The sequence below is a fragment of the Pantoea sp. EKM10T genome (assembly GCF_011800685.1).
Lineage (GTDB): Bacteria > Pseudomonadota > Gammaproteobacteria > Enterobacterales > Enterobacteriaceae > Pantoea > Pantoea agglomerans.
On the sequence record NZ_JAALEU010000002.1, the window covers coordinates 170,432 to 399,076 of the forward strand.

Genomic DNA, 228,645 nt, shown 5'->3' on the forward strand with positions numbered 1-228,645 from the left:
CTCTGGTTCCTGTTGGTAACTTTTCATAACCATCGAAGTTCATGATGATAACAGTGAAGTTATCTGGGGTATTGATAATATGATATTTATTCTGAAGCGAATCTTTGTTTTCTAACCACCATTTTAGTTTTCCTTCTGTAGTCATCGGTAAATGTTCTACAAAAACTGCACCATTATCAACTCTGACTATTTTTGCTGGTCTTACAGCAATCCATATGCAATATACTGATATTAACAAAATCAGAACTGCTCCAATCCTTTTGTATTTAAACATTGGTTTCTCCTGTCAATGTTATAGTTGCTCCGAAATTTGTGAAAAATGGCTTTTGAGCTAAATGCTTAGCCCTCTGTAGAACGAACCATATTCTAAAGAAACTAATTGAGTTGAATTTAGCTTTTAAGATATCTTCTTTATCTAAGCCAAAATGGTCTTGTGCTCTGTATTTGATAGTCGCAGTATATTTATTGCCCTGGAAGGTCAGGCTTTCTATAGAAATTTCTGTGCTGTTTATGTCATGGACGGTAATGCCCATGCCATTGACAAAATCTTTCCATCTTGTGTATTTTGGTAAACGACTTTTAGATAATACATTTGAAAAATGTTCTTTCGTCAATTGTGACTTATTAAAATCAAATTGCTCGATAGTGTTTTTAATTATGGATAATGTGCTATCGATAGAGTTGTCACTCAAAATGAGATTTCTGTAGGCATTATCCATAAACGGATGCTGAAAATCATTTCCATTACTACGTTGCATGTGATTGAAAAGATTTATGATCAAGCCCTGGTATGGTCCTCGGAAAGAAAAGGCATAGGACTGAGAGCGTAGCTCATCATATAACAACGCAATGGCTTTTTCTCTACTAACTGGCTGTATAGAATTAGTAGCAGGATGCTGATAGGAGGGACCAAAAGTAGTCCAGTCGATGAAAGTTGATACTTGCCCGAGATGATAATGCTTTTTCAGTATATCAGCATCCATGTCGCCACTTTGCATGTCATCAGCATTTCTGTCATTGAATCTTTTTTTTGTAGTGAAGATGATAAGTTTTTTGTCGATTCCTTTCATTCAAAATCAATCCCTTTCAGTCAAATGATTAAGTATTATACATTTTCTATTTGTGAGGTAAATTAAGAATTTTATTAATATTTACTATGTTCAGAGTCATTTACGCCCACATAATCATGCAGTGATGAACCTTGAATATCAAGGCGTTCAGCCAGGTTAATTTATTCGGATGTCTATTAGCATCTATTGAAAGTCACACTCATCTGGTGTGCAATCCCGTTCTGATCTGCTCCCCTCTAACCGGCACCATAGGCCACCGCGGGTTCAGCCCCTTGAGGTACTTGTGGATACCGTCGATGAACAGCTTCTTGAATGTCGCTTCGTTATCGTTGGTTAGCTTTGCGATATAGCCAGACACCGATAAAGGCCAGCAGAGCAGAAAGCACCGCCTTAAGTGCAATCACTGTGAATTCGAAACTATCCATAGCGCCTTCACCATCACCGCTAATGTGGTCTTCTACCAGGGATCTGATGATGCTTTCAGGTTTGAGAAACCAGGTTGCGGAGAAGATTATAATAAATATCAGTATTTTCATCGCACTACACACTTTGTGAAATCAGGAACATCAATGCGGCCGTATGCTGGTAATCCTCCTTTCATAAAGCCACGTCCCATTCTTACGGCTCCTTGATAGCTGCCCTGATATCCCTTCCGACCAACGAGTCTATTGGTTATCCCTTCTGTACAGCGCCCACTCCTCAATGCGCTCTCCGCCTGGCAGAGTACAGTAACCTGATTCACCATCCGCGCCCTTCACTATGTCCAGCTTGCCGCCCATCTTTTCACAATACACAGAGGCTGGGTTAGCCATGCCCACAGCGTGTTGTCTGTCATTATGGGGTACACAGGCTGTGAGTAATAAAATGGTCGCTGCGATTGTAATTGTTTTCATTTTTAACCTTATCTGAAGAGATTGATGAGGGTTAATCGTTATATCCACGCTGCTTCATCTCGCGCTGGTTTTTCTGTTTAATTAAACGGCTATTGTGACCCTGTGTAGCCATTGAAATCAGATCATAACCTGGGCTTAATCCCGCCAGTTAGTGTGGATTTATACATACATCGTGTTCATTAGGTGCATCACCTCTATCCCTTACCTTTGGGATCGCATCTCATCAGGTTACAGCCAGAGCTGCGTTGGCCCCATCAACCGGCTTTCAGCAGCTGCATTGCTGGCCGCTTATTCGTCAGCTGTAACAGGCGCATTGATAGAGCACTTAAGGAGGGGCAGCCATCGCGGGATTAACGGGTTACACCACAGCAATGACAGCACCGCAGATAATATCATCGGGCGCTACCGGTGCCGCCCATGTAAAGAGGAGGGTTAGCATGGCTCAGGTACACTGTGCTATATTTTGCTCGTATCGCAACGGCATTCAGGATGAATCAGATGAGCGAATTTGAGCAAGAACTCTATAATAACGGCTTCTCCGATAAAGAGATCGGTAAACTCAAAAGTATTATAAAAAAAGACGAGTCAAAAAAAGATACACTTCAAAGCCTCGTGATTGATCTAAGTAAACGCTTCTGGGGCGGAGTCATTGCTCTTATTATTTTGATGCTTATTGGGCTGGGTGGCATTTTCAATGCAGATGCTTCAAATGCTATTCCATATATTGTTGTTCTGACGTTTGCATTTCTTGTGATCTATTTTGTTACACCTCTCAACCTAGCATGGAAATCATATAAATTTACCAGAGAATGTAAGCGCTAATTTTTATCCAAAGTTAGTTATCTGATTCCTGTTTCTGGCACTTATTTATAGTAGTACGATCCTTACAGGAACATAGTGTGTACATCGATAATCTGTATTTTTCGATAACAATCTGATAATAAACATTTAATAATTCTTCAGAAATCATTCCAATCTATAGATTATCTGTAATCTCATTATAAAAGGCGATTAAAACGGGGGAGCGCTACGCTGGCTTGGCAAAAGTTAATTTAAATTTAAAAACGCGGATAATTATTGCCAGCAATACTGATCTGCCGCTCCCCAACCAGAAGCGGCATCCTTTTACCTCAACGCCACTAACCCGCAACCACACCCGACAAAGCCAGAACCTGCTTCTGTTTCCTGGCGGGCAGCTTATTCAGCTGCGCTAACGCGTTAACCAGCTGCTCATCGACCGGCTCTGGTGGTTTGACCGTCAGCACAATACGGCCCGCCGTGACTTTTACTTCTACTTCGGTGCCAGTGGTAAATCCGGCGGCAGCCAGCCACTGGCCTTTCATGATAATCGACGGAATACGCGCGTAACTGGGATACCGGCTGGCGTAACTCACCGTTAATTTTCGCTGGGAAACGGAAGGGGCTTCTGAATTTAAACCAACTGCATTACACTCTGACTCAGTCATGATCTCTATTCTCACTTAATAGCGGTTGTGATTAGCGATACCGGGGTGCTCCAACACCTCTGTATCGCGCTAAATACCTGTACATATAATCAACTATTGCAGGAAAAGTCCAGCTGAAAATCGATGTAAACCAGTGGCTTTAATCATCTGATAAACAGCGAATTTTACGATAACGATCTCAAAAAAATGCAATTAACTGAAAGCAATCGCCGTTCGGAATATACGAAAGAAAATAGGTGATATCTCGTCATAAATATCTGCCATTAGCCGTATTCAGTAAGCCCGCTATTAGTAACAGGTGCTTAACCCGCAGTGTGCTTAAGCAGAAAGTCGATTAACGTTTTTACTCTTTTCGTTTTACCCGCGCTTTTAGGATAATAGAGATAAACCGGCGGATAAGTTTTCCAGTAACGCTCCATCACCGGAATAAATGCCTCTTTATCCGGCTGTAAATTATGAACCGGTTCAAACAGTCGCCCGATACCCAGCCCGTTGCGAATGCCATCAGCCATCACCTCAATATCATTACTCATCAACTGACCCGGCATCTCAACGGTCAGCTGTTCGCCATGATGATCCAGAATCAGCGGCAGAATACGATTATTGGTGATAAACCGGTAACCGATAAGCCGGTGCTGATGCAGGTCAGACGGAGACTCTGGAATACCGAACGCTGCCAGATAGGCAGAAGAGGCATACAAACCTTCGCGAAACGGCTTCATCAGCGGTCGCGCCACCACGCCACCTTCCAGAATGTCGCCAAACCGGATCCCCAAATCAAAGCGTTCATCAATGATGTTCACGGTGCCATCGTATACCGAAATTTCCAGCTGAATACCGGGATATTGCTGGCAGAAATCGGCCATCGCAGGTTTCAGCACCAGCAGATAGGCAAAGCGCGAAAGGGTGATTCTGACCAGTCCCGACGGTTCATGATTCTGGTCACGGATGCTTTCCAGCGATTTTTCCAGCGAGGCTACCGCTGCTGAAGTTTGTTCCAGCAGCTGCTGTCCGGCATCGGTCAGCTCAATCCGGCGCGTGGTTCGCACAAATAGCGGATGACCGATGTGCGCTTCAAGCAGCTTCAGCGCCTTACTGACAGAGGGGGGAGTAATCTCCAGTTTGCGCGCTGCCGATGAAATATTCCCTTCGCGGGCGATGCTCTGGAAGATGCGTATCTGGTTATAGATGGCGTTGTTCACGGGATAATCCTGACACAATCGGGCTGCTTATTATTAGCCGCAGGCTAAATATCTTTGAGTCAATAGTGGCCTAATCTTCACTAAATCGCGAGCATATACTCCTTATCAGTTCCCCCTGGCCGTGAATCTCAGGAGATTGATATGCGAATTTTGTGTCTGGATAAACCCGCCCCCGATGCCACGCTGGAAAAGTATCACCCTCATCTGGCTGCCGAAGCTTTCCATGCCTGGAGTCTGTATAAATCCGGTGCGCTACGCGATATTTACTACCGACAGGATCGACCCGGCGTTGCGATCTTCCTTGAATGCGACTCGGTGGAACAGGCCCAAAGCCTGCTGGCTGACTTTCCGCTGGCAAAAGCCGGTCTGCTGAGTTTTGACTGCATCCTGTTAGGTGCATTCACCAACTGGGAAAGCCTGTTCGCTGCAGAGTATAAGCCTCAGCAAGAGGGCGCCACCCAATGATCAGTCGCAAACCGCTACCGTGTGTTGTCACCAGTCATCCGACAGGTGTCAGGGAGGCGGCGCAGTAAAAACGCCGAGTGAAGCGCTGGCGGCAGGAAAGGCGGATGCCGTAGCGATTGCATTTGATTAAACGGTGCCGGACGGCAAAAAGTACCCAGCGCTTGATGGCATCGACAACGCCTGGTTATCTGTTAAAAAATAAATGATTAAAAACTGAAAATGAAAAATATATTAATTATTTCCGGTCATCCCGACCTGAGCCATTCGGTCGGTAATGCTACCATTCTCAATGAAGTCGCTTCTGCACTGCCTGATGCTGAAATCCGTCGTCTGGATGCTCTTTATCCGGACAACAACATCAATGTCAGCACCGAACAGGATGCACTGCTGAAGGCAGATATTATCGTCTGGCAATTTCCCTTCTCCTGGTATTCGCTGCCAGGGCTCATGAAGCTATGGCTGGATGACGTATTTGTTCATGGGTTTGCGCACGGATCAACGGCCAGACTCGGCGGTAAAAAACTGATCCTCTCCTTCACCACTGGCGCACCGCAGGCGTTATACGCGGCAGATGGCGTCTTTGGTCATCAGCTGGAGGATTATCTGATTCAGTTTGAAACCACCGCCCGGCTCTGCAATCTGGAGATGCAGAAACCGGTTTATACCTGCGGGATAAGCTATGCCAGTCGTAATGAAACTATTATCACGCAGCAAATTGCTGCAGCAAAGCAACACGCGTCGCGACTCATTGCTCAGCTCAATGCGGAACTCACAACGGCTTAATAGCCAGATGAAACAGAAATCGCGCCGGTTAATACACCGAATGAATCGCAAATCACCTCATCCGATAATTAAGGCAGACCGTGAACAATATTACCGCTCTGACTCTGACTCTGCTGATGGCCGGCCCGGCATCGGCAGCCGCTTTAACAGAACCCACAAATCGTGTCATTAATCTGCATGAAATGGAAATTAAGGCCGGGAAAAACGGACAGTACGATGAAGTTGCCAGAGATAATATTACCCGTTCGCTGGCAGAGCAACCAGGTACGCTGGCGATGTATTCACTGAAACATAAAGAAAATGCTCATCAGGCTTATATGATTGAAATTTATGCGAGTGAAGAGGCATACCAGCAACATCTCAGTTCTGAGCCGTACCGGTCTTTTATTACACGCGCACCTGATCTTATCGGCCAGAAAAAGAGCACCGTGCTGGAGCCGCAGTTTCTGGGTGATAGACCCTTCGTACAGAATAAAGAAACCATTAATAACCTGGTGATTGTTGACGTGAAACCGGCCGATCAGCAGGCATTCCGCGATATTGTGCTGCCTGAAATGGCGGAATCACTGAAGGTGGAACCGGGCGTACTGGCGATGTATGCCGCGACCGATGCAAAAAACAGATATCGCTGGTTCTTCTATGAAATCTACGCCAGTGACGCCGCCTATCAGCAACACCGCGAAACGCCCCATTTTCGCGACTATATCCGGCTGACAGCTGAGATGACCGACCGCAAAGAGGCGATCCCCGTGGTGCCTGCTCTGCTGAAAAACCGCGGCGCTCTTAACTCTTTTGTTAACTGACCTTTACCAGGGAGCTGATCAGAGGATGAAAAAAGTGATTGCCGCCGCCGCGATCTCCATGATGCTGGCCGACCTGGCCGCTGCTGAACCCAAAAGAGGTGAAACTATGTTGAACGTCAATCCATCCAGCCTTTCGGTTGCCGACATTGAGTCCGTCTCTCCCGCACTGGCTCGTTTCGGACGTGAAGCGATAACCGACGATCTCTGGAAACGCGATGCACTTTCGATCCGTGACCGCAGTATCGTCACGCTTGCCATTCTCATCGCCCGCAACCAGCCTGCTGAGTTACAACATTACGCCGGTGTGGCGCTCGATAGTGGAGTGACGCCTGCTGAAGTCTCCGAAATTATTACTCACCTGGCGTTCTATTCCGGCTGGCCCAATGCGATGTCCGCAATTGCGGTGACCAAAAATGTGTTTCAGGCGCGAGGTATTGGTGCCGATCAACTGGCCGAAGCCTCTCCGGCACTGCTGCCACTGAATCAGACAGCCGAACAGCAGCGTTCTGCAACGGTAGAGAAAAATGTGGGGCCGATCTCGCCCGGGCTGGTCAGATTCACCGCCGAGCCGCTGTTTCTCAATCTGTGGCAGCGGCCAGCGCTACAACCTCGAGACAGAAGTCTGGTGACGGTCAGCGCGCTGATTGCTTCGGGACAAAGTGCGCAAATTAGCTACCATCTCAACCGGGCGATGGACAACGGATTGACGGCTGAAGAAGCGGGCGAGATTATCACTCAGGCCGCGTTCTATGCTGGCTGGCCAAATGCCTTTTCAGCGGTTCCGGTGGTGGGGGAAGTACTGGGGGATCGCGCAGCAAAACAGGAATAACCCGCAGCGGGTGAGGGATTCAGGTTTTACTTCACCCGCCGTTTCTTATGCCCGCCGGATACCGACAGAGATCCGGAAAAGTGCTGCGCCATTCTGGTGGTTTTTTCCCTCCCGCCGCAATGCCATGATGACCGCTCCAAACCTTCCACTTACGACCACCCGCCACCGGGCATAAAAACAGGGAGCACCGCGTCATGGAAAGTAAAAATCTGACAGATATTGCTGAAGACGTTTCAGGCGGTGTGAAATATAAAGCAGTAATAAATTAAAGATGGGCAGGGCAGGAGGCGGAAATTACATTGCGGAATAAATAAAATAAGCCGTGGCGGGCGCCACGGCTAATGTTTTATGCAGACTGCCACTCACTTTCAACATCCGCTTTGGCTTTAGAAAGGATGACTTTATTATCATCAACTTCTTTCACCCAGCTGAATGGAATAATGTGGTGTTTGCCGCCCGCTTCAGGATCGCTTTTCGCCAGCTTAATTTTGTCGTCGCCTTCGAAGTGGTCGACAATCCCGACATGTTCGCCATTCACATCAACAACCTGCGCGTGATCTAAAATTTCTGATTTATCTACCATGGTGGCTTAATCCTTATATTTAATGAGTTCAGTTGCCCTCAGACAAAACAAGCCTGGTTGTTAAATGCTGTTTTCGCCAGGGGATTAACAAAATGAAATAGTTCAGTGAACTGGACCTGGTCGCAGTTATTTATTTCCGGCAGGAGAATAAAGGGCATATAAGCGAAACCGCAAACAGAGCCGGAGTCTCTGCAGCCACGGGTCTGCTGACCTCACTGCCTGCCACATCGACACCATCAGATTTGCCGCAATCGTCTGCCGCCTGTTCACCAATCAACGCTATGATAATCAGGTCAATCGCCACGCCGCAGATCGGCCAGCACGCGGGCGGTTTAACTTACCCAAAGGAGTGCCTATGACAGCAGTCAGTTCCATTACCACTGAAGGTGGCGTCTGGATTAATCAGCCGCCGGTACACAGCCTGGATGGCGATACGCTGAGGTTCGAAACCGCGCTGAACAGCGATTTCTGGCAGCGTACCTGGTACGGCTTCGAACGGCACAGCGGCCACGCTTTTGGCTTCTGGGTGGAAAACGACTTTACCGTTCAGGTGCAGGTGAGGGCGGATTTCAGTCAGCTCTACGATCAGGCCGGGCTGTTTATTCAGGATAACGAAACGCACTGGGTTAAGGCGGGCATTGAGTTTAACGATGACCAGCCCGCAATTGGCAGCGTGGTGACGCGCGAGTTTTCCGACTGGTCTACTGGTGTGTTTCCCGGCGATGCGCGCCAGTTCTGGCTGCGCGCCACCCTGGAAAATGCGGCCTTAAGAATTCAGTACTCTACCGACGGCGTGAGCTGGCCGTTGTTACGGCTCTGCCCGTGGCCCGGTCAGGGGCGGCGGTTTGTCGGAGTGATGGGCTGCTCGCCTGAACGTGAAGGGCTGGCGATGAGTTTTACGGACTTCGCTATTACTCCACCGCTCGGCAAAGCACTGCACGATCTCTCCTGAGCCAGGCGGCGCATTGCATATCGTTGCAGAATCGGCTTAATTGTCAGGTCAGAATTTGCGGTGACGCGTCGCCCGTGCAAGACGACGCCTTTACAGGGAAAGCTATGCGTTGCGCCACCTCGTTTATCCCGCTGCTGGTCATCAGTTGCTGCGCCGGATGGGCACAGCAGGCCACTGCCGATACCGTCTGGCTGAATAATGGCGATCGGCTGACCGGCACGATTCGTTATCTCAGCGACGGCAAGCTGGCGATAGAGACACACTACGCCGGTACCGTCACGCTGGACTGGAGTGCGGTCAGTACGCTCGCCAGCGAGAATCCGGTGAATGTCGAAAACAAAAAGACCGGCGAACATTATCAGGTGCGGCTCTCCTCATCCGATCCCGGCTATGTCTGGGTGGAACGCAACGAGCAGGAGCAGCAGGTTTCGCTGCGGCGCATTGATGAGTTTATGAAAGCCAAAGTCCGCAGCGATCAGCTTGCCTGGACCGGCAACATCGATGCGGGCGTGAAGGTCAAAAAAGCCTCGACCAAAACTGACGACTACAGCTTCGCGCTCAACACCAAACTGAACCAGGGAAAATGGCGTCACGATATCGGTGCGACCTACAATCGCGAGCAGGAAAACGAGAACATCAATACCGATAACTACAGCCTGCGCTACGCCTTTGACTATCTGGTCAGAGAGCAGTTCTTCTGGCAGACCCGCGCCACTTACAAGCGCGACTGGGTGGAGAATCTGTCACGTCAGGCGCTGATCGGCACCGGTCCGGGTTATCAGTTGTGGGACACCGAACTCAGCGCGTTCTCACTCTCGGTGCTGGGCGGTGCCTTTGAGTATGGCTACAGCGATGACCGGGAAGAGCGGCACTTTGGCGGCTCGCTGCGCTGGAACTATCAGCGCTATCTGCTGGGCAAGTCGGTCACGCTTTACAGCAATGGCGATGTTGGCCATTCGCTGGATGATGACGGCGTATTTATGCTGGATGCCGAAGTCGGCCTGCGCTACAGCCTGACTTCGTGGTCAACGCTGCACGTTGGCTATCACCGTAATCTGGTCAGCGGCATACCCGACACCCTGAACGAAGGCATTTTCTCCACCGGATTGGGGCTGAAGTGGTAAGCCGCTGATCGAACAGCGCCGCAGCAAATCCTTACGGTTTTTATCCGGTTACAGGCGCGGGATTGGCTAAGCTGCATGTATTGTCACAACGGGAAAGCAGAAGATGATCGTAAGCAGCAGGGTGTATCGTCCGGGATGCGCGGGCGAAGAGGTCGAAGTCGATGATATCAGTGAAGTGATCAAAGAGCCGGAGGCGTTTATCTGGCTCGGGTTGTGGCAGCCAGACGCTGAGTTTATGGCGAAGATTAAAGAGGAGTTCGGCCTTCATGAACTGGCGGTTGAGGATGCACTTAATGCCCATCAGCGACCTAAAATCGAACATTATGGCGAATCGCTGTTTATCGTGGTGAAAACGGTGTGCGCTAAGGATGACAGCTGCGAACTGGGCGAAACGCATCTTTTTGTCGGAAAAAACTTCCTGATCAGCATCCGTCACGGCGCCTCTGAAAGCTACACCCCGGTGCGGCAGCGGGCGGCTGAAAACCCGGCGCTGCTGAAGTTTGGTCCCGCTTATCCGCTCTACTGCCTGCTCGATTTTATTGTTGATCGCTATGCCGAACTGTCCACCTCGCTGAATGAACGGGTCGGACAGATGGAGAACGATCTCTTCACCAGTGAATTTGATCGTAAGTCGGTGCAGTCGGTCTACACCGTACGGCGTCATTTGCTTAAACTGCGTAATGCGGCGCTGCCCGTGGAGGAGATCTGCAATCAGCTGATCCACCTGCATGAAGATCTGATCCCGCGTCCGCTGCGCGCCTACATCCGCGACGTGCAGGATCACGCCCGGCATGTCGTCACCGACGCGGAAGATATGCGCGAGATGCTGACCAGCGCCATGCAGGTCAATCTGGCTCTGGTGACGGTGCAGCAGAATGAAGTGGTGAAAAAGCTGGCAGGCTGGGGTGCGATCCTGGTGATCCCGACCGTGGTCTTCAGTATGTATGGCATGAACTTCGAGCATATGCCGGAGCTGAAGTCGCTGTATGGCTATCCGCTGGCGGTTGGGCTGACCCTGCTGGCCTGCGGCGGGCTGTGGGCCAAACTGCGTCGCTCCGGCTGGCTGTAAACGGCAGGATGCGGTGCCAGATTGTCCCGCTGAAAAGGTCACGACCCGCCAGATAGTGAACCGATACTGTCTGGCTATGCTTAACGCAGCGTGCAGTTTTTGTTCCTGAGCCAACAGTGTGTGAGGTCACGGTGAAAAAAGAGGATAGCAGCGGCCAGGCAGTACCGATTCAGGAAAACCTCCGCTGGGTACGCCGTGAATGGCTGATTCAGCGTATCGGTGAATACGTCCTGATTGCGCTGGTGATTCTGGGTGCGTGCGGACTCTTTTCCAAAGGCGTGCTGAGTAACGGCAGCGCCCGCTCGCCGGACGGGACCATCCAGGTGGAGTATGAACGGTTTGGCCGGGTTGAGAGCAATATGGATATGCGCATTCGCTACAACGCACCGGTAACCGATCGCTTTACCGTTACGATTGGCGGTGGCGCCCTGGATAACCTGCAAATCCAGACGCTGCAGCCTCAACCGCTGGAGGCGGTGACGATTGGCAGTGATCTGCGGCTGACCTTTTCGGCCCGCAACACCGGACCGGATCACGCGATCTGGCTTGGCCTGCAGCCGCGCAATGCGGGCCGCATTCACGTCACTATTCATGGTGACGGCCATGCTCCGGCCCGTTTTACTCAATGGATTTATCCCTGACAGAGGCGCTTTATGGAAACGGTATTACGTGCCGCAGCGATCTACCTGGTGCTGATGGTCGTGTTCAAAATTGCCGGCAGACGCACTCTGTTGCAGATGACCTCTTTCGATCTGATTCTGCTATTGATCATCAGTGAAGCAACTCAGCAGGCGCTGCTGGGCGACGATTTTTCTGTTACCGGCGCGGCGCTGACTATTATCACGCTGGTAGCGATTGATATTGTGCTGGGCAAACTGAAAAGTCGCTTTCCGGTGGTGGAGCAGGTGATCGATGGCGGCCCGGTGATCCTGGTCGAGAATGGTAATCTGCTGACTGACCGCATGAAGATGACCGGCATCAGTCCTGATGATGTGCTGGAAGCGGCGCGATCCGGGCAGGGGCTTGAGCGGTTTGATCAGATTAAATATGCCGTGCTGGAGGTTAACGGCCATATCTCGATTATTCCCCGAGCCGATAAAGAGTCCTGAGGGGCGATCGCCCTGGCCTGACAGGAGAGCGCCCGTGCCGGAGCCGCGCAGGTTACACACGCCTGAGATATCCTCATCCCCTTGCTGCAGCAGGCCCTGAATGCATTATAGATCCTCATTGCGTCACGCTGCGCTTGTTATGCCGCTTCCCTTGTAATCCTGTCGATTTCGTTCAGACTGAGTATTCCACTCATGCTTTATCATCAGAGCTGGCCTGACTATCAATCAGCGTTATGCTTTTACAGTCAGGATTAAATGAATGAATTTACGCGATTTACCTTCTACCCGGTTACCGGCTGGCATATTGGTCCCCTGAACACTCATCAGGCACTGGTAGTGAAATTCGGTTATATCGATCCCAATGCCCCGCGTGAAAAGGGCCCGCAGGAGACCCTGTTTCTGGGTCTGACCCTCGAAATGGCGAAAAAGCTGGTCGCCAATCTTTCCGAACACATCGACTACGCTGAAAAAAAGAGCACCCAGCACTAGTTTCTCACCGCGATCGGTTACCACGCCCACCGTCGGGCTATTTTGCTGCGCTGTCGCCCGGTGCATAAACCCGCAGTGCACTGGCGATCAGGCGAAAATGCGCGGGTGTCTGACCGATAATCTCACCATCTGCATTGATGTAATGGGGACGGCGCGTCTCAATCGTCAGCTCCGTGGCGCTGAATGCCCGCACGTTACGCCAGCGACCGTGAGTGCCGCGCCGCAGAAAGGGCAGCAGCGCAATGAGCTGCCAGCTATGCTGCAGCTCCAGACTGTAGACATCCAGTAACCCATCGTCCGGTGCGGCACGCTGTTCCACTGTCATGCCGCCCCCATAAAACCGTCCATTGCCCACCGACACCTGAACCGTTTTGATCGGCGTCCGATAGCCCTGATGCACCAGCGTAGCGCTGAAGGGACGGCTCTGCCGCAGCACCCGCAAAGCCGCCAGGGCATAACCGCCCACTCCCCAGCGTTTTTTCGATTCCGCCGTGAGGTTGCGCGCCAGTTCCACCGAAAAGCCGATGCTGGAGACGTTCAGAAACAGGTGCTGATTCACCTCACCCAGGTCCACTGCGCGCAGCTGCCCGTCAGCGATAATCTTTATCGCGGACTCCAGGCTGGCAGGAATGCCCAGCGTGCGGGCAAAATCGTTGGCGGTGCCCAGCGGTAAAATGCCCAGCGGCAGGCCGGTCTGCATCAGTCCTGGCGCGGCCGCATTAAGCGTGCCGTCGCCACCGCCGACGATCACCGCATCAACGCGATGGGCATACGCCGCGATTAATTCGCTGTAGCTGCGGGTATCATCTCCGGCCAGTTGCAGCAGGGTGAACCCGGCCTGAGCCAGCAGCGACTGTGCGCGGCTGGCCTCGGCGCGTCCTTTGCGCGAGCGCTGATTAATCAGCAGCAGGGCAGTTTTCTCCTGTTGAGACATACTTTTGCGTTATCCCGATGTCAAAATGGCTGTAACGAGACGGCAAGTACAGCACTGGCCTGACCGGTGAACAACCCTGCTTGCGCTACTTTACGTAACCTGTTGAGTGCCATAAGCGGCGATAAAGATCGTCTACACTGCTAAGGGTCAGATCCACACTGAGGAGTTGCGATGACAGAACACGAATTCAGAAAATTGTTAGCCGAACAGGGTTTTGACGAGCCTCTGTTGATTGAGCGTGCAGCCGCCGCCCAGCTTGATAATCATGTACATCCCTTTGAAGCACTGGCACTGATTCTGAGTGGTGACATCACCATCAGTACCGAACAAGGCGATACCACCTATCATCCCGGTGAGACATTTCATCTGCAGCCAAATGAACTCCATCGTGAGGCGTTCGGGTCGCAGGGCGTACGCTATCTGGCGGGACGTAAATATGAGTGACTGGCAATCAGCATGAAGGTTTCTGACGATCTTTTTACCCGGCTGTCACGCTCGCCGTTCCGCCAGCGCTTTCTTCTGGGACGCGCGGAATATGATTATGCGAGCAGCAAAGGCGAGCCGGTATTGCGCCAGCACGCCGCTGAGTTTGTGGCACAGCGGCTGGCGCCTGCGCAGCCTGAAAAGGATGGCAAGCAGACGCCGATGCGCGGCCACCCGGTGTTTATCGCTCAGCACGCCACCGCAACCTGCTGTCGTGGCTGTCTGAGTAAGTGGCACAACATCGGACAGCACCAGCCGCTGAGCGCGGAGCAGCAGACCTATATAGTGACGGTGTTGCTGCAGTGGATCACTCATCAGATGCAGCAGCCTGCACTGCCTGCTCGCGTCAGCCGAAGCCAGCCGAAACCTGACGACGATCCGCAACTCGCACTTTGGTAATGGACGAAAAAGCTACAGCCGGCGGCTTTTTCTGGTGAAAACTGGCCCTTTTTCATTCCTGGTTTATTCTTAAATCTTTCCTGGGAACACTATGCCAGGATTAAAACCTACACGGCAACGATTCATACAGAGGGAATTATGAAGAAATCAATTATTGCACTGTCTGCTATTTTGCTGGCCTCGCCGGTATTTGCTGCTACCACCACAGACAACACCGTTGCGGAAGCGCATAAAGGCGCCGATACCGCGAAGGAAAAACTGCATCAGACCCAGAACGAAGGCAAAGAGCTGAAGCTGAAGTCTGAGCATGCCGCTGAAGGCAAAAGCGATACCACCGGCAGTAAAATCACCGAAGGTACGCAGAAAGGCTGGCACAAAACCAAAGAAGGCACTGAGAAAGGCTGGGATAAAACCAAGCAGGGTGCTGAAGATCTGAAAAACAAAGCGACTAACTAATTCGCGGCTGTTCTCAGGTTAAAAAAAGAACCCACCGAAAGGTGGGTTTTTTTATGGGTGATAAAGCCGACTCGTAATGCCCCTGTCAGCAACGCATAAGCTCAACGCGCTGGGAACACGGTCAGAAGAGGAAAGCGTCCCGCGCCTGGGACAAAAACGCCGGGAGCGTTTTTGAACAACGCAAAGCGTTAGCCCGTTTACGGGCGCACCTCAGGGATGAGGTGCGTAATCGCGCGGGCCGAGCATGCCATGGATGGCGGATTTTGCGCCTTTCCGATCTGACCGTGTTTCCTGAGCAGGTCTCGCTCTCACTGCGATACTAACCTGGGTTTGCCTGACTCGGATTACGCTTTCTTTTCCGCTGTTTCTTTCTCCGAGGCGGCTAACGCAGAGACTTTCCTTTCCGTCTCTGCAGCCGCATCGGCGGAGACCGCCGCCGCTTCAGCCGCAGCCTCTGCCGCGGTATCAGACTGTTTCTTGCCTTCTTCGATAAACTCTTCGTCGATGGCTTCGATGTTTTCGCGGTTATCGCGTCCGGAGAGCAGGTTCCAGCAGGCGATAAACAGAGCGGCAATCACCGGACCGATTACAAAACCGTTGATGCCGTAAATCTCCATGCCGCCCAGCGTGGCGATCAGAATCAGATAGTCAGGCATTTTGGTGTCTTTGCCGACCAGTAGCGGACGCAGGATGTTATCCACTAGTCCGACAATCACCACGAAGAAGCCCACCAGGAACAGCCCTTTCCACAGTGCACCGGTGGCGAAGAAGAAGATCGCCGCAGGCACCCAGATAATGGCGGAACCGACTGCCGGAATAAGGGAGAGGAAGGCCATCAGTGCGCCCCACAGCAGGCTACCGTCTATACCGGTAAACCAGAATGCCAGCCCGCCGAGAATACCCTGAACAATACCGACCACCACCGTGCCTTTCACCGTCGCGCGCGCCACGGCCGCAAACTTCACCATCAGGTGATGCTTCACGTAGGTTGAGAGCGGCAGCGCTTCCAGGATCAGATGCACCAGATAGGAGCCATCTTTCAGCAGGAAGAACAGCAGATAAAGCATCACGCCAAAGCCGACGGTGAAGCTGAACGTCCCTTTACCGATGATAAAGGCGCTGCCTGCCACATACTGACCGCCCTTGAGGGCAAACGAGGAGAGTTTCTGCTGAATCTGTTCGGCGTTATCCAGGTTATTTTCAGCCAGATAATGTTTTGCCCAGCGCGGCAGATGCTGCAACAGATCGGCGAAGACCGCCGGGAACTGCGCCGAGTTGGTCTGAAGTTTGTGATAGACCGCGTTGGTTTCGACCACCAGCGATGAGGCGATAATAGCCAGCGGCGTGAACACAATCAGACAGATACAGAGCAGGGTAATCAACGCGGCCAGGCCATTGCGTTCGCCCATTCGGACCCGCAGATACGTTTTCAGCGGATGGAAAATCACCGCCAGAATCGCCGCCCATAAAATCGGCGAGAAATAGGGCGAAAGCACCTCGAAAAAACCGAGGGTGGCAATAGCCAGAATCAAAATGAAAAACCCGATGTTCAATCCTTTAAAACGCATGGAAAAACCTCATCTCGAACAACTCTGATAAACCCGACGCGCGAATTTTCTGTGTCTGGCTTTGCTTATGCGGCTGCCTCGTCACTGATTATCGGTCAGGCTTTGCTTTTTAAACGCTGCTGATGACAGCATCATGCTGGCTAACTCTTTGAAAGGTCTGGCAGAAGTGATGAACGGGCAATGTGCGTTCGCTGCGTGACTTCCTACAGGTAACACGCTGCAACTGACAGCAGCGCGCTGAATCCTACATTAGCGTAGCGGTTTCGACCATTATTGGTAGGTCAGAGACTCATGATCCCGGGGGATGCTGCCGATAACAGTATTAACTGGATAAAAAACAGGCAATGAAAAATGAGTAAACAGAGCGTCTTAATCGTGCTGCTGACGCTGGTATTAAGCGGCTGCGCGACCAAGCAGTATCCGCAGGCGTCCGCGGTCACCCCGGAAGAGACGGCGGTGCTGAATTGCAGCGCGCTGGATCAGGAGCTGGTGAAAGCGCACAGCGTGCAGAGTGATATTGAGCAGACCGGCCAGTTCGATGCACTGACCGTGCTGGGCTTTGTCGGGGATTTCGGGCTGGGCAATGGCATTGCGAAATACAATGCCAGCCAGAAGGCGGAGCGGCGACTGACGCAGTTGCAGTCGCTGAAAGACGCGAAGTGCAGCCAGCGGCTTTCGTAGCGACTGCGCCGGGTCAGCCGAGCGTCCGTTCGCTGACATGCTGCAGCCGGACATTTTCGGCGGCGCGTTTACCGGCAAGGAAGGCGTGATCCGAGTTGTAATATTCCCACTCGCTGTAGCGGCCTGACAGATGAATGTCCTGGGTCAGCAGCCACTGGCGGATCAGCGCCACGTTAGTGCTGCGCGCATGGTCATAGACCACGTAGGCGTAGGGCATATCGACCTCTGAGGCACAGAGCAGCGGATCGTCCGCGGTGATCATGCCAACTCTGATGCAATCCTGACGGCAGCGCTCAATCAGCGCATCCCCCGCCAGCGGCAGCGGATTGGCCGTGTTATAGGTGATTTCGCAGGTTAAGCCGAAACCGCCCGGCGGGTTGCAGTGCGGACTCGCATTGCCCTGCACAAAGATGCGATGAAACAGCGTATCGCCAGGATAGTAAATCCAGTGCTTTTCGGTCAGGTCAGCGCGGCCAATTCCCAGATTAACGCAGCGCACCGAGACAAACTGCAACTGCTGCGCCGCCCGTTGCACACTATCCGGCACTTCATCGCCCATCAGTTTAATCAGCTCCGGCAGCGGCATAGTGCTGATCAATTGTTCATAACGGTAGTGGCGACCATCCGCCAGCAGCGCGACGTGCGCCTGCGGGTAGAGGCGGGTCAGGGTGGCGTCCGTTTCCAGCGTACATTTCAGGTGCGGCAAAAAGCCGGACATCAGCGCCTGGAAGCCACCGCGCAGCGGATAGCCGAAACGGGCATTGGGGCCAACCGGTTTCGCCAGCGGTTGCAGTGCGCCATCAATGATCTGCGCCAGATCGGGCAGCGGTACGCGTCCGCCCAGCCATGAAGTTTCCATGTCGGTCAGCGGCACCTTCCACAGTTTCTGGTTGTAGGGCAGGGCAAAGTGACGCGCGATGCCTTTGCCCCAGGTGCGCATAATGAAGTGCTGGAAATCCTCTTCGCCTTCCACCACGCCTGTGCTGCTGCCCTCATCGGGGATCGCGCCATCTGCGCAGCAGTCCCGCCGTGCCCGCGCCCGATCCAGTGGCACCGCGGCGGCGGCCGTTTCGCCATAACGCGCCTCAATAGCGCCCAGCACGCACTCTTTTACCACCTCGACCGGCAAGCCGTGCAGCGCGGACTGGAAGGGATAGCGGGTATAAACGCCATCGCTGTAGACCCAGGCTTCACGCGCCTGCCAGTGCAGGTTGTCGCCCAGCAACATCTCATACAGCTGCAAGACGTACGGGTCCTGCGAGAACATAATGTGACCGGCATAGTCGAAGGTAAAACCCTGATCGTCAATCGAGCGGCACCAGCCGCCAGGCGTGGCATTTTTCTCCAGCAACACTGCGCCTTCGCCATAGTGATAACCGGCGCTCAGCCCGGTTGGCCCGGCTCCGATAATCAGGCAGGGCACAGCTTCACTCTCCAGCATCAATGGGGTTAACGGCGTGATATTCGCCTGCGCGCTGCCCTGGCTGGCCGACCTTAGTGCGGGCTGACGCTGCGTCAGCGCCTGCTGGATCAGTCCATGAATCTGTTCAGCGGTGCGATCCCATGAGGTGGCATCGACCTTTGCCTGCATCCGTCCCGCCAGCGCCAGCCGTTCTGCGGCACCAATCGCCATTGCCTGTTCACAGGCGGCAATAAATTCAGCGGGGCTCTCTGCCACCGCCACTTCCTCTGCGTAATGCCGCGCTACGTCAATAATCGCGGTACTGACAATCGGCAGCTGCGCCGCCATATACTCCAGCACCTTGGTCGGTGAGATGTAGCGGGTCGAGGCATTGATGGCAAACGGCATCAGACAGACATCCCAGCCTGCCAGAAACTGCGGCAGCGCCTGATAGGGCTGCTGTCCGAGCCAGTGAATATTGTCGCGCTGCGGCAGGCTGGCGGGATCGATTTTTACCACCGGGCCGACCATAATGATCTGCCACTCGGGGTGGCTGTCCGCCAGCGCCGCAATCAGCGGCAGGTCTATGCGCTCATCCAGCACGCCGTAATAGCCAAGACGCTGTGCCGGAATCGCATCCTGCATCGGATGACGATTGCTGCGATCGCGCGCCTGCTCAAAGTGGATAGCATCAACGCTGCTGGGAAAGCAGTAAACCTGAGGATGTTTGTCACGTTTCGCTTCATAGAGGCTGGTGCCGCCGGTAAAGACCAGATCGGCGCGGGTCATCAGCGCGGATTCGCGCTGCTGCAGCTGGCGCGGTGCATTCTGAAAAGCGGAAAGCTCATCCATGCAGTCGTAAATCACCAGTGACGGATCAAAAGGGGTCAGCAGCGGCAGCGCCATCGGCGTATAGAACCAGATCAGCGGCTGTTCATCTTCCTCCAGCAGCGGCGTCAGCAGCAGCAGCAGCGAGGCGATCTGGCTGTCGTGGAAACCAGGCGCGTCGCTGTCGGTATGCGGCTGGATCACCGTGATGTTAGCGGCAGGCGAGCTCTGATGCAGGCCCTGTGGCCCCGCCTGCCAGACCGGCTCTTCGACAAACAGCACGCGATAGTGCTGTGCCAGTCGTGTCAGTAGCTGCTGCGGACGCTGAAAAACAAATCCCCAGCGTAAATGGCTGAAAACGATGAGAACAGGTGGTTTCATAGTGTGCTCCTGACAGGGGTGTTTTGAGGAGTGGATGTGCTGCAAAAAGCGCTGCGCCTGACGCAATGCGTCGGCATAAGGCTGCTGTAGCTGGCGGGCATAGGGATCGGCCCCCAGCAGATCGAGATCCCACAAACCGCTGCGGGTCCAGAAAGTCGTCTCCTCCCATAAGGGACGATCGAGGATCGGATAGAGGCAGATGCCGTGCAGCTCAACGCCTGCCAGTAGCGCCTGCGCAACCTGCGCGGCGATCTCAAGGATCCAGCTTCCGCGTCCGCTGCCGACGTGGCTGGTTTCCGCCAGCAGCAGTGGCCGCTGATAACGCTGCCAGACCTGCTGCAGCATCCGATGCAGCGGCAGGCGTCGGCTGTCGCCCAGATGCCAGTAAAGCCGCCGGTTTGATCCCTGCTCCCACTGATTGTCGTGGTAGTAATTCACGCCAATCAGATCGAGATAGCGTGGGGCGCCGCCCAGTTCCGGGTTGCGCCTGCCGCTCAGCATGTCCCACGCCTGATACTGGGTGTCACACATCTCACGTGCCAGCACGTCGCTGGCCGGATCGGCGGGATCGGGCACGATATGGATCAGTGGATCACAGTGCAGCAGACGCGCTCGCGGATCGGCCAGCCAGATGGCATCACAGGCTGCCAGCGTAGCGCGCACCAGCTGCTGCTTGGCGGCATCCGCCCGATCCGCTTCAGCGATCGCCTCACAGGTGAACAGCCCTACCGAGATACCCCAGCTGACAAAGGAGATCTCATTCATCGGAGAGTAGACTGGCGCCTGCTGATACCAGGGGGCCAGGAAGCGGGCCAGTGCGCCACAGAAGGCGGCGAAACGGCTGACAAAGTCGTGGTCAAACAGGCTGACGCCAGCGGGCCAGCCGTAGTGGCAGATTGTCCAGCTCAGCTGAATGCCCTGCTGCTCTGCGGCCTGCATCCGGGCCGCGACCGTCGAGAAGTCATAGCGGCCATCGTGCTCACATAACCGCCAGCCGACGCTTTCGCGCACTGTGCGAATGGAAAAGGGGGCCAGCGCGGCATAATCTTCTGCTGCACGCGCCTGATGCTGGTTAAGATCGTTCATCGACAGCGCAAGGCCGGCAGGATTGATATGATCGGCACCTTCGTAGCCGGCCTGCCAGAAACTGGAAAAGGGCGTCATGGCATCTCCCGAAAAAAAGCAACACGCTCCCCGCTGACGAGCCGTCGTGAAACGGGTCAGGGCGTCAGGGTATGCATTGCAGACTGATCGATCTGACCACTCTGAACGGACGGGCGATCCATGCCATAAGCCACAGACACTGAGTTGCAGGCATCAGGGCCTGTCGCGGTGTGGACGAGTGAGATAGCAGGTATAGGCCAGTGACGCTATCGGCAGAAAAAGGCTGGCTTCTCTGGATGTTGAAAGGTTTTGCGGAAGCCTTACTGGAAAGTATAGGCAGTAAGGTTTGGTTCGCAATTTATTGAAGTAAAAGAAAAAAGCGCAGCGGTAAAAATTATCCAGCCAGAAACAGGAAGTTTTAGCATGCGGTTTTGCGAACGGCCCGATAAGCGCAGCGTGAATAGTGTCAGCGCCATTTTCAGCTTTGTTAACCTTTTCCTCAACATGCAGAGAGGTCAGACTCGCCCACTTTCGCGTTACAGCTTCGCTTGCCTTTTGGCGGGCTGGCGACAAGATTTACTTATCACTGGCCTGAATCAGCGGGTCATCAACGGGTGATGCGACGATGCGCGCCCCCTAAAACAGGATGTTTTACAGACTATGTTCTCATTCGACTGGCACCGTTTCTTACTTAACGATCAACCGGCCACCTTTTTGTTTGAGGTGGTGGTACGGGTCATGATCGCTTATCTGGTGGTGTTCACCTTTCTGAAAGTCTCAGGACGACGCGGCGTGCGCCAGCTGTCGCTGTTCGAGCTGGTGGTGATCCTGACGCTGGGTTCCGCGTCCGGTGATGTGACATTTTACGATGATGTGCCGGTGCTGCCGGTCATTATGGTGTTTGTAGTCCTGCTGGCGCTCTACCGCTTCACGACCTGGCTGACGGCGCACAGCCCGCGCTTTTCACGGCTTATTCAGGGCGACGTGATTACCCTGATTAAAGAGGGATTGTATGTGCTGGAGAGTCTGGATCGTCTGAATATTTCTGAAGATGAGTTTTATATGGAGTTACGGCAGAGTGGTGTGGAGCATCTGGGGCAGATCCGGCTGGCGCTGGTGGAGGTTGATGGTCAGCTCAGCCTCTATTTCTACGATGACGATGAGATGCGCGCCGGGTTAAGCGTACTGCCTCCTGAGCACCGGCAGGATTACAGCACTGTGCCGGTCAGCGCGCTCTATGCCTGCACCCATTGCGGCCAGACGCAGATCATTGAGGCTGAGCAGCAGGCAGTCTGCCCGCGCTGTCAGCGACAGCGCTGGTCCGCGGCACTGACCGTGCGTCGGCTGCATTAATCGCCAGCATCCGCTCCGCGTTCAGGACTTGTCGCGTTTGCATCAGCCGGGTTAACGTCGGCGAAGCAGGCGCTGAGCGGGCGCTTTTGCTGTCCCCCGGCAGCGAAATTATCCGCACTTAGCCAGGCACTCAGGGCGCGCTGAACATCTGGCCATTCACGGTCAATAATTGATAGCCAGTCGGTATCGCGATTACGCTGTTTACGCGTCATAACCTGACGAAAACGGCCCTCAAAGCGGAACCCCAGCCGTTCTGCTGCGCGTCGTGATGCGATATTGGTTGAATCACAGCGCCACGCCACTCGCCGATAGCCGAGCGAGAAAGCCTGTTGCAGCAGCAGATAAATCGCCTCGCTGCCAATGACACTGCGCTGCATCAGCGGCGACCAGGTGACGTGACCGATTTCAACAGTGCCGTGTCCCGGCTCAATGCTGGCGAAGCAGACCACGCCGCAGGGCTGCTGATTTGGCGAGCAGACCGTGAAGGGCACGAGGGCTGCATCTGCCACTTTATCCGCAATCCAGCGCTGCATCTGCGGCAGAGAGGCGGGCCGCTCTGCGCTCAGCCAGGTCCAGTCGCGATCATCCGGTGCCAGCATAAATGCCTGCAATAGCGGTTCTGCATGATCGATGCTCAGCGGCAGGAGAAGGCAGTGCTGACCCGTGAGTGGCATACAGGGTGGCCTGGTAACCGGTTGCCAGTCGGGCAGAGCCTCACCGACCGGCTGATCAAACTGATTGAGGTTCAATAGCATTCTCCTGAAAGAAAACGGACGGTTAGCTGGGGAACTTATGATGCCGGGCTGACGGACTATCCTGAACCGCGGTTAAACCCGTCGCAGCTTGTTCCCGCTTACCACATAACTTTGCCTGTTACTGACAGAAAATGAAAACCCTTCGGGCAGCATAGCGGCACCGTTACCAAAGAGGTGTGCGTATGAAAGTGAGGCTGGCCAGTGCATTACTGTTTTTGCTGTTATCGTTTGGCGCGTTTTCACAACAGGTGATCAGCGAAAGTCATCCCCATTCACGCAGTGCGCGATGGCTGGAGCAGGGCAGTCAGGTTGATACGGCGGATTCGCCGGATGAACATCTGCTGGAGAGGCGGGAGTGGCGAAGCAGCCTGCAACGCAAGCCGTTCTGAGATGAGATCCCCGGCGAAGAACGGCCGGGGAGCCAGGGGGTAAGCGTTTCAGACCCGTTGTGAAATTATATTGTGGCCTGTGTCGCTGCCATGCCAGGCACCAGAATCACCTTGCGGCACTCCTCTTCGCGTTTGGCGAAAATATCGTAGCCACGCGCAGCATCTTCCAGCGGCAGATGGTGGGTCACAATCTCTTCCGGCGTCAGATGGCCCTGTTCGATCAGCTTCAGCAGGTCGGGCAGATAAGCGTGTACGTGGGTCTGTCCCATCTTAAAGGTCAGCCCTTTGTCAAAGGCGTCACCAAACAGGAAGCCGTGAATGAATCCGGCGTAAACGCCCGGCACGCTGACGATACCGCCACGCCTTACTGCGGCAATACACTGACGCAACGCTTTACCGCTGCTGCCTTCCAGTTTGAGATTGGTGAGCACGGTTTCGGTCATGCTGCCTTTTGCCTCGAATCCTACTGCATCAATCACCGCATCCACACCGCGATTGCCGGTGCTGTGTTCGATAATCCAGCCGGCCGGGTCATCGATCTCATCGAAGTTAATCGGGATAACACCGTAGCGCTCGCGGGCAAAGTTTAAGCGGTAGTTGTTGTGGTCGATCATGTAGATCTGTTCGGCACCCTGCTGTCGGGCGCAGGCGGCACTGAGCAGGCCAACCGGTCCGGCACCGAAAATCGCCAGGCTGGAGCCAGGTTTCACCTCGGCGTTTTTCACCGCCTGCCACGCGGTGGGCAGAATGTCTGACAGGAACAGCACTTTCTCATCCGACAGTACCGACGGCACTTTAAACGGGCCGGTATTGGCTTTTGGCACCCGGACATATTCCGCCTGTCCACCGGGCACACCGCCATAGAGTTTGCTGAAACCAAACAGGGCCGCGGGCGGCGTGATGTTTTTCCGGTTCAGGATGGCACCCCGTCCGCTGTTGGTATTTTCACAGGCAGCATACTGGCTCATCAGGCAGAAAAAACAGTCGCCACAGGCGATAACAAACGGGATCACCACCCGATCGCCTTTGGCCACGGCGGTCACTGCGCTGCCTGTCTCAACCACTTCGCCCATAAACTCATGACCAAAGATATCTCCGTGCCCGGTACCGGGAATTTTGCCGCGGTAAAGGTGCAGGTCTGAACCGCAAATGGCGGTAGCGGTCACACGCAGAATAATGTCATCTGCGGCTTCCAGACCGGGATCGGGAACGTTATCGACGCTGACTTTATGGGGGCCGTGATAAGTTAATGCTTTCATCTGTTCATCTCCTGATGATTAGGGGACGGCGGCCAGACCAGAAGGCGTGGCCACGCACGGGAAAGACTCAGGAAACCTGAAATCGAAACCTGCCTGAAGTGTAGTAATCCTTTAAGGAGTAAGCAGAGCGGTGCAGCCGGCTGGTCAGTTTCAGCCGGGCTGACAGGGCGGCTGCACCTGCGTTGTGGCGACCGTCACGGCTCGGGTGTCGGGTTGCCAGAGAGCGAGGTCGGCAAACGCACGACGATAAACCGTGTCGATTTGTGCCGGAACCTGTTCGATGTAGTGCCAGGCATGCTCACGCGTTTCACCGGTGAGTTGCTGCAGATAGTGCCGCGCGTCGTCCAGCGTCGGGATCTGGCCTTCGACACCCGCCATGCGGGCAGGCAGACCGGTCCAGATCAGACCTTCTATGCCTTTGGTCTTAGCCCACTCTGCCAGTGGACCTGCGGAGGTCGCTGTCACCGTCATCATCCCGATGCCATCGATGCGGCTGTCCGGAATGGCCTCACGCAGGCGCAATGCGCGGCAGGCGCTCTCAAGTGAGGCGGTATTCAGCCAGGCCCAGTACACCGGCACCGGGCTGGCGTTAAGGCAGATCGCGGTCGACAGCTCGCCGCCGTCAGCGATGCGCACAAACTCAATCGGGAGCTCAGGACCATCATGATGCCACTGACTGGCCACCGGCAGTGCGCCAGCTTTCCAGATTAACGATCCCCATCCGAGGCAGGCAATTTTCATTCTCTTCTCCTGTGCGCCTGTCGGCGTAATCGCGACAGAATCTGTTTAAGCGTAGCCCGTTGCGCTGAACCGTTACAGGGATCACCTTTTTAGGGGCGGTAAAACTGCCACAAAGATGGCATGATCGCCGCGCAGTCACTTTGCACAACCTGACGGTTTTTTCAGCAATCCATGCGTGTTTATCTGCACGGCTTGAACTTTTATCGTCAGGTAGTGTAAAAAGTGGCGCACGCAATCGATTACCTATGCACGGGCGGGTCAGCATCACGTTGACTGATCCGGTTGCAGCTGAGGCGCAGAGTGGGGCGGACATTTGCCTGCCTGACGGCTCAGGTTACTGGCGGCTTTTAAAACGGAAGATCTGATGAAAACCACGCAAACTGGCACGCTGGGCGCGCTTGAGAGTGACGTCGATACGGGATGGCGTAAAACCGACACCATGTGGATGCTGGGTTTATACGGCACGGCGATTGGGGCGGGTGTGCTGTTCCTGCCTATCAATGCTGGCGTCGGCGGGCTGATCCCGCTGATCATCATGGCGATACTGGCGTTTCCGCTGACCTTTTTTGCGCACCGCGCCCTGACCCGATTCGTTCTCTCCGGTAAAAATCCGGCCGGGGATATCACCGAGGTGGTCGAGGAGCATTTTGGCGTTGGTGCGGGCAAGCTGATTACGCTGCTCTATTTCTTCGCTATCTACCCGATTCTGCTGATGTACAGCGTAGCGATCACCAACACGGTTGAGAGCCTGATGGTGAATCAGCTCGGCCTGGTGCCGCCACCGCGTGTGCTGCTGTCGCTGCTGCTGATTGTCGGACTGATGACCATTGTGCGTTTCGGCGAGAAGATGATTGTCAAAGCGATGAGCGTGCTGGTTTATCCCTTTGTGGCGGTGCTGATGCTGATGGCCTGCTATCTGATCCCGCACTGGCATGGCGCTGTGCTTTCGACCCTGAACGTTCAGCCCGCGGGCAGCAGCCTGTGGATGACGCTGTGGCTGGCGATTCCGGTGATGGTCTTCTCCTTTAATCACTCGCCGATCATCTCTTCATTCGCGCTGGCAAAGCGGGAAGAGTATGGCGATGCCGCAGAGAAAAAGTGTTCGCGCATTCTGGCCTGCTCGCACCTGATGATGGTGGTGACGGTGATGTTCTTTGTCTTCAGCTGCGTGCTGAGCCTGTCGCCTGAAGATTTACACGCCGCCAAGGCGCAGAACATCACCATTCTTTCCTATCTGGCGAACCATTTTAAGGTGCCGATGATCGCCTGGCTGGGACCGCTGATTGCCATTGTGGCGATCACGAAATCGTTTCTCGGTCACTATCTTGGCGCGCGCGAAGGATTTAACGGCATGGTTAATAAGGCGCTGCGCAGTCGCGGCAAAACCATCGCGCCCGCCAGACTGAATCGCCTGACTGGACTCTTTATGCTGCTGACGACCTGGCTGGTGGCAACGCTGGATCCCAATATTCTCGGCATGATTGAGACGCTTGGCGGGCCGGTCATTGCGATGATTCTGTTCCTGATGCCGATGTACGCTATCCAGAAGGTACCCGCGATGCGGAAGTACAGCGGTCACATCAGCAATCTGTTTGTCGTGCTGATCGGACTTATTGCCATCTCCGCAATCTTCTATTCGCTGGTGAAGTAACACTTAGCGCAACAGGCGCATCTCAATCCCCCTGGGATGCGCCTGCCATTCTGCCCGCCCTTCGCCATTCTCTCCGTGCACCTCCACGTATTCAGCGATATCGCTCCCTGATTTAAGCCCGCTGCCGCGTTGTTAATGCCGCCTCTCAGACGCATCTGGTTAGCAATAGTTACATTTGGTACTTATCAGCATGGTAGAGTTAACGCGAATAATTATTATTCCCTAAAAGGACAGGAGAAAAATGAAAATCGGGATAGTTGCTGCCACCACACTTTTACTGTCAACCGCCTGTGCGGCTACCACCTATCCGGTCACGGTGACCGATATGGATGGTCAGAAAATTACGCTGCAAAAAGAGCCGCAGCATGTGATTTTACAGGATGGGCGTGACGTGATGGCGCTGGCATTACTGGATCGCCAGAACCCGTTTCAGCGTGTCGTTGCCTGGAACAACCTGCCGAAAAAGCAGGATACCCAGACCTGGGACCTGCTGAAGCAGCGCTGGCCGCAGGCGGCATCGATTGTTGATATGGGCTTTAACGATCAGGGGCAGGTCAATCTGGAGAGCGTGCTGGCGAAGCAGCCCGATCTGATGATTGCGCAACTGCGCGCCAAACCGGCCCTGACGCAGTCAGGCGTGCTCGCCACCCTGAAAAATCTCCATATCCCGGTGCTGTTCCTTGATGTTGAACTTCATCCGAAAGAGAACACCCTGAAGAGCGTGAAAGTGCTGGGCACCGTTCTGAATCGCGAAGCCGAGGCGAAAGCCTACGCCGATTTTTACCAGCAGCGCTGGCAGATGCTTCAGCAGAAGATTGCGCAGGTGTCCCACAAGCCAACCGTGTTTATTGAACCGATTGCCGGTAACAGCGACAACTGCTGCTTTACCCACGGTCATAACGGCTGGGGCGCGCTGGTGGAAGCGGTCGGTGGCAAGAATATCGGTTCTGCACTGCTGCCCGGCAGCTCAGGATTTGTGTCACTGGAGAAGATTATCGCCATGAAGCCGGACGTCTATATCATGACCGGCTCTAAACGCCCGAACAGTAACGTTCTGCCGTTTGGTTACGGTGCGAGTCAGACCGACGTGACCGCCACCTTTAACCGCCTGCAGAGCCGCACCGGTCTGGAGCAGATCGAACCGGTGAAACAGAAACGGGTGTATGGCGTTTATCACCATTTTTATAATCACCCTTACAACATTATCGGCATGGAAATTCTGGCAAAAGATCTCTATCCGGAAGTGTTCCGCGATCTGGACCCGACGGCTGATTACCACCACATCGTGACGCACTTTACCGGGTTACCGGATGCGCCAGTGATCCTCAGCACGCCATAACCGCAAAAATGTCAGGGTGCGTTTCAGCATCCTGACTTTTCATCGGCCATCATCCGTCAACCAGAGCGTGATTATCAGACAGCGCAGGTTGCCCGGTTAACCTCTGGATTGCGTCAGCAACGTTGTCATCGCATGTCCTGTGTTAAGAAAGCGATAAGCAAGCGTAATAGTGTGTAAGTTACCGGATTTTAAGACTTTTACAGATGTCTCCCGCCACAATTATTGCCATGATGCCGATCAACGGTGCCTGAACAGCCGTTATTTTCGGAGGCAGTATCATGAAAAAAACAACATTAACGCTTATCGCTTCACTTTTGACATGCAGCACACTCTTTTCTCAGGCCTCACGGGCAGACGATCGTGATGACGCGCACCGCAAGCCTGTGCCGCATCAGAACGGTGACCATCGTGCTGACAATCGCGGTTCTGACCAGAATCAGGAGCGTGGCAACAACCGTCATGACAGCGTCAATCATCGCCCGGATCAGGACAACAACGGTCGGGGCAGAGAGGCACGTAATGACCGCGACCATTTCGCCTGGCAGGGGCACGACTTCCGTCGCGGGCATCCTGTCCCGCAGGCGTACCGCGGCGACCATTACCGCGTAGCCGACTGGCATGAACGTGGTCTGCGTGAACCGCCACGCGGTTATCACTGGGCAAACATCGACGGCAACTATGTGCTGATTGCTGCCGCAACCGGGGTAATTACTGCGCTGGTGCTGAACAGCGCCCTGAACTGATCCCCAGGGGATGGCTGCGGCCATCCCTCTTTCTTTCCGTTTTGCTGCGCCAGCGGCTATCCTGACACTCCACGCTGAAAATTCCCTGTGTAAGGAGTCATGATGACGACGGTTAAGATGGTTGCGGTAGATATGGATGGCACCTTTCTGGACGATAACAAGCAGTACAATCGATCCCGCTTTCTCGACTGCTATCAGCAACTCACCGCCCGTGACATCAAATTTGTGGTGGCCAGCGGCAATCAGTATTACCAGCTCAAATCCTTCTTCCCGGAGAGCGCCAGCGATATCGCCTTTGTAGCCGAAAACGGCGCATGGATTATCGATCGTGATGAGGAACTGTTTTGCGGTGCCTTTGAACGCCGCGATGTTGAAGCGGTAATCGATACCCTGCAAAACGGCGACTATCCGGGTCTGCGTTACCTGCTGTGTGGCCGGGAGAGCGCATGGTACTTCGACGGCATGGAAGAAAACTGGCTGAAGAAGATGCGCCATTACTGTCACCGGCTGAAGCCGATTCATCATCTGGATGAGGTGCAGCATGACCGGCTGTTTAAGTTCGCGCTGAATCTCTCTGATGACTATATCGAGCCACTGATGGCGGATATTGAACGTCTGCATCAGGGGCGTGTGGCAGCGACCTCAAGCGGTCACGGCTCGGTGGATTTGATCGTGCCGGGGAATCATAAAGCGCACGGTCTGGATCTGCTGGCACAACGCTGGGGGATCTCGCATGACCAGGTGCTGGCCTTTGGTGATGGCGGTAACGATCTGGAGATGCTCAGACAGTCTGGCTTCAGTTTTGCCATGGACAACGCGCCACAGCGGGTGAAACAGGCGGCACGCTATGCCGCGCCTTCTAACAACGAGCAGGGCGTGCTGCAGGTGATTGAGCAGATGCTGGCAGGTGAGGGGCCTTTTAGCGCCATGCAGGCTTAGCCGTCTGGCGCTGCGATTAAGCCAGGGCGGTTAGCGCCGTGATTCAGCCAGCCGCCTGGCTCAGAGAGCGGGTGCAAGAGGATAGCGCTGAGGAGCAGCAAAGCCGGGCGAGGCTGGCAGGCCCGGTTGTGCCTGGTCAGCGAATGCGGGCAACGCGGCTCCTGATCACGCCGTGATTTCCCAGGCCTGCGCGATCATCATCTGCATCTGTTCGCGGCTGTAATTCACCAGCGAATTTTTGCTGTTGGCTCGCGCCAGAATCCACTCCACCTCGGCGCGGCTCAGTGAAGGGCCATCCTGCCAGAATGGGGTGATCGCCTGCTGCTGCAGCCACTGTTTCAGAAACTGCGCCGGTGAGTCCGTAGTTTCGCTGAAGAGCTGCGGGTGCAGTTCCGCCATCAGCTTACGCTGCAGTGGCTGTTCGCTTTCGGACAATAGATCCAGGAACGGAAACAGCAGACGTCCGCACACTTCACCGTGATGGAACGGCTTTATCGCGCCCAGTTCCCCTGCAATACCGTGGATCACCCCCAGACCCGCACTGCTGAGACTGACACCGCCCAGCCACGACGCCATCATCATCGCTTCCCGTGCCGCGTCGCCAGCAGCATCCTCACGATTAAGGGCAGGCCAGGCCTGAACAAACTGACGCAGGCCGGTCAGCGCCAGCTGTCGGGTAAAGAGGTTGCCTTTGCTGGAGAGATATGCTTCGAACAGGTGGGTAAACGCATCAATACCGCAGGTTGCCAGCACCCGGTCAGGCGCACCTTTCAGCAGATCGGCATCGAGAATTGCCACCTCCGGCACAAAGACCGGGTGGCGCAGTGACGCTTTTATCTGAATGTCACGCTGATCAGTCACCACCGCATTTTGCGTCACTTCACTGCCGGTACCGGCGGTAGTCGGGATAGCAATCAGCGGCAACGTGATGGGCTGAACCGCGGTGTCGCCCACTTTTTCCAGATAGCGGGCGGTTGGCAACGGATGTTGTACCATCGCACTAAACGCTTTCGCCGCATCCAGCACGCTCCCGCCGCCAATCGCGACGACCCGATCGACATGACCGCGCCAGCGCGCAACCCAGCCATCGATCTCGGCGGGTGAGGCTTCATGACTGACAATTTCATAGCCAATAATATGATCGTTGAGTCCGGCTTTTAGCCGGGCATATGCGGGGCCTTGCAGAAAAGATTGTCCACAAAACAGCAGAGTAGGCTGTGACCGGGCGGCCAGCAGCGGCACCAGTTTATCCAGGCTGCCCCGGCCAAAGAGGGTTCGTTGATTACTGTACAGCTCACTCAGGTTCTCACTCACCAGCGCATCCTTTTTACATTTCGCTAAAATCTGAGTGTAACGAAAAGCAAGGCGCCGGGACTGGCAAACTTTCTGATAACGCATTGGCAAAAAGTTGATCACCTTCGCAAAACAGAAATTCACCCCCGGCGGGGTGGTGCTTTCCTGCTGATGTTACCCTTAACATGTTATCGGTAACAGCGTTTGTCGGGATGTGTAAACATCTTACAGCGCACTGTTTTGTAGCCCTCAGGGGATCATGATAATAAACCGACACTGAATGATGTTCAGTGCACAAGGTGGAGAAAAGCTATGCCATTACTCTATGTGGCGATTGGCGTCGCGTTACTGCTGCTGCTGATGATTCGCTTTAAGCTTAATGGATTTATCGCGCTGATCCTGGTGGCGCTGGCGGTCGGTGTGATGCAGGGCATGCCGGTTAATAAAGTGATTACCTCAATCAAAGCGGGCGTGGGTGGCACACTGGGCAGCCTGGCGCTGATCATGGGCTTTGGTGCCATGCTCGGTAAATTGCTGGCCGACTGCGGCGGTGCGCAGCGTATTGCCACCACCCTGATTGAAAAATTCGGCACTAAGCATATTCAGTGGGCGCTGGTGCTGACCGGTTTTATCGTCGGATTTGCGCTGTTCTATGAAGTCGGCTTTGTACTGATGCTGCCGCTGGTGTTCAGCGTTGCGGCGTCGGCACGTGTGCCGCTGCTCTATGTCGGGGTGCCGATGGCGGCTGCCCTGTCAGTGACGCACGGCTTTCTTCCGCCGCATCCTGGCCCGACCGCAATCGCGACGCTGTTTAACGCTGACATGGGTAAAACGCTGCTGTTTGGTACGCTGCTGGGTATTCCTACGGTGATTCTGGCGGGTCCGGTCTACGCCCGCTTCCTGAAAGGCATCGACAAACCGATTCCTGAGGGTCTCTATAACCCGAAAACCTTTACCGAGGCGGAAATGCCTGGGTTTGGCGTCAGCGTCTGGACGGCACTGGTACCTGTGGTGCTGATGGCGCTGCGTGCGGTGGCAGAGATGCTGCTGCCTAAAGGCCATGTGCTGCTGCCCTATGCGGAGTTCTTTGGCGACCCGGTGATGGCGACACTGATTGCGGTGCTGATTGCAATCTTCACCTTTGGACTGAATCGCGGTCGCACGATGGAACAGGTCATGGATACCCTGACCGACTCGATCAAAATCATCGCCATGATGTTGTTGATCATCGGCGGTGGCGGTGCCTTCAAACAGGTGCTGGTGGACAGCGGCGTGGATAAATACATTGCCAGCATGATGCATTCTACTCAGCTGTCGCCAATCTTTATGGCCTGGTCGATTGCCGCGGTGCTGCGTATTGCTCTGGGTTCTGCCACGGTAGCGGCCATTACCGCCGGGGGAATTGTGGCACCGCTGATTGTTACCAGCGGCGCCAGCCCGGAACTGATGGTCATCGCCGTAGGGTCCGGCAGCGTGATCTTCTCGCACGTTAATGACCCGGGCTTCTGGCTGTTCAAAGAGTATTTCAACCTGACGATTGGCGAAACCATCCGCTCCTGGTCGGCGCTGGAAACCATTATTTCGGTCTGTGGTCTGGTGGGTTGCCTTCTGCTCTCCTGGGCGATTTAACTTCTGGCCGCTGGCAAGCCTGCCAGCGGCTCTCTGCTTTCGCGTCTCTCCCGCTGCCTCTTTGAGCTTTGAACATCCCGTCGCGCTTGCTGCCCCTGTTGCCGGTTAAACCGGGATGTGCGGGACAGACAGCATAAAAAAGGCCGCAAGGTGCGGCCTGACAGAGAAGATTCAGTCTGAATCTGCCACGTTAATGAGGCGGTTCAAAACCGGCTTTCACCATCTGTTCCCGCAGCGCATGTGCAATGTCACGGTTGCCACCGGTAACGGGGTAGATAACGTTATTCACCACATCATCAAGGTAGTGCTCGTCAAACTCCTGCAGAGAGAGCTGCGTGCCGCCTTCATCGTTGATGGCGAAAGTCCCTTTGATGTGGTTACCGCTGTTTTTTGCCTTGAGGCTGTAGCGGCCCATGCTGGTATTAATCGTGCTCATAAGATCTCCTCGCGACTCATTTTCAATCTCATCACTCTTGAGGCCTGCCTTGCCGCCTAAATTTTAGCCAGGAGTGTTCTGTAAAACGAAAAAAGAGAGCCGTTAAAAAGTGGTGTTGCGATCGTTATCTCAGAATTTAAATAAAGCTCAGGGTTGATGAACTTATGACCAGTTGAGCCGTAAGTGAAGCGGCAGGGCGCATTTTCCTGTCTATAATGCTTACAGGAAAAGTGTTTAATTGGTGAGGGGAAAGGAAATGAAAATTATTCTGTGGATTATTGCGATCATTTTTATCGTTGGCTTACTGACCCTGACAGGGGTGTTCAAACTGATTTTCTGATATCTGTTAACGCTTCAGCAACAGCGGGCACCTAATCAGGTGCCCGCAATGTTTTCTGGCTGGCCAACAGAGCGTCTGTAATGGGATCCATCGGCGTATTGGGCAGCAGATCCTGTGAGCCCAGAGGTTTCTTACAGTATGCGCAGCAGGCACCATGAAAGTTTCGCTGGCCCTCGCGGTAATCAGTAAAAACGAATCGGGCGCTTCCACATTGACCGCAACGTATCTTCATCACCATCCTGTGTCTCACCCTCCTTTTACTCAGCATTAACGGATGCCTGTGCCTGACAGGTTAAGCGGACTTTATCTATTGCGCGGCAATATTATTTCGCACTGCGATAAGAAAAGTAGTTTCTTATGCTTTTGATTGTTTGTTGCCAAATGCGCATTCGGCCACTAAAAAGCATTTCATTGATCCAGATCAGTGTTTATTAGTTGTTGGCTAAAATATCCGCGAATAGCCTGCCATGACTGATGATAATGGCACAGCCGACTCATTTTTTTTGGCGAGGGAGCGGGATCTGCGCCAGTGAATTTAAGATTTATCGTACAATAAATAGCCACTGGCAGGACGCAGGCCTGAAAAAGCAGAAAAACGGGTTTAAGGTCATGGGACTTACCGTCTGGATGATAGAAAAAAAATGTCCTTTTAGCGGCGTAAACGTCATTAAGAACAGGAATATATCTTAATCAGATTTTTCTTTTTAACGTCAGTAACGTAACCGCTTAAAATTAAAAAGGGTTTCGTTTCCAGCAGGTTAGCGACCGATACCCGCTCTGCGCCTGATACGCGTTGAGCGATGTTTCGCAAGTCGAAAAGCAGGAAAGTGTGATGGATGTACAGAATGTCGATATTTATCACTTTTTCATCAAATCATGCTGGACAAATCCCTCAGCAATTGCTGTACTAGACCCCGACACAGTTTAGTGTCCATTTTTCATGTAAAGGTAATATAGATGTCTAAGATCAAAGGTAACGTTAAGTGGTTTAATGAATCTAAAGGATTCGGTTTCATTACTCCTGAAGATGGCAGCAAAGATGTATTCGTACATTTCTCTGCAATCCAGAGCAACGGCTTCAAAACTCTGGCTGAAGGTCAGCGCGTAGAGTTTGAAATCACCGACGGCGCTAAAGGCCCATCTGCTGCTAACGTTATCAGTCTGTAAGTTAACAGTCAGAATTCTAAAAACCCGCCTTATGGCGGGTTTTTTTATGGCTGTAATCTGCGCTTCATCCCCCCTGTCGTACTCTCACTCTCGGCGTGTTGCCGCACAAACTGCGCGGCGGTTCACACTAAATAACCGTAACATATTTATAACAACCCGATATGCAGCTTTTTGGCTTGCGACGCTATATAACTGTGCGACAGAACCCGGTGAGTGAGGAGGCAGGATGAACATACGTCAGGCAGAGTTGAAAGACAGTTTTGCGTTGAGTGCATTACTGAGCGAGTTAGGCTACGGCGGCACTGAAAGCTTTATTGAACAGCGCCTGGCGCAGTTATGCAGCGATCCCAGTGAAGCGCTGTTGGTGGCTGAACATGGCAGTCAGGTGCTGGGGTTTCTCTCCTTACATTTTATTCCTCAGCTGGCGCTGGCCGGTGATTTCGCCCGCATCAGCTATTTCTGCATTGCAGAAGGTGAGCGCAGTAAAGGCGTCGGCCAGCAGCTGATTCAGCATGCCGAAATGCTGGCGGCTCGTCGTGGCTGCGATCGTATGGAAGTCCATTGCCATCAGTCACGTCTCAAGGCGAACCAGTTCTACGCCCGCGAAGGCTATGTTGAATCCCCCTGTTATCTCATCAAAGATCTGCAAGCGAGTTAAATTCCCGTCCGCTGGCGATGACCAGCGCCCCGGCAATCATCTCCCGCTGTTCATCCCTGAGGCTGGCGATACTGACGCGAATAAATTGGGTTGGGCCGAGCCGACAGCGCTCGCCTGGCACGACCGCAATACCGCGGGCAGCCAGCGTGATCATGGCAAACTGCTCTGAAGTCACCGGAATATAGAGGCTTAATCCGTCGCGAAGCGGCAGATCAAGTCCACGCTGTGCCAGCGCCGCGAGCAACGCTTCACGCCGTTGCCGGTAGGTCGCGCGTGCGGTGGCGATCTGCCGTTGCGTTTCCTCATCCTCCAGCAGCCACGCCACCGCATCCTGCAGAATGCGGCTGGTCCAGCTGACGCCAAAATTTCGCCATGACTGAATGCGCCTGACCATCTCCGAGGTGGCAGAGAGCACTGCCAGTCGCAGATCCGGTCCATAGGCTTTGGAAAACGAACGGATGTGCAGCGTGCGCTCAGGAAAGATTGAACCCAGGCTCCAGCTCGCCTCCGCGGAGAGATCGCCAATACCATCATCCTCAACGATCAGTGTGTTGCTCTGTTGCAGAACCTGCGCCATTGCCTGACGACGCGCCGGGCTGATGCTGTTCCCGGTGGCCGAGTGGGTGCGGGGCTGATAGATCAACATTACCGGTGCCTGCTCCAGCAGAAGAGAAAGAACCTCTGGCAGCGGGCCTTGATCATCACACGCCAGCGGCAGAATCTCTGCGCCGACGTTATCCAGTATATCGAGCAGCCGGGTCGCGGTCGGATCTTCAATAATCACGCGGTCTCCCGGCGAGACCAGGGTTTGCACCAGCAGATTCATCGCGTCAAAACCGCCATCTGTCGCCAGAAACGCCTCTGCAGCATAGGGCCAGCGCGGCACGATCGCCTGAAGCAGCGGCGCGGAAATCGCCTCACGGGTGTAGCTGTTGAGCTGCGGTGAGTGCAGGGCCGCCTGCAGCGCACGCTGCAGGTCAGGCAGCAGGGCGGGGTCGGGCGCGGCGAGGGTCAGATCGGCGCGGATGTTATCACCGTAGTTGCCGATCTTCTCAAAGCGAATCGGACGCGGCATCACCGTATTACTACTGACCCAGACACCACTGCGCCCCTTGCCCGCCAGCACTTTCTGCTTTCTTAGTTGCGCCCAGGCAGCAGAAACGGTTGCCGGGCTGACACCCAGCTGCTCCGCTATCTCCCGCACCGCAGGCATCTGCATACCTGTCGCGATCTGTCCGTCACGAATCAGCGCGGAGGCTGCCTGTGCAATGCCTTTCACTGAAGGCGATTTTATCTGGCTGCAAAACCAGTTGAGGTCGACGCTCTCTGTCATAAGAAAATACTTTGTTCAGTAACAAATTAATGATTGTTCAGGTAAGTATTCCGGATCTAGTATCAAATTCAAGCACTATTTTATGCCCCGTCCCGACGGTGCAGCGTAAACGGAGAGATCATGGCAAGGCTACTCATCAGACTGGCGGTACGCGACTGGGACTACTTTACCCCGCTGGCGCTGGGCGATATCAGACCAGAAGGTTTTGAACTGCAGATCGACCGCGTCGGCACACTTGTGAATGATCTGGCGACCAGCCCCGACTATGACGCGGGCGAAGTCTCCTTCAGCCGCTATGCTCAGGGCCGGGCCAGAGGAGACGAAACACTGCTTGGCCTGCCACACTTCCTGATGCGCGGCTTCCGCCAGCGCTGCATTATCACCACCAGCAGCAGCCCCATCACCACGCCTGCGCAGCTGAAAGGTAAGAGAATCGGCGTCACCGGCTGGCAGGATTCGGGCAATACCTGGACACGCACGGTGCTGCGTGAAGCAGGCGTCGAAATCGATGATGTGTTCTGGTATGCCGGTCGTCTTACTGCCGATCATCCGATTGTCGATCGGCTGGCGGGATTTGGCCGCCCGGGCCGCATTGAACCCGCGCCTGACGAGCGACCGCTGATAGAGATGCTGCAGGCGGGTGAGCTGGATGCCATCTTCACGCCATTTATGCCGGAGGGCTTTTTCCTGCCGGGTTCGGGATTACGTCAGCTGCAGACCGATTTTTATCAGGCGGAGCGGGACTACTTTAATCGTGTCGGCTATGTGCCGGGCATCCACATTCTGGCGCTGAAACCGGCACTGGCGGCGGCGCATCCGTGGCTGCCTGCGGCGTTAAGTGAGGTCATCGATCGCTCTTACCGGCTGTGGATGCAGAAAAGAGAGAAATATGCCGACACCACGCCGTGGCTGCTGGACGATTTGCGACGCACTGCGCAGGAATTGCCCGCTGACTGGAATCAGAATGGTTTTAGCGTTAACAGAAAGATGATTGCGGACTTTGGTCGCGAGCTCTATGAGCAAGGGCTGACTCACCAGGTACTGACGCCGGAAGCAATGTTTCCGGCCGCTGCGGGAGAAGAGAAATGATGAAAGTAGCACTGGGACAATTTGCGGTGAGCCGCGAATGGCAGGAGAACGCCCGTATCTGTCTGGACTTAATGCAGCGGGCGACAGAAGGTGGCGCCGATCTGCTGGTACTGCCGGAAGGGGTACTGGCACGTGATATAGCCGACCCCGATTTAGTGCTGAAGGCGGCGCAGCCGCTGGATGGCCCTTTTCTGAGCCAGCTGCTGGCCGCCAGCAAGCAGACTGCGCTGACCACCATGATGAGCATTCACGTTCCCACCGGGGAGCAGAAAGCGCTCAACGTGCTGGTAGCGATCCGCAACGGTGAGATCATCGCCGCCTATGAAAAGCTGCATCTGTACGATGCCTTTGCGATGCAGGAGTCGCAGCGGGTGAATCCCGGCCACGTCATTCCGCCGCTGATTGAGGTCGCGGGTATGAAAGTCGGATTAATGACCTGCTATGACGTGCGCTTCCCTGAGCTGGCGCGTCGGCTGGTGCTGGATGGTGCAGAGGTGCTGGTGCTGCCTGCCGCCTGGGTTAAAGGTCCGCTGAAAGAGATGCACTGGGAACTGCTGACCCGCGCCCGCGCGCTGGAAAACACCTGCTATATGGTGGCGGTGGGGGAGTGCGGCCCGCGCAATATCGGTAACAGTCTGGTGGTCGATCCGCTGGGCGTAGCGGTGGCGAATGCGGCGGAATCACCGGCGCTGCTGTTTGCCGATCTCGATCCTGAGCGCGTCGCCTATGCCCGCCGGGTGCTGCCGGTACTGGAAAACCGGCGCTTTGCCCGTCCCGAACTCAACTGATCCGCTGAACCAGGAATCCATTATGACGAAGAGAGCAACCGCCTTAATCGTGGCGCTGGGGCTGACTGCATCCCTGGCGCAGGCTGCCGACGCTATTCCGGTGCAAAAAGTTGATCAGGCCCTGCATGACAGGCTGCCGGATGAGATCAAAAAATCGGGCAAAATGATTTCAGTGAATAACGGTTCATTTCCGCCCTATGAAATTGTGAATGGCCCGCACTCAATGGAGGGCGCGTCGGCCGAATTAACGACTGCACTGGCACAACTGCTGGGTGTGAAGATCGAGCATGCGACGGTGAGTGGTTTATCGGGCGTACTCACCGGCATCAATGCGGGTCGTTATCAGCTGGCAATTGGGCCGATTGGTGATTATCCGGACCGTCAGCAGAAAGTGGATTTCATCGATTTTGTGCAGGAGTTCGTGGTGTTCGGCGTGCAGAAGGGCAATCCGGCCAGAATCAATCAGCTGGACGACACCTGCGGCAAGCGCATTGCTGTCATGGCCGCTGGCTCTGCGGAACAGGTTATCCGTAAGCAGTCAGCCCGGTGTGTGGCCGACGGGAAACCGGCCGTGACGGTGCAGGCCTTTACCGATCAGCCTTCATCAATTCTGGCGGTACGCTCTAAACGCTCCGATGCGTTCTTCTCATCACAGGCGCCGCTGACTTACTTTGTTAATCAGGCGAAAGGGCAACTTGAGCTGGCGGGCAAAGGGCAGAAAAACGGCTTTGGCGATATTTTCCAGGGCACGGTGGTGCCGAAAGGCTCGCCGCTGGGTCAGGTGGTGCTGGATGCCTACAAAGAGCTGTATCAGAACGGGACGTATGCGGCCATCATGAAAAAGTGGCAGCTTGAGGGCAACATGACCACCGCACCCGGACTGAATCTGGCGAAAGAGGCCAGCAAATGAGCCCGCCGCGCCATCTGCACAGCGGCGAGGCACAGCTGCGCGACGTGGCGTTCGCTCGCAGCGCCCCCACTTACGGACGCTGGATCAGCTGGATTTTAGTGCTGGTGATCGGCACCAATCTATTGTGGCTGGTGGCGACCAACCCTAATTTTGAATGGCAGGTGGTACTCAAGTGGTTTACCGAAGGATCCGTGCTCAAAGGGTTGCAGGTCACTCTGGGGCTGACAGTGGTGTCGATGGTGCTCGGCACGCTGCTCGGTCTGCTGCTGGGTGTCTGGCGGCTCTCTGAGAACCGGTTGCTGCGCGGCGTTGCCGGACTCTATATCTGGTTCTTTCGTGGCACGCCGCTGCTGGTACAGCTGATCTTCTGGTACAACCTTTCTACGCTGTTTCCGGCGCTGTCGCTGACGCTGCCGTGGACCGATATCACGCTGGCCAGCTGGAATACCAACGATCTGATTACGCCGCTGACAGCTGCTATTGCCGGGCTGGCGCTGAATGAAGCGGCCTATATGGCGGAAATTATTCGCGCCGGTCTGCTGTCGGTGGATAACGGTCAGGTAGAGACTACCCAGGCCTTTGGCATGAGTCGTTCACGGGCGCTGCGGCGCATCATTATTCCTCAGGCGATGCGGTCGATTATTCCGCCCACCGGCAACCAACTGATCAGCATGATCAAGGCGACGTCGCTGGTCAGCGTGATCGCAATGGGCGATCTGCTCTATTCGGTGCAGGCGATCTACAACCGTACCTTCGAGATCATCCCGATGCTGATGGTGGCGGTGATCTGGTATCTGCTGATCACCTCGATCCTCAATCTGGGCCAGTCCGCCATCGAGCGTTACTACGCGCGTGGTACTCGCCGGGTGGCCAGCGCCCCCAGACGCGCCGCCGTCGCCGCTAACGCGCAACCCCAGCAGGAGGAGCAATGAGTCAGCGTGAACCCCTGGTCTGCGCCCGCAACGTGCAGAAAAATTACGGCGACAATCAGGTTCTGAAAGGGATCGATCTGGATGTCTGGCCCGGTGAGGTAGTGGTGATCCTCGGGCCGTCCGGTTCCGGTAAATCCACGTTTTTGCGCTGCATCAATCATCTTGAAGAGATGAACGCCGGATCGATTCGGGTCGGCGATGAGCAGATCGGGTATGTACTTAAAGGGCATGTGCTGCACCGGTTGTCGCCACGCCAGATCGCCCGTCAGCGCCAGAAAATTGGCATGGTGTTTCAGCAGTTCAATCTCTACCCCCATATGACCGTGCTGCAGAACATCACTGAAGCGCCCATCGGCGTGCATAAATTCCCGCGTCAGGAGGCGATGGCCCATGCCCGATCGCTGCTGGCGACGGTGGGGTTAAGCGATAAAGCGGACGCCTGGCCACGTCACCTCTCGGGCGGACAGCAACAGCGTGTGGCGATTGCGCGGGCGCTGGCGATCAAGCCGCAGCTGATGCTGTTTGATGAGCCGACCTCCGCGCTCGATCCGGAACTGGTGGGCGAAGTGCTGGCGACCATGCGTACCCTTGCCGACCAGGGATTAACGATGATCGTGGTGACTCATGAGATTAGCTTTGCGCGGGAAGCCGCCGATCGCGTGGTCTTTATGGATGGGGGGGTGGTGGTGGAGCAGGGCACGCCTGATGAGGTGATCGCGAATCCACAGCATCCGCGCACCCAGGCGTTCCTGAGTCGCTTCATCTGAGATCTTACTCTGTTACAGATTCCAGTTGTCGCCGCAGGCAAACTGCGCGTAAATATCAGTCACCGTGATTCGATAAAGTTGAAAGGTTAAATATGGAAGGTATCAGTATTGCCAAGCTGCTGATTATCGGTGCGCTTATCGTACTGCTTTTTGGTACCAACAAGTTGCGCTCACTGGGTGGCGATCTGGGCTCCGCAATCAAGGGCTTTAAAAAAGCCATGAAAGATGAAGATACCAGCGCAACCCGAACTGCGGCTGAAGACGTGCCGGCAGAACGCGTCGTTCATAAAGATTAATCGGTTATTTGCTGCAAATAACTGTTACTTTTTATTTCAGGCACAGATAAAAAAACCAGACTGTCTCCAGTCTGGTTTTTTGTTTTTTCGGGCGTCCGACCGCAAAAGCGTGCTTATTTCACTTCTTCGCCTTTGGCCTGCATATCCGCATGATAGGAAGAGCGGACAAACGGACCGCACGCGGCATGGGTAAAGCCCATCGCCATCGCTTCTTCTTTCATCTCATCGAACTCAGCCGGGCTGACGTAGCGCTGAACCGGCAGGTGGTGGCGGCTCGGCTGCAGATACTGGCCCAGCGTCAGCATGGTGACACCGTGGCGACGCAGATCGCGCATCACCTCAACGATTTCGGCATTGGTTTCGCCCAGGCCCACCATCAGACCCGATTTTGTTGGGATATGAGGATGCGCCTCTTTGAAACGTTCAAGCAGCTTCAGTGACCACTCGTAGTTCGCGCCCGGACGCACCTGGCGGTAGACGCGCGGTACGTTTTCCAGATTGTGGTTAAACACATCCGGTGGCGTCGCGGTAAGAATCTCCAGCGCGCGATCCATACGGCCACGGAAGTCCGGCACCAGCGTTTCGATTTTGATCGTCGGATTTTTTTCGCGAATCGCGCTGATGCAGTCGGCAAAGTGCTGTGCGCCACCATCACGCAAATCATCGCGGTCAACCGAGGTGATCACCACGTAGCGCAGGCCCATATCGGCAATCGTCTGCGCCAGTTTAGCGGGTTCGTTAGCGTCAGGGGCATTGGGGCGACCATGTGCCACATCGCAGAACGGACAACGACGGGTACAGATTGCGCCAAGGATCATAAAGGTGGCGGTGCCGTGGTTGAAGCATTCGGCGAGGTTAGGGCAGGATGCCTCTTCACAGACTGAGTGCAGCCCGTTTTTGCGCATCGCGGCTTTAATGCCCTGAATACGACTGGAGTCAGCTGGCAGCTTGATTTTCATCCATTCCGGCTTACGCAACATCTCCTGCCGTTCAACAGCCACGGTTTTCACCGGGATCAGCGCCATTTTGTCTGCGTCACGATATTTGACGCCGCGTTCCATCTGAATTGGTTTACTCATAAATCAGCAGGTTCCGGTCGGATTGCGATTTGAAAGCGTTCCCACTCAAACCGGGAAGGCTGCTTTCAACTTTATTTGAAAAAAGTGCAAAAATTATATCATCACATCGCCTGCGAAGCAGCCACAGTCAGCGCGGATAAGTTACATATTTGTAAATTCGCATTCTGCGTTAAGGTTTAACAGGGAGATCCCCTGAAATCCATTCAACATTTTCATAACCTGACAGCCGCGCAAATGCGCTGACCAGCGGAGAGTGTACCTGCTCCGTCGTCACCTCTGGCTGGAAATTTTTCAACTGGGTCATGCTCATGCCGGCGTAACCACAGGGATTGATGCGCAGGAAGGGCGACAAATCCATAGCAACATTCAGCGCCAGACCGTGAAACGAGCAGCCTTTACGGATGCGTAATCCCAGTGAGCAGATTTTCTCTTCCCCAACGTAGACGCCAGGTGCATCAGCACGGGCGCGGGCGCTGACGCCAAACTCTGCCAGGGTGGCGATAACCGTCTCTTCAAGAATGGTCACCAGCTGGCGTACGCCGAGCTTACGGCGTTTCACATCGATCAGGACGTACATCACCTGCTGTCCTGGCCCGTGATAGGTGACCTGACCCCCACGGTCACTCTGCACCACCGGGATCTCGCCTGGCATCAGCAGATGCTCTGCTTTACCCGCCTGACCCTGAGTGAAGACCGGAGGATGTTCAACCAGCCAGATTTCATCACGACTCTGGTCGTTGCGCTGGTCGGTATAGTGATGCATGGCGTCGGAGACAGATTGCCAGTCGCGCAGACCTGACTGGCGGACAAGAAGAGTTTCAACTGACAAAACGATAGCCCGCTAAAGGAAATAACGCTGAGGATAACGTCGGCAAACCGTCAGGCAGAGGCGCCTTGCCGACCCGTAAATTACAGTACCATCCGCACAATTTCGATGTTGCCCAGCTCTTCGTACAGGCGTTCTACCTGCTCGATGTGGGTGGCGGTGATAGTGATGTTGACGGAGTGATAGTTGCCTTTGCTGCTCGGCTTAACTTCAGGGCTGTAGTCGCCTGGCGCATGGCGTTGCACCACTTCAACCACTTGATCAACCAGCTCCGGTTGTGCCAGACCCATTACTTTGTAGGTAAATGGGGTAGGAAATTCGAGCAGCTCATTCAGTTTGGTTTTCATATTAACTCCGGTGCATAAAAAACAGGCTCCCGCCTGAGCGGGAGCAACATAATATCGTGTAATGGGGGCGAAGGGGTGATTTTTCAATCACCCGCCACGCTTAACCGAACCAGTGATGGAACATCAGCTTGATGTAATCAACGATACGGCCAAAGAAACCTCCTTCAGAGATCTCGTTCAGCACCACCAGCGGACGCTGTTCGATAGTCTTGCCATCCAGCTGGAAGTTGATGCTGCCGACCACCTGATTTTTCTTCAGTGGTGCATGCAGTTCCGTGTTGGTCAGCACATAGCTGGCTTTCAGATCTTTCATGCGGCCACGTGGGATGGTCAGGTAAGCATCTTTTTCCACGCCCAGCTGCACACGGTCGTTATCGCCGAACCAGACTGGCTCAGAGGCGAACTCTTTGCCCGCTTTCAGTGGCGCCACGGTTTCAAAGAAACGGAAGCCCCAGGTGAGCAGTTTCTTACTCTCAGTTTCACGGCCTTTGTAGGTATGACCGCCCATGACTGCGGAGATCAGGCGCATCTGGCCTTCAGTCGCAGACGCCACCAGGTTGTAACCGGCAGAGTTAGTGTGACCGGTTTTGATGCCGTCCACATTCAGGTTGGTATCCCACAGCAGACCGTTACGGTTCATCTGACGGATATTATTGAAGGTGAACTCTTTCTCTTTATAGACAGCATACTCTTCCGGCACGTCACGGATCAGCGCCTGACCGATCAACGCCATATCGCGCGCGGAGCTATACTGACCTTCCGCGTCCAGACCATGAACGGTCTGGAAGTGGGTATTCTGCAGGCCAATCGCTTTGACGTAGTTGTTCATCAGATTAACGAACGCATCCTGGCTGCCAGCGACATAGTCAGCCATTGCAACACAGGCGTCGTTACCGGACTGCAGTACAATCCCACGGGTCAGCTGAGAGACCGGCACGCGGTCGCCTGGCTTCAGGAACATCAGCGAGGAGCCTTTGAACACCGGGTTGCCGGTCGCCCAGGCATCCGGGCCGACGGTGACCATATCGTCCTGATGAATTTTACCCGCTTTAACGGCCTGACCAATGACATAGCTGGTCATCATCTTGGTCAGACTGGCAGGATCGCGGCGTGCATCGGCATTTTTCTCTGCCAGCACTTTGCCTGAGTTGTAGTCGATAAGGACGTACGCTTCGGCATCAATGTCCGGCACGCCCGGAATCATGGTCTTGAGATTGACGTCATCAGCAATAGCAGCATGGCTGAGAGAGAAAGCGATCAGTGATCCCACTGTCAGGCGTTTCAGCAAACGAGATGATTTCAGCGTGTTCATGTGTAGGACTACAACATCCGTGAGTTTGAGGTTGAAAATGTCACTCATCATACCCAATGCCAGATTAACTGGCACCGGACGTGATGATTGGGTTGTTAGCAGACGTAACGTGCAGCTGTCTGATAAACGGTTCAGCGACGCGTGTTAGTAATAAATGAGGCGGCCTGGCCTTCACTGCTCAGGCGCTGTTGCAGCGCAGCCGCTTCGGCGCGGGAGGCGTAACCGCCGAGCTGAACGCGATACACATTGTTGCCCGCGTCTTCTACCTTACCGGGCACGCCATAACGCTGGCTCAGGCTTTTCATCATCTGCTGGGCACGCGTCGGGTCATTCAGCGCACCGACCTGCACTACATATCCATCGGCACCACCACTGCTGGCTGCAGGCGCGGCGCTGGCTGCTGCGGGAGCAGCATTGCTGACTGCCGGTGCGGAACTGGCGGGTGCGGCGGCTGGCGGTTCGTTACCTTCCAGTACGCCGGTCGCTAATGGCTGGGGTGCACCAAGAAAGCCGCTGCTCTGCACCGGCGCGCCCATGTTGTCACCGCTTTGCAGCGTACTGTTGCTGATGGCCTCAACATTTTGCGCAGGCGGCTCTGAGGGGGCTGCGCTGCCGCCGTTCATCACCGCGCCACCACTCAGGTCCGGACGGGCAGGCAGAGAGTAGCTCTGTTTTGCCACGACGGTCCCGATGGTGCCGGGGCCAGAGAGCGAACCGTCTGGGGCGACCTTGATGTAATCAACCCGCACGCGCGAATTGTTGGAGATATTCAGGCGGTCACCGGCAGCCCGCGACAGGTCGATAATGCGTCCTGGCGTGTAAGGGCCGCGATCGTTAACGCGCACCACAATCTGACGGCCATTCGCGATATTGGTCACGCGCACATAGCTCGGCAGCGGCAGAGTAGGGTGGGCCGCGGTCAGTGCATCAGGATCGTAGGCTTCGCCGGTAGCGGTGCGGTTGCCCTGCGCCTCTTCGCCGTACCAGGTGGCCAGGCCGACTTCACTGTAGTTCGACGGATCTTTGATGACGCGATAATTTTTGCCGTTCACGCTGTAATCCTGGCTGGTGCCTGGATTGATCGGCTCATAACGTGGCTCAACGCCTGGAATCTCCACCACCGGTCCATTGTAAGCCGGTTGCGGCGGCGCCGTATTTTGGGGTTCCGGCGTGGTACAGGCCGCCAGAACCAGTGATGCCAGTGCAACGCCAAGCCATTCCTTACGCATCTGCAGCCTCTTAGACACTTTTAGATAACATTTTTCGGTGAGTGTGGATCGACATCACAATGCCAAATCCCGCCATAAGCACGATAAGCGCGGAGCCGCCATAACTGACCAGCGGCAGCGGCACGCCAACTACCGGTAAGATACCACTAACCATGCCAATGTTAACGAAAACATAAACGAATAAAATCAGCATTAAACCGCCCGCCATTACCCGGCCAAAGGTGGTCTGCGCCCGGGCTGCCACAACCAATCCCCGCATGATCAGCAGCAGATAAAGGGCCAGCAGCAGCAGCACGCCAACCAGGCCTAACTCTTCGGCCAGAACCGCAAAGATAAAGTCGGTATGACGTTCCGGCAAAAACTCCAGCTGAGACTGGGTGCCCTGCAGCCAGCCTTTACCGCGCAGGCCTCCTGAGCCAATAGCAATTTTCGACTGGATAATGTGATAGCCCGCACCCAGCGGGTCCGTTTCCGGGTCGAGCAGCATCATCACGCGGTCACGCTGATAATCGTGCATCAGGAAAAACCACAAAATCGGGATAAAGGCGGCGACCAGCAACACGGCTACGCCAATCAGTTTCCAGCTCATACCCGAGAGGAACAGCACAAACAAGCCGGAGGCGGCAATCAGAATTGAGGTGCCGAGATCGGGCTGTGCCGCCACCAGCAGGGTGGGCAGGAAGATCAGAATCAGCGCAATGCCGGTATTTTTCAGCGTCGGCGGACAGACATCGCGGTTGATAAAGCGCGCCACCATTAAAGGCACCGCTATCTTGGCAATCTCAGAGGGCTGAAAACGCACAAAGCCGAGGTCAAGCCAGCGTTGAGCGCCTTTACTGATCTGCCCAAAGGCATCCACCGCCACCAGCAGAATGACGCAGACAATATAGAGATAGGGCGCCCAGCCTTCATAGACGCGCGGCGGTACCTGCGCCAGCACAATCATGATGACCAGCCCCATCGCGATCTGACCGAGTTTACGCTCCATCATGCCGGGGTCCTGACCACTGGCGCTCCAGATCACCACAGCGCTGTAGGTCAGCAGGCCGAGAATGATCAGCATAAACAGCGGATCGATGTGGATGCGCATCCAGATCGAACGTTTCTGCGGACTATCTTGCATCGACATGTTTATTCACCTTCATAACCGGGCGGCACAGGAGCGGCGTCCGGCAGGACTGTATTGTTATCACCCAACATAATGTGATCCAGAATCTGGCGCATGACGGTGCCGACAGCCGGACCGGCGCCACCGTTTTCCAGGATAATGGTCACGGCGACCCGAGGTTTGTCATAAGGGGCAAACGCGGTCATTAATTTATGGTCGCGTAATCGTTCAGCAATTTTATGGGCGTTATAGGTTTCGTTCTCTTTCAGGCCAAAGACCTGCGCCGTACCGGACTTGGCGGCGATTTTATAGGGCGCATCGGCGAAGCTCTTGTGCGCGGTGCCGTTGGGCCGGTTCGCCACGCCATACATGCCATCTTTGGCAATTTCCCAGTAGCCGGAATGGATATCACCAATCGGGGCTTCAGGCGGCTGGCGATAGGGCACCAGGGTGCGGCCTTCGCGGGTGGCGCGCAGCATATGCGGCACCTTGACGACGCCGTCGTTGATCAGAATCATCATCGCTTTGTTCATCTGCAACGGCGTAGCGGTCCAGTAACCCTGTCCGATCCCCACCGGAATAGTATCGCCCTGATACCACGGCTTTTTAAAGCGTCTCTGTTTCCAGTCGCGGGTCGGCATGTTACCGGCGCTCTCCTGCGGTAAATCGATGCCGGTACGGCTGCCGTAACCAAATTTATTCATCCACTCCGACAGACGGTCGATGCCCATGTCATAGGCAACCTGATAGAAGAAGGTATCGGCAGACTCTTCCAGCGCTTTGGTGACGTTCAGACGTCCGTGGCCCCATTTTTTCCAGTCGCGGAAGCGTTTTTCTGAACCGGGAAGCTGCCACCAGCCGGGATCAAACAGGCTGGTATTACGGTTAATCACGCCAGCACTCAGGGCAGAGACCGCCACATAAGGTTTAACCGTCGAAGCCGGTGGATAGGCAGCCTGAATCGCACGGTTATAGAGCGGGCGGTTTTCATCTTCCAGCAGGCCGCGGTAATCCTTACTGGAAATACCGTCGACAAACATGTTGGCGTCATAGCTTGGCGTTGAGACCATGGCGAGGATTTCGCCGGTGCGCGGATCGCTGACCACGACGGCCGCGCGACTGCCCGCCAGCAGGGTCTCGACATATTGCTGCAGTTTGAGATCGATAGTCAGATAGATATCACGGCCTGCCTGAGGGGACTCCTCATGCAGCTGGCGAATGACCCGGCCACGGTTGTTGACCTCAACCTCTTCAAAGCCGGTTTTGCCGTGCAGCAAATTTTCGTAATAGGCTTCAATGCCCAGCTTACCGATGTCGTGCGTCGCGGCGTAGTTAGGCCATATGCCCTCTTTGTCGAGGCGTGCAACGTCACGATCGTTGATTTTTGAGACGTAGCCGACCACATGCGTCAGCGTGGCACCGTAAGGGTAGTAGCGGCGCTGGTAACCTTTAACTTCCACGCCGGGGAAGCGGTACTGATTGACCGCAAAGCGCGCGACCTGCACGTCATTCAGACCGGTTTTAACCGGGATAGAGGTGAACCGACGCGAGCGTTTACGCTCTTTCTGGAAGTTTTCGAGGTCGTCGTCAGTCAGCTCAAGAATCGGGCGTAAGTTTTCCAGGGTCTGTTGCAGATTATCAACTTTTTCCGGAACCAGTTCTGCCTGATAGATGGTGCGGTTCAGCGCCAGCGGCGTGCCGGTACGATCGTAAATTATGCCGCGGCTGGGGGCCACAGGCACCAGTTTGATACGGTTCTGGTTGGAGCGGGTGCTGTAATCATCAAAGCGAAGGATCTGCAGGTGGTAAAGGTTAACCACCAGTACTGAAGAGAGCAGTAAGATACCGACGAAGGCGATAAAGGCCCGACGGACAAAGAGTTTCTGTTCGGCGCTGTAATCGCGAAAGGCGTTGCTTTGTAATTTCATCCGCTACTTGTCATGTCTGATGTGGGCTGATCGGTCATTCACGATGATAAGGATGATTTGTCGTTATGCTCCAGGCCCGATACAGACTTTCGGCTACCAGCACGCGCACCAGCGGATGGGGCAACGTCAATGCTGACAGTGACCAGCTCTGCTCTGCCGCCGCTTTACAGGCGGGGGCCAGGCCTTCAGGCCCGCCAATCAGCAGGCTGACATCGCGACCATCCAGCTTCCAGCGTTCAATCTGCTGTGCCAGCTGCGGGGTTTCCCACGGATGACCAGGAATATCCAGCGTGACGATGCGATTGCCTTTGCCGACCGCCGCTAACATCGCTTCACCCTCTTTTTCAAGAATGCGTTTGATATCAGCATTTTTACCGCGTTTACCTGCGGTCACTTCGGTCAGCTCAAGCGGCATATCTTTCGGGAAGCGGCGCAGATATTCCATAAAACCGGTCTGCACCCAGTCAGGCATTTTCGTGCCGACGGCAACAAGTTGCAGTTTCACCGATTAGCCCCAGAGTTTTTCCAGCTCATACAGCTGGCGACTCTCTTCCTGCATCACATGCACGATGACATCACCCAGATCGACCACGACCCAGTCTGCCGCGCTTTTACCTTCAATGCCTAATGGCATCAGGCCTGCTAAACGCGACTCCTGCTCTACGTGTTCTGCGATCGAAGTCACATGACGCGTGGAGGTGCCGGTGCAGATGATCATGAAATCGGTGATGCTGGATTTGCCCTGAACGTCGATGGTGACAATGTCCTGGCCTTTGAGATCATCAATCTTATCAATAACGAACTCTTGGAGTGCTTTACCTTGCAAAAGGTTCCCCTTGGAATCTGGTGGTAACGAGCCGGCTGTAAGCCCGGAGAGTGCAGCCAAAAAATTAAGCGGCGTAGTATAGCATGCCCGGATCAGTCGCGATATAAGCCTTCGCGGTCGATATAATCGATAACCGCAGCGGGCAACAGATCGTCGCAGGGCTGATTCTGGTGGCGACGGCGGCGAATTTCAGTGGCCGAAATATCATAGAGAGGGGTGTCCGCCAGCCAGATATGGCCTGCGGGCTGCTGATGCAGCTGCCGGATATCCTGAGCGAGGTGTTGCTCAAGCCAGCGCTGCATGTCAGGCGAGTCGAACCGGGTCGGATAGCCGGGGCGCTGGCACACCAGCAGATGGCAGAGTGACAGCAGATCCTGCCAGCGATGCCATTTTGATAAGCTCAGCAATGAATCCTGACCAATAATAAATCCCAGCGGTTGCTCTGCACCGCGTTCGGTGCGCCAGGCTTCCAGGGTGGTCACGGTCCAGGACGGCGTGTCGCGTTCCAGCTCGCGGGTATCGATCTCAAACAGCGGCAGGTCGCGGATAGCGCAGCGCAGCATAGCAACCCGCTGGGCAGCGCTGGCTTCCGGTTGCGGACGATGCGGCGGCACATTGTTGGGCAGCAGCGTTACACGCTGCAGGCCGGTCTGTTGCGCCAGCGCTTCGACCGGGCGCAGATGGCCAAAATGAATCGGATCAAAGGTGCCGCCAAACAGTGCGTGTAACTCAGACATGGGCAAAGCTCGTCGGAAAAGCACGACTGCTGAGCAGCAGCGTCAGGGTCTGTAACTGCGGCCACACCGGCTGTCCATAATCCTGCTTCAGGGTGATTTCAATCTGACTCAGCAGATGAATGGCGCGTTGCAGACGCGTGGCATCCAGTCGTTGCAGCGCGTCGGTAAACAGCGCACGGCGGTTCTGCCAGATGCGCTGCTGATCCATCAGCGTGCGAAGCGGCTGCGCTGTCTGGTGGCGTTGCAGATGCAGCAGCGTCAGCAGATCACGCTGCAGCGTACGCAGCAGTATCACCACTTCGCTCTCTTCTTTCTCCAGCTGATGCAGAATATGCAGGGCGCGGCGGCTTTTTCCCGCCAGCAGGGCATCCACCCAGTGGAAAGGAGTAAAGTGCGCGGCATCACTGACCGCCTCTTCAACCCGGGGCAGGGTCAGCTTGCCGTCGGGCCACTGCAGCGAGAGCCGCTCCAGCGCCTGCGCCAGCGCCAGCAGATTACCTTCATAGCAGTAACACAACAGCTGCACGGCCGCGTCATCCACCGATAATTTCAGCGCCTTAGCGCGATTAACGACCCAGCGTGGCAGTTGCGCCTGTTCAGGCGTCTGACAGGGCACTAATACCGCAGAGGTGGACAACGCTTTAAACCAGGCGCTGTTTTCCTGCGCTTTGGTCAGCTTCGCCATCCGGCAGATCAGCAGAATATCGGCGTGCAGCAACTGTGACAGCTTAACCAGCTGTTCTGCCATCGCGGCGTTGGGGCCATTATCGGGGAATTGCAGCGTCATGGTCTGACGCTGAGCAAACAGACTCAGTGACTGGCAACTGACAAACAGGCTCTCCCAGTCAGTCTGTGCATCCAGCGTAAAACTAAAATGTTCTTCGAATCCCTGCGCGGTTGCGGCGACGCGAATCGCATCTGAACTTTCCTGCAGCAGCAGCGGTTCGTTACCGGCTAACAAATAACAGGCGCGCAGCCCCTCACGGAGCTGCGCGCTGAGTTGCTCAGGATAAATCCTGATCATTGCAGGCTGGTAGCAGAGGAAGTGGGCGCTTCCTGTGAACCCTGACCCGGCACCGGAATCACTGACGCCGGTAAGGTCTCTTTGCTGTTGATCTGCGCGGCGTGTACCGTCAGCAGTTTACGTACCAGCTGCTCAGCAGCACGCTGACGCATCTCCTGCGTAATCAGATCCTGCTCGGCATCTTTTGCCAGCGCAGCGTTAGGGTTATCGAAGAACGAGCGATAAACCGTGGTGCTGATAGGATAGATACCTTTGCCCGGCAGCAGCACCTGTGCGGTGAGGGTCATCACCAACTGATACTCGGCAGTGGTGCCGCTGATAAAGACCGAAGCCGTGTTACGGCCCGAGGATTCAGGCCCCAGGCGCAGCGTCGGAATATCGGTGCGATTCTGTTTGCTGTCTTCAACAATTTTGACATCGTTGATACGCAGCTGCTGACGCACAGTACGCGCCAGCGGCCCATAAGGATCGCCGGTTGAAACAATCAGGGTTTTCAGTTCGCTGGGCACCTGAGTGGTGCCGCGCGGATGAAAACCACAGCCAGCGGTGATCACCACCGCCAGCATGACAAACAGCCTGATAATCGGATGTCGCACAGTTCCTCCTGAACTTAACCTACGACCAGGTTAAGCAGTTTGCCCGGTACATAAATGACTTTACGGATAGTCACGCCGTCCAGATACTTCGCTACCAGATGCTCCTGCGCAGCGCGTGCCTGAACCTGTTCCTGTGTTGCATCGGCTGGCACGGTGATTTTACCGCGCACTTTACCGTTAACCTGAACCACTACCAGCAGCGAATCTTCAACCATAGCGGCTTCATCCGCAACCGGCCAGCTCGCTTCATCGATAGTGCCTTCGCCACCCAGCGTCTGCCACAGAACATAGCAGGCGTGCGGGGTAAACGGATAGAGCAGACGGACGATGGCCAGCAGCGCTTCCTGCATCAGGGCGCGATCCTGCTCGCTTTCCTGCGGGGCGCGTGCCAGTTTGTTCATCAGCTCCATGATCGCCGCAATGGCGGTGTTGAAAGTCTGACGACGGCCAATATCATCCGCCACTTTGGCGATGGTTTTGTGCAGATCGCGACGCAGCGATTTCTGCTCGTCATTCAGGCTCTCCACATCCAGTGCCACGGTCGCACCTTTCTGTGTATGCTCGAAGACCAGCTTCCAGACACGTTTCAGGAAGCGGTTCGCCCCTTCAACGCCCGACTCCTGCCACTCCAGCGTCATATCCGCCGGTGAAGCAAACATCATAAACAGACGCACGGTATCCGCGCCGTAACGCTCAACCATCAGCTGTGGGTCGATGCCGTTGTTTTTCGACTTCGACATTTTGCTCATGCCCGCGTAGATCACTTCGCGGCCCTGCGTATCTGTGGCTTTAACAATGCGGCCTTTCTCATCCCGCTCAACCTCAACGTCAACCGGTGAAACCCAGTTACGCTCGCCGTTGGCACCAAGGTAGTAGAAGGCGTCAGCCAGCACCATGCCCTGGCACAGCAGACGTTTGGCTGGCTCATTGGAGTTCACCAGGCCCGCGTCACGCAGCAGCTTGTGGAAGAAGCGGAAATACATCAGGTGCATGATGGCGTGTTCAATACCGCCCACATACTGATCGACCGGCAGCCAGTAGTTTGCCGCTGCCGGATCCAGCATGCCTTCCTTGTAGCTGGCGCAGGTATAACGCGCGTAGTACCAGGAAGACTCCATGAAGGTGTCAAAGGTGTCGGTTTCACGCAGGGCTGGCTGGCCGTTTACCGTGGTTTTAGCCCACTCCGGATCCGCTTTGATTGGGCTGGTAATGCCATCCATCACCACATCTTCCGGCAGGATCACCGGCAGCTGGTCTTCTGGTGCAGGCATAACGGTGCCATCTTCCAGTGTCACCATCGGGATAGGGGCACCCCAGTAGCGCTGACGGGAGACACCCCAGTCGCGCAGGCGGTAGTTCACTTTACGCACGCCCACGCCTTTTGCCGCCAGCGAATCCGCGATGGCGTTAAAACCGGTGGCGTGATCCATGCCGTTAAACTCACCTGAGTTGAACAGCGCACCTTTGTCAGTCATCGCCGCAATGCTGACATCAGGAATGGAACCATCCAGATTCAGGATGACCGGCTTAATCGGCAGATCATATTTAGTGGCAAACTCCCAGTCGCGCTGATCGTGCGCCGGAACCGCCATCACAGCGCCGGTGCCATATTCCATCAGTACGAAGTTGGCAACCCAGACCGGGATAAGCTCGCCGGTCAGCGGATGAACAACAGACAGGCCGGTCGCCATGCCTTTCTTCTCCATGGTCGCCATATCGGCTTCAGCCACTTTGGTATTGCGACATTCAGCGATAAAGTCAGCCAGCGCCGGATTATTGACCGACGCCTGGGTCGCCAGCGGATGGCCTGCGGCAACGGCAACATAGGTTGCGCCGATAAAGGTATCCGGGCGGGTGGTGTAGACAGTGACCTTCTCTTCGCTGTCAGCCACATCGAAGGTGATTTCGACACCTTCAGAGCGGCCAATCCAGTTACGCTGCATGGTTTTGACCTGCTCAGGCCACTCTTCCAGCGTATCCAGATCGTTCAGCAGCTCCTCCGCATAATCGGTGATTTTGATAAACCACTGCGGGATCTCTTTACGCTCAACTTTGGTGTCGCAGCGCCAGCAGCAGCCGTCGATCACCTGCTCGTTCGCCAGCACCGTCTGATCGTTCGGGCACCAGTTCACGGCAGAGGTCTTTTTATAGACCAGGCCTTTTTCATACAGTTTGGTAAAGAACCACTGTTCCCAGCGATAGTACTCTGGCTGGCAGGTTGCCAGTTCACGACTCCAGTCATAGCCAAAGCCCAGCAGTTTGAGCTGGTTTTTCATGTAGGCGATATTGTCGTAAGTCCACGGCGCCGGAGCGGTGTTGTTTTTCACCGCAGCGCCTTCCGCAGGCAGGCCGAAAGCATCCCAGCCAATCGGCTGTAGTACGTTTTTGCCGAGCATACGCTGATAACGCGCGATTACGTCGCCGATGGTGTAGTTACGAACGTGGCCCATGTGCAGGCGGCCAGAAGGATAGGGCAACATGGAGAGGCAATAGTATTTCTCTTTACCTTCCTGCTCAGTCACTTTAAACGTTTCGTTTTCATCCCAGTGCTGCTGCACACGGGATTCAATTTCTTCCGGGCGGTATTGCTCTTGCATGGCTGCCTGTGGTCCTTTATGAAAAACATTTTTCTGGCTCTAAGATCCGCATAGCATACCCATAAGGCCGCGTATCAACAACACTTCCCACTTTTGCCGGCACGATTTCTGCCGAAAGCGTCAGAGCCTTCACCCTTTTGTAATTCACTGTACAGACGACACGGCAAAAGCAACATTACGACTAAACTTAGTTCAGCGAGGGTCTGCATAAAGGAGAATAAAATGAATAAAGTGGCTCAGGAATATCGCGAGTCGTTAGCCGTATTGACCGAACGTCTTCGTCAGGGCGATCGTAACCTTGATGAGCTGATTGCCGGGCGACGAAGCCAGTTGCTGGTGCGCGATGATATGACGGAACAGGAGATTGACCAGGCGCTCAGCTCAGTGCGCCGTGATCTGGGCGAGTTTGCACGCAGCTACACCGATGTGGAAGAACCGCTGGCGGACTCACTGTTTATGCGCATCATCCGCGAGAGCGTCTGGAAAGAGCTGGCGGATATCACCGATAAAAGTCAGCTGGAGTGGCGAGAGGTCTTCCAGGATCTGCATCATCACGGGGTTTATCAGAGCGGGGAAGTGGTGGGGCTGGGCAATCTGGTCTGTGAGAAATGCCAGTTCACCCGGGCAATCTACACGCCTGAAACGCTGTCACGTTGTCCGGAATGCGGCAACGATCAGTTCCAGCGTCAGCCGTTTGAACCCTGATAGTGCGGCGTAGCTAAATGAAGCGGGCCACCCTGGGTGACCCGCCTGTTCGTCAGGTTTAGTGCAGGATTTTTGCGAGGAAATCTTTAGCGCGCTCAGACTGTGGGTTATTAAAGAAGTCATCTTTGTTGGTGTCTTCGATAATTTTCCCTTCATCCATAAAGATCACGCGATTGGCCACTTTACGGGCGAAGCCCATCTCATGGGTCACCACCATCATCGTCATCCCTTCCTGTGCCAGTTCAACCATCACATCCAGCACTTCGTTGATCATTTCCGGATCCAGCGCGGAGGTAGGTTCATCAAACAGCATCGCGATAGGGTCCATGCAGAGCGCTCGCGCAATCGCCACACGCTGCTGCTGACCACCTGAGAGCTGGCCGGGAAACTTCTCAGCATGGGCGGAAAGACCCACACGCTTCAGCAGCTTCAGCCCTTTATCGCGGGCTGCCGCTTTGTCGCGTTTCAGCACTTTCACCTGCGCCAGAACCAGGTTGTTGATAATGCTCAGATGCGGAAACAGCTCGAAGTGCTGGAACACCATCCCGACCTGGCTGCGAAGCTGCGCAAGATTAGTCTTTTTGTTATTCACCTCGGTGCCGTTCACCGCAATCACGCCCTGCTGAATCGGCTCAAGGCCGTTCACCGTTTTGATCAGCGTTGATTTACCGGAGCCGGACGGGCCGCACACCACCACCACTTCACCGGTTTTGACGTCGGTTGAGCAGTCGGTCAGCACCTGAAAGTGACCATACCACTTAGAAACATTTTTCAGGCTAATCATTTAAACCGTCCTTTTTCTTTTTAGATAGCTGACCAACAGCGATGCGCTCAGGCTGATAACGAAGTAGACCAGACCTGCAAACAGAACCATTTCAACCTGGGTGCCATCACGCTCACCAATGGTGGACGCGGTACGGAAGAAGTCCGCCAGGCTTAAGACATAAACCAGCGAGGTATCCTGGAACAGCACGATACCCTGCGTCAGTAACAGCGGAACCATGGCGCGAAACGCCTGTGGCAGGATGATCAGTCGCATTGCCTGCCACTGCGTCATGCCCAGCGCCAGAGCCGCACTGCCCTGTCCACGCGAGATACTGATGATGCCGGCGCGAATAATTTCAGAGTAGTACGCCGCTTCGAACAGCGAAAAGGCGACCATGGCTGAAATCAGTCGGATATCCGTTTTGGGCGACAGGCCCAGCACCTGCTGCAGAAAACTCGGCACGACCAGATAGAACCACAGCAGCACCATGACCAGCGGCACTGAGCGGAACAGGTTGACGTAAATTTTAGCGAACCAGCTGATAGGCTTAAACGTCGACAGGCGCATCACCGCCAGCAGAGTGCCCCACAGGATGCCGAAGACCACGGCGGTAATCGTGATCTTAAAGGTGATCACTAAGCCATTAAGCAGATAGGGCAGGCTGGGTGTAATCGAACTCCAGTCAAACTCGTACATTACTTGCCTCCCGCATTGCCTGGCAGCCGGACTTTGCGCTCGACCAGACTCATCAACAACATAATCACCAGGTTAATCGCAACGTAGGCCAGCGTAATGGCGGTAAAGGATTCATAGGCGTGGGCAGAATAGTCGAGCAGTTTGCCCGCCTGCGCCGCCATATCGACCAGACCAATGGTGGAGGCGATAGCGGAGTTCTTCACCAGGTTCAGCATTTCCGAGGTCATCGGCGGCACAATCACGCGATACGCATTCGGCAGCAGCACATAGCGATAGGTCTGCGGCAGGGTTAAGCCCATCGCCAGACCGGCATTCTTCTGTCCACTCGGCAGTGACTGAATCGCTGCGCGCACCTGCTCGCAGACGCGGGCGGCGGTAAACAGGCCAAGACAGATCATCGAGGAGAGGAAGAACTGAATGTTGGGATCCAGCTCAGACTTAAACCACATGCCAAGCTTTTCGCCCACCAGCTCGGGCGCCACCAGATACCAGAAGAAGAACTGGACGATCAGTGGGATATTACGAAACAGTTCGACATAGCAGGTGCCAATGGTCGACAGCAGGCGATTAGGCACGGTGCGCAGAATGCCGAAAAATGAACCCACACAGAAGGCGATAATCCAGGCGCAGCAGGAGACGGCAATCGTCACCTGAAAACCGGACCACAGCCAGCCGAGGTAGGTCGTGTTACCGAACGGGGCCTGTTCGAGGAATATGCCCCAGTTCCAATCGATACCCATAACGAGCTCCGGAAAAAAAGGGTAGCTAAGCTACCCTGAAGATTGATGAACGGCGTTTTATTTCCTGACTCAGGGGAACGACCCGTGTCAGTCTGTCTGTCCATGCCGCGGTTTCAGCAATCGAGAGGGCAGCCAGGCCGCCCTTGTTATACCCGTCGTCTTTCAGGCTGCATTTTTGTTGGCTACATTCACTCACCCAAATCACTTACCGGAGTAGGCTCATCGGGAGTCATTTTTCTGCTGCCTCAATGCAATCTGAAATCCATTGGGTATTTTTTTGTTAATTCAGTGCTTTATCATTTGGTGTTTTGAACAGCGCTTTCATGTCATCAGAGAGCTCAAAGTTCATGTTCAGGTTCTTTGGTGGAATCGGCTGTTTGAACCAGGTGTCGAACCATTTTTCTGCCTGGCCAGAGGTCTGGGCTTTAGCAATGGTTTCATCCACCAGCGCTTTGAACTGCGGATCATCTTTACGCAGCATGCAGCCATAGGCTTCTTTTGACTGTGGCGTGCCCAGAATTTCCCAGTTGTCCGGCTTTTTGGCTTTGGCGCGTTCGCCTGCCAGCAGGGCATCATCCATCATAAAGGCCACGGCACGACCGGTTTCCAGCGTACGGAAGGAGTCACCGTGATCTTTTGCGCTGATGATGCGCAGATCCAGTTTCTGTTCGTCGTTGAGTTTGTGCAGCAGCACTTCAGAGGTGGTACCTGAGGTCACCACTACGGTTTTGCCTTTCAGGTCAGCGAAATCTTTGATCGGGCCATCTTTCTTCACCAGCAGACGGGTGCCGATAACAAAAATAGTGTCTGAGAAGGCGGCCTGTTTCTGGCGCTCAAGGTTATTGGTGGTCGAGCCACACTCATAATCGTAGGTGCCGTTTTGCAGCAGCGGAATACGGTTTTGTGAGGTGATCGGGATCATTTTGACCTGCAGATCAGGCTTGTTCAGCTTTGCTTTAATCGCTTCAACGATGGCGTTTGAGTAAGCCTGTGAGTAGCCGACGACTTTTTGCTGGTTGTCATAATAAGAAAAGGGAACTGATGATTCGCGATGCCCGACCACAATGACGCCATTGTCATTGATCTTCTTCAGGGTGCCGCTGAGATCTTCCGCCTGGGCCGCTCCCGCCGCTGCGCTGATCAGCAGAAGAGATAATGCCACTTTGCGTAGTTGCATGTTCCAACTCCTTCGTATGAAAAAGGCACAGGATATAACCTGCGCTGATTATGATGTTGTGTCTGTTTTCTGCTGCGTTTCTGCTCATTCTGCGGTTTAAACGGGCGCAGAAGAGTCATTAACATAGCGGATTGTTAACGCAATGAAACAAAAAAGTTTCTTTTTTGCGAGGTGATACGCACCAAAAAAAGGCAATTTTTTCACCCTGCGCGTTAATGGTGCAGCAGCGTCAATTGTTTTGGTGCAACCCGCCCGGCATCAGCGCCTGCAATCAGCCTGTTTGCGAAAAGCAGTGAAACATTTTGCAATCATCGTGCCAGAAAGAGGTTATGGGTTAGAAAGACAGCAGAGTGTGCGGCGTGGGGAGTGAAAAAAACCGGAGAGTCACCATGAAAAAGGCGAAGCACGTGCTTCGCCTTCAGTGAGCACAGGAGGGGAGGTTATCGACGACGGCGCAGGAGTGCTATCACCGCCGCCAGCAGCGTCAGTGACCACACTGGCCAGATGCCAGCCCGCGCATACGGGGTTTCTCCCTGCGTTGGCGTAACCTTGCTGGTCAGCACATCGCGGGTAAACTGCGGCAGCATGGCTTCCACATCACCACTGGCATTGACCACTGCAGTCACACCATTATTAGTGCTGCGCAACAGCGGACGTCCCAGTTCCAGCGCACGCATCCTCGCCATCTGGAAGTGCTGCCATGGGCCGATAGAGTGACCAAACCAGGCATCGTTCGAAACGGTGAGCAGGAAGTTGGTGTCAGGATGGAAGTTGGCCCGCACCTGTTCACCCAGCACGATCTCATAACAGATGGCGCTGGTCAGGTTATAGCCCGCCACGCTGAGTTGCGGCTGGAGGTAGTTGCCACGACTGAATGCCGACATCGGCAGATCGAAGAACGGGGCCAGCGGACGCAGCAGATCGGCCAGCGGCACAAATTCGCCAAACGGCACCAGGTGATTCTTCTGGTAACGATTGCCGCTGAAGTAGTTGTACGGCGCTTTACCGCCCAGCACGATTACGGTGTTGTAATCGTGATATCGGTTCTGCTCCAGCCGGGAGTCCACAATGCCGGTGATCAGCGAACTGCCGCGCTCACGCAGTTCGTCATCCAGCGAACGCAGGAACGGCTGCTGATTACTCTCCAGATCGGTAATTGCCGATTCAGGCCAGATAATAATCGGCGCTTTGCCCATCAGCGGCTGACTCAGACCATTGTAAATGCGCAGGGTAGTGAGCAGCTGCTGCGGATCCCACTTCATCGATTGCGGAATGTTCCCCTGGACCAGCGCCACCTCGACGGCCCGCTCGGGCATCGGCTGAACCCACTGGATGTAGCGCAACGGCCATGGTAGTGCCAGCAGCAGCAGCGCTGCTACCAGACTTCTGACGTTGCGCTGTTGCAGGGCATAAGCCAGCAGGCCAGCCACCACCATCAGAAGGAAGGTCAGCGTCTCTACGCCCGCCAGCGGGGCCAGGCCTTTTAACGGGCCATCGATCTGGCTGTAACCAAACTGCAGCCACGGAAAGCCGGTCAGCACCCAGCCGCGCAGGAACTCGGTGATCTGCCACAATGCCGGTGCCGCCAGCGCCAGGCGCCACAGCGTCGTTCGCGGCCAGATGCGATTCAGTACGCCGGCAAACAGCGCCGGGTAGATCGCCAGATAAGCCGCCAGCAGCGCTACGATAAAGACATTGACCGGGCCAGGCATGCCGCCAAAAGTGGCGACACTGACATAAACCCAGTTGATGCCACTGCCGAACAGACCTAAACCCCAGACAAACCCAATGGCGCTGGCCTGCGGGCTGGAGCGGTTAAGAGTCAGCAGCTGTAAGCCGCACAGCGAGAGCAGTGCAGCGGGCCAGAAATCGTAGGGAGAAAAGGCGAGGGTGCCAAGTGCACCCGTTATTAAAGCCAGCAGCAGGCGAACCCGCTGACGCGGGTAGAGTGAGGCTAAAGCCATAGACTTATTCGTCTTCCAGTTGAGGTTGTGGCGAATTTTCCGGAATAGTCACGTGAACCTGGATGATGCGGCGGCTGTCAGCCATCGCCACCTTGAACTGGTAACCCTCAATCTCGATGCTTTCACCGCGAGCGGGCAGATGACCGAAGCCCTGCATCACCAGACCACCGATGGTGTCGACTTCATCGTCGCTGAACTGGGTGCCAAACACCTCGTTGAAATCTTCAATGGCGGTCAGTGCGCGCACCGTAAAGGTGTGACGGTTGAGCTGACGGATATCACGATCTTCTTCGTCGTCATACTCATCTTCAATTTCACCGACGATTAGCTCCAGGATGTCTTCAATGGTCACCAGACCGGAGACACCGCCAAACTCATCAATGACGATCGCCATATGGTAACGCTGGGAGCGGAACTCTTTCAGCATCCGGTCGACACGCTTACTTTCAGGCACAACCACCGCAGGACGCAGCACTTTCTCAATGCTGAAAGGCTCAGATTCGCTGCTCATAAACGGCAGCAGATCTTTCGCCATCAGAATCCCTTCCACATGATCTTTATCTTCGCTGATCACCGGGAAACGAGAATGGGCGGATTCGATGATGACATCCAGACACTCTTCGAGGCTCTGATTACGTTTCAGGGTGATCATTTGCGAGCGCGGGATCATGATGTCACGCACGCGCTGCTCCGCAATATCCAGTACCCCTTCGAGCATATCGCGGGTGTCCTGGTCAATCAGCTCTTTGTTATTCGAGTCGCGGATCAGCTCCAGTAGCTCATCACGGCTTTTTGGTTCACCGTGAAAGAGTTGGTTGATCAACAGGGAGAAAAATCCCTTTTTACTACTGGGTGCATCGCTGTTTTGAGAATGGTCGTCGCTCATGGCGGTTTTTATAGATCTCTCTGGTGAGGAATAGGTGCTGTCAGTAGCCTGTACTGACAGCAGGATTGCCTGAATTCAGGATTCAGGCGTCTTCTTTCTCCGAAATGTACGGATCAGGATACCCAAGAGCAAGCATTATCTCGGTCTCCAGCCCTTCCATCTCGTCCGCTTCGTCGTCTTCAATATGGTCGTAACCCAGCAGATGCAGCGTGCCGTGTACCACCATATGTGCCCAGTGGGCTTCAGCGCTTTTACCCTGTTCAGCGGCTTCCTGCTCAACGACCTGGCGGCAGATGATCAGATCGCCCAGCAGCGGCAGCTCAATGCCTGGCGGCGCTTCAAACGGGAAGGAGAGGACGTTGGTCGGCTTGTCTTTGCCGCGATAAGTCAGATTAAGCTCATGACTCTCTGCTTCATCAACCAGACGCACCGTGACTTCGCTTTCGGGCTGAAAAGGGGTGACAGCCGCTGACAGCCAGCGATGAAACTGGCTTTCAGCAGGCAGGTCAGCGGTGTTGTCACAGGCGACCTGCAGGTCGAGAATCACCTCGCTCATTTGCTCTCCTGCGTGGCGCTCTGTGCAGCCAGTGCTTCACGTTTACGCTCTTCGGTCTGCTGGTCACGACGGGTCTGATCGGCCGCTTCCCAGGCTTCATAGGCGGTGACAATGCGGGCAACTACCGGATGGCGCACCACATCTTCGCTGTGGAAGAAGTTGAAGCTGATCTCTTCAACGTCCGCCAGCACCTCAATGGCATGACGCAGGCCTGACTTGACGTGACGCGGCAGGTCAATCTGGGTAACGTCGCCGGTAATCACCGCTTTAGAGTTAAAGCCGATACGCGTCAGGAACATTTTCATCTGCTCGATGGTGGTGTTCTGGCTCTCATCAAGAATGATAAACGCATCGTTCAGGGTACGACCACGCATGTAGGCCAGCGGGGCGACTTCAATGACGTTGCGCTCCATCAGCTTTTCCACCCGCTCGAAGCCGAGCATTTCGAACAGCGCATCGTAGAGCGGACGCAGATAAGGGTCGACTTTCTGGCTCAGATCGCCTGGCAGAAAGCCGAGCTTTTCACCCGCTTCGACGGCAGGGCGGGTCAGCATGATGCGGCGAATCTCCTGACGCTCCAGCGCATCCACTGCCGCGGCTACCGCCAGATAGGTTTTACCGGTACCAGCCGGGCCGACACCAAAGGTGATATCGTGGTCGAGCACATTAGCGATGTACTGGGCCTGGTTTGGAGTGCGCGGCTTGATCACACCGCGCTTGGTCTTGATATTGACCGCTTTACCGTACTCCGGCACACTCTCAGCGGTTTGCTCCAGTACCCGGCTCTCTTTGATCGCCAGGTGAATCTGATCAGGCTCGATATCCGGGATGTCGCCACGCACAGGCGCGGTATCGACATAGAGGGTTTTCAGAATATCTGCTGCGGCATTGACGCAAAGTGGACGTCCTGACAGCTTAAAAACGTTGTCGCGACGATTGATCTCAATGCCCAGACGACGCTCAAGCTGTTTTACATTATCGTCGAAAGGCCCACACAGGCTCATCAGACGACGGTTATCAGCCGGTTCAAGGGCGATTTCACGAGTTTCGATATTCAAACGAATCCTTTGGGTCACTCAGGGCCAGTTATGGGATGTGTCTGACGCACCGTTAAGCTTAACCGGATGCACCATAACGAAATTATTTATGCCGTAACGCCTGGGCGCAAGCTTATGGAGAGATATTTGGGCGACACTTTCAGAAAGCAAGTGGTGCAAAGTGAAATTGGCGACAACGCGATGCGCGCTGCCGCACAGTAAAGCGGGCATCACGGCTGGAACAGACTCACGCCGATTTCATTTTCTTTACGGGTACGGGCGATCACGGACGCCGGGCTTTCCGCCATGCGCAGCCCCATCTCTTCTTCAGTACGCACCAGTTTGCCGCGCAGCGAGTTGGTGTAGACATCGACAATTTCAACATCCACAAAGCGGCCGATCATTTCAGGCGAGCCTTCGAAATTCACCACGCGGTTATTTTCGGTGCGGCCAGAGACTTCCATCACGTTCTTGCGGGAGATGCCTTCCACCAGAATACGCTGCACTGTGCCCACCATGCGGCGACTGATCGCCTGCGCCTGCTGGTTAATGCGGTCCTGCAGGATCCACAGACGCTGCTTTTTCTCCTCTTCGCTGACATCATCCGGCAGGTCAGCGGCGGGCGTGCCGGGACGGGCAGAGTAGATAAAGCTGAAGCTGACGTCGAAATTGATCTCGGCGATAAGCTTCATGGTCTGCTCGAAATCCTGCTGAGTTTCGCCTGGGAAACCAATGATGAAGTCAGAGCTGATCTCAATATCCGGGCGCGCCGCGCGCAGCTTGCGGATAATCGCCTTATACTCCAGCGCGGTATGAGCACGCTTCATCAGCGTCAGAATACGGTCTGATCCACTCTGAACCGGCAGGTGCAGGAAGCTCACCAGTTCCGGCGTATCGCGGTAGACCTCAATGATGTCATCGGTGAACTCAATCGGGTGGCTGGTGGTGAAGCGAATGCGGTCGATACCGTCGATGGCGGCGACCAGGCGCAGCAGCTCAGCGAAGGTACAGATTTCACCATCAAAGGTGGCACCACGATAGGCGTTAACGTTCTGGCCAAGGAGGTTAACTTCACGCACGCCCTGCGCTGCCAGCTGAGCGATCTCCAGCAGAATGTCATCGCTCGGACGGCTCACTTCCTCGCCACGGGTGTAAGGCACCACGCAGAAAGTACAATATTTGTTGCAGCCTTCCATGATGGAGACAAAGGCAGTCGGGCCGTCTGCGCGCGGTTCCGGCAGGCGATCAAATTTCTCGATTTCCGGGAAGCTGATGTCGACCACCGGGCTTTTGGTGCCGCGCACGGTGTTGATCATCTCCGGCAGGCGGTGCAGTGTCTGCGGACCAAAAACGATATCCACGCAGGGCGCACGCTGGCGGATATGATCCCCTTCCTGCGATGCCACGCAGCCGCCCACGCCGATAATCACATCCGGGTTGCGCTCTTTGAGTTTTCTCCAGCGTCCCAGCAGGTGGAATACTTTCTCCTGCGCTTTCTCACGAATAGAACAGGTGTTAAGCAGCAGAATATCCGCCTCTTCAGGAACCTCGGTCAGCGTATAGCCGTGCGTACTGTTCAGCAGATCAGACATCTTGGATGAATCATACTCATTCATCTGACATCCCCAGGTTTTGATATGCAGTTTTTTTGTCATCGCGCTAACCATTGATTCAGTGCAGTGAAGTGCGGGGCGCGTATTGTAATGCTTTGATGCTGTTGTGACCAGCCTCAGGGCTTTTCTGCCAGCAATCCGGTTTTCCGGTACACTTTGCTTTATTCAGACCCGTGTTGCGCAGGCTGGCGGGAATAAGAGAGGGACATAAGCAATGCAGGATAATCAGTTTGATGTAGTGATTGTTGGCGGTGGCATGGTCGGTGCGGCGCTGGCCTGTGGACTGACGCAGCAACATTTTCGCGTTGCGGTCATTGAGCGTGCCGAACCCGCGCCTTTTGATGCCGACAGCGATCCCGATCTGCGAATTTCGGCGATTGGGTCATCCTCGGTGGGGTTGCTGAAGCAGCTCAACGTCTGGCCACGGGTAGAGGCGATGCGCAGCGCGCCCTATCGCAGGCTGGAAACCTGGGAGTGGCAGACGGCGCAGGTGAGTTTTGATGCGGCCTCGCTGGGGCTGCCCGAGCTGGGCTTTATGGTCGAGAACAGCGTGCTTCAGCGGGCGCTATGGGAGGAGATGCAGTCGCTGGGCGTGACCTGCTATTGCCCGGCCACACTGGAGAACCTGCAGCCAGAAAATGGCGGCTGGCGCATCGACCTCAACGACGGCGTTGCCTTACACGCCCGCCTGGTGGTTGGGGCTGATGGCGCGAACTCTCAGGTGCGACAGATGGCCGGGATCGGTATTCATGGCTGGAGCTATGCGCAATCCTGTTTACTGATCAGCGTGACCTGCGAACATCCGGCAGGCGATGCGACCTGGCAGCACTTTACGCCTCAGGGACCGCGCGCCTTCTTGCCGCTGTATGGCAACCGGGCCTCGCTGGTCTGGTATGACGCGCCTGCAAGAGTCCGGCAGCTACAGGCGATGCCGATGGCCCAGCTGGAAAAAGAGATAGCCAGCCATTTCCCGGCGCGGCTGGGACGTTTTAAAGCCCACGCGGCGGGCGGCTTCCCGCTGGTACGGCGTCACGCTTCACGGTATGTCCTGCCAGGACTGGCGCTGGTCGGTGATGCCGCGCATACCATTAATCCGCTGGCCGGGCAGGGCGTGAATCTGGGCTATCGCGATATTGATGCGTTGATTAATGTGCTGGTCAGCGCACGCGGTGCGGCGGAGGATTGGGCATCCGAGCGCGTATTGCAGCGCTATCACCGGCAACGTCGTAAAGACAATATGCTGATGCAAGGCGGCATGGATCTGTTCTATTTTGCCTTCAGCAATCAGCTGGCACCACTGCGGTTTGCACGTAATCTCGGATTGATTGCCGCCGAACATTCCGGGGTACTGAAGCGGCAGGTATTGCGCTACGCGCTGGGGTTATAGCAGATTGCGCATGTCGGCTCGCCATACGGCGGGCCTGCAATCAGGAAGGGGAACGACAAAAACAACAAAGCCCGCAAAAGCGGGCCAGGTTGTGCAATTTGGCTGGGGTGCAGGGATTCGAACCCCGGAATGCTGGTATCAGAAACCAGTGCCTTACCGCTTGGCGACACCCCAATAATGGTGTTTTTCAAATTGTCTTTTGTATGGCTGGGGTGCAGGGATTCGAACCCCGGAATGCTGGTATCAGAAACCAGTGCCTTACCGCTTGGCGACACCCCAATTATATGGTGGCTACGACGGGAATCGAACCTGTGACCCCAGCATTATGAGTGCTGTGCTCTAACCAGCTGAGCTACGTAGCCAAATTGTACTGCATTTCAATGATGGCTGGGATACCTGGATTCGAACCAGGGAATGCCGGTATCAAAAACCGGTGCCTTACCGCTTGGCGATATCCCATTCGTCCGTTCTCAGCCTCGAGAATCATCGAAATTGGCTGGGATACCTGGATTCGAACCAGGGAATGCCGGTATCAAAAACCGGTGCCTTACCGCTTGGCGATATCCCATCCACGCTGCCGAATAATGAAATGGTGCGGGAGGCGAGACTTGAACTCGCACACCTTGCGGCGCCAGAACCTAAATCTGGTGCGTCTACCAATTTCGCCACTCCCGCAAAAAAAGATGGTGGCTACGACGGGAATCGAACCTGTGACCCCAGCATTATGAGTGCTGTGCTCTAACCAGCTGAGCTACGTAGCCATCTTTTTTTCGCGTTACCTTCATCGGCGTTGCGGGGCGCATTATGCGGAGTTGACCAGACAGCGTCAACAATTTTTTTACCGTTTTTTGCCAGATAATCGCTGTTTGACTGGCTTATAACCAGCCTGGGTGTTTATTCGGCAATTTTTCAGTGAATACAACGCTAATCGTAAAAAAAATGGGCCGCAGCGGGCCCATTCTGGTTGCTTTCAGCCGGCTTATTTATAGGCTGACTGATGCACACCCACGGCACGACCAGAGGGATCGTCCATGTTTTTAAACGCTTCATCCCATTCAATCGCTTTGGCAGAAGAACAGGCGACCGATGGACCGCCAGGCACACACTCTGCCGCGCTCGCCAACGGGAACAGCTCTTCAAAGATCTCACGATAGAGATAGGCTTCTTTCGAACCCGGCGTGTTGAACGGGAAGCGGAAGTGAGCGGTAGCCAGCTGCTGATCGCTGATTTGCTTCGCAGCCACTTCTTTCAGTGAGTCGATCCAGCTGTAACCCACGCCATCCGAGAACTGCTCTTTCTGACGCCACGCCACGCTCTCCGGCAGGTAAGAGGAGAAACATTCACGCAGAATGTGCTTCTCCATTTTACCGTTGCTGCCACACATTTTATCGGCCGGGTTGATTCGCATCGCCACATCCAGGAATTTTTTATCCAGGAACGGTACGCGGGCTTCAACGCCCCAGGCGGACATCGCTTTGTTGGCACGGGCGCAGTCGAACATATGCAGCGCCTGCAGTTTACGAACGTTTTCTTCGTGGAACTCTTTGGCGTTTGGCGCTTTATGGAAATAGAGATAGCCGCCGAAGACTTCATCTGCGCCTTCGCCCGACAGCACCATCTTAATGCCCATCGCTTTAATTTTACGTGACATTAAGTACATTGGCGTAGAGGCACGAATGGTGGTGACGTCATAGGTTTCAATGTGATAAATCACATCGCGAATGGCATCCAGACCTTCCTGCACGGTGAAATGAATTTCATGGTGTACGGTGCCCAGATGCTCCGCCACAGATTTTGCCGCTTTTAAGTCGGGAGAACCTTCCAGCCCTACCGCGAAGGAGTGCAGCTGTGGCCACCACGCATCACTTTTATCCTGATCTTCAACCCGCTTCGCCGCGTAACGCTTGGTCACGGCTGAAATGATAGAAGAGTCCAGACCGCCTGACAGCAGCACGCCGTAAGGCACATCTGACATCAGGTGGCTTTTCACGGACTCTTCCAGCGCATGTTTCAGGCCAGCGGCGTCGGTGGTGTTGTGCTCAACGTTTTTATATTCCATCCAGTCGCGCTGCCAGTAACGGCGGATCTCGCCATCGGTGCTGGAGAGGTAGCTTCCCGGCGGGAACTCTTTGATTGAACGGCAGGCTGGCACCAGCGCTTTCATTTCTGAAGCAACAAACAGGTTGCCATGCTCATCGTTACCCATATAGAGCGGGATGATGCCGATGTGGTCGCGACCAATCAGGTACGTTTTTTTAACGGTGTCATAGAGGATAAAGGCGAACATGCCTTCCAGCTCATCGAGGAAATCGACACCTTTCTCCTGATAGAGCGCCAGAATCACTTCACAGTCAGAACCGGTCTGAAACGCGTAGCGATCGCTGAGTTCAGCGCGCAGTGCCTGATGGTTATAAATTTCGCCGTTAACTGCCAGTACGTGGGTGCGATCGGCGTTGTACAGCGGCTGTGCGCCATTGTTAACGTCAACAATTGAGAGACGTTCATGCGCCAGAATAGCATGGTCATCGGCGTAGACGCCTGACCAGTCCGGGCCTCGATGACGCATTAAGCGTGAACATTCCAGCGCTTTTTTGCGCAGCTCAACAGGATCGGTTTTCAGATCCAGCACACCAAAAATTGAACACATAACTGACTCCTGAGCTCACCTTACGGCGATGTTATCTTTTGCGTTTGTCCGGCAGCCTGATGCTGCGTGATACATAAGAAAATGCGCTATTTGGTGCATTCAATGCAAGAGGAATCGTGATTTACTGATAAAAAGATTGCTTGTATGGCAATAAAATTGAATAAACGATAATTTTAAAGCTGTTTCGTTAATGGATCAGCAATAAAATAGCTTTTTCGAGCAAAAAACAGACAGTAAAAGTGGGAGATATAGCGCAAAAAGGGGGGACGCATCACAGATTAGCCGGATGCGTCATAAGAGAAATGAATCAGAACAGGTCGATATCGGCCACAGAAGGGTAGATCCAGTCCGGACGGAACGGCATGGCATCGATATCACTCAGCGTCGAGACGCCGGAGAGCACCAGCACCGTCTCCAGACCCGCCTGAAAACCGGCCAGAATATCGGTTCGCAGATTGTCACCGACAATCACGGTCTCTTCCGAGTGGGCCTGCATTTTGTTCAGCGCGGCGCGCATGATGTAGGGGCTGGGCTTGCCGACAACAAACGGGCGACGGCCTGATATCTTCTCAATACCCGCACAGAGTGCGCCACAGGCAGGAATAAAACCGCGCGCATGAGTATCCGGGTTGGTGGCAATAAAGCGGGCGCCATTAGCCACGAAGAAGGCCGCTTTATGCATCATGTCCCAGTTAAACGAGCGCGTCTCTCCGACAATGACAAAATCGGGATTCACATCGGTAATGGTAAAGCCCGCTTTGTAGAGTTCATGAATCAGTGCGCCCTCACCAATCACATACGCCTTTTTGCCCTCCTGACGGCGCAGGAAGTCGGCGGTTGCCATTGCGGAGGTATAGAAAACGGAGTCGGGCACCTCGACACCGGCCGAGGCAAAGCGGTTTGCCAGATCCTGCTCGGTTTGCGAGGGATAGTTCGTCAGCACCACCAGCGGCATCTCTTTGGCCAGAATGCGCTGTAAAAACTCCTGTGCGCCGGGAACGGCCGTGTTGTCGTGCATCAGCACGCCATCGATATCACAAATTACGCTTTTAATGGTCATAGTCAGATCCGATATGGCCCGCCACAGCAGCGGGTTAGCTTAGAGCCTATCCCATTAGGCTATTTAATTTGTCATTCTGAACCTGGGCAGTGCTCACAATCCTCACGTACTACGTGTACGCTCCGGTTGTTCCGCGCTGTCCGTGTCCAGACTGCCTGCACCAATTACGCCTACTGGGATAGGCTCTTAGTCTTCCAGAAGATGTTGCAGCAGAATGCCGTTAAGCATGGCACGTTTAGCGAGCGCAAAGGCGCCAATAGCGGAACGATGATCCAGGGTGGAACGCACGACCGGCAGATTTTTACGGAAGGCCTCTAATGCCTGAGTATTAATGCAGCCCTCAATCGCGGGCAGCAGCACTTTTTCTGCTTCAGTGATCTCACCCGCCAGCACCACTTTTTGCGGATTAAACAGGTTGATCGCAATCGCGATAGCTTTGCCAAGATAACGGCCAACGTACTCAACCACTTCGCAGGCCAGTGCATCACCCTGATTGGCCGCTTTGCAGATGTGGGATATCTGGCACGCCTCCAGCGTCAGTACGCTGGGATAGCCCTGATTCAGCAGATGCCGTACCCGATTTTCAATGGCGCCGTTGGCGGCAATAGTCTCAAGGCAGCCAAAGTTGCCGCAGTGACAGCGCTCGCCAAGCGGGTCGACCTGAATATGGCCGATCTCGCCAACGTTGCCGTTGCTGCCGAGAAAAATATGGCCGTTGGCAATAATGCCGGCGCCCGTGCCCCGGTGTAAACGCACCAGAATTGAGTCAGCACAGTCGCGGCTTGCACCGAAATAGTGCTCAGCCAGCGCCAGGCTGCGAATATCATGACCTACAAAACTGGTAACGTTAAAACGTTTTTTCAGACTGGCGACCAGCGGCCAGCGGCTGACAGAGATGTGTGGCATATAGCGGATCACGCCGTTAATCGGATCAACCAGCCCTGGCAGGATCACTGAAATCGCGATCAGCTCGCGAATTTTACGCTGGTGCTGCTCAATGAAGCTGCTGATGGCGTTAAACAGCGCATGTTCCAGCGTCTCCTGGGTGCGTTCCGGCAGCGCATAATCTTCCTGCGCCAGCGATTTACCGCTGAGGTCAAACAGAGTCAGGGTGGCGTCGTTGCGTCCGAGGCGGACGCCGATGGTATGGAAATGGCGGGTTTCAGTGATAATGGAGATGGCGCGGCGACCACCGGTAGACGCCTGCTGGTCTACCTCTTTGATCAGGCCGCGCTCAATCAACTGACGGGTAATTTTGGTGACGCTGGCGGGCGCGAGCTGGCTAAGTTCGGCAATCTGAATGCGCGATATCGGCCCCTGTTGATCAATCAGCCGGTAAACCGCTGCGCTATTGAGTTGCTTAACAAGATCGACATTTCCTATTTGTGACTGGCCGCCAGTGGTCATTCAGTGCTTACTCGCTCAGGACGTCGTCTCCGTTGACAAACGTCTTTATGATTTTAAAGTCGCGCGTAAACACAGTCAGGTTCGCGATTTTTCCTGCTTCGATCGAGCCTGACTGCCTTTCCACGCCCATCGCCCGTGCCGGGTAGAGTGTTGCCATACGCAACGCTTCGTCCAGTGCGATCCCTGCATGCTCAACGCTGTTTTGTACCGCTTCAATCATCGTCAGGGCAGAACCACTTAATGTGCCGTTTTCGTCGACACAGAGCCCATCGCGATAATAGATTGTTTTGCCTGCAAAAATAAACTCGCTTATGTCCGCGCCAGCCGGTGCAGTGGCATCCGTGACCAGCACCAGTTTGTCGCCTTTGATGCGTTTTGCATTGCGCACGTTAGCGTAATGTACATGTAAACCGTCCGCAATAATGCCGCAGTATACATCAGGCGAATCAAACAGCGCACCGATAAGCCCGGGTTCACGTCCGGCAAAGGTGGGCATGGCGTTGTAGAGGTGCGTCGCGAAACTCACACCAGCAGAAAAGCCCGCTTTAGCCTCTTCATAGGTCGCATTCGAGTGACCGGCTGAGACAATAATCCCGGCATCAGTCAATTGACGAATCACATCGCTACCCGCATTTTCAGGGGCAAGCGTGACTTTGGTGATGACGTCCGCGTTGTCGCACAGGTACTGCACCATTGCCGCATCCGGCAGGCGAATCAGCGCTGGATCGTGGGTGCCTTTTTTCGCTTTGCTCAGCCAGGGCCCTTCCAGATGCAGACCCAGCGCCTGATTCTGATGTTTCTGCAGGTAGGCGCGCATGGTTTCAATCGCCCGCTTCATCAGGGCGTCGCTGCTGGTTATCAGCGTCGGTAAAAAGCTGGTGCAGCCAGACTTTTCATTGGCGCGCTGCATCGTTTCCAGCGTTTCAATGCTGAGCGCCTCAAGGCTGTCATTGAATTGCACGCCACCGCAGCCATTGAGCTGGAGATCGATAAAGCCTGGCGCAATATTCGCCCCCGCCATATCCCGCTGCTCAATATCCGCCGGGAGCGCTTCACGCGGACAGACGCGCGCTATACGCCCATCGGCAACCACCACCGCGTAATTATCCAGAACCTCATGGCCACTGTAGATTCGACCGTTAACTAATGCGTACATCTCTCTTCTCCCGTCCTGGCCTGCTGTCACTCAGCGTAACAGCAGGGCATGACAATGTTCTGTTACACGCCTTTCATATTTTCCGCTTCCATTTCGCGGAAATATTTCACGGTTTTCACTTTCAGTTCCATGGTGGCCGGCTCATCGCACACTACCACCGATTTCGCGTGCAGCTGCAGGCAACTGATGGTCCACATATGATTAACGTTGCCTTCAACCGCCGCCTGTAATGCCTGCGCTTTAACATGGCCGGTAACCAGAATCATCACTTCCTCTGCATCCAGCAGCGTACCGACGCCGACCGTCAGCGCATATTTAGGCACCTGATCAACGTCACCGTTAAAGAAGCGGGAGTTCGCCACGCGGGTGTCATGGGTCAGGGTTTTAATGCGGGTACGGGAAGCGAGAGAGGAAGCCGGTTCGTTAAAGGCGATATGACCGTCGTTACCGACGCCGCCCATGAACAGGTGAATTTTACCCAGCGCGCGAATTTTCTCTTCGTACTGACGACATTCTGCGTCAATATCGGGGGCATTACCATTCAGCAGGTTGATATTTTCCGGTTGAATATCAACGTGATCGAAGAAATTTCGATACATGAAGCTGTGATAGCTCTCAGGATGCTCTTTTGGCAGGCCAACATATTCATCCATATTGAATGTCACGACGTTTTTAAAACTGACCTGGCCCGCTTTGTGCATATCAATCAGGTGTTTGTACGCTTCCAGTGGCGTACCGCCGGTTGGCAGCCCCAGGACAAAAGGTTTATCCGCCGTCGGGTTAAACGCATTGATACGATTAACAATATGTCGGGCGGCCCATTTTCCCACCTGGGTTGGCGTCGCTAAAGGAATCAGTCTCATGTTTCACCTCAATTGAAAATAGAAAGGGGATGGCTAAGCCGTTGCGTGAGTCACCAATCTGAACAGATGATTCATTGTCGCCATGGCCAGCGCATAATTCAATATTTCGGATCATAAAATAAGTTTACGGTCATAGCCAGATGTTGCCGTATGAAACGATGTTTTTTAGTGATAAAAATCACATTTACCAGGCTTTTAATTTGCGAGGCGAATTAATTTATCATTACACTTCGCTGCGTGATATGAAGTGTATTAACGATCTTTGCAGCTGACATAACAACATTAAGCAGCGCAAAGCGACAAGTCAGGCTCATAGGGGGAAGGGGATATGTTAGGTTACTTACAAAAGGTGGGGCGCGCACTGATGGTGCCGGTAGCAACCCTGCCAGCAGCAGCGATATTAATGGGCGTGGGCTACTGGATCGATCCAGACAGCTGGGGCGCAGGTAATGCGCTGGCGGCGTTACTGATCAAATCTGGTGCTGCCATCATTGAAAATATGTCAGTGCTGTTTGCGATTGGTGTCGCGTATGGCATGTCGAAAGATAAAGATGGTGCGGCAGCCCTGACCGGCTTTGTCGGATTCCTGGTAGTCACCACGCTCTGCTCACCGGCCGCGGTGGCGATGATACAGAAGATGCCGGTTGACCAGGTGCCTGTGGCGTTTGGTAAAATTAATAACCAGTTTGTCGGTATTCTGGTCGGTATCCTGTCGGCGGAGGTCTATAACCGCTTCAGCCACGTCGAGCTGCCGAAAGCACTCTCCTTCTTCAGCGGACGGCGACTGGTGCCGATACTGGTCTCGTTCCTGATGATCCTGGTCGCCTTTATCCTGATGTATATCTGGCCGGTTATCTTTAACGGTCTGGTGGGCTTTGGTGAACATATCCAGAAGCTCGGCTCTGCCGGTGCCGGTATCTACGCCTTCTTTAACCGCCTGCTGATTCCGGTCGGTCTGCATCACGCCCTGAACTCGGTGTTCTGGTTTGATGTTGCGGGCATTAATGACATTCCTAAATTCCTTGGCGGTGCACAGTCACTGGCTGACGGATCGGCAACTGTCGGCATCACCGGTCGTTATCAGGCGGGCTTCTTCCCGATCATGATGTTTGGTCTGCCGGGTGCTGCGCTGGCTATCTACCACTGTGCGCGCCCTGAGAACCGCGTCAAAGTGGGTAGTATCATGCTGGCCGCGGCGTTTGCTGCCTTCTTTACGGGTATTACCGAACCGCTGGAGTTCTCCTTCATGTTCGTGGCACCCGTGCTTTATCTGATCCACGCCGTCCTGACCGGTATTTCTGTCTTCATCGCTGCCAGCATGCACTGGATTGCCGGATTTGGTTTCAGCGCCGGGCTGGTGGATATGGTGCTGTCGACCCGTAATCCGCTGGCGACACACTGGTACATGCTGATCCCGCAGGGTCTGGTCTTCTTCGTTATCTATTATGTGGTGTTCCGCTTTACCATCAAAAAATTCAACCTGATGACGCCGGGCCGCGAGCTGGCGGTTGATGGTGATGAAACTGATGGTTATGACGTTAACGTTGATAAAACGGATAGCGGTGAAAGTGCCACAGAGTCACTGGCGCGCCGCTACATTGGGGCGATTGGTGGTTCAGCTAACTTAACCAGCATCGATGCCTGTATCACCCGTCTGCGTCTTAACGTGAATGACTCGGCGCAGGTGAATGAGGCGGTTGCTAAGCGCCTTGGCGCGTCCGGCGTGATCCGTCTTAACAAACAGAGCGTGCAGATCATCGTAGGTACCCAGGCAGAAAGCATCGCCTCGGCCATGAAAAAAGTGCTGACCAAAGGTCCGGTCGCTGCAGCGGCTACCAGCAGTGCGCCGGCCGAGCCGGACGTTAAACCGCAGGCGGTGCTGAACAGTGAGAAGCAGGTCATCGCCACGCTGCTGGCGCCGGTCAGCGGTGAAGTCGTGGCGCTGGATGATGTGCCGGATGAAGCCTTTGCCAGCAAAGCGGTGGGCGACGGTCTGGCGATCAAGCCCAGCGACAAATGGGTAGTGGCACCGATTGCCGGTACGCTGGTGAAAATCTTTAACACCAATCATGCCTTCTGTCTGGAAACCGACAATGGCGTGGAGATTGTGGTGCACATGGGGCTGGATACCGTGGCGCTGGAAGGTAAAGGCTTTACCCGTCTGGTTGAAGAGGGGGCCAGCGTGGTCGCCGGTCAGCGAGTACTGGAGATGGACCTTGAATTCCTTAACGCCAATGCCCGCTCAATGGTGAGTCCGGTCGTGGTCAGCAACAGCGACGATTTCGCCGGTCTGACTTTACTGGCACAGGGTCAGGTAATAGCAGGGGAAACCCCGCTGTATGAAGTGAAAGGCTAATCCCCGCAACAGAACCCCACAGGCAGGAAGCGATTCCTGCCTTTTTTGTTTTAAAGGCTTAACAAACGGTTGTTTCCCTCAGACGCTTTGTGGATCATACTCCGTTACTTCGTGGTACAAATCACCCGTTATTCGTATTGAGGATTTTTGAGATGAGTGAGGCTGAAGCCCGCCCAACTAACTTTATTCGTCAGATCATTGACGAAGATTTGGCGAGCGGTAAGCACAGCAGCGTGCATACCCGTTTTCCGCCGGAGCCCAATGGCTATCTGCATATTGGTCATGCGAAATCGATCTGTCTGAATTTTGGCATCGCCCAGGATTATCAGGGGCAATGCAACCTGCGTTTCGACGATACCAATCCGGTTAAAGAGGATATGGAATTCGTTGAATCCATCAAGCGTGACGTTCAGTGGCTGGGTTTTGAGTGGAGCGGTGAGGTCTGTTACTCATCAAACTATTTCGATCAGCTCTACAACTATGCCATCGAGCTGATTTCCAAAGGACTGGCCTACGTTGATGAACTGAGTCCGGATGCGATTCGTGAATATCGTGGCACCCTGAAAGAGCCGGGTAAAAACAGCCCTTATCGCGATCGCAGCGTGGAAGAGAATCTGGCGCTGTTTGAGAAGATGCGAAACGGTGAGTTTGCCGAAGGCACCGCCTGTCTGCGCGCCAAAATCGACATGGCCTCTAATTTCATCGTGATGCGCGATCCGGTGCTTTACCGCATCAAGTTCGCGGAACACCACCAGACCGGCAATAAGTGGTGCATCTACCCGATGTATGACTTTACCCACTGCATCTCCGATGCGCTGGAAGGCATTACGCACTCGCTCTGTACGCTGGAGTTTCAGGACAACCGCCGTCTCTATGACTGGGTGCTGGACAACATCACAATTCCGGTTCATCCGCGTCAGTATGAATTCTCGCGCCTGAATCTGGAGTATGCGGTGATGTCGAAACGTAAACTCACTCAGCTGGTGACCGAGAAGCACGTAGAAGGGTGGGACGATCCGCGCATGCTGACCGTTTCAGGTCTGCGTCGCCGTGGATACACCGCCGCTTCTATCCGTGAGTTCTGTCGTCGTATTGGCGTGACCAAGCAGGATAACATCGTGGAGATGGCCTCGCTGGAGTCCTGTATCCGTGATGATCTTAACGAGAATGCGCCCCGCGCCATGGCGGTTTTAGATCCGCTTAAAGTGGTGATCGAAAACCTGCCAGCAGGCCATAGCGAAATCGTCACCATGCCAAATCATCCGGGTAAACCGGAGATGGGCACGCGTGAAGTGCCGTTCAGCCGCGAGATCTGGATCGATCGCGCGGATTTCCGTGAAGAGGCGAACAAACAATATAAGCGTCTGGTGCTGGGCAAAGAAGTTCGCCTGCGTAACGCCTATGTGATTCGTGCTGAGCGGGTCGCCAAAGATGAAGCGGGCAACATTACCTGCATCTACTGCACCAGCGATGTTGATACGCTGAGCAAAGATCCAGCCGATGGCCGCAAAGTCAAAGGCGTGATTCACTGGGTTTCTGCGGATCACGCGCAGCCAGCTGAGTTCCGTCTGTATGATCGTCTGTTCAGTGTGCCAAATCCGGCTGCTGCAGAGGATTTCCTGGCGGTCATTAATCCTGAGTCACTGACCATCAAAAACGGCTTTGTTGAACCCAGCCTGCGCGATGTGGAACCAACAACACCGTTTCAGTTTGAACGTGAAGGTTATTTCTGCGCCGACAGCGTTTACTCGAAACCGACGCAACTGGTGTTTAACCGCACCGTCGGTCTTCGTGATACCTGGACCAAAACGGGCGAATAAATTTTTTGGGGCTGACCTCATAAAATGACAAAAGGGCGATTTATCGCCCTTTTTTATTGCCCCGATTTTTACCATCGCCGACGTTTATTCTGCACTAACCACAACCGGTTCAATACCGCCTTGTGGGAGTAATCTGAGTTTAAAAAAATTAATCAATTTCAGGATGTGAATTGTCAGCTTTCAGGTAGGCTATCCGCTCTCAGAGGTTGCAAAGCGGGTTACAGAAGGAAAAAAAATGACAGTTCTCGCCCAGGAAGCCAAACACAGTGTCGTCGTTTTACATCAGCTCATTGAACGTATTTTTAATCAGCCAGCCGGATCTGATGACAGTTTCCAGCTGCTGATGTCCTATTTTCATCCTGAATTTCGCATGGTGACCCCAAAGGGCAAAGAGTACAATCTGAACGAGGTCGAGGATCTTTTCCAGCAGTTACAAGGGCAGCGGGAAGGGATGCGCATTGCCACCTGTGAACATGTCATTCTCTCTCATCATGAAAAAGAGATCGTCGTACAGTATCGCGAAATGCAGATGATGAACGGCAATAACCAGAGCCGCATTTCGCTGGCCATTCTGGATTGCAGCAGCTCTATTCCACGCTGGCGCTATCTGCAGGAGACGCTGGTCGCCTGAGGTGAGGGCAGAAAACAGACGAAAAAAAACCGGTGAATTCACCGGTTTTTTTATTTCAGGCCGCGCCAGCGTTACTGGTCGTGCAGCGTTTCGTCTTCACGGCAATCGCCCAGCGTACAGTGTCCATAGAGATAGAGGCTGTGGTTGGTCAGCTTGATGCCATGGCGGGTCGCGATTTCACGCTGACGCGTTTCAATCGATTCGTCGCTGAACTCGATAACCTTGCCGCAATCCAGGCAGATCAGGTGATCGTGGTGATGCTGCTGCGTCAGTTCGAAGACAGACTTGCCGCCTTCAAAGTTGTGACGAGTCACAATACCGGCATCATCAAACTGGTTCAGAACACGGTAAACGGTCGCCAGGCCAATCTCTTCGCCAATGTCGATCAGGCGTTTATACAAATCTTCCGCACTGACGTGATGGCACTCAGGTTCCTGAAGCACTTCCAGAATTTTCAGTCTGGGCAGCGTTACTTTCAGGCCAGCCTTCTTTAATGCGGTGTTGTTGTCAGTCATGCGGATTTTGTCCTGTTACTAATATTCACTTTTGTGGCTTATCGCCTTGAATGTCGATCTATGCTCATTCTCATTTGCGTCTCATTATAGAACTGAAGCGATGAAATGAAAACCAGAGGGCGTGTCTGAATCATCATGGGCTATTGGGGATTCGTCACCGGGCCGGGGAAGATTCTGACAGAGGTCTGTTAGCACATCACTTAGTCTTGCCGCCTGAGAAAATAAGCGGAAGATCGATGCGGGTATTCTACAGATTAAACGGAGAAAGTTAAAAAAATGTGGCTATTATTTCTATAGGCATTTTCATTGCCTCAATGTGAGCTGGCGCTCACATTGAGTCGGGCAGGATCAGGCTTCGATGATCTCTTTCAGCTGCAGTTCATCAAAAATCTGCTTAACCCATTGGTCAACACGCTGGCTGGTCAGCTCAGGCTGGCGATCTTCGTCAATGGCCAGGCCCAGGAAGTGGGTATCATCGGCCAGGCCTTTCGAAGCTTCGAAGTGATAGCCTTCAGTTGGCCAGTGTCCGACAATCACGGCACCGTGCGGTTCGATAATGTCGCGAATCGTGCCCATGGCATCACAGAAATACTCTGCGTAATCTTCCTGGTCGCCACAGCCAAACAGCGCAACCAGCTTGCCGTTAAAATCGATCTCTTCCAGCGTCGGGAAAAAGTCATCCCAGTCGCACTGCGCTTCGCCGTAGTACCAGGTCGGAATACCCAGCAGCAGGATATCAAACGCTTCCAGATCTTCTTTTGTGCTTTTTGCGATGTCATGGACTTCTGCAACATCTGTACCCAGCTGTTTCTGGATCATTTTTGCAATGTTTTCGGTATTGCCGGTATCGCTGCCGAAGAAGATGCCTACGAGTGCCATGAGTAAAATAACCTCTTAAATCCTGATGATGAGATGTGTGCCGCAGCACATTTCAGCGAATAATAGCAGACGAGAGAAAACCGGTGAACGGTTAAAGCCCCGACATTTGCCTCTGCGTGCGATTTGCCCGCATTAATCCAGTTTGAGCTGTGCCAGTAGCATCTGTTCAATCAGTTCGCTACGGCTGAGATTGCGCTGTTCTGCCAGCGTATTGAGTGCATCGACGGCGTCACTGTTCATTTTCAGTTCGACACGACGAAGCCCGCGTCCTTTGTCACGTTTCAGTTGATTGCGCTTGTTAATGCGCAGCTGTTCATCACGCGAAAGCGGACTGGTTTTGGGTCGACCAGGGCGGCGCTCATCAGCAAAGAGATCGAGCGTCGTGCGGTCAGTCTGTTCTTTTGCCATGGCTTAGTAAAACTGAATGGGGGCGGGCGCCAGACACTCACCGCGCAGATTATAAATTATTGGCCATTGCCGCAGCAAAACTGACCCGCGGCAAAATTTTAGCGCGCCATCATACTTCACGCTTACGCCGGACGCCAATCCTAAACCTTTACCGCCATCTATTTGCTTTTAAAGCGCAAAAAAGCGACGGACGCTGCGCAAAACGGCATCGGGTTTCTCTGCATGAACCCAGTGTCCTGCGCCACCGATCACATGCGCCTGAGCGGCCGGGAACTGCTGCAGCAACGCATCGCGATAGCTGTTATCCAGGTAGCTGGAGTCGCCGCCGCGAATAAACAGCGCCGGGTGATTCCAGGCGGGAACCGGCTGCCAGCCAGAGATCGTGGTGTAGTTATTCCACAGCACCGGAACGTTGAAGCGCCACTCCCCCTCCTGGAAGGATTTCAGCAGGAACTGGATCACCCCTTCTTCCTCGATCAGCGTTCGCATGACCTTCGCCGCCTCGCTGCGGGATGAGACGCCCGCATTGGTGACGGCACGAATGCCGGCAAATATCTGGTCATGACGGCGCGTCTGGTAATCCACCGGGGCGATATCGATCATCACCAGGCGCTCAATGCGTTCCGGCACCAGCGCGCTCATGGTCATGGCGATTTTACCGCCCATCGAGTGTCCGATCACCGCGACGCGATCAATGCCATGTGCATCCAGTGTTTCGACCATATCCTGCGCCATTACAGCGTAGTTCATCTCGTCAGATCGTGGTGAAAGTCCGTGGTTGCGGACATCTACCTGCAGCAACGGACCGGCATCTTTCAGCCCGCGCGCCAGCACGCCAAGGTTATCGAGACTGCCAAACAGACCGTGAATAAGCAGGATGGGCAGAGAATCAGCAGGGGATTGTTCAGTTTGCAGACGGGCGTTCAAAATCATAGCAAAGTTCTTAAGTTTGAGACCTGAGCTTAGGTTATCATGGTTTCACCTTTTCAGGCGCGCCGGTTCCGGCGGCATTAGGACATATTCTGACTTTTGCCCGTAAACCGTTTGATTGCTAACAACCCGCCTGACTTTAACTTTATAATCCTGATGTTAGAACCCACACACCCTTTGAATTGCCTGACTATACTCAGAGCTTTTCAGGAAACAGGTGGTTCTGTCATGAGAAAGAACCGTACGGAATAAGATGAAAACGATCGAAGTTGACGAAGAGCTCTACCGTTATATTGCCAGCCACACGCAACACATTGGTGAAAGCGCATCCGACATTCTGCGTCGTATGCTGAAGTTCACGGCCGGTCAGACTGCACCCGCTTCGCCTGCACAGCCAGCCTCAAAAGATGCAGCGAAAGAGTCCCAGCCTGCGTCTGTGGGTTCGCGCCCACAGGATCGTGTCCGCGCGGTGCGCGAGCTGCTGCTTTCCGATGAATATGCGGAGCAGAAGCGGGCGGTGAATCGCTTTATGCTTATCTTGTCAACGCTCTATCGTCTTGATACCGCAGCCTTTGCTGAAGCTACTGCATCTCTGCAGGGCCGCACCCGCGTCTATTTTGCAGGTGATGAGCATACGCTGTTGCAGAATGGCACCCATACTAAGCCGAAGCATGTGCCCGGCACGCCGTACTGGGTGATCACCAACACCAATACTGGTCGTAAATGCAGCATGATCGAACACATCATGCTCTCGATGCAGTTCCCTGCGGAACTGACCGAGAAAGTTTGCGGCACCATTTAAAACTTAAGCGTCAGGGAGCAGCGCCAATGGCCAATCACCCACGTGCCGGGCAACCCGCCCAGCAGAGCGATTTGATTAACGTTGCACAATTAACGTCACAATATTATGTCCTGCAGCCCGATGTGGCGAACCCGGAACATGCGGTGAAATTTGGCACTTCAGGCCATCGCGGCAGTGCAGGGCGTCAAAGCTTCAACGAGATGCACATTCTGGCGATCGCTCAGGCGATTGCCGAAGAGCGTAAAAAGAATGGTATCACCGGGCCTTGCTACGTCGGTAAAGACACCCATGCGCTGTCTGAACCCGCCATCCTGTCTGTTCTGGAAGTGCTGACGGCGAACGGCGTTGATGTGATTGTGCAGCAGGATAATGGCTATACGCCGACCCCTGCGATCTCGAATGCGATTCTTGAGCACAACAAAGCGGGTGGCGCGCTGGCTGACGGCATCGTGATTACGCCGTCACATAACCCACCAGAAGATGGCGGCATCAAGTACAACCCACCTAACGGCGGACCTGCTGATACTAACGTTACCAAAGTGGTGGAAGATCGTGCCAATCAGCTGATCAAAGATGGCCTGAAAGAGGTGAAACGTCTGCCGCTGGAGCAGGCGATGGCCAGCGGTCATGTGGTCGAGAAAGATCTGATCCAGCCTTATGTTGAAGGTCTGGCAGAGATTATCGACTTCCCGGCGATTCAGAAAGCGGGCCTGAAGCTGGGTGTGGATCCACTGGGTGGTTCCGGTATTGCTTACTGGCAGCGTATTGCTGAGCACTACAAGCTGGATCTGACGCTGGTGAATGACGCGGTCGATCAGACCTTCCGCTTTATGCATCTGGATAAAGATGGCGTGGTCCGCATGGACTGCTCGTCTGAAAGCGCAATGGCAGGCCTGCTGGCTTACCGTGACAAGTTCGATCTGGCGTTCGGCAACGATCCCGATTATGACCGTCACGGCATTGTGACTCCGGCGGGTCTGATGAATCCAAACCACTATCTGGCGGTGGCGATCAACTATCTGTTCCAGCACCGCCCACAGTGGGGTCAGGATGTTGCCGTGGGTAAAACCCTGGTCTCCAGCGCCATGATTGACCGTGTGGTCAACGACATTGGTCGCAAGCTGGTGGAAGTGCCGGTGGGTTTCAAATGGTTTGTTGATGGTCTGTATGACGGCAGCTTTGGTTTTGGTGGCGAAGAGAGCGCAGGCGCTTCTTTCCTGCGTTTCGACGGTACGCCGTGGTCTACGGACAAAGATGGCATCATCATGTGTCTGCTGGCCGCTGAAATTACTGCCGTGACCGGTAAAAACCCGCAGCAGCACTATGACGAACTGGCAGCGCGCTTTGGCGCACCAAGCTACAACCGTCTGCAGGCATCAGCCACCTCAGCGCAGAAAGCCGCGCTGTCGAAGCTGTCACCGGAGATGGTCAGCGCTGATACCCTGGCGGGTGATCCTATCACCGCTCGTCTGACTGCCGCGCCAGGTAATGGTGCATCTATCGGCGGTCTGAAAGTGATGACGGAGAATGGCTGGTTTGCTGCCCGTCCTTCAGGCACCGAAGACGCTTACAAAATCTACTGTGAAAGCTTCCTGGGCGCTGAACACCGCGCGCAGATTGAGAAAGAAGCCGTTGAGATTGTCAGCGAAGTGCTGAAAAACGCCTGATTAGTCGGGCAGATGAAAGATACGCTCGGTACCATTAAGGTTGCTGGTAAAGTCCAACCCGGCTAGCTGTTGGATCGTGCCAGCACAGGAAACAGGATCAGATCGGAAAGACGCAAAAGATGTCATCCATGACAGCTCGGCCCGCGCCATCCATGGCGCGGGACGCTTTCCTCCTCTGACCCTGTTCCCTGCGCCTCGGGGTTTATCCGTTGCGGTCAGTATTTGCTCAGATTTGAGTTTGTTTGCAGTCATGAAAGGCGCCTCTGGCGCCTTTTTTTATGGCATAAAGCGATAGCCGATCCCGGTTTCCGTCAGCAGATGAGCCGGTTGTGTCGGATTGGCTTCCAGCTTCTGGCGCAGATGTCCCATATAGATGCGCAGATAATGGCTGTGCTCCACCGCATTGGGTCCCCAGACCTGGCTCAGCAACTGCCGCTGCGTCAGCACCTTACCGGCATTGTTCAGCAGAATACTCAACAGACGAAATTCAATCGGGGTAAGGTGAATCTCGCTGCTGCCGCGCTGTACCCGTCGTGCGGCGAAATCGACGCTGACGTCGGCGAACGTCACCCTGGCATCCGGCTGCTGGCCACTATGACGACGCAGCGCAACCCGGACGCGCGCCAGCAGTTCGCCAATGCCAAAGGGTTTGGTCAGATAGTCATCTGCCCCCGCATCCAGTGCGGCGATCTTATCCTGCTCATCGCTGCGCGCTGACAGCACAATCACCGGTATGGCGCTCCACTGGCGCAGGTCACGAATGAAATCGGTGCCATCTCCATCCGGCAGACCCAGATCCAGGATCACTAAGTCCGGCTTGCGGGTCGCCGCTTCAATCAGTCCGCGTTGCAGCGTATCGGCATCAAACACCTTAAGGGCTTCATTTTCCAGCGCCAGCCGGACAAAACGCCGGATCTCTTTTTCATCTTCGACGATCAAAACCGTGGTCACGCATTACCTGCCTTGAGTGGGGACCGAAGCGCTACTTTATCAACATTTTATGCTGGCGTCCGCGACCATAATCTGTCGGCCCTTTCAACGCTAACGCAACCAGGCGGTAACCTTTTTGTAACTTAATTACAGGTTGATTCTTAAACAGCAAAAATAGCGGTAAATAAGTGGTCAGATGAGTAGTAAAATTACACAACCTGGCGTAAAGTTGAACACAGATCACATTCACACTATTTCACTTACCGGGAGGAGAAACCATGTATCGGGCTTATCCACGTTATAAAATTATTGCGCGACGTACGCTGGTGGTTCTTCTCGGCGTACTGGCGCTTCCTGTTATGCTGTTTCGACAGGATCGGGCACGTTTCTACAGCTATCTGCACCGCGTCTGGTGTAAGACCAGCGCCAAGCCGGTCTGGCTGGCGCAGGCGGAAGCGGGCGGTGGCGCGTTCTGGTGATTTCCCCTGCCGCAAAACAGGCCTGGTCAACTGACCGGGCTTTTTTTTGCGTTTTTTCTGAGAATAAGCGATCCGGAATCCCGTTTTAACCCTTTATTCCTGACCATTTTACGCTACACTTAAACCTCTACAAGATTTCGGAGGTTGTACAAGTATGAGCAAAAAAATCCCCGTTGGAATCAGTGCATGCCTGCTCGGCGACCGCGTCAGATTTGATGGTGGGCATAAGCGTCTTACTTTTGCGACCGACGATCTCACCCCATTTGTCCGTTTTGAGCCCATCTGCCCTGAGATGGCGATTGGTCTGCCAACGCCGCGCCCGGCATTGCGTCTGGTGAAGCAGGGCGATGATGAGCTGCATCTCTGCTTCAGCAAAGATGGCGGAGAAGAGGTTACGACGCAGATGCGTGACTGGTCTGCTGAGCGGGTAAAATCGCTGCATCACCTCTGTGGCTATATCCTCTGCGCCAAATCACCCAGTTGTGGCATGGAACGGGTGCGGGTCTATGAGCCCGATAACAACAATAACCGCAAAGCAGGCACCGGTATTTTTACTGAATTCCTGCAGCGCGAGATGCCCTGGCTGCCGCTGGAAGAAGATGGTCGTCTGCACGATCCCGCCCTGCGTGAGAACTTTATCGGTCGTGTCTGCGCGCTGCATGAATTTAATCAGATGTGGGAAAGCGGTCTGACCCGGCAGGGACTGATCGCCTTCCACAGCCGTTACAAGCTGATGATGCTGGCGCATTCGCAGGAGAAATACCGCGAGCTGGGACCCTTTGTCGCCTCCATGAGCCAGTGGGAGTCGCTGGACGCCTTTGCCTTTGAATACCGAAATCGCATGATGGAACTGATGTCACGTCCCGCCTCACGTCGCAATCACACCAATGTGCTGATGCATGTGCAGGGCTACTTCCGCACGCACCTGAGTTCACCGCAGCGCCAGGAACTGGCAACGCTGATTGACCGCTATCGTCAGGGCACACAACCGCTGCTGGTGCCGATTACCATTCTCAAACACTACATGGCGGAGTACCCGCACCCGTGGCTGGCCCAGCAACGCTATTTCGATCCCTATCCCGAAGCCTTGTGCTTACGCTACGGACAGTAATACAGGAGGAGTATGACCACCCATCTGGTCTGGCTGCGTAACGATTTACGCGTCAATGACAATCTGGCGCTGCACGCCGCCTGCCGCGACAGCGATGCAAAAGTGATTGCGCTCTACCTTGCCACGCCAGCACAGTGGCAGCAGCATGACATGTCACCGAAGCAGGCGGCGTTTATCCACGCCAGTCTGTTGCAGGTGCAGCGTGCGCTGGCGGAGCGGGGCATTGAACTGCACTACCAGGCGTGTCACGCCTTCAGCGACAGTATTGATGCGCTGCTGCAGTTCTGCGCTAAGCAGCAGGTCGATCAGCTCTTCTACAATTACCAGTATGAAGTTAATGAACGCCAGCGCGATGCGGAGGCTGAAAAGCATCTCGACGACGCGGGCGTGATTTGCCAGGGCTTTGATGACAGCCTGTTGCTGCCGCCCGGCAGTGTGCAGAGCGGCGATCGCTCGATGTATAAGGTGTTTACCCCGTTCAGCAAAGCCTTTGTCCGCCGCTTGCAGCAGGGGCTGCCTGAGTGCGTGCCTGCGCCGAAAGCGCGCGAAGGCGCACCGCTGAAAGCTACCCCGATTCCCGCCTTTGACTATCCAACCGAAGACTTTGATCAGGATCTGTTTCCGCCAGGCGAAGCGGCGGCGCTGAAGCGGTTGCGCCATTTCGCCACGCAACCGGTTATCGACTATCCCGCTAAGCGCGACCTTCCGGCGCTGGACGCCACCAGCCGTCTGTCGGTTTATCTGGCGACCGGCGTACTGTCGCCACGTCAGTGCCTGCATCGCGTGCTGCATGAGCATCCCGATGCGCTGGACAACAGCCGCGCGTTCACCTGGCTGAACGAGCTGATCTGGCGTGAATTCTACCGTCATCTGCTGGTTGCCTGGCCGGCGCTGTGCCGACACAAGCCGTTTATCGACTGGACGCGAAACGTTGAATGGCAGCGTAACGACGCACATTTCGACGCGTGGAAAGCGGGTAAAACCGGCTATCCGATTGTCGATGCCGCAATGCGTCAGATGAAGGCGCTGGGCTGGATGCATAACCGCTTACGGATGATCACCGCCAGTTTCCTGGTCAAAGATCTGCTGATCGACTGGCGTGAAGGTGAACGCTATTTCATGCAGCAGCTGATTGATGGTGACCTGGCCGCGAACAACGGCGGCTGGCAGTGGGCGGCCTCGACCGGCACGGACGCGGCGCCCTATTTCCGCATCTTTAACCCGACCACGCAGGGCGAGCGCTTCGATGAGAAGGGGGATTTTATCCGTCACTATCTGCCTGAACTGGCCGGGGTCCCTGACAGCGATATTCACCAGCCCCATGTCTGGGCGGAGAAGCATCATAAGAAACTCGATTATCCGGCACCAATCGTGGATCATAAGGTGGCACGTAAAAAGACATTAGACGCCTTTGAGCGCGCCAAGAGCGCAGCCTGAGGCCTCGAAGGAGCCTGAATGAACCATTACGAATTAGAGACGCTGATCAATCAGCAACTCGACAGCCACAGCTTCAGCGATTACGCCCCCAACGGTTTGCAGGTTGAGGGACGCAGCGAGATCAAAACGATTATCACCGGCGTCACTGCCTGTCAGGCGCTGCTGGATGAGGCGGTGGCGCGTCAGGCCGATGCGATTATTGTCCATCATGGCTATTTCTGGAAAAGTGAACCGGCCGCGATTAAAGGTATGAAGCGCCGTCGTCTGCGGACCCTGCTGGCCAACGATATCAATCTCTATGGCTGGCATCTGCCGCTCGACGCGCATCCTGAATTAGGCAACAACGCCCAGCTGGCGAAACTGCTGGATATCGAAGTGCGCGGCGAAGTGATGCCGCTGGTGTTCTGGGGTGAGCTGGCTGAGCCCCTGTCAGGCGAACAGCTGGCCCGCCGAATCGGTGAGCGGCTGGGACGTGAACCGCTGCATTGTGGTGACAACGCGCCAGCGCTGATCCGTCGTATTGCCTGGTGCAGCGGGGGCGGGCAGGGCTTTATCGACCAGGCCGCGGCGGCGGGCGTCGATGCCTTTATCACCGGTGAAGTCTCTGAACAGACTATTCACAGCGCGCGTGAGCAGGGGCTGCATTTCTTTGCCGCAGGCCATCACGCCACCGAGCGCGGCGGCGTAAAAGCGCTGGGCGACTGGCTGGCGCAACACCACGATCTTGATGTGACCTTCATCGATATCCCTAATCCTGCCTGACACTCTCCCTTGTCCTGCGCGCCTGCGCAGGACCTAAATCTGTTGACACATCCCTGTCACTTTCGCATAACTGTTTGCTTTACGTAGATAAGCAATGGGCTGTACCGGGCATCCGGTCAGGTCGGCCAGGCGCGATCTCAACTGAGCGGGAGGTAGCTGTTGCAACGAGCACGGTGTTATTTATTGGGTGAACGCGCTGTCGTGCTGGAGCTGGAACCGCCGGTCTCACTGGAGAGCCAGCAACGAATCTGGGGACTGAATCAGCGCCTGCACGACTATGCCAGCGTGCTGGAGGTGATCCCCGGCATGAACAACATCACCCTGATCCTGCGAGATCCCCAGCAGAGCGCGCTGGACGCGATAGAGCGGCTTCAGCGCTGGTGGGAAGAGAGTGAAGCGCAGTTGCCGGAGTCACGTCAGGTGGAGATCCCGGTGATCTATGGCGGCGAGTCTGGCCCCGATCTGACGGTGGTGGCGGAACACGCCGCGCTGACGCCCCGCCAGGTGGTTGAGCTGCACAGCAGCAGTGACTATGTGGTCTTTTTTATCGGCTTTCAGCCCGGTTTTCCCTATCTGGGCGGACTGGATCCGCGCCTGCACATTCCGCGGCGTGCTGAGCCCAGGGTTGCGGTGCCCGCCGGCTCGGTAGGCATCGGCGGCAGCCAGACCGGCGTCTATCCGCTGGCTTCGCCCGGCGGCTGGCAGTTGATTGGCCAGACGCGCACCGCGCTGTTTGATCCCCTGCAGCAACCGCCTACGCTGCTCCGTCCCGGTGACAGGGTTCGCTTTGTGCCGCAACAGGAGGGCGTATGTTAAACATTCTGCGAGCCGGCCTGGCCGCGACTATTCAGGATGCGGGCCGTTACGGCTGGCGTCAGTATGGCATCAGCCCTGGCGGTGTGCTGGATCATCCCGCGATGTTCACCGCCAATGTGCTGGTGGGCAATGATCCCGACAGCGCGGTGCTGGAGATGGTGCTCGGCCAGTTCAAAGCGGAGTTTACCCGCGATGGCTGGTTTGCGCTGACCGGCGCAGGCTGCCATGCGGAGCTTGACGGCCAGCCGGTCTGGACGGGCTGGCGCACGCCGGTGAAACGGGGGCAGCTCCTGTCACTGGCGATGCCGCAGCGCGGTATGCGCAGCTATCTGGCAGTGCAGGGCGGTTTTGATATCCCCGCGATGCTCGGCTCCGCCAGCACCGATCTAAAAGCAAAATTTGGCGGATTCCAGGGGCGAGCCTTGCAGGATGGCGATCAGCTCCCGCTGGGTAAACCGACCCGCACGTTTGACCGTAAAGTCGGGGTGCGGCAACTGCTGTGGGGCAACCGCATCCGCGCACTACCTGGCCCGGAGTATCACGAGTTCAGCCGCGAAGCGCAGCAGGCATTCTGGCGTACCGCATGGAAACTCAGCCCGCAAAGTAACCGGATGGGATACCGGCTTGAGGGACGCAAGCTTGAGCGCGAGAGCCCGCGCGAGCTGCTGTCACACGGCGTAATGCCGGGTGTGATTCAGGTGCCGCCGAACGGACAGCCTATCGTGCTGATGGCGGATGCCCAGACCACCGGCGGCTATCCGCGCATCGCCTCGGTTATCGAAGCCGATCTCTATCACCTGGCACAAATCCGGCTGGGTGAGCCGATTCACTTTATTCACTGCACCCTGCCGGAAGCGATGCTGGCACGTCAGCATCAGCAACGCGCCCTGGACCAGATGAAGTGGGGACTCCATGAAAATTGATTTAAACGCCGACCTGGGCGAGGGCTGCGCCAGCGATCAGGCGCTGCTGCAACTGGTGAGTTCCGCCAACATCGCCTGTGGCTTTCACGCAGGTGATGCGCAGACCATGCTGCAGTCGGTGCGCTGGGCACAGGCATCCGGCGTCGCGATTGGTGCGCATCCCGCTTTTCCCGATCGGGAGAACTTTGGCCGCAGCGCCATGCAGCTGCCGCCGGAAACGGTCTACGCCCAGATGATCTACCAGATTGGTGCGCTGAAAAGTCTGGCGGAAAGCGAAGGTGCGCGGCTGCTTCATGTTAAACCGCATGGCATGCTCTACAACCAGGCTGCGGCCGATCCGGTGCTGGCGGACGCCATTGCCCGCGCCATCAGGGCGGTCGACAGCCAGCTGATTGTGGTGGGACTGGCTAACAGCGAATCGATTCGCGCGGCGGCGCACTACGGCTTACGCACGCGGGAAGAGGTGTTCGCTGACCGTGGCTATCTCAGCAGCGGTGCGCTGGTGCCGCGCAGCGAGCCGGGCGCGCTGATTGAAGATGAACAGCAGGCTATCAGTCAGACGCTGACGATGGTGCAGCAGGGCAAAGTAAAAAGTATCACCGGAGAATGGGTTGCGGTGAATGCACAGACCGTCTGCTTACATGGCGACGGCGCGCACGCCCTGCAATTTGCACAGCGGTTGCGTGATGCGTTTGCCGATCAGCAGATTCGTGTCACCAGCAACTGAATAACCACATTTAGCCCGGCGTATGCCGGGTTTTTCAACTCTGAGGGAAATCCATGGATAGTGCAGTAAATCTCTGGCCATTACTGGGCATCGCCGCCATCGTCGTCGGCTTCCTGTTACGGTTCAATCCGGTGCTGGTGGTGATTGTCGCCGGGTTTGTGACCGGTCTGGCCGCGATGATGCCGCTGGCGGACATTCTGGAAAAGCTCGGGGCAGGTTTTCTCAACACCCGCAACCTGCCGCTGATCCTGCTGCTGCCGCTGGCGGTCATTGGCCTGCTGGAGCGTCACGGACTGAAAGAGCGGGCGCAGGCGTGGATTGCACAGATCAAAACGGCAACCGCCGGACGACTGCTGATCGTCTACCTGTTTGTGCGCGAAATCACCGCCGCGCTGGGGTTAACTAGTCTCGGCGGACATCCGCAGATGGTGCGTCCGTTGCTGGCACCGATGGCGGAAGGAGCAACTGAAAGCCGCTATGGCGAGATCTCACCTGAGCTGCGCCATCGGCTGCGCGCGATGTCAGCGGCGACCGATAATGTCGGCCTCTTCTTTGGTGAGGATATCTTCGTGGCGTTTGGCGCGATTATCTTTATGCACAACTTTATGCAGGAGTCAGCCGGGATTCAGACCGAACCGCTGCACATCGCCTTATGGGGTATTCCGACTGCCGTCGCCGCGTTCCTGATCCACTCGGCACGTCTGGTGCGGCTGGATCGGCAACTGGCGCGTGAGCTGCAGCAGCTGAACCGTCAGGCGCTGAAAGCCAAAGGAGGTGAGTAATGTTCCAGCAACAATATCTGATGTGGCTGGCGGGCATTATCCTGCTGGTGGTGGCGGTGCTTTCCTGGCGTGACAGCGCGAATCCACGTCGCTTTACCACCGGCCTGTTCTGGGCTTTGTATGGCCTGGTTTTTCTGGTCGGTGACTGGACGACGCAACTGATGAGCGCCTGGATGGGGTCAGATGCGGCGGGCACCCGTATGCTGCACATTGGCATCGGTGTCATTGTGGTGGTGATGGCGCTGATTGCCGGGTTTGGCGGTGTCAGGCTGGGTCGCTATCATCAGCGCAGCGATGAAGAGAAACAGGCCAGTGCGCTGCGTCTGCGCAATAAACTGTTTCTGCCTGCACTGTCGATTCCGGTCGTGACCGTGGTCGGTGTGCTGGCGTTTAACCATATTCCCGGTTTGCAGGATGCGGTGTTCGGCCCCGGTAACCACGCCACGCTGGTGACGCTGTTTTCAATGATGGTCGGCTGTGTGATTGGCTGGCTGGTGGCGTTAAAACTGACCCACGAGAAACCGGTGCAGTCGATGCAGGAGACCCGTCGCCTGCTGGATTCGATTGGCTGGGCCTTTATCCTGCCGCAGATCCTTGCCACCCTGGGGCTGCTGTTTACCAGCGCAGGCGTGGGCAGTGCGATTTCGCATCTGACAGAAACCTGGCTGGCGGTAGATAATCGCTTTGTCGCGGTCACCGTCTATGCCGTCGGGATGGCGCTGTTAACCATGATCATGGGTAATGCTTTTGCGGCGTTTCCGATAATCACCGCAGGCGTCGGCATCCCGATTCTGGTGTTGCAGCACGGCGGAAACCCGGCAGTGATGGCGGCAATTGGTATGTTCTCCGGCTACTGCGGTACGCTGATGACGCCGATGGCGGCCAACTTCAATATCGTCCCGGCGGCACTGCTGGAACTGCCCGATCGTAACGCGGTGATCAAGGCTCAGATTCCGACCGGTGTGCTACTGTTAATCGTTAATATTTTCCTGCTCTATTTCCTGATGTTCCTGTGAGGTTGCATGAAAACTGTCCTGATGACCGCCTTTGAACCTTTTGGCGGTGAAACGATTAACCCTTCATGGGAAGCGGTGCGCGCGCTGGAAGGCAAACAGATTAGCGGGGCGACGATAGTGATCCGCCAGTTGCCGGTGGTATTCAGCGACGTACTCAGGGTGCTGAATCAGGCGCTGGAAGAGGTGAAACCGGATGCGATTCTGTCGGTGGGGCAGGCGGGCGGGCGAAGCGACATTACCGTTGAACGTATTGGTATTAATGTCGATGACGCCCGTATCCCGGACAACGCCGGTCATCAGCCGGTGGATGAGCCCGTCGTAGCAGGTGGCCCGGCAGCCTATTTTTCCCGTCTGCCCATCAAAGCGATTGTGGCGGCGGTGCGGGAAGCGGGGATCCCTGCTTCAGTGTCGCAAACGGCGGGCACCTTTACCTGCAACCGCGTAATGTACGGCCTGCTGCACTGGCTTGAGCAGCATGACAGTCCGGTGCGGGGAGGTTTTATCCATATTCCTTATCTGCCAGAACAGGCAGCGCAGCATCCGGGCGCACCGAGCATGGCGCTGGCGTCCATTATTCAGGCGCTGGAAATTGCGGTAAAGGTCACGCTGGAGACCGGCGAGGATATCAGACAGGCTGGCGGCGCCACCCATTAAGAGGATGAACGATGCCTGAAGGACCGGAAATTCGTCGCGTGGCGGATAAACTTGAAGACGCCATTGTGGGTCAGCCCTTAACGGAAGCGTGGTTCGCGTTTCCTCAGCTCAAGACCTATGAACCGGCATTGATTGGTGAGCAGGTTCAGGCGATTGAGACGCGGGGAAAAGCGCTGCTGACTCATTTCAGCAATGGCCTGACGCTCTACAGTCATAACCAGCTGTATGGTGTCTGGCGCATTGTAAAACCTGACACCGAACTGAATTCCACCCGTCAGTTGCGGGTGCGACTGGCGACGGCGGGCAAAGCGATTCTGCTCTACAGCGCCTCAGATATTGAGCTGCTCAACGCAGATACGCTGGCGGCGCATCCGTTTCTTAATCGTATCGGGCCGGATGTGCTGAACAGTGCCCTGACAGTGGAAGAGGTGAAAGAGCGGCTGCTGTCACCCCGTTTCCGGCGGCGGCAGTTCAGTGGTCTGTTGCTGGATCAGGCTTTTCTGGCCGGGCTGGGAAACTACCTGCGTGCCGAAATTCTTTGGCTGGCACAGCTGCTGCCAAATCATCGGGCGCAGGATCTCAGTAACGATCAGCTGACTGCTTTCAGCGAAGCGCTGCTTTCAGTGCCGCGCCATGCCTATCGGATGCGTGGAACCATGAAGAAATATCATGAGGAAGCGGCGTTTCAGTTTGAGGTGTTTCATCGACAGGGCAAAAAATGCCGGCGCTGTGACACGGTGATTGAGAAGGGCACGCTCTCATCACGGCCTTTTTACTGGTGTCCGGGTTGTCAGAGATAGGGGCGACCGCATTGGCGAACAAAACAGGAAAAGGTTCTTACTGCAAACAGCTGACAAACTCGAATCCGGGTGACTCCAGCCGCTACGAAGAAGTCTGACGCGCAGGGAATACGGTCAGAGGAGGAAAGCGTCCCGCGCCATGGACAAAAACGCCGGGAGCGTTTTTGAACAATGCAACGCGTTGGCCCGGCAACGGGCGCACCTCAGGGATGAGGTGCGTAATCGCGCGGGCCGAGCGGCCATGGATGGTTTAAGCGACTTTCCGATCTGACCTTGTTCTCTGCGCAGGCGCGGTATCACAGCCAACCGCCCCCGGCTTTAAAGCAACATCAGGCGGAGATCCCTCTCCGCTATTAACTGAACCTTACTTTTTCAACTGTGAGCTGAATTCGCGCTCGGTATAACCGGTGTAGAGCTGACGTGGACGGGCAATCTTCATGCCTTCGTCATGCATCTCTTTCCAGTGTGCAATCCAGCCAACGGTACGGGCCATCGCGAAGATCACCGTAAACATGGAGGATGGAATACCCATCGCTTTCAGAATGATACCGGAGTAGAAGTCCACGTTTGGATAGAGTTTACGCTCGATGAAGTACGGGTCGTTCAGCGCAATGTGTTCCAGCTCCATCGCCACTTCCAGCAGGTCATCCTTCATACCCAGCTCATTCAGGACTTCATGGCAGGTATCGCGCATCACGGTCGCGCGTGGATCGTAGTTTTTGTAAACGCGGTGACCAAAGCCCATCAGACGGAATGAATCATTTTTGTCTTTGGCGCGTTTAACAAATTCCGGAATGTGCTCAACGGTGCTGATCTCTTCCAGCATACGCAGGGTCGCTTCGTTGGCACCGCCGTGCGCCGGTCCCCACAGGGAGGCGATCCCGGCGGCGATACAGGCAAACGGATTCGCGCCGCTTGAACCAGCGGTACGAACGGTAGAGGTTGAGGCGTTCTGCTCATGGTCAGCATGCAGGATCAGGATGCGGTCCATGGCGCGTTCCAGCACCGGATTCACTTTGTACTCTTCGCACGGCGTGGCAAACATCATGTGCAGGAAGTTACCCGCATAGGAGAGATCGTTGCGCGGATAGACAAACGGCTGGCCGATAGAATATTTGTAACACATCGCTGCCATCGTCGGCATTTTAGAAAGCAGACGGAACGCTGCGATTTCGCGGTGGCGCTCAATGTTTACATCCAGCGAATCGTGGTAAAACGCAGCCAGTGCACCAGTGACACCGCACATTACCGCCATCGGATGCGAATCGCGACGGAAGCCGTGGAACAGGCGGGTAATCTGCTCATGAATCATGGTGTGGCGGGTAACCGTGGTACGGAACTCATCAAACTGTTTCTGGTTTGGTGCTTCGCCGTTCAGCAGGATGTAGCAGACTTCCAGATAGTTAGAGTGGGTCGCCAGCTCAGAAATAGGGAAACCACGGTGCAGCAGGATACCTTCATCCCCATCGATAAAGGTGATTGCAGATTCGCAGGACGCGGTAGACGTAAAACCGGGATCGAAGGTGAACAGGCCACTTGAACCCAGAGTGCGGACATCAACGACATCCTGGCCCAGCGTACCTTTCAGCACGTCCAGTTCAATAGATGTTCCATCTTGCAGGGTTAGCGTTACTTTTTTATCTGTCATTTTCGTCTCCATAGCGCCTTATGTGGGTAAGGATCTTTAGACACCTGAAACGCGTTCATGTTGCGGTTGGCAAAACTACACAGTATCACTCTGCGGGGATAAAACGGGTGCAGGGTACAGAGTGAGCGGCGCGTTCCCAGCGGGAACCGGTGAGCCATGGACATGCTGCATATCGCGGTTGTTAAAGATCCGGTCAGGACATAACTTCTTGGTAACCAATAACCTGATGCTTTTTAATGCTCATTATCGCAATGTTACATAACTTGCGCTTAGGGGAAAGTGTATCCCCATAACTTTTGCGCATCATAGGAATTTACAGGCTTAGTTTGTAACTGAATTGTTGAACTATTGTCAAATCAGATAATTAAAATTGTATCAATTGTGAAAATCGTGAGTAGGATCACTGTTCCACCTAAAATATACCAAAGAGTTTGTAGGGGAATTGTAATCAGAATGTGATCCTCCTATACTCCAGGCAGGTCTCCGGAACACCCTGACACCAGGAGCCACCCAGCGTTTACTACCGCGTCAATTAACACTGGATGTTGCTTTTTTGGTGACGGTTAAAGTCTGCCACGCGTTGTGATTAGACTCCGCCTCAGGTCCGGAGGAAGCAAAATAAAAAAGAGCTGTGTGGGCAAAACCGTGAAAAAACAAAGACCTGTCAACTTGGATCTCTCGACGATCCGGTTTCCCGTTACTGCAATATCGTCCATTCTTCACCGCGTCTCCGGCGTAATCACATTGGTTGCCATTGGCATCCTGCTGTGGCTGCTCGGTCTCTCTCTCTCCTCTCCTGAAGGTTTCCAGCACGCTGCGTCCATCATGGATGGCTTCTTCGCGAAGTTCATTATGTGGGGCATCTTAACGGCGCTGGCCTATCACGCGGTGAGCGGGATTCGTCATATGTTGATGGATTTTGGTTATCTGGCCGAAACGCTGCAGGTTGGTAAGCGTTCCGCTCATATGACTTTTGTGATCACTGTCGTGCTGGCAATTCTGGCGGGAGTCCTCGTATGGTAAGCAATGCATCCGCATTGGGTCGCAACGGCATTCAGGACTGGCTGCTGCTGCGGGCAACTGCAATTCTCATTACGCTCTACATCGTCTACATCCTCGGTTTCGTGGTGATGACAGACACGCTGACTTATGACCTGTGGCGTGGCTTCTTCGCTTCCGCATTCACCAAAGTGTTCACGCTGCTGACGCTGTTCTCCATTCTGATCCACGGCTGGATTGGCATGTGGCAGGTGTTAACAGACTACGTTAAATCACTGCCAACCCGCTTGTTGTTGCAGTTTGTGATTGTCGTGGCGCTGTTGTGGTATGCGATTTATGGATTTGTTGTGGTGTGGGGTGTGTAAATGAGTTTGCCAATCAGAGAGTTCGATGCCGTGGTAATCGGCGCAGGTGGCGCAGGAATGCGAGCCGCACTGCAAATCTCCCAGGGCGGCCAGAGCTGTGCCCTGTTATCTAAAGTTTTCCCGACCCGTTCCCACACCGTATCTGCGCAGGGCGGTATTACCGTTGCGCTGGGTAATACCCATGAAGATAACTGGGAATGGCACATGTACGACACCGTCAAAGGTTCCGACTATATCGGTGACCAGGACGCGATTGAATATATGTGTAAAACCGGCCCGGAAGCGATTCTGGAACTGGAACACATGGGTTTACCTTTCTCGCGTCTGGAAGATGGTCGTGTCTATCAGCGTCCGTTTGGTGGCCAGTCAAAGAATTTCGGTGGCGAGCAGGCGGCGCGTACGGCGGCTGCGGCTGACCGTACCGGTCACGCATTGCTGCACACCCTTTATCAGCAGAACCTGAAAAACAAAACCACTATCTTCTCTGAGTGGTATGCACTGGATCTGGTGAAAAACGCCGATGGCGCAGTCGTGGGTTGTACCGCTATCTGCATCGAAACCGGCGAAACCGTTTATTTCAAAGCGAAAGCGACCATTCTGGCCACCGGCGGCGCGGGCCGTATCTATCAGTCCACCACCAATGCACACATCAACACCGGTGACGGCGTAGGTATGGCACTGCGTGCGGGCGTACCGGTGCAGGATATGGAGATGTGGCAGTTCCACCCAACCGGTATCGCCGGTGCGGGCGTGCTGGTCACCGAGGGCTGCCGTGGTGAAGGCGGCTATCTGCTGAACAAACATGGCGAACGCTTCATGGAGCGTTATGCGCCGAACGCCAAAGATCTGGCGGGCCGCGACGTGGTTGCGCGCTCGATGATGATTGAAATCCGTGAAGGTCGCGGCTGTGATGGCCCGTGGGGTCCACATCTCAAACTGAAACTGGATCATCTGGGTAAAGAGGTGCTTGAGTCACGTCTGCCTGGCATCCTTGAGCTGTCACGCACCTTTGCGCACGCCGATCCGATTAAAGAGCCGATTCCGGTCATTCCGACCTGCCACTACATGATGGGCGGTATTCCGACCAAAGTGACCGGCCAGGCACTGCGCGTCAATGAGCAGGGCGAAGATGTAGTGATTCCAGGCCTGTTCGCCGTCGGTGAAATCGCCTGCGTATCGGTGCATGGTGCCAACCGTCTGGGCGGTAACTCACTGCTCGACCTGGTGGTCTTTGGCCGTGCAGCGGGTCTGCATCTGCTGGCGAGTATTCAGGAGCAGGGCGACCTGCGTGATGCCACAGAAGATGAGATCGCCGGGGCGATGGCGCGTTTCAACCGCTGGGAAAATAACACCACGGGTGAAGATCCGGTTGAGATTCGTAAAGCGCTGCAACGCTGCATGCAGAATAACTTCTCGGTATTCCGTGAAGGCGAAGCGATGGCACAGGGTCTGGAAGAGCTGAAAGAGATTCGCCAGCGCCTGAAGTCAGCGCGTCTGGATGACCGCTCACCGGATTTCAACACCCAGCGTATTGAGTGCCTGGAGCTGGATAACCTGATGGAGACGGCCTTTGCCACGGCGGTAGCGGCTAACTATCGCACCGAAAGCCGCGGTGCGCACAGTCGCTTCGACTTCCCGGATCGTGATGATGAAAACTGGCTGTGCCACAGTCTTTATGTCCCGGAAACCGAAAGCATGACGCGCCGTGAGGTGAACATGCAGCCGAAACTGCGCGCGGCCTTCCCGCCGAAAGTGCGTACCTACTAATTTCGGAGACGATCATGAGACTCGAGTTTTCAATTTATCGCTACAATCCGGACGTCGATGACAAACCGCGCATGCAGGATTACACCCTGGAAGCGGAAGATGGTCGCGACATGATGCTGCTGGACGCGCTGATTCGCCTGAAAGAGAAAGATCCGACCCTGGCGTTTCGTCGCTCCTGTCGTGAAGGCGTCTGCGGTTCCGATGGCCTGAACATGAACGGTAAAAACGGACTGGCCTGCATTACGCCCGTCTCGGCGCTGGGCAACGGCAAACAGAAAATTGTTATCCGTCCGCTGCCAGGTTTACCGGTGGTGCGTGACCTGGTTGTAGACATGAGCCAGTTTTATGCACAGTATGAGAAAATTAAGCCTTTCCTGTTGAATAATGGGGAAAATCCGCCAGCTCGTGAACATCTGCAGTCGCCGGATGAGCGTGAACACCTGGATGGCCTGTACGAATGTATACTCTGTGCCTGCTGCTCAACCTCATGCCCATCATTCTGGTGGAATCCTGAGAAGTTCATCGGTCCTGCTGGCCTGCTGGCCGCTTACCGCTTCCTGATTGACAGCCGCGACACCGAAACCGAGGCGCGTCTCGACAATCTGAATGATGCTTTCAGCGTATTCCGCTGCCATAGCATCATGAACTGTGTGAGCGTATGTCCGAAAGGGCTGAACCCGACGCGCGCCATCGGCCATATCAAGTCGATGCTGCTGCAGCGCGGCGCATAAGCAGTTTCTGCCGGGAACCTCAGGTTCCCGGTGTTTTACGGAAGCCTCTGTAAGCGCGGTGATTACCACGTTTACAAAGGTTCCCTTACGGGCCACGCGCGCTGCGCAAAGTGCTCGTATCGCTGAACTCACTACGGCAAACCGCGAAAGCGGCAACAAATGAAACCTCAAAAAAGCATAGCAATGCTTAAGGGATCACAATGCAGAACAGCGCGATGAAGCCCTGGCTGGACTCTTCCTGGCTGGCCGGCGCGAATCAGTCTTACATAGAGCAGCTCTATGAGGATTTCCTGACCGATCCTGACTCTGTCGATGCAGTGTGGCGCTCGATGTTCCAGCAGTTACCGGGCACCGGAATGAAACCTGAGCAGTTTCACTCCACCACACGTGAGTACTTCCGTCGCCTGGCGAAAGACGCATCTCGTTACACCTCATCTGTCTCCGATCCTGAAACCAACTCCAAGCAAGTAAAAGTGCTGCAGCTGATTAACGCGTTTCGTTTCCGCGGTCATCAGCACGCCAATCTTGACCCGCTTGGTCTGTGGAAACAGGACCGGGTAGCCGATCTCGATCCCGCTTTTCACGATCTGACCGAGGCCGATTTTCAGGAAAGCTTTAACGTCGGCTCTTTTGCCATTGGCAAAGAGACCATGAAGCTGGCCGAACTGTTCGAGGCGCTGACTCAGACTTACTGCGGCTCGATCGGTGCAGAATATATGCACATCAACAACACTGATGAGAAACGCTGGATTCAGCAGCGTCTTGAGTCCGTCGCGGGCCGTGCAGCCTTCAGCAATGAAGAGAAAAAAGGTTTCCTGAAAGAGCTGACCGCGGCCGAAGGGCTGGAAAAATATCTCGGAGCGAAATTCCCGGGTGCCAAACGCTTCTCGCTGGAAGGCGGCGATGCACTGGTTCCGATGCTGCGCGAAATGATCCGTCATGCCGGTAAGAGCGGAACCCGTGAAGTCGTACTGGGTATGGCGCACCGTGGTCGTCTCAACGTGCTGATCAACGTGCTGGGTAAAAAGCCACAGGATCTGTTCGACGAGTTCGCCGGTAAGCACAAAGAGCATCTGGGCACCGGTGACGTGAAGTACCACATGGGCTTCTCGTCTGACGTGGAAACCGAAGGCGGTCTGGTTCACCTGGCGCTGGCGTTTAACCCGTCGCACCTGGAGATCGTCAGCCCGGTAGTCATGGGTTCAGTACGTGCCCGTCTGGATCGTCTGGATGAGCCAGCCAGCAATAAAGTCTTACCGATCACCATTCATGGTGATGCGGCCGTGATTGGCCAGGGCGTGGTTCAGGAAACTCTGAACATGTCACAGGCGCGCGGTTATGAAGTGGGCGGTACCGTTCGCATCGTCATCAACAACCAGGTTGGCTTCACCACCTCCAACCCGAAAGATGCGCGTTCGACCCCTTACTGCACCGATATCGGCAAAATGGTGCTGGCACCGATTTTCCACGTCAATGCTGACGATCCGGAAGCGGTCGCGTTTGTGACCCGTCTGGCGCTCGACTATCGCAACACCTTTAAGCGTGATGTGTTTATCGATCTGGTCTGCTATCGCCGTCATGGTCACAACGAGGCGGATGAGCCAAGTGCGACCCAGCCGCTGATGTACCAGAAAATCAAAAAACACCCGACGCCGCGTAAAATCTATGCCGACCGTCTGGAAGGTGAAGCCATTGCCACGCAGGAAGATGCGACCGAAATGGTCAATCTCTACCGTGATGCGCTGGATGCGGGTGAGTGTGTGGTGCCGGAATGGCGTCCAATGAGCCTGCACTCCTTTACCTGGTCACCTTACCTGAATCATGAGTGGGATGAACCTTACCCGGCTCAGGTCGACATGAAACGTCTGAAGGAACTGGCGCTGCGTATCAGCCAGGTGCCTGAAGAGGTGGAAGTGCAGTCGCGTGTTGCCAAGATTTACAACGACCGTCGCCTGATGGCTGAAGGCGAGAAAGCCTTTGACTGGGGCGGCGCGGAAAACCTGGCATACGCCACGCTGGTTGATGAAGGCATTCCGGTGCGTCTGTCGGGTGAAGATACCGGTCGCGGAACCTTCTTCCATCGTCACGCGGTAGTCCATAACCAGGCGAACGGCTCAACCTATACCCCTCTGCACCACGTGCACAGCGGACAGGGTCAGTTCAAAGTGTGGGACTCCGTGCTGTCAGAAGAGGCGGTACTGGCCTTTGAATATGGTTATGCCACCGCAGAGCCGCGCATCCTGACCATCTGGGAAGCGCAGTTTGGTGACTTCGCCAACGGCGCACAGGTTGTTATCGACCAGTTCATCAGCTCCGGTGAGCAGAAATGGGGCCGGATGTGTGGCCTGGTGATGCTGCTGCCGCACGGTTATGAAGGTCAGGGGCCAGAGCACTCCTCTGCGCGCCTGGAACGTTATCTGCAACTCTGCGCTGAGCAGAACATGCAGGTCTGCGTGCCGTCTACCCCTGCGCAGGTTTACCATATGCTGCGTCGTCAGGCGCTGCGCGGTATGCGCCGTCCGCTGATTGTGATGTCGCCGAAATCACTGCTGCGTCATCCGCTGGCGATCTCCACGCTGGATGAACTGGCTAACGGCAGCTTCCAGCCTGCGATTGGCGAAGTCGATGATCTGGATCCGCAGGGCGTGAAACGCGTCGTGCTGTGCTCCGGTAAAGTCTATTACGACCTGCTGGAGCAGCGTCGTAAAAATGAGCAGACCGATGTGGCTATCGTGCGCATCGAGCAGCTCTATCCGTTCCCGCATCACGCGGTACAGGAAGCATTAAAAGCGTATGCTCACGTGCAGGATTTTGTCTGGTGTCAGGAAGAGCCACTGAATCAGGGCGCCTGGTATTGCAGCCAGCATCATTTCCGTGAAGTTGTGCCGTTTGGTGCCACTTTACGTTATGCAGGCCGCCCGGCATCCGCCTCACCGGCCGTGGGATACATGTCCGTACACCAACAACAGCAGCAAGACCTGGTTAATGACGCGCTGAACGTTAATTAATTAAAAGGAAAGATAATGAGTAGCGTAGATATTCTCGTTCCCGACCTGCCTGAATCGGTTGCCGATGCCTCCGTGGCAACCTGGCATAAAAAACCAGGCGATGCAGTCACTCGCGATGAAGTGCTGGTCGAAATCGAAACTGACAAAGTTGTACTGGAAGTGCCAGCCTCTGCGGACGGTATCCTGGAAGCCGTTCTGGAAGAAGAGGGCGCCACCGTCACTTCCCGCCAGATCCTGGGTCGTCTGAAAGAGGGCAACAGCGCCGGTAAAGAGAGCAGCGCGAAGTCTGAAAGCAAAGAGTCTACCCCGGCTCAGCGTCAGACTGCGTCACTGGAAGAAGAGAGCAACGATGCGCTCAGCCCGGCTATCCGCCGTCTGATTGCAGAGCACAATCTTGATGCCTCGCAGATCAAAGGCAGCGGTGTCGGCGGTCGTCTGACCCGTGAAGATGTTGAAAAACATCTGGCCAACAAACCGCAGGCTGCCAAAGCCGCTGCGCCAGCTGCTGATGCGGCCGCCGTGCAGCAGCCAGTGGCTAACCGCAGCGAAAAACGCGTGCCGATGACCCGTCTGCGTAAGCGTGTTGCCGAGCGTCTGCTGGAAGCGAAGAACAGCACCGCGATGCTGACCACCTTCAACGAAATCAACATGAAGCCCATCATGGATCTGCGTAAGCAGTATGGTGAGGCCTTCGAGAAGCGTCACGGTGTACGTCTGGGCTTTATGTCCTTCTACATCAAAGCGGTTGTTGAGGCGCTGAAACGCTATCCGGAAGTGAATGCTTCCATCGATGGTGAAGATGTGGTTTACCACAACTACTTTGACGTCAGCATTGCGGTCTCTACGCCACGTGGTCTGGTTACACCCGTCCTGCGTGACGTGGATGCGCTGAGCATGGCGGACATCGAGAAGAAAATCAAAGAGCTGGCAGTGAAAGGCCGTGACGGCAAGCTGACAGTCGACGATCTGACCGGCGGTAACTTTACCATTACCAACGGCGGCGTCTTTGGTTCACTGATGTCCACCCCGATCATCAACCCACCGCAGAGCGCCATCCTGGGCATGCACGCCATCAAAGATCGCCCGATGGCGGTCAATGGTCAGGTTGTGGTGCTGCCGATGATGTATCTGGCGCTCTCCTACGACCACCGTCTGATCGATGGCCGTGAATCAGTTGGTTATCTGGTTGCAGTGAAAGAGATGCTGGAAGATCCGGCGCGCCTGCTGCTGGATGTCTGATTTTCACCGGGCGCGCCTTGCCGCGCGCCCAACCTCATTACTCTTTTCAGACCTGAATGGATAGAACATCATGAACTTACACGAATACCAGGCGAAACAACTGTTTGCACGGTATGGCATGCCGGCACCAACGGGTTACGCCTGTACTACACCACGTGAAGCGGAAGAAGCGGCCTCTAAAATTGGCGCAGGCCCGTGGGTAGTTAAATGTCAGGTTCATGCCGGTGGCCGCGGTAAAGCGGGCGGTGTGAAAGTGGTTAACAGCAAAGAAGAGATTCGCGCTTTTGCTGAAAACTGGCTGGGCAAACGCCTGGTTACCTATCAGACAGACGCAAACGGCCAGCCGGTAAACCAGATTCTGGTTGAAGCGGCGACCGATATCGATCAGGAGCTCTATCTGGGCGCTGTGGTCGATCGCGCAACGCGTCGCGTAATTTTCATGGCCTCCACTGAAGGCGGCGTGGAAATTGAAAAAGTGGCGGAAGAGACCCCGCACCTGATCCACAAAATGGCGCTGGATCCACTGACTGGCCCGCAGCCTTATCAGGGCCGTGAGCTGGCGTTCAAACTTGGCCTGACCGGCAAGCTGGTTGGCCAGTTCACCAAGATCTTCATGGGTCTGGCGACACTGTTCCTGGAGCGCGATCTGGCGATGGTTGAGATCAACCCGCTGGTGATCACCAAACAGGGCGACCTGATCTGCCTGGATGGCAAACTGGGTGCCGATGGCAATGCCCTGTTCCGTCAGCCAGAGCTGCGCGAAATGCGCGATCCAAGCCAGGAAGATCCACGTGAAGCCCATGCGACACAGTGGGAACTGAACTATGTTGCGCTGGAAGGCAACATCGGTTGTATGGTTAACGGCGCAGGTCTGGCGATGGGCACCATGGACATCGTTAAACACCACGGCGGTCAACCGGCCAACTTCCTTGATGTCGGCGGCGGCGCAACCAAAGAGCGCGTGACCGAAGCCTTCAAAATCATCCTGTCTGACGATGCGGTTAAAGCCGTATTCGTTAACATCTTCGGCGGCATCGTACGCTGCGACCTGATTGCCGACGGCATCATCGGCGCAGTCGCTGAAGTGGGTGTGAACGTGCCAGTTGTGGTACGTCTGGAAGGTAACAACGCCGAGCTGGGCGCCCAGAAACTGGCGGACAGCGGTCTGAACATCATTGCAGCAACCAGCCTGACAGACGCCGCACAGCGTGTTGTTGCTGCCGCGGAGGGTAAATAATGTCCATTCTGATCGACAAAAACACCAAAGTCATTTGCCAGGGTTTCACCGGTGGCCAGGGGACTTTCCATTCTGAGCAGGCGCTGGCATACGGCACCCAACTGGTTGGCGGCGTGACGCCAGGCAAAGGTGGCACGACCCATCTCGGCCTGCCTGTGTTCAACACCGTTCGCGAAGCGGTAGAAGCAACAGGCGCGACCGCCACTGTGATCTACGTTCCGGCTCCTTTCTGTAAAGATGGCATCCTGGAAGCGATCGACGCGGGCATCAAACTGATCATCACCATCACCGAAGGCATCCCGACCCTGGATATGCTGACCGTGAAAGTGAAGCTGGATGAAGCAGGCGTGCGGATGATCGGTCCAAACTGCCCAGGCGTTATCACCCCAGGCGAATGTAAAATCGGCATCATGCCGGGCCACATTCACCAGCCGGGCCGCGTCGGTATCGTGTCACGTTCAGGCACCCTGACCTATGAAGCGGTTAAGCAGACCACGGATATCGGCTACGGCCAGTCAACCTGCGTTGGCATCGGTGGTGACCCGATCCCAGGCTCTAACTTCATCGACATCCTGAAAATGTTCCAGGATGATCCACAGACTGAAGTTATCGTGATGATCGGTGAGATCGGCGGTAGCGCAGAAGAAGAAGCTGCAGCCTTCATTAAAGAGCACGTGACCAAGCCGGTTGTGGGCTACATTGCTGGCGTCACCGCGCCGAAAGGCAAGCGTATGGGCCATGCTGGCGCCATCATTGCCGGTGGTAAAGGTACAGCAGATGAGAAATTTGCTGCGCTGGAAGCGGCAGGCGTGAAAACCGTCCGCAGCCTGGCGGATATCGGTGACGCAGTTAAAGCCGTATTACCTGCTAAATAAGTCAGCGTCATCTGAGACTAAGCCACCTTCGGGTGGCTTTTTTTATGCCTGTAAATGAGAGCTATAACGCAGGAAGCTAAAGAGAAGAGTGAGCGATTAAATAACCGGCCCGCGGCTCATCACGTTAAGGAAAAGTGTCAAAGGTAAATTATTTCTTCGCGCTTTATTTCATTACTGACATCTCATTAACAAGAAACCTACCTGACCCTATCTGGAAACTTATTGCGTTAATCCAGATCAATTAATCGCGACTTATATCCAACTATATCTCTGGCAAAGCGCAACGCTAAGGGCGTAAATTGCGCTGCATCAATCCAGCCTTTTACACAAATTTTCAAACGTCTGCTCAACCCGGGATTACACCCGCTTTCCTCCTGTTAAAGCACGCGTTAATGAAAGCGCTGATTGACAATTTTCTGAGCTGCTTCATTTGCTACTCGCCTGTTCGGGCAGCTCACAGACCTGTTCTGCGGGTAATAAAAAACTGGAATCAATAAACAGTCGTTGCTGACTCTGATTGCGTTCGATCTGTTCGCGCGCGTGACGGAGACAAAGCGAGGAGCAAGGAGTCCTTATGTTAGATATCGTCGAGCTGTCGCGGTTACAGTTTGCCTTAACGGCGATGTACCATTTTCTGTTCGTCCCTTTAACGCTGGGTATGGCGTTTTTGCTGGCGATCATGGAAACGGTATATGTCCTGAGCGGCAAACAAATCTATAAAGATATGACGAAGTTCTGGGGCAAGTTATTTGGTATTAACTTTGCGCTGGGTGTCGCCACCGGCCTGACCATGGAATTTCAGTTCGGGACTAACTGGTCATATTACTCTCACTACGTCGGCGATATCTTCGGCGCGCCGCTCGCCATCGAAGGTCTGATGGCGTTCTTCCTGGAATCCACCTTTGTTGGCCTGTTCTTTTTTGGCTGGGATCGCCTGGGCAAAGTGCAGCACCTTGCCGTCACCTGGCTGGTGGCGCTGGGCTCAAACATGTCGGCGCTGTGGATTCTGGTGGCTAACGGCTGGATGCAGAATCCGATCGCCTCTGAGTTCAACTTCGAAACCATGCGCATGGAGATGGTCAGCTTCTCAGAGCTGGTGCTGAACCCGGTCGCGCAGGTGAAATTCGTTCACACCGTGGCAGCCGGTTACACCACCGGTGCAATGTTTATTATGGGCATCAGCGCCTGGTACATGCTGAAAGGTCGTGACTTCGCCTTTGCTAAACGCTCGTTCGCTATCGCGGCCAGCTTTGGCATGGCGGCGGTGCTGTCAGTCATCGTTCTGGGCGATGAGTCAGGTTACGAAATGGGTGACGTGCAGAAAACCAAACTGGCCGCTATCGAAGCGGAGTGGGAAACCCAGCCGGCACCGGCCTCGTTTACCCTGTTTGGCCTGCCCGATCAGGCCACTCAGGAGAACCGATACGCAGTACAGATCCCCTGGCTGCTGGGCCTGATCGCCACCCGATCTACCGATACGCCGGTCACCGGCCTGAAAGATCTGATGGCACAGCATGAAGTGCGCATCCGCAACGGCATGAAAGCCTATGCCCTGCTGAATGAGCTGCGCGGTGGCAGCCAGGATCCGGCGGTGCGTGACGCGTTCAACAGTCATAAACAGGATCTCGGCTACGGTCTGCTGCTGAAGCGTTATACCGACAACGTGGCTGATGCGACCGAAGCGCAGATTAAACAGGCGACGCAGGACTCTATCCCGCGTGTCGCCCCGCTCTATTTCGCCTTCCGCATCATGGTGCTGTGTGGCGTACTGCTGCTGGGCATTATCGCGCTGGCATTCTGGAGCGTACTGCGTAACCGCATCGGTAAAAATCGCTGGTTACTGAAAGCGGCGCTGTTTGGTATTCCGCTGCCGTGGATCGCTATCGAATCAGGCTGGTTTGTGGCGGAGTATGGTCGTCAGCCCTGGGCTATCGGTGAAGTTCTGCCGACTGCGGTAGCCAACTCCTCCCTGACCGTTGGCGATCTGCTGTTCTCCATGATCCTGATCTGCGGACTCTACACAATGTTCCTGGTGGCTGAGATGTACCTGATGTTCAAATTCGCCCGCCTTGGGCCGAGCAGCCTGAAAACCGGGCGTTATCATCATGAGCAGATCACGGCAATCACCCAGCCGGTACAGGGATAAGGAGAGCGACTATGTTTGATTATGAAGTTCTGCGCTTTGTCTGGTGGCTGTTGATTGGCGTACTGCTGATTGGTTTTGCCGTCGCAGATGGTTTTGATATGGGTGTCGGGATGCTGACACGCATTCTGGGCCGGAATGATACTGAACGTCGCATCATGATTAACAGTATCGCTCCACACTGGGACGGTAACCAGGTCTGGCTGATCACCGCAGGTGGCGCGCTGTTTGCCGCCTGGCCGATGGTTTACGCGGCAGCCTTCTCTGGCTTCTACGTGGCGATGATTCTGGTGCTCGCGTCGCTGTTCTTCCGTCCGGTTGGCTTCGATTACCGTTCGAAGATTGAAGACAATCGCTGGCGCGGTGCCTGGGACTGGGGGATTTTTATTGGCAGCTTCGTGCCGCCGCTGGTGATTGGCGTGGCGTTTGGCAACCTGTTACAGGGCGTGCCGTTCCATGCCGATGAGTATCTGCGCCTGTTCTATACCGGTAACTTCTTCCAACTGCTGAATCCGTTTGGGCTGCTGGCGGGTGTGGTCAGTGTGGCGATGATTCTGGCGCAGGGTGCAACCTATCTGCAGATGCGCACTACCGGCGAACTGCATCTGCGTTCGCGCACCGCAGCACAACTTGCCGCCCTGGTGATGATGGTCTGCTTTATCCTGGCGGGCGTCTGGGTGAAATATGGTATCGATGGTTATGTGGTGACCAGCACTATGGATCACTTCGCCGCCTCTAACCCACTGGGCAAAACCGTGGTGCGCGAAGCGGGTGCCTGGATGGTCAACTTCCAGAACCACCCTGTGTTGTGGCTGTTCCCGCTGCTGGGCGCTGTGCTGCCGCTGCTGACCATACTCTGCTCGCGGGTTGAGAAGGGCGCCTGGGCGTTCCTGTTCTCCTCACTGACGCTGGCCTGCGTCATCATGACAGCCGGTATTGCAATGTTCCCGTTCATCATGCCATCCAGCACGGTGCCGGGTGTGAGCCTGACCATGTGGGACGCAACGTCCAGCCTGCTGACGCTGCAAACCATGACCGTTGCCGCCGCTATCTTTGTGCCGATCATTCTGGCCTACACCACCTGGTGCTACTGGAAGATGTTTGGTCGTATCACCAAAGAGCATATTGAAAGCAACAGTCACTCACTCTATTAATTAAGGAGACGTCGCATGTGGTATTTTGCCTGGATTCTCGGCACGTTGCTGGCCTGTGCCTTTGGTATCGTGACCGCGCTGGCGATTGAGCACATTGAAGCGCAGGATGAGCCTCACTGATGCGAACGCTAATTCGGATGCTGTATGATCTGATGGATAAGGGCCCGTTACGGGCCCTTTCACTGCTGCTGGCGCTGCTGACCGCAGGCGGCGTGATGTGGGATCCGACACGCTTTGCCAGTCAGGCAGGCCAGTTACCGGCTCTGCAGGGGCTGGTGCTGATCTGGGCGGTCTGCAGTGGGGTGATCCACGGTGTGGGCTTCCGGCCACAGCAAACCCGATGGCAGGCGCTGTTTGCCCCGTTACCCGCCATGCTGGTGCTATTTATTGCGCTTTACCGTTTTTATCTTTAAGACCCCGCCTCATCGGCGCTGTCAGTGAATTTTTGTCAGCGTCTGGTCAATTAATCTCCCTGAAATCGTTCCGTTTGTTACGGAGCGATAATTATTTTCGCCTGGCTCTGACGAGCCATTCCCAACCCCAATTCTCTTGCGTATAGTAACAACGTTTAAAACGAGGCCGGGATGTAGAGTGAGTACAACGCTGTTTCGCTGGCCGGTTCGGGTCTACTACGAAGATACTGATGCCGGTGGTGTGGTTTATCACGCCAGCTATATCGCTTTTTATGAACGAGCACGTACTGAAATGTTGCGACAGCACCATTTTAATCAGCAGACGCTGTTAGAACAGCAGATAGCTTTTGTGGTACGGCGTATATCGGTGGACTATCTGGCGGCGGCGCGTCTTGATGACCTTCTGGAGATCCAGAGCGAGGTCACATCAATGACACGGGCTACCATGACGTTCACTCAGCGTATCGTGAATACTGAAGGCAAAGTGCTCAATGAGGCAGAAGTCCTGATTGCCTGCATTAACCCACATCTAATGAAGCCGATTGCGCTTCCCAAGTCTATTGTCGCGGAGTTCAAGCAGTGACTGACATGAACATTCTTGATTTGTTCCTGAAGGCGAGCCTTCTGGTCAAACTTATCATGTTGATTTTGATCGGCTTTTCTATTGCCTCCTGGGCCATCATTATTCAGCGCACACGTATTCTGAATGCGGCGGGAAGAGAAGCGGAGGCGTTTGAAGACAAATTCTGGTCCGGCATCGAACTCTCGCGCCTCTATCAGGAGAGCCAGGAGCGCCGGGAAGAACTGGGTGGTTCGGAGCAGATTTTCTATTCCGGCTTTAAAGAGTTTGCCCGCCTGCATCGCGCCAACAGCCATGCGCCGGAAGCGGTCATTGATGGTGCGAGCCGTGCGATGCGCATCTCGATGAACCGTGAGCTGGAAGCGCTGGAAAACCACATTCCATTCCTCGGCACCGTCGGTTCTATCAGCCCTTATATCGGACTGTTCGGCACCGTCTGGGGGATCATGCACGCCTTTATCGCACTGGGTGCCGTGAAGCAGGCAACCCTGCAGATGGTTGCACCGGGTATCGCTGAAGCGTTGATTGCGACCGCTATCGGTCTGTTTGCCGCGATTCCGGCGGTGATGGCGTACAACCGTCTGAACCAGCGCGTGAACAAACTGGAGCAGGGCTACGACAACTTCATGGAAGAGTTCACTGCCATTCTGCATCGCCAGGCTTTCTCCAGCGATAGCGCTAAGTAAATAGAGGTTAATGATGGCCAGAGTACGTGGTCGCAAACGCCGCGACCTGAAGTCGGAAATCAACATCGTTCCGCTACTGGACGTCCTGTTGGTGCTGTTGCTGATCTTCATGGCAACGGCGCCCATTATTACCCAGAGCGTGGAAGTGGATCTGCCTGATGCGACCGATTCGAAAACCGTTGCCAGCGATGATAATCCGCCGGTGATTGTCGAAGTGGCGGGCGTGGGTCAGTACAGCCTGGTCGTGGATCACGATCGTATGGATCAACTTCCGCCAGAGCAGGTAATCAGCGAAGCGCAGCGTCGACTGGAAGCGAATCCTAAGACGGTCTTTTTGATCGGGGGCGCGAAAGAGGTGCCTTACGATGAAATTATTAAAGCGCTCAACCTGCTGCACCAGGCGGGTGTTAAATCTGTCGGTTTGATGACGCAGCCGATTTAAAATCGAACCGTTTTTTGGGAACCGAGTGTGTCGAAGGCAACCGAGCAAAACGAGAAGTTAAAGCGCGCGATAATCATTTCGGTGATTCTGCATATCGTGCTGATCGCGCTGCTGATTTGGAGCTCGTTTAATGAGCACATTGACGCCAGCAGTGCGGGTGGCGGAGGCAGTGATATTGATGCAGTGATGGTCGATCCCGGTGCCGTCGTGAGTCAATACAATCGTCAGCAGAACCAGCAAAGTGACAGCCAGCGGGCTGAGCAGCAGCGTAAAAAGCAGGCGCAGCAGCAGGCTGAAGAGCTGCAACAGAAACAGGCTGCTGAACAGCAGCGTCTGAAAGCGCTGGAAAAAGAGCGTTTAGCCGCGCAGGAAACCGCGAAAGAAGAGGCAAAACAGCAGGCTGAGCAGCAGAAGGCTGCCGAAGACGCTGCTAAGCAGGCGCAGGAGCAGCAAAAAACGGCGGAAGCGGCGGCTGCCAAAGCCAAAGCGGATGCAAAAGCTCAGGCAGATGCGCAGGCAAAAGCCGCGGCTGAGCAGGCGAAACAGGCCGCAGCCGAAGCAAAGAAGCAGGCTGATCAGCAGGCGAAAGCCGCCGCTGCCGCTGCTGCAAAAGAGAAAGCCGTTGCGGAAGCGAAGGCGAAATCTGAAGCAGATGCGAAAGCCGCGGCTGAGGCCAAAGTGAAAGCGGCGGCGGATGCCAAAGCCAAAGCGGCTGAAGAGGCTAAACAAAAAGCAGCTGAGGCCAAAGAAAAAGCCGCAGAGGCGGCGAAAGAGAAAGCCGCAGAAGCAGCAAAAGAGAAAGCGGAAGCGGCTAAAGAGGCCGCCAAAGAGAAGGCGGAAGCTGCCGCCAAAGCGAAAGCCGATGCCGCGGCGAAAGCCAAAGCCGATGCTGCCGCTAAGGCCAAAGCGGATGCTAAAGCGAAAGCCGCCGCCGATGCTGCCAACGACAGCGATGTCGATGATTTGCTGGGTGGACTTGCTTCCGGTAAAAATGCACCGAAAAGCGGCACCTCTGGTGGCGCAGCAGGGCAGGGAAACCAGAAGAAAGCGGGTGCATCAGGCGCGGAAATCAACTCCTACATGGGTCAGGTTGTGAGTGCGATTCAGAGCCGATTCTATGATGCGGATCTGTATCGCGGAAAAACCTGTGATTTGCGGATTAAACTTGCGCCTGATGGCTTGTTGATTGATGTTAAGTCAGAGGGTGGCGATCCCGCGCTCTGTCAGGCCGCGATTGCTGCCGCAAAACAGGCACGTATTCCGAAGCCGCCTTCGCAGGCGGTCTACGAAGTGTTTAAAAACGCCCCAATGCGTTTTAAACCGCAATAATGCAGTAACGGGCGGCAAGTTGATCTATGTTTAGCGTGCCGTACTTAAGTTGTACTCGTGGTTTCCAGGAACAGTGCCAATTATCGTGGACTGAGGTTCAGATAAGGGAGATAAAATGAAGCAAGCTCTTCGCGTTACGTTAGGCTTTTTTATCCTGCTGTGGGCAGCCATGCTGCATGCAGAAGTTCGAATTGAGATAACCCAGGGTGTCAACACTGCGCGCCCGATTGGCGTGGTGCCGTTTAAATGGGCCGGTGCTGGCGCAGCGCCGGAAGATATCGGCGGCATCGTTGCAGCTGACCTGCGCAACAGTGGCAAATTTAATCCACTGGATCGCTCGCGTCTGCCACAGCAGCCTGCCAGCGCGCAGGAAGTTCAGCCTGCCGCGTGGAGTGCACTCGGCATTGATGCCGTGGTCGTCGGTCAGGTCGCGTCTAACCCGGATGGCAGCTATCAGGTTTCGTACCAGCTGGTCGACACCGGCGGTGCTCCCGGTACCGTGCTGGCACAAAACAGTTATAAAGTGACGAAGCAGTGGCTGCGTTATGCCGCTCACACGGCCAGTGACGAAACGTTCCTGAAGCTGACCGGCATCAAGGGCGCTTTCCGTACCCGTATCGCCTATGTGGTGCAGACCAACGGCGGCCAGTTCCCGTATGAGCTGCGCGTTGCTGACTACGATGGTTACAACCAGTTTGTCGTGCATCGTTCACCACAGCCGCTGATGTCGCCAGCCTGGTCTCCGGATGGCAGCAAAGTCGCTTACGTGACCTTTGAAAGCGGCAAATCTGCGCTGGTGGTACAGACGCTGTCGAACGGTGCTATCCGTCAGATCGCCTCCTATCCACGTCACAACGGTGCCCCAGCGTTCTCGCCGGATGGCTCTAAACTGGCGTTTGCGCTCTCTAAAACCGGCAGCCTGAACCTCTATGTGATGGATCTGGCCTCAGGTCAGACGCGTCAGATTACCGATGGTCGCTATAACAGCACCGAACCGACCTGGTTCCCGGACAGCCAGACGCTGGCTTACACCTCCGATCAGGCTGGTGCTCCACAAATCTACAAAGTCGGACTTAACGGTGGCGCGCCACAACGTATTACCTGGGAAGGCGGTCAGAACCAGGATGCGGATGTCGCAACAGATGGTAAGTCAATGGTGATGATTAGCACCAACGGTGGTGCTCAACACGTCGCCAAACAGGATCTGGAAACGGGAGCCGTTCAAACGTTAACGGACACGTTCCTGGATGAAACGCCGAGCCTGGCACCCAATGGCACAATGGTAATCTACAGCTCTACTCAGGGTATGGGTTCCGTGTTGCAGTTGGTTTCTACCGACGGCCGTTTCAAAGCGCGTCTTCCGGCAACTGATGGACAGGTAAAATTTCCTGCCTGGTCGCCGTATCTGTAATGTCTGACAGTTCAGACATCACAAACAATAAACAATAATGGGATTTTGAAATGCAACTGAACAAAGTGCTGAAGGGTTTGATGCTGGCTCTGCCGGTTCTGGCAGTAGCGGCTTGTAGCTCACACAAGAACAACAACAATGACCAGACTGGCATGGGCGCTGATGGCGGCGCTTACGGTGCAAATTCTGGCATGAACGGCAACGGCGGCAACATGTCTTCTGACGAGCAGGCTCGTCTGCAGATGCAGCAGCTGCAGCAGAACAACATCGTGTACTTCGGCCTGGACAAGTATGACGTTCAGTCTGATTACGCACAGATGCTGGATCAGCATGCAACCTTCCTGCGCAGCAACCCGTCATACAAAGTGACCATCGAAGGTCATGCGGATGAGCGCGGTACGCCGGAATACAACATCGCCCTGGGCGAACGTCGTGCTAACGCGGTTAAAATGTACCTGCAGGGCAAAGGCGTGTCGGCTGATCAGATGTCTATCGTATCTTACGGTAAAGAGAAGCCAGCTGTTCTGGGTCATGACGAAGCAGCGTATTCTAAAAACCGTCGTGCCGTTCTGGTCTACTAAGAGAATCACATGGTTAGTAACTTCAGACATCACCTGTTGAGTCTGTCGTTACTGATTGGCGTAGCGGCCCCCTGGGCCGCTAATGCCCAAGCGTCAATCAGTAGCGTTGGCTCCGGCTCGGTCGAAGACCGTGTCACCACTCTTGAACGAATTTCTAATGCCCAGGCACAGCTGATGCAGCAATTGCAGCAGCAGATGAGCGATAACCAGCGTGATATCGACGCGCTGCGTGGGCAAATCCAGCAAAACACCTATCAGTTGAATCAGGTGGTTGAGCGGCAGAAGCAGCTTTACCAGCAGATTGACAGCCTGAGCAGTGCCAGCACCAGCGGCGGTCAGCAGGCAGCGGGCAGTAATGCGGCAGCGGATACCGGCGCAGCAGCAACCGCAGGCGCGGCAGCATCAACGGATAGCGCACCTGCGCAGACCGGTGACGCTAACAGCGATTACAATGCGGCTGTGGCGCTGATTCTGGAGAAGAAACAGTATGATCAGGCGATCAGCGCGCTCCAGGCGTGGGTAAAACGTTACCCGGATTCGACCTATCAGCCGAACGCCAATTACTGGCTGGGACAGCTGAACTATAACAAAGGCAAAAAGGACGACGCGGCTTACTATTACGCCACGGTAGTGAAAAACTATCCGAAGTCGCCGAAAGCTGCAGAAGCGTTGTTGAAAGTGGGCGTCATCATGCAGGAGAAAAAAGACACAGCGAAAGCTAAAGCGGTCTTCCAGCAGGTGATCAAACTTTATCCAGACACCGAATCTGCTAAGCAGGCGCAAAAACGTCTGACAAGTCTGTAATCTGTACGGTTCAGGCCAGATATCGTGTGATTTCTGGTCTTGCCGTATGAAAGGTAAGCAACTGAAGCATTTAGCAGAAATAAGAGTTGCGCTACCCCGCTAAATCAGTAATATATGCCGCCGTTGCCGGGACACATTGCAAAGTGTCTGGTAAGCCTGAAGATGGGTCGTTAGCTCAGTTGGTAGAGCAGTTGACTTTTAATCAATTGGTCGCAGGTTCGAATCCTGCACGACCCACCATCTTCCTCAGACGCGCTTTTACCGCGCAGTTTTAAGAAGAACACTTCAGCATTGCTTCACAACCTAAGATGGGTCGTTAGCTCAGTTGGTAGAGCAGTTGACTTTTAATCAATTGGTCGCAGGTTCGAATCCTGCACGACCCACCATCTTATCTCAGCCGCCTGGCGTGTTGAACGGTTGTAAGCCCCCAGCGGGTCGTTAGCTCAGTTGGTAGAGCAGTTGACTTTTAATCAATTGGTCGCAGGTTCGAATCCTGCACGACCCACCAATTAAGAAAAAAGCGCCCTCAGGGCGCTTTTTTTGTTTCTGCGGCACGGCGTTCCCCGTGCAGGGTGAGAACCTGCAGCAGGTTCGACTGAATCGCCAGGCGATTCACGCTGATGCGACAGCATCACCCGAAGGGCGAGGCCCCGGATGGGCCGAGGCAATCCTGCACGACCCACCAATTAAGAAAAAAGCGCCCTCAGGGCGCTTTTTTTGTTTCTGCGGTATCTGAAAACTTTTTCAAAGCAAAACGTCATTGGTTTTTGAAGTTGTGAGCAAACTCCGGCCCGTTCCGCTGTGAGATCGAGCCTGCGCAGAGAACAGGGTCAGATCGGAAAGACGCTAAAGCCAATCCATGACCTGCTCAACCCGCGCGATTACGCACCTCATCCCTGAGGTGCGCCCGTAGCCGGGCCAACGCGTTGCGTTGTTCAAAAACGCTCCCGGCGTTTTTGTCCCAGGCGCGGGACGCTTTCCTCTTCTGACCCTGTTCCCTGCGCGTTGAGCTTTTTCGTTGCGGCCAAATCCAGTCGGGTGCGAGTTTGTAAGCAGTCTGGAAAAGCCTCTGGCGATGGCTGTCGGCCCGCGCCATTCTCTTCTGACCCTGTTCCCTGCGCGTTGAGCTTTTTCGTTGCGGTCAGATTCAGTCGGGTGCGAGTTTGTAAGCAGTCTGGAAGAGGCTCTGCATTTTTAGTTTCTGCGATACCGACTATGCAGATCAGGGCAGACTATCTGCATCCTTACATCAACCGTCACGGCTTTTTCTTTGCCTTTGCCACTGCCAGGCTCTCCCAGATATGCATCACTGCATAGCTGCGCCAGGGACGCCATGACTGCGATCGCGCCTCCGCTTCTTTCGATGACATGCCGCCCAGGTTATTCCGGATGGCAATATCCTCTTTGGGAAAGGCATCCGGCCAGCGCAAAGCGCGCATCGCGATGTAGTGCGCGGTCCAGGGACCAATACCCGGCAGGCTGACCAGCTTTTTGATGACCTCGTCTGGCGCCTGAGCGGCACTAAGACGCAGATCTCCGCTGGCGCAGGCATTTGCAAAGGCGATGATGGCGCGGGAGCGGGCGGCACTGACAATCCCCATCGGCGCGACATCGTCTACCGTCAGTCCGGCGATGCGTTCAGGATGGGCGGTGTAGCGGGTCAGATCGGCGAACGGCGTCTCACAGGGTTCGCCAAAGGCGGCGGCAAAACGGCTGCTGACCGTGGTGGCCGCTTTGACCGTCACCTGCTGGCCAATAATGGCGCGCACGCCCAGCTCAAAGGCGTCGAATGCGCCAGGCACACGCAGACCCGGATGCGAGATCAGGCTGGGTGCCAGCAGTGGGTCCTGCGCCAGACAGGCGGCGATACGCTGCGGCTGTGCGTCGAGATCGAACAGATCACGCAGACGGCGCAGCAGCAGAGGCAGAACCGGCGTCAGCGAGGTTGAGAGCGTCACCTGCAGCGCATTCTTTTGCGGCAGATGCGAAACAGAAACCCAGCCCCGGCAGCGGCCGAGCACCACGGTGCGTCGCCAGCAGCCATCTTCCACCGCCTCGACCTCTTTCATCAGATGCGTCTGCAAAAACCAGAGCATCGCCGCCCAGTCGTAGGGAGGGCGATAGGCCAGCCGCAGCGTCACGCGGTCGCCGGGCTGCGCGCACTGAGTGCCCGTATCGTCCCTGCGCAGCGCGCCTGGCGTCATGCGGTAACGCGCCTGGAAGACATCATTAAAGCGCCGCAGGCTGCCAAAGCCGCTGGCATAGGCAACGTCAATAATCGGCAGCCGGGTTTCGGTCAGCAGCTGTTTAGCCAGCAGCATGCGCCGCGTCTGCTTCAGTTCCAGCGGCGAGACACCCAGCTCCTGCTGCACGATACGGCGCAGCTGACGCAGGCTGATACCGAATTCAGCGGCAATTGCCTCCAGTCCTTCACGTTCCTCCAGCATGCCTTCCTCGATACGCTGAACCAGCCGCTCTGCCACACGGTGCGGCTGATCAACCGGCGCATTACCGGGTGCCAGTTCGGGCCGACAGCGCAGGCAGGGGCGAAAGCGGGCTTTCTCCGCCGCTTCGGCGCTGCTGAAGAAAAGGCAGTTCTTCTGCATCGGCGCTTTGACCGGGCAGACCGGACGACAATAGATACCGGTTGAGGTCACGCCAACAAAGAAAACGCCGTCAAAGCGGGTATCACGAGAGGTCAGCGCCTGATAGGCAATGTCGGGATCGAGCATGGCAGTTCTCCGGTAAATAAGCGCAGCCTACACCGGTGAATCCCGGCAGACTGGCTGTTTTCGGACAGCACAACAGTTTATCGCCATGACCGAAAACAGCCAGTCAGGCTGATGAAAAGTGCGATAATAGGTGACAGAATCGTGACGGGAGAATCACCATGTTCTACTTCAAACCGATAGTCACCCCGGTGGGTGAACTGAAACTGGTCGCCAGCGATAGCGGCCTGGCGGGTATTTTGTGGGAAAACGACGATCCAAAACGCACCCGGTTTTTGCCGCAAACGCGCGATGACGATCATACCATTCTGATCGAAACTGAGCGTCAGCTCAGCGAGTACTTCACCGGTGCTCGTCGCTGCTTTGAGCTGCCGCTCGATTTTGTCGGCACTGAGTTTCAGAAAAAAGTCTGGCAGGCGCTGGTGGCTATCCCGTTTGGTGAGACGCGCAGCTACAGCCAGATTGCGCGGGAGATCGGCCATCCGCTGGCGGTGCGTGCCGTCGGGGCGGCCAATGGGCGTAATCCGCTCTCGATTGTCGCACCGTGCCACCGCGTGATTGGAGCCAACGGCAAGCTGACCGGCTTTGCGGGCGGACTGGATATCAAAGCCTTTCTGCTGGCACTGGAAGCGCCGCAAAAACCGCTGGTACTGGCAGATGAAACGCAGCCCGGCAGGGTCGGCGCTGTGATGCAGACAGAATAAATATCGCACGACACAGGCAGGCTTTTCCGCTATCGTGTTTAGCATATAAAACACGATGGCGGATTCGACGCCATAAGTCGCCGGAACAGGCGATTTTCGTTAATTAGACAAAACGAGAGCTGTGTCATGAGTGTGATGTTCGATCCAGAAAGCGCCGTTTATCCCTTTCCGCCCAAACCCGCCCGTCTGAGTGACGACGAGAAGGCGTTCTACCGTGAGAAAATTAAAGCGCTGCTGAAGGCGCGAAACGCGGTGATGGTGGCGCACTACTACACCGATCCGGAAATTCAGGCGCTGGCAGAAGAGACGGGCGGCTGCGTTTCCGACTCGCTGGAGATGGCACGCTTTGGCAGCAACCATTCGGCGACGACACTGCTGGTGGCCGGCGTGCGCTTTATGGGGGAAACCGCCAAAATCCTCAGCCCGGAGAAAACCGTACTGATGCCGACGCTGCAGGCGGAGTGCTCACTGGATCTCGGCTGCCCGATTGAAGAGTTTAACGCCTTTTGCGACGCCCATCCCGATCGCACCGTGGTGGTCTACGCCAATACTTCGGCGGCGGTAAAAGCGCGGGCCGACTGGGTGGTGACTTCAAGCATTGCGGTCGAGCTGATTGAGCACCTCGACAGTCTGGGCGAAAAAATTATCTGGGCGCCGGATCGCCATCTTGGCCGCTACGTCACCCAAAAATCGGGCGCGGACGTGCTCTGCTGGCAGGGTGCCTGCATTGTGCACGACGAGTTCAAAACCCAGGCGCTGCAGCGTATGAAAGCGCTCTATCCCGACGCGGCAGTGCTGGTGCATCCTGAGTCACCGCAGGCGATTGTCGATCTGGCCGATGCGGTCGGCTCGACCAGCCAGCTGATTCAGGCCGCCAAATCCCTGCCGCATCCGCAGATGATTGTGGCGACCGATCGCGGCATCTTCTACAAAATGCAGCAGGCGGTGCCGGATAAAGAGCTGCTTGAAGCGCCGACCGCCGGTGAAGGTGCCACCTGCCGCAGTTGTGCTCACTGTCCCTGGATGGCGATGAACGGCCTTAAAGCCATCGCAGAGGCGCTGGAGTCGGGTGGGGTGGAACATGAGATTCAGGTGGATGAGACGCTGCGTGAGGCGGCGTTACTGCCGCTTAATCGCATGCTATCCTTTGCAGCGGAACTTAAACTCAACGTGAAGGGAAACGCGTAAGCGTTTTCCGGACAGGTGCTCAGCATGGACTTCTTCAGCACACATAATATTCTGGTTCACATTCCTCTGGGTGCCGGAGGCTACGATCTCTCATGGATTGAGGCTATCGGCACGCTGGCGGGCTTACTCTGCATCTGGTTTGCCAGCCTGGAAAAAATCATCAACTATCCCTTTGGCCTGATTAACGTCACGCTGTTTGCGGTGATTTTCTTTCAGATCCAGCTCTACGCCAGCCTGCTGCTGCAGCTCTTCTTTTTTGCCGCCAATATCTACGGCTGGTACGCCTGGAGTCGGCAAACCTCCGATCATCAGGCGGCGCTGAAAATCCGCTGGCTGCCGCTGCCTAAGGCGCTGGCCTGGACGGCGGGCTGTGTGATTGCGATTGCGCTGATGACCCTCTATATCGATCCGGTGTTTGCGCTGTTAACCCGTGCGGCCGTCACGCTGATGAACGGCCTTGGCCTGTCGGTGGCGATGCCCGCGCTGCAGCCGGATGCGTTCCCGTTCTGGGACTCCTGCATGATGGTGTTGTCGATTGCGGCGATGGTGCTGATGACGCGCAAATATGTTGAGAACTGGCTGCTGTGGGTCATCATCAACGTGATTAGCGTGATGATTTTTGCCCGTCAGGGCGTCTATGCGATGTCGCTGGAGTATGTGATTCTGACGCTGATTGCGCTGAACGGCTCACGCATGTGGATCCGCAGCGCGCGGCAACAGGGTTCCCGCGCGCTGTCGGCTCAGTGAGTGTGCACTTCGCCTTTAGCGTGAGCATGCTCATGGTCGTGTGAATGGCTGTGATCATGGCCGGTGGCGGCAGCGCCGCTTAAGCCGAGTTCACACTCGGCACCGGCACAGGGCTGATACTCCATCTGCACGGTTGCGTGCGCAATCTGATAGTGCTGGCGCAGATAGTCGTGGATACGATGCAGCAGCGCATCGTGATCGTAAGGCGGGATCACCTGCGCATGCAGCGTCAGCATCGGCTTTTCGCCCACCTGCCACAGATGCACATGGTGAACATTGCGCACCTCTGCGATGTTCAGGGTGAGATCCCGTATCAGCCGGTTCACATCCAGCGAACGCGGCGCCCCTTCCAGTAACTCCTGCAGACTCTCACGCAGCAGCGCCCAGGCGCTGCGCAGCACCAGCAGTGACACCAGCAACGAAAGAATCGGGTCGATTGGGGTCCAGCCGGTCAGCATAATAATCACCGCCGCGACAATCGCACCCACCGAGCCAAGCAGGTCGCCCATCACATGTAGCGCCGCGGCCCGCACGTTGAGATTCTTCTCTTCGCTGCCGTGATGCAGCAGCCAGAACGACAGAATATTGGCCAGCAGGCCGCCAATAGCAATCCCCAGCATCAGGCCGCCGGTCACCGGTTGCGGGTCGGCAAAGCGGCGCACCGCCTCCCAGACGATCAGTGCGGTAATGCCCAGCAGCGCAATGGCGTTAACAAATGCGGCCAGCGTGGTCAGACGCAGCAGGCCAAAGGTGTGGCGTGCATTGGGTTTACGGCGCGAGAACTGCACCGCCAGCAGGGCCATCAGCAGCGCGGCGGCATCGGTCAGCATATGCCCGGCGTCCGCCAGCAACGCCAGTGAACCCGAGAGCCAGCCGCCAATCACTTCAGCCACCATAAAGACAACGGTCACCCCGAAGGCGGCCGCCAGACGCGTGCGATTACTATCCTGCCCGCTATGAGTGTGGGTATGTGCCATAAGATTCCAGTTTTTTCAGTAACCTGTTTGCTAATAATATCAGTAATTGCCACGTCTCAGACGTGTCCTGATGCTGTTTTGCCTGCTCCGCCAGTTGCTGGCTGAGCTGTGCGCCGTGATCCAGTCCCACCAGTAACCAGCTTCCTTTCATCCGGTGTGCCGCTTCGGCGAACGGCATCCACTCCTCGCGCTCGCGTGCTTCGCGCATCACGGCCAGATCCTGCGTCACCGTGTTGTGCAGCGTCTGGCTCAGACGGCGGAGGAATTTCTCATTCTGCTGCGCCAGTTGCCACAGATTATCATCCAGCGCCGCCAGCGGATCTTCCTGCCACTCTGCCAGCAGCGCGCTGAGATCGGCTAACTGCACCGGTTTGATCACTACCCGCTCCCGCGCCTCCAGCGGTCGTGACAGCAGCTGGGCATCCGCGGAGCAGAGCACCCGCATCGCCTGACGCTTCCGCTGACGGTCACGCCGCCGCAATATCCGCAGCAGCAGCGTGCCGTCAGGCCGCGGCATCATCTGGTCGATAAACAGCAGGTCATAAGGCTGTTGCGCATCGGCCTGCAGTAGTGCGCGTCCCTGCTCAAAGATGTCAGCCTGAATCGCAAAACGCGACAGCTGCTGCTGCATCACCAGCAGATTGGTCGGATGGTCATCGACAATCGCCACCCGCAGCGGTGGAAGGTCGGGAAGGGCGGTTTCATCCACGTGGTTTGCTGGTGCGCAGACCGCCAGTGGCAGCGTCACGGTGACCTGGGTGCCGTGACCGGGTTCAGAGGCGAGCCGGATGTCGCCGCCCATCCGCTGCACCATTTCCCGGCAGATAAACAGCCCCAGGCCGCTGCCCTGCACCGAAACCGATTTACCGGACGGCGCCTGATACCAGGGATCGAACAGCTTCTGCTGCTCCTCTGGCGGAATGCCGCTGCCGCTGTCGCTCACCGTCAGAATCAGCTGTTGTTGCTGTGCGGCCAGCGTCAGGCGAATCGCGCCGTGGCGGGTAAATTTCAGCGCATTGGTCATCAGGTTGTTGACCACCTGCTGCAGGCGATCGGCATCGATCATCACGGCATCAGGCAGCGGCGTCAGCGCCTCGACGATCAGATGCGGGCCGTCTTCGCGCATTAACGGGTGATAAAAGTGCTGCTGCTGATTGAGCCACTGCGCCAGCGACAGCGGACGGGGGGCCAGGGTAAAACTGTTGCTCTCGATGCGCGCATGATCCTGCAGATCATTCAGCAACGTCAGCAGCGATTGCGCACTGCTGTGCAGCAGCGTCAGGTTCTGGCTGCTGTGCTGCTGCTTCTCCAGCTCCAGCAGTCCGAGGATCGCCTGCATCGGCGTGCGCAGCTCATGGCTGACGGTCGCCAGGAACTGGCTCTTCATCGCATTGGCGTGCTCAGCCTGTTCACGCTGCTGACGCTCCCGGCGCTGTTGCCAGTAGCGGCGCGCCAGCAGCAACAGCAGCAGCGCAATGGCCGCACCTGCCACCGCCAGCACCATCATCGGCAGCGAACGCATCACCATCACGCTGCCGGGCTGTGGCGGGGTTGACCAGCTGTCGCGCATCTGACTCTGTGTGTCAGCCGGGATCTGCTGCAGCGCGCGATCCAGCAGGGTGCGCAGCACCGGCTGGTCAGCCGTCACGCCCAGCGCGATCGGCCAGGCGATGTCGCTGGCGGCAAAGGCGAGGTGGATGCGCGCATCATCGCGGCTGGCGATACGCCAGCGGGCGGAGAGCACGTTATCGACCAGCGCATCGATCTGCCCTTTTGCCAGCGCGTCATAGAGGCTATTACGATCGGCAAACTGCAGCGGCTGCAGATCCGCAGGCAGCAGACGCAGCGCCAGGTCATTCTGTAACACGCCGACCCGCTTGCCGCGCAGGTCGCGCCAGTGCGCCAGCGTATCGGGCTGGAGGGTGTAGATGCCCCACAGCGCGCGCCACACCGGCAGCGAGGTGCTCTGCATCGCATCGCCGTTCAGCGGCTGCATCAGCTGCAGCATCGCCTGCTGCTGACCGATCAGCGTGTTCGCCTGACGCGGATTGCTGACCCACACCGGTTCAAACTGCAGGCCGGTGCTCTGAGCTATCGCTTTCAGCAAATCCACGCCATAGCCTCTGGCGGTCCCGCTGGCATCGCGATAACTCCAGGGATAGTTGTCCGGTTCGGCGGTGTAAGTAATACGCGGATGATCGGCAATCCAGGCGCGTTCAGTGGGGCTGAGCATCAGGGTCTGCGTATCCTGGTAGCGCGGCAGGGTACTGCTCCAGCGCGCCTGTAGCGTGTTCATCAGTTCTGCTGGCAACTGACGCAGGCTCTGATTAATCCAGCTGATAAGCTCCGGATCGCGGGAGACCGCGCGCAGGTTGAGCTGTCCGGCCTCGATGTGTGAGGCGATCTGATAAATCTGGCCCTGTTGCAGCTGGCTCAGCAGAAAACCGGCGCTGGTCTCATCCGCCACCACATAATCATTCTGCTGATTCAGCAGGGTATAGAGCGCCTGCAGATCACTGCTGTAGTGTCGCCAGCTGTGGCGGGCCGCCAGCGCAGGCGGCAGTTGTGCCAGCGTGCTTTCGCTGATCGCCAGTTGGGCATTCTGGCTGTTAAACATCACGGCACGCTGGTTTTGCTGATTGCGGTAGACCCGAAGCGGGCTGCTGTACCAGTTATCGCTGCTCAGCGCGCCGGCTGGCAGGGGAGAAATCCACATGCCAAGCGCAAAATCGATCTGGCCGCTGTTCAGCGCCTGCATCAGATGCGGCTGATCGCTGTAGAGGTTGAGGCTGAACTGCGCGCCAGTCAGCTGGCGCAGTGCGGAAAGATAGTCAGCATTGATGCCATACAGGTCGTTGCCGATGCGCATCGCCCAGGGGGCGTGGTTCTCTTCCAGCAGGCCAACTCGCAGGATTTTGCCCTGCATGGTTTCCGCGTGTGTCACCGGCAGCATCATCGGCAGATTGATGCTGCTCACCGGACGCACCTCAGCCAGAACGGATCCGCACAGCAACAGCAACATCAGCAGGAGAGTTCTCACTGCTGCGCCTTCCACAGGTCAGCCAGTTCCACCACCGAACGGGCGCCGGTTTTTTCCAGAATGTTCTTTTTATGGGTGCTGACCGTTTTATTACTGATGTGCAACTGGGCGGCGATTTGCAGATTGGACAGGCCGCTGGCCAGCAGCGCCAGAATCTGACGCTCTTTCTGGGTCAGCGGGAGTTCCGGCTCATCATCCATCACCGGAAACGCCGTCTGACCGCCCAGCACCGCCAGGATAGCGCTAAGCAGCTGCGCCATGCGCTGGCTCTTCACCACATAACCGGCGGCACCCAGCGCCTGGGCGCGACGCACATAGTGGCGGGTCTGCTGAGCAGAGTAGATCAATACCGGACAGTCGGGCCGATGGATCTTCAGGCGACGCAGGAATTCCAGCCCATCGCTGTCCGGCAGGCCAATATCCAGCACGATGATGTCCAGTGGCTGCTGAAGCAGGGGACGGGCGGCTTTTTCACTGCTGGCAGAGAGGAGCTGAACCGGAATAGGCGACTGGCTCAGAGCGGCTTCAAGTGCCACTTCAACCAGCGGATGATCGTCAATCAGAAGCAAAACGGCCATGAAGGATTTCCTGTAAAATTCACAGGATTAGCATAGCGGAAGAGTGGGACAGAGGGGAGAAAAACCAGGAGAGCGTCAGCTCTCCTGGCTAAACAGAATTACTGGGTGGTACCGTCGGTTTTAGTATCTACGTCACCGCCGCCCACTTTAGTCTGAACTTTTTTATTGATGTTCGGACATTTACCATCTTTACACTGGGCGTTCTGGTCCATTTCGTTAGCAGACATATTACCATGGCTGGTGGTGCTGCCGGACGTTGCAGGATTGGTATCGTTGCCAGTGTTATTAATTTTGCTGTTATCGACATTATTTGGCGGCAGATTCTCTTTCGCTCCGCCCGCTGCTGCACCTGCACTGGCTGCCTGATTCGATGTACCGTTATTGCTGCTGCTGTCTGCAGCCAGTACCGCACCGCTGCTCAGTGTCATTGCTGCTGTCAAAAAGAGTAAGGCAAACTTTTTCATCATTATGCTCCCGTTAATAAATGAAGATGCTTTAAGCCCAGAGGTGCAATTTCGGGTAAGAAAATCCCTGACGAAATATAATTCGCCGGTTGGCTTAAACAGGGTGATTTAATTTGGTAAGCGGGACGTTCCTCAGTGCTTACCATTAAAAAGTCTAGTCGCTAACCTGATTAATGCAAATATCACCCGCACATTTAACCCGCAGCGGGAATTTACACCCCAGGCGCTTCGGGCTACATTGGGCAGGTTGTGTCCGGCGGGCGCCGGGCCAGAAATAATATGGAATCAGTATGAATTACCAGAACGATGACTTACGCATCAAAGAGATTAAAGAGCTGTTACCCCCGGTTGCGCTGCTCGAAAAATTCCCGGCGACCGATCGTGCTGCACAGACCGTTTCACAGGCCCGTCAGGCGATTCATCAGATCCTGCAGGGCAAGGACGATCGCCTGCTGGTGGTGATCGGCCCCTGCTCAATTCATGACACTGAAGCGGCAAAAGAGTATGCCGACCGCCTGCTGGCGCTGCGTGATGAGCTGAAAGGCGAGCTGGAAGTGGTGATGCGGGTCTATTTTGAAAAGCCGCGCACCACGGTGGGCTGGAAAGGGCTGATCAACGATCCCTACATGGATAACAGCTACCAGCTCAATGACGGTCTGCGTCTGGCGCGTAAACTGCTGCTGGATATTAACGACAGCGGCTTACCGGCGGCGGGCGAGTTTCTGGATATGATTACCCCGCAATATGTGGCTGACCTGATGAGCTGGGGCGCGATTGGCGCGCGCACCACGGAATCCCAGGTTCACCGTGAGCTGGCGTCCGGTCTCTCCTGTCCGGTCGGCTTCAAAAACGGCACCGATGGCACCATTAAGGTGGCGATCGATGCCATTAACGCGGCGGGATCGCCGCACTGTTTCCTGTCTGTGACGAAGTATGGTCACTCCGCCATTGTGGAAACCAGCGGCAACGGTGACTGCCATATCATTCTGCGCGGCGGCAAAGAGCCGAACTACAGTGCGCAGCATGTTGCAGAGGTCAAAGAGGGCCTGGCAAAAGCGGGTCTGCCACAGCAGGTGATGATCGATTTCAGCCACGCCAACAGCAGCAAGCAGTTCCAGCGTCAGATGGTTGTGGCAGACGATGTCTCACAGCAGCTGATTAATGGTGAGCAGGCGATTGTCGGTGTGATGATCGAGAGTCATCTGGTGGAAGGCAACCAGAGTCTGGAGAGCGGCGAGCCGCTGGTCTATGGCAAAAGCGTCACCGACGCCTGTATCGGCTGGGAAGATACCGACAAGGTGCTGCGTCAGCTGGCGGCAGCGGTTAAACAGCGCCGCGGCTGAGTGGGATAACTGACAAGGTCTGACCCGGTTCGCGTTGAGGATTGTGCCATTGACCGTATTCCCTGCGATTTGAGCCAATCAGTTGTTGCCTGGTTCATTGATCTCTTTATTCTGACAACGAACACAGTGCGCAGCGTCCGTGCGCGCAGCCCAATAAAAAAGGCCAGACTTCCGTCTGGCCTTTTTGCATTTCAGCGAGAAATTACTTCGCTTTACCCTGATTCGCAACGGCTGCAGCTTTCGCGGCAATCTCGTCCTGGTCGCCCAGGTAGTAGCGTTTCAGCGGTTTGAAGTTTTCATCGAACTCATAGACCAGCGGTACGCCGGTAGGGATGTTCAGTTCGAGGATTTCATCTTCGCTCAGGTTATCCAGATATTTCACCAGCGCACGCAGTGAGTTGCCGTGTGCGGCAATGATCACTTTCTCACCGCTTTTGATGCGCGGCAGAATGGTTTCGTTCCAGTAAGGGATAACGCGGTCAATAGTCAGCGCCAGGCTTTCGGTGGTTGGCAGCTGCTCTGGGGTCAGTTTCGCGTAACGCGGATCATGGCCCGGGAAGCGCTCATCTGAACGATCCAGCTCTGGCGGAGTAACGGCAAAGCCGCGACGCCACTGCTTAACCTGCTCATCACCATATTTGGCAGCGGTTTCCGCTTTATCCAGACCCTGCAGCGCACCGTAGTGACGCTCGTTCAGACGCCAGGTTTTCTCAACCGGCAGCCAGGCCTGATCCAGCTCATCCAGCACATTCCACAGCGTGTGAATGGCACGCTTCAGTACTGAGGTGTAAGCGAAATCGAAAACAAAACCCTCTTTTTTCAGCAGCTGACCTGCTGATTTGGCTTCGCCACGACCTTTCTCAGAAAGGTCAACATCATACCAACCGGTAAAGCGGTTTTCGTTGTTCCACTGGCTTTCGCCGTGTCGCACCAGAACCAGCTTAGTTACAGCCATAGCTTAACTCCTTAATACTGTGATGTTTCTGTGAGATTGGAAACCTGCTGCTGCCCGCCTGACACGCGAGCTGATTGCGCCATACCATAACGGAAAAGCGGGCAGCGCGTAAGCCTGTGTGTGACGCACTGCGCGTTTTTCAGCCGGAGGCTCAGCGTGGCGTGAAGCGATAACGCGTCACGGATTCCCAGCGATCTCCCGGCTGCAGCCAGCAATCAGGCTGAGGCCATTCAGCATGATTAGGCGAATCCGGTAAAAATTCGCTCTCCAGCGCAATACCCTGAAATGCAGTATAGCTCGCCTGTTCACGGGCACGGGTGCCCGCCAGGTAGTTGCCGGAGTAGAACTGCAACGCCGGTGCCGAAGTGGTCACGCTGAGCTGCAGTCTGCCATCTTCCGACCAGAGTTCTGCCGCAGGCTGAGTGTCGTCGCCTGCGCTGTTGAGCAGAAACGCATGGTCATAGCCCTTCACCGCTCGCTGATCGTCGTCTGCCAGAAACTCCTGTGCCACGACTTTGGCCTCGCGGAAATCAAAACTGGTTCCGGCAACCTCTTTCAGCGGCGCATTCGGGATGCCTTCGCTGTCGACCGGCAGATAATGGTCGGCGTGTAGTTGTAAGCGATGCTGGCGGGCGTCGCCATGATGCGCATCAAGGTTAAAGTAGGCGTGGTTAGTCAGATTGACCGGGCAGGGCTGATCGCAGCGCGCTTCATAGCTAATGCTCAGGCAGTTCTGGTCATCCAGCTGATAGCGCACATCGGCAATCAGATTGCCGGGATAGCCCTGATCGCCATCGGGCGAATCAATGCGGTAGTGCACCTCGCTGTCAGACTGGCTGACAATCTGCCAGCGGCGCTTATCAAAGCCTTCCGGTCCGCCATGCAGCTGATGTGCGCACTGGTTCGGCACCAGCTGGCGGTTCAGTTTATTCAGTTTTGCCCCGGCGATGCGGTTAGCGTAGCGGCCGACCGTCGCGCCCAGATAGGCATCCTGATGGAGATAGTCAGAGGGCGTGGCGCAGCCGAGCAGCGCTTCACGCACCGTGCCATCCTGCATCGGCACGCGGGCGGAGAGCCAGGTCGCGCCCCAGTCCATAAAGGTTGCCAGCATGCCGTTGGCATTGCGCAGCACCGTTATGCGCCACGGCTGACCGTCGGGCGCGTGGGAGTTGACGTCGTTCAGCATTGGCCGGCTCCTTCAGAGGCTTTGCAGACGTAGAAGGTCTCTTTGATGCCGGTCGCAGCTTCATACTGCTCCGCTACGGCGGCTTTGACCTGATCGACCAGATCCAGTGGCATCAGCGCGACGATACAGCCACCAAAGCCGCCGCCGGTCATACGCACGCCGCCGCGCTCACCGATCTGCGCTTTCACGATCTCTACCAGGGTATCGATCGGTGGCACGGTGATCTCGAAGTCGTCACGCATCGAGGCGTGAGATTCGGCCATCAGCTGGCCCATACGGGTCAGGTCGCCCTGCGTCAGCGCATCGGCTGCTTCCAGGGTGCGGGCGTTCTCGGTCAGAACGTGACGCACGCGTTTTGCCACCTGCGGGTCGAGCTGCGCCTGTGCCGCTTCAAACTCGACCAGTTCAACGTCACGCAGCGCCTTCTTATTGAAGAAACGCGCGCCCGCTTCACACTGCTCACGACGCGTGTTGTATTCGCTGCCAACCAGGGTACGACGGAAGTTGGAGTTGATGATCACCACCGCGATATCTTCCGGCATCGACACCGGACGCGTGCCCAGCGTGCGGCAGTCGAGCAGCATGGCGTGATCTTTCCGGCCCAGCGCGGAGATCAACTGGTCCATGATGCCGCAGTTACAGCCGACGAACTGGTTTTCCGCTTCCTGACCATTCACGGCAATGGCGGCGCCATCCAGCGGCAGATTATAGAGCTGTTGCACCACGGTGCCGACCGCCACTTCCAGCGACGCAGATGAGCTGAGGCCCGCGCCCTGAGGCACGTTGCCGCTGATCACCATATCGATACCGCCGAAATCGGCATGACGCTGCTGCAGATGTTTCACCACGCCGCGCACATAGTTGGCCCACATCGGTTCCTGCAGGCTGACGATCTCTTCATCGAGAGAGAATGTGTCCTGCGCATTCTCATAATCCGCCGCGACCACCCGAATCTGGCGATCGTCACGGCGGGCACAGGCAATTACCGTCTGGTAATCGATGGCGCACGGCAGCACGAAGCCGGCGTTATAGTCGGTATGCTCGCCAATCAGGTTAACGCGGCCCGGTGCCTGAATGGTATGCGTAGCGGCGTAACCGAAGGTGTCAGAGAAAAGCTGCTGCGTGATGGTTTTTAAGCTCATTGTTGTGCCTCACGGAAGTGAACGTCGCTGACAGAACGCAGACGTTCCGCCGCCTGTTCCGCCGTTAAATCGCGTTGGGTTTCGGCCAGCATTTCATAGCCAACCATAAATTTACGCACCGTTGCTGAGCGCAGCAGCGGCGGATAGAAGTGAGCATGCAACTGCCAGTGATCGTTGGCTTCGCCGTTAAACGGCGCGCCATGCCAGCCCATGGAGTAGGGGAATGAGCACTGGAACAGGTTGTCGTAGCGGCTGGTCAGCAGCTTCAGCGCCAGCGCCAGGTCGGTACGCTGCGCCTCATTGAGGTCGGTAATTCGTTTGACGTGCGCTTTCGGCAGCAGCAGGGTTTCAAACGGCCAGGCGGCCCACCACGGCACCACCGCCAGCCAGTGATCGGTTTCCACCACGGTGCGGCTGCCATCCTGCTGTTCACGTGCCAGATAGTCGACCAGCATCGGCGAGCCATGTTTAGCGAAATAGTCGCGCTGATGATCATCTTCACGCTGCGCTTCATTCGGCAGGAAGCTGTTGGCCCAGATCTGACCATGGGGATGCGGGTTGGAGCAGCCCATCGCCGCGCCTTTGTTCTCAAACACCTGCACCCAGGGATAGTGCTGACCCAGATCGGCGGTCTCTGCCTGCCAGGTACGCACCACCTCTTCCAGCGCGTTCAGCGACATCTCCGGCAGGGTTTTGCTGTGATCGGGCGAGAAGCAGATGACCCGACTGGTGCCGCGTGCGCTTTCACAACGCATCAGGATATCGTCGCTCTCGGGCGCGTCTGGCGTGTCGGTCATCAGCGCAGCAAAGTCATTGGTAAAGACGTAGGTGCCTGCATAGTCCGGGTTTTTGTCGCCGGTGATGCGGGTGTTTCCGGCACACAGGAAGCAGTCCGGATCGTGCGCCGGTAACGTATTGACCGCCGGGGTTTCCTGCGCGCCTTGCCACGGACGTTTGGCCCGATGAGGTGAAACTAAAATCCATTGATCAATCAGTGGATTGTAACGGCGATGCGGGTGATCGACCGGGTTGAATTTTTCCATGTTAGATCCTGGTAAGCGTCAAAAGCCAAAGAGGCATCGGTAAAAAGTAGCACATCAGCGCGCCCGAAAGCGTGATCAAGTCTGGATAAATGGTATCGTTTACACAAGCTGAATATTCTTATTTCGTGGCAATGTGCGCGGATATATGGCGTGAAAGGTAATGTGGAATGGTAGCGCTTACACAAGAGCGCTTTAAAACGCCGCAGCAGCGGCGTGGGGTGACGCGTTACAAGAGCCCTAGTGCAGGGTTTCCTGCTGATAGTGATAGCCGCCGTCATGGGCGATAAAGCTCAGGCGATGTGTAATGCAGGCGGGCGCATCTTCCGCGTGATGCGAAACAAACAGCAGCTGAGTCCGTCCCTCGCCAATCAGCACATCGACAAAGCGCCGCACCAGCTGGCGGTTAATCGGGTCGAGACCCTGTAGTGGCTCATCCAGAATCAGCAGCGTCGGATGCTTAACCAGCGCGCGGGCAATCAGCACCAGCCGCTGCTGTCCCCATGAAAGCGAGTGAAACGGCGCATCCGCCTGTCCGTTATCCATCCCCAGCAGTGCCAGCCACTGCTGTGCCAGCGCTTTTTGCCGGTCAGAAACCGCCTGATAAAGACCAATAGAGTCGAAGAAGCCCGACAGGATCACCGTGCGCACATTGGTGCTGACGCGGTAATCGAGATGCAGGCTGCTGCTGACATAGCCAATATGCTGCTTGATATCCCAGATGGTTTCACCACTGCCGCGACGGCGGCCAAACAGGGTTAAATCATTGCTGTAGCCCTGAGGATGATCGCCGGTCACCAGGCTGAGCAGGGTCGATTTTCCGGCGCCGTTCGGGCCGGTAATCTGCCAGTGCTCGCCGGCGTTGACCTGCCAGTTCAGCCCCTGAATTACTGGCTTATCGTTATACGAGACGGTGCCGTTGCGCAGGATAACGCGCGGCGCATCATCCGCCAGCGATGGCAGCTGATCCGGCACATCCGCCTCAGGTAACGCCATTCCCATCAGCTGTTCACTGTGTGCCAGCTGTGCCACCAGCGCTTCCGTTAAAATGGCCTGGCGTGGCCCGCTGTGGGTGAGGGTGCACTCCGCCAGCACGCCAACCTGCTGAATGAAGTCGGGAATATCGTCAAAGCGATTGAGCACCAGCACCAGGGTAAATGTCGGCTGCTGCAGGCCGCGCAGCGTGTCGGTCAGGCTGGAGCGCGACGCCACATCCAGCCCGTCAAACGGCTCATCCAGAATCAGCAAATCTGGCTGGTTCATCAATGCCTGACAGAGCAGGGTTTTGCGGGTTTCGCCGGTAGAGAGATATTTGAAGCGGCGTGAAAGCAGCGCTTCGATGCCGAACTGCTGTGCCAGCTGCTCGCAGCGCTCGGGCTGCTGCACCTCCGCCTGAATCACCTCTGCCACGGTCAGCCCGGTATCCTCTTCACCTTCGCTGAGCATATCGGTGTTGTTGCGCTGCCACTCCTGCGCCACCAGGGTTTGTAGCTGCTCCAGCGACAGCCGGACCGGCCGTCTGAAATCGCTGCTGACTGAACCGGCCAGCGGCGGAAGTTCTCCAGAGAGTGCACGCGCCAGTGATGATTTGCCGCTGCCGTTGGCTCCGACAAACGCCCAGCTTTCGCCGCGCTGCAGTTCCACCTGATTCAGACTCAGTATCCGGGTATCGCTAAGACGAAACGTGCCTTGCGAAATGTGCAATGAAGCCATGATCTGTTCCATTTTTTGCATCGTGTCACTGAGTTGTAACCATTGCCCTTAATGAAGTCAAATCAACCGCTAGAGCAGGGTGGCGACGATGGCGTGTTCGGCATTGAAACTGGCGATCACGGCGTCGCCGGGCTGCAGCGTCAGTTGCTGCAGCTGATCGTTGCTCAGGGTCGCGCACAGGGTTTCGCCGCTGGGGAGCTTCATCAGCACTTCACTCATCTGCTCGCCGGGTTCGATGGCACTGACCGTCGCTGCCAGCTGATTGTCATCCTGTGCGGCGTCACGACTGATGCGGATCCACGGCGCCTTGATCAGCACCAGCACCTCTTTACCGGCGGCCAGTTGCAGGCGATCGGCGCTGCGCTGGGTCAGCGCCACATTAAGCAGCGTGACGCCATCGGCCAGTTGAATCAGCAGATGCTGGACCACCTGCTGCGCATCGTTACTGACAACGGTGCCAAACAGCTGGTTACGGGCGCTGGTCTGCAGCGAGAAGCGGGCGATGGCCGCCAGCAGACTGTCGAGCGGTAACGTATCCTGCTGCAGCGCATCAAAGGCTTTCTGCTGGATCTGCTCCATCAGCTGGAACAGCTGAATCAGGCGTTCACCGTAGCGGGTGAGCGTTGCACCGCCGCCGCCTTTGCCACCGGTGGCCCGCTCCACCAGCGTTTCATCCGCCATCTGGTTCATCTCATTAATCGCATCCCAGGCACTTTTGTAGCTGATACCGGCCAGCTTCGCCCCCTGACTGATCGACCCGGTCTGCTGTACGCGTTTCAGCAGCTCAATACGTCGCGGATCGGCAAACAGTTTCTGTTGTAAACGGATATGAAGGGACAGTTCGGCTTCCATGACAGCTCCGGCAAAGGGTTAAGGCGAAGGCCGATGATAGCGGCGTTTTGTGACCAAAGTAAAAGCACGAAAAGGGCTGCGCAAAATTTTGCTGACCCGTTACAATCTCTTTTTTGTTAGCAGAGTGAGACTCTCCATGCTGGAATTACTTAAAAGCCTCGCCGTTGCCATACTGATGGTGCCTGTCGTGATGGCGCTGATGCTGGGCATGATTTATGGCCTGGGTGAAGTGTTTAACGTCATCTCTAAAATTGGTCATCGCGAAAAATCCTCAGCCCGTTCGCACAATTAATTGCTGCCACGCCCGCCATCTGCGCGGGCGTGGTCGTTTTTATCTCTCCGGATTTAACCTTTTGTTCCCCCTGCCGATAATTTACTGAACCTCACTGATATTGCGCTATATTATCCGCTACACAACGAATAGCCGGAGAAAATCATGTCATTTAAACACTATCGCTGGGGCGTCGCGGCCCTGATCACCGTTTCGCTGGCCGGGCAGGCTGTGGCCGCCGACAACATCACTGTGTTTGCCGCGGCTTCACTGACCAACGCGATGCAGGATATTGCCAGCCGTTACAAGCAGGAAAAGGGGGTGACGGTGGTCTCTTCGTTTGCCTCCTCTTCAACGCTGGCGCGCCAGATTGAGCAGGGTGCTCCTGCCGATCTCTTTATCTCTGCCGATCAGCAGTGGATGGATGATGCGGTGGCGAAAAAAAGTGTGATTACCAGTAGCCGCTATACCCTGCTGGGCAACGATCTGGTATTGATTGCGCCACGCAGTGCCGCCGCGAAAGCGGTGACGCTGGACCCGCAGACTGACTGGAAAACCTTGCTGCACGGTGAGCGTCTGGCAGTCGGCGATCCGGACCACGTTCCTGCGGGCATCTACGCCAAAGAGGCGCTGCAAAAGCTGGGTGCCTGGGAAGGCGTTGCGCCTTCGTTAGCGCCAGCCAATAATGTGCGGGCAGCACTGGCGCTGGTCGAGCGTAATGAAACGCCCTATGGCATTGTCTACGGGTCCGACGCGGTCGCCAGCGACAAAGTGCAGGTCGTCGGGCATTTTCCGGCAACCAGCCATAAACCCGTAGAATATCCGATGGCGATCGTGAACGATCACGACAACGCTGCCGTTAAAGCGTTTTATGATTATCTGAAAGGGCCTCAGGCCGCGGCTATCTTTAAACATTACGGATTCACACCGACGAAATGATACTCAGCGATCCCGAATGGCAGGCGGTACTGCTTAGCCTTAAAGTCTCTGGCATAGCCGTGATAGGCAGTCTGCCGTTTGGCATCCTGATGGCCTGGATTCTGGTGCGCTGCCGTTTTCCTGGTAAAGCGCTGCTCGACAGCCTGATCCACCTGCCGCTGGTGCTGCCGCCGGTGGTGGTGGGTTATCTGCTGCTGATTAGCCTTGGACGGCGCGGCATCGTAGGCGAAAAGCTTTATGACTGGTTCGGCTTCAGCTTTGCTTTCAGCTGGCGGGGTGCCGCACTGGCCTCTGCCGTGATCGCTTTTCCATTGATGGTGCGCGCCATCCGGCTGGCGCTGGAGGCGGTGGATTGCCGGCTGGAGCAGGCGGCGCGCACGCTGGGCGCTGGACGCTGGCGGGTCTTTTTCACCATTACGCTCCCGCTGACGTTGCCGGGCGTGATCGTTGGAACGGTGCTGGCGTTTGCCCGATCGCTGGGCGAGTTCGGCGCCACCATCACCTTTGTGTCCAATATTCCCGGCGAGACGCGCACGCTGCCGCTGGCGATGTTTACCCTGATAGAGACACCGGGTGCGGAAGGGGCGGCGGCACGGCTCTGCGTCATCGCGATCGTGCTGGCCCTGGCGTCACTGCTGGCGTCGGAATGGCTGGCACGTGCAGGCCGTAAGCGGATGGGAAACTGATGCTATCACTCAACATTATGCAGCAGCAGGGCGATCACGTGCTGGAGGTCGACCTGCAGATCCCGGCCAAAGGGATCACCGCTATTTTCGGCGTGTCAGGTGCCGGAAAAACCTCCCTGATCAACGCGATCAGCGGGCTGACCCAGCCGCAGCGGGGACGGATCCAGCTGCACGATCGCCTGCTGTTTGATGCAGAGCAGAAGATTGCGCTGCCGCCGGAAAAACGGCGTATCGGTTATGTATTCCAGGATGCGCGACTGTTCCCGCACTATCGGGTCCGTGGCAACCTGCAATATGGTATGGCACCTAAGATGAAAGCGCAGTTCGACAGTCTGGTCTCTCTGCTGGGTCTGGAGGCGCTGCTGCCGCGCTTTCCGCTATCGCTGTCGGGCGGGGAAAAGCAGCGGGTCGCGATTGGCCGTGCGCTGCTGACCGCACCGGATATGCTGCTGCTGGATGAGCCGCTGGCGTCACTGGATCTACCACGCAAACGTGAACTGATGCCCTATCTGCAAAAGCTGGCGAAGCAGGTCGATATTCCGATGCTCTACGTTTCGCACAGTCTGGAGGAGATCCTGCAGCTGGCTGATAACGTGCTGGTGCTGGATGCGGGCAAGGTCAAAGCCTTTGGTCCGCTGGAGCGGGTCTGGAGCAGCAGCGCGATGCGGCCCTGGCTGCCGGTGAGTGAACTGACCAGCGTGCTGCGGGTGCAGGTGCTGGAACAGCATCCCGACTATCCGATGACCGCGCTGTCGCTGGGCGATCAGCACATCTGGGTCAGCCGGGTGAATCAGCCGGTTAAAACCCCGCTGCGTATTCGCATTGCCTCGGCCGATGTCTCGCTGGCGCTGCAGCCGCCGCACAATACTTCCATCCGCAATATCCTGCCGGCACAGGTGGTGGAATTGCTGGAGGTCGGGGACCAGGTTGAGGTGAAGCTGCGCATCGGCATCAGCGAACTCTGGGCGCGCATCACGCCGTGGGCGCGGGATGAGCTGGGCATCCGGCCGGATCAGTGGCTTTATGCCCAGATCAAAAGCGTCTCGGTGACGCCCTGATTACAACACGTACTGATAGAGGGTATCGGCAATACCGGTTTCAAGGTTGGTGCCGATCACCATTTTCGCCCGCGCTTTGATCGCCTCATCGGCATTACCCATCGCCACGCCCAGTCCGGCCGTTTCCAGCATGCTGAGATCGTTATAGTTATCACCGAACGCGATCACATCGGACATACTCAGCCCCAGTGATTCAACCCACTGCGCCAGTCGTTTGCCTTTGCTGTTGCCGCCTTTGGCGATATCGACCTGATCGTGCCACGACCATTCGCAGGCCAGCCCCAGTTCCGCTTCCACTCTGGTGGCGAACTGCTGCAGTTCCGGAATGTTGTTGTGCGACAGGGCAAACTTCCAGATCGAACCGGCGTCGCGTGCCGCCTGGGCTAAGTCGGGCACCTGGCGGAACAGTGGACGCTGGTGGGCGGGCAGCGATTCGGCCCACTTCAGGGTGCGCATCACGTGGCCGGTCGGGGTCTGATAGAGCATCGCATCATCCACGTAGAGCAACCCGTGAATCTGCTGCTGATTCAGCATCTCAATCACCTGCAACGCCAGTTGCGGGTCGAGGGGATCGGACGCCAGCACCTTTTTCGCCTGGTAATCATACAAATAGGTGCCATTACAGCAGATTGCGGGTGTATCCAGCTGTAACGCCTGATAAAAAGGGTGGATAGCGCAGTGATGGCGTCCGGTCACGATAGCGACATGAACGCCCGCCTGGCGTGCCTGATTTAGCGCTTCGATTGACTGCGGCAGAATCGTTTTGGCTGGGGTCAGCAGCGTGCCGTCGAGGTCGAGGGCAATTACACGGTAGTTCATTAATCCTCTCGTTTTTCCTGGTTTGCAGGGGCTGAAGTCTACACCTCACCACGGTCCGGAGACAAAAAACAGGGCACAAATGATCCCAGCGCAGGGCAATAAAACAGGCTACAGTGATTCACAGATCATGATCAGGCAGCAAAAAAGGAGAATGCATGAAACAAGTTGTCTACACCGCCAGTCCCGAGAGCCAGCAGATCCACGTCTGGCAGATGAATGATGAGGGCGGGCTGACGTTGCTTCAGGTGACCGATGTCGCCGGCCAGGTTCAGCCGATGGTGGTGAGTCCAAACCGCGATTTTCTCTATGTCGGTGTGCGTCCCAATTTCCGCGTGCTGGCGTTTCGCATTGCCGCCGATGGCACGCTGACCGAAGCGGGTCAGGCACCGTTGCCCGGCAGTCCGACTCACATTTCCACCGATCGCCAGGGCAGGTTCCTGTTCTGCGGCTCCTACAATGATGCCTGCGTCAGCGTCAGTCCGATTGGCGATGACGGCATTCCACAGGCCCCGTTGCAGGTGATCAGCGGACTGGATGGCTGTCACTCGGCCAACATCGATAATGACAACAAGACGCTCTACGTGCCGGCTCTGAAGCAGGACCGTATCTGTTTATTTAAGCTGGGCGAAGATGGTCAGCTGACGCCGCGTAAACAGACGCAGGTCACGACGGTAGAAGGCGCTGGCCCGCGTCATATGCAGTTCCATCCGGGCGGCCAGTACGCTTACTGCGTGAACGAGCTCGACAGCACGGTTGAGGTGTGGGCATTAAATACGGGCGAAGGCGAAGCAGAAAGCGTTCAGACGCTGGATATGATGCCGCCTGACTTCAGCGGTACGCGCTGGGCTGCCGATATTCATCTGACGCCGGATGGCCGTTTCCTCTATGCCTGCGATCGCACCAGCAGCACGCTGGCAGTCTTCAGCGTCAGCGACCTGGGCGATGAGCTGACCCTGGAAGGGTTCCAGCCGACGGAAACGCAGCCGCGCGGATTTAATATCGATCACAGCGGACGCTATCTGGTGGCGGCGGGACAGAAATCTCATCACATCGAAGTTTATGCGATTACCGAACCGAAAGGGCTGCTAAAGCCGCTGGGACGTTATGCGGTGGGGCAGGGCCCGATGTGGGTTGTGATTCATCAGTTACAGGCGTAACCCGCTACGAAAAACGCCTCTCCTGTCAGGGAGAGGTATGAGATAGTTGACGAAGTCTGCCGCAGCCCAGCTGTGAGATCGAGCAGACACAGGGAACGGCGTCAGATCGGAAAGACGCAAAAACCGCCATCCATGGCACGCTCTGCCCCCGCGATTACGCACCTCATCCCTGAGGTGCGCCCGTAGCCGGGCCAACGCTTTGCGTTGTTCAAAAACGCTCCCGGCGTTTTTGTCCCTGGGCGTGGGACGCTTTCCTCTTCTGACGCCGTTCCCTGCGTTTTGAGCTAATACGTTGCTGCCAGGTCACCCAGCCTTGGGTTTGCCAGTAGTCTGGCGTGCTGAATTACTGATAATTCACGGTCAGCGAGACGCTCGCCAGTGCGTGGAAATGCACATTAAAGCCGACCATTGCGCCACTGGCGCCTTCATCTACTTCAATCGTCTCCACATCCAGCGCATGCACGGTGAAAATGTAGCGATGGGTTTCGCCCTGTGGCGGCGCCGCGCCACCGTAGCCCGCCTGACCGAAATCGGTACGGGTCTGGATTGCGCCTGCTGGCAGTGATGCTTTGCCGGAACCGGCACCCTGCGGCAGTGACGTCGTGCTGGCCGGAATATTCGCCACCACCCAGTGCCACCAGCCGGAACCGGTTGGGGCATCAGGATCGTAGCAGGTCACCACAAAACTTTTGGTGCCTTCCGGCGCCGCTTCCCAGGCAAGGTGGGGAGAGATATTCTCGCCCTGATAACCCATGCCGTTGAAAACATGCTTTTCAGGCATCTTCTCGCCGTCATTAAAATCCTGACTAAAAACGCGCATCACATCTCCTTAATTGTCGATGAATAGCCTGTCATCATAACCAAAAGTGCCGTCAGTGCCAGCGGTCAGCCCGCTTCAGGCGGCAAAATGTTGAGAATGCTCCAGCGCGCCGCCAATCGCCTGCACCAGCCTGCTCAGCGCCTGCGGCGTGATGATGTAGGGTGGCATCAGGTAGATCAGCCGGCCAAAAGGCCGGATCCAGACGCCCTGTTCAACAAAGAACTGCTGCAGCGCCGCCATATTAACCGTCTGATGGGTTTCCACTACGCCAATCGCGCCCAGCACGCGCACATCGGCCACCTGCGGTGAACTGCGCAGCGGCAGCAGCTCAGCCCGTAACTGCTGTTCGATCGCCGCCACCTGGCGCTGCCAGTGACCTTCCGCCAGCATGGTCAGGCTCTCTGCCGCGACCGCGCAGGCCAGCGGATTGCCCATAAAGGTCGGGCCATGCATAAAGCAGCCCGCCGCGCTGCGGCTGATGGTGTCCGCGACCTCGCGGCTGGTCAGGGTCGCCGCCAGCGTCATCATGCCACCGGTCAGCGCTTTGCCGACGCAGAGAATATCCGGGGTAATGCCCGCATGCTCGCAGGCAAAGAGTTTGCCGGTACGGCCAAACCCGGTGGCGATCTCATCCGCAATCAACAGCACGCCATAGCGATCACAGGCTTCCCGTACCTGCTGCAGATAGCGCGGATGGTAGAAACGCATGCCGCCCGCACCCTGCACAATCGGCTCCAGAATGACGGCTGCCAGTTGCCGGTGATGCTGTTCTATCAGCCTGGCAAAATCATCGAAATCAGGCTGGTGCCATTCATTATCAAAGCCGCAGGCCGGGGCCGCCGCAAAGTGATGCTCGGGCAGATAGCCGCGCCACAGGCTGTGCATCGAGTTCTCGGGGTCGCACACCGACATCGCTGCAAAGGTATCGCCGTGATAGCCGCGTTTCAGCGTCAGGAACTGCTGACGCGTCTCGCCACGCCCCAGCCAGTACTGCAGCGCCATCTTCATCGACACTTCCACCGCCACCGAGCCTGAATCGGCCAGGAAGACGCACTCCAGCGCCTCAGGCGTCATCGCCACCAGCTGACGGCAGAGCGCCACCGCCGCCGGATGGGTAATGCCGCCAAACATCACGTGCGACATCTGGGTGACCTGCTCTGTCAGCGCCCGGTTCAGGCGCGGATGGTTGTAACCGTGGATCGCCGCCCACCACGAGGACATCCCATCCACCAGCTCACGGCCATCGGCCAGTTGCAGCTGAAAACCCTGTGCGGCGACCACCGGGTAGCAGGGCAGCGGATCCTGCATCGAGGTGTAGGGATGCCAGATATGCTGGCGGTCAAAGCGGGCATCGTCTGAGGAGAAAACGGGGATAGTCATCGGAGTTGTAAACCAAAATAAAAAAATATAGTTTACAAGTATAACCCTGCTTTTCGTCGGGATGACACCCTTTTTGGAGTAAGTAATGGCTCAACGCTGGACAATTGCACAGGCGCAAGCGCTGTTTGATCAACCCTTTCTTGAACTGATGTTTAACGCGCAGCAGGTGCATCGGCAGCACTTCGATCCGCGCCAGGTGCAGGTCAGTACCCTGCTGTCGATTAAAACCGGTGCCTGTCCGGAAGATTGTAAATACTGCCCGCAGAGTGCGCGCTACAAGACCGGCCTGGAGTCGGAGCGGCTGATGGAAGTGGAAGAGGTGCTGACCTCAGCGCGTCAGGCCAAAGCCGCCGGTTCAACCCGCTTCTGCATGGGTGCCGCGTGGAAAAATCCGCACGAGCGCGATATGCCCTATCTGGAGAAGATGGTGGAAGGCGTGAAGGCGATGGGAATGGAAACCTGCATGACGCTGGGCACGCTCAGCGAGCACCAGGCGCAGCGACTGGCGGGCGCGGGTCTCGATTTCTACAACCATAACCTCGACACCTCACCGGAATTCTACGGCTCCATCATCACCACCCGCAGCTATCAGGAACGTCTGGATACGCTGGGCAAAGTGCGCGACGCCGGCATTAAGGTCTGTTCGGGTGGCATTGTCGGCCTGGGCGAAACCGTTAACGACCGCGCCGGTCTGCTGGTGCAGTTAGCCAACCTGCCAACGCCGCCGGAGAGTGTACCGATCAATATGCTGGTGAAGGTCAAAGGCACGCCGTTGGCGGATAACGATGATGTGGAACCGTTCGATTTTATCCGCACCATCGCGGTGGCGCGCATCATGATGCCGACCTCGCATGTGCGCCTCTCAGCGGGCCGTGAGCAGATGAGCGAGCAGACCCAGGCGATGTGCTTTATGGCCGGGGCGAACTCGATTTTCTACGGCTGCAAACTGCTGACCACGCCGAATCCGGAAGAGGACAAAGACCGCGTGCTGTTCCGCAAACTGGGTCTTAACCCGGAGCATACTCACACTCAGCACGGCGATCAGCAGCAGGAGCAGCAACTCAGCGAGCAGCTATTCCATGCCGACACTGAACAGTTCTACAACGCGGCGCTGTAATGGGCTGGCAGCAACGTATCCGTCAGGCGCTGACGCAGCGCCGGGCGGCCGATGGCTGGCGGCAGCGACGGGTGATCGATCAGCAATCGACCCGCACGCTGCACAGCGGCGGCCGCAGCTATCTCCACTTTTCCAGCAATGATTATCTCGGCTTAACCCAGCATCCGGCGGTGATTGCGGGCTGGCAACAGGGCGCGGCGCAGGCGGGCGCAGGTGCGGGTGCCTCGGGGCATGTCACCGGTTATCACCGTCAGCACGCCGATCTTGAGGCGCAGCTGGCCGACTGGCTCGGCTACGACCGTGCGCTGCTGTTTATCTCTGGCTTTGCGGCCAATCAGGCGGTCATTCATCTGCTGGGCGAGAAAAACGATCGCATCCTGGCCGATAAACTCAGCCACGCCTCGCTGCTCGACGCCGCCAGCCATAGTCCGGCACAGCTACGACGTTTCCATCACAACGCGCCGGAGAGTCTGGCAGCCCGGCTCGCCTCTCCCTGCGAGGGCGAAACGCTGGTGGTGACGGAAGGTATTTTCAGCATGGATGGCGACAGTGCGCCGCTGGCCGCCCTGGCGCAACAGACGCGCCAGGCAGAGGGCTGGCTGCTGGTGGATGATGCGCACGGCATCGGCGTGGTGGGTGAGCAGGGGCGCGGCAGCTGCTGGCAGCAGGGCGTTAAACCGGAACTACTGGTGGTCACCTTTGGCAAAGCCTTTGGCGTCAGCGGTGCCGCGCTGCTGTGCGACGCAGCCACCGCCGACTATTTTCTGCAGTTCAGCCGACATCTGATCTACTCCACCGCGATGCCCGCGGCGCAGGCGAGCGCGCTGCAGGCGTCGCTGCGTGAAGTTCAGCAGGGCGATGCCCTGCGGCAGCAACTGCAACAGAACATCGGGCATTTCCGTCGCGGTGCGGTCTCGCTGCCGTGGCAACTGATGGACTCCGGCAGCGCGATTCAGCCGCTGCTGGTGGGCGAAAATGGTGATGCGATGGCGCTCTCCCAGCGGCTGGCTGAGGCGGGCTGCTGGGTCAGCGCAATCCGGCCACCGACCGTGCCGCCGGGGACGGCCCGGCTGCGCATCACCCTGACCGCGGCTCATCATCCTGAGGATATTGACCGGTTACTGGAGGCGCTGCATGACGCTGCGGGTTGACAAGCAGGCGGTGGCACGCGCCTTTGGCCGGGCGGCCAGCCATTACGATGCCCATGCGGCGCTGCAACGCCTCAGCGGCGATGCCCTGCTGGCACTGGCGCCCGCACAGAGTGGTCTGCAACTGCTGGATGCCGGTTGTGGCACCGGCTGGTACAGCAGGCTGTGGCGCGAACGTGGCAAACAGGTAACGGCTCTGGATCTCTCTCCGCAGATGCTGCAACAGGCGCGGGACAATGACGCGGCGCAGCACTATCTGGCCGGTGATATCGACGCGCTGCCGCTGGCGGATAACACGATTGACCTGGTGTGGAGCAACCTGGCGGTGCAGTGGAGCGAGGATCTGCCCGGCGCGGTGAGCCAGTTCCGGCGGGTGCTGCGGCCCGATGGCACGCTGCTGTTTTCCACTCTGGGCGACGGGTCTCTGCAGGAGGTTCATGAAGCCTGGTCCCATCTGGATGCGCTGCCTCACGCCAATCGCTTTCTCAGCGAGCCGCAGATTGCGGCGGCCTGCCACGCAGAGCACCTGCGCTGTACCTCAGAGGTGGTGACCCTGCATTTCCCCGATGCGCTCAGCGCCATGCGCTCCCTGAAGGGGGTTGGCGCGACCCATCTGCATCAGGGGCGTGACGGGCAGGTATTAACCCGACAACGGCTCAACCAGTTAGAGGCGCACTGGCCGCGCGATCGGCACGGCTATCGCCTGAGTTACCATTTAATCTATGGAGTAAGTGCATCATGAAACGCCTGTTTATCACTGGCACCGACACCGAGGTCGGTAAAACCGTGGCCAGCGGCGGGCTGCTACAGGCGGCAGCCGCAGCGGGCTATCGCTGTGCGGGCTATAAGCCGGTTGCCTCAGGCTGTGAGATGACGCCAGAGGGCATCCGTAACAGCGATGCGCTGGCGCTGCAGCGCTACAGCAGCGTGCCGTTAACCTATCAGCAGGTCAATCCACTGGCGTTTCTTGAGCCGACATCGCCGCACATCGTTAGCGCCGAAGAGGGCAGGCCGATTACCCATCTGGCGCTGTCGGCGGGTCTGGCGGCGCTGCAACCGCTGGCTGACTGGATTCTGGTAGAGGGCGCGGGCGGCTGGTACACCCCATTGTCGGAGACGCACACTTATGCGGACTGGGTGGTCAGCGAAAAGCTGCCCGTGATTCTGGTGGTGGGGATTAAGCTCGGCTGCATCAATCACGCCATGCTCACCGCTGACGCGGTGCGGGCAAGCGGCCTGCCGCTGGTGGGCTGGATCGCCAACACCGTCGAACCCCCGGGTAAACGCTATCAGGAGTATCTCACCAGCCTGAAAAACAGGTTACCTGCGCCCTGTCTGGGCACCATCCCGTTTCTCACCGATGCGGCGCAGCAGGCGTCCTGTGGTCACTACCTGACGCTGCCGGAGTAACCGCGTGGCCTGGCTATTTTATTTGTCGTGCTGAATCCGGGCAATGCTCTCCATCCTTGCGCGCTGTGTACACGCTCCGGTGGTTCCGCGCGCTCCGTCTTCAGCCTGCCTGCAACACTTACGCCCGGTGGGGCAGGCGCTGAATGTCAGGCCACCGTCAGCCATTTATCGACGGTGTGGTCATCAAGCTGTTCCATGCTGCCCTGCGCCACATTGCGGCCGCGGTGCAGCAGCAGGAAATAGTCCGCCACGCGACGGATCAGCGACAGGCGCTGCTCCAGCAGCAGGATGGTCAGCCCGTAGTCGAGGTTAAGCCGACGGATCAGATTGCCCATCTCCTCTTCCAGCCACGGCGACATCCCGTCGGTCGGCTCATCCAGAATCAGCAGTTTGGGCTGCAGCACCAGCGCGCGCGCCAGGGCCAGCTGTTGCTGCTGATCGATCGGCAGATCGCCGCTGCGCTGCTGGCGCAGAGAGTAGAGCGCCGGGAAGAGGTCGAACACCATTTCGGGAATGGCGCGATGGCGGTCGCGCTGGCTGGCACCCGCCAGCAGGGCAATCAGCAGATTATCTTCCACGCTCATCTGGGTAAAAATATGGCGGCCCTGCGGCACATAGCCAATCCCCATCTGCGCCCGCTGTTCAGCCGGTTGCAGCAGCAGATCTTCCGGCGGCGAGCCATCCTCTTTCCAGGAGATAGAGCCGCTGTTAATCGGCAATCTGCCCATGATGCAGTTCACCAGCGTGGTTTTACCCATGCCAGGACGGCCCAGAATGCCGGTGCAGGTGCCAGGCGACAGATCCAGGTCCACATCCCACAGAATATGGTTTTGACCGTAAAATTGATTTACCGAACGTAAACTCAGCATCTGACACTCTCCTTCCCGATCGTTAGCCTGATTGCTTCCGCGCTCTGTCGTCTGGCAAACAAGTCATCAGCAATGGCAGCCTCGCCATTGCAGCACAGTGCGCGTTCCGCGCGGTGACGCCACTGAACTCCTGCAATTCCCAGGCCAGATCTAAAAACGGCCCTGTTTCCTGCCGGAGCGCCGCGTGTCAGGGAAGAAAGGTGAGAAAAACTTATCAATTCCCCACGGTGACCACGCATCTGCACTTTTGCAGTGCCCTGGAGCGCTGTTTCTGGTGCAGACGTACTGTAACGTGGCAGGAAGTCCGATTAAGAATCTTAGTATGAGGCGTGCAAATTTGCGTACGACACCCGGTGACAGATTAAAATTGCAGAATAATCCGTCAGCAGGCGACGCGAAATTTAACGCAAAAAAAATTATTTTCACGGTAGTGAGAAGGCAGGGAAAAATTATACACAGCAGATGGCGTCGGGGCTGCCATCACTTATCCACCATTCCTGTGGATAACCTTGTGCATTAGGTAATGAAAACCAGTTGGAAGCGAGGAAATACGCGGCCTGGTAACATAATGACGAGAATCTGGCCTCATAGCCTTATGTCAGTAAAATCAGTTGCTTATCAAAAAACAAGCCTGAGAATTATCTGTCAGGTAACCGTACTGTAATTTTGTGACACTCTATTGACAAATGTTAAATCAGATCCCTTCCTGGGGATAACATTGCGCAACATGCTGAGCGATAACGCTGCCAGCCTGCAGGGACATCAGGTGCCATCCTGCTGGCGTTAACATTGCACCAATACTGTTTTTATATCCAGTATTATTTTCTGGCAAAATCACCATAGCAGAGTAAAATAAGTGCCTGCCCGCCGACTTCTCCAGCAGGAACTGCATTCATGAGCAAAGCCTTTAAATTGAACTCCGCCTTTAAACCTTCGGGCGACCAGCCTGAGGCGATACGTCGCCTGGAAGAGGGGCTGGAGGATGGACTGGCCCATCAGACCTTATTAGGCGTAACCGGCTCCGGTAAAACGTTTACCGTCGCCAACGTGATTGCCGACCTCAACCGTCCGACCATGGTGCTGGCGCCCAACAAGACGCTGGCCGCCCAGCTCTATGGCGAGATGAAAGAGTTTTTCCCGGATAACGCCGTCGAGTTTTTCGTCTCTTACTACGACTACTACCAGCCTGAAGCCTATGTGCCGAGCTCCGACACCTTTATCGAAAAGGATGCGTCGGTGAACGAACATATCGAACAGATGCGTCTGTCGGCCACCAAGGCGCTGCTGGAACGGCGCGATGTCATTGTGGTGGCATCGGTTTCGGCTATCTACGGTCTGGGCGATCCCGATCTCTATCTGAAAATGATGCTGCACCTGACCCGCGGCATGATTATCGATCAGCGCAGTATTCTGCGCCGTCTGTCAGAGCTGCAGTACACCCGCAACGACCAGGCGTTCCAGCGCGGCACCTTCCGGGTGCGCGGCGAAGTGATCGATATCTTCCCGGCGGAGTCGGACGATATTGCGCTGCGCGTCGAGCTGTTTGACGAAGAGGTTGAGCGTCTGTCGCTGTTTGACCCGCTGACCGGCCAGATCGATTCGGTCGTGCCGCGCTTTACCATCTACCCCAAGACGCACTACGTCACGCCGCGTGAGCGTATTCTGCAGGCGATGGAAGATATCAAAGTCGAGCTGGCGGACCGCCGCCGGGTGCTGCTGGAGAACAATAAGCTGCTGGAAGAGCAGCGCATTACCCAGCGTACCCAGTTTGACCTGGAGATGATGAGCGAGCTGGGCTACTGCTCCGGCATCGAGAACTACTCACGCTACCTCTCCGCACGCGGACCGGGCGAAGCGCCGCCGACGCTGTTTGACTATCTGCCCGCCGATGGCCTGCTGGTGGTGGATGAGTCGCACGTGACCATTCCGCAGATTGGCGGCATGTATAAAGGCGACCGGGCGCGTAAAGAGACGCTGGTGGAGTATGGCTTCCGCCTGCCGTCGGCGCTGGATAACCGTCCGATGAAGTTTGAAGAGTTTGAGGCGCTGGCCCCGCAAACCATCTATGTTTCGGCGACGCCGGGCAAATATGAGCTGGAAAAGTCGGGCGACGAAGTGATCGATCAGGTGGTGCGTCCTACCGGTCTGCTGGATCCGATCATCGAAGTGCGTCCGGTCGGTACCCAGGTCGACGATCTGCTGTCAGAAATCCGTCAGCGCGTGGCGATCAACGAACGTGTACTGGTGACGGTGCTGACCAAACGCATGGCGGAAGATCTCACCGAATATCTGTCTGAGCATGGTGAGAAGGTGCGTTATCTGCACTCCGATATCGACACGGTAGAGCGTATGGAGATTATACGCGACTTACGTCTGGGCGAGTTTGATGTGCTGGTGGGCATTAACTTACTGCGTGAGGGGCTGGATATGCCGGAAGTGTCGCTGGTGGCGATTCTCGATGCGGATAAAGAGGGCTTCCTGCGCTCCGAACGCTCGCTGATTCAGACCATTGGCCGTGCGGCGCGTAACATCAACGGTAAGGCGATTCTCTACGGGGATAAAATCACGCCGTCGATGGCGCGTGCCATTGAAGAGACCGAGCGCCGCCGTGAGAAACAGCAGTTGCACAACGAAGAGAATGGCATCGTGCCGCAGGGCCTGAATAAGAAGATCACCGATATTCTGGAACTGGGCAAAAACGTGGTGAAAACCCGCGGCAAAGCGAAACCCGCCCGTCCTGGCGAAGCCCAGGCGCTGGCCGATTTCCAGCTGTTAACGCCGCAGGCTCTGCAAAAGAAAATCCACGAGCTGGAAGGGCAGATGCAGCAGCATGCGCAGAACCTGGAGTTTGAACAGGCGGCCAACGTGCGCGATCAGCTGCATGAACTGCGAACGCTGTTTATTGCGGCCTCGTAGCGCCGTTAAAGCCCTGAATGGCGTGTTCCAGCGCCACCCGTAACAGCTGGCGGTCGTGACGATATTGGATATCGGCGGCCTCCAGCGGTTCACGGACAATCAGCCGGTTTTCAATGCCACGGGTGTCCACTGCCGGGCTGACGACCAGCGCATCAATCACCCGCTTGCCGATATAACGCTCCATCATCTGCAGCTTGTCAGCCACTGAGAGACTGGCGGCGGCAGGACTCAGCTCGCGGCCCAGATTGCCGATAAACACCATAGTGGCAGGCGTGCGACGCAAGGCCTGCGCCATCTCTTCCATCAGCAGAATCGGCATCAGGCTGGTGTAAAAGCTGCCGGGTCCAATCAGGATCAGATCCGCTTCACCAATCGCCTGCAGCGCTTCCCGCGTTGGCTGGACGTTGGGATGCAGCATCAGCTCCTGCGGCGGCTGCTTCATCTCGTCAATTGCGGTTTCGCCATAAACCATGTTGCCTTCAACATCCATCGCCACCAGATCCACCGGCTGCTCTGACATCGGGATTAAAAAGGCGTCGACCTTAAGCAGGTTACGGATGATGTTGATCGCTTCCAGCGGACGAACGCTGAGATGATCCAGCGCCCGCAGCATCAGATTACCCAGGTTATGTCCGGCCAGTTCGCCGTTACCGGCAAAACGGTACTCAAACATCGCCGAGGCGACGCTGGGTTCTGCAATCAGCTGGTTAAGGCAGTTACGCATATCGCCCCAGGCGATGCCGCCTTCTGAGCGACGAATACGGCCGGTCGATCCGCCGTTGTCGGTGGTGGTGACGATGCCGGTGAGACGCGAGCCCAGCGGGGAAAGGGCAGACATGACGCGGCCTAAACCGTGTCCGCCTCCCAGTGCCACAACGCGATCAAGATCGGCCAGTGTGCGATTCATACTTCTCCTTAATATCCGTTCGCGTGGCGAGGCTCTAATCGCTAAGCCCGCGCGGATGACTTACGTCAAAATCTGGATCGCATTTTAACGTATCCTGTCGCGAAAATGCGGTGAAAATTCGATATGTATAAGAATATATAGCGAAAACAGTAAATGGAAGAGTGACGAAAATCACGCTACCATCATGCTTACCGCGCTGATCAACGGGTCAGCGTACACTCAAGCCTGAATGCCTACGTCTGCGGATAGGGGGTTCAGGCCGTAGCCATCGAGCTGCCAGGGTGCAGGAAGAAATGACTGCATCTCCCAATCTGGAAAGGTGTTCTGGTGTCACAATTTACTGATGCATACGCGCGTAAGTTCTATTACCTGCGCCTGTCGGTCACGGATGTCTGTAATTTCCGCTGTACCTACTGTCTTCCTGACGGCTACAAACCGCAGGGAATTCGTAACAAAAGCTTTCTCTCCCTGGATGAAATCCGCCGCGTCACGCGGGCCTTTGCCGCTGCCGGAACGGAAAAAGTGCGGCTGACCGGCGGTGAGCCGTCGCTGCGCCGTGATTTCACCGACATCATTGCGGCGGTGCGCGAAAACGCCTCCATTCGCCAGATCGCGGTAACCACCAATGGCTACCGGCTGGCGCGTGACGTGAAACAGTGGCGTGACGCGGGGTTAACCGCACTCAACGTCAGCGTCGACAGCCTGGATGCCCGTCAGTTTCACGCCATTACCGGTCAGGATAAATTCCATCAGGTCATGAGCGGTATTGATGCTGCCCTCGACGCCGGTTTTCGCCAGGTCAAAGTCAACAGCGTGCTGATGCGCGATCTCAACAGCCGTAATCTGGCTACGTTCCTCGACTGGATCCGCACCCGTCCGATTCAGCTGCGCTTTATCGAACTGATGGAGACCGGCGACGGCGGCACGCTGTTCCGCGATCAGCATGTTTCCGGCATGGTCATCCGCGATCAGCTGATCGCCCAGGGTTGGCAGCGTCGTGAGAGCGGACGCAGCGACGGCCCGGCGCAGGTCTTTTACCATCCCGATTATGTCGGCGAGATTGGTCTGATCATGCCTTATGCCAAAGATTTCTGTGCCAGCTGCAACCGTCTGCGCGTTTCGGCGCACGGTAATCTGCACCTTTGCCTGTTTGGTGACGGCGGTGTGCCGCTGCGCGATCTGCTGGCGTCAGACGACCAGCAAGCCGAACTGCAGGCGCGCATCGCCAGCAGTCTGGGGCAGAAAAAGCAGACGCACTTTCTGCATCAGGGCAACACCGGCATCACACAGAATCTCTCTTACATTGGCGGCTAATTTCAGGAGGCAGTATGGGTAAACCAGCCAGCGAATTTCAGGCAGTGCAGATTGCGGTGATGACAGTGTCAGATCGTCGCGATGCCAGTGACGATACCTCCGGCGACTATCTGCGCGAAGCCGCAGCCGAAGCGGGGCATGAGGTGGTCGATCACGCCATCGTGCCGGATAATCTCTATCGTATTCGCGCCACCGTGTCGCGCTGGATCGCCAGTGAAGATGTTCAGGTCGTGATTATTAATGGCGGAACCGGCTTTAACCTGAAAAACAGCACGCCGGAAGCGCTGCTGCCGCTTTTCGACCGCGAGATTAGTGGATTTGGCGAACTGTTCCGGATGATCTCCTATGAAGAGATTGGCGGTTCGACATTGCAGTCGCGCGCGATTGCCGGTCTGGCTAATCAGACGCTGATCCTGGCCGTGCCGGGTTCCACCAGTGCCTGCCGCACCGCCTGGGAACGCATTATCGCTGACCAGCTTGATGCGCGAACCGCGCCCTGTAATTTTGTCTCACATCTCAAAAAACGGTAAGTATGTCTCAACTCACACACATTAACGCCGCGGGCGAAGCGCACATGGTGGATGTCTCCGCCAAGGCGGAAACCGTGCGCGAAGCGCGGGCAGAAGTGCTGGTGCTGATGCAGCCGGAAACGCTGCAGATGATTATCGAAGGCAGTCACCACAAAGGGGATGTCTTTGCCACCGCGCGCATCGCCGGTATTCAGGCGGCGAAACGCACCTGGGAACTGATTCCGCTCTGTCATCCGCTGATGCTGAGCAAAGTGGAAGTGAACCTGGAGGCGGAACCGGACCACAGCCGGGTCCGCATCACCACGCTCTGTCGCCTGACCGGCAAAACCGGCGTGGAGATGGAAGCGCTGACGGCCGCATCGGTTGCCGCGCTGACTATCTACGACATGTGCAAAGCGGTACAGAAAGATATCGTTATCGATCAGCTGCGGTTAATCAGCAAGAGCGGTGGCAAAAGCGGCGATTTCCAGGCGGTCGCGCATGATTAAGGTGCTGTTTTTCGCCCAGGTCCGTGAGCTGACCGGCACCTCATCGCTTGAGGTCGGTGCTGATTATCCGGATGTGGCCGCGCTGCGCAGTGCGCTGGCAGAACGCGATGACCGCTGGGCGCTGGCGCTCGAGTCGGGCAAGCTGCTGGCGGCGGTGAATCAGACGCTGGTGCCGATGAGTCATCCGCTGCACGCCGGTGATGAAGTGGCCTTTTTCCCGCCCGTGACCGGAGGCTAAGATGGAAACGCAGATTCGCGTCGGCCCCGCGCCCTTTGATATGGCGGAAGCCTATCGCTGGCTGGCGGCCTGTGATGAAGATGGTGCGGTCGTGACCTTTACCGGCAAAGTCCGTAACCACAATCTGGGCAACGACGTCGCGGCACTGACGCTGGAGCACTATCCCGGCATGACCGAAAAAGCGCTGCAGGAGATTGTTGATGCGGCGCGCGAACGCTGGCCGCTGCAGCGCGTCACGGTGATCCATCGCATGGGCGAACTGTTTCCCGGCGATGAAATCGTGCTGGTGGGCGTGACCAGCGCCCATCGCGGCAGCGCCTTTTCCGCTGCAGAGTTCATCATGGATTACCTGAAAACCCGCGCGCCGTTCTGGAAGCGAGAAGCGACAGAGCAGGGCGATCGCTGGGTGGATGCCCGCGACAGCGACCACCAGGCGGCTCAGCGCTGGGACTAAGCTGTATTAACGGCTTAGCGGGCAGAAGTGTCTGCGCCCGCTGAGCCGTTAACCGCAGACACGCCGCTGCCCGCATCACCAGGCATCACGACGCTCAGCGCGGGATTAAGGCTGCTTTAGCTGCTCAGCCGGACCAAAACCGGTCTGACCGTGGCTGTGTTCGCCGCCGCCGGGGGTGCGCTTCAGCTGAATGACCTGGCCCTGTTGCCAGGCATTGGCACCTGCTGCGGCAGGATGCGCCACGATATCCGCACGCTGGGCGCGGATCTTTTTGCTGTCGACGTCAAAACGACGATCGCGGTCCGCCAGCAGTCGCGAGTCCATCTGACCATCCTCCGTAAAGCCCATCATCAGCGCCGGAATGCCGATCGGCAGCGTTTTGTCGCGATCGGTGTGCCAGGTGTGCCAGGTTTTCCCGTAGGTGTTCACAATGCGCTTCATCAGGGCGTGGTCGGCGGCTTCCGGTAAGCCTGGTGCAATCAGGGTGCCCGATTTCACCTCATACTGATGGCTGTGCCAGAGCTTCTTCTCTTCGGGCGGCAGGGTGTTAAACAGCCGTTCGCTGATAATGTACTCCACGCCCATCAGCCGTGCATCGCGCGTGTTGCCGTCGTAAATCACCGCCTGCATCACATCGTCGTTCAGCACGGTGACATAGTGGTGCGCCTCCATCTGACCGTTCTTATCGCCGCTATAAAAATGGAATCCGTCAAGATAGGTGTTGATGGCGTCGATGGGCGGACGTGACTGCATCACGCTGGCGCCGGTCTCCAGCACCTTAAGCGAGGAGGAGGTGGGGGCGCCCGGTGATTTTACCTGGGCAGGCGTATTATTGGCGCCGCAGCCGGTTAAGAACAGGCTGAACGCCGCAACAGGCCAGAGTTTAAACATCGTAAGTTCCTTTAACGGTAAAAAAGATAACCTTAGTTCAGTTCTCGCCTGCCTGTGAAACTCTGGCGATGGTAGAGTAGAGCTTTGGTTCATTCTGAGGACAGGCATGTCATCCACCCCGATTCTGCAACGTCTGACACTGGTCGCCGCACTGGTGCTGGCAGGTTGTAGCAGCAAGAAAACCCCTGAGGCGCCGGTGCGGCAGCCTGAAGATGTCAAAGCGCAGATCCAGCGGCTGTTGCCCTCGCACGTCAGCAATAAAGCGGCATGGAGCGACGATATCTACACCACCTTCCGCACTCAGCAGATCGATCCCAGCGCCAGCAACCTCTGCGCGGTGATCGCCGTGGCGGATCAGGAGAGCAACTTCAGCGCCGAGGCCGCCGTGCCGGGTCTGCCAAAAATCGCCTGGGGCGAGATCAACCGCCGTGCGGCGCAGGTGCACGTCCCGGCATTCCTGGTGCGTACCGCGCTGCAGATCAAATCGCCCACCGGTGAAAGCTACGCCGCCCGGCTGGACAAAGTGCGCAGTGAGAAAGAGCTGAGCGCTATTTTCGATGACCTGATCGATATGGTGCCGATGGGCCAGACGCTGTTTGGTAATCTCAATCCAATCCACACCGGCGGGCCGATGCAGGTCAGCATTGCGTTTGCCGAAGCGCATGCCAAAGGCTACCCGTGGCCGATCGATGGCACCATCCGGCGTGAAGTCTTTACCCGTCATGGCGGGATCTACTTCGGGACGATGCACCTGCTCGGCTATCCGGCTGACTACAGCCAGCCGCTCTACCGCTTTGCCGACTACAATGCGGGCTGGTATGCCAGCCGCAATGCGGCCTTCCAGGCGGCGGTGTCGCGCGCCACCGGCATGAAGCTGGCGCTGGATGGCGATCTGATTCTTTATGGATCGGATGCGGCGGGCGGCACCGAACTGGCGGTGCGCACGCTGTCGAAGCAGATCGATATGAGCAACAGCGACATTCGCCGCGATCTGGAGAAAGGGGAGAAAGCGTCGTTCAGCGACAGCGAACTCTGGAAACAGGTCTTTACCCTGGCGGATAAAATGGCGGGTCGAAAATTACCGCGTGAAATGCTGCCGGGCATCAAGCTGGAAAGCCCGAAAATTACCCGTAATCTCACCACGGCGTGGTTTGCGCAGCGTGTCGACAGCCGTTATCAGCAGTGCCTGTCGCGACGTTAAGCGGCATGTTGTGGCGCAGTTGAGCTGAGCTGTGCCACACTTAGAGCCAGTTCCGGGCGACTTTTATTGTTATTCTGGCCCTGAACTGTGCGCATCCTCATAAGGCCGTATGGGCCCGTGGCGGTTGTGTCGCGCTGTCGCTGGCCCAACGGGCTGAAACAGAAACAACGTATGCCTGCCAGACCAGGTTATTCATCCGGTTCCCTGTGTGGGGCCGGTCCTAATCCGTTTAACAAGAGGTGCATCATGGACCGATATCCACGAAATGATTCCATCGTTCAATCCGCATCTCGCGGTTTACAAGCTTATATGGCGCAGGTTTATGGCTGGATGACCTGCGGTCTGTTACTGACGGCGTTTGTCTCCTGGTACGCTGCGCGCACGCCAGCGATCATGGAGCTGGTGTTTGCTAACCGCATCACCTTCTTCGGACTGATTATCGTGCAGCTGGGGCTGGTCTTCTTCCTGTCAGGCATGGTGCATCGCCTGAGCGGGGCCGTGGCAACCGGGCTGTTTATGCTCTATTCGGCGCTGACCGGCCTGACCATGGCGAGTATCTTCCTGGTTTACACTAACTCCTCGATCGCCAGCACCTTCTTTATCACGGCGGGGATGTTTGGCGCGATGAGCTTCTACGGCTATACCACCAAACGCGATCTCAGCCGTTTTGGCAGCCTGCTGTTTATGGCGCTGATTGGCATCGTGCTGGCGTCGCTGGTGAACTTCTGGCTGAAAAGCCCGGCGCTGATGTGGGCGATTACCTACATCGGGGTGGTGGTATTTGTGGGGTTAACGGCCTATGACACGCAGAAGCTGAAAAATATCGGTGAGCAGATCGATGCCCGCGATACGGAAAACCTGCGTCGCTACTCGATTATGGGCGCACTGACGCTGTATCTCGACTTTATCAACCTGTTCCTGATGCTGCTGCGGATTTTCGGCAACCGCCGTTAAGCCTGAGGGAGTAGCGGGGGAGGCGCACTGTCTGCGCCTCCCCTTTTTTATTACGACTTCTGCAACTTCTGCTCGTTCTTCTGACGCAGATGCTTCGCCCGACTCTCCAGCCCCAGATAGAGCACCAGCGCTAACAGCAGCGGCAGGATAAAGTAGAGCACGCGATAAGCCAGCAGCGCCGCAATGATAGTGCCATGCGAGGCGTGCTGACCGCTGAGTAACGCCAGGAAGACCGCTTCCAGCACGCCAATGCCCGCCGGAATATGAATGATTACCCCGGCAATACTGCTGATCAGCAGCACGCCCAGCACCATCGGATAACCGACGTCTCGTCCCAGCAGCAGCCAGATAATCGCCCCCATCACCATCCAGTTGGCACAGGAAACCGCAAACTGCAGCAGCGCCATGCGCAGCGAGGGCAGCTGCAGCGTTTGGCCTTTTACCGTCCAGCGACGCTGCTTTGAGAAGGCACAGGCCCAGAGGTAGACCGCCACCAGCACCAGCAGAGCGCCACCAATCAGCCGCAGGGTGGTTTCACCAATAAACCAGCCGCTGGGAATCGACACCATGCCCGCACTGAATACCACGCCCGCCAGCAGAATATAGCCCAGCCAGTTAGTGGCGATGCTCAGAGAGAAGATGCGGGTGATGGTGCCGCTATCCAGCCCTAACCGTGAATAGAGCCGGTAGCGCATCGCGACGCCACCCACCCAGGTGCTCAGCGTCAGGTTGAAGGCGTAACAGATAAACGACACCAGCATCACCTGCCGCTTCGCCAGCTTATGGCCGCAGTAGGCGCGTCCAATCAGGTCATAGCAGCCATACACCAGGTAACTCAGCACCACCAGTCCGGCGGCGGTCAGTACCACAAAGCGGTTGTAGTTAACGATGACGTCATAAACATCTTCCCAGTTCACTTTGCGGGCATAGACCACCAGCAGAACCACCACCGCGATGAAAAAGAGCACGGTGAGGATTTTTTTCGCCAGTTGCCAGCGTGGATGTTTTTTTGCCATCAGGATTTTGCTCCCGGGTTATCAGTTTCAACGCGATCCTGCGTCTCCATTTCAGGCTGTACCGGCTCACCCACCTGGGCCAGCAGCGGCGTATGCGCCGGCAGCCAGCCAGCGATGGCCGGGAAATGGCGCAGGAAGTGGAATACCACCACGCTTTTACTCAGTTGCCACCAGTTGCGCGGCGGTAAGCGATCTTCCTGTACGCGCTGGCAATCGTTGGCCAGCAGCGCTTCCAGGTTATCACGCAGCGTCTGGTTAAACGGTCTGTCGTGGATGATCAGATTGGCTTCAAGGTTAAGTGACAGGCTGAGCGGATCGAGATTGCTGGAGCCGACGGTGGCCCAGTAGTCGTCTTTTACCGCGATCTTGCCGTGCAGCGGGCGACGGATATATTCGTAAACTTCAACGCCGCCATCGACCAGATAGTTGTAGAGCAGCTCCGCGCCCACTTTCACAATCGGCATATCTGGCTCGCCCTGCACAATCAGTCGCACCCGGACGCCACGCTGCGCGGCGTTGCGCATCTCACGCAGCAGCCGGTAACCCGGGAAGAAGTAGGCATTGGCGATAATCACATCCCGCTTCGCCTCGCGCAGCATCTCCAGGTAGTGGACTTCGATGTCGTCACGATGCTCGTCGTTATCGCGATAAACATAGAGCACCTGAGCATCGCCGGGCGTGGCGTTGACCGCCGGACGATGAGAGCGCGATCCCCACCAGCGGCGGGTATTCTGTTCGCTGCCAATCGCCTGTTGCAGATAGCGGGCGATGTCGCCCACCACCGGGCCTTTGACCTGCACCGCATAATCCTGTTTGGCTTCCGGGCCATAATCGGTGTTGTGCTCGGCCGAGAAGTTAATGCCGCCTACAAAGGCTACCACGTCATCCACCACCACGGTTTTGCGGTGCAGGCGGCGGAAAACGTTGGTGCGCATCCCCATCACCAGCGGACGCGGATCGTAATAGATGAAACGCACGCCAGCGCTGGTCAGGCTGTTAACAAATTTGTCGGAGAGTTCGGCAGAGCCATAACCATCGACCATCACTTCGACCCGCACGCCGCGCTGGGCTGCCGCCAGCAGTTCGCGGTGCAGGGCGTTGCCCACGTCATCCTCAAACAGAATAAAGGTTTCGATTAATACCGTACGTTCCGCCCGCTGGATCGCGCCAAAGACCCGCGGGAAAAACGCTTCGCCATTTTCCAGCAACAGCAGCCGGTTGCCTTCCTGCCAGCTAAAATTCATAGGTGAATCTCCACCGCCAGCGGCGCATGGTCGGAAAGATGGGACCAGGGCTTGCGCGGCAGCGCCCACGGATGACTGACGGTGGCGTTGCGGACATAGATGCGGTCAAGCCGCAGGATCGGGAAGCGCGCCGGGAAGGTGCGCGCCGGGCGTCCGGTTTTCATGCTGAATACCTCTTTCAGGCCTGCGCCATGTTTCAGAATGGAGTTAGCGCGTCGCTGCCAGTCGTTGAAATCGCCCGCCACCACCACCGGCGCGTCGGGCGGCAGTGAGTTAACCATTTCACATATTTTCTTCATCTGCGCGTGACGATGGGCCACTTTCAGACCCAGATGAACGCAGATGACATGCAGCGTGCCGTGCGGCTCGGGCAGGGCGATCTGGCAGTGCAGCATACCGCGGTTTTCACTGCCCGCCACCGAGATATCCCGGTTCTCATAGTCGGCGATCGGGAAGCGAGACAGCACCGCATTGCCGTGATGCCCCTCCGGATAGACCGCATTACGCCCATAGGCGAAATCGTTCCATATGGTGTCGGCCAGAAACTCATAATGAGGAGAGTCGGGCCACTCCTCATGGTTAAGGGAGTGGATGGCATGCGTGCCCATCACCTCCTGCAGAAAGACCACATCCGCCTCCGTTGCGCGAACGGCGTCGCGTAATTCGGGCAGGATGAAGCGGCGATTGAAAGGGGCGAAACCCTTATGTGTATTGATCGTCAGGACTTTTATTGAAAATCCTTGCTTGTTTTGTGGCATACTCGCGACGCACTCCTTTTCATCATCAATAGAATCAAAGTGTAGTCTTTGTCACAAATGGGTGGTGAAAGAGGGCGAAAATTAGGGCGTTATCCGAAAATTGTTTTACATTGAGGAAATCGTTTCCGGCTTGTGCCGGTAGCACTTGGGCGACCTGTTGGGTCTGCCAGGAGAACTGAATGAAATGGTCTAATCGTATTCAAATTATCACGGGTCAAACGTTGTTGCATATTGCTATGCATCTGCTGGTGATCGCTGCACTGATCTGGGGCTGGAAGCACAAAGCGCTGGTTGATGTCTGCAGTACGCTGGTGGCGATGTACGCACTGGTTTTTGTTGCCATGCTGGTGACACAGCGCATTGCCCGTTTACGTACTCTCGGCGATTATCTTGAAGAAGCGACCACCACTTACTACTTTGGCGCCGCCATGATGACACTGTTCCTGGTGTCGCGGATTTACCACAACAACCTGCTGCTGGCGTGTCTCGGCGTAGTGATGTTGCTGGGTCCGGCGCTGGTCTCGCTGCTGGCGAAAGAGCCACCGCGACGAATCGAAAACAAACGTAGTTAAGTTGAAGGCCACCGGAAGGTGGCCTTCCTGTTTTCAGGCGGTTAAGTTGTGTCAGGAAATGTGAGCTATCTCGCACACTTCTCTTAAAGCTGTTACACTCGCCCGCTTACGCATCGTAGTTTGCGCCCTTTTCACGCGTCAGCCCTGGCTGGCGTCACTATCCCTCTGAAAACTACACCGTGAATCACGGTCAGAGCGGACCGGAGTAAATCACTTAATGTCTTTTGACTCTCTCGGCCTGAGTGCCGATATTTTGCGCGCGGTCGCCGAACAAGGCTACAGCGAACCCACACCTATCCAGCGCCAGGCGATTCCTGTTGTGCTGGCAGGCCGCGATCTGCTGGCGAGCGCCCAGACCGGCACCGGCAAAACAGCCGGCTTTACCTTACCGATGTTACAAAAACTCTCTGCCACTGCCACGCCCATCCGCGGTCGTCGCCCGGTGCGCGCCCTGATCCTGACCCCAACCCGTGAGCTCGCGGCGCAGGTCGGCGAAAACGTCAGCGACTACAGCAAATATCTCTCGCTGCGTTCCATGGTGGTGTTTGGTGGCGTCAGCATCAATCCACAGATGGTAAAACTGCGTGGCGGCGTCGATATCCTGGTGGCAACGCCTGGACGCCTGCTGGATCTGGCACAACAGAATGCGGTTGACCTGTCACAGGTCGAAATTCTGGTGCTGGATGAAGCGGACCGTATGCTGGATATGGGCTTTATCCACGACATCCGTCGCGTACTGGCACGTCTGCCGGCCAAACGTCAGAACCTGCTGTTCTCTGCCACCTTCTCTGATGAGATCAAAGGCCTGGCTGAAAAACTGCTGACCAACCCGGAAATGATTGAAGTGGCTCGCCGCAACACCGCCTCCGAGCAGGTCGCGCAGCAGGTGGCTTTCGTTGATAAGAAGCGTAAGCGTGAATTGTTGTCGCAGCTGATTGGCGAAGGCAACTGGCAGCAGGTGCTGGTCTTTACCCGTACCAAACACGGCGCGAACCACCTTGCCGAGCAGCTGGGCAAAGATGGCATCTCCGCCGCCGCGATCCACGGCAACAAGAGCCAGGGTGCACGTACCCGCGCGCTGGCCGACTTTAAGTCAGGCGGAATTCGCGTCCTGGTTGCCACCGATATCGCGGCCCGTGGCCTGGATATCGAAGAGCTGCCACACGTCGTGAACTATGAGCTGCCTAACGTCGCCGAAGATTACGTTCACCGTATTGGCCGTACCGGCCGTGCGGCGGCGACCGGTGTCGCACTGTCACTGGTCTGCGTCGATGAGCATAAACTGCTGCGTGATATCGAACGTCTGCTGAAGCGTGAAATCCCGCGTCTGGCCGTTGAAGGTTATGAACCCGATCCGAGCATCAAAGCGGAGCCGATCATCAACGGTCGTCAGCAGCAGTCTCGCGGCGGTGCAGGTGGTGGCGGCGGCCGTGGTCGCAGCCAGGGCGGACAGGGTGCAGGCGCATCGCGCTCATCTTCATCCGGCGAAAAGCGTCCTCAGGCGCGTCGTCAGAGCCAGGCCGCTCCTCAGGGCGATAGGCCCGCAGCCCGTCCGCGTCGTCCGGCAGCAGCGAAGCGTACCGGAAACGTCTGAGTATGAGGGTTTTACTGGCACCGATGGAGGGCGTGCTGGATTCACTGGTGCGCCAGCTGTTATCGGAAGTAAACGACTACGATCTCTGCATCACTGAGTTTTTGCGCGTGGTCGATCAACTGCTGCCGGTAAAATCTTTCTACCGTCTCTGCCCCGAACTGCATAACGCCAGCCGCACGCCTTCCGGCACGCGGGTGCGTATGCAGCTGCTGGGGCAGCATCCCGAATGGTTAGCCGAAAACGCCGCACGTGCGGTGGAACTGGGCTCATGGGGTGTGGATCTCAACTGTGGTTGTCCTTCTAAACTGGTCAACGGCAGCGGAGGCGGCGCAACTCTTCTTAAAGATCCCGATCTGATCTATCGCGGCGCGAAAGCGATGCGTGAAGCGGTGCCTGCAGATTTGCCGGTAACGGTGAAAGTGCGGCTCGGCTGGGACTCCAGCGCCCGCAGTCTGGAGATTGCCGATGCGGTGCAACAGGCCGGTGCCAGCGAGCTGGCGGTGCATGGACGAACCAAAGAAGAGGGCTACCGTGCAGAGGCGATCAACTGGCAGGCGATTGGCGACATTCGTCAGCGGCTGCGCATTCCGGTGATTGCCAATGGCGAAATCTGGGACTGGCAAAGCGCGCAACACTGTATGGCGGTAACCGGCTGCGATGCGGTGATGATTGGCCGTGGCGCACTGAACATCCCCAACCTGAGCCGGGTAGTGAAATATAACGAACCGCCGATGGCCTGGCCTGATGTGGTGCGGTTATTACAGAAATACAGCCGGCTGGAAAAGCAGGGCGATACCGGCCTCTACCACGTGGCGCGTATCAAACAGTGGCTCGGTTATCTGCGTAAAGCCTATGGCGAAGCCGATGGCTTATTCAGCGAAATCCGTGCGTTAAAATCGTCGGGCGACATTGCACAGGCGATTGATCGTCACGCGCATGTTCATGGTTTGTGATAAAAAATCAGGCGACCCTTTAGCGGCCTGACGGTATAGTGGGAAAAATTTCCTGGACCCCTTGCCTGCTATGTCTGACTCCGCTGTGTTGAGCAACAGCCAGCTCAACAAACGAATCCTCTCCGTTATTATCTTCACCTTCTTCTGCTATCTCTCTGTCGGACTGCCGCTGGCCGTGCTGCCAGGCTTCGTCAAAAATCATCTTGGCTTCAGCTCCTTTATCGCCGGACTGATTATCAGCATTCAATACTTTGCGACGCTGCTCAGCCGTCCGCAGTCGGGCCGTCTGGCCGATCGCCTTGGGCCAAAGCGGGTGGTGATGCTGGGACTGCTCTGCTGCGGTATGAGCGGGGTGCTGACTATCGTGGCCGCACTGCTGAGCGGCTGGCCGTGGCTGAGTCTGGCGCTGCTGGCCATCGGACGGCTGTTTCTCGGCGTAGGTGAAAGCTTCAGCAGCACCGGCTCAACCCTGTGGGGCATGAACATCGTCGGGCCAATGCAGACCGCGCGCGTGATCTCCTGGAACGGTGTTGCGACCTATCTGGCCATGGCCGTCGGTGCACCGCTGGGCGTGCTGCTGAACAGTGAATTTGGTATGAGTGGATTTGCCGGGCTGATTGCGATAATGGGCGTGGCGGGCTATCTGATGGCCAGCCGCAAACCGGCGGTGACGGTCAGTGTGGGCGAGCGCATTCCGTTTCACCGCGTCTTCTCCCGCGTCTGGCTCTATGGCCTGGCGCTGGGCTTCGGCACCATCGGTTTTGGCGTTATCGCCACCTTTATCACCCTCTATTTTGCCAGCCGTGACTGGCAGGGCGCGGCCTATGCGCTGACGCTGTTCAGCCTGGGGTTTGTGCTGGTGCGACTGGGTTTTGGTCGCTTTATTACCCGTTTCGGCGGGCTGCGCGTGTCGCTCTTCTCATTCCTGCTGGAATGTCTGGGACTGCTGATTATCTGGCAGGCGGACAGCGCCTGGCTGGTAGGGGCGGGCGCATTCCTCACCGGTAGCGGATTTTCGCTGGTCTTTCCGGCGCTGGGCGTTGAGGCGGTTAAACGGGTTGAGCGCCAGGATCAGGGCTCGGCGCTGGGCACCTATTCCGCTTTTCTCGATCTGGGCCTGGGTTTAACCGGCCCGGTGGCGGGATTGCTTATCGGACACTGGGGGATGCAGTCAGTCTATCTGGCGGCGGCGTTGATGGTGCTGGGGGCGCTGCTGATTACCCTGCGGCTTTACTGGCAGCAGCGGCTTATCGCCTGAATGACGATAAGCCGCAGACCGTTAAAAATGGCTGAACGCCCAGTAAAGCAGGGCAGAGAGCAGAACAGATACCGGCAGCGTTAAAATCCAGGCGACGGCCAGGTTACGCAGCGTCGAGAGCTGCAAGCCGGAACGGTTCGCCGCCATGGTGCCCGCCACGCCGGATGAGAGCACGTGTGTGGTAGAAACCGGTAAACCGAAACCGTCTGCCGCGCCGATGGTCATCATCGCCACCAGTTCGGCGCTGGCGCCCTGGGCATAGCTCAGATGGGTTTTACCGATCCGTTCTCCCACTGTGACTACAATCCGGCGCCAGCCGACCATGGTGCCCAGTCCCAGCGCAATCGCCACCACCACTTTCACCCACATCGGAATAAAGCGGGTGGCGCTGTCGAGTTCCGTTTTCACTGCCTTGAGATTGCGTTCCGTCTCCTGCGGCAGTCTGACCTCGGCGCTCTGCAGATGCTTGATCGATTCTGACGCCAGATACATCTGGTTGCGGGTATTGGTCACCGCCTGGGCTGGAATGTTTTCCATTGAACCGTAACGACGAATCTCATCGCCGACTTCGCGCAGCGTCATCGCCAGCGCGGGCAGCACGTCGGGATTCATGCTGTTGCTGCCAACAAAGCCGGTCAGTACCTCACGGGCCGGAGGAGGGTTCGCCGAAGCGGGTTGCAGTTGCAGCAGCTGATGGGCGGTCACTTCGTTCAGCGCCGCGACGCGCGGGATCTGATCGGGTGGCAGCGATCGGTTCAGGGCGTAGGCGATCGGCATGGTGCCCACCAGGATCAGCATAATCAGCCCCATTCCTTTCTGACCATCGTTAGAGCCGTGCGCAAACGACACGCCGGTACAGGTCAGGATCAGCAGGCCGCGGATCCAGACCGGTGGCGGCTGATTGCTTTCCGGCGCCTGATAAAGCTGGCGATTGCGGATAAACAGTTTCATCACCCACAGCAGCAGCCCGGCGCAGACAAAGCCGACCACCGGCGACAGCAGCAGTGCATAGCCGACCTTCAGTGCCTGATCCCAGTCAACCCCGCTCAGACCGCTGCGTCCGTGCAGCATCGCATTGGCAACGCCGACGCCGATGATCGAGCCGATCAGCGTATGGGACGACGACGACGGCAGCCCTAAATACCAGGTGCCCAGGTTCCAGATAATCGCTGAGAAGAGCAGCGCATAGACCATGGCAAACCCGCTGCCGCTGCTGGCCTGCAGGATCAACTCCACCGGCAGCAGTGAGATAATGCCAAACGCCACCACGCCGCTGGAGAGCAGCACACCCAGAAAGTTACAGAAACCGGACCAGACCACCGCGACGCCGGGCGTCAGCGAATGGGTGTAGATCACGGTCGCCACGGCATTGGCGGTATCGTGAAAGCCATTCACGAACTCAAAGCCGAGCGCAATCAGCAGTGCCAGCCCCAGCAGAAAGAACGGCAGATAGCTGGTGACCGGCATATTGGTCTCTTCAACATCGCTGACCAGATTGAGGCCAGCGAACGCCAGTCCGGCAACCAGCAGAATAAAGAACAGCGGTTTACTGAAACGGCTATTTTTGCCGTTGAAATCGGGGCGACCTCGGGCTGATGAGGAGGAGAGACTGTTTTCGCTCATGGTGTACCTCTGGTGGCTGATGCCGGATGCTGATTTGCACCGGGTCAACGCAGTGTGATACGCGCTTTATATGACAGATTAATGATCGTCGGACGGGGCATTCTGAGCGGAGTGCGGGGAAAAACGCGGAAACGCAGGCAATAAAAAAGCCAGCGAAAGGCGCTGGCTTCTGCAAGCAGGGCGGCAATTACGAGCTGGTATTGGCCGCGGCTGCAGGTGCTGCTGGTGTTACCGGAGCGGCCGGTGCGGCTGGCTCAGTGGCCGGCTGCTGTGGCTGCGCGGCATCACTGTTTGCACCCTGAGAGGTGACTGGCGTCATTGGCTCTTCCTGTGGCACAGCCTGCGGGTTTTCCGGCATCGGAACTGGCGCAGTCTGGATGTTGTTCTCCACGCCGTTCACTTTTACTGGCATACCGGTACGGCCCTGAATCGCGCCATTAACCTGATCCTGATTGACGCTGGCATCAACCAGAACTTTGCTCACCGCCTGATTCAGCGTAATCGGCACCAGCTCACGCGAGTTGAACTGCTCTTCGGTGGTCGACAGCGGGTTATGCACTTCTACATACCGTGAACCGTCTGGCTCCACGGTCGCTTTTACCGGCTGATCAACAAACTGTACGCGCGTGCCGACCGGCACGTTCTGATACAGCCATTTAATATCGTCAGCGCGCAGACGCACACAACCATGGCTCACGCGCAGGCCGATACCGAAGTTGGCGTTGGTGCCGTGAATCGCATAGAGACGACCGATATAGAGCGCATACAGGCCCATCGGGTTATCCGGGCCTGGCGGGAAGACCGCTGGCAGGGTTTCACCGCGCGCCGCGTAATCCGCATGCATGCCTTTGGTTGGCGTCCAGGTTGGGCCATCTTTTTTACGTTCTACCGCTGTGGTCCAGTTAATCGGGGTATCTTTACCCAGTTCACCGATACCAATAGGCAACACCACCACGGTTTTGCTGCCTTTCGGATAGTAGTAAAGACGCATCTCCGCGCTGTTAATCACAATGCCTTCACGCGGTGCGTCCGGCAGGATGAGCTGCTGTGGGATGATCATTTTGCTGCCAGCCTTAGGCAGATAAACGTCAACGCCCGGATTGGCTTCCAGCATATTGCTGAGGCCCATCTGGTACTGCGCCGCAAAAGCTTCCAGCGGCAGTTTGCTGTCTTCAGGGACAGTAATTTCGATATTTTCGCCGATCAGACGGCTATTGGCCGGCGGTAACGGGTAAACCACAGCAAAGGCTGACTGGCTGAAGGCCGCCAGAGCCAGTGCGATTGAAGCGAAAGCGCGAATGATTTTCATATTTTACAATTCTTTATCGCCATATTTCAGGCTGTTCAGTGTGTCGAATTCATGCTGGCCAATGTGACCTGCTGCGCATTATATGTTCATTAATCTGACGTTGTGAATCGGGATTTTAACCTGCCTGCAATACTTTACGTAAATTCACCGCGGATGTTAGCGCATTTCCGTAAAGCAGGGCGCTAAAAATGGGGCTTTCCGGGGTTATCCCTGACTAAGGTTGCCACTGCGTTTGTTCGCCGCTGAGTTTGCGGTTCAGGAAAAAGGCGGCACTGATTAACGCCAGATGGGTCAGCGCCTGCGGCGTGTTGCCCAGCGCATGGCCGTGGCTGTCAAACTCCTCCGCGTAGAGGCCCAGTGGATTGGCGTAGCTCAGCAACTTTTCAAATTCAAAATGCGCTTCCTGAATCCGGCCCGCGCGCGCCAGACACTCGACATACCAGAAGGAGCAGGCTCCGAACGACCCTTCTGAGCCTTTCAGGCCATCGGCGGGCGTCTCATGCGTATTGTAACGGCGCACCATACCGTCGCTGACCAGATTGGTTTTGATCGCATCCAGCGTGGCAATCCAGTCCGGGTCGGTGGCTCCCACAAAACGCACCAGCGGCATCAGCAGCATTGAGGCGTCGAGATATTCGCCATGACGGGTCGAAGAGAAGTGACCCTTCTCACTGTTCCAGAAGTTAGCCCAGATATCTTCGCGGATCTCCCGGCGCGCCCGATCCCAGCGTTCATAAGGCATTGGCAGCGATCGCTTCATGCCCAGACGCAGCGCGCGATCCATCGCCACCCAGCACATCAGACGAGAGTGCAGGAAATGTTCCGGTTCACCGCGCATCTCCCAGATACCGGCATCGGGCTGATCCCAGTTCTCACACAGCCAGTCGATCATTTTGACGACATGTTCCCAGCCGCGCTGGGAGATCGCCTCACCATATTTATTGGCCAGATAGACCGCATCCATCAGCTCGCCATAGATGTCGAGCTGGGTCTGCTGCCAGGCGTCATTGCCGATGCGCACCGGACGGGAATCGGCATAGCCGGAGAGATTCAGCAGCTCCATCTCGTGCAGTTCGGTGCCGCTGTCCAGCCGGTACATGACCTGCAGGCGCATCTCATCGTGATGGCTGTTTTCAACGCAGCGACCAACCCAGTGGGTAAAGTGTTTGGCTTCATCGATATAGCCCAGCCGCATCAGGGCATACATGCTGAACGAGGCGTCACGGATCCAGGAGGCGCGATAGTCCCAGTTGCGTTCACCGCCCAGCTCTTCGGGCAGGCCAAAGGTCGCTGCCGCCGCAATAGAGCCATGCTGATGCGAAGTCAGCAGTTTGAGGACCAGCGCCGAACGCTGCACCATTTCGCGCCAGCGTCCCTGATAGTTACTGTGGGCGCTCCAGCGTCGCCAGTAGTTCAGCGTCTCTTCAAAGCAATGTTCGGTGGTCAGGGCTTCGATATGCGCATCATCCACGCTGCCAAATTCAAACTGCGCATGTTCACCGGGTTGTAACGTGAAGAGGGCGGTCGCGCTCTCATCCTCCAGCGTCATCGCCACGCTGGCGGCGAGGCGCAGCGACGGCTGGCCTTCGGCATGAAAATCGATACAGCCGTTGTGCGCCTCTGCACGGGTCTGCGCCCGGGCATAGTCGTGACGCGGTGAACAGCGCAGGCTAAAGGTCGCGCTGCCGCGAACCATTTTGACCCGCCGGATCAGACGCGGCAGCTTGTCCTTGTCATCACAAATCGGCATGTAGTCGGTGATTTCCGCTACGCCTTCATCATCCAGCCAGCGGGTCTGCAGGATGTTGGTATCGGGCAGGTAGAGCTGCTGACGTCGCGCATTGGGCCAGTCAGGGGCCAGGGAGAAAAGCCCGGCATCATCGCTGTCGAGCAGGGCGGCAAAGACCGACGGGCTGTCGAGTTCCGGCCAGCAGAGATAATCAATGGTGCCATCATTCGCGACCAGTGCGCAGGTGCGCAAATCTCCGATCACGCCATGGTCTTCAATCTTACGTTTTACCTTACTCATCCTCATCTCCCTGTCAGTGTCCATCCTAACTATAGCTGAGCCATCTGATGCGGCTTCGTTTGGGCACAGATGGTTAACGTAAGGTTGAATGAGGCAGGGAAGGGGTGAGGGCGGGTGAGACATGGGAAATCGCCAGCAGGGTCGCCTGGCGCTGCTCAGCGTCGGCGACCCTTACCACCGGTCAGCTCACTCTCATAGCGGGTGGCGTCTGCTGGCGAATCCGTGGTTCATTTATTCCTGGTCGGCACGACGGTTGTGCCAGCGGCGGATCACCCAGCGCAGCGCAAAGGCGAATACCACTGCGCCGACCAGCCACAGCAGATGCTTCAGATGCTGGTCGAGTTTATGCAGCCACGGCGCGATGATGCCGCCCGCGAAATAGCCCAGTGTGACAAAGATCAGCGCCCAGATGGCCGCCCCGATGACGTTAAGAATAAAAAATTTCATCGGATTAAGGCGGCTGGCCCCGATGATGATTGGGCCAATCAGTCGAAAGCCATACATAAAGCGCACGCCAATCACAAACAGGCTGGGACGGCGTTTAATCAGGCGGTTCGCCTTGACCACTTTATCCTGATGCTTTTTAAAGCGGCGCAGGATCTGTGTGCCCCAGCGGCGACCGACCCAGTAGAGCAGTTGATCGCCGACAATACCGCCACCCATTGCGGCCAGCACCACTCCCACGTAATGCAGCAGCCCCTCATGCGCGGCGACGCCGCCCAGCAACGTAAATGTTTCCCCCTCGGCGATACAGCCAATAAAAAGTGCCAGATAACCGTACTGCGTAATTAATGCGTTGATATCCAGATGCAAAATGACCCTCCCTGTTCAGTGACTGTTTCTTCCAGTCTATACGCGATTTGGCTTCGCTTCCGCCCGTGCCTCATGGGTCCGTTTATTTATGCTGTTTTTTTGTCCGATCACCACGAAAGTTTCGCTGCCGTTTATACTTGAGAGGACGCTGCCCCCAAAGACGGATGCATCATCGGGCGGCCCACTGCATCAGAGGAGTGAATCTATGAATCATGTCTGGGGTCTGCTGGCGCATCCGAATCAGGAAATGCGTCATATCAAGCAAGAGAATGAGAGCGTATCGCACCATTACACCCACCATGTTCTGCTGATGGCGGCGATTCCGGTGATCTGCGCCTTTATCGGCACAACTCAGCTGGGCTGGAATCTGGGCGAGGGGCAATATGTGCAACTCAACCTGTTGACCGGGATTGGGCTTGGCATTCTGTTCTATCTGATTATTCTGGGTGGCGTCGCGGTAATGGGACGCGTGATTCACTGGATGGCACGTGATTATCCGCAGCGCCCCGGCGTACAGCGCTGTACGGTGTTTGCGGGCTATGTGGCCACGCCGCTGTTTCTCAGCGGGCTGGTGGCACTCTATCCACTGGTCTGGCTCTGCGTGCTGGCGGGCGCCCTGGCGCTACTCTACACCGGCTATCTGCTCTATATCGGTATTCCACTGTTTCTTAATATCGACCGCGAAGAGAGTCTGCGTTTTTCCGGTTCAACGCTGGCCATCGGCGTGCTGGTATTTGAAGTATTACTGGCATTAACCGTGGTGCTGTGGGGATATGGACCGCATCTGTTCTGACCGATCGCTGCCGCCGCTCTGGCGGCAGTTCTCTTTTTACGCCCGGAAACACTCTCACCAGGAAATTTCTTAACCTTACGGGTATGATATCGCCGCCAGCCCGCGCTCCGACCTCACTGAAGCGGGCGGCCTGTGTCGGTCTGACACAGTACATATTCATAACCGGGTTTTTTCTACGATGCCTGCAAAAATTCGTTCCACCCTGCTTTCGCTGGCGCTGCTCGTTTCAGGGCAGATTGTTTCACTTCCGGCGCAGGCGACGACGTCGCTGTCGCAACTGGCGCCGATTGCTCAGCCGCAGATCGCCTCTGGCAGTGCGATGATTGTCGATCTCACGACCAATAAAGTGCTGTTTTCAAGCCACCCTGATCGGGTCAGGCCCATTGCCTCCATCACCAAGCTGATGACTGCTATGGTGGTGCTGGATGCGCATCTGCCGATGAACGAGATGATAACTGTCGATGTCAGCCAGACGCCGGAAATGCGGGGTGTCTTCTCACGCGTTAAGCTCAACAGCCAGATCAGCCGCCGGAATATGCTGCTGCTGGCGCTGATGTCCTCAGAAAACCGCGCCGCCGCCAGCCTGGCTCATGCTTATCCGGGCGGCTATAACGCCTTTATCCGGGCGATGAACGCGAAAGCGCGGTCACTGGGCATGAAACAGACCCGCTACGTGGAGCCAACCGGCCTGTCGACGCAAAACGTCTCCAGCGCCCAGGATCTGGTTAAATTACTCAAAGCAACGCGGGAATATCCGCTGCTTGGCGCGCTCAGCACCACTAAAGAGGAGACGGCAGTGTTTGCCCATCCGAGCTATGCGCTGCCGTTCCGCAACACCAACCATCTGGTCTATAAAGATGACTGGCACATTCAGCTGACCAAAACCGGTTACACCGATGAGGCGGGCCACTGCCTGGTGATGCGCACCATGATTAATAATCGTCCGGTGGCGCTGGTGGTGCTGGATGCCTTTGGCAAATATACCCACTTCGCCGACGCTAACCGTCTGCGCAGCTGGATTGAGACCGGTAAAGCGGCGCCGGTGCCGGCTGCCGCACTGGCCTATAAAAAACAGAAGTCGGGCCAGGTTGCCAGTAATGGGGCCAGCAGCGCCGACGTTGAGTAGAAAACAGCCGGTGTTGCGCGCTGCGGACACTGGCATTACCTGCAGGCTGAGCGGGTATCCGGGATGATGCAGGCAGAGGCGTACAGCGATTTTCACGCTTCTGTCTGCACCGAATTAGCCCGAAAAATGCCCGTTATTCCTATATTGCCATCCCTTGCAAAGCCCTACACTACGCGCGACTGGCGAGGGACGATCGCCTGATTTAAGCTGCCGGAATCTTACTCATATGTTTAAGCTACGATCCTTTTTTGCATTGTTAATGCTGGCGCTGGTGGCGTTTGCCCCGGCGCTGACGCTGGCCGCGGATGATAAGGCCACTGCTGCTCAGGAACAGGATGCTCCGCCGAAGCTGAATGCTGCGGTTGAACTGCCGAAAATGCAGAAGATCCTCGATAAAATCAAAAGTCAGGTCTCCGTTGATGCTGGCGAAAACAAGCTGACTCAGCTGAATGAAATGGCGCTTGAGCTCTCAGGCAGTGCCGACACGCTGGGCCAGGCGCTGCTCCCCGATCGCCAGCAACTGGAAGCCCAATTGCAGGTTCTGGGGCCGGCACCTAAAGCCGACAGCGGCGTAAAAGAGACGTCGGAAGTCACGCGCAAGCGTAACGCGCTGGAGAGTCAGAAAAGCAAACTCGACGACCAGATCAAACAGGCCGAAGGCATTAAAAATGGCGCGCTGATGCTCTCCTCGCAGATTGTTAACCTGCGCCGCGATCAGCTGAAAAGCCAGCTGGCGCTGAACTCCGGCACCATTCTGGGGCCGCGCTTCTGGTCACCACTGCTCAATAGTCAGGATCTGGATGGCGAAAAAATCGGTGAATTCCTGCAGGAGTTGCAGGACACCGCGGCACTCTCATGGGAGCCAGGCTGGCGCGTGGGCAGTGTCTTCTGGCTGCTGGCTGCGATGCTGGTGATGACGGCTGGCCGTCGTTACAGCGAAGAGTTTCTGGCCTGGATTAGCATTCACAAACTGCCGGAAGGGAAGCTGCGCCGCAGTTTCCTGGCGGCAGCGATAGCCCTGACCACCCTGGTGGCTGTCGTCCTCACCTTTAACTTTATCGCCCTGGCCTTTACCCGCCGTGATGAGGTTTCTGAAAACGTTCAGGACTTTGTGGATCAACTGGTTCGGCTCAGTGTCTTTTGTGGCCTGATTGCCGGACTGGGACGCGCTTTCCTCTCTACCCGTCGACCCAGCTGGCGTTTACCGACCATCTCCAATGAAGTGGCGATGGCGTTAAAACCGTTTCCACCGATTACCGCCGTGCTGGTCTTTATCTTCCAGACGGTCGAAGCGTTTAACTACAGCGTCGGCACCAGCCTGAATACCACCATTTTTGCCAACGGGCTGACGGCACTGCTGATTGGTACTACCGCGCTGGCGATCAGCATGCGCACCAACCGGGTTCGTCGCCGTATGACCCAGGCGGGCACACCACCAGAGGCTCGTTCTACGCTGGTCGGACTGATCCAGATGGGCCTGACGCTGACCGGCATCGCCATTCTGGTGTCGCTGCTCATCGGTTACGTCACGCTGGCGCGCTTCCTGAGTTATGAAGTGATCTGGTGCGGCCTGCTGTTTGGTTCGTTCTACTTCCTCAGTCATCTGCTCAACGATGGCTGTGAGAGCCTGTTCTCGACCAGTAACGCAACCGGTCGCCGCATTCAGAGTTCGCTTAACATCAATGAGCGTCATCTGCAGCAAACGGCTACGTTGCTGACGGCCATCGGTAAAACCTTCCTGGTGCTGGTTGTGGCGCTGGCGCTGGTCAACGGGACCTTTGCCTCTTCAACGCCGATTGAACTGCTGCAAAAAGTGATTGAGTTCTGGGGCGGTAAAGGGCTTGAATCCCTGAATATCGTCCCGGCGCATATGGTGAATGCGATTATCTGCCTGATCGTCGGCATCTATGTGCTGCGAACGGTGCGCCGCTGGCTCGACACTGATTTCCTGCCGAAAACCACCATGGATGTGGGCATGCGGGTGTCGCTGGTGACGCTGTTCAGCAACATCGGTTATGTACTGGTCATCCTGCTGACGTTGTCGATCATGGGTCTGCAGTGGAATAAGCTGGCCTGGATCGTCAGTGCCTTGTCGGTAGGTATCGGTTTTGGCTTACAGGAGATTGTGAAGAACTTTATCTCGGGGCTGATTCTGTTGACCGAGCGGCCAGTGAAGGTTGGCGATCTGGTGAGCATCAGCGGTATCGAAGGAGATATCCGCCGGATTAACGTGCGCGCCACCGAGATCCAGCTGGGCGATAAATCCACGGTGATTGTGCCGAACTCGCAGTTTATCTCGCAGAACGTGCGAAATGCCACCATGGGTAATGCGCAGGGGGTGGTCACGATTACGCTGACGTTCCCGCTCGACATCGATCCGGCGAAAGTGCGCGATATTCTGCTGGAGGTCTACAACGAAAATGAACGCATTCTGGAGACGCCAGAGCCATCCGTTTCGTTTAAAGATCTGACTCAGCAGGGAATTATACTGAGCGTCACCGGTAACGTGGCGGGTCAGCGCCAGATCGCAGGGGCGAAGAGCGATCTGCTGTTCGATATTCTGACGCGTCTGCGTAAAGAGGGCATTCTGCTCTCCACACCGCAAACCATGATTATCGAGCGCCGTCAGCAGATGGCGGGTGCGGAGCCGGTCCCCGAAGAGAAGCTGGTTTAGGTGTGAAAGGGCCGACTGCTGTCTAATGCTGATCAGTTAAGATCAGATTTGTAAAGGCTGCCACGGTCAAACGTGGCAGCTTTTTTTCTGGGCGAGCGAGCAACAGCGGCGCTCAGGCCTTCACTATCGTGCCCTTTTTAACAATACACACTGAAGTTTCAGAGCAGGCTGGGGCCGGGCAGGGGCAGGTAATCCGCAGCGCTGAACAGAATGAGTCTGCCAGGAGAGCCCGCAGGACGCGGGCGAAAGGCGGGGCGGCACAGGATGTGCCATCCCCGTCGGTCCGTCAGGCAGGCGAATGAAGTGAAGGAACCGCGCAGCGGCGCGAGGACCGCCAGCCCCTGCCCGGCACCAGACTGCGTTATCCCCTGTCGCTTAACTGACTGCCATTAGACTTCTGTCGGCCTTTTTCATATTCAAACGCTGGCTTCTCAGCCCGTTCACACTTCGCTTTCTACAGGGATTCAACGCGCTACAGGGATTCAACGCGGCTGGTGCGCTGCCCGTCGCGGCTCACCGAGCGAATTGCCACCGCACCGCTGACCTGCGGCGGTCTGGTGGCATCGTAGCGCTGCCAGTTTGTGCCCTTGTCCAGGCTGTACTCCAGCGTAACGCCCGGTAAGGCCACGTTCATCGACAGGATGCCATCAACGATTCTGGCTCCCGGCACTGGCAGGCGATAATCGATACCCGCCTTATCCAGCTTCGCCAGTTCCCGCTGTCCCAGCAGATTGGCAAATCGCTGCCAGTCATTCAGGCGTGCCTGCAGATCGACGAGATGGGTTTTACCCCCCGCATACTCCTGACCCGCCTTGTAATCCTGCTCCCAGCTGGCGCGGTGCCAGCTTCGTTCCGCTGCTGCAAACAGGCGAGGATAGATCATGTGCTCCATTTGAGCATCAGTGCGTACCGTTTCGCTCCACAGCTGGGCCGAAATGCCGTAAGCACCGCTCCAGAGCTTCTCTGATTTGGCGCTGAAAAAGTTGCCGTCGCGATCCACCGAGGTTTCAGCATTCTGCGGCAGGTTGTCCGGCGCGAAGCCAAAGATTTTGCGCTCGTCGTTGAAGCGCGTGCCCCAGTAATAGCCGCGTTCCAGCGGGTTAACTTCATACGGAAAATCCAGATAGAGATAGTCGGGGCTGGAGATCACCACGTCGTAACCTTTCTGTGACCAGTCGCTGGCTGTGTCAAAACCGCCCCAGTAGAGGGTGTCCCAGAAGTTGACCGCGACGCGCGGTGTGGCAAAGGCTGCTGAATCTTTGGCATGTTTTAAACCATCCTGCCAGGCCTGCATTTTGCCAATACCGTGCCGGTTAACAATGTCACTGACGGTCAGGGCAAAGTAGCTCGGCAGGTGCGCCAGATCGTCCACTTTGCCGCTCTTCACCAGCGCCTGACAAACCTGCGATTTCGCCCACGGCAGATCTTCTTTACTCCAGTCGCGCAGACCGGTGCCCGGTTTAGGGTCGCGTTTATCCGAGTAGCCAGCACCCAGCCGGATATTCTTCGCTTCGTCACCGCCAAAATGCCAGACGCCGAGCGGCTGTCCCGCTTCCCGGTGCATCGCCTGCATCTCACCGATCACTTTATCGACAAACCGCTGTGAACCCGCAATGCAGGGATTAAGATAGCTCGTGCGGTCATAGAGCTGCACCGAGGTGGTATTAGAGTCGTCGGTGGGATCGATCAGGCGATACGCACTGGCCTGTTCAGATTGTCCCTCCTTCATCAGCCGCTGATAGCGCGCTTCCATGGCGATGACGGCGGCACGGGCATGGGCGGGCATATCGATTTCCGGGATCACCTGGATGTGACGGGCCTGCGCATACTTCACAATCTCGATGTAGTCGGCACGACTGAAATAGCCGCTGCCGTTGTTATCGCTGAACGGACCGGAACCGAGCTGCGGCAGCAGGCAGTGCTGTTCGCTCAGGTCATGGCAGCGCTTAGCCCCCACGTCAGTCAATTCCGGTAAGCCGGGAATCTCAATCCGCCAGCCCTCATCGTCACTAAGGTGAAAGTGGAAGCGGTTCATCTTCCATGCTGCCATCTGATCAAGCAGCCGCATCACTGCCTGCTTAGTGTGAAAGTTACGGGCAACGTCAAGAAACGCGCCGCGATAGGCAAAGCGTGGCGCATCATGGGCTTCCAGCGTGGCAATACGCGGCGCGCCTTCGGTGGGTATCAGCGAGAGAATCGACATCAGACCGTAGAACGCACCGGCAGCATCGTAGCCCACCACAATGGCGCGGCGGGGAGTGATATCCAGATCGTATGCGCCTGGTTTAGCCTGTTTGCCGCTGAAGTGATCCGGTTTGATCTGCGTCCTGATAGCAAATCCATCAGCCGCTTCTTTCAGGCCGAGCAGGGTCAGACGCTGCTTCACCGCCTCACCGGTTTCACGGGTCAGCCCGGTCAGAGACAGACTGACGCCACGGCTGAGATCGGCATCCTGCGGACGCAGTTTTACCGCAAGCGGCGTGGGTGTGATTTGACCGCGCAGCGCGGAGGCGGGCAGGGTGGCAACATCGCTGTTTTTATCAAACCGGCTGGCGGGTTGCATCAGGATATTCCAGTCATCGGCACTGCGTCGCCAGTTATCCCCTAGCGGCAACACAAACTGGCTGGGATCTTCATGATCGGTGCTGGCAATAATTTTGGGGGTGGCCTGCCCGGACGTCACATACCAGCGCGGCATCACATCCGTGGCAAACAGCTGCCAGTATTCGTTAACGATCGGAATCTGCACCGATTCGCCCGCGCCAATGCCGGTGAACTTCTCAGTCGGCTCCAGCCGGGTCAGGTCGCCGACCAGATGGGTCATTTTAAACTGATCGTTATCGACACGCAGGGTCTGGTGGACGTTGCTCATGTAGATTGCCCAGTGTTTGTCGGTCAGGGCTGGGCCGTTATTGGTCAGGGTAATGGTGGCGCGATTGCAGGCGGCATAGTCGGCACCCAGCGCAGCGCAGTCGGTGCCATGAAGGGCGGCCTGATTATCGTTCACCTGATAAGTGACGCCAAACTGGCTGATCTGATTCACCACCTGCTGCGCTGACGAGCTGGCGTGGCCTGTGGCTGCAACGCCCAGCAGAGTGAGCGCGATAAGGCTTAACTTAAACATATTGATTCATCCTTGCTGCTGAAGAGATATCCGGGAGTCTGCAGGGCGTCAGAACAGCGTAAACGGCACGATAACCATAAATTTGATGTCCTTCTCGTCCTGAAAAATGTTGCCGTAACCGCCGCTGTAACTGGGCAGATTGCTGTGATTGTCGTAGCGGGTGTAATGCAGTTTAAACAGGGTATCTTTGGCGCGGCCCTGCTGGATTTGATAGATCAGATCAAGGTTCCAGGCGGACTCTTTCAGCCGCTGGCTCTGGTCAACGGTGAGCAGCGTGGCGGGTCTGGCATCCCAGCCCCAGACATACGATGCGCCCACTTTCCATCCCGCCAGTTGCCACGGCGTTAAGTCGAGCATCGCCCCGGCAAAGATCGCTTTTTCGCCATTGGCGTTCCAGTCGGAACGGGCATCCCACCAGATATCCAGTCGTCCATTGGAACTGGCGTAGCCTGGCGTCATGCGCTGCAGGAAGAAGCCCTGATTCCCCTCTGCTTTGACCCAGCTGCCTTCGAGTCGCAGATCAACCGGGCCGACGGTATAGCCGACCGTGATTGCCTGTAACCAGGCCAGGCCGTCATAGACATCACGCGGATTAGCGGCACCCCCCGATACTTTGTCGTGTGCCCCGTAAAACTGATAGCTGGTGTAAAGTGCATTGCCACCGGGCGTAGCTGACCACGAGGCTTTGGCAAAATATTGATCCATATAATCCGCCGCCTGGCCAAATGCGCCCTCAAGCACCAGGTTATTTTTGAAGTCATATTTCATACCGAACGAATGCAGGTAGCTGACAGGGGTTTTGCCATCAGCCTGACGAAAATCATATAAGTCACGATACCAGGGCGCTTTATATTTGTCGCTCCACATCCAGGAGAGCGATAATGTACCAGCCTGCTGCAAATCATACAGCGCACCGACTTCGACGCCGCGATAAGTTCCGGGTAAGAAACTCCAGTGTGGCGCAATAATTGTCTGGCCGGTTGGCTGAATATAACCGGCACGCAACCAGTAATCGTTATATTTTAATTTCAGTGCGGCTTTATAAACAGAAGCACCGCCGCTGTCGCCATTCCACTTTTCATCCCAGCGGGTACGCGCCTTACTGAAGCCAATTTCATTGGGTGCGGCGGGGCCGCTGTTGGAAAGCTCAGCAGCACCGAAAATGGCGAGGTCCAGACCAATCCACTCTCCGGCATAGCCTGACTGATAGTCGAGATTACTGTTGAGCGAGGCATGATGTAAATTAGCCCGATACTGCCCCTGATATTCACTGGCGGGATCGGTGTCTCTGCGATCTCGCTGACGCTGCCAGTAAAAAACATTACCTTTAAGCGATGAGTCCTCAATAAATCCGCTGGCGTAAGCCGGTGATGAACTTATTGCAGTTAACGCTATTAATACGGTGGCTATTTCAACTAACGCTAACGCGTAATTAATTTTTCGCATGATCATTCCTCCCTGAATACAATCCGGATAATTAAGCAGAATATTATTATTGTGGCGGTACTCTATTTTTCGCGACGCGAATTATCAATTAGCAGCGTGGTGATTTGTGAACTATTGCGCAGAACCCGATGAGATAAAATAAAGCAGGTGCAATATGGGAGGGGAGATTAATATTTTGATGAAGATGTTAGCTATTGGCAGGGCTACTGCAACGGGAAGCTGGCGGTGCGAACGGGCCTCCCGGTTGTATGACAATCAGCCTGCTCAGATAAGCAGGCTGATCGATAAGGCGATTAAACCTGCTTCACCGCCCATCCCTTTTGCTTGCTGGTTTTGCCAATCCCAGGATTGAAGCTGTTGGTAGGATCGAGCTGGCGATAGAACGCCGCCAGCTGCGGTTTGGCCTGATAGAGATGACCGACATTATGTTCAGCGGGATATTCCGCGCCCCGCGCCTGAAGAATCTCCAGCATCTGCGCTTTGAGCGCATGCACATCGACGCCTTTTCTGACGATGTAATCCTGATGAAACACATGACAGAAGAAGTGACCATAGTAGAGACGATGGCTCAGCGAGGCGCGGATCTCATCGGGCAGGGTTTCGAACCAGTCCGCATCATTACGACGCAGGGCGATATCCAGCGCCAGAATGTCCTCGACCTCATCAGAATGCACCGCGTGGTAGCGCACTGCCGCACCCGCCGCTGCGAAGCGATGCAGAAAGGCGTGCGCACCTTCTTTGCCTTCACACTCGAAGAATTCGCCACCGCCTTCACGGAAGTAGTCGCGCAGATAGTTACGCGCTTCCGCCACGCCGTCGCCAGACATCTTCAGCATCAGATGGTGTTCATATTTGTCGCGATACTGCTTCATGCGTTTCGGCAGATGCGCCGGGAACAGTTTACTCAGGCGCTGCAACAGGCGATCGCTGAAGTGCGGTTTAACGAAGGAGAGTTTGCTCAGCCAGGCATCAACCCGCCCCTTCAGCGTGAAAAACAGCGGCATCTTGTCGGTGCCCAGCTTGTCGATCATCAGGAAGGTATCTTTGCCGTAGACTTCCGCAATGTCATAGATGTCGCGGTGCATATATTCGCCCGCCACCGGCAGATGGGTGAAATGCGCCAGCATGTGACGGCGAATATCGCTGAGAACACCGGGCTCGTTGGTGCCGATGTAAAACACCTGCTGCTGCGGTTCGCTGGCGAAGGTATCGAGTCGCACCGCGAAGACCGCCAGCTTCCCGGCACAACCGGAGGCTTCAAACAGGCGACGCGCATCGGCGTTATAGCGGGCGGGCGTATCCGCATCCACTTCACGAACCCGGTCGGCATATTCATGATCGGAGGCGTGACGGCCATCGTGCTGCACATCTTTGGGCTGCCAGCGGTCATCATCCAGCCGCCCCAGAATCTCTTCCGGTGACGTCCCAAGATCGATACCGAGATGGTTCACCAGCTTCAGTTTTCCCTGCGCATCAATCTGGGCAAACAGCGCCATTTCACTGTAGGCCGGTCCGCGCTTGATCAGCGATCCGCCGGAGTTATTACAGATGCCGCCCAGCACCGAGGCACCAATGCAGGAGGAGCCAATCACCGAGTGGGGTTCACGCCCCAGCGGCTTCAGCGCTTTTTCCAGCTGATAGAGTGTGCTGCCGGGGAACGCCAGCACCTGCTGGCCTTCGTCGATCAGCTGAAGCTTATCCAGCCGCAGGGTGCTGACAATCACCAGCGGACGATCGTAATCGTCGCCATGCGGCGTCGAGCCTTCGGTCAGGCCGGTATTCGCCGCCTGCATCAGGATAATGACATCGGCATTTACCAGCGTTTGCAGTACCCGCCAGAGCTCCAGCAGCGTACCGGGAAACGCCACCGCCAGCGCCTCGCCTTCGCCGGAGCGAAAGCCTTTGCGATAGCGCGCGGTCTGTTCAGGTTCAGTCAGCAGATGGGTGGGGCCGACCAGGCGGCGCAGGTCAGAAAGCAGGGCAGAGGTTTGTATCATGAGCAATTCCCTTGTCTTATCAGTGCGTCCTAACTGTAGCACGTCAACTCACCTCAACGCAGTGTGACAGCGGCAGCTACCTGCTATTCTCATCTTGTGGCACACTGCCGCCTGTTAATTCGATATTGCGCAGTTACTTAAGAGAACCCAACCTGATGAAATGGATTTACTCTGTTAGTCTCGCTGTCTCCCTCGCGATGCAACCGGCATTGGCTGAGACAGTGCCAGGTAACCACCCGATGACCGAACAGGCGCGGGATGCCTTCGTCAACCAACTGCTTAAAAAAATGACGCTGGACGAGAAGATCGGCCAGCTGCGTTTAATCAGCGTCGGACCTGATAATCCGAAAGAAGTGATTCGCGACATGATTCAGAAGAGTCAGGTTGGCGCGATTTTTAATACCGTAACCCGTCAGGATATCCGCGCGATGCAGGATCAGGCGATGCAGCTCAGCCGCCTGAAGATCCCGCTGTTTTTCGCCTACGACGTTATTCATGGTCAGCGCACCATTTTCCCGATTCCTTTGGCCCTGGCGTCGAGCTGGGATCTGGATGCGGTGAAAGAGGTGGGGCGCGTCTCTGCCTATGAAGCGGCCGACGATGGTCTGAACATGACCTGGGCGCCGATGGTGGATGTCAGCCGTGAACCGCGCTGGGGCCGTGGCTCCGAAGGCTTTGGTGAGGATACGTATCTCACCAGCGAAATGGGTCGCAGCATGGTGCAGTCGATGCAGGGCAAAAGTGCTGCCGATCGCTACAGCGTGATGACCAGCGTGAAGCACTTCGCACTCTATGGCGCAGTTGAAGGCGGACGCGATTACAACACCGTGGACATGAGTCCGCAGCGCATGTTCCAGGACTATCTGCCGCCTTATAAAGCCTCACTGGATGCGGGCAGCGGCGGCGTGATGGTGGCGCTGAACTCGATCAATGGCGTACCCGCCACGGCGGACAGCTGGTTGCTGAAAGATCTGCTGCGCGATAAGTGGAAGTTCAAAGGCATCACCATCAGCGACCATGGCGCAATCAAAGAGCTGATCAAGCATGGCGTCGCTAGCGATCCGCAGGAAGCGGTGCGCATCGCCCTGAAGTCGGGCGTCGATATGAGCATGAGCGACGAATATTACAGCAAGTATCTGCCCGCGCTGGTGAAGAGCGGCGACGTCACCATGGCGGAGATTGACGATGCGGCGCGCCATGTGCTCAACGTCAAATATGACATGGGCCTGTTTAACGATCCCTACAGCCATTTAGGTCCGAAAGAGAGCGATCCGCAGGACACCAATGCGGAAAGCCGTCTGCACCGGGCTGAAGCGCGCGACGTCGCGCGTAAGAGCATCGTGTTGCTGAAAAACCGCCTGGAAACGCTGCCGCTGAAAAAATCGGGCACCATTGCCCTGATTGGTCCGCTGGCAGACAGCCAGCGCGACATTATGGGCAGCTGGTCCGCCGCTGGCGTGGCGAAGCAATCCGTTTCGCTGCTGCAGGGCATGCGCAATGCCACCGAAGGCAAGGCTACGCTGCTCTATGAGAAGGGCGCTAACGTCACCGACAACAAAGGGATTCAGGACTTCCTGAACCTCTATGAGCAGGCGGTTTCCGTGGATACGCGTTCACCGCAGCAGTTGATTGATGACGCGGTCGCCAAAGCGAAGCAGGCCGATGTGGTGGTTGCCGCCGTGGGCGAAGCGCAGGGTATGGCGCACGAAGCCTCCAGCCGCAGCGACCTGGTGATCCCGCCGAGCCAGCAGAAGCTGTTAGCAGCACTGAAAGCCACCGGTAAGCCGCTGGTGATTGTGCTGATGAACGGACGCCCGCTGTCAGTGGTGAATGAAGATCGGATGGCCGATGCGATGCTGGAAACCTGGTTCAGCGGCACCGAAGGCGGCAACGCCATCGCCGATGTGCTGTTCGGCGATTACAACCCGTCGGGCAAATTGCCGGTTTCCTTCCCGCGTTCAGTGGGTCAGATTCCGATCTACTACAACCATCTGCCCACTGGCCGTCCTTACAACTTTGCTAAGCCGAACAAATACACGTCGCACTACTACGACGCGGCTAATGGCCCGCTCTATCCGTTTGGTTACGGCCTGAGCTACACCACTTTCACCGTGTCGCCGGTAAAAATGTCCTCACCGACCATGCCGCGTGACGGCAGCATCGAAGCCAGCGTAACGGTGACCAACAGCGGTAAACGCGATGGCGCGACGGTGGTGCAGATGTACCTCAACGATCCGGTCGCTTCCATCAGCCGTCCGGTGCAGGAGCTGCGTGGCTTTAAGCGCATCATGCTGAAAGCGGGCGAGTCGCAAACCGTGACCTTTAAAATCGACGTGGATGCGCTGAAGTTCTGGAACCAGCAGATGCAGCATGTTGCAGAGCCCGGCAAATTCAACGTGATGATTGGACTCGATTCCGTTCGTACCGAGGATGGGCAGTTCAACTATTTATAACCGTCAGCCTTTCCCCTGACGTCAGGGGAAGGTGATGCGGCGCGTCGTTAGCGTCCTGCTACGGCGCGCCGCGTCATATCCACTATCAGAGCCATCATGATTAATCTGCGTGACCGCATTCAGCAGCAGGTATTCCGCCTTAACGGCCTGTCGATGAATGAATTTGACCTCTCTCAACCGCCTGGCGATCCCGGCCTGTTTGGCCCGGACAGCGTGATCTGGCGCGTCCACGGTGACTTTACCTCAATGATGTGCGGCGGGATCAGCGCGCTGCTGTTGCAGATGCTGCATCCGGCGGCACTGGCGGGCGTCTGGGATCACTCCAATTTCCGTGAAGATATGATGGGCCGCCTGCGGCGCACCAGTCAGTTTATCGCGGTGACCACCTACGGTAATTCGCAGGATGCACAGACGCTGATCGACCGGGTGAAACGCATTCACCTGAAAGTCAGCGGCGTCGACAGCGAAGGTAAACCCTATGCCGCCAGCGATCCGCATCTGCTGACCTGGGTGCATGTGGCGGAGACCAGCCGTTTTCTGGCCGCCCATCTGCGCTACAAAAATCCACACCTCAGCCGCGCCGGGCAGGATCAGTACTATCAGGAAGCGGCGCAGATTGCCGAAGCGCTGGGGGCGGAGAAGGTACCGAAAAGCGTTGTTGATGTTGCGGATTATCTGCAACAGATGCGTTCAGAGCTGCGCTTTGATCATCGCACTGCCGAAGTGACGCGATTGCTGATGAATGCTCCCGCACCCAGCTGGCAGGCAAAACCGGTGATGAAAATCATGCTGAAGTCAGGGTTCGGGCTGATGCCAGCCTGGGCGCAGGCAATGTCCGGTACTGAGATCGGCCGCTTTCAGCAGGCGATCATTGACAGGAAGATTAATGCGATTGCGGTGGGATTAAGGTGGTCGATTCAGCGCGGTGCCTGGTATCGGGCAATGGTGCGGATGGGCAGGGATGTGGGGTGAGGGGTTCACTGGTAAAAGGGTGGGGGGCTAGTGGTCATAAAGAGATTAGGCAGCACTAGTGATTGATGCTGCTAATTGGATAGACGCTTTTGTTCACCCAATAAATTTATTTGGGTTATTCAAAATAGGCTGATCGGGGCAGATATCAACGTCCGCTTTGTGCCAGGAGCGGACATTTCGTGCGTATGAAAAAAGGGGTAATGCCTATGGCAATCCCCTTTGTATTGAGAAGAATAAATCAGCTTTGACAGAATCGGAGCCGGTTTCCAAATGGGTTGAAGACTTCCAGAATATCTCCCCAGTCCTGCTTCACTATTTCCGGGCGACCATAACGGAGATGGATGGTGTGAAGCAGCAGAATGCGTCGCTGGTCGAGGAATCTGCGTCGGCCTCGCAGAGCCTGCGGGAACACGTCTCCCCGCAGCTGCAGTCAGTGTCAGTGTCAGTGTTCACGCTTGCTAAAGTCTCACATCCCACAGCCACCCGGCATGCAATTGTATCTTCACCAACCGCAGTTAAGAAGGAAGCGCCTGCTGATACAGACGGAAACTGGACCACCTTCTGATGTCTGGCTGCGTCCTGCAGGGCGCAGCCGCCCTCCTTTATTCATATCATTTCTGTCGTCTCGTAGGCCTGCACGAATATAACTATCTTTGACAGACCAGCCTGCAGGAAGGGAGCCATGTACGGTGTTTTACGCGACAATGTCCAATAAAAGTGATGGACATTATTTTTGCGAACCCGGAGTGCGCCGGAGATACTGTCTAAATGCGAGGCTAACCTTTTAGTAGGCTTGAATATCTGAAGAATAGGCGGTTTTTAATTTTTCATAAATGCTTTTTTAAATAATCTATACAGCCTTTACTATTTTAAGAATGAAATTTTATAATTAATAAAAATGTAATGTGCTTCAGCTTGTAAAATATGTGACCGTGACGTGCATCTCACTTTGTGATTATGCCTAATAAATTAGCGCCGCACAGAAACATGCATTCGAAATCATGCAAATACTTTTGCTGCTTTATACACATCAGCTAATCCCGAGACACTTCTGATTACACCTGAACTTCTTCTATTTTCCTGTTTTTTTTAATTTACTTGAGGTACCCCTACAGCGGGGTTATCCGTAATGTATTTTTTCTCATGTGTTTCTTACTTTAAGGATAGATTATGAGACCGAACAAAATCACTTTTGCTTTAGGGTTGTTACTGATCACTGCAGCTCGTCTGTCTGCCGCAACTCCATTGCACAGTGTGCCTGTCACATCAGACTCTGTGCATCCCTTTGTCTTAATCGGCGATGCCAATGGTGCCCCTGGTTCTGCCGGTGGCAACGGGGGTAATGGTGGTAATGACAACTCACCAGGAGCTCCTGGTGGGGATGGCGGTAATGGTGGTAATGGCGGTAATGCCGACAGTGGAAATGGCAGTAGCAATGGGAATGACAGCGGGGACAATAACGGAACCGGTAATGGTGACGGCAGCGATAATGGCGGCGGAGATGGCGGTGGAGATGGCGGTGCATAATAAAAGGCATGCTTAATTTTAATACGCGGTGGATTATTTCATCGCGTTTTCATTATGGAGATATAAATATGAAATCCAATCATATAGTCATCAACTCTCTTATTTTCTCAGTTCTGACAATCAGTGCCTTGAGCGCCCACGCCTCGAACAAGCATCATCATAAACATAACGACTGCTCATATCTGAATGGGAAAAATGGCGGTACGACTGAAAATGGTGACGCTAATGGAGAAAACGGTAAGAAAGGGGTATCGGGGACGTCATGCATCGACGGTGGCAACGGCGGTAATGGCGGCAACACAAGTAACGGAAACGCAAATGGCGGAAGCGGCGCGCCCGGAGCTAATGGAGCTAACGGATGAATAGCAGAATAAATAAGGTTTTCACGTTGAGCATTTTTACCGTTGTGTCTCTCAACTCAATGGCAAATGCGTGGGCAAATAAGGAAGATACTAATGTAGTGTCTGTTTCCCATCTGGTTCATCAAATAGCTGATGGCGGGAATGGTGGTGACGGTGGCAGTGGCTCTGCAGGGGGAAATGGCGGGAATGGAGGAAACGGAGGAAGCGGGCCTGAGGGTGGTAATGGCGGCAACGGTGGCAACGGTGGCAATGGCAATAGTGCTGATTCGCCTGGGGGGAATGGCGGTGATGGAGGGGATGGGGGCAATAGCGGTAACAATGGGCAAGGAGGAGAAGGAGCTGCAGGAGCGAATGGAGCTGATGGTGGAAATGGAGGTGATGGCGGCAGCAATAATTCACCAGGAGGGAACGGTGGTGATGGTGGTGATGGCGGGGATGGGGGAAACACCTGATTAAATAAAGTGATGAATTGAATGAAGGAGATTTTAAATGCGAATTTTTCCTTTACGCACGTTTTTAAGATCATTATTGGTTATAGCTGTCATAACACTTCGAATAGCAATCTTCTGTACGCCTTCTTTTCTGCTGCCGGCTTTGACTTTCACCGCCAGCTTTAGTGCCATCGCAGAGGATGGAGATGGCGGGAATGGCGGTGACGGGTCTGGCAATGGGAACGGTGGTGATGGCGGGAATGCCGGAGCCGGTTCTAATGGAGATGGAGGAGATGGGGGAAGCGGCGGCGAAGAAGGAGGTAATGGAGGAAACGGCGGCAACGGTGACGGTTCAGGCAACGGTGGAAACGGCGGCAACGCGGGACCCGGCGGATTAGGTGGTCAGGGTGGACAGGCAGGCAGCAATGGAGATCACGACGGCTCGCCGGGAATGAGCGGTGCCAGGGCTTCAAAGTAGTGTTGCTATTGAAAAGATAACGTGATGAATATCTGTCAGTCAGGTCACCGAGATTCCGGTATTAAGTGATTTCGCCCTGGCTGACTTCTTGACTCTTCAGTAGTTCCACTTCGTGCTAAAAACGGGCATTTCAAGGTCACGTGTTAAATTTGAACGCAGCTATCGTTTGTTTAAAACAGGAGCCAACAAATGAACATTGACTGGCATAGTTCTTCATTAACACGCTTTACAATCGTAGATAAAGACTACAAAAAACACACAAAACGTTCGCCGTTTTATGGTCAATGAGTGTGGTCCAGATTTCCGGTTTGATCGCGAGTTTATGGCCTGGATACGAAATGACGTACAAAAAAATCTGGGTGATGTGGTTGATGAGTGGAAGCGCAGACATCCACTTTCACTTTAGTGCAGGAACGTCCGGTCTTCGCTCATAGCGAACTACGCAATTGCAGATCTGCTTTATGCCAGTCGCGTGATTACCTGTATGCGGTTAGCGCAATAAGGCACCTGCCTCTGACAACCAGGATTTCTTACGGTCAGCTGAAAGAGGGGGGGTATGCGCGTTTCAACATAACTGCGCGCTTCAGCAACCGAAAAAATCACTGCGACCGAGCAACGCCAGCGTTATTGGCGTGCCGCAGACCTTTTGCCCACATAGCTGTGGGGGGACCAGTGCGGTTCAGCTGGCTGACTATGATTTGCTACCACGAGGCATACATTAAGACGTATGAACGAAGAACCGTTATGTGTAACTTGCTGAGTCTTGCAGCCTTAAAGTCTTGAAAGATTAGTTTGCTTCGTCCTTCAGCCGGTGACGATAATTTTTCAGGACAACGAGTGTCACGATCTGACTGTAAATAAATCCGCCAAGCCCAGCTAATATTACGGTGCCGACTATGCCGCCAAAGTACGCTCCCGCGCCAGCAAGGACTCCGCAGAGAACGAGACCACCCCAGATCTGCCAGTGCCGGAAAGCCGATTTATACGCGCTCCGCCAACGCCTTCCACGCTCCCTCATAGATAAGTCTTTCAGTTCGGGGATACTTTTGTGGGTCCAGTAGATTTTCATGGCGAAGTACTAGTTCAGATGGCTAAGCGAAGGAAAACATAAAACGCCAGCATAGGAAAGGTTCTGTCGATATCTGCTTCCCGCTCATAGCGGACTTTAGCCTGCTGAACGTCCGCTTTGTGCCAGAAGCGGACATTCGTAGTTCTGCAAAATTTAATGCCCCGAGAAGCGGTAACGTGCCAGGTGCTGTAACAGTAGGCATCTAAACTTCCTAAATGGACACTAAAGGAGAATAGATTCCCTATGCGAACCCCTGATTATGCCTCCCGAGATTCTGATAAATGGTCACAGGTAGATGCCTGGTTTGCTGAACAGCTCGCGCCTGAAGGAGCAGATTTAAAATACACACTTTCTAATAACTTAGAGCAAGGATTACCCACACACGATGTGTCTGCTTTGCAGGGAAAAATGCTGGCCATTTTCATTAAAATGACTCGCTCTGTCCGCGTTCTTGAAATAGGAACGCTTGGAGGTTACAGCACGATATGGATGGCCAATGCTTTGCCCCAACATGGAAGCATAACGACCATTGAGTTTAATAAGCATCATGCAGAGGTTGCCCGCCAGAATATAAAAAATGCCGGATTAACTGAGCGCGTCGAGCTTCACACTGGTGCTGCACTTGATGTCCTACCTACGCTTAAAGCGCCGTTTGACCTTATTTTTATCGACGCCGATAAAGTAAATAACCCACGCTATCTGGAATGGGCAATCAAATTGTCGAAGCAAGGCACTGTAATTGTGGGGGATAACTCAGTACGTGGTGGTAATGTGATTAATTCTGCTAGTGATGATCCTAATGTGAAGGGTCTGAGAGAGTTTATTCAGATAATTTCAGCTGATGAGCGACTTGAGGCCACAGCCATTCAGACTGTTGGTGAAAAGGGATGGGATGGTTTCGTCATGGCTGTAGTTAAAGCCATATAATTATCTATCTTACCAACGCAAAGTTCAGCCGCCGCCGGGCGGTCTTTTCATACCATTCCCTGTAGATTATTAGACGCCAAATTCCTCATTGATTATCGCGTACTGGTTTTACTCATACTTTCGTTCTGGCCCGATTAATTCTGAAGTTTTTTAGCAAGCAGGTCTGCTTCTTGCTCAAAGCTGCCAGTCAGTTCCTTTGATTTCCTGAAGATGTTTAAGCCGCCGTTCTGAATGCCTGGTCAGAAACGCAGAGTGTCCAGGGCGGCGCGGATTTAACTGTAAAAGCTCTGATTTGCCGGAAAGTGGTTCGGTTTGGTTACGTCAGGGCTGTATCTCGTCAGGCGTTCCTGAAAAGCGGTTCACTGGGCAGAATATGCGGTCTATCCAGGACGTGACTATATCAACGCACTGGGTCTCTGAGACAGAGATGGTGCGTGACTTTTTCTATGCCAGTCAAAGCAACAAAGCCAGCTCGTTCATAGAATGTGAATGCCGATGGAGGAGAGTTTGTGTTGATAAAATCAAACCAGTGGCCAGAATTCTTAAGTATCTCACTGAGCAGGGCACTGCCAACCTGCCTTTTTCTCCATCCTGAGTCTACATAGAGATGTCGCAGACGTCCGATGCCAGTTTTTAGCGTAAACGGGTCGATGTTGAGTCCACAAACGCCAATGATTAATCCGTCTACAGAAGCCCCAATTAGTTTTTCTCCGGGTCTGTCAAAACGGTTGTGTCCGCTAAGCCAGTTATCTTCCAGTCGGCGCAACATGTTAAATCCTTCAGCCATGCTCTGCGATCTTAACTCAGTAAATCCTGGGCTGTCCGGGGTGACGCTTGTGAGTTGGATATTCATGATTCTTCCAGTGATTTCAATCTGCATAGTCTGGACAGTATTATGATTGTGTCCAGTATGACAATGGCACACTCATACTTCCTACTGCCATCAATGTCCGCTCTGTGCCAGAAGCGGACATCTCATATTGGAGCTTTATTTCAACGTAGTAATGCATACTAATAGTCTAGAGTTAGTTAGTCACTGCTAAAAAATCTTAAATAAATCAGGTGTTAAAAACGTTAAGTTTGTAATTGCGCCAGTGAAAAACGGAGGTGATGTGTTGGCTAATCAGATAGATGAGTTGGAAAAGTCTTTAGGTGGGAAGCTAGAAAGATCAGATGCCAGAGTCATCCCTGGCATGGATGGCGCACCGACAAGGGAAACTATGTATTTTTCTGATGATGGGAAAAACAAATTCCGAAAGCAATTTAAAAATATTACATGCTTCGCTGATCCTACGAACGCAACTAGTGGGGGGGTCAATGAAGCAGGGTGCAGCATTCCTCCACTGGATGGTCCGCTATTTCATGCTGTCATATATCACGGTGATATTGACGGATGGAGAAAGGATATCGAAGCTGGTGCCAAAGGCATGGGGTTGTTACTGGCTCAAATTGAAGGTGATCAATTTGTTATTACCGATGGCCGCTCTATTCCTCTGTCAGAGTGCAAAATAGAATTCTCTTAACCTTATCCTACTGATACCGGCCTGGCGCCGGTGTTTTCGCACTTGGTCTGCCCCTTTTTATCACTGACCTGCTCCCTGTTGATTAATATGTAGCTACGACAAGTCTTCATCTGTTGCAGAACAACTTTGACCGTCCGCTTCTCGCTCATAGCGGACCTTGTCCTGTTGTCGGTCGGCTTTGTGCCAGAAGCGGACGTTACTGGGATTAGTTGACAAAAAGGTGGTCCCATTTTTGAATAAATAATTCAAAAATTAATGACATGTGAAGTATCACCTTCAAAAAACCGCACAATATTATTAAATGCCGTTCTGAAATAGAGTGAATAGCTGGTCTTTTCAGCATATCCCAGATGTGGAGTACAAAGAACATTAGGCATTTGTAGATAAGGATCTTGTGGGTTGTACAAAGGTTCTTCTTCGTAAACGTCCAGTGCTGCAAATCCGGGCCGACCCTGTTTCAGTGCGTTATGCAGCGCGCCTTCACAAACAAGTTCAGCACGACTGGTATTCACGAATAACGCATCTGTTTTCATCAGCGCGAGATCAGCAGGCGTAATATTTCCTTCGGTTGCAGCTACCAATCTTTGATGTACTGTTATGACATCGCTGGTTGCAAAAAACTGCTCGCGGCTCTCCGGAACCAACAATCCGGCAGCACGTGCTTCTCCCTGCGCTCGCATACTTCCCCATACCTGAACCTGCATACCGAAAACGGCTGCAAATGAGGCGAGACGTTTACCTATTTTTCCATAGCCCAAAATGCCTATCACCTGATTATGGACGACTGAGCCTATTTCCGTTTGCCATCGGCCCTCAGCCATAGCATTCACCGACGAAACTAATTTTCGTCTGGATGCCATGATTAACAACCAGGTTAATTCAGCAGGCGCAACCGGGGAGCCAACACCTTCTACAATGGATACGCCAGCCCGTGTGCACGCATCAATATCAACATTTCTCGCCAGCTTACCGGTCTGACTGATTAATTTTAGATGCGGTGTGCGTCGCAGAAATGCTTCATCAATAACAGTTCTTTCGCGGATGAGTATCAATGCCTCTGCACATGATAACTGCTGATCTGCTAGTGAATCTTTGCTGAGATCTCCCAGCACTGAGCAATGGAATCTATCATTATGTTGGAGGAAATCCAGCTGTTGAGTTGCAAACTGATAGTCATCAGGAATTAAAATATGAATAGCCATCAAAAACCCTCATTTTTTATTTTATTTGAACGCTATTGTTTTCAGTAAGTTCAGATTGCATCATGCTTCCGATCCTCGAATTGTGGAGCATTTTCTGATATTTAACTCCTTAATTATTATATGTCAGTCTTTATGCTGGACGTCAATGTCCGCTTTTCGCTCATAACGGACCTAAGCCTGCAGTAAGTCCGCTGTGTGCCAGGAGCGGACGTGGCTAACATCGGAATGACTAATCTGCGGGGCTGGTCAGCACATATGACAACGTATGACGCTGTCGTGACCTCAGCTTGTAAAGTTGTATGAGTTGTTCTGCATTTCACACTTGGGATAGTCAGTGACATTACAAGCGACCTATATTGAACAGCTTACGCCCGGCGCTGAAACGGAAGGTGTTTCGATCATCGACGTCAATCCTTTTGGCTCTAAGGGGGAAAAGGATCGGCGACTGCTAATCAGAAACGACGGTGAGCCCCTTCTGATTTTACAGTTATATATACGTGCAGATGAGGATGGCTGGCTTATTTCCAGCGCCTTTTCTGATTTTCTCCTCAATGAATCCCACGTGGCTATCATTTGTGGGGACTATTTTCATGTTTTTGACATAGCCACACACGCGTTCAGAAGCCATCCACTAGGTGATTACGTCGGCCATATTTATTCAGTGCCTGACATCCATACTGACAAGCTACATGATCGGGTTTTGGTTGCAACTTACTGCCACGTTTTTCTGATGGATATTGCTGCAGGCATTCTCTGGAAATCCAGGCAGTGCGCCATTGATGGTGTAATCATAACATCAATAGAGAATGATACCGTGCTTGGCCAAGGAGAGTGGGACCCGCCAGGAGGCTGGGAATCTTTTAAGCTCGATCTTAAAACGGGTATCCTGATTTGAAAAAGGAGTTACCCTCACAGTAATTGCTAAAAGCGGATTTTGCTAGCATCGCAATATCATAATTTATGGGGACAAGTCAGGTTGACCTGCTCCCATTTGATTAATACACCTAGGTTTAACTAGCTCTTCATGGTACTGAGAACAACCGCTAAGTCTGCTTCTCGCTCATAGCGGACATTGTTTTTGACAGTCCCTGCTTCATTCGTTCGGGCGCACTACTGCTCTATAACTGCGGTCGCAATTAATTCTTTAAAGGGAAATCTGATGAAAGCAGGACTGCTTTCACTGGTTTTGCTGGCTACCACGCTGCTTACCGGTTGGGATGCTGGCGCGAAGGGTATTGATTGGTATAAAGCGCATGACGCGGAGCGCAAAGCTAAATATGAGGAATGCACGAAAGCCTTTGATCCACGCGATACCGAAGACTGCCGCAATGCGATTGATGCCACTGTCCACGGCGGCTCTTTTACAAAGAGTCCTAATAAAAGTTGGTAAATTCAGGCGAGCCGCCGCCTGGCGGTTTTTTATGCCCTTCTGCGGGCACAGGTAACGTCCCTCCAGTCAGCCACTCAAAGGCAGATGCCGGGCACAATTGACATTGTTCTCCCAAAAAGCAATAGTTAATTTTTAGAATCAAGTGGATCTACTATATTCGCACATAAGGAATGGAGTTCTCATGTCATATAGCTGCTATTTACTTCTCAATCGGCGTGAAATGACCAGCCTGAGCTGCCCTGGTATTGGTACATTTCCTGCTTTTTCTGGTCAAAAAGAAGGCCGCAATAATCCTGAAAAAACAAACGTACCTGATATAGGCCCAATAGTTCGTGGCCGTTACTTTATTGTAGAACGACCTTCAGGTGGAAGATTGGGGCCGTTTAGAGAACGCTTGTTAAAAGACATATACGGTACGGATCGTTCAACATGGTTTGGACTATTTCGTGACGATGGAAAAATCGATGACTACACGTTTGTACAAGGCATCAGGCGGGGCAATTTCCGTCTGCACCCTATTGGGCCATTAGGGCTGAGTGAAGGCTGCATCACACTTCAACATCCTCTTCAGTTCAATTACATGCGCGACATGTTCCTTAAATCTGGCCCAACGCTTAACATCCCGGGCAGCCAGCTCAAAGCCTATGGAACGGTAAAGGTATACTAACGATGCGCTTTATTTTAACTATTTTTCTGTTTGTTTTTTGCGCGATTGCTATTTCAAAAGCTATTGCTGTCATAGTGCCGGTAACATTCTTTTATGCCATCGCAGGATTTTTCAATATTAATGGCGATGAGGCAACCATCGACTTTGTACTCTCAGCCAACATCCTTATTTCTGTCATTATGTCTGTTGCGCTTTTATGGGTGCTGAAAGCTTTTTTCAAAAAGCATTAAACAGGACGATATGAGTACCATGGATTAGAGAAGTCAGTCTGCTAACCATAGTGAACGCTACAATCAACACCGTATCCGGTTAACTTTATGGGGCAGTGCATCGCGCTCCTTCGCTGCATCCACCCGTTACTGTAAGAGCATTATCAGACCGTGATGGTATGAGTATGCTGCCAGATGGGCCTCTGCTCCCGCCAATTGCGCCTGCTGTACTCTTCACCACCCCTCCAACTCCCACACTTTGAGACTATTACCCTTGTCTCAGATAGCCGCAGCCAGGATCCTGCTCTATTCTCGGGGAAAATGGATTCCTCCAGGCTTTGTCGAGGCACTATGACGTACAAATCCCTGATTGCTGAAGTCCACAATCAGCAGCGTACCCTGACCGCTATTGTCGAACAGGATGAGCGCACTGCCTATTTTTACATCTGGCCAACCGACCTGTTCCGCAGCCAGTATGCGGTACGCGGCTGCTGGCTACGAAACCTGCTGCCGGCACCGGCGCAGGAAGATCGCGAGGCGATGGAGCAGGGCATAGCGCCGCTGCTCAGCGCCGAGTATTGCCGTAATCTGGAAGCGGAACCCGCGCTGGATCCAGCCGGTCTGCAGGTGCTGTGGGAGCCGAGCGATGATGGCGCGGCGCTGTGGTATTACGGCCAGCTGCTGGCGGTGATCCCCGGCTGGAGCCTCTATCAGGAGAAGCAGGTGAGCTTCTCTGCAGGCTGCATCAAAAAGAACCGGCTGACGGCACCGCTGGGGTCGGCATCAACCAATGACTACTACGCCCGTGCAGAGCATCAGCGTCAGTTCTGGCGCGAATGGCACGACGGCAGCGAGTGGGATAAGGTGCAGAACGATCTGATGGCCTGCTATCAGGCGCGCTTTGGCGAGTCAGTGAAGTATTACGCTATCGATCAGGGCAGCTGGCCGCCGATGGCAATCTCCCAGCACTGGCATCAGGGCGTCTGGTATTTCCTGACCATCGGCATGAGCATCCGGCCGATGCCGCAGGTCGATTATCTGTTTGATGAGCTGGCGCCGCAGTATCGCCGCATTGAACTGGGCATGGCGGTTGACGGTGAAGTCATGACTGAAGGCAATGCGGTGCAGATGGCCAGCGCGCTGGCGGAGTTCGTGCATCTGCCGTGGGCGCGGCTGACCTGGCTGGGCGAGGGCCATACGCTGGCGTCGGAAGTGGCACCGGTTGGCTTTGAAAGCTTCCTGCTGGCTAATGAGCTGGCAACCGAACAGGCGCAGTTCTCGCTGCCAAAACGCGACGGCGATCGCCCGACTCTGCTCTGGACCACGCCGATTACAGAAGCGGAACGGCAGTTCGCGCAGGCGGATGAACATGGTGGTCAGAAGTTACGGGAATTGTTAACGGCGGATGGCAATAATCACATCTTCCGTCCGCGCCAGCAGGTCGTGAGTTCAGAAGAGTAGGCCAGCAATACTGCGCCTGTTCGCCCATTCCCCGGCGCCCGCCGGGGATGTGATAGTTCCGCTCTGAAATTAAATTTTTACAAAAATCAAACATTTCTCAAATATGTGATCCTGCTCATCTCAAGTTCCCGCTTGCCGCGCCGTTAAACCCGATCAGGCAATCGCGCCGCACCAGGTTCAGGGGAACGAAGATGTTTAAAACAACACAATCCCGCTTCACCGCAACAATGATCGCGTTCTTTGTTGCGCTTTTACTCGTTACAGTCTGGGTTATTAATCAGTTTGTCGCGCCACAGCTGGTCGATAGCGAAAGCCGTCTGGTTCGCTATCAGGTGGATTCACTGGCTTCCGGTATCGTTGAACAGATGAACCGCGTTCAGGCCCAGCAGCGCGCCATTACCGAAGCCGCATCTGTCATGGACAGCGCCACCATCGACACCCTGTTACCGACGCTGGTTAACCAGTATCAGGACAGCAATGTGTTTGGTGGCGGGATCTGGCCACTGCCAAATCGTCGTGACCCGGCGAAAGAGAAGGACAGCAGCTTCTTTGCCCGTAATGCCAGCAATGAACTGCAGGTGAACACCTACTGGAACTCCGACGCGGCTGACAAATACTGGGAGCAACCCTGGTACAAAGATGGCATGGCCGCTCCGAAAGGCCAGTGTGCCTGGGCAAAAGCCTATCAGGATGCCGCCAGCCCGCAGCCGCGCACCAACTGTGCTATGGCTATCTACAAAAACGGCACGGCCTGGGGTGTCGCCACCATCGATGTGACGCTGGGGTTCTTTAACCAGCTGGCGAAGCAGATGGGTGAAACCATTCAGGGCAACGTCCTGATCGTTGAAGCCGACGGTAAAGTCGTGGGCAATGGCGCACTGGTGAATGCCGCACCGAAGCTCGAAAACCTGGCTGACGTGCAGATGCCGATGGCAGCACCGCTGAAAACGCTGCTTAACGGTGTTGGCAATCAGCCGCTGGAAACCACCTATGACAGCAGTGAAGGCGAGCAGACGCTGTTCGTGCAGGCCATTCCAGGCAGCCCGTGGTATCTCGCCAGCAGCCTGCCAACCAGCCTGCTGAAAGCGCAGTCTCACAACATGCTGACCCGCCTGGGTCTGGTGCAGATCCCTCTGGCGGTAATCCTGCTGCTGGTGTCGCTGGGCTTTGTCCGCGCCATGATGAAACGTCTTAACGTGCTGAACAGCAACATCGAAGCGCTGTCGACCGGTGGTGCGGATCTGACTCAGCGTCTGCCAGCCAGCAACAGCCCGGAGTTCAACGCCGTCGCGCAGAGCTTTAACCAGTTCATCAGCTATCTGCAGGGGCTGCTCCAGCAGGTGGGCGACAGCGCGCTGGCGATCACCGCCGCGTCGCGTGAAATTGCCAGCGGCAACGCCAATCTCTCCTCCCGTACCGAAGATCAGGCCAGCTCGATTGTGGAAACGGCCGCGTCGATGGAGCAACTGACCGGCACCGTGCGTCAGAACGCCGACAACGCCACCCACGCTAACCAGCTGGCGGGTGATGCCTCGCAGGTGGCCGCACGTGGCACCGAAGTGGTCCGTCAGGTGGTGACCACCATGGGCGAGATTCATCACTCATCCCGTAAAGTGGTCGATATCATCAGCGTGATCGACAGCATCGCATTCCAGACCAATATCCTGGCGCTGAACGCCGCGGTAGAAGCTGCACGCGCCGGTGAACAGGGTCGCGGTTTTGCGGTGGTGGCATCGGAAGTGCGTAATCTGGCACAGCGTTCAGCCAACTCGGCGCGTGAGATTAAAAAGTTAATCGAAGAGTCGGTGGCGAACATCGATACCGGCAGCGCGCTGGTCGAGCAGGCGGGTCAGACCATGGATGAGCTGATGAAGGGCGTGAGCAGTGTGACCACGCTGATGAGTGAAATCATGTCAGCCAGCCGCGAACAGAGCCTGGGCATCGAACAGGTTAACGTTGCGATTACCCAACTGGATGGCACCACACAGCAGAACGCCGTGCTGGTGGAGCAGGTTTCTGCTGCCGCGCAGGCGATGGAATCGCAAAGCACCCAGCTTGAGCGGGTGGTTCAGAGCTTCCGACTGTAATCCCTCTCCAGGCCAGCCCTGCTGGCCTGATTTTCTCTCTGCTTCATCCGCTTATCTCCGCCTGACCCGGGTAAAAAATCCTCGATGATCCGCCCAAACCGATAATTCTGTGCCAGAATAGTTGGGAATAATCTCAAGGAAACGCCATGTCTGCTATTGAAGTTATCCTCGTTGACCACCTCGATCGTCCCACCGGCAAGATGGAAAAGCTGGAAGTGCATGAAAAAGGATTACTGCACCGCGCGGTGACGGTCTACGTCTTCAATTCCCGGCAGGAGCTGTTGCTACAACGGCGTGCCAGCGATAAATATCATTGTGGTGGCTTGTGGAGTAATACCTGCTGTGGTCATCCTTATCCCCATGAATCAACCCGCGACGCCGCCGAGCGCCGCTTGCGTGAAGAGATGGGGATGGTGGTGACGCTGACGCCGGTGTTTGAGCTGAGCTACAACCTGAAACTGAGCAATGGCCTGACTGAACATGAGTATGGTCACGTCTTCTTTGCCGTCTGCGACAGCCTGCCGCAGCTGAATCCGCAGGAAGCGGATGCCTGGGATTATCGCCCGATGGCGCTGATTGAGCAGCAGATGCAGCAGCAGCCACAGCAGTTCACACCGTGGTTTTTGCACACTTTCCCGCGCATCCCGGACTATCTGGAGCAGTTTCCTTTCCCGCAAGTTACCGCATAAAAAAACCGCACTAAGGTGCGGTTTCAATGCTGGCCGGAGAAGTCGGGCCGGGGTAAACAATGCGCCAGGGTTATAAGCCCGTTTGCTCCCGCTCTTTATCCCTGCTAACCGGCACAAAGGCCGGTTTCTTCAATGATTATTTATCAGCAAGAGCTGGGATCACATGCTGCGGATCGCGTTCTATGGCCCGGAGTAAAGCTTTAGCCGGGCCGGTTGGCTCACGTCGTCCCTGTTCCCAGTTTTTTAGCGTGTCTACATTCACGGAAATCAGCTTAGCGAACCCGCTTTGCGAAAGACCAGTAGCGTTTCTGATAGCTTTGACTTTAACCGCAGTCACTGTGCTTTCGCGGGCAGGTGCTCGGGAGCCTTCGACGATCTCATTCATCTGAGTCATGCTTTCTTTCAAACGCTCAAACAGTTTTTTGTCCATTACCAGCCCTCGTTCAACGCCCTTAACAGATGTTTTTCATCCTCGGATAAATCATCCTGGACGCCTTTTTTATAAATCAGCAACAGCCTGATTTGTGATTCAGAGACTTTGTAATAGTAAATCACCCGAACGCCGCCACGCTTACCTTTGCCTTTGGCCGCCCAGCGAACTTTACGCAGGCCACCCGTATTCTGGATAACATCACCCCAGCCTGGATTGTCAGCCATGAATTGTTGAAACTCGCGATATTCATCATCGCTGAGTAGTTCCTTTACATCTTCCGTGAATACAGGAGTCTCAATGAATAACATGTCTGTACGTCATTGGCGTAGGGTAGAGTCATATTATCATGCAAGGAGAGTAAGTCAATGGCGTACAGTGAGGTGTGTAATCGCCCGCGCTGAGCATTGCCTTAGAGGGCATTTTATGCGTCTTTGCGGAGGACTTTTGCGCCCTGAGCCTGCGCGCTATCCATGCCCTGACCATTGATTATCGCTGCAGCTCGAAATCTTCCGCATCCACATCATAACCCGACGGTTCCCAGCGGATCGCCAGCAGCGCCAGCAGGCCCGCCAGTGGTGCCAGGAAGATCACCCAGAACACGCCGGTGCCCAGCGCCGCGACCAGCACCGGAAACAGAAACAGCGAAACGGTAGAGCTGCCGCGCATCAGCGTCTGGTTAAAGCCGACACCCACGCCGCGCAGCGACGTCGGATAGCTCAGCGACGCAAAAGTCATGGTATGGGAGCCAGGCCCGAATCCCTGTCCAAACAGGAACAGCGCCAGCATGCCGATCGCCAGCGCGGCTTCCTGACCGCCTTCCGGACGACCAATCAGCGCCAGCCCGAGTAGCGCCACGCACTGACAGGCATAACCCGCCACCGACATCTTCCACGCCCCGAGGCGCGGCACCAGCCGCACCGCCAGTATCCCGCCGACAAAGGCGAACAGCAGATTCAGCGCCAGCGACACCAGAATGGTGGTAAGCATTGACTGGGCAAAGAAGCTGGAGATGATCACCGGCAAGCCAAACGCCACCGCGTTATAAGCAAAAGATGAGGCAATGGAAGTGATGGTCGCCAGCAGGGTACGGCGGCGATAAACACCCTGTAACAGCGCACCATAGTTACGCCAGCTCGCCTTGCGCACCGGCATGGCAGGCGTCAGCGCGGCGTCGGGTGCCACCTGGGCATTAATACTCCACGCACTGCGTAAAATCGCCGCGGCACCTTTCAGGTCGCCCTGATTCGCCGCCCAAACCGGGGATTCGCTCATGTAACGGCTACGGATGGCGATGATGATAATCGCCGGAACGGCACCAAAACCGAGGATTAGACGCCAGAGCCAGTCGGTGTGGCTTTCGGGTAACACGGCATAGAGCAAGAGCACCAGCAGATAAGAGATGCTGATTGCCGCATACCAGGTTGGGCACCACATCGCCACGCTGGCCGCTTTATTCCCCTTGCCACGCAGTCGGGAAAACTCCGCCAGAAACGCCATCGCCACCGGCAGATCGATTCCGACCCCCAGGCCCATCACAAAACGCGCGCCGGCCAGCACGTACTCATTGGGGGCAAACGCACAGGCGATAGCCGCCACCACGAAAAAGAACATATCGGCCATAAACACCCGATAACGGCCAATTTTATCCGTGAGATAGCCGCCGATCAGCGCGCCGATAATGGCTCCGAAGGTGATTGCCGAGGCGACCATGCCGGTGCCGGTCGGGGTGAGATTGAATTCGCGCGTGATGTCTTTGATGCCAAAGGCCAGCGCACCCAGGTCGTAGGCGTCAAGGAAGACGCCCCCCAGCGCAATCGCCACCACAATGCGGGCATTATTACGGGCGCTGTCGCCACTGTTCACTAATCGGGAGACGTCAGCTGCGCTGCGGATCCACTGTGTTTCGCCACCGGGCGAACTCCCTGCTGTTGCCACATGGGCGGAAGAGGTCAGGTCGGACATGATGTTGTGCGTCTTTTATTATAAAAACAGATTTCCGAGAATAGCCGTTTAGACGCCCAGACGTAAATTCATTTAGGTTATATGAGATGAATTTATAATCTCAAATCGTTATCAATTTGCGATAAAGTCAGCTGCATCGCCGCTGCGCCAGGCTACGCTTTTAAGGCAGATAATTTCCGCTGCACGCCTTGCCAGCCTCCCGCAGAGTGGCAGGAGGGCAGCCTGAACGCGCAGGCGCACAACGCCTTGTGAATCATCACGCACGAACAAAACGTAAAAACAACACACTGCGATAAGGAAAAAGCCATGGTCAGAATTCGGGGTTGGATGGGCGTCAGCGCTTTGCTGCTCAGCATGGGGATAGCACAGGCGGCGGACCCGGTGCGGGTCGGCTCAAAAATTGATACCGAAGGATCGCTGCTGGGCAATGTGATTCTTCAGGTGCTGGAAAAGCACGGGGTAAAAACCGTCAATAAAATTCAGCTCGGCACCACGCAGGTGGTGCGCGGTGCCATCACGGCGGGCGAACTTGATATTTATCCGGAATATACCGGCAACGGTGCATTTTTCTTCAATGATGAGAAAGACAGCGCCTGGAAAAATGCCGCCGAAGGCTACGAGAAAGTGAAGAAGCTGGATGCGGAGAAAAACCATCTGGTCTGGCTGACACCCGCTCCGGCTAATAACACCTGGACCATCGCTGTGCGAAAAGATCTGGCTGAAAAAAATCAGCTCAACTCTCTGGCGGATCTCAGCGCCTGGCTGAAAAAAGGCGGCACTTTCAAACTGGCGGCCTCAGCAGAATTTATTGAACGCAGCGATGCCTTACCCGCCTTTGAAAAAGCCTATGGCTTTGACCTCAAGCAGGACCAGCTGCTGTCGCTGGCTGGCGGCGATACCGCTGTCACCATCAGCGCAGCGGCACAGCAGACTTCCGGCGTAAACGCGGCGATGGCGTACGGCACCGACGGTCCGGTAGCGGCATTAGGTCTGCAGACGCTCAGCGATCCTAAAGGGGTTCAGCCGATTTATGCGCCGACGCCGGTGATCCGTGAATCGGTACTCAAAGCCTATCCAGAGATTGCAGAGTGGCTGAAGCCGGTGTTCAGCGCGCTTGACGAGAAGACGCTGCAACAGCTCAACGCCAGAATCGCGGTCGATGGTCAGGATGCCAGCAGCGTAGCGACCGAATGGCTGCAGCAGAAAAAGCTGCTGTAACCGATGCAGATATCGCGGGAAGCGATACGCCGTCCGGTTGAGCAGCCGGTGGCACTGCTGCTGCTGACGCTGCTGACTCTGGCGCTGGTGGCATTGCCGTTTCTGAACTTCGCCCCGAACCGCCTGGTGGCGGGTGAACCGCTGATGGGCTGGCAGATTAGCCGCTTCGGGCTGTTGCTGCTGCCGCTGTTGACGCTGTGGCTGCTGCTGTGGCGGCAGCCGACCCGCATCACGCTGATGCTGGCGCTGCTGGCGGCAGAACTGATGCTGGCGGCGATTATCTGGCTCAGCGGTCATCAGGCCACTTTACTCAGCCAGCAGGGCAGCCGTCTGGCGCGCACCAGCTTTGCCAGCGGCCTGTGGTGCAGCGGCGCGCTGCTCCTGCTGCTGATCACCGATCAGGTGCGGCAACTGACCCGCCATCGGCTGGCACAGCTGCTGCTCAATCTGCAGGTCTGGCTGTTGCCGCTGCTGCTGCTGTTCAGTGGCCAGCTCAGCGATCTCTCCCTGCTGAAAGAGTATGCCAACCGCCACGCGGTGTTTGATGCCGCGCTGAGCCGTCATCTCACCCTGCTGGCGGGAACGGTGGTGCCTGCGCTGATGATTGCGCTGCCGCTGGGCGTCACGCTGTTCCGGCGGCCTGGCTGGCAGGGCGGGGTGTTCGGTGTGCTGAATGTGATTCAGACTGTGCCCTCGGTGGCGCTGTTTGGTCTGCTGATTGCGCCGCTGGCCGGACTGGCTCAGCAGTTTCCGTGGCTCGGCGACTGGGGCATCAGCGGCATTGGGATGGCTCCGGCGCTGATCGCGCTGGTGCTTTACGCCCTGCTGCCGCTGGTGCGCAGCGTGGTGGTGGGGCTGCAACAGGTGCCGCACGAGGTGCGTGAGAGTGCACGTGGCGTCGGCATGAGTGGCTGGCAGCAGTTTATTGCGGTGGATGTGCCGCTGGCGCTGCCGGTCTGGCTGGCGGGCCTGCGGGTAGTGGTGGTGCAGACGCTGGGCATGGCGGTGGTTGCGGCGCTGATTGGCGCGGGCGGCTTTGGCGCGATTATTTTCCAGGGACTGCTAAGCAGTGCGCTTGATTTGGTGTTGCTGGGTGTGATCCCGGTGATTGCGCTGGCGGTGGTCATCGATGCGCTGTTCCGCCTGCTGATCTCACTGCTGGAGAGAAAAGATGATTGAGTTTGACGGCGTTTCCCGCGCGTTTAACGGTAAAGCGGCGGTGAAAGATCTGTCGTTACAGGTGGCGAAAGGGGAATTTTGCGTGCTGCTTGGCACCTCCGGCTCGGGCAAATCGACCACCCTGAAGATGATCAACCGGCTGGTGGAGTTTGACAGTGGTGAAATCCGCTTTGCCGGAGAGTCGATTCGCCAGCTCGATGCCCGCACGCTGCGGCGGCGCATGGGCTACGCGATCCAGTCGATTGGCCTGTTTCCGCACTGGACGGTGCGGAAGAATATCGCCACGGTGCCAGTGCTGCTGGGCTGGCCCCGGGCACAGGTTAATGAACGTATCACGGCGCTGCTGGCGCTGCTGAATCTCGATGCGCAGCTGCTGGACCGCTATCCGCATCAGCTCTCGGGTGGGCAGCAGCAGCGCATCGGCGTGGCGCGGGCGCTGGCGGCGGATCCGGAAGTGTTACTGATGGATGAGCCGTTTGGCGCACTCGACCCGGTGACGCGCGGGGTGCTGCAACAGGAGATGTTGCGCATTCATCAACTGTCGGGCCGCACCATCGTGCTGGTGACGCATGACATCGACGAAGCGCTGACGCTGGCAGACCGTATTGTGCTGATGGATAACGGCGAGATTGTTCAGCAGGGCAGGCCGGTAGAGCTGCTCACCCAGCCGAAAAATGATTTTGTGCGCGACTTCTTTGGCCGCAGCGAAATGGGAGTACGGCTGTTGTCGCTGGAGCAGGTCGGTAATGCCGTGCGGCGCGGCGAGTGGCTGCCGGGCGAACCGATCGCTGCGGCACTGACGCTGCGCGATGCCCTGTCGCAGTTTATCGCCCGGCGTACCGATAAACTGCCGGTCATTGACGATCAGCAGCGGCCGCTGGGCGTGCTCCACTTTGGCGATCTGCTGCAACTGCGCGAGGATTTAACATGCGCAGGCTAAGGGATCCGCTGCTGTGGCTGGTGCTGTTCTACGGCGCGCTGCTGACCCTGATGCCTTACAGCGGGCCGCTGTTTCACCGCTGGTTTCCCGAACTGGCGCGGCCACTCTATCAGCAGGAGAGCTTCTGGCAGCTGACGCTGGCGCATCTGTTTCTGGTGATCACCGCCAGCCTGCTGGCGATTGTGATTGGCATTGGCAGTGGTGTGCTGGTGACGCGGCGGGCGGGGCGGGCGTTCCGGCCGCTGATGGAAACCATTGTGGCGGCAGGGCAGACGATTCCGCCGGTGGCGGTGCTGGCAATTGCGGTGCCGGTGATGGGATTTGGCGCCTGGCCCGCAGTCGTGGCGCTGCTGCTCTATGGATTGCTGCCGATTTTACAGGGGACGCTGGCGGGTATTGATAGCGTACCGGCCAGCAGTCGGGAGATCGCCATCGGGGTCGGCATGAGTAGCTGGCAGCGGCTGTGGCAGATTGAGCTGGCGCTGGCTGCGCCGGTCATCATCGCCGGGATACGCACCTCGGTGATCATTAACATCGGCACCGCTGCCATCGCCTCGACGGTCGGCGCGAAAAGTCTGGGATCGCCGGTGATTATCGGCTTAAGCGGCTTTAATACAGCCTATGTGATTCAGGGGGCATTACTGGTGGCGCTGCTGGCGATAGTCAGCGATCGCCTGTTTGAACGCCTGCAGCGCTGGCTTAGCGTGAGTGAACGATGAGAGAGTATCCCACCAGCATCAGACCGCCGGTGCCGCCTGCCGCCATAATAAAAAACAGCGTGGCGAAGAAAGCTTTTTTACAGTTCATGGGTAAAACCTGAGCTCGTTAATAGTGAGGCGGGGATAATAGCGCGCGCAAGGCAGCAGGCAAAGTGCCCGGCGTGCGTTTTTGTTATCAGGCGGGATCGTGCAACCGCACGGCATAGCCCTGTTCCTGCCAGTGTGACAGCTGTTCCTGCTGGCGGCGGGTCAGTTTTTTACCGGTAAAGACAAACATATTCATGCCGGGAAAGAGTTCAGGACGCGGTAAATCCAGCGGTTCTGCCAGCACATCAATCCGCCAGCCATGCTGCGACAGACGCCAGCCTTCCAGCCAGATTCGGGTACGATCGTCGATACCCCAGCCAATAATCAGCGCATCTTTACCCGATTTTTTGCGGCTGCCGGTCAGGCAGAACGCGACATAATCGATCAGCAAACCATCCAGCAGACTGCACATGGTGCGGGCGGTGTTCTGATCCAGACTCAGCTTCTGGCGCACCGGCATAAAAACATGATCGATCAGCGCATCAATCGGATGTTCGCGACCAATCGCGGCAATTTTATTACGAAGTTTAGCGGGTCTGACGTGACGCAGAACGCTGATCAGCTCATCCTGGAGTGTGGTCCAGCCGTCATGGGCATCAACATCGCCACCTTCCAGCAGTGCCTTAACTTTACCGACCGGCACGCCGCTTTCAATCCAGCGCATAATCTCTTCGATGCGATGAACATCTTCTTCGTCAAACTGACGATGTCCGCCTTCGGTACGTTGCGGCTTCAGTAAGCCATAACGACGCTGCCAGGCGCGCAGGGTGACTGGGTTTATGCCACAGCGCTCGGCGACGTCACCGATACTGTATAAGGTCATAAATTCCTCTTTCGATTGGTCTGAGTGCAATTACCATAACGAAGCCGACTAAGTTGTACAATACATTTCTCGATGTACAACTTGACTGATACGCCGTTTCTCCGTTATATCTCATATAAGAGAATTATTCCCAAATATGAGAAATCACCATGTCAGAGCTGAATACGGAGCAACGACTGGCGGTGAGGCTGGCAGAATTACGCCTGCAACGCGGCTGGTCGCTGGATGAACTTGCTGTCGCAACGGGCATCAGTCGTGCGTCATTATCGCGCATTGAGCGAAGCGAGACCAGCCCTACTGCTGCGCTGCTTAACCGTCTGTGTGTTGCCTACGGATTAACGATGTCGCGCCTGCTCAGTGAAGTGGAGGTTGAGTCCAGTCTGCTGATCAGAGATGACCAGCAGCCCGTGTGGCAGGATGAATCCAGCGGATTTATTCGCCGGAATGTCTCACCCCCTGCGCTTCATTTCCGATGCGAACTCGTTGAGGGCAGATTACGGCCTGGTGCACGTATAGATTACGATGCGCCACCCATTCAGGGTCTGGAGCAGCATATCTGGCTACGCGAGGGCGGCCTCACCGTCACGATGGGGGCGCAGCAGTGGGCGCTGAAGCCCGGTGATTGCTTACGTTTTCATCTGGTCGGGAAATCGGCTTTTGAGGCGCACCTGACTGACGGCGCGCGCTATTTACTGGTGGTGGCGAAACCATGATCGATTACACAATACTTCGCGCCGACGAAGCGCAACCGCAACTGGGTGAACTCACTGCGGTGCTGCAGGCCTGTGTGGCAGACGGCGCCAGCGTCGGCTTTATTGATGCTGAAGACGAAGAGGTGATAACGCGATTCTGGCAGCAGCGGATCGCCGCTCTGGCAGACGGCGACAGCGAACTATTCGTTGCGCGGCAGCACGGTCGCATCGTGGGCACTGTCATTCTCAGTGGCAGCGCGATGCCTAATGGCCGACACCGGGCGGAGATCAGCAAACTGCTGGTGCATCCGCAGGCGCGCCGTCAGGGCATCGCGCGTGAGCTGATGCAGCGCGCTGAGCAGCAGGCCCGTGCGCAGGGCAAAACGCTGCTGGTGCTGGATACGCGCAGCGGCGATGTCGCCAGCGATCTCTATCGCTCGCTGGGCTGGCAGGTGGCGGGGTCGATCCCGTTTTATGCCGAATCCACCGCGGGCGTGCTGGATGCCACCACCTATATGTACAAAGTGCTGGCGTAGCCAGCCGCTAGCTCATGCGGCTGGCCTTTCTTCGTGCCGGACCGGCCTGGGTTGACGGGCTGCCCGCACGACCCTGAAACGGGCAACTGCTGAAATTTACGACGTCGCACGAAAAATTCGGCGCGAAAGCTGACGCCAACAGGATACTGTGTAAAAATACAGGCCATATTTTCGGTGTGGTAACGCAAATCATGGCCCTGACAGCCGCAGTAAAAAGCCAGATAGCGCAATGGTATAAAGCGCTTCAGGAGCAGGTGCCTGACTTCATCCCACGTGCGCCGCAGCGCCAGATGATCGCCGAAGTGGCGAAGTGCCTGGCGGGCGACGATTCGCGCCATCTGGCGGTTGAAGCGCCAACCGGCGTGGGCAAAACCCTCTCTTATCTGATCCCGGGCATCGCGGCCAGCCGCGCCCAGGAGAAGCGGCTGGTGATCAGCACCGCCAACGTGGCGCTGCAGGATCAAATCTTCACCAAAGATCTGCCGCTGCTGAAAAAAATCATTCCCGATCTCACCTTTACTGCCGCCTTTGGCCGCGGGCGCTATGTCTGTCCGCGTAATCTGGCGGCGATGGCGGCCGATGACGATGAGCAGGGCGATCTGCTGCTTTATCTGGACGATGACGCCGTCAGCAGCACTAAAGAGGAGCAGACGCAGTGTGGCCGGTTGCAGAAATCGCTGGATCGCTATCAGTGGGACGGCCTGCGCGATCACAGCGACGAGAACGTCAGCGACAGCCTGTGGCAGCGGCTTTCCACCGACAAAGCGAGCTGCCTTGGCGCACACTGTCGCTGGTATCGTGAATGCCCGTTCTTTGTGGCGCGGCGTGAAATCGAGCAGGTCGATGTAGTGGTGGCGAACCATGCGCTGGTCATGGCAGCAATGGAGAATGAGTCGGTGCTGCCACCGGCAAAAAACCTGATGCTGGTGCTGGATGAAGGGCATCACCTGCCGGAAGTGGCCCGCGATGCGCTGGAGATGAGCGCCGACATCACGCCGGGCTGGAGCAGCCTGCAGCTCGACCTCTTTATCAAGCTGGTAGAGAGCATTATGACGCAGATGCGGCCAAAATCGCCGCCGCCGCTGGCTAACCCGGAGCGGCTGAAAGCGCACTGCGATGAGCTGCGTGAACTGCTGACGATTACCGCTCAGGCGCTGAATCCGCTGCTGCCACCGCATAATCAGCCGGGCGAATTCCGCTTTGTGCTGGGGGCGTTGCCCCAGGAGTTGCTGGATCTCTGCGCCCGGCTCTTTAAGCTCAGCGATGCGCTGCGCGGCCTGAGTGAAGGTTTGATTAATGCGCTGAGCGAGCAGACCGGCAAGGTGGATGTGGTGCGACTGCATCGCAATCTGCTGCAGCTCAATCGCCAGTTTGGCTGGTTTGAATCGGTCAGCAAACTGTGGCGGCTGGCGGCGATGGAAAAAGCCTCTGGCGCGCCGGTGTCGAAGTGGATCACCCGCGAGCTGCGCGAAGGTCAGGCGCACCTGCTGTTTCACTGCGCCGGCATCCGCGTCAGCGACCAGCTGGAGAAGATGCTGTGGCGTAAAATTCCGCACGTGGTTGTGACCTCCGCCACGCTGCGATCGCTTAACAGTTTCAACCGCCTGCAGGAGATGTCGGGACTCAGCGAGAAGGCGGGCGACCGCTTTGTGGCGCTGGACTCCCCGTTTAACCACGTGGAGCAGGGCAAGCTGGTGATCCCGCAGATGCGCTATGAGCCGCTGATGACGCACGAAGCGGAGCATATCGCGGAGATGGCCGGTTTCTTCCGGCAGCAGATGGCGGAGAAAAAGCACAAAGGCGTGCTGGTGCTGTTTGCCAGCAACCGGGCGATGCAGCAGTTTGTCGCCTGTCTGCCCGACCTGCGCCTCTCAATGCTGGTTCAGGGCGATCAGCCGCGCAGCCGCCTGGTCGATCTGCATCGTCAGCGCGTCGCCAAAGGGGAAACCAGCATCCTGATTGGCCTGCAGTCGTTTGCCGAAGGGCTGGATCTCAAAGGCGATCTGCTGAGTCAGGTGCATATCCATAAAATCGCTTTTCCCCCGGTAGACAGTCCGGTAATTTTGACCGAAGGCGAGTGGCTGAAAAGCCTGAAACGCTATCCGTTTGAGGTGCAGAGCTTACCCAGCGCCTCTTTTACCCTGATTCAACAGGTCGGACGCCTGATTCGCAGCCATCAATGTTATGGCGAAATCGTCATTTACGACCGCCGTCTGCTGAGCAAATCCTACGGCAGCCGGCTATTAGCGGCGCTGCCGATCTTCCCGATTGAGCAGCCGGAAACGCCAGAGCCGGCAGCGATACCGGCCACCGTGGTGCCAAAAAATACGGTGCGTAAACGACGTCCCACGCGGCGCTGAGCCGCGCACTTAACCGGAAGCGAGTGATGGAACTGAATAAAATCATTAAAGAGATTGGTCGCGGTAAAAATCATGCCCGCGATATCGACTTTGATACTGCCGTGGCGCTCTATGGCGCGATGCTGGCGGGCGAGGTGCCGGACCTGGAGCTGGGCGGCATTCTGATTGCGCTGCGTATCAAAGGCGAAGGCGAAGCGGAAATGCGCGGCTTTTATCAGGCGATGCAGGCGCAGATGATGCAACTGCAGGCGCCGGAAAACCGCCCGATGCCGATTGTGATCCCCAGCTACAACGGTGCGCGTCGGCAGGGCAATCTCACGCCGTTGCTGGCGCTGCTGCTGGTGAAACTCGGCTTCCCGGTGCTGGTGCATGGCGTCAGCGACGACGCGACGCGCATCACCAGTGAAGCGGTGTTTGCCGCGCTGGGTATTACCCCCGTCACCACCGCAGAGGCGGCGCAGGCAAAACTCGATCAGGGCGAACTCGCCTTTATCACCATCGATCATCTCTGCCCGCCAATGGCGAAACAGCTGTCGCTGCGCTGGCGAATGGGCGTGCGTAACAGCGCGCATACGCTGGCAAAACTGGCGACCCCGTTTGCCGAACGTGCGGCGCTGCGTCTGTCGAGCGTGTCGCATCCGGAGTATGTGCCGCGTGTGGCGAAATTCTTCAGTGACATCGATGCGCCTGCGATACTGCTCAATGGCACCGAAGGAGAAGTCTATGCCAATCCACAGCGCTGCCCGGCGATCAGCATGATTCAGGGCGCAGGCGCGGAAGCGGAAGTGTGGGTTGAGCGTCAGCCCGAAGTAGCCGTTGAACTGCCGGCCGATAAGACGGCAGAGGTAACCGCGCGCTGGATTGAGCAGGTGCTGAATCAGCAGCGGCCGGTGCCCGCATCATTGCGACTGCAGCTCGCCTGCTGCCTGCGCGCCAGCGGCCAGTGCGACTCGCTGGCGGCGGCAGAGCAGCAGATCCTCACCGCCGGTTACTGACTCAGGCTGCTGGCAGCGCCTGTTCAACCAGGTTCTGCCAGAAAGTAATGCCAATTGGCAGCAGCGCGTCGTTGAAGTCATAGCGGGCGTTGTGCAGCGGGGCGGAAGGCGTGTCGCCATCCGCGCCCAGCCAGAAGTAAGCACCCGGACAGGCCTCCATCATGCAGGCAAAATCTTCTGAAGCCATCGACGGATTAACCTGCCACTGAACCTGTTCGGCCCCCAGCGTCGCCAGCGCCACCTCGCGTACCTGCTCAGCCGGGGCCGCATGGTTGGCGGTCACCGGATAGCCCGGTAACCACTCAATCTCACCGCTCACGCCAAACGGACGTGGCAGGGTAGCGACAAACTCATCAATCAGCCCGCGCACTTTTTCGCGCACGCTGGTCTGCAGGCAGCGCACCGTGCCGCGCAGTACAATCTGTTCCGGGATCACGTTGATCGCTTCGCCACCGTGGATCTGCGTCACGCTGACCACCGCCGAGGCGAGCGGCGAGAGGCGACGTGACGGAATCGTCTGCAGCGCCAGAATCAGCTCGGCCGCCACCACCATTGGGTCGGCACCGCTTTCCGGCATCGCCGCGTGGCAGCTTTTGCCGTGCAGGGTAATCTCAAACGAATCCAGCGACGCCATCATGGCGCCAGGGTTAACCGCCAGTGACCCCAGCGGCAGGCCCGGCCAGTTGTGCATCGCATAGATCGCATCCATCGGGAAGCGCTGGAACAGTCCCTCTTCCACCATTTTGCGCGCACCGCCCAGGTTCTCTTCGGCAGGCTGAAAAATGAAATGTACCGTGCCGCGGAACTGGCGTGTGGCGGCCAGCTGTCGGGCGGCGGCCAGCAGAATGGCGCTGTGACCGTCGTGCCCGCAGGCGTGCATCACGCCAGGAGTCGCGGAGCGCCATTCAGTGTCGCCTTTTTCCGTAATCGGCAGCGCATCCATATCCGCACGCAGCCCGATAACCGGGCCGGGACCGTTTTCCAGCGTGCCGATCACGCCGGTGCCCGCCAGACCACGAAACACCTGCAATCCCGCCCGCTCTAACTCATCAGCGATAAACTGGCTGGTTTGCTGTTCCTGGTAACCTAATTCGGGGTGGCGATGAAACTCACGGCGCCAGCGCAGGGCATCTTCAAGCAGGGCAGGGGAAAGGGTCATGCAGAGTCGCGCTCCATACAGAATGAGAAGATTTCACTTTAGAGGTCGGGTGGCGCTGCGTCTATCGCCGGCAGGACGAAATCTGGCTATAGGCTAAATCAAAATGGAATAAGTAATAAGGAAGTGATGTCCGGGCAGGGCTTCAGAAGGGAAAAATGCGAAGAAAACGGGGCAAGCCACTGCCCGCCCCGTTCAGCGTATTACTTCTGCATCGGCAGATTCAGGTCATGCTCTGCCGCGCAACTTTGTGCCAGCTCATAACCCGCGTCGGCATGACGCATCACGCCGGTGGCCGGGTCATTCCACAACACCCGACCCAGACGCGCATCCGCCTCTTTGCTGCCGTCACAGACAATCACCATACCGGCGTGCTGCGAGAAGCCCATGCCAACACCGCCGCCGTGATGCAGGCTGACCCAGGTCGCACCGCCTGCGGTATTCAGCAGCGCGTTGAGCAGCGGCCAGTCTGAGATCGCATCCGAGCCATCCTTCATCGCTTCGGTTTCACGGTTAGGTGAGGCAACCGAGCCGCAGTCGAGATGGTCGCGGCCAATCACCACCGGCGCTTTCAGCTCGCCGTTGCGCACCATTTCATTGAACGCCAGACCGGCAAGATGCCGTTCGCCCAGTCCCAGCCAGCAGATACGTGCTGGCAATCCCTGGAAGGCGATGCGCTCCTGCGCCATATCCAGCCAGCGATGCAGCGTTTTGTGGTGCGGGAACAGTTCTTTGAGTTTCGCGTCGGTCTTGTAGATATCTTCCGGATCGCCGGACAGCGCCACCCAGCGGAACGGGCCTTTTCCTTCGCAGAACAGCGGACGGATGTAGGCCGGTACAAAGCCAGGGAAGTCGAAGGCGTTGCTGACACCCTCATCCAGCGCGACCTGACGGATATTGTTGCCGTAATCCACGGTCGGGATGCCCATATGACAGAAGTCGAGCATCGCCTGCACGTGGACCGCCATTGAGGCACGCGCCGCTTTCTCCACTGCCTTCGGCTGTGAGACGCGCTCCTGCTGCCAGCGCGCCAGATCCCAGCCAGCCGGCAGGTAGCCATTAATCGGATCGTGCGCCGAGGTCTGATCGGTCACGATATCCGGTTTTGGCCCGCCCGCCCGGGCGCGTTTCACCAGCTCCGGCAGGATCTCGGCGGCATTGCCCAGCAGCCCGACCGAAATCGCTTTTTTCGCCGCGGTCGCTTCGCTGATTAACGCCAGCGCTTCATCCAGCGTGGTGGCTTTGTAATCTACATAGCGGGTACGCAGGCGGAAATCGATGCGCGACTCCTGACACTCAATCGCCAGCACACAGGCCCCGGCCAGAACGCCCGCCAGCGGTTGCGCGCCGCCCATGCCGCCCAGCCCGGCGGTGAGGATCCAGCGTCCGCTGAGGTCGTTGTTGTAGTGCTGACGTCCCGCTTCCACGAAGGTTTCGTAGGTGCCCTGCACGATGCCCTGCGCGCCGATATAGATCCAGGAACCGGCGGTCATCTGGCCGTACATCATCAGGCCCGCTTTATCCAGCTCATGGAAGTGATCCCAGGTCGCCCAGTGCGGCACCAGATTGGAGTTTGCCAGCAGTACGCGGGGTGCATCCGCATGGGTGCGGAAGATGCCGACCGGCTTGCCGCTCTGGATCAGCAGGGTTTCATCCGGCTGCAGTGCCCGCAGCGAACGCAGGATCTGCTCGAAGCACTCCCAGTTACGCGCCGCCTTACCGATGCCGCCATAAACCACCAGATCTTCCGGCCGCTCGGCAACATCGGGATCGAGGTTGTTCTGAATCATGCGGTAAGCGGCTTCAATCAGCCAGTTGGCGCAGTGCAGCGTGGTACCGTGAGGCGCGCGAATTTCACGTGCCACAGCCTGAGAAAGAGTTTCGCTCATGAAAGATTCCTTAATTCAAGAAGTTGGGCGCATGCTCGGCAGCAGCGCGGTCAATGCCTGAGGCCAGTCAGTGCGACTTGCCCACTGACGCATTGCCTCGATATCGGGAGCCAGCAGGCGATCCTCCTCAAGGAAGGCGACCTGCTCGCGAATGGTGTCGATGGCCTGCTCAATCAGCGCAGAGCTTTTCAGCGGCCGGCTGAATTCAATGCCCTGTGCGGCGGCCATCGCCTCAATGCCGACTACCGCGGCGCTGTTAAAGCACATGCTGCCGAGACGGCGGGCGGCGTAGGTCGCCATCGAGACGTGATCTTCCTGATTAGCGGAGGTCGGCAGGCTGTCGACGCTGCCCGGATGGGCCAGCGATTTGTTCTCAGAGGCCAGGGCTGCGGCGGTCACCTGGGCGATCATAAAGCCGGAGTTTACGCCGCCGTCGCGCACCAGGAAGGGCGGCAGGCCCGACAAGCCGCTGTCCAGCAGCAGCGCCAGCCGCCGCTCGGAGATGGCTCCGACTTCGGCAATCGCCAGCGCCAGGATGTCCGCAGCAAAAGCCACCGGCTCGGCGTGGAAGTTACCGCCGGAGATCACATCGCCGCTGTCGCTGAACACCAGCGGGTTGTCAGAGGCCGCGTTCGCTTCGATTTCCAGAATCCGCGCCGCGTGGCTGAAGTTGTCCAGGCAGGCACCCATCACCTGTGGCACGCAGCGGATGGAGTAGGGATCCTGAACGCGGCCGCAATGCGTATGCGACAGCACTATTTCACTGCCCTCAATCAGGGTGCTGACGGCAGCGGCGACGGCAATCTGACCATGCTGGCCGCGCGCCTGATGGATACGGGCGTCGAACGGTTTTAGCGAGCCTTTAATCGCCTCCAGCGACAGCGCACCGGCCATCAGACCGGCGGCAAACAGGTTTTCACCCTCAAACAGGCCGCGCAGCGCCAGCGCAGTTGAGACCTGGGTGCCGTTAAGCAGCGCCAGTCCCTCTTTCGGGCCGAGTACAAACGGCGACAGACCCACGCTTGCCAGGCCTTCGGTTGCCGGGATCAACTCACCCCTGAGCCGGACCTGACCTTCGCCCAGCAGCATCAGGGACATGTGCGCCAGCGGCGCCAGATCGCCGGAGGCACCGACCGAGCCTTTTTCCGGGATGCAGGGCATGACACCCGCATTGAACAGCGCCAGCAGCGCCTCAACCAGTTCGATTCGCACGCCAGAGTGACCGCGTGCCAGGCTGATGATTTTGGTGGCGACCACCAGGCGGGTAACATTGTCGGGCAGCAGATCGCCCAGCCCGACGCTGTGTGACAGCACCAGATTACGCTGCAGATCCGCCAGCCGGCTGGCCGGGATTTGCGTCTGCGCCAGCTTGCCGAAGCCGGTATTAATGCCATACACCACGTTGCCGGAGGCGACAATCGCATCCACGGTCTGCTGCGCCGCCGCAATCGCCTGACGCGCGGGCTCATCAAGCGTCAGCGTGACGTTGCCCTGATAGATAGCGCGTAATGTGGCGAGGTCCACCTCGCCTGGCACCAGGCGCAAAACCTGAAACGAACCTGACATAGTCTACTCCTGTCTATACAAGTGTGCTGGTGTGGCTAAACTGCTCTCCTTGCCCTAATCCAGCGGAATAATACGAGTGAATCATAAGCGTTAATTCTTGTCTATGCTTGTCTATACAATCAAAGGGAGTAAGCAAGTGCCGTGCCAGGCCGATCACAAAAATCGATTGCCCGTCCGCTGCGGGTTGACTATTTAGCGCTACTCAGAGGCTGCACCATCAGGATGCGCAGGCTGCACCATTGGGGCGCCGTGCACCTTACTGGATGTATATACATTCACACGGTGAGACAGTAAACTTAGGGGACTTTCAGCATAAGGAACAGCAAATGGTTGAGCATACGGCACTGGCACAACTGGCGGCGGCAATGAGCGATGAGCCTGCCCCGATTTATCAGCGGGTGAAGCAGGCCATCGTCAGCCAGATCCGTGAAGGGTTGTGGAAAGCGAATCAGCGTGTGCCATCAGAAAGTGAACTGGTGAATGAACTGGGCGTCAGCCGCATGACCATTAACCGGGCGCTGCGTGAACTCACCAGCGAAGGCTTTCTGGTGCGGATGCAGGGCGTCGGAACCTTCGTGGCGGAGATGAAAGGCTACACCGCCATGCTGGAGGTGCATAATATCGCCGATGAGATCGCTCAGCGCGGCCATCAGCACAGCTGCAAAATTCTCGCCATCGGCCAGGACAAAGCCGATCCTGAGCAGGCGGCGGTGCTGGGACTGACCACCGGGCAGACGCTTTATCATTCGCTGATTGTGCATTACGAAAATGATCTGCCGGTGCAGCTGGAGGACCGTCTGGTCAATCCGCTGGTCGCGCCCGATTACCTGACGCAGGATTATCAGCAGATGACGCCTTACACCTATCTGATGCGCGTTGCGCCGCTGACGGCGGGCGAGCACATTGTTGAAGCGGTGTTGCCCGATGCGCGTCAGCGTAAACATCTGTCAGTGGATGAGCACGAGCCCTGCCTGCTGATTCGCCGTCAGACCTGGAGCGACACTAAAATCGTGACCTATGCGCGGCTGCTCTATCCCGGCTCACGTTACAAACTGCTGGGCCGCTTCAGGGGACACGGTTAAGACGGGTAAACAGCAGCCGGGCATCGGTATCGCACGGGCTGAGTGCTGTTTCTTCATCGACCCACCACGCGCCCTGCTGCGCAGTCAGCCGTTCCCCGTCAGCTATCTGCCAGGCGCCAGCCAGCACCCAGGCAACGCCATGCAGAGTGCTGACCGGCGTGGTCACCACCTCCACCGCTGCCTGCCATTTCCCGCGCCGCGTCATAATATTAAAATCTTCGCTGACGCTGCCCTGCAGCTTTGCCGTTAAGGCGAGTTCGCCGGCAAACGCCCAGGGCTGCTGAGGCGTCAGTAAGTGCTGCACGCCCGGCGCGGTCAGCAACACCGGATCGCCATGCAGCAGGGTAATCACCCGATCAATGTCAGAAAAGGCTGAGAAGGGACCATCCTGCGCCAGCGTCGCAATGCTGGCGCGCCAGCCGAAGCGCTCCGCGCCGGGTGGAAAGCTGATGATTTCGCGGGTTTCGCCGCCGCCGTTGCGCCAGCGGCTGACCGCCAGCTCCGCGTATGTGAACCGGGCGATCATCGCAGCGTCTCCATCGCCTGAGCAAAGCGGGCGGCACACGCCGTCTGGTGCGGATGCACCCCATCTTCTACCACGGCTTTACCCGCCACATAAACGTCCCGAATCTGATCGCGCTGCCCGGCAAAGAGCCAGCGGTTGAGGACGGCGTGCGACCCGACGCTGCCGAGCCACGCCTCATCCCGCAGCACCAGCCAGTCGGCACGTTGTCCCACCGCCAGCGTGCCCTGCTGAATGCCACACGCCTGCGCACCGCCCGCAGCTGCCTGTTGCCACAGCAGATCGCCTACCGACGGCTGGCCGGGCAGGGTAATCCGGTTGCGGCGCTGGTCGCGCAGTCGCTGAGCATACTCCAGCCAGCGCAGCTCCTCCTGGGCGCTCAGCGAAACGTGACTGTCAGAGCCGATGCCCCAGCGTCCGCCCTGCGCGATGTACTCCACTGCCGGAAAGATGCCGTCACCGAGGTTGGCTTCGGTGGTCGGGCAGAGACCCGCCACTGCGCCACTGCGGGCGAGACGCGCCAGCTCACTCTCATCCAGATGGGTGGCGTGGATCAGGCACCAGCGCGCATCCACCTCAAAGCGGTTCAGCAGCCAGGCCACCGGACGCTCGCCGCTCCACGCCAGCGAGTCATTCACCTCTTTCTGCTGTTCAGCCACATGGATATGTACCGGCAGTGTCAGATCACTGGCCGCCAGCACGTCCTGCATCTGGCTTTCACTCACCGCCCGCAGTGAATGGAAACAGAGGCCACGGTTCAGCAGTGGCCTTTGCTGCTGCCACGTATCAAGCCGCGCCTGCTGTTGCAGATAGCGGTTGGTCTGCTGGATAAAACGCTTCTGACCCGCCGACGCTGGCTGGCTGCCGAAGCCGCTGTAGCTGTAGAGCACCGGCAGCAGCGTCTGGCCGATACCGGCGATCTCCGCCGCTTCAATCAGCTGTTGCAGCATCGCATCATCACTGTAGGGCGCACCCTGTGTGTCGTGGTGCAGGTAGTGAAACTCTGCCACCTGGGTGTAGCCGCCTTTCAGCATCTCGATGTAGAGCAGGGCGGCAATATCGCCCACCTGTTGCGGCGTCAGGCGCTGCACCATGCGGTACATCAGATCCCGCCACGTCCAGAAACTGTCCTGAGGATCGCCCGCTACTTCAGCCAGACCCGCCATGGCACGCTGGAAGGCGTGCGAGTGCAGGTTGGCGATTGCCGGGATCACCTCGCCGTTGAGCCGGATAGCCTGATCAGCGTGGCTATCCGGAGTAATAGAGTCGATAAAACCGGCCTGATTGACCGTGATACGCACCTGCTGCTGCCAGCCCTCCGCCAGCAGGGCACGCGAGGCAAAAAAAGTCGCCATGGTTGATCCTCATCGGATGTGGTTGTATATACATATACATACTTTGAGGCACAGTGTAAACGGCGGAGGCATGAGGCAGCGATGGCAGAAGAGATGCGCGTAGAGACGGTGTGGACCGGGGCTGACCTGGTCACCATGCGTGACGGAAAGTACCATCTTATCCCGCAGGGGGCGCTGGTGGTGCGGGCGGGCAGGCTGGTGTGGGTCGGGCCGCAGGCGGAGATGCCCGCGTTCGTCGCCGATCAGCATCATCATCTGCCGGGCGGCATCGTGACCCCGGGGCTGGTGGATTGTCATACCCATCTGGTGTTTGGCGGCGACCGCAGCCAGGAGTTTGAACAGCGCCTGAATGGCGTCAGCTATGCAGAGATTGCCGCGCAGGGCGGTGGCATCCTCTCAACCGTGCGCGCTACCCGCGCCGCCACTGAAGAGGAACTGGTGGCATCGGCTCGCTGGCGGCTTAACCGCCTGCTGGCAGAGGGCGTCACCACCGTGGAGATCAAGTCCGGCTATGGCCTGGATGAAGAGAGCGAACTGCGGATGCTGCGGGCGATTCGCCTGCTGGGAGAGAGCGTAGCTGCTGACGTGCGCGCCACCTGTCTGGCGGCACATGCTTTTCCGCCGGAGTTTAAGCACGACCCGGATGGCTGGGTCGATATCATCTGCGAACGGCTGCTGCCGCAGGTGCAGGCACTGGGACTGGTGGATGCGGTGGATGCGTTCTGCGAGCATCTCGCCTTTTCACCGCAGCAGGTGGCGCGGGTGTTTGATCGGGCGGTGGCGCTTGGCATGCCGGTGAAACTGCATGCGGAGCAGCTCTCGGCGTCAGGTGGCGCAGCACTGGCGGCGCGCTATGGGGCGCTCTCTGCCGACCACCTTGAATATGCCACCGAGGAGGATGCCAGAGCGATGGCACAACATGGCACCGTGGCGGTGCTGCTGCCTGGTGCATTTTATCTGCTGCGGGAGACGCAGCGTCCGCCGGTAGATCTCTTCCGGCGCTATGGCGTGCCGATGGCGCTGGCCAGCGATGCCAATCCCGGCACCTCGCCTGCGCTATCGCTGCGTCTGATGCTTAATATGGGCTGCACCCTGTTTGGCATGACGCCGGAAGAGGCGCTGGCGGGCGTCACGCTGTGGGGGGCAAAAGCGCTGGGGCTGGCTGACAGTCACGGCTCGCTGGAGGCGGGAAAAGTGGCGAACTTCGTTCACTGGCCGCTGGCCCGTCCGGCAGAACTGGTTTACTGGCTGGGTGGTGAACTGCCCTGTACCGTTATCTATCGTGGAGAACCGCAATGAACCCTTTCCATTTTACCCAGGGCAGTCTGCCGCTGCTGGTCAGCATTCCCCACGCCGGTACCGAGCTGACGCCCGACGTGGAAGCCGGACTGAGTGAGGCCGCGCGCGGCTTACCCGACACCGACTGGCATATTCCCCTGCTGTATGATTTTGTGCGTGATCTCGGAGCCAGCGTGTTAATCGGCCGCTACTCCCGCTTTGTGGTCGATCTCAATCGCCCGCCCGATAACCAGCCGCTCTACACCAGCGCCACCACCGGCCTGTTCCCGGAAACCCTGTTCGACGGCACACCGACCTTTGCGCCAGGCAAAACACCCGACGACACGGCGCGTCAGGGCTACATCGATCAGATCTGGCAGCCCTATCATCAGCAGCTCCAACAGGAGCTGGCGCGGCTCAAAGCGCAGCATGGCTATGCGCTGCTGTTTGACGCCCACTCTATCGCCAGCGAAATTCCCCGCCTGTTTGACGGCCGTCTGCCCGATATCAACATCGGCACCAACGACGGCGCAAGCTGCACGCCTGCAATGAGTGCGGCGCTGGAGGCCGTGTGCGCGGCGCAGAACGACTACAGCTGGGTGATTAACGGGCGCTTTAAAGGCGGTTACATCACCCGTGCCTACGGTCAGCCGCAGCAGCAGATTGAGGCGGTCCAGCTGGAGCTGGCGCAGCTCAACTACATGGATGAAACCCCGCCTTACGCCTGGCAGCAGGCGCGTGCCGCCCGGTTGCAGAACGTGCTGAAGGCACTGATCCACGCCATGCTGGCGCAAGCTAAACCACAATAAAACTCACCAGAGCGATGCGCCACTCCGGTGCATCGCTGCCCTGATTAAGTGCAGCGGCGGGCAGGTCGCCTGCCCGCTCCCAGACTCCCGCCGCTTTTTTCCACCTCTGCAGAGCTGGCATAACCTTTGCTTGGTTGTATGTACAAGTGCAGCAGCACCGCCATCTGCGTAATAAATTCTGTCTGGCTCACAAAACGATAAAGCCGGCAATGAACTGCGCTGCGTTAACTTGTATATACATGACATATCATCCTGTGAAATTTATGTTAAATCTCGTCAGGGCGATCACCAGGCCGCTACTTTCAGGAGAACCGTATGACGCACCCTCTGACTCTTCGTCGTTTATGTCTCACTACGCTGGTTTCCAGCCTGCTGCTCTGTGGCGTCAGCGCCCAGGCCAAAGAGTGGAAGTCGATCACCATTGCCACCGAAGGCAGTTATGAACCCTGGAACCTCACCCTGCCAGGCGGCAAACTGGGCGGTTTTGAACCGGAGCTGATGGCCGATCTCTGCCAGCGTATGGCAATACAGTGCAAGCTGGTGGTGCAGAACTGGGATGGAATGATCGCCGGTCTGAATGCCGGAAAATATGACGTGATCATGGATGCAATTGTGATCACCCCCGAGCGCAAGAAAGTGATCAATTTCACCGAGCCCTACGCCTCAACGCCCGCCACCTTCATCACGGTGAAAGGGTCGCTGCTGCCTGCCGACAGAAAGATCATCAAACTCACCGACGATGAGAAAATCGTGGAGCCTGCCATCGCACCCCTGAAAGCGGCGCTGAAGGGCAAAACCATCGGTATCGCCTCCGGCACCGTCTACACGCCGTTTATCGACAAGTACTTCAAAGAGGTGGCGGATGTGCGGGAATACACCAGCTCAGCCGATGCGATCCTCGATTTGCAGGCGGGGCGTATTGACGCGGTGTTTGACGATGTGACCTTTGCGCAGTCGATGCTGGCGCGACCGGATAACCGTAACCTCAGCTTTAGCGGTCCGCAGCTGGGCGGCCCAATCTGGGGTGAGGGCGAGGCGATGGGCGTGCGCATGGCAGACAACGATCTGAAAGCCCGGCTGGATCAGGCGATCAAAGCCGCGCTGGCCGATGGCACAGTGAAAAAGCTGAGCGAGAAGTGGTTCAAAACTGACGTCACACCCTGAGTGAGGTAACTGATGATAAGCCTGCTGAGTTTTGGCCCGGAGGGCTGGGGACGGTTGATTCTGAGTGCCACGCTGACGACATTGCTGCTCTCATTTGCCGCGCTGCTGATCGGTGCGGTAGTGGGATCGGGCGTTGCCGCTGCAAAGTTATCCCCGCACCGCGCGGTGCGCTGGGCAGGGGAAGGCTACTCGGTGATCTTTCGTGGCATTCCTGAGCTGCTGGTGATCTACCTGTTCTACTTCGGCGGATCGGGATTGATCACGCAGATCGGACAACTGTTTGGCGCGGACGGTTTTATCGAAGCGCCACCGTTTCTGATCGGGGCGCTGGCCATCGGGCTTATTTCCGGCTCTTACCAGGCGGAAGTCTATCGTGCCGCACGGCTGGCCCTGGCGAAAGGGGAGATCGAAGCCGCTGTCGCTATTGGTATGCCGCGCTGGCGCATCCGGCAACGCATCCTGCTGCCGCAGGTGGCGCGCTATGCGCTGCCCGGCCTGTCAAACGTCTGGCAGATGAGCCTGAAAGACTCGGCGCTGGTGTCAGTGACCGGCATTGTCGAGCTGATGCGGGCCAGCCAGATTGCGGCCGGCTCCACCCGTGATTACTTCTCCTTTTATCTGGTGGGCGGTGCCTGTTATCTGCTGCTGACGCTGCTGTCGAACCGCGCCTTTCTGCGGGCTGAATCCCGTCTTGGTCGCGCCTGGCAAAGCCGCACCGCTGCACAGCATTAAGGAGACTTATGATCGATTTCGCGTTCCTCACTGACACCTTCCTGAAACTCAGCGCCGCGTTGCCGGTTACGCTGGGCCTGTTTATCAGCGCCTTTCTGTGCGGCGGCGTGCTGGCGGTGGGTATTCTGGCGCTGCGCATGAGCCGCTGGCGTCTGCTGAGTGCTTTTGCCCGTGGCTACATTCTGGTGTTTCGCGGCTCGCCGCTGATGATCCAGCTGTTCCTGATCTACTACGGTCTGGGGCAGTTTGGTGTGATCCGGCACAGTCTCTTCTGGCCGTTTCTGCGTGAGCCCTTTACCTGTGCGGTGCTGGCGCTATCGCTCTGCACCGCCGCCTACACCGCGGAGATCCTGCGCGGCGCGCTGCTGGCTGTGCCGCCCGGTCAGGTGGAGGCGGGGATGGCGTGCGGCATGTCACGCGGGCTGCTGCTGCGGCGCATTATCGCGCCGGTGATGCTGCGTTATGCGCTGCCCGCTTACTCCACCGAGGCGATTCTGCTGGTGAAGTCGACCGCGCTGGCCAGTCTGGTCACGGTCTGGGATGTCACCGGGGTAGCGCAGCAGATTATCCAGCGTACTTACCGCACCATGGAGGTGTTTCTCTGTGCGGCGGCAATCTACCTGATCCTCAACTTCATCATTGTGCAACTGTATGCCCTGCTGGAGCGGCGTCTGACGCCGGTTCATAAACCGGAAAAAAAGCCGTTACCGGCCGCTAAGCCGATTCCTGGAGGAAAATAAACATGTCTGAATTGCCACCCGTCACGCTGTCGGCCAGCGATATCCATAAATCCTTTGGCGCCATGGAGGTGCTGAAAGGCATCTCGCTGCAGGCGCACCAGGGCGATGTTATCTCAATACTCGGTGCCAGCGGCTCGGGAAAAAGTACGCTGCTGCGCTGCATTAATCTGCTTGAGACGCCTGACGCGGGCGTGGTCAGCGTGGGCGGTGAAACCATTGAGATGAAGCGCCATGCCCGGGGACACCAGCTGGCGGCTAATCCGCGTCAGATTGAGCGGCTGCGCTCCCGGCTCGGCATGGTGTTTCAGAGCTTTAACCTCTGGTCGCACCTGACGGTGCTGCAGAATGTCATTGAAGGGCCGCACTACGTCCTCAGGCGCGATAAAAAAGCCTGTATTGCCCAGGCGGAACAGCTGCTGGATCGGGTCGGTCTGCTGAATCGCAAAGATTTCTATCCCGCCCAGCTTTCAGGCGGTCAGCAGCAGCGGGTGGCGATCGCCCGGGCGCTGGCAATGGACCCGGAGGTGATGCTGTTTGATGAGCCAACTTCGGCACTCGATCCGGAACTGGTGGGCGAGGTGCTGAAGGTCATGCGCAGCCTGGCGGAAGAGGGCCGCACCATGCTGGTGGTGACCCATGAGATGGGTTTTGCCCGCAACGTCTCTAACCGGGTGGTGTTTATGCATCAGGGCACTATTGATTGTCAGGGCACGCCAGAGGCGATGTTTGGCGAGGCGGGATCGGCGCGCTTTAAGCAGTTTATCTCCAGTCATCATCAGGTGGAGCCGGTGGTATGAGCGACGTAATACGTCAGACGCTGGTCTGGGGCGATGGCCCGCTGAAATGGCAGGCGCTGGTGCAGGTCGCCCGGCACGGCGCCACCCTGACGCTGAGCGACAGTGCCTGGCAGCGCATTGCTCAGAGCCGTGAAATCGTCGGTAATATCGTGGCGGCGGGGCAGGTGGCTTATGGCATCAATACCGGGCTGGGGGCGTTGTGCAACATCACCCTGTCTGAAGATGAGCTGAGCCAGCTGTCGCGCAATACCCTGCTGAGTCATGCCTGTGGCGTCGGGCCGGTGCTGGCAAAACCTGAGGTCCGCGCCATTCTGTGCGCTGCGATTGCGAACTACAGTCACGGCAAATCGGGTGTTTCAGTGGCGCTGGTGCAACATCTCCTGGCGTTGCTAAACCTGCAGATTACGCCACAGGTACCGTCGCAGGGATCGGTGGGATATCTGACCCACATGGCGCATATCGGCCTGGCGCTGATTGGCATCGGCGAGGTGGAGTGGAAGGGCGAAATCGTTCCGGCGCAGCAGGCGCTAACCCAGGCGGGATTAGCCGCTTACCGGCCTGGCGCCAAAGAGGGGCTGAGCCTGGTCAACGGCACGCCCTGCATGACTGGCTTAGCCTGTCTGGCGCTGGACGATGCCGAACGGTTGCTGGACTGGGCAGACGTCACCGGTGCGATGAGCTTTGAGGCGCTGCGCGGTCAGCTGGTGGCGTTTGACCCTGAGGTGCTGGCGCTGAAGGCCAGCCCGGGGATTCAGCGCAGCGGCGAACGACTGCGCCAGTTGCTGAGTGACAGCCCGCTGCTGAAAGCCAGCGTTGGCATCCGCACTCAGGATGCACTCAGTCTGCGCTCAATGCCGCAGGTGCACGGCGCCTGTCGCGATCAGTTTAGCCACGCTGTCCGTCAGGTGGAGACCGAACTCAACGCCTGTACCGACAATCCGCTGGTGCTGGGGACGCCGCAGGCCTGGCGCGTGGTGTCACAGTCCAATCCGCATGGCGAGTCGGTGGCAATGGCCTGCGACCTGCTGGCGATTGCGATGGCGGAGCTGGGCAGCATCGCCGAGCGACGGCTTGATCGGCTGGTGAATCCGCTGGTCAGCGGCCTGCCGCCATTTCTGGTCGCCGAGCCGGGCGTCAATTCCGGCATGATGATTGCGCAGTACGTGGCGGCATCACTCTGCGCGGAGAACCGTCAGCTGGCGCAGCCTGCGGTGCTTGATAACTATGTCACTTCAGGATTACAGGAGGATCATCTGAGCCTCGGCACCGGCTCGGCGCTGAAGCTGCTGAAACTGGTCAGCAATGTTGATCACATTATCGCGATTGAGTATCTGCTGGCGGCGCAGGCGCTGGAGTTTCACGGTGAGTCACAGCTGGCAGCAGGCACGCGGCGCGCCTGGCAGCATTTGCGGCAGGTTGTTGAGCGCTGGCAGCAGGATCGCTGGCTGGCACCCGACATCGCCTGCGCGGTAGCTCAGATTAAAGCGCACCGGGCCGATGCGCTTGTGGGTTGAGGATTACCTGCGGCGCGCGTCCGGACGGACTAAATCAAAACGTTGCGCTTCGCTGATGCCGTAATAGGCGCTGGGGCCGCCCGCGCGCATAATCGGCTCGGCTTTAGCGGTCTGATAAATGCCCTCTTCCAGCAGCGATTCATCGATGTGAATCGCCACCGCTTCACCCAGCACCAGCCAGCTGTCGATCAGATTGCCGCTGGCATCCTGCAGCTGAATCAGTTGCGTCAGGCGGCACTCGAAGTTGACCGGGCTCTCTGCCACCAGACTGGCGCTGACCTGAGAAGCCGCCAGCGGCGTTAAACCGGCAAAGGCGAACTCATCCTGATCGGCAGGCAGCGAGGCGGAACTTTCGTTCATCGCTTCCGCCAGCGGACGGGTCGCCAGGTTCCAGACAAACTCTTTGGTCTCAGCAATATTTCTCACGCTGTCTTTCCAGCCGCTGCTGGCGAAACCGATAATCGGCGGATGATAGTTGAAGCAGTTAAAGAAGCTGTAAGGTGCCAGATTGTGCTGGCCGCTGCTGCTCACTGAGCTAATCCAGCCGATCGGGCGCGGCCCGATAATGGCGTTCAGCGGATCGTGCGGCAGACCGTGACCAGCACGGGGTTGATAGGAATAGCGTTTCCGGGTCATAACTTCTCCAGCAGGGAATTTTATTTATCTTAGCCCGACAGCATCGCCCGACGGAATCGGAAAGAGGTAAGCGGATGGTGCGGGTTTATTTTCCGCCGCCTACAGCGTATTGTACGCGCGCCTGAATAATTGAGAGAACGTATGAAAAAGTCAGCCAGCACGTCGCCTTTCCACGCCCGCAATCGCCATCAGGGCGAATACGATTTTGCCGCGTTAACCGCTGCCCATCCGCCGCTGAAAGCCAAAGTCCGGCCCAATGGGTATGGCGTGCAGTCCGTGGATTTCGCGGACCCGGAGGCGGTGATGCTGCTGAACCAGGCGCTGATCAAACTATTTTACGACATCGACTGGCAGCTGGCTCCCGGCTCACTCTGCCCGCCCGTGCCGGGACGCGCCGATTATCTGCACTACCTTGCCGATCTGCTGGCGCTGGATAACAACGGCGTGATCCCGACGGCGGACGTTCTGGATGTCGGCTGCGGTGCAAACTGCATCTATCCGCTGATTGGCGCGGCAGAATATGGCTGGCGCTTTACCGGCACCGAAGTCGATGAAGCCGCCATCAAAGCCGCTAACCGCATTGTTGCGGCCAATCCGCGCCTGACGCGCCAGATCCGTCTGCGTCGTCAGAAAAACAGCGATGCAGTGCTGGCAGGTGTGGTCAGTAAAACTGAATTTTTCAGTGCAGTGATGTGTAACCCGCCATTCCACGCCTCGGCGGAAGAGGCGGTATCGGGATCGCAGCGTAAGGTCCGCAATCTCGGACTGGATAAGAGTGCGCCGCTCAACTTTGGCGGCCAGCACAATGAATTATGGTATCCCGGTGGCGAAAAGGGCTTTATCGGCAAGATGATCGCCGAGAGCGTGGCGTTTAGTCGTCAGATCGGCTGGTTTACCTCGCTGGTGTCGCGCAAAGAGAACTTACCGGCGCTGGAAAAACAGCTGCAGGCGCTCGACGTGGCGGAGATGCGGGTGGTTAATATGGCGCAGGGTCAGAAGCAGAGTCGCTTCCTGGCGTGGAGTTTTATGCCTGCCGCCCAGCGCACTAAACTGCTGAGTCGCCTGGGGAACTGAGGTGTCGCTTTACATGGGTAACAGGTGTATCTGTGGGCGAAGAGTAAAATAGAACGGGCCGCGATGCGGCCCGTTTTGATCAGGAGACGTGCTGCAGGAATTCGCGCAGACGCTCGCTCGGTGGGTTGCTGATCAGGCTGTCGGGATCGCCATCTTCCGCAATCCGCCCTTTATCGATAAAGATCAGCCGTGAGGCCACCTTCTGTGCGAAGCCCACTTCGTGCGTCACAATCACCATCGTCATGCCTTCTTCCGCCAGATCCTGCATCACCTTCAGCACTTCGTGACGCAGTTCCGGGTCGAGCGCTGAGGTTGGCTCATCAAACAGCATCATCTTCGGCTTAACTGCCAGCGCACGGGCAATCGCCACGCGCTGCTGCTGACCGCCGGAAAGCTCAGACGGGAAGTGGTGCGCGCGTTCGGCGAGGCCCACTTTGCCCAGCAGCTCACGCGCCAGCTGGCGTGCCGCCTCTTTGCTGGCACCGCGCACACGGATAGGACCAAAGGCGACGTTATCCAGCGCACTCATCTGTGGGAACAGATGAAACTGCTGAAACACCATGCCCGCTTCCTGACGAATCAGGCGGTCGTCGACTTTCGGGTCATTGACGCGCAGACCATCGACAATCAGTTCGCCACTGGTGATCTCTTCCAGCTTGTTAATGCAACGCAGCAGGGTTGATTTACCGGAACCGGATGGGCCGATAATCACCACCACTTCGCCCTGGTTAATCTTCAGGTCAATATTGTGCAGCACCTGGGTCTGGCCAAAATGCTTGGAGACATCTTTAAATTCAATCACAGGATTTTCACCCTTTTCTCAATGCGGCGCAGCACAAAGCTCAACACCAGCGTAATAACCAGATAGATAATCGCGACGGCGCTCCAGATTTCCAGTGCGCGGAAGTTACCGGCAATAATCTCCTGACCCTGACGAGTCAGTTCAGCCACACCAATAACGATAAACAGCGAAGTATCTTTGATGCTGACAATCCACTGGTTGCCCAGCGGTGGCAGCATACGGCGCAGCGCCAGCGGCATAATCACGTAGCGCAGCGTCTCGCGGCTCGACAGGCCCAGCGCCAGTCCGGCTTCGCGGAAGCCCTTGTTGATCGACAGCACGGCACCACGAGTAATCTCGGCAATGTAAGCGCCGGAGTTAATCATGATGGTTACCACCGCCGCGCTGAAGGGATCAATACGCAGGTCGGGGAACGCCATCGGCAAAGCAAAATAGATAAACATCACCTGCACCACGATAGGGGTGCCGCGAATGATTTCGATAAACACCAGTGCGATGTTATTGGTGATCCAGCCACCGTAAGCGCGGGCAAAGCCCGCTACCAGGCCGATGAAGAGGCCGCCAACCAGTCCAATAATTGAGATAATTAAGGTCAGTTTAGCGCCTTCAAGCAGCGCTGGCATGGCGGGCCAGATGACGCTCCAGTCAAACTCCATGGTGTCACTCCAGATATGTTGCGATGGAAAAAAGCAGGGAAAAAGTTTCCCTGCTGAAATCAGATAACGGTCAAATTATTATTTAGGTTCAGTGCCAAACCATTTTTTATAGAGCGTGTTGTAGGTGCCGTTCTCTTTCAGGGTTTTCAGTGCGCCGTTTACTTTTTCACGTAAATCGTCGCTGCCTTTCGGGAAGGCGATACCATACTGCTGCGCTTCAATTGAATCGCCTACCGCTTTAAAGCGGCCTTTACCGGCGGTATGGATGAAGTAAAGGATGTTTGGCGTGTCGTGCAGCACGGCGTCCGCACGGTTGGTGCCCAGCTCCATATAGGCGCTGTCGATATTCGGGAACTGACGCAGATCTTTGGATTTGATGTTGGCTTTCGCGTATTCCACGGAGCCGGTGCCGCTTTTCACTGCGACCACTTTACCGTTCAGATCGCTGATGCCTTTGATGTCGTTTTCATTGTTACGCACCATCACCTGCAGACCGCTTTTGTAATAGCCGTCAGAGAACTCAATCGCTTTTTTACGTTCCTCGGTAATGGTGATACCCGCCAGTGCCAGATCGACATTGCGCGTTTGCAGTGCAGGGATAATGCCGCTGAAGTCCATTGGCTTCAGGGTGTAATCGAGCTTCAGCTCTTTCGCAATGGCATCCCACAGATCCACATCGAAGCCGACATATTTATCACCCTGTTTAAATTCAAACGGAACAAAGGCGGTATCCGTGGCGACGACCAGCTTCTTGTCTGCTGCAGTGGAAGAGAGAGAGAAGGCCAGCGCCAGCGCGGCCACAGAAACTTTTAACAGTGACTTCATCATTTTTCCTTTTTTTACTACCAGGCGGCAGGGCCTGCGTTTGCGGCTTGTCATATGAAAGAATTATGCCAACTTTGCAAAATCCGCGAAATCAGA

220 protein-coding genes, 10 tRNA genes, 1 other RNA gene, 2 pseudogenes and 1 riboswitch (1 of these 234 running past the window's edge) are annotated in these 228,645 nt (G+C 56.2%); of the genes and pseudogenes, 132 read left to right on the top strand and 101 right to left on the bottom strand.

Annotation, left to right across the window (positions count from 1 at the left end; translation table 11 throughout):
• The 5 genes and pseudogenes from HFD95_RS04300 to HFD95_RS04315 form a co-directional block, all read right to left on the bottom strand.
• A protein-coding gene (locus HFD95_RS04300; RefSeq protein ID WP_010259042.1) for a DUF943 family protein crosses the window boundary here: on the bottom strand, positions 1-274 show its 5' portion. 173 nt of this gene lie to the left of the window's left edge; only the first 274 of its 447 coding nucleotides appear in the window; it begins with the start codon at positions 272-274; its stop codon lies off the left edge, out of view.
• The gene (locus HFD95_RS04305; RefSeq protein WP_022626080.1) at positions 267-1,070 is read right to left on the bottom strand and encodes a DUF3289 family protein; all 804 of its coding nucleotides are present in this window, start codon (positions 1,068-1,070) and stop codon (positions 267-269) included. The genes HFD95_RS04300 and HFD95_RS04305 overlap by 8 nt, the downstream gene beginning before the upstream one ends.
• A gap of 199 nt (positions 1,071-1,269) precedes the next feature.
• A pseudogene (locus tag HFD95_RS22280) lies at positions 1,270-1,419 on the bottom strand (LexA family protein); the annotation flags it as partial.
• Entirely contained in the window at positions 1,394-1,606 is a 213-nt protein-coding gene (locus HFD95_RS04310) for a hypothetical protein (RefSeq protein ID WP_167429886.1), read from the bottom strand. The gene HFD95_RS04310 and the pseudogene HFD95_RS22280, both read right to left, overlap by 26 nt.
• A 129-nt stretch (positions 1,607-1,735) precedes the next feature.
• Positions 1,736-1,963, bottom strand: coding sequence for a DUF333 domain-containing protein (locus tag HFD95_RS04315; protein WP_089414547.1), 228 nt, complete (start codon positions 1,961-1,963; stop codon positions 1,736-1,738).
• Between the two features lie 498 nt (positions 1,964-2,461).
• Between HFD95_RS04315 and HFD95_RS04320 the strand changes: the two genes are divergently transcribed.
• Positions 2,462-2,785 (top strand): hypothetical protein, encoded by a 324-nt coding sequence (locus HFD95_RS04320; protein ID WP_124889764.1) that lies wholly within the window; start codon positions 2,462-2,464, stop codon positions 2,783-2,785.
• Positions 2,786-3,102: 317 nt separating this feature from the next.
• Here the strand turns inward: HFD95_RS04320 and HFD95_RS04325 are convergent, their stop codons facing one another.
• Together HFD95_RS04325 and HFD95_RS04330 are read right to left on the bottom strand one after the other, a co-directional pair.
• Entirely contained in the window at positions 3,103-3,429 is a 327-nt protein-coding gene (locus HFD95_RS04325; protein ID WP_022626076.1) for a SymE family type I addiction module toxin, read from the bottom strand.
• Between the two features lie 302 nt (positions 3,430-3,731).
• Positions 3,732-4,631, bottom strand: coding sequence for a LysR family transcriptional regulator (locus HFD95_RS04330; protein ID WP_167429887.1), 900 nt, complete (start codon positions 4,629-4,631; stop codon positions 3,732-3,734).
• 141 nt (positions 4,632-4,772) lie between these two features.
• Here HFD95_RS04330 and HFD95_RS04335 point away from each other — a divergent pair, with 141 nt between their 5' ends.
• From HFD95_RS04335 to HFD95_RS04350, 4 genes are all read left to right on the top strand, one after another.
• Complete coding sequence (locus tag HFD95_RS04335; protein ID WP_167429888.1) at positions 4,773-5,096, top strand: superoxide dismutase; 324 nt, start codon at positions 4,773-4,775, stop codon at positions 5,094-5,096.
• 219 nt (positions 5,097-5,315) lie between these two features.
• The gene (locus HFD95_RS04340; protein ID WP_167429889.1) at positions 5,316-5,879 is read left to right on the top strand and encodes an NAD(P)H-dependent oxidoreductase; all 564 of its coding nucleotides are present in this window, start codon (positions 5,316-5,318) and stop codon (positions 5,877-5,879) included.
• An 80-nt stretch (positions 5,880-5,959) separates the two neighbouring features.
• Positions 5,960-6,682: a putative quinol monooxygenase gene (locus HFD95_RS04345; protein ID WP_167429890.1), complete on the top strand. Its 723-nt coding sequence runs from the start codon at positions 5,960-5,962 to the stop codon at positions 6,680-6,682.
• A gap of 25 nt (positions 6,683-6,707) precedes the next feature.
• The gene (locus HFD95_RS04350; RefSeq protein ID WP_167429891.1) at positions 6,708-7,511 is read left to right on the top strand and encodes a carboxymuconolactone decarboxylase family protein; all 804 of its coding nucleotides are present in this window, start codon (positions 6,708-6,710) and stop codon (positions 7,509-7,511) included.
• Between the two features lie 346 nt (positions 7,512-7,857).
• Here HFD95_RS04350 and HFD95_RS04355 read toward each other — a convergent pair whose 3' ends face one another.
• Positions 7,858-8,094, bottom strand: coding sequence for a DUF2171 domain-containing protein (locus HFD95_RS04355; protein ID WP_003854080.1), 237 nt, complete (start codon positions 8,092-8,094; stop codon positions 7,858-7,860).
• 355 nt (positions 8,095-8,449) lie between these two features.
• Here HFD95_RS04355 and HFD95_RS04360 point away from each other — a divergent pair, with 355 nt between their 5' ends.
• From HFD95_RS04360 to HFD95_RS04385, 6 genes are all read left to right on the top strand, one after another.
• A complete protein-coding gene (locus HFD95_RS04360) occupies positions 8,450-9,046 on the top strand; it encodes a DUF1349 domain-containing protein (RefSeq protein ID WP_158149498.1) in 597 nt (198 codons plus the stop codon).
• Between the two features lie 104 nt (positions 9,047-9,150).
• On the top strand, positions 9,151-10,170 hold the full coding sequence (locus tag HFD95_RS04365; protein WP_083068742.1) for a DUF481 domain-containing protein: 1,020 nt from the start codon (positions 9,151-9,153) through the stop codon (positions 10,168-10,170).
• Between the two features lie 103 nt (positions 10,171-10,273).
• Entirely contained in the window at positions 10,274-11,239 is a 966-nt protein-coding gene (locus HFD95_RS04370; protein WP_010259025.1) for a magnesium and cobalt transport protein CorA, read from the top strand.
• Positions 11,240-11,370: 131 nt separating this feature from the next.
• Entirely contained in the window at positions 11,371-11,880 is a 510-nt protein-coding gene (locus tag HFD95_RS04375) for a hypothetical protein (RefSeq protein ID WP_223565618.1), read from the top strand.
• 12 nt (positions 11,881-11,892) lie between these two features.
• Positions 11,893-12,348, top strand: coding sequence for a DUF421 domain-containing protein (locus tag HFD95_RS04380; RefSeq protein WP_010671255.1), 456 nt, complete (start codon positions 11,893-11,895; stop codon positions 12,346-12,348).
• Between the two features lie 255 nt (positions 12,349-12,603).
• Positions 12,604-12,837, top strand: a complete 234-nt coding sequence (locus HFD95_RS04385; RefSeq protein WP_010259022.1) for a hypothetical protein — start codon at positions 12,604-12,606, stop codon at positions 12,835-12,837.
• Positions 12,838-12,874: 37 nt separating this feature from the next.
• Here the strand turns inward: HFD95_RS04385 and HFD95_RS04390 are convergent, their stop codons facing one another.
• Entirely contained in the window at positions 12,875-13,771 is an 897-nt protein-coding gene (locus tag HFD95_RS04390; RefSeq protein WP_167429892.1) for a lipid kinase, read from the bottom strand.
• A gap of 171 nt (positions 13,772-13,942) precedes the next feature.
• Here HFD95_RS04390 and HFD95_RS04395 point away from each other — a divergent pair, with 171 nt between their 5' ends.
• The 3 genes from HFD95_RS04395 to HFD95_RS04405 all read left to right on the top strand — a co-directional run bounded on the left by HFD95_RS04395 (position 13,943) and on the right by HFD95_RS04405 (position 15,109).
• Entirely contained in the window at positions 13,943-14,215 is a 273-nt protein-coding gene (locus HFD95_RS04395; protein ID WP_010259018.1) for a cupin domain-containing protein, read from the top strand.
• A 12-nt stretch (positions 14,216-14,227) separates the two neighbouring features.
• Positions 14,228-14,653, top strand: coding sequence for a DUF4186 domain-containing protein (locus HFD95_RS04400; protein ID WP_167429893.1), 426 nt, complete (start codon positions 14,228-14,230; stop codon positions 14,651-14,653).
• Positions 14,654-14,791: 138 nt separating this feature from the next.
• Positions 14,792-15,109 (top strand): hypothetical protein, encoded by a 318-nt coding sequence (locus tag HFD95_RS04405; protein ID WP_010259015.1) that lies wholly within the window; start codon positions 14,792-14,794, stop codon positions 15,107-15,109.
• A 344-nt stretch (positions 15,110-15,453) separates the two neighbouring features.
• Here the strand turns inward: HFD95_RS04405 and HFD95_RS04410 are convergent, their stop codons facing one another.
• Positions 15,454-16,677, bottom strand: coding sequence for an AI-2E family transporter (locus tag HFD95_RS04410; protein WP_167429894.1), 1,224 nt, complete (start codon positions 16,675-16,677; stop codon positions 15,454-15,456).
• Between the two features lie 351 nt (positions 16,678-17,028).
• Here HFD95_RS04410 and HFD95_RS04415 point away from each other — a divergent pair, with 351 nt between their 5' ends.
• Positions 17,029-17,358, top strand: a complete 330-nt coding sequence (locus tag HFD95_RS04415; RefSeq protein WP_167429895.1) for a hypothetical protein — start codon at positions 17,029-17,031, stop codon at positions 17,356-17,358.
• A gap of 13 nt (positions 17,359-17,371) precedes the next feature.
• Here HFD95_RS04415 and HFD95_RS04420 read toward each other — a convergent pair whose 3' ends face one another.
• Positions 17,372-21,133, bottom strand: a complete 3,762-nt coding sequence (locus HFD95_RS04420; protein WP_167429896.1) for an NAD(P)-binding protein — start codon at positions 21,131-21,133, stop codon at positions 17,372-17,374.
• A gap of 600 nt (positions 21,134-21,733) precedes the next feature.
• On the opposite strand from HFD95_RS04420, the gene HFD95_RS04425 reads away from it, so the two are divergent.
• Positions 21,734-22,426 carry a DUF421 domain-containing protein gene (locus HFD95_RS04425; RefSeq protein ID WP_010259010.1) on the top strand — a complete coding sequence of 231 codons (693 nt, stop codon included), beginning with the start codon at positions 21,734-21,736 and terminating at the stop codon, positions 22,424-22,426.
• On the opposite strand, the gene HFD95_RS04430 is transcribed toward HFD95_RS04425, so the two are convergent.
• On the bottom strand, positions 22,423-23,175 hold the full coding sequence (locus HFD95_RS04430) for a GNAT family N-acetyltransferase (protein WP_167429897.1): 753 nt from the start codon (positions 23,173-23,175) through the stop codon (positions 22,423-22,425). The two genes, HFD95_RS04425 and HFD95_RS04430, sit on opposite strands and share 4 nt — an antisense overlap.
• A gap of 188 nt (positions 23,176-23,363) precedes the next feature.
• On the opposite strand from HFD95_RS04430, the gene HFD95_RS04435 reads away from it, so the two are divergent.
• Positions 23,364-23,570 carry a hypothetical protein gene (locus HFD95_RS04435; protein WP_010259007.1) on the top strand — a complete coding sequence of 69 codons (207 nt, stop codon included), beginning with the start codon at positions 23,364-23,366 and terminating at the stop codon, positions 23,568-23,570.
• A 65-nt stretch (positions 23,571-23,635) separates the two neighbouring features.
• Here HFD95_RS04435 and HFD95_RS04440 read toward each other — a convergent pair whose 3' ends face one another.
• Together HFD95_RS04440 and HFD95_RS04445 are read right to left on the bottom strand one after the other, a co-directional pair.
• Positions 23,636-24,829, bottom strand: a complete 1,194-nt coding sequence (locus HFD95_RS04440) for a zinc-dependent alcohol dehydrogenase (RefSeq protein ID WP_045140685.1) — start codon at positions 24,827-24,829, stop codon at positions 23,636-23,638.
• A 150-nt stretch (positions 24,830-24,979) separates the two neighbouring features.
• On the bottom strand, positions 24,980-25,570 hold the full coding sequence (locus tag HFD95_RS04445; RefSeq protein ID WP_033771112.1) for a hypothetical protein: 591 nt from the start codon (positions 25,568-25,570) through the stop codon (positions 24,980-24,982).
• A 364-nt stretch (positions 25,571-25,934) separates the two neighbouring features.
• On the opposite strand from HFD95_RS04445, the gene HFD95_RS04450 reads away from it, so the two are divergent.
• The 4 genes from HFD95_RS04450 (at position 25,935) to HFD95_RS04465 (ending at position 30,242) form a co-directional block, all read left to right on the top strand.
• Positions 25,935-27,221 (top strand): HAAAP family serine/threonine permease, encoded by a 1,287-nt coding sequence (locus HFD95_RS04450; protein ID WP_010671264.1) that lies wholly within the window; start codon positions 25,935-25,937, stop codon positions 27,219-27,221.
• Between the two features lie 241 nt (positions 27,222-27,462).
• Positions 27,463-28,560, top strand: a complete 1,098-nt coding sequence (locus tag HFD95_RS04455) for an ABC transporter substrate-binding protein (RefSeq protein ID WP_061704246.1) — start codon at positions 27,463-27,465, stop codon at positions 28,558-28,560.
• Between the two features lie 278 nt (positions 28,561-28,838).
• Positions 28,839-29,303: an RcnB family protein gene (locus HFD95_RS04460; RefSeq protein WP_010671265.1), complete on the top strand. Its 465-nt coding sequence runs from the start codon at positions 28,839-28,841 to the stop codon at positions 29,301-29,303.
• Between the two features lie 102 nt (positions 29,304-29,405).
• Positions 29,406-30,242 carry a Cof-type HAD-IIB family hydrolase gene (locus HFD95_RS04465; protein ID WP_167429898.1) on the top strand — a complete coding sequence of 279 codons (837 nt, stop codon included), beginning with the start codon at positions 29,406-29,408 and terminating at the stop codon, positions 30,240-30,242.
• A 165-nt stretch (positions 30,243-30,407) separates the two neighbouring features.
• Here HFD95_RS04465 and HFD95_RS04470 read toward each other — a convergent pair whose 3' ends face one another.
• Positions 30,408-31,556: an iron-containing alcohol dehydrogenase gene (locus tag HFD95_RS04470; RefSeq protein ID WP_167429899.1), complete on the bottom strand. Its 1,149-nt coding sequence runs from the start codon at positions 31,554-31,556 to the stop codon at positions 30,408-30,410.
• A gap of 291 nt (positions 31,557-31,847) precedes the next feature.
• Here HFD95_RS04470 and gntT point away from each other — a divergent pair, with 291 nt between their 5' ends.
• Positions 31,848-33,164, top strand: coding sequence for a gluconate transporter (gene gntT / locus HFD95_RS04475; RefSeq protein ID WP_010258995.1), 1,317 nt, complete (start codon positions 31,848-31,850; stop codon positions 33,162-33,164).
• 190 nt (positions 33,165-33,354) lie between these two features.
• Here the strand turns inward: gntT and HFD95_RS04480 are convergent, their stop codons facing one another.
• The gene (locus HFD95_RS04480) at positions 33,355-33,600 is read right to left on the bottom strand and encodes a hypothetical protein (RefSeq protein WP_010258994.1); all 246 of its coding nucleotides are present in this window, start codon (positions 33,598-33,600) and stop codon (positions 33,355-33,357) included.
• Positions 33,601-34,897: 1,297 nt separating this feature from the next.
• Here HFD95_RS04480 and cspE point away from each other — a divergent pair.
• Entirely contained in the window at positions 34,898-35,107 is a 210-nt protein-coding gene (gene cspE, locus HFD95_RS04485) for a transcription antiterminator/RNA stability regulator CspE (protein WP_006118399.1), read from the top strand.
• Positions 35,108-35,333: 226 nt separating this feature from the next.
• Positions 35,334-35,765 carry a GNAT family N-acetyltransferase gene (locus tag HFD95_RS04490; RefSeq protein ID WP_010258992.1) on the top strand — a complete coding sequence of 144 codons (432 nt, stop codon included), beginning with the start codon at positions 35,334-35,336 and terminating at the stop codon, positions 35,763-35,765.
• On the opposite strand, the gene HFD95_RS04495 is transcribed toward HFD95_RS04490, so the two are convergent.
• Entirely contained in the window at positions 35,743-37,098 is a 1,356-nt protein-coding gene (locus HFD95_RS04495; RefSeq protein WP_167429900.1) for a PLP-dependent aminotransferase family protein, read from the bottom strand. The genes HFD95_RS04490 and HFD95_RS04495 overlap by 23 nt on opposite strands.
• Before the next feature lie 120 nt (positions 37,099-37,218).
• Between HFD95_RS04495 and HFD95_RS04500 the strand changes: the two genes are divergently transcribed.
• The 6 genes from HFD95_RS04500 (at position 37,219) to tatE (ending at position 41,880) form a co-directional block, all read left to right on the top strand.
• Positions 37,219-38,187, top strand: coding sequence for an ABC transporter substrate-binding protein (locus HFD95_RS04500; protein WP_033756873.1), 969 nt, complete (start codon positions 37,219-37,221; stop codon positions 38,185-38,187).
• On the top strand, positions 38,187-38,975 hold the full coding sequence (locus HFD95_RS04505; RefSeq protein WP_064689942.1) for a deaminated glutathione amidase: 789 nt from the start codon (positions 38,187-38,189) through the stop codon (positions 38,973-38,975). Before HFD95_RS04500 ends, HFD95_RS04505 begins: the two co-directional genes overlap by 1 nt.
• A gap of 22 nt (positions 38,976-38,997) precedes the next feature.
• Entirely contained in the window at positions 38,998-39,885 is an 888-nt protein-coding gene (locus tag HFD95_RS04510) for an ABC transporter substrate-binding protein (RefSeq protein WP_010671270.1), read from the top strand.
• Positions 39,882-40,817, top strand: a complete 936-nt coding sequence (locus HFD95_RS04515; protein WP_052271540.1) for an amino acid ABC transporter permease — start codon at positions 39,882-39,884, stop codon at positions 40,815-40,817. Before HFD95_RS04510 ends, HFD95_RS04515 begins: the two co-directional genes overlap by 4 nt.
• Entirely contained in the window at positions 40,814-41,584 is a 771-nt protein-coding gene (locus tag HFD95_RS04520; RefSeq protein ID WP_060679651.1) for an amino acid ABC transporter ATP-binding protein, read from the top strand. Before HFD95_RS04515 ends, HFD95_RS04520 begins: the two co-directional genes overlap by 4 nt.
• A 92-nt stretch (positions 41,585-41,676) precedes the next feature.
• A complete protein-coding gene (gene tatE / locus HFD95_RS04525; protein ID WP_010671272.1) occupies positions 41,677-41,880 on the top strand; it encodes a twin-arginine translocase subunit TatE in 204 nt (67 codons plus the stop codon).
• A gap of 113 nt (positions 41,881-41,993) precedes the next feature.
• On the opposite strand, the gene lipA is transcribed toward tatE, so the two are convergent.
• The 13 genes from lipA to leuS all read right to left on the bottom strand — a co-directional run bounded on the left by lipA (position 41,994) and on the right by leuS (position 55,489).
• Entirely contained in the window at positions 41,994-42,959 is a 966-nt protein-coding gene (lipA, locus tag HFD95_RS04530) for a lipoyl synthase (RefSeq protein WP_010258979.1), read from the bottom strand.
• A 169-nt stretch (positions 42,960-43,128) separates the two neighbouring features.
• Positions 43,129-43,788, bottom strand: a complete 660-nt coding sequence (lipB, locus tag HFD95_RS04535) for a lipoyl(octanoyl) transferase LipB (protein WP_029519432.1) — start codon at positions 43,786-43,788, stop codon at positions 43,129-43,131.
• A gap of 80 nt (positions 43,789-43,868) precedes the next feature.
• Positions 43,869-44,132, bottom strand: a complete 264-nt coding sequence (ybeD, locus tag HFD95_RS04540) for a DUF493 family protein YbeD (RefSeq protein ID WP_003854030.1) — start codon at positions 44,130-44,132, stop codon at positions 43,869-43,871.
• 100 nt (positions 44,133-44,232) lie between these two features.
• Complete coding sequence (gene dacA, locus HFD95_RS04545; protein WP_010258977.1) at positions 44,233-45,444, bottom strand: D-alanyl-D-alanine carboxypeptidase DacA; 1,212 nt, start codon at positions 45,442-45,444, stop codon at positions 44,233-44,235.
• A 131-nt stretch (positions 45,445-45,575) separates the two neighbouring features.
• Complete coding sequence (rlpA, locus tag HFD95_RS04550) at positions 45,576-46,673, bottom strand: endolytic peptidoglycan transglycosylase RlpA (RefSeq protein WP_167429901.1); 1,098 nt, start codon at positions 46,671-46,673, stop codon at positions 45,576-45,578.
• Between the two features lie 10 nt (positions 46,674-46,683).
• The gene (gene mrdB / locus HFD95_RS04555) at positions 46,684-47,796 is read right to left on the bottom strand and encodes a peptidoglycan glycosyltransferase MrdB (protein WP_010258973.1); all 1,113 of its coding nucleotides are present in this window, start codon (positions 47,794-47,796) and stop codon (positions 46,684-46,686) included.
• Between the two features lie 8 nt (positions 47,797-47,804).
• Entirely contained in the window at positions 47,805-49,709 is a 1,905-nt protein-coding gene (mrdA, locus tag HFD95_RS04560) for a peptidoglycan DD-transpeptidase MrdA (RefSeq protein WP_010258971.1), read from the bottom strand.
• Positions 49,710-49,743: 34 nt separating this feature from the next.
• Positions 49,744-50,214, bottom strand: coding sequence for a 23S rRNA (pseudouridine(1915)-N(3))-methyltransferase RlmH (gene rlmH, locus HFD95_RS04565; RefSeq protein ID WP_010258969.1), 471 nt, complete (start codon positions 50,212-50,214; stop codon positions 49,744-49,746).
• 3 nt (positions 50,215-50,217) lie between these two features.
• On the bottom strand, positions 50,218-50,535 hold the full coding sequence (gene rsfS, locus HFD95_RS04570; RefSeq protein WP_010258968.1) for a ribosome silencing factor: 318 nt from the start codon (positions 50,533-50,535) through the stop codon (positions 50,218-50,220).
• Positions 50,536-50,627: 92 nt separating this feature from the next.
• Positions 50,628-51,272 carry a nicotinate-nucleotide adenylyltransferase gene (nadD, locus tag HFD95_RS04575; protein WP_022626055.1) on the bottom strand — a complete coding sequence of 215 codons (645 nt, stop codon included), beginning with the start codon at positions 51,270-51,272 and terminating at the stop codon, positions 50,628-50,630.
• On the bottom strand, positions 51,265-52,296 hold the full coding sequence (holA, locus tag HFD95_RS04580) for a DNA polymerase III subunit delta (protein WP_033785459.1): 1,032 nt from the start codon (positions 52,294-52,296) through the stop codon (positions 51,265-51,267). Before holA ends, nadD begins: the two co-directional genes overlap by 8 nt.
• A complete protein-coding gene (gene lptE, locus HFD95_RS04585; protein ID WP_010258965.1) occupies positions 52,293-52,892 on the bottom strand; it encodes an LPS assembly lipoprotein LptE in 600 nt (199 codons plus the stop codon). The genes holA and lptE overlap by 4 nt, the downstream gene beginning before the upstream one ends.
• A gap of 14 nt (positions 52,893-52,906) precedes the next feature.
• Positions 52,907-55,489 (bottom strand): leucine--tRNA ligase, encoded by a 2,583-nt coding sequence (gene leuS / locus HFD95_RS04590; RefSeq protein WP_010258964.1) that lies wholly within the window; start codon positions 55,487-55,489, stop codon positions 52,907-52,909.
• 222 nt (positions 55,490-55,711) lie between these two features.
• Between leuS and HFD95_RS04595 the strand changes: the two genes are divergently transcribed.
• Positions 55,712-56,194 carry a zinc ribbon-containing protein gene (locus tag HFD95_RS04595; RefSeq protein ID WP_010258963.1) on the top strand — a complete coding sequence of 161 codons (483 nt, stop codon included), beginning with the start codon at positions 55,712-55,714 and terminating at the stop codon, positions 56,192-56,194.
• Between the two features lie 58 nt (positions 56,195-56,252).
• Here the strand turns inward: HFD95_RS04595 and HFD95_RS04600 are convergent, their stop codons facing one another.
• The 9 genes from HFD95_RS04600 to miaB all read right to left on the bottom strand — a co-directional run bounded on the left by HFD95_RS04600 (position 56,253) and on the right by miaB (position 65,671).
• Positions 56,253-56,978 carry an amino acid ABC transporter ATP-binding protein gene (locus tag HFD95_RS04600; protein ID WP_010258962.1) on the bottom strand — a complete coding sequence of 242 codons (726 nt, stop codon included), beginning with the start codon at positions 56,976-56,978 and terminating at the stop codon, positions 56,253-56,255.
• Positions 56,979-57,656 (bottom strand): glutamate/aspartate ABC transporter permease GltK, encoded by a 678-nt coding sequence (gene gltK, locus HFD95_RS04605; protein WP_010258961.1) that lies wholly within the window; start codon positions 57,654-57,656, stop codon positions 56,979-56,981.
• Positions 57,656-58,396 carry an amino acid ABC transporter permease gene (locus tag HFD95_RS04610; RefSeq protein ID WP_010258960.1) on the bottom strand — a complete coding sequence of 247 codons (741 nt, stop codon included), beginning with the start codon at positions 58,394-58,396 and terminating at the stop codon, positions 57,656-57,658. The genes gltK and HFD95_RS04610 overlap by 1 nt, the downstream gene beginning before the upstream one ends.
• A 280-nt stretch (positions 58,397-58,676) precedes the next feature.
• Positions 58,677-59,573: an amino acid ABC transporter substrate-binding protein gene (locus HFD95_RS04615; RefSeq protein WP_010258958.1), complete on the bottom strand. Its 897-nt coding sequence runs from the start codon at positions 59,571-59,573 to the stop codon at positions 58,677-58,679.
• Between the two features lie 440 nt (positions 59,574-60,013).
• Positions 60,014-61,537, bottom strand: a complete 1,524-nt coding sequence (gene lnt / locus HFD95_RS04620; protein WP_010258955.1) for an apolipoprotein N-acyltransferase — start codon at positions 61,535-61,537, stop codon at positions 60,014-60,016.
• Between the two features lie 4 nt (positions 61,538-61,541).
• Complete coding sequence (gene corC / locus HFD95_RS04625; RefSeq protein ID WP_008925004.1) at positions 61,542-62,423, bottom strand: CNNM family magnesium/cobalt transport protein CorC; 882 nt, start codon at positions 62,421-62,423, stop codon at positions 61,542-61,544.
• An 82-nt stretch (positions 62,424-62,505) separates the two neighbouring features.
• Positions 62,506-62,979 carry an rRNA maturation RNase YbeY gene (ybeY, locus tag HFD95_RS04630; RefSeq protein ID WP_132499468.1) on the bottom strand — a complete coding sequence of 158 codons (474 nt, stop codon included), beginning with the start codon at positions 62,977-62,979 and terminating at the stop codon, positions 62,506-62,508.
• Positions 62,976-64,037, bottom strand: coding sequence for a PhoH family protein (locus tag HFD95_RS04635; RefSeq protein WP_122459057.1), 1,062 nt, complete (start codon positions 64,035-64,037; stop codon positions 62,976-62,978). The genes ybeY and HFD95_RS04635 overlap by 4 nt, the downstream gene beginning before the upstream one ends.
• Positions 64,038-64,246: 209 nt before the next feature.
• On the bottom strand, positions 64,247-65,671 hold the full coding sequence (gene miaB / locus HFD95_RS04640) for a tRNA (N6-isopentenyl adenosine(37)-C2)-methylthiotransferase MiaB (RefSeq protein ID WP_010671281.1): 1,425 nt from the start codon (positions 65,669-65,671) through the stop codon (positions 64,247-64,249).
• A 172-nt stretch (positions 65,672-65,843) separates the two neighbouring features.
• On the opposite strand from miaB, the gene ubiF reads away from it, so the two are divergent.
• Positions 65,844-67,016 carry a 3-demethoxyubiquinol 3-hydroxylase gene (ubiF, locus tag HFD95_RS04645; RefSeq protein ID WP_022626049.1) on the top strand — a complete coding sequence of 391 codons (1,173 nt, stop codon included), beginning with the start codon at positions 65,844-65,846 and terminating at the stop codon, positions 67,014-67,016.
• A 99-nt stretch (positions 67,017-67,115) separates the two neighbouring features.
• Here ubiF and HFD95_RS04650 read toward each other — a convergent pair.
• The 12 genes from HFD95_RS04650 to nagB form a co-directional block, all read right to left on the bottom strand.
• A tRNA-Gln gene (locus HFD95_RS04650) sits at positions 67,116-67,190 on the bottom strand.
• A 30-nt stretch (positions 67,191-67,220) separates the two neighbouring features.
• Positions 67,221-67,295 (bottom strand) — tRNA-Gln (locus tag HFD95_RS04655).
• Positions 67,296-67,301: 6 nt separating this feature from the next.
• Positions 67,302-67,378: transfer RNA gene (locus tag HFD95_RS04660), tRNA-Met, on the bottom strand.
• Positions 67,379-67,400: 22 nt separating this feature from the next.
• Positions 67,401-67,475 (bottom strand) — tRNA-Gln (locus HFD95_RS04665).
• 34 nt (positions 67,476-67,509) lie between these two features.
• Positions 67,510-67,584: transfer RNA gene (locus HFD95_RS04670), tRNA-Gln, on the bottom strand.
• A gap of 22 nt (positions 67,585-67,606) precedes the next feature.
• Positions 67,607-67,691: transfer RNA gene (locus tag HFD95_RS04675), tRNA-Leu, on the bottom strand.
• Between the two features lie 9 nt (positions 67,692-67,700).
• Positions 67,701-67,777 (bottom strand) — tRNA-Met (locus HFD95_RS04680).
• A gap of 218 nt (positions 67,778-67,995) precedes the next feature.
• Complete coding sequence (asnB, locus tag HFD95_RS04685) at positions 67,996-69,663, bottom strand: asparagine synthase B (RefSeq protein WP_060679662.1); 1,668 nt, start codon at positions 69,661-69,663, stop codon at positions 67,996-67,998.
• Between the two features lie 307 nt (positions 69,664-69,970).
• The gene (locus tag HFD95_RS04690; protein WP_010260664.1) at positions 69,971-70,723 is read right to left on the bottom strand and encodes an HAD-IIA family hydrolase; all 753 of its coding nucleotides are present in this window, start codon (positions 70,721-70,723) and stop codon (positions 69,971-69,973) included.
• 186 nt (positions 70,724-70,909) lie between these two features.
• The gene (locus HFD95_RS04695; RefSeq protein WP_022626048.1) at positions 70,910-72,130 is read right to left on the bottom strand and encodes an N-acetylglucosamine repressor; all 1,221 of its coding nucleotides are present in this window, start codon (positions 72,128-72,130) and stop codon (positions 70,910-70,912) included.
• A 7-nt stretch (positions 72,131-72,137) separates the two neighbouring features.
• The gene (gene nagA, locus HFD95_RS04700; protein WP_167429902.1) at positions 72,138-73,286 is read right to left on the bottom strand and encodes an N-acetylglucosamine-6-phosphate deacetylase; all 1,149 of its coding nucleotides are present in this window, start codon (positions 73,284-73,286) and stop codon (positions 72,138-72,140) included.
• 62 nt (positions 73,287-73,348) lie between these two features.
• Positions 73,349-74,149, bottom strand: a complete 801-nt coding sequence (gene nagB, locus HFD95_RS04705; protein WP_010260676.1) for a glucosamine-6-phosphate deaminase — start codon at positions 74,147-74,149, stop codon at positions 73,349-73,351.
• Between the two features lie 328 nt (positions 74,150-74,477).
• Here nagB and nagE point away from each other — a divergent pair, with 328 nt between their 5' ends.
• The 3 genes from nagE to HFD95_RS04720 all read left to right on the top strand — a co-directional run bounded on the left by nagE (position 74,478) and on the right by HFD95_RS04720 (position 78,956).
• Positions 74,478-76,505 carry an N-acetylglucosamine-specific PTS transporter subunit IIBC gene (nagE, locus tag HFD95_RS04710; RefSeq protein ID WP_031293061.1) on the top strand — a complete coding sequence of 676 codons (2,028 nt, stop codon included), beginning with the start codon at positions 74,478-74,480 and terminating at the stop codon, positions 76,503-76,505.
• Positions 76,506-76,657: 152 nt separating this feature from the next.
• Complete coding sequence (gene glnS, locus HFD95_RS04715) at positions 76,658-78,325, top strand: glutamine--tRNA ligase (RefSeq protein ID WP_010260682.1); 1,668 nt, start codon at positions 76,658-76,660, stop codon at positions 78,323-78,325.
• A 235-nt stretch (positions 78,326-78,560) separates the two neighbouring features.
• Entirely contained in the window at positions 78,561-78,956 is a 396-nt protein-coding gene (locus tag HFD95_RS04720) for a hypothetical protein (RefSeq protein WP_010260686.1), read from the top strand.
• A gap of 71 nt (positions 78,957-79,027) precedes the next feature.
• On the opposite strand, the gene fur is transcribed toward HFD95_RS04720, so the two are convergent.
• The 4 genes from fur to ybfF form a co-directional block, all read right to left on the bottom strand.
• A complete protein-coding gene (fur, locus tag HFD95_RS04725; protein ID WP_009091454.1) occupies positions 79,028-79,471 on the bottom strand; it encodes a ferric iron uptake transcriptional regulator in 444 nt (147 codons plus the stop codon).
• A gap of 348 nt (positions 79,472-79,819) precedes the next feature.
• Positions 79,820-80,350, bottom strand: coding sequence for a flavodoxin FldA (fldA, locus tag HFD95_RS04730; protein ID WP_010260687.1), 531 nt, complete (start codon positions 80,348-80,350; stop codon positions 79,820-79,822).
• 132 nt (positions 80,351-80,482) lie between these two features.
• Positions 80,483-80,758 (bottom strand): LexA regulated protein, encoded by a 276-nt coding sequence (gene ybfE / locus HFD95_RS04735; protein WP_010260688.1) that lies wholly within the window; start codon positions 80,756-80,758, stop codon positions 80,483-80,485.
• A 168-nt stretch (positions 80,759-80,926) separates the two neighbouring features.
• Complete coding sequence (ybfF, locus tag HFD95_RS04740) at positions 80,927-81,691, bottom strand: esterase (RefSeq protein ID WP_132499466.1); 765 nt, start codon at positions 81,689-81,691, stop codon at positions 80,927-80,929.
• A 250-nt stretch (positions 81,692-81,941) separates the two neighbouring features.
• Between ybfF and seqA the strand changes: the two genes are divergently transcribed.
• Together seqA and pgm are read left to right on the top strand one after the other, a co-directional pair.
• Positions 81,942-82,490 carry a replication initiation negative regulator SeqA gene (seqA, locus tag HFD95_RS04745; protein WP_010260690.1) on the top strand — a complete coding sequence of 183 codons (549 nt, stop codon included), beginning with the start codon at positions 81,942-81,944 and terminating at the stop codon, positions 82,488-82,490.
• 26 nt (positions 82,491-82,516) lie between these two features.
• Positions 82,517-84,157, top strand: a complete 1,641-nt coding sequence (gene pgm / locus HFD95_RS04750) for a phosphoglucomutase (alpha-D-glucose-1,6-bisphosphate-dependent) (RefSeq protein WP_167429903.1) — start codon at positions 82,517-82,519, stop codon at positions 84,155-84,157.
• A gap of 276 nt (positions 84,158-84,433) precedes the next feature.
• Here the strand turns inward: pgm and kdpE are convergent, their stop codons facing one another.
• The gene (kdpE, locus tag HFD95_RS04755; RefSeq protein ID WP_010260694.1) at positions 84,434-85,108 is read right to left on the bottom strand and encodes a two-component system response regulator KdpE; all 675 of its coding nucleotides are present in this window, start codon (positions 85,106-85,108) and stop codon (positions 84,434-84,436) included.
• 257 nt (positions 85,109-85,365) lie between these two features.
• Here kdpE and HFD95_RS04760 point away from each other — a divergent pair, with 257 nt between their 5' ends.
• From HFD95_RS04760 to nei, 11 genes are all read left to right on the top strand, one after another.
• Positions 85,366-85,566 carry a DUF2517 family protein gene (locus HFD95_RS04760; RefSeq protein ID WP_010671290.1) on the top strand — a complete coding sequence of 67 codons (201 nt, stop codon included), beginning with the start codon at positions 85,366-85,368 and terminating at the stop codon, positions 85,564-85,566.
• A gap of 154 nt (positions 85,567-85,720) precedes the next feature.
• On the top strand, positions 85,721-86,677 hold the full coding sequence (locus HFD95_RS04765; RefSeq protein ID WP_010260698.1) for a 2-thiouracil desulfurase family protein: 957 nt from the start codon (positions 85,721-85,723) through the stop codon (positions 86,675-86,677).
• A gap of 12 nt (positions 86,678-86,689) precedes the next feature.
• Complete coding sequence (gene phrB / locus HFD95_RS04770; RefSeq protein ID WP_167429904.1) at positions 86,690-88,114, top strand: deoxyribodipyrimidine photo-lyase; 1,425 nt, start codon at positions 86,690-86,692, stop codon at positions 88,112-88,114.
• 18 nt (positions 88,115-88,132) lie between these two features.
• The gene (locus tag HFD95_RS04775) at positions 88,133-88,876 is read left to right on the top strand and encodes a type 2 GTP cyclohydrolase I (RefSeq protein ID WP_010260703.1); all 744 of its coding nucleotides are present in this window, start codon (positions 88,133-88,135) and stop codon (positions 88,874-88,876) included.
• A gap of 159 nt (positions 88,877-89,035) precedes the next feature.
• Entirely contained in the window at positions 89,036-89,692 is a 657-nt protein-coding gene (pxpB, locus tag HFD95_RS04780; protein WP_033771143.1) for a 5-oxoprolinase subunit PxpB, read from the top strand.
• Positions 89,686-90,615: a 5-oxoprolinase subunit PxpC gene (pxpC, locus tag HFD95_RS04785; protein WP_052270804.1), complete on the top strand. Its 930-nt coding sequence runs from the start codon at positions 89,686-89,688 to the stop codon at positions 90,613-90,615. The genes pxpB and pxpC overlap by 7 nt, the downstream gene beginning before the upstream one ends.
• A complete protein-coding gene (pxpA, locus tag HFD95_RS04790; RefSeq protein ID WP_010260713.1) occupies positions 90,605-91,342 on the top strand; it encodes a 5-oxoprolinase subunit PxpA in 738 nt (245 codons plus the stop codon). The genes pxpC and pxpA overlap by 11 nt, the downstream gene beginning before the upstream one ends.
• Positions 91,343-91,395: 53 nt before the next feature.
• A complete protein-coding gene (locus HFD95_RS04795; RefSeq protein WP_010671295.1) occupies positions 91,396-92,124 on the top strand; it encodes a DUF969 domain-containing protein in 729 nt (242 codons plus the stop codon).
• A complete protein-coding gene (locus HFD95_RS04800; RefSeq protein WP_031592206.1) occupies positions 92,124-93,140 on the top strand; it encodes a DUF979 domain-containing protein in 1,017 nt (338 codons plus the stop codon). The genes HFD95_RS04795 and HFD95_RS04800 overlap by 1 nt, the downstream gene beginning before the upstream one ends.
• A gap of 6 nt (positions 93,141-93,146) precedes the next feature.
• Complete coding sequence (pcp, locus tag HFD95_RS04805) at positions 93,147-93,794, top strand: pyroglutamyl-peptidase I (protein WP_010671296.1); 648 nt, start codon at positions 93,147-93,149, stop codon at positions 93,792-93,794.
• A gap of 11 nt (positions 93,795-93,805) precedes the next feature.
• Positions 93,806-94,594 (top strand): endonuclease VIII, encoded by a 789-nt coding sequence (gene nei, locus HFD95_RS04810; RefSeq protein WP_111533520.1) that lies wholly within the window; start codon positions 93,806-93,808, stop codon positions 94,592-94,594.
• Between the two features lie 364 nt (positions 94,595-94,958).
• On the opposite strand, the gene HFD95_RS04815 is transcribed toward nei, so the two are convergent.
• Positions 94,959-96,242, bottom strand: a complete 1,284-nt coding sequence (locus HFD95_RS04815) for a citrate synthase (RefSeq protein ID WP_010260725.1) — start codon at positions 96,240-96,242, stop codon at positions 94,959-94,961.
• Between the two features lie 633 nt (positions 96,243-96,875).
• Between HFD95_RS04815 and sdhC the strand changes: the two genes are divergently transcribed.
• The 23 genes from sdhC to HFD95_RS04930 all read left to right on the top strand — a co-directional run bounded on the left by sdhC (position 96,876) and on the right by HFD95_RS04930 (position 116,691).
• Entirely contained in the window at positions 96,876-97,265 is a 390-nt protein-coding gene (gene sdhC / locus HFD95_RS04820; RefSeq protein WP_029519433.1) for a succinate dehydrogenase cytochrome b556 subunit, read from the top strand.
• On the top strand, positions 97,259-97,606 hold the full coding sequence (gene sdhD, locus HFD95_RS04825; RefSeq protein WP_009091417.1) for a succinate dehydrogenase membrane anchor subunit: 348 nt from the start codon (positions 97,259-97,261) through the stop codon (positions 97,604-97,606). Before sdhC ends, sdhD begins: the two co-directional genes overlap by 7 nt.
• Complete coding sequence (gene sdhA / locus HFD95_RS04830) at positions 97,607-99,373, top strand: succinate dehydrogenase flavoprotein subunit (RefSeq protein ID WP_022626042.1); 1,767 nt, start codon at positions 97,607-97,609, stop codon at positions 99,371-99,373.
• Positions 99,374-99,387: 14 nt separating this feature from the next.
• Positions 99,388-100,104, top strand: coding sequence for a succinate dehydrogenase iron-sulfur subunit (locus HFD95_RS04835; RefSeq protein WP_010260736.1), 717 nt, complete (start codon positions 99,388-99,390; stop codon positions 100,102-100,104).
• Between the two features lie 200 nt (positions 100,105-100,304).
• Entirely contained in the window at positions 100,305-103,112 is a 2,808-nt protein-coding gene (gene sucA, locus HFD95_RS04840; RefSeq protein ID WP_010260738.1) for a 2-oxoglutarate dehydrogenase E1 component, read from the top strand.
• 15 nt (positions 103,113-103,127) lie between these two features.
• Entirely contained in the window at positions 103,128-104,351 is a 1,224-nt protein-coding gene (gene odhB / locus HFD95_RS04845; RefSeq protein ID WP_167429905.1) for a 2-oxoglutarate dehydrogenase complex dihydrolipoyllysine-residue succinyltransferase, read from the top strand.
• A gap of 70 nt (positions 104,352-104,421) precedes the next feature.
• A complete protein-coding gene (gene sucC, locus HFD95_RS04850) occupies positions 104,422-105,588 on the top strand; it encodes an ADP-forming succinate--CoA ligase subunit beta (RefSeq protein WP_003853151.1) in 1,167 nt (388 codons plus the stop codon).
• The gene (gene sucD / locus HFD95_RS04855) at positions 105,588-106,463 is read left to right on the top strand and encodes a succinate--CoA ligase subunit alpha (protein WP_010260744.1); all 876 of its coding nucleotides are present in this window, start codon (positions 105,588-105,590) and stop codon (positions 106,461-106,463) included. The genes sucC and sucD overlap by 1 nt, the downstream gene beginning before the upstream one ends.
• 574 nt (positions 106,464-107,037) lie before the next feature.
• Entirely contained in the window at positions 107,038-108,609 is a 1,572-nt protein-coding gene (gene cydA, locus HFD95_RS04860; protein WP_010260749.1) for a cytochrome ubiquinol oxidase subunit I, read from the top strand.
• A gap of 11 nt (positions 108,610-108,620) precedes the next feature.
• Entirely contained in the window at positions 108,621-109,760 is a 1,140-nt protein-coding gene (gene cydB, locus HFD95_RS04865) for a cytochrome d ubiquinol oxidase subunit II (RefSeq protein ID WP_010260752.1), read from the top strand.
• Positions 109,761-109,775: 15 nt separating this feature from the next.
• On the top strand, positions 109,776-109,880 hold the full coding sequence (cydX, locus tag HFD95_RS04870) for a cytochrome bd-I oxidase subunit CydX (RefSeq protein WP_010260755.1): 105 nt from the start codon (positions 109,776-109,778) through the stop codon (positions 109,878-109,880).
• A complete protein-coding gene (gene ybgE, locus HFD95_RS04875) occupies positions 109,880-110,173 on the top strand; it encodes a cyd operon protein YbgE (RefSeq protein ID WP_010260756.1) in 294 nt (97 codons plus the stop codon). Before cydX ends, ybgE begins: the two co-directional genes overlap by 1 nt.
• Before the next feature lie 178 nt (positions 110,174-110,351).
• Positions 110,352-110,756, top strand: a complete 405-nt coding sequence (gene ybgC / locus HFD95_RS04880; RefSeq protein ID WP_010260759.1) for a tol-pal system-associated acyl-CoA thioesterase — start codon at positions 110,352-110,354, stop codon at positions 110,754-110,756.
• Positions 110,753-111,439, top strand: a complete 687-nt coding sequence (gene tolQ / locus HFD95_RS04885) for a Tol-Pal system protein TolQ (protein WP_010260762.1) — start codon at positions 110,753-110,755, stop codon at positions 111,437-111,439. Before ybgC ends, tolQ begins: the two co-directional genes overlap by 4 nt.
• Positions 111,440-111,452: 13 nt before the next feature.
• Positions 111,453-111,881 carry a colicin uptake protein TolR gene (gene tolR / locus HFD95_RS04890; protein WP_010260764.1) on the top strand — a complete coding sequence of 143 codons (429 nt, stop codon included), beginning with the start codon at positions 111,453-111,455 and terminating at the stop codon, positions 111,879-111,881.
• Between the two features lie 27 nt (positions 111,882-111,908).
• Complete coding sequence (gene tolA / locus HFD95_RS04895) at positions 111,909-113,210, top strand: cell envelope integrity protein TolA (RefSeq protein WP_022626037.1); 1,302 nt, start codon at positions 111,909-111,911, stop codon at positions 113,208-113,210.
• A gap of 115 nt (positions 113,211-113,325) precedes the next feature.
• Positions 113,326-114,621 (top strand): Tol-Pal system beta propeller repeat protein TolB, encoded by a 1,296-nt coding sequence (gene tolB / locus HFD95_RS04900; protein WP_010260769.1) that lies wholly within the window; start codon positions 113,326-113,328, stop codon positions 114,619-114,621.
• Between the two features lie 50 nt (positions 114,622-114,671).
• A complete protein-coding gene (pal, locus tag HFD95_RS04905) occupies positions 114,672-115,202 on the top strand; it encodes a peptidoglycan-associated lipoprotein Pal (protein ID WP_010260771.1) in 531 nt (176 codons plus the stop codon).
• Positions 115,203-115,211: 9 nt separating this feature from the next.
• Positions 115,212-116,006 (top strand): cell division protein CpoB, encoded by a 795-nt coding sequence (cpoB, locus tag HFD95_RS04910; protein ID WP_010260773.1) that lies wholly within the window; start codon positions 115,212-115,214, stop codon positions 116,004-116,006.
• 164 nt (positions 116,007-116,170) lie between these two features.
• Positions 116,171-116,246, top strand: a tRNA-Lys gene (locus tag HFD95_RS04915).
• A 70-nt stretch (positions 116,247-116,316) separates the two neighbouring features.
• Positions 116,317-116,392: transfer RNA gene (locus HFD95_RS04920), tRNA-Lys, on the top strand.
• Positions 116,393-116,438: 46 nt separating this feature from the next.
• Positions 116,439-116,514: transfer RNA gene (locus HFD95_RS04925), tRNA-Lys, on the top strand.
• Between the two features lie 43 nt (positions 116,515-116,557).
• Positions 116,558-116,691, top strand: a non-coding RNA gene (locus HFD95_RS04930) — RtT sRNA.
• A 571-nt stretch (positions 116,692-117,262) separates the two neighbouring features.
• On the opposite strand, the gene HFD95_RS04935 is transcribed toward HFD95_RS04930, so the two are convergent.
• The gene (locus tag HFD95_RS04935; protein WP_010260146.1) at positions 117,263-118,738 is read right to left on the bottom strand and encodes an AlkA N-terminal domain-containing protein; all 1,476 of its coding nucleotides are present in this window, start codon (positions 118,736-118,738) and stop codon (positions 117,263-117,265) included.
• Between the two features lie 158 nt (positions 118,739-118,896).
• Here HFD95_RS04935 and HFD95_RS04940 point away from each other — a divergent pair, with 158 nt between their 5' ends.
• The 3 genes from HFD95_RS04940 (at position 118,897) to pnuC (ending at position 121,374) form a co-directional block, all read left to right on the top strand.
• Positions 118,897-119,439, top strand: coding sequence for a methylated-DNA--[protein]-cysteine S-methyltransferase (locus HFD95_RS04940; RefSeq protein WP_167429906.1), 543 nt, complete (start codon positions 118,897-118,899; stop codon positions 119,437-119,439).
• A gap of 126 nt (positions 119,440-119,565) precedes the next feature.
• Complete coding sequence (gene nadA / locus HFD95_RS04945) at positions 119,566-120,627, top strand: quinolinate synthase NadA (protein WP_022626034.1); 1,062 nt, start codon at positions 119,566-119,568, stop codon at positions 120,625-120,627.
• A 24-nt stretch (positions 120,628-120,651) separates the two neighbouring features.
• Positions 120,652-121,374 (top strand): nicotinamide riboside transporter PnuC, encoded by a 723-nt coding sequence (pnuC, locus tag HFD95_RS04950; RefSeq protein WP_010260155.1) that lies wholly within the window; start codon positions 120,652-120,654, stop codon positions 121,372-121,374.
• Here the strand turns inward: pnuC and zitB are convergent.
• The 4 genes from zitB to HFD95_RS04970 all read right to left on the bottom strand — a co-directional run bounded on the left by zitB (position 121,368) and on the right by HFD95_RS04970 (position 126,436).
• Positions 121,368-122,351 (bottom strand): CDF family zinc transporter ZitB, encoded by a 984-nt coding sequence (gene zitB / locus HFD95_RS04955; RefSeq protein WP_022626033.1) that lies wholly within the window; start codon positions 122,349-122,351, stop codon positions 121,368-121,370. The genes pnuC and zitB overlap by 7 nt on opposite strands.
• Entirely contained in the window at positions 122,329-125,373 is a 3,045-nt protein-coding gene (locus HFD95_RS04960; protein WP_181955255.1) for an ATP-binding protein, read from the bottom strand. Before HFD95_RS04960 ends, zitB begins: the two co-directional genes overlap by 23 nt.
• 14 nt (positions 125,374-125,387) lie before the next feature.
• A complete protein-coding gene (locus HFD95_RS04965; protein ID WP_033756983.1) occupies positions 125,388-125,969 on the bottom strand; it encodes a response regulator transcription factor in 582 nt (193 codons plus the stop codon).
• 98 nt (positions 125,970-126,067) lie between these two features.
• A complete protein-coding gene (locus tag HFD95_RS04970) occupies positions 126,068-126,436 on the bottom strand; it encodes a YbgS-like family protein (RefSeq protein ID WP_022626030.1) in 369 nt (122 codons plus the stop codon).
• A 287-nt stretch (positions 126,437-126,723) separates the two neighbouring features.
• On the opposite strand from HFD95_RS04970, the gene aroG reads away from it, so the two are divergent.
• Positions 126,724-127,776: a 3-deoxy-7-phosphoheptulonate synthase AroG gene (aroG, locus tag HFD95_RS04975; RefSeq protein ID WP_010669658.1), complete on the top strand. Its 1,053-nt coding sequence runs from the start codon at positions 126,724-126,726 to the stop codon at positions 127,774-127,776.
• A 202-nt stretch (positions 127,777-127,978) separates the two neighbouring features.
• Here aroG and gpmA read toward each other — a convergent pair whose 3' ends face one another.
• The 6 genes from gpmA to modE all read right to left on the bottom strand — a co-directional run bounded on the left by gpmA (position 127,979) and on the right by modE (position 134,664).
• On the bottom strand, positions 127,979-128,731 hold the full coding sequence (gene gpmA / locus HFD95_RS04980; RefSeq protein ID WP_033756988.1) for a 2,3-diphosphoglycerate-dependent phosphoglycerate mutase: 753 nt from the start codon (positions 128,729-128,731) through the stop codon (positions 127,979-127,981).
• 151 nt (positions 128,732-128,882) lie between these two features.
• The gene (gene galM, locus HFD95_RS04985; protein WP_158149480.1) at positions 128,883-129,917 is read right to left on the bottom strand and encodes a galactose-1-epimerase; all 1,035 of its coding nucleotides are present in this window, start codon (positions 129,915-129,917) and stop codon (positions 128,883-128,885) included.
• Positions 129,911-131,059 carry a galactokinase gene (gene galK / locus HFD95_RS04990; RefSeq protein WP_167429908.1) on the bottom strand — a complete coding sequence of 383 codons (1,149 nt, stop codon included), beginning with the start codon at positions 131,057-131,059 and terminating at the stop codon, positions 129,911-129,913. The genes galM and galK overlap by 7 nt, the downstream gene beginning before the upstream one ends.
• On the bottom strand, positions 131,056-132,102 hold the full coding sequence (gene galT / locus HFD95_RS04995) for a galactose-1-phosphate uridylyltransferase (protein ID WP_010669661.1): 1,047 nt from the start codon (positions 132,100-132,102) through the stop codon (positions 131,056-131,058). Before galT ends, galK begins: the two co-directional genes overlap by 4 nt.
• A 237-nt stretch (positions 132,103-132,339) precedes the next feature.
• Positions 132,340-133,812: a molybdate ABC transporter ATP-binding protein ModF gene (gene modF, locus HFD95_RS05000; protein WP_167429909.1), complete on the bottom strand. Its 1,473-nt coding sequence runs from the start codon at positions 133,810-133,812 to the stop codon at positions 132,340-132,342.
• A 69-nt stretch (positions 133,813-133,881) separates the two neighbouring features.
• On the bottom strand, positions 133,882-134,664 hold the full coding sequence (modE, locus tag HFD95_RS05005) for a molybdenum-dependent transcriptional regulator (protein WP_064689958.1): 783 nt from the start codon (positions 134,662-134,664) through the stop codon (positions 133,882-133,884).
• Between the two features lie 136 nt (positions 134,665-134,800).
• Here modE and HFD95_RS05010 point away from each other — a divergent pair, with 136 nt between their 5' ends.
• The 4 genes from HFD95_RS05010 (at position 134,801) to modC (ending at position 137,618) form a co-directional block, all read left to right on the top strand.
• Positions 134,801-134,956, top strand: coding sequence for an AcrZ family multidrug efflux pump-associated protein (locus HFD95_RS05010; RefSeq protein WP_010260183.1), 156 nt, complete (start codon positions 134,801-134,803; stop codon positions 134,954-134,956).
• 144 nt (positions 134,957-135,100) lie between these two features.
• Positions 135,101-135,874, top strand: a complete 774-nt coding sequence (gene modA / locus HFD95_RS05015) for a molybdate ABC transporter substrate-binding protein (RefSeq protein ID WP_031293050.1) — start codon at positions 135,101-135,103, stop codon at positions 135,872-135,874.
• Positions 135,871-136,560 carry a molybdate ABC transporter permease subunit gene (gene modB / locus HFD95_RS05020; RefSeq protein ID WP_033766711.1) on the top strand — a complete coding sequence of 230 codons (690 nt, stop codon included), beginning with the start codon at positions 135,871-135,873 and terminating at the stop codon, positions 136,558-136,560. Before modA ends, modB begins: the two co-directional genes overlap by 4 nt.
• Positions 136,560-137,618, top strand: a complete 1,059-nt coding sequence (gene modC / locus HFD95_RS05025) for a molybdenum ABC transporter ATP-binding protein ModC (protein WP_064689959.1) — start codon at positions 136,560-136,562, stop codon at positions 137,616-137,618. Before modB ends, modC begins: the two co-directional genes overlap by 1 nt.
• Here modC and HFD95_RS05030 read toward each other — a convergent pair whose 3' ends face one another.
• Positions 137,619-138,437 (bottom strand): pyridoxal phosphatase, encoded by an 819-nt coding sequence (locus tag HFD95_RS05030; protein ID WP_010260198.1) that lies wholly within the window; start codon positions 138,435-138,437, stop codon positions 137,619-137,621.
• A 155-nt stretch (positions 138,438-138,592) separates the two neighbouring features.
• Between HFD95_RS05030 and pgl the strand changes: the two genes are divergently transcribed.
• Positions 138,593-139,594: a 6-phosphogluconolactonase gene (gene pgl, locus HFD95_RS05035; RefSeq protein ID WP_010260201.1), complete on the top strand. Its 1,002-nt coding sequence runs from the start codon at positions 138,593-138,595 to the stop codon at positions 139,592-139,594.
• Positions 139,595-139,937: 343 nt separating this feature from the next.
• Here pgl and HFD95_RS05040 read toward each other — a convergent pair whose 3' ends face one another.
• Positions 139,938-140,414: a kinase inhibitor gene (locus HFD95_RS05040; RefSeq protein WP_167429910.1), complete on the bottom strand. Its 477-nt coding sequence runs from the start codon at positions 140,412-140,414 to the stop codon at positions 139,938-139,940.
• A gap of 75 nt (positions 140,415-140,489) precedes the next feature.
• The gene (gene bioA / locus HFD95_RS05045) at positions 140,490-141,794 is read right to left on the bottom strand and encodes an adenosylmethionine--8-amino-7-oxononanoate transaminase (protein ID WP_167429911.1); all 1,305 of its coding nucleotides are present in this window, start codon (positions 141,792-141,794) and stop codon (positions 140,490-140,492) included.
• Between the two features lie 85 nt (positions 141,795-141,879).
• Between bioA and bioB the strand changes: the two genes are divergently transcribed.
• The 4 genes from bioB to bioD are packed head-to-tail and all read left to right on the top strand — an operon-like array spanning position 141,880 to position 145,469.
• The gene (gene bioB, locus HFD95_RS05050) at positions 141,880-142,911 is read left to right on the top strand and encodes a biotin synthase BioB (RefSeq protein ID WP_122459028.1); all 1,032 of its coding nucleotides are present in this window, start codon (positions 141,880-141,882) and stop codon (positions 142,909-142,911) included.
• Positions 142,911-144,062: an 8-amino-7-oxononanoate synthase gene (gene bioF, locus HFD95_RS05055; protein ID WP_010669671.1), complete on the top strand. Its 1,152-nt coding sequence runs from the start codon at positions 142,911-142,913 to the stop codon at positions 144,060-144,062. The genes bioB and bioF overlap by 1 nt, the downstream gene beginning before the upstream one ends.
• Positions 144,046-144,801 (top strand): malonyl-ACP O-methyltransferase BioC, encoded by a 756-nt coding sequence (bioC, locus tag HFD95_RS05060; protein ID WP_010669672.1) that lies wholly within the window; start codon positions 144,046-144,048, stop codon positions 144,799-144,801. Before bioF ends, bioC begins: the two co-directional genes overlap by 17 nt.
• Positions 144,798-145,469, top strand: a complete 672-nt coding sequence (bioD, locus tag HFD95_RS05065) for a dethiobiotin synthase (protein ID WP_010260220.1) — start codon at positions 144,798-144,800, stop codon at positions 145,467-145,469. Before bioC ends, bioD begins: the two co-directional genes overlap by 4 nt.
• Positions 145,470-145,615: 146 nt before the next feature.
• Here bioD and HFD95_RS05070 read toward each other — a convergent pair whose 3' ends face one another.
• Complete coding sequence (locus HFD95_RS05070) at positions 145,616-146,338, bottom strand: ABC transporter ATP-binding protein (protein ID WP_010260222.1); 723 nt, start codon at positions 146,336-146,338, stop codon at positions 145,616-145,618.
• 894 nt (positions 146,339-147,232) lie between these two features.
• Between HFD95_RS05070 and uvrB the strand changes: the two genes are divergently transcribed.
• The gene (gene uvrB / locus HFD95_RS05075) at positions 147,233-149,254 is read left to right on the top strand and encodes an excinuclease ABC subunit UvrB (protein WP_010260230.1); all 2,022 of its coding nucleotides are present in this window, start codon (positions 147,233-147,235) and stop codon (positions 149,252-149,254) included.
• Here the strand turns inward: uvrB and yvcK are convergent.
• On the bottom strand, positions 149,238-150,161 hold the full coding sequence (gene yvcK, locus HFD95_RS05080; RefSeq protein ID WP_010669674.1) for a uridine diphosphate-N-acetylglucosamine-binding protein YvcK: 924 nt from the start codon (positions 150,159-150,161) through the stop codon (positions 149,238-149,240). The genes uvrB and yvcK overlap by 17 nt on opposite strands.
• Before the next feature lie 204 nt (positions 150,162-150,365).
• Positions 150,366-150,499, top strand: a riboswitch (molybdenum cofactor riboswitch).
• Here yvcK and moaA point away from each other — a divergent pair.
• From moaA to moaE, 5 genes are all read left to right on the top strand, one after another.
• The gene (gene moaA, locus HFD95_RS05085) at positions 150,489-151,475 is read left to right on the top strand and encodes a GTP 3',8-cyclase MoaA (protein WP_022626014.1); all 987 of its coding nucleotides are present in this window, start codon (positions 150,489-150,491) and stop codon (positions 151,473-151,475) included. (Overlaps the previous riboswitch by 11 nt.)
• 14 nt (positions 151,476-151,489) lie before the next feature.
• Complete coding sequence (gene moaB / locus HFD95_RS05090) at positions 151,490-152,005, top strand: molybdenum cofactor biosynthesis protein B (protein ID WP_167429912.1); 516 nt, start codon at positions 151,490-151,492, stop codon at positions 152,003-152,005.
• A 2-nt stretch (positions 152,006-152,007) separates the two neighbouring features.
• On the top strand, positions 152,008-152,493 hold the full coding sequence (gene moaC, locus HFD95_RS05095) for a cyclic pyranopterin monophosphate synthase MoaC (RefSeq protein ID WP_010260240.1): 486 nt from the start codon (positions 152,008-152,010) through the stop codon (positions 152,491-152,493).
• Positions 152,486-152,731, top strand: a complete 246-nt coding sequence (gene moaD, locus HFD95_RS05100; protein WP_022626012.1) for a molybdopterin synthase sulfur carrier subunit — start codon at positions 152,486-152,488, stop codon at positions 152,729-152,731. The genes moaC and moaD overlap by 8 nt, the downstream gene beginning before the upstream one ends.
• 1 nt (position 152,732) lies before the next feature.
• Positions 152,733-153,185, top strand: coding sequence for a molybdopterin synthase catalytic subunit MoaE (gene moaE / locus HFD95_RS05105; RefSeq protein WP_167429913.1), 453 nt, complete (start codon positions 152,733-152,735; stop codon positions 153,183-153,185).
• A 105-nt stretch (positions 153,186-153,290) separates the two neighbouring features.
• Here moaE and HFD95_RS05110 read toward each other — a convergent pair whose 3' ends face one another.
• A complete protein-coding gene (locus tag HFD95_RS05110; protein ID WP_167429914.1) occupies positions 153,291-154,076 on the bottom strand; it encodes an OBAP family protein in 786 nt (261 codons plus the stop codon).
• 106 nt (positions 154,077-154,182) lie between these two features.
• Between HFD95_RS05110 and HFD95_RS05115 the strand changes: the two genes are divergently transcribed.
• Positions 154,183-155,277, top strand: a complete 1,095-nt coding sequence (locus HFD95_RS05115) for a DUF1615 domain-containing protein (protein ID WP_010669679.1) — start codon at positions 154,183-154,185, stop codon at positions 155,275-155,277.
• Between the two features lie 246 nt (positions 155,278-155,523).
• On the top strand, positions 155,524-156,231 hold the full coding sequence (locus tag HFD95_RS05120; protein WP_010260256.1) for a Bax inhibitor-1/YccA family protein: 708 nt from the start codon (positions 155,524-155,526) through the stop codon (positions 156,229-156,231).
• A 50-nt stretch (positions 156,232-156,281) separates the two neighbouring features.
• Here HFD95_RS05120 and HFD95_RS05125 read toward each other — a convergent pair whose 3' ends face one another.
• Genes HFD95_RS05125 through HFD95_RS05135 form a run of 3 tightly spaced genes read right to left on the bottom strand, consistent with a single transcriptional unit; the run spans position 156,282 to position 159,249 of the window.
• Positions 156,282-157,247 carry a lysylphosphatidylglycerol synthase domain-containing protein gene (locus HFD95_RS05125; protein WP_033757029.1) on the bottom strand — a complete coding sequence of 322 codons (966 nt, stop codon included), beginning with the start codon at positions 157,245-157,247 and terminating at the stop codon, positions 156,282-156,284.
• Positions 157,247-158,491 (bottom strand): cardiolipin synthase ClsB, encoded by a 1,245-nt coding sequence (clsB, locus tag HFD95_RS05130; RefSeq protein WP_010260263.1) that lies wholly within the window; start codon positions 158,489-158,491, stop codon positions 157,247-157,249. Before clsB ends, HFD95_RS05125 begins: the two co-directional genes overlap by 1 nt.
• Positions 158,488-159,249: an endonuclease/exonuclease/phosphatase family protein gene (locus tag HFD95_RS05135; protein ID WP_022626009.1), complete on the bottom strand. Its 762-nt coding sequence runs from the start codon at positions 159,247-159,249 to the stop codon at positions 158,488-158,490. The genes clsB and HFD95_RS05135 overlap by 4 nt, the downstream gene beginning before the upstream one ends.
• Positions 159,250-159,428: 179 nt before the next feature.
• Here HFD95_RS05135 and HFD95_RS05140 point away from each other — a divergent pair, with 179 nt between their 5' ends.
• From HFD95_RS05140 to HFD95_RS05155, 4 genes are all read left to right on the top strand, one after another.
• Positions 159,429-159,821 (top strand): YbhQ family protein, encoded by a 393-nt coding sequence (locus HFD95_RS05140; RefSeq protein ID WP_031594396.1) that lies wholly within the window; start codon positions 159,429-159,431, stop codon positions 159,819-159,821.
• Between the two features lie 217 nt (positions 159,822-160,038).
• The gene (rhlE, locus tag HFD95_RS05145) at positions 160,039-161,415 is read left to right on the top strand and encodes an ATP-dependent RNA helicase RhlE (RefSeq protein ID WP_033779545.1); all 1,377 of its coding nucleotides are present in this window, start codon (positions 160,039-160,041) and stop codon (positions 161,413-161,415) included.
• A 2-nt stretch (positions 161,416-161,417) separates the two neighbouring features.
• Positions 161,418-162,368: a tRNA dihydrouridine(16) synthase DusC gene (gene dusC, locus HFD95_RS05150; RefSeq protein WP_022626007.1), complete on the top strand. Its 951-nt coding sequence runs from the start codon at positions 161,418-161,420 to the stop codon at positions 162,366-162,368.
• Positions 162,369-162,438: 70 nt separating this feature from the next.
• Positions 162,439-163,626 (top strand): MFS transporter, encoded by a 1,188-nt coding sequence (locus tag HFD95_RS05155; protein WP_163799226.1) that lies wholly within the window; start codon positions 162,439-162,441, stop codon positions 163,624-163,626.
• A 21-nt stretch (positions 163,627-163,647) separates the two neighbouring features.
• Here the strand turns inward: HFD95_RS05155 and HFD95_RS05160 are convergent, their stop codons facing one another.
• The 4 genes from HFD95_RS05160 to HFD95_RS05175 form a co-directional block, all read right to left on the bottom strand.
• Positions 163,648-165,249, bottom strand: coding sequence for an inorganic phosphate transporter (locus HFD95_RS05160; RefSeq protein WP_062758120.1), 1,602 nt, complete (start codon positions 165,247-165,249; stop codon positions 163,648-163,650).
• 187 nt (positions 165,250-165,436) lie between these two features.
• The gene (locus HFD95_RS05165) at positions 165,437-166,558 is read right to left on the bottom strand and encodes a L,D-transpeptidase family protein (RefSeq protein WP_010260287.1); all 1,122 of its coding nucleotides are present in this window, start codon (positions 166,556-166,558) and stop codon (positions 165,437-165,439) included.
• Between the two features lie 214 nt (positions 166,559-166,772).
• The gene (locus HFD95_RS05170; protein ID WP_033779539.1) at positions 166,773-168,587 is read right to left on the bottom strand and encodes a glycoside hydrolase family 15 protein; all 1,815 of its coding nucleotides are present in this window, start codon (positions 168,585-168,587) and stop codon (positions 166,773-166,775) included.
• 231 nt (positions 168,588-168,818) lie between these two features.
• The gene (locus HFD95_RS05175; RefSeq protein WP_010260294.1) at positions 168,819-169,400 is read right to left on the bottom strand and encodes a DedA family protein; all 582 of its coding nucleotides are present in this window, start codon (positions 169,398-169,400) and stop codon (positions 168,819-168,821) included.
• Positions 169,401-169,605: 205 nt separating this feature from the next.
• Here HFD95_RS05175 and HFD95_RS05180 point away from each other — a divergent pair, with 205 nt between their 5' ends.
• The 3 genes from HFD95_RS05180 to HFD95_RS05190 all read left to right on the top strand — a co-directional run bounded on the left by HFD95_RS05180 (position 169,606) and on the right by HFD95_RS05190 (position 173,993).
• A complete protein-coding gene (locus HFD95_RS05180; RefSeq protein WP_010260296.1) occupies positions 169,606-170,193 on the top strand; it encodes a Yip1 family protein in 588 nt (195 codons plus the stop codon).
• A 178-nt stretch (positions 170,194-170,371) separates the two neighbouring features.
• Positions 170,372-171,319, top strand: a complete 948-nt coding sequence (pbpG, locus tag HFD95_RS05185; RefSeq protein ID WP_010669685.1) for a D-alanyl-D-alanine endopeptidase — start codon at positions 170,372-170,374, stop codon at positions 171,317-171,319.
• 226 nt (positions 171,320-171,545) lie between these two features.
• On the top strand, positions 171,546-173,993 hold the full coding sequence (locus tag HFD95_RS05190; RefSeq protein WP_010260302.1) for a DUF3772 domain-containing protein: 2,448 nt from the start codon (positions 171,546-171,548) through the stop codon (positions 173,991-173,993).
• Between the two features lie 472 nt (positions 173,994-174,465).
• Here HFD95_RS05190 and HFD95_RS05195 read toward each other — a convergent pair whose 3' ends face one another.
• From HFD95_RS05195 to dld, 3 genes are all read right to left on the bottom strand, one after another.
• Positions 174,466-177,117 (bottom strand): beta-N-acetylhexosaminidase, encoded by a 2,652-nt coding sequence (locus HFD95_RS05195; RefSeq protein WP_167429915.1) that lies wholly within the window; start codon positions 177,115-177,117, stop codon positions 174,466-174,468.
• A 48-nt stretch (positions 177,118-177,165) separates the two neighbouring features.
• A complete protein-coding gene (locus tag HFD95_RS05200) occupies positions 177,166-178,563 on the bottom strand; it encodes an OprD family outer membrane porin (protein ID WP_167429916.1) in 1,398 nt (465 codons plus the stop codon).
• A 293-nt stretch (positions 178,564-178,856) separates the two neighbouring features.
• Positions 178,857-180,560, bottom strand: coding sequence for a D-lactate dehydrogenase (gene dld / locus HFD95_RS05205; protein WP_010260312.1), 1,704 nt, complete (start codon positions 180,558-180,560; stop codon positions 178,857-178,859).
• A 155-nt stretch (positions 180,561-180,715) separates the two neighbouring features.
• Here dld and bglX point away from each other — a divergent pair, with 155 nt between their 5' ends.
• The gene (bglX, locus tag HFD95_RS05210; RefSeq protein ID WP_010260314.1) at positions 180,716-183,013 is read left to right on the top strand and encodes a beta-glucosidase BglX; all 2,298 of its coding nucleotides are present in this window, start codon (positions 180,716-180,718) and stop codon (positions 183,011-183,013) included.
• Between the two features lie 96 nt (positions 183,014-183,109).
• On the top strand, positions 183,110-183,985 hold the full coding sequence (locus HFD95_RS05215; protein ID WP_033779532.1) for an oxygenase MpaB family protein: 876 nt from the start codon (positions 183,110-183,112) through the stop codon (positions 183,983-183,985).
• A 238-nt stretch (positions 183,986-184,223) separates the two neighbouring features.
• On the opposite strand, the gene HFD95_RS22285 is transcribed toward HFD95_RS05215, so the two are convergent.
• Positions 184,224-184,397: a glyoxalase superfamily protein gene (locus HFD95_RS22285; protein ID WP_228312227.1), complete on the bottom strand. Its 174-nt coding sequence runs from the start codon at positions 184,395-184,397 to the stop codon at positions 184,224-184,226.
• An 894-nt stretch (positions 184,398-185,291) separates the two neighbouring features.
• Between HFD95_RS22285 and HFD95_RS05225 the strand changes: the two genes are divergently transcribed.
• The 6 genes and pseudogenes from HFD95_RS05225 (at position 185,292) to HFD95_RS05245 (ending at position 188,779) form a co-directional block, all read left to right on the top strand.
• Positions 185,292-185,528, top strand: coding sequence for a hypothetical protein (locus HFD95_RS05225; protein WP_223565647.1), 237 nt, complete (start codon positions 185,292-185,294; stop codon positions 185,526-185,528).
• Between the two features lie 52 nt (positions 185,529-185,580).
• A complete protein-coding gene (locus HFD95_RS05230) occupies positions 185,581-185,874 on the top strand; it encodes a hypothetical protein (protein ID WP_181955252.1) in 294 nt (97 codons plus the stop codon).
• Positions 185,875-186,006: 132 nt separating this feature from the next.
• Positions 186,007-186,330 carry a hypothetical protein gene (locus HFD95_RS05235; RefSeq protein ID WP_010670456.1) on the top strand — a complete coding sequence of 108 codons (324 nt, stop codon included), beginning with the start codon at positions 186,007-186,009 and terminating at the stop codon, positions 186,328-186,330.
• A gap of 181 nt (positions 186,331-186,511) precedes the next feature.
• Positions 186,512-186,703, top strand: a complete 192-nt coding sequence (locus tag HFD95_RS05240; RefSeq protein WP_052270835.1) for a hypothetical protein — start codon at positions 186,512-186,514, stop codon at positions 186,701-186,703.
• Positions 186,704-186,972: 269 nt separating this feature from the next.
• Positions 186,973-187,189: pseudogene (locus HFD95_RS22290) on the top strand (DUF6434 domain-containing protein).
• 906 nt (positions 187,190-188,095) lie between these two features.
• Positions 188,096-188,779 carry an O-methyltransferase gene (locus tag HFD95_RS05245; RefSeq protein ID WP_052270837.1) on the top strand — a complete coding sequence of 228 codons (684 nt, stop codon included), beginning with the start codon at positions 188,096-188,098 and terminating at the stop codon, positions 188,777-188,779.
• 400 nt (positions 188,780-189,179) lie between these two features.
• Here the strand turns inward: HFD95_RS05245 and HFD95_RS05250 are convergent, their stop codons facing one another.
• The gene (locus tag HFD95_RS05250) at positions 189,180-189,632 is read right to left on the bottom strand and encodes a GNAT family N-acetyltransferase (RefSeq protein ID WP_060679808.1); all 453 of its coding nucleotides are present in this window, start codon (positions 189,630-189,632) and stop codon (positions 189,180-189,182) included.
• Positions 189,633-189,891: 259 nt separating this feature from the next.
• Between HFD95_RS05250 and HFD95_RS05255 the strand changes: the two genes are divergently transcribed.
• Positions 189,892-190,302 carry a hypothetical protein gene (locus tag HFD95_RS05255; protein WP_243208617.1) on the top strand — a complete coding sequence of 137 codons (411 nt, stop codon included), beginning with the start codon at positions 189,892-189,894 and terminating at the stop codon, positions 190,300-190,302.
• A 245-nt stretch (positions 190,303-190,547) separates the two neighbouring features.
• On the opposite strand, the gene HFD95_RS05260 is transcribed toward HFD95_RS05255, so the two are convergent.
• Positions 190,548-191,504, bottom strand: coding sequence for a D-2-hydroxyacid dehydrogenase family protein (locus HFD95_RS05260; protein WP_052270838.1), 957 nt, complete (start codon positions 191,502-191,504; stop codon positions 190,548-190,550).
• A gap of 334 nt (positions 191,505-191,838) precedes the next feature.
• Here HFD95_RS05260 and HFD95_RS05265 point away from each other — a divergent pair, with 334 nt between their 5' ends.
• From HFD95_RS05265 to idi, 7 genes are all read left to right on the top strand, one after another.
• Positions 191,839-192,399 (top strand): hypothetical protein, encoded by a 561-nt coding sequence (locus HFD95_RS05265; RefSeq protein ID WP_052270839.1) that lies wholly within the window; start codon positions 191,839-191,841, stop codon positions 192,397-192,399.
• A 264-nt stretch (positions 192,400-192,663) separates the two neighbouring features.
• Entirely contained in the window at positions 192,664-192,894 is a 231-nt protein-coding gene (locus tag HFD95_RS05270) for an EexN family lipoprotein (RefSeq protein WP_033766753.1), read from the top strand.
• A gap of 181 nt (positions 192,895-193,075) precedes the next feature.
• Positions 193,076-193,561 (top strand): DUF2778 domain-containing protein, encoded by a 486-nt coding sequence (locus HFD95_RS05275; protein WP_072000444.1) that lies wholly within the window; start codon positions 193,076-193,078, stop codon positions 193,559-193,561.
• A 2-nt stretch (positions 193,562-193,563) separates the two neighbouring features.
• Entirely contained in the window at positions 193,564-193,791 is a 228-nt protein-coding gene (locus HFD95_RS05280; protein ID WP_033766755.1) for a hypothetical protein, read from the top strand.
• 330 nt (positions 193,792-194,121) lie between these two features.
• On the top strand, positions 194,122-195,231 hold the full coding sequence (locus HFD95_RS05285; protein ID WP_022625997.1) for a suppressor of fused domain protein: 1,110 nt from the start codon (positions 194,122-194,124) through the stop codon (positions 195,229-195,231).
• Positions 195,232-195,422: 191 nt separating this feature from the next.
• Positions 195,423-197,318, top strand: a complete 1,896-nt coding sequence (locus HFD95_RS05290; RefSeq protein ID WP_022625996.1) for a methyl-accepting chemotaxis protein — start codon at positions 195,423-195,425, stop codon at positions 197,316-197,318.
• A 146-nt stretch (positions 197,319-197,464) separates the two neighbouring features.
• Positions 197,465-198,007: an isopentenyl-diphosphate Delta-isomerase gene (idi, locus tag HFD95_RS05295; RefSeq protein ID WP_010254245.1), complete on the top strand. Its 543-nt coding sequence runs from the start codon at positions 197,465-197,467 to the stop codon at positions 198,005-198,007.
• Positions 198,008-198,143: 136 nt separating this feature from the next.
• Here the strand turns inward: idi and nadS are convergent, their stop codons facing one another.
• The 3 genes from nadS to HFD95_RS05310 form a co-directional block, all read right to left on the bottom strand.
• On the bottom strand, positions 198,144-198,437 hold the full coding sequence (nadS, locus tag HFD95_RS05300; RefSeq protein ID WP_010669711.1) for a NadS family protein: 294 nt from the start codon (positions 198,435-198,437) through the stop codon (positions 198,144-198,146).
• Entirely contained in the window at positions 198,437-198,748 is a 312-nt protein-coding gene (locus HFD95_RS05305) for a type II toxin-antitoxin system RelE/ParE family toxin (RefSeq protein ID WP_010669712.1), read from the bottom strand. Before HFD95_RS05305 ends, nadS begins: the two co-directional genes overlap by 1 nt.
• 178 nt (positions 198,749-198,926) lie before the next feature.
• A complete protein-coding gene (locus HFD95_RS05310) occupies positions 198,927-200,402 on the bottom strand; it encodes an MFS transporter (RefSeq protein WP_010669713.1) in 1,476 nt (491 codons plus the stop codon).
• A gap of 306 nt (positions 200,403-200,708) precedes the next feature.
• On the opposite strand from HFD95_RS05310, the gene HFD95_RS05315 reads away from it, so the two are divergent.
• From HFD95_RS05315 to HFD95_RS05330, 4 genes are read left to right on the top strand one after another with little or no spacing between them, the layout of a single operon-like run.
• On the top strand, positions 200,709-201,620 hold the full coding sequence (locus tag HFD95_RS05315) for an ABC transporter substrate-binding protein (protein WP_050679471.1): 912 nt from the start codon (positions 200,709-200,711) through the stop codon (positions 201,618-201,620).
• Between the two features lie 3 nt (positions 201,621-201,623).
• Positions 201,624-202,799, top strand: coding sequence for an ABC transporter permease (locus tag HFD95_RS05320; protein ID WP_167429917.1), 1,176 nt, complete (start codon positions 201,624-201,626; stop codon positions 202,797-202,799).
• Positions 202,792-203,739 (top strand): ABC transporter ATP-binding protein, encoded by a 948-nt coding sequence (locus HFD95_RS05325; RefSeq protein ID WP_010254263.1) that lies wholly within the window; start codon positions 202,792-202,794, stop codon positions 203,737-203,739. Before HFD95_RS05320 ends, HFD95_RS05325 begins: the two co-directional genes overlap by 8 nt.
• Positions 203,727-204,458: an ABC transporter permease gene (locus tag HFD95_RS05330; protein WP_010669716.1), complete on the top strand. Its 732-nt coding sequence runs from the start codon at positions 203,727-203,729 to the stop codon at positions 204,456-204,458. Before HFD95_RS05325 ends, HFD95_RS05330 begins: the two co-directional genes overlap by 13 nt.
• Positions 204,459-204,633: 175 nt before the next feature.
• Here the strand turns inward: HFD95_RS05330 and HFD95_RS05335 are convergent, their stop codons facing one another.
• On the bottom strand, positions 204,634-205,368 hold the full coding sequence (locus HFD95_RS05335; protein WP_010254274.1) for a MerR family transcriptional regulator: 735 nt from the start codon (positions 205,366-205,368) through the stop codon (positions 204,634-204,636).
• 149 nt (positions 205,369-205,517) lie between these two features.
• Between HFD95_RS05335 and HFD95_RS05340 the strand changes: the two genes are divergently transcribed.
• From HFD95_RS05340 to ybiB, 4 genes are all read left to right on the top strand, one after another.
• On the top strand, positions 205,518-206,081 hold the full coding sequence (locus HFD95_RS05340) for an XRE family transcriptional regulator (RefSeq protein ID WP_158149461.1): 564 nt from the start codon (positions 205,518-205,520) through the stop codon (positions 206,079-206,081).
• A complete protein-coding gene (locus HFD95_RS05345) occupies positions 206,078-206,596 on the top strand; it encodes a GNAT family N-acetyltransferase (protein WP_158149460.1) in 519 nt (172 codons plus the stop codon). The genes HFD95_RS05340 and HFD95_RS05345 overlap by 4 nt, the downstream gene beginning before the upstream one ends.
• A 191-nt stretch (positions 206,597-206,787) precedes the next feature.
• Positions 206,788-208,956 carry an ATP-dependent DNA helicase DinG gene (dinG, locus tag HFD95_RS05350; RefSeq protein ID WP_033767358.1) on the top strand — a complete coding sequence of 723 codons (2,169 nt, stop codon included), beginning with the start codon at positions 206,788-206,790 and terminating at the stop codon, positions 208,954-208,956.
• A gap of 26 nt (positions 208,957-208,982) precedes the next feature.
• Entirely contained in the window at positions 208,983-209,951 is a 969-nt protein-coding gene (gene ybiB / locus HFD95_RS05355) for a DNA-binding protein YbiB (protein ID WP_167429918.1), read from the top strand.
• Between the two features lies 1 nt (position 209,952).
• Here ybiB and HFD95_RS05360 read toward each other — a convergent pair whose 3' ends face one another.
• From HFD95_RS05360 to hutH (HFD95_RS05370), 3 genes are all read right to left on the bottom strand, one after another.
• Positions 209,953-211,110 carry a M20 aminoacylase family protein gene (locus HFD95_RS05360; protein ID WP_031591721.1) on the bottom strand — a complete coding sequence of 386 codons (1,158 nt, stop codon included), beginning with the start codon at positions 211,108-211,110 and terminating at the stop codon, positions 209,953-209,955.
• Between the two features lie 200 nt (positions 211,111-211,310).
• A complete protein-coding gene (hutU, locus tag HFD95_RS05365) occupies positions 211,311-212,996 on the bottom strand; it encodes a urocanate hydratase (RefSeq protein WP_010254290.1) in 1,686 nt (561 codons plus the stop codon).
• 15 nt (positions 212,997-213,011) lie between these two features.
• Entirely contained in the window at positions 213,012-214,562 is a 1,551-nt protein-coding gene (hutH, locus tag HFD95_RS05370) for a histidine ammonia-lyase (protein ID WP_167429919.1), read from the bottom strand.
• A gap of 326 nt (positions 214,563-214,888) precedes the next feature.
• On the opposite strand from hutH (HFD95_RS05370), the gene hutC reads away from it, so the two are divergent.
• A complete protein-coding gene (gene hutC, locus HFD95_RS05375) occupies positions 214,889-215,644 on the top strand; it encodes a histidine utilization repressor (protein ID WP_010254300.1) in 756 nt (251 codons plus the stop codon).
• On the opposite strand, the gene HFD95_RS05380 is transcribed toward hutC, so the two are convergent.
• Both HFD95_RS05380 and HFD95_RS05385 read right to left on the bottom strand, forming a co-directional pair.
• Positions 215,628-216,170, bottom strand: a complete 543-nt coding sequence (locus HFD95_RS05380) for a HutD family protein (protein ID WP_167429920.1) — start codon at positions 216,168-216,170, stop codon at positions 215,628-215,630. The genes hutC and HFD95_RS05380 overlap by 17 nt on opposite strands.
• Complete coding sequence (locus tag HFD95_RS05385) at positions 216,167-217,522, bottom strand: formimidoylglutamate deiminase (protein WP_167429921.1); 1,356 nt, start codon at positions 217,520-217,522, stop codon at positions 216,167-216,169. The genes HFD95_RS05380 and HFD95_RS05385 overlap by 4 nt, the downstream gene beginning before the upstream one ends.
• Positions 217,523-217,603: 81 nt before the next feature.
• On the opposite strand from HFD95_RS05385, the gene hutI reads away from it, so the two are divergent.
• Positions 217,604-218,821 carry an imidazolonepropionase gene (gene hutI, locus HFD95_RS05390; RefSeq protein WP_010669724.1) on the top strand — a complete coding sequence of 406 codons (1,218 nt, stop codon included), beginning with the start codon at positions 217,604-217,606 and terminating at the stop codon, positions 218,819-218,821.
• On the top strand, positions 218,818-219,609 hold the full coding sequence (gene hutG / locus HFD95_RS05395; protein ID WP_167429922.1) for an N-formylglutamate deformylase: 792 nt from the start codon (positions 218,818-218,820) through the stop codon (positions 219,607-219,609). The genes hutI and hutG overlap by 4 nt, the downstream gene beginning before the upstream one ends.
• Here hutG and HFD95_RS22205 read toward each other — a convergent pair.
• The gene (locus HFD95_RS22205) at positions 219,596-219,730 is read right to left on the bottom strand and encodes a hypothetical protein (protein ID WP_256378162.1); all 135 of its coding nucleotides are present in this window, start codon (positions 219,728-219,730) and stop codon (positions 219,596-219,598) included. The genes hutG and HFD95_RS22205 overlap by 14 nt on opposite strands.
• 194 nt (positions 219,731-219,924) lie before the next feature.
• Here HFD95_RS22205 and HFD95_RS05400 point away from each other — a divergent pair, with 194 nt between their 5' ends.
• Genes HFD95_RS05400 through hutH (HFD95_RS05420) form a run of 5 tightly spaced genes read left to right on the top strand, consistent with a single transcriptional unit; the run spans position 219,925 to position 224,556 of the window.
• Positions 219,925-220,773 (top strand): transporter substrate-binding domain-containing protein, encoded by an 849-nt coding sequence (locus tag HFD95_RS05400; protein ID WP_167429923.1) that lies wholly within the window; start codon positions 219,925-219,927, stop codon positions 220,771-220,773.
• A 12-nt stretch (positions 220,774-220,785) separates the two neighbouring features.
• Positions 220,786-221,505: an ABC transporter permease gene (locus HFD95_RS05405; protein ID WP_137240949.1), complete on the top strand. Its 720-nt coding sequence runs from the start codon at positions 220,786-220,788 to the stop codon at positions 221,503-221,505.
• Positions 221,506-221,513: 8 nt separating this feature from the next.
• Positions 221,514-222,245 (top strand): ABC transporter permease, encoded by a 732-nt coding sequence (locus HFD95_RS05410; protein ID WP_010254311.1) that lies wholly within the window; start codon positions 221,514-221,516, stop codon positions 222,243-222,245.
• Positions 222,246-222,247: 2 nt separating this feature from the next.
• Positions 222,248-223,042 (top strand): ABC transporter ATP-binding protein, encoded by a 795-nt coding sequence (locus HFD95_RS05415; RefSeq protein ID WP_010669728.1) that lies wholly within the window; start codon positions 222,248-222,250, stop codon positions 223,040-223,042.
• Complete coding sequence (gene hutH, locus HFD95_RS05420) at positions 223,039-224,556, top strand: histidine ammonia-lyase (protein WP_167429924.1); 1,518 nt, start codon at positions 223,039-223,041, stop codon at positions 224,554-224,556. Before HFD95_RS05415 ends, hutH (HFD95_RS05420) begins: the two co-directional genes overlap by 4 nt.
• Before the next feature lie 3 nt (positions 224,557-224,559).
• Here the strand turns inward: hutH (HFD95_RS05420) and HFD95_RS05425 are convergent, their stop codons facing one another.
• Positions 224,560-225,192 (bottom strand): flavin reductase family protein, encoded by a 633-nt coding sequence (locus HFD95_RS05425; protein ID WP_060679830.1) that lies wholly within the window; start codon positions 225,190-225,192, stop codon positions 224,560-224,562.
• 141 nt (positions 225,193-225,333) lie between these two features.
• Here HFD95_RS05425 and rlmF point away from each other — a divergent pair, with 141 nt between their 5' ends.
• Complete coding sequence (gene rlmF, locus HFD95_RS05430) at positions 225,334-226,266, top strand: 23S rRNA (adenine(1618)-N(6))-methyltransferase RlmF (protein ID WP_010254323.1); 933 nt, start codon at positions 225,334-225,336, stop codon at positions 226,264-226,266.
• A gap of 79 nt (positions 226,267-226,345) precedes the next feature.
• On the opposite strand, the gene glnQ is transcribed toward rlmF, so the two are convergent.
• The 3 genes from glnQ to glnH all read right to left on the bottom strand — a co-directional run bounded on the left by glnQ (position 226,346) and on the right by glnH (position 228,549).
• Complete coding sequence (gene glnQ, locus HFD95_RS05435; protein WP_010254327.1) at positions 226,346-227,068, bottom strand: glutamine ABC transporter ATP-binding protein GlnQ; 723 nt, start codon at positions 227,066-227,068, stop codon at positions 226,346-226,348.
• Complete coding sequence (gene glnP / locus HFD95_RS05440; protein WP_022625976.1) at positions 227,065-227,724, bottom strand: glutamine ABC transporter permease GlnP; 660 nt, start codon at positions 227,722-227,724, stop codon at positions 227,065-227,067. The genes glnQ and glnP overlap by 4 nt, the downstream gene beginning before the upstream one ends.
• A 78-nt stretch (positions 227,725-227,802) precedes the next feature.
• A complete protein-coding gene (gene glnH, locus HFD95_RS05445) occupies positions 227,803-228,549 on the bottom strand; it encodes a glutamine ABC transporter substrate-binding protein GlnH (protein ID WP_010254333.1) in 747 nt (248 codons plus the stop codon).
• Between the last annotated feature and the right edge of the window lie 96 nt (positions 228,550-228,645).

Coding starts and splice junctions, on each gene's coding strand:
- cydA (WP_010260749.1), top strand. CDS start 107,038: ATGTTAGATATCGTCGAGCTGTCGCGGTTACAGTTTGCCTTAACGGCG.
- HFD95_RS04405 (WP_010259015.1), top strand. CDS start 14,792: ATGAAGAAATCAATTATTGCACTGTCTGCTATTTTGCTGGCCTCGCCG.
- HFD95_RS04400 (WP_167429893.1), top strand. CDS start 14,228: ATGAAGGTTTCTGACGATCTTTTTACCCGGCTGTCACGCTCGCCGTTC.
- HFD95_RS04305 (WP_022626080.1), bottom strand. CDS start 1,070: ATGAAAGGAATCGACAAAAAACTTATCATCTTCACTACAAAAAAAAGA.
- HFD95_RS05345 (WP_158149460.1), top strand. CDS start 206,078: ATGATCGATTACACAATACTTCGCGCCGACGAAGCGCAACCGCAACTG.
- moaE (WP_167429913.1), top strand. CDS start 152,733: ATGGAAACGCAGATTCGCGTCGGCCCCGCGCCCTTTGATATGGCGGAA.
- asnB (WP_060679662.1), bottom strand. CDS start 69,663: ATGTGTTCAATTTTTGGTGTGCTGGATCTGAAAACCGATCCTGTTGAG.
- HFD95_RS22205 (WP_256378162.1), bottom strand. CDS start 219,730: ATGCCAGCTCTGCAGAGGTGGAAAAAAGCGGCGGGAGTCTGGGAGCGG.
- HFD95_RS05400 (WP_167429923.1), top strand. CDS start 219,925: ATGACGCACCCTCTGACTCTTCGTCGTTTATGTCTCACTACGCTGGTT.
- HFD95_RS05165 (WP_010260287.1), bottom strand. CDS start 166,558: ATGAAAATCATTCGCGCTTTCGCTTCAATCGCACTGGCTCTGGCGGCC.
- HFD95_RS04355 (WP_003854080.1), bottom strand. CDS start 8,094: ATGGTAGATAAATCAGAAATTTTAGATCACGCGCAGGTTGTTGATGTG.
- HFD95_RS04315 (WP_089414547.1), bottom strand. CDS start 1,963: ATGAAAACAATTACAATCGCAGCGACCATTTTATTACTCACAGCCTGT.
- pgl (WP_010260201.1), top strand. CDS start 138,593: ATGAAACAAGTTGTCTACACCGCCAGTCCCGAGAGCCAGCAGATCCAC.
- fldA (WP_010260687.1), bottom strand. CDS start 80,350: ATGGCACTCGTAGGCATCTTCTTCGGCAGCGATACCGGCAATACCGAA.
- HFD95_RS04500 (WP_033756873.1), top strand. CDS start 37,219: ATGGCAAGGCTACTCATCAGACTGGCGGTACGCGACTGGGACTACTTT.
- hutG (WP_167429922.1), top strand. CDS start 218,818: ATGAACCCTTTCCATTTTACCCAGGGCAGTCTGCCGCTGCTGGTCAGC.
- HFD95_RS04385 (WP_010259022.1), top strand. CDS start 12,604: ATGAATGAATTTACGCGATTTACCTTCTACCCGGTTACCGGCTGGCAT.
- dinG (WP_033767358.1), top strand. CDS start 206,788: ATGGCCCTGACAGCCGCAGTAAAAAGCCAGATAGCGCAATGGTATAAA.
- HFD95_RS05330 (WP_010669716.1), top strand. CDS start 203,727: ATGCGCAGGCTAAGGGATCCGCTGCTGTGGCTGGTGCTGTTCTACGGC.
- HFD95_RS05315 (WP_050679471.1), top strand. CDS start 200,709: ATGGTCAGAATTCGGGGTTGGATGGGCGTCAGCGCTTTGCTGCTCAGC.
- HFD95_RS04440 (WP_045140685.1), bottom strand. CDS start 24,829: ATGAAAGCATTAACTTATCACGGCCCCCATAAAGTCAGCGTCGATAAC.
- HFD95_RS05195 (WP_167429915.1), bottom strand. CDS start 177,117: ATGTTTAAGTTAAGCCTTATCGCGCTCACTCTGCTGGGCGTTGCAGCC.
- HFD95_RS05030 (WP_010260198.1), bottom strand. CDS start 138,437: ATGAACTACCGTGTAATTGCCCTCGACCTCGACGGCACGCTGCTGACC.
- modC (WP_064689959.1), top strand. CDS start 136,560: ATGCTATCACTCAACATTATGCAGCAGCAGGGCGATCACGTGCTGGAG.
- HFD95_RS04970 (WP_022626030.1), bottom strand. CDS start 126,436: ATGATGAAAAAGTTTGCCTTACTCTTTTTGACAGCAGCAATGACACTG.
- HFD95_RS04395 (WP_010259018.1), top strand. CDS start 13,943: ATGACAGAACACGAATTCAGAAAATTGTTAGCCGAACAGGGTTTTGAC.
- HFD95_RS05325 (WP_010254263.1), top strand. CDS start 202,792: ATGATTGAGTTTGACGGCGTTTCCCGCGCGTTTAACGGTAAAGCGGCG.
- HFD95_RS04965 (WP_033756983.1), bottom strand. CDS start 125,969: ATGGCCGTTTTGCTTCTGATTGACGATCATCCGCTGGTTGAAGTGGCA.
- HFD95_RS04455 (WP_061704246.1), top strand. CDS start 27,463: ATGAAAATCGGGATAGTTGCTGCCACCACACTTTTACTGTCAACCGCC.
- modF (WP_167429909.1), bottom strand. CDS start 133,812: ATGGCTTCATTGCACATTTCGCAAGGCACGTTTCGTCTTAGCGATACC.
- HFD95_RS04320 (WP_124889764.1), top strand. CDS start 2,462: ATGAGCGAATTTGAGCAAGAACTCTATAATAACGGCTTCTCCGATAAA.
- HFD95_RS04380 (WP_010671255.1), top strand. CDS start 11,893: ATGGAAACGGTATTACGTGCCGCAGCGATCTACCTGGTGCTGATGGTC.
- phrB (WP_167429904.1), top strand. CDS start 86,690: ATGACCACCCATCTGGTCTGGCTGCGTAACGATTTACGCGTCAATGAC.
- galK (WP_167429908.1), bottom strand. CDS start 131,059: ATGAGCTTAAAAACCATCACGCAGCAGCTTTTCTCTGACACCTTCGGT.
- HFD95_RS05235 (WP_010670456.1), top strand. CDS start 186,007: ATGGCGGGAATGGTGGTGACGGTGGCAGTGGCTCTGCAGGGGGAAATG.
- mrdB (WP_010258973.1), bottom strand. CDS start 47,796: ATGCAAGATAGTCCGCAGAAACGTTCGATCTGGATGCGCATCCACATC.
- ybfE (WP_010260688.1), bottom strand. CDS start 80,758: ATGGCAAAAGAACAGACTGACCGCACGACGCTCGATCTCTTTGCTGAT.
- lipA (WP_010258979.1), bottom strand. CDS start 42,959: ATGAGTAAACCAATTCAGATGGAACGCGGCGTCAAATATCGTGACGCA.
- lnt (WP_010258955.1), bottom strand. CDS start 61,537: ATGGCTTTAGCCTCACTCTACCCGCGTCAGCGGGTTCGCCTGCTGCTG.
- pbpG (WP_010669685.1), top strand. CDS start 170,372: ATGCCTGCAAAAATTCGTTCCACCCTGCTTTCGCTGGCGCTGCTCGTT.
- HFD95_RS05240 (WP_052270835.1), top strand. CDS start 186,512: ATGGCGGGAATGGCGGTGACGGGTCTGGCAATGGGAACGGTGGTGATG.
- nagE (WP_031293061.1), top strand. CDS start 74,478: ATGTTAGGTTACTTACAAAAGGTGGGGCGCGCACTGATGGTGCCGGTA.
- HFD95_RS05170 (WP_033779539.1), bottom strand. CDS start 168,587: ATGAGTAAGGTAAAACGTAAGATTGAAGACCATGGCGTGATCGGAGAT.
- HFD95_RS04615 (WP_010258958.1), bottom strand. CDS start 59,573: ATGCAACTACGCAAAGTGGCATTATCTCTTCTGCTGATCAGCGCAGCG.
- HFD95_RS05310 (WP_010669713.1), bottom strand. CDS start 200,402: ATGTCCGACCTGACCTCTTCCGCCCATGTGGCAACAGCAGGGAGTTCG.
- HFD95_RS04415 (WP_167429895.1), top strand. CDS start 17,029: ATGAGTAAACAGAGCGTCTTAATCGTGCTGCTGACGCTGGTATTAAGC.
- HFD95_RS05125 (WP_033757029.1), bottom strand. CDS start 157,247: ATGGCAAAAAAACATCCACGCTGGCAACTGGCGAAAAAAATCCTCACC.
- HFD95_RS04480 (WP_010258994.1), bottom strand. CDS start 33,600: ATGAGCACGATTAATACCAGCATGGGCCGCTACAGCCTCAAGGCAAAA.
- HFD95_RS04510 (WP_010671270.1), top strand. CDS start 38,998: ATGACGAAGAGAGCAACCGCCTTAATCGTGGCGCTGGGGCTGACTGCA.
- HFD95_RS04360 (WP_158149498.1), top strand. CDS start 8,450: ATGACAGCAGTCAGTTCCATTACCACTGAAGGTGGCGTCTGGATTAAT.
- sdhA (WP_022626042.1), top strand. CDS start 97,607: ATGAGTTTGCCAATCAGAGAGTTCGATGCCGTGGTAATCGGCGCAGGT.
- gntT (WP_010258995.1), top strand. CDS start 31,848: ATGCCATTACTCTATGTGGCGATTGGCGTCGCGTTACTGCTGCTGCTG.
- HFD95_RS04815 (WP_010260725.1), bottom strand. CDS start 96,242: ATGACAGATAAAAAAGTAACGCTAACCCTGCAAGATGGAACATCTATT.
- tolB (WP_010260769.1), top strand. CDS start 113,326: ATGAAGCAAGCTCTTCGCGTTACGTTAGGCTTTTTTATCCTGCTGTGG.
- modE (WP_064689958.1), bottom strand. CDS start 134,664: ATGGAAGCCGAACTGTCCCTTCATATCCGTTTACAACAGAAACTGTTT.
- HFD95_RS05285 (WP_022625997.1), top strand. CDS start 194,122: ATGACGTACAAATCCCTGATTGCTGAAGTCCACAATCAGCAGCGTACC.
- dusC (WP_022626007.1), top strand. CDS start 161,418: ATGAGGGTTTTACTGGCACCGATGGAGGGCGTGCTGGATTCACTGGTG.
- HFD95_RS04800 (WP_031592206.1), top strand. CDS start 92,124: ATGTTCCAGCAACAATATCTGATGTGGCTGGCGGGCATTATCCTGCTG.
- HFD95_RS05155 (WP_163799226.1), top strand. CDS start 162,439: ATGTCTGACTCCGCTGTGTTGAGCAACAGCCAGCTCAACAAACGAATC.
- ybgE (WP_010260756.1), top strand. CDS start 109,880: ATGCGAACGCTAATTCGGATGCTGTATGATCTGATGGATAAGGGCCCG.
- sucC (WP_003853151.1), top strand. CDS start 104,422: ATGAACTTACACGAATACCAGGCGAAACAACTGTTTGCACGGTATGGC.
- cspE (WP_006118399.1), top strand. CDS start 34,898: ATGTCTAAGATCAAAGGTAACGTTAAGTGGTTTAATGAATCTAAAGGA.
- bioD (WP_010260220.1), top strand. CDS start 144,798: ATGAAACGCCTGTTTATCACTGGCACCGACACCGAGGTCGGTAAAACC.
- sucA (WP_010260738.1), top strand. CDS start 100,305: ATGCAGAACAGCGCGATGAAGCCCTGGCTGGACTCTTCCTGGCTGGCC.
- glnP (WP_022625976.1), bottom strand. CDS start 227,724: ATGGAGTTTGACTGGAGCGTCATCTGGCCCGCCATGCCAGCGCTGCTT.
- pcp (WP_010671296.1), top strand. CDS start 93,147: ATGAAAACTGTCCTGATGACCGCCTTTGAACCTTTTGGCGGTGAAACG.
- corC (WP_008925004.1), bottom strand. CDS start 62,423: ATGAGCGACGACCATTCTCAAAACAGCGATGCACCCAGTAGTAAAAAG.
- fur (WP_009091454.1), bottom strand. CDS start 79,471: ATGACTGACAACAACACCGCATTAAAGAAGGCTGGCCTGAAAGTAACG.
- HFD95_RS04425 (WP_010259010.1), top strand. CDS start 21,734: ATGTTCTCATTCGACTGGCACCGTTTCTTACTTAACGATCAACCGGCC.
- mrdA (WP_010258971.1), bottom strand. CDS start 49,709: ATGAAATTACAAAGCAACGCCTTTCGCGATTACAGCGCCGAACAGAAA.
- HFD95_RS05250 (WP_060679808.1), bottom strand. CDS start 189,632: ATGAATATCCAACTCACAAGCGTCACCCCGGACAGCCCAGGATTTACT.
- HFD95_RS04600 (WP_010258962.1), bottom strand. CDS start 56,978: ATGATTAGCCTGAAAAATGTTTCTAAGTGGTATGGTCACTTTCAGGTG.
- HFD95_RS05040 (WP_167429910.1), bottom strand. CDS start 140,414: ATGCGCGTTTTTAGTCAGGATTTTAATGACGGCGAGAAGATGCCTGAA.
- glnS (WP_010260682.1), top strand. CDS start 76,658: ATGAGTGAGGCTGAAGCCCGCCCAACTAACTTTATTCGTCAGATCATT.
- HFD95_RS04390 (WP_167429892.1), bottom strand. CDS start 13,771: ATGTCTCAACAGGAGAAAACTGCCCTGCTGCTGATTAATCAGCGCTCG.
- ubiF (WP_022626049.1), top strand. CDS start 65,844: ATGCAGGATAATCAGTTTGATGTAGTGATTGTTGGCGGTGGCATGGTC.
- clsB (WP_010260263.1), bottom strand. CDS start 158,491: ATGAATTTTAGCTGGCAGGAAGGCAACCGGCTGCTGTTGCTGGAAAAT.
- HFD95_RS05200 (WP_167429916.1), bottom strand. CDS start 178,563: ATGCGAAAAATTAATTACGCGTTAGCGTTAGTTGAAATAGCCACCGTA.
- HFD95_RS05160 (WP_062758120.1), bottom strand. CDS start 165,249: ATGAGCGAAAACAGTCTCTCCTCCTCATCAGCCCGAGGTCGCCCCGAT.
- HFD95_RS04420 (WP_167429896.1), bottom strand. CDS start 21,133: ATGACGCCCTTTTCCAGTTTCTGGCAGGCCGGCTACGAAGGTGCCGAT.
- leuS (WP_010258964.1), bottom strand. CDS start 55,489: ATGCAAGAGCAATACCGCCCGGAAGAAATTGAATCCCGTGTGCAGCAG.
- HFD95_RS05405 (WP_137240949.1), top strand. CDS start 220,786: ATGATAAGCCTGCTGAGTTTTGGCCCGGAGGGCTGGGGACGGTTGATT.
- HFD95_RS04515 (WP_052271540.1), top strand. CDS start 39,882: ATGAGCCCGCCGCGCCATCTGCACAGCGGCGAGGCACAGCTGCGCGAC.
- pnuC (WP_010260155.1), top strand. CDS start 120,652: ATGGACTTCTTCAGCACACATAATATTCTGGTTCACATTCCTCTGGGT.
- galT (WP_010669661.1), bottom strand. CDS start 132,102: ATGGAAAAATTCAACCCGGTCGATCACCCGCATCGCCGTTACAATCCA.
- HFD95_RS05110 (WP_167429914.1), bottom strand. CDS start 154,076: ATGTTTAAACTCTGGCCTGTTGCGGCGTTCAGCCTGTTCTTAACCGGC.
- HFD95_RS05360 (WP_031591721.1), bottom strand. CDS start 211,110: ATGACCCTTTCCCCTGCCCTGCTTGAAGATGCCCTGCGCTGGCGCCGT.
- HFD95_RS04720 (WP_010260686.1), top strand. CDS start 78,561: ATGACAGTTCTCGCCCAGGAAGCCAAACACAGTGTCGTCGTTTTACAT.
- moaD (WP_022626012.1), top strand. CDS start 152,486: ATGATTAAGGTGCTGTTTTTCGCCCAGGTCCGTGAGCTGACCGGCACC.
- HFD95_RS04940 (WP_167429906.1), top strand. CDS start 118,897: ATGTTCTACTTCAAACCGATAGTCACCCCGGTGGGTGAACTGAAACTG.
- nadS (WP_010669711.1), bottom strand. CDS start 198,437: ATGGACAAAAAACTGTTTGAGCGTTTGAAAGAAAGCATGACTCAGATG.
- pgm (WP_167429903.1), top strand. CDS start 82,517: ATGGCCAATCACCCACGTGCCGGGCAACCCGCCCAGCAGAGCGATTTG.
- HFD95_RS05335 (WP_010254274.1), bottom strand. CDS start 205,368: ATGACCTTATACAGTATCGGTGACGTCGCCGAGCGCTGTGGCATAAAC.
- dacA (WP_010258977.1), bottom strand. CDS start 45,444: ATGAACACGCTGAAATCATCTCGTTTGCTGAAACGCCTGACAGTGGGA.
- HFD95_RS04760 (WP_010671290.1), top strand. CDS start 85,366: ATGTATCGGGCTTATCCACGTTATAAAATTATTGCGCGACGTACGCTG.
- HFD95_RS05260 (WP_052270838.1), bottom strand. CDS start 191,504: ATGGCTATTCATATTTTAATTCCTGATGACTATCAGTTTGCAACTCAA.
- HFD95_RS04495 (WP_167429900.1), bottom strand. CDS start 37,098: ATGACAGAGAGCGTCGACCTCAACTGGTTTTGCAGCCAGATAAAATCG.
- HFD95_RS05385 (WP_167429921.1), bottom strand. CDS start 217,522: ATGGCGACTTTTTTTGCCTCGCGTGCCCTGCTGGCGGAGGGCTGGCAG.
- tolR (WP_010260764.1), top strand. CDS start 111,453: ATGGCCAGAGTACGTGGTCGCAAACGCCGCGACCTGAAGTCGGAAATC.
- HFD95_RS05225 (WP_223565647.1), top strand. CDS start 185,292: ATGGTGCCCCTGGTTCTGCCGGTGGCAACGGGGGTAATGGTGGTAATG.
- uvrB (WP_010260230.1), top strand. CDS start 147,233: ATGAGCAAAGCCTTTAAATTGAACTCCGCCTTTAAACCTTCGGGCGAC.
- cydB (WP_010260752.1), top strand. CDS start 108,621: ATGTTTGATTATGAAGTTCTGCGCTTTGTCTGGTGGCTGTTGATTGGC.
- cpoB (WP_010260773.1), top strand. CDS start 115,212: ATGGTTAGTAACTTCAGACATCACCTGTTGAGTCTGTCGTTACTGATT.
- HFD95_RS05010 (WP_010260183.1), top strand. CDS start 134,801: ATGCTGGAATTACTTAAAAGCCTCGCCGTTGCCATACTGATGGTGCCT.
- rhlE (WP_033779545.1), top strand. CDS start 160,039: ATGTCTTTTGACTCTCTCGGCCTGAGTGCCGATATTTTGCGCGCGGTC.
- hutC (WP_010254300.1), top strand. CDS start 214,889: ATGGTTGAGCATACGGCACTGGCACAACTGGCGGCGGCAATGAGCGAT.
- gpmA (WP_033756988.1), bottom strand. CDS start 128,731: ATGGCTGTAACTAAGCTGGTTCTGGTGCGACACGGCGAAAGCCAGTGG.
- bioA (WP_167429911.1), bottom strand. CDS start 141,794: ATGACTATCCCCGTTTTCTCCTCAGACGATGCCCGCTTTGACCGCCAG.
- hutH (WP_167429919.1), bottom strand. CDS start 214,562: ATGTCAGGTTCGTTTCAGGTTTTGCGCCTGGTGCCAGGCGAGGTGGAC.
- HFD95_RS05115 (WP_010669679.1), top strand. CDS start 154,183: ATGTCATCCACCCCGATTCTGCAACGTCTGACACTGGTCGCCGCACTG.
- modA (WP_031293050.1), top strand. CDS start 135,101: ATGTCATTTAAACACTATCGCTGGGGCGTCGCGGCCCTGATCACCGTT.
- HFD95_RS05320 (WP_167429917.1), top strand. CDS start 201,624: ATGCAGATATCGCGGGAAGCGATACGCCGTCCGGTTGAGCAGCCGGTG.
- HFD95_RS04325 (WP_022626076.1), bottom strand. CDS start 3,429: ATGACTGAGTCAGAGTGTAATGCAGTTGGTTTAAATTCAGAAGCCCCT.
- HFD95_RS04960 (WP_181955255.1), bottom strand. CDS start 125,373: ATGTTGCTGTTGCTGTGCGGATCCGTTCTGGCTGAGGTGCGTCCGGTG.
- HFD95_RS04505 (WP_064689942.1), top strand. CDS start 38,187: ATGAAAGTAGCACTGGGACAATTTGCGGTGAGCCGCGAATGGCAGGAG.
- HFD95_RS04520 (WP_060679651.1), top strand. CDS start 40,814: ATGAGTCAGCGTGAACCCCTGGTCTGCGCCCGCAACGTGCAGAAAAAT.
- nei (WP_111533520.1), top strand. CDS start 93,806: ATGCCTGAAGGACCGGAAATTCGTCGCGTGGCGGATAAACTTGAAGAC.
- HFD95_RS05275 (WP_072000444.1), top strand. CDS start 193,076: ATGTCATATAGCTGCTATTTACTTCTCAATCGGCGTGAAATGACCAGC.
- rlpA (WP_167429901.1), bottom strand. CDS start 46,673: ATGCGTAAGGAATGGCTTGGCGTTGCACTGGCATCACTGGTTCTGGCG.
- HFD95_RS04610 (WP_010258960.1), bottom strand. CDS start 58,396: ATGGGTATCGATTGGAACTGGGGCATATTCCTCGAACAGGCCCCGTTC.
- moaC (WP_010260240.1), top strand. CDS start 152,008: ATGTCTCAACTCACACACATTAACGCCGCGGGCGAAGCGCACATGGTG.
- ybiB (WP_167429918.1), top strand. CDS start 208,983: ATGGAACTGAATAAAATCATTAAAGAGATTGGTCGCGGTAAAAATCAT.
- ybfF (WP_132499466.1), bottom strand. CDS start 81,691: ATGATTTTGAACGCCCGTCTGCAAACTGAACAATCCCCTGCTGATTCT.
- sucD (WP_010260744.1), top strand. CDS start 105,588: ATGTCCATTCTGATCGACAAAAACACCAAAGTCATTTGCCAGGGTTTC.
- HFD95_RS05120 (WP_010260256.1), top strand. CDS start 155,524: ATGGACCGATATCCACGAAATGATTCCATCGTTCAATCCGCATCTCGC.
- HFD95_RS04310 (WP_167429886.1), bottom strand. CDS start 1,606: ATGAAAATACTGATATTTATTATAATCTTCTCCGCAACCTGGTTTCTC.
- zitB (WP_022626033.1), bottom strand. CDS start 122,351: ATGGCACATACCCACACTCATAGCGGGCAGGATAGTAATCGCACGCGT.
- hutH (WP_167429924.1), top strand. CDS start 223,039: ATGAGCGACGTAATACGTCAGACGCTGGTCTGGGGCGATGGCCCGCTG.
- HFD95_RS04490 (WP_010258992.1), top strand. CDS start 35,334: ATGAACATACGTCAGGCAGAGTTGAAAGACAGTTTTGCGTTGAGTGCA.
- HFD95_RS04690 (WP_010260664.1), bottom strand. CDS start 70,723: ATGACCATTAAAAGCGTAATTTGTGATATCGATGGCGTGCTGATGCAC.
- galM (WP_158149480.1), bottom strand. CDS start 129,917: ATGCTGAACGACGTCAACTCCCACGCGCCCGACGGTCAGCCGTGGCGC.
- pxpC (WP_052270804.1), top strand. CDS start 89,686: ATGTTAAACATTCTGCGAGCCGGCCTGGCCGCGACTATTCAGGATGCG.
- HFD95_RS05425 (WP_060679830.1), bottom strand. CDS start 225,192: ATGACCCGGAAACGCTATTCCTATCAACCCCGTGCTGGTCACGGTCTG.
- rlmF (WP_010254323.1), top strand. CDS start 225,334: ATGAAAAAGTCAGCCAGCACGTCGCCTTTCCACGCCCGCAATCGCCAT.
- HFD95_RS05135 (WP_022626009.1), bottom strand. CDS start 159,249: ATGCCACAAAACAAGCAAGGATTTTCAATAAAAGTCCTGACGATCAAT.
- HFD95_RS05230 (WP_181955252.1), top strand. CDS start 185,581: ATGAAATCCAATCATATAGTCATCAACTCTCTTATTTTCTCAGTTCTG.
- bioC (WP_010669672.1), top strand. CDS start 144,046: ATGACGCTGCGGGTTGACAAGCAGGCGGTGGCACGCGCCTTTGGCCGG.
- HFD95_RS05380 (WP_167429920.1), bottom strand. CDS start 216,170: ATGATCGCCCGGTTCACATACGCGGAGCTGGCGGTCAGCCGCTGGCGC.
- yvcK (WP_010669674.1), bottom strand. CDS start 150,161: ATGAATCGCACACTGGCCGATCTTGATCGCGTTGTGGCACTGGGAGGC.
- HFD95_RS05270 (WP_033766753.1), top strand. CDS start 192,664: ATGAAAGCAGGACTGCTTTCACTGGTTTTGCTGGCTACCACGCTGCTT.
- HFD95_RS05410 (WP_010254311.1), top strand. CDS start 221,514: ATGATCGATTTCGCGTTCCTCACTGACACCTTCCTGAAACTCAGCGCC.
- ybeD (WP_003854030.1), bottom strand. CDS start 44,132: ATGAAAACCAAACTGAATGAGCTGCTCGAATTTCCTACCCCATTTACC.
- HFD95_RS05280 (WP_033766755.1), top strand. CDS start 193,564: ATGCGCTTTATTTTAACTATTTTTCTGTTTGTTTTTTGCGCGATTGCT.
- HFD95_RS04350 (WP_167429891.1), top strand. CDS start 6,708: ATGAAAAAAGTGATTGCCGCCGCCGCGATCTCCATGATGCTGGCCGAC.
- HFD95_RS05415 (WP_010669728.1), top strand. CDS start 222,248: ATGTCTGAATTGCCACCCGTCACGCTGTCGGCCAGCGATATCCATAAA.
- odhB (WP_167429905.1), top strand. CDS start 103,128: ATGAGTAGCGTAGATATTCTCGTTCCCGACCTGCCTGAATCGGTTGCC.
- moaB (WP_167429912.1), top strand. CDS start 151,490: ATGGGTAAACCAGCCAGCGAATTTCAGGCAGTGCAGATTGCGGTGATG.
- HFD95_RS05140 (WP_031594396.1), top strand. CDS start 159,429: ATGAAATGGTCTAATCGTATTCAAATTATCACGGGTCAAACGTTGTTG.
- bioF (WP_010669671.1), top strand. CDS start 142,911: ATGGGCTGGCAGCAACGTATCCGTCAGGCGCTGACGCAGCGCCGGGCG.
- bioB (WP_122459028.1), top strand. CDS start 141,880: ATGGCTCAACGCTGGACAATTGCACAGGCGCAAGCGCTGTTTGATCAA.
- HFD95_RS04435 (WP_010259007.1), top strand. CDS start 23,364: ATGAAAGTGAGGCTGGCCAGTGCATTACTGTTTTTGCTGTTATCGTTT.
- cydX (WP_010260755.1), top strand. CDS start 109,776: ATGTGGTATTTTGCCTGGATTCTCGGCACGTTGCTGGCCTGTGCCTTT.
- HFD95_RS05190 (WP_010260302.1), top strand. CDS start 171,546: ATGTTTAAGCTACGATCCTTTTTTGCATTGTTAATGCTGGCGCTGGTG.
- HFD95_RS04370 (WP_010259025.1), top strand. CDS start 10,274: ATGATCGTAAGCAGCAGGGTGTATCGTCCGGGATGCGCGGGCGAAGAG.
- HFD95_RS04765 (WP_010260698.1), top strand. CDS start 85,721: ATGAGCAAAAAAATCCCCGTTGGAATCAGTGCATGCCTGCTCGGCGAC.
- HFD95_RS05245 (WP_052270837.1), top strand. CDS start 188,096: ATGCGAACCCCTGATTATGCCTCCCGAGATTCTGATAAATGGTCACAG.
- nagB (WP_010260676.1), bottom strand. CDS start 74,149: ATGAGACTGATTCCTTTAGCGACGCCAACCCAGGTGGGAAAATGGGCC.
- HFD95_RS04465 (WP_167429898.1), top strand. CDS start 29,406: ATGACGACGGTTAAGATGGTTGCGGTAGATATGGATGGCACCTTTCTG.
- sdhD (WP_009091417.1), top strand. CDS start 97,259: ATGGTAAGCAATGCATCCGCATTGGGTCGCAACGGCATTCAGGACTGG.
- HFD95_RS04460 (WP_010671265.1), top strand. CDS start 28,839: ATGAAAAAAACAACATTAACGCTTATCGCTTCACTTTTGACATGCAGC.
- HFD95_RS04340 (WP_167429889.1), top strand. CDS start 5,316: ATGAAAAATATATTAATTATTTCCGGTCATCCCGACCTGAGCCATTCG.
- HFD95_RS04450 (WP_010671264.1), top strand. CDS start 25,935: ATGAAAACCACGCAAACTGGCACGCTGGGCGCGCTTGAGAGTGACGTC.
- pal (WP_010260771.1), top strand. CDS start 114,672: ATGCAACTGAACAAAGTGCTGAAGGGTTTGATGCTGGCTCTGCCGGTT.
- HFD95_RS04775 (WP_010260703.1), top strand. CDS start 88,133: ATGAACCATTACGAATTAGAGACGCTGATCAATCAGCAACTCGACAGC.
- aroG (WP_010669658.1), top strand. CDS start 126,724: ATGAATTACCAGAACGATGACTTACGCATCAAAGAGATTAAAGAGCTG.
- ybeY (WP_132499468.1), bottom strand. CDS start 62,979: ATGAGCGAGGTGATTCTCGACCTGCAGGTCGCCTGTGACAACACCGCT.
- tatE (WP_010671272.1), top strand. CDS start 41,677: ATGGAAGGTATCAGTATTGCCAAGCTGCTGATTATCGGTGCGCTTATC.
- hutI (WP_010669724.1), top strand. CDS start 217,604: ATGGCAGAAGAGATGCGCGTAGAGACGGTGTGGACCGGGGCTGACCTG.
- nadA (WP_022626034.1), top strand. CDS start 119,566: ATGAGTGTGATGTTCGATCCAGAAAGCGCCGTTTATCCCTTTCCGCCC.
- modB (WP_033766711.1), top strand. CDS start 135,871: ATGATACTCAGCGATCCCGAATGGCAGGCGGTACTGCTTAGCCTTAAA.
- HFD95_RS05290 (WP_022625996.1), top strand. CDS start 195,423: ATGTTTAAAACAACACAATCCCGCTTCACCGCAACAATGATCGCGTTC.
- HFD95_RS04595 (WP_010258963.1), top strand. CDS start 55,712: ATGAATAAAGTGGCTCAGGAATATCGCGAGTCGTTAGCCGTATTGACC.
- seqA (WP_010260690.1), top strand. CDS start 81,942: ATGAAAACGATCGAAGTTGACGAAGAGCTCTACCGTTATATTGCCAGC.
- HFD95_RS04445 (WP_033771112.1), bottom strand. CDS start 25,570: ATGAAAATTGCCTGCCTCGGATGGGGATCGTTAATCTGGAAAGCTGGC.
- idi (WP_010254245.1), top strand. CDS start 197,465: ATGTCTGCTATTGAAGTTATCCTCGTTGACCACCTCGATCGTCCCACC.
- HFD95_RS04935 (WP_010260146.1), bottom strand. CDS start 118,738: ATGCTCGATCCCGACATTGCCTATCAGGCGCTGACCTCTCGTGATACC.
- HFD95_RS05340 (WP_158149461.1), top strand. CDS start 205,518: ATGTCAGAGCTGAATACGGAGCAACGACTGGCGGTGAGGCTGGCAGAA.
- glnH (WP_010254333.1), bottom strand. CDS start 228,549: ATGAAGTCACTGTTAAAAGTTTCTGTGGCCGCGCTGGCGCTGGCCTTC.
- HFD95_RS04335 (WP_167429888.1), top strand. CDS start 4,773: ATGCGAATTTTGTGTCTGGATAAACCCGCCCCCGATGCCACGCTGGAA.
- nagA (WP_167429902.1), bottom strand. CDS start 73,286: ATGTACGCATTAGTTAACGGTCGAATCTACAGTGGCCATGAGGTTCTG.
- hutU (WP_010254290.1), bottom strand. CDS start 212,996: ATGAGCGAAACTCTTTCTCAGGCTGTGGCACGTGAAATTCGCGCGCCT.
- nadD (WP_022626055.1), bottom strand. CDS start 51,272: ATGTCTGAGTTACACGCACTGTTTGGCGGCACCTTTGATCCGATTCAT.
- HFD95_RS04795 (WP_010671295.1), top strand. CDS start 91,396: ATGGATAGTGCAGTAAATCTCTGGCCATTACTGGGCATCGCCGCCATC.
- HFD95_RS05305 (WP_010669712.1), bottom strand. CDS start 198,748: ATGTTATTCATTGAGACTCCTGTATTCACGGAAGATGTAAAGGAACTA.
- gltK (WP_010258961.1), bottom strand. CDS start 57,656: ATGTACGAGTTTGACTGGAGTTCGATTACACCCAGCCTGCCCTATCTG.
- pxpA (WP_010260713.1), top strand. CDS start 90,605: ATGAAAATTGATTTAAACGCCGACCTGGGCGAGGGCTGCGCCAGCGAT.
- holA (WP_033785459.1), bottom strand. CDS start 52,296: ATGATCAGGATTTATCCTGAGCAACTCAGCGCGCAGCTCCGTGAGGGG.
- HFD95_RS05215 (WP_033779532.1), top strand. CDS start 183,110: ATGATTAATCTGCGTGACCGCATTCAGCAGCAGGTATTCCGCCTTAAC.
- HFD95_RS04835 (WP_010260736.1), top strand. CDS start 99,388: ATGAGACTCGAGTTTTCAATTTATCGCTACAATCCGGACGTCGATGAC.
- dld (WP_010260312.1), bottom strand. CDS start 180,560: ATGATACAAACCTCTGCCCTGCTTTCTGACCTGCGCCGCCTGGTCGGC.
- HFD95_RS05070 (WP_010260222.1), bottom strand. CDS start 146,338: ATGCTGAGTTTACGTTCGGTAAATCAATTTTACGGTCAAAACCATATT.
- HFD95_RS04365 (WP_083068742.1), top strand. CDS start 9,151: ATGCGTTGCGCCACCTCGTTTATCCCGCTGCTGGTCATCAGTTGCTGC.
- HFD95_RS05180 (WP_010260296.1), top strand. CDS start 169,606: ATGAATCATGTCTGGGGTCTGCTGGCGCATCCGAATCAGGAAATGCGT.
- miaB (WP_010671281.1), bottom strand. CDS start 65,671: ATGACAAAAAAACTGCATATCAAAACCTGGGGATGTCAGATGAATGAG.
- bglX (WP_010260314.1), top strand. CDS start 180,716: ATGAAATGGATTTACTCTGTTAGTCTCGCTGTCTCCCTCGCGATGCAA.
- HFD95_RS04410 (WP_167429894.1), bottom strand. CDS start 16,677: ATGCGTTTTAAAGGATTGAACATCGGGTTTTTCATTTTGATTCTGGCT.
- HFD95_RS04695 (WP_022626048.1), bottom strand. CDS start 72,130: ATGACCACTGGCGGCCAGTCACAAATAGGAAATGTCGATCTTGTTAAG.